The following is a 230,686-nucleotide window of genomic DNA, read 5'->3' as shown; positions in this document are numbered from 1 at the left end:
TTATTGAAAGTGCAGAGTTAGAAACAGGTGCTACGGTCGTTTTTAAAGGAAAACGCTATTTACTTATTATTGAAGAGCATCACGGTCCTGAGCAAATCAAAATAAATAATGAATTGATGTACTGCTATATCCAACCCAATAGTTCCCATGAGCAAAAGCAGAAACTTCTTGATAATTGGTATCGGTATCAAATGCAAATCCTATTGCCTGATTTAATTCGGCAGTGGGAGGATGTTGTTGGTGTAAAAGTATCTCAGTGGGGAATAAAAAAAATGAAAACACGTTGGGGCTCATGTAATACTAAAGCGGCTCGCATATGGTTAAATCTTAATCTTATAAAAAAACCTCAAATCTGTGTGGAATATGTGCTTGTACATGAATTAGTACATTTGCTTGAGCCCAGTCATAATAAACGTTTTTATCAATTAATGAGCCAATTTATGCCAGAATGGCGTCAATATGAATTTCTACTTGAAGGACGTGCACTATGAACGATTCGGAATTACTTATCCATAATCTTTGCACCCAAGGATTCCATATTATTGAAAACTTTCTTGAGCTTGGACAATGTCAATTCATTCAAGCAACAGCCCAAGAAATGTATGCGCAAGGGTTATTTCGCGGAGCAAAAATTGGTCTCGATTTAGAGTCTCATAAAAATAAGACTATCCGCGCTGATGAAATTTTTTGGCTGGATGAAAATGAAGAAAATTCAGCAATACAAAGTTATTTAAAACGTATTAAGCAATTAGCACAGCTCCTGAATCAGGAACTCTATTTAGGGTTACACGAATTCGAAACTCATTTTGCAGCGTACCAACCCGGCTCTTATTACAAAAAGCATGTTGATCAGTTTGCTACAAAGAAAAATCGAAAAATTTCTTGTGTGTATTATTTGAACAAAAACTGGTGTGCTGAATCAGGGGGTGAATTAAAGCTTTACAATCAAGAAGAACAACTAATTGAAATTATTTTACCGCAAGAAAATCGTTTTATATGCTTTAATAGTGAGTTACCCCATGAGGTAGGCCTTACGCATCAACCGCGATACAGTATTGCCGGATGGTTGAAGACTCGTTCTGAACACATGTATTAAATATTTTATTTGATTATCTAACATAAAAAATAAACCAATTTTTCAATTTAATCAGTAGGCTTAGCTGTGGAATGCTTTACCTGGAAATGAAGTGCTATATTTTATCAAGTCTGTGCTAAAATGACGCTATTCTTGAATTTAATTATCTTAGTGTACTTAGGAGAACAATTGTGAAATCTCGTCAAGAGAGACATGATTTTTTTAGCGCGGCTATTAAAACAACATCAGAGTCAGTAATTGACAAAAAAGTCCAATTAATAAGTAATGCTATCAATAGGACTCAGTATGAAATTAATACAATCCAAGAAAATATAGATAAATCAGAAATTGGAATAAAATTGTTGCAGTTATTTGATCAAATACAAGTTGATGAGCACGCTTTAAAATTAGCAATAGAAGAAAAAAAAGAAGGGTTGCAAGCCTTAGCCCAGGAATTAATTAATATGCATAAAAAAGAATACAAAATTCTAGAGGAGAAATTGACGAGGCTTGACCAACAGCTTAATGAGTCAAAACAGTTATTATCGGAATTAAATCAACAATTAAAAGAGCTATTGCAATCCTCGGTGAGTATTAAACCATTATAAGAAGCAATATAATCAGGGATTTTCTTCCGCAAATTGAAAATTTATGCAGGAGAAGCCTGGGCGTGTGATCCCATGAGTTTCATGATGAATTAAGTTTTAAAAATCGTCTTAATTTACCTGAAGGTAGGTATTCAAATTCGGATACCTCAATCAATTTAACTCGAGGTTTGATAATACCTAGGTTACTTAATTGAGTACCAATATGGTTCTGTAGTTGGATTTTATTCACATAACCTGTGGTTAAGATTTTAATGTCTACTCCATTCTTTGTTTGAATTACTTGGTATTCCCGAATATTTTTTCATGCAAAAGTGGGGTTACAAAAATTAAGTGATGTACAAAAATATTTCCTGGATAAATGAAATCAAATTCAGGACGACCTTGAGGTTCGGCAATAAGTTGATGTTGGATCCCGCAAGGGCATTTTTTATCTAGAAAAAATAATTGATCCGATACTTCATAACGAATAATTGGCAAGGTATAGTTATATAAATTAGTAAAATACAGTCTATAGGGTATAACTTCCTTGCGCACGGGCCTATTTAATTCATCAACAGGCTCAACAATGCACGCATCATCGTTTAAATGCATTACTTCACTATCGGCACAGCAATTCATTCCAAATAAACCTTCAGATGTTCCATAAGTATTAAAAACAAAGACGTTAGGCCAGACTTTTTTTATTAATTCGCGGATTGGCTTGTATAAAGGTTCTCCTCCAACACAAATAACCTTTGGCTGAATGAGTAGATGCTCTTTAAGCGCTTCGAGACATAATTTATGGATAGTGCTTGGGGTACCTTGTAAAATATCTGCCTGGGTTGTATTAAGATGGGCAATAATTTGATTAAGCGGCAAGGTAATTGGAAAATAATGGGTTTTTATATTATCAAATTTATAGGTTAATGAAAGTGAATAGATGGCATAAACTGTGTTAGTAACAATAACTTGAGCAATTGTAGTTTTTTGTGCAGGATCAATTAAAACTTGACTGCGATCATGATTATACAGAGGATGGCGTATAATATATAAATAATATTTATTCCATTCTTCCCAATCATAAATAAAGACGCCTCTTGTCCCACTAGAACCACCGCTAGCCAATACATGATAGCGATCATGGAGATACAATAGGTTATTTTGACGCCTCATTTTTGCAATATGTTTTTCAACCAGCGTTAATGAAAGTTTCCGATCCGTAACAATTGAATCCCAATTTTTCATGAAAGTCATTTTATCCATAATAGGGATTTCATTTAAACGTGCTTCTGTGAAATTCTCAACATCAATATGAGCCAAAGCTTTTTGATACCACGGAGAATTTAATTTTGCATGGATGAGTAATTTTCTAAGTTGTTCATCTCGTATTTGTTGTAGTGTTTCGGCAGAACAAAAAAGCGCATCCTGATATTCTTGATATTTTGCGAGCATATCGCTTGTTTGTTGAATTGTCATTTGCTCCGTATCTCTGAATCTATATAAAGTCGAATGTAGAGTCAGGGTTCGATTTAAGCGACGTATAAAATCAAATAAAGACACAGTGAGCTCCTGGTTCAATGTTTTCTCTTGCGTGTCAATCCTTGCTTAATTTTTTCCAAAAGATCATCCATGTTTTCAAATTTTATATCAGAATATACATAAAATAAGGGTTGCTCCTTACTAGGCTGCTCTGGAAGTCCTACCTCAGAGGATAATTGTTTTGTCGACATGGCGCTCAAAACCTCGTCTGCTGTCTGTGTATGCATCTTGGCGCCATGCTCTGTATCTTTTTGCACTTTTGTAGCGATTTGACGAAGAATTTTATTTTCCATGATAACCGGGATCGCATTACTTCCTTCCAATGCTAAGACGGGTAGGGTGTATAATTTGATTTTATTATGTTTCGTCCGCATAAACACCCCTATACCATGCCATGGTTGAACGGGATCACCAAATGCTGTAGTTGTTAATACGGCCAATTGTCCAGGCTTTGCATGAATGGTCCATCTAATATGATCAGGAAAACAGGTGCTGATTGGCTCTTGAGGTAAATCTCTGTCACTGCGAACTTCTGCTAAATAACAGATAGTAGCGTTCCATGCTTCTTGAATCATGGATTGTCGTAAATATTCGAAAACCGTTGCTTGGGGTAGTTCAAGTGCTTTAGTATTCGTAATAAATTTTTCAACTTGCTTAAAATCTGTTGTGGTTAGCCGAGTATAAGGTTCAAATAAATGTTTGGTCAGCTCAACATAAAGTGCCTCATAACTTTTTTTATGAGTATGAGCATAATTTAAAAGGGTTGCATAATTAATTGTATAGATTAATGATTTAAATAAAGGGATATACCTACCTTCTGGATTACATAATTCAGGATCAGGATCAGCCTCAATCGCTTTATAAAGTACGTGTTTCATATCATAGGGATCTAATAATGGCTGCATTAAATTAGAATAAAAGTCGTGTACATGTGTTCTAATCCGGGCTTTCTCTAATTGCATTTTAGAAGGAAGAAAATCCAAAATAACATCTTGATAATCGATAATTTCTATATAAGTTGTGATATTTAATTTTTTTAGCCACCAACTTAGCTGAGTTTGATAAAGATCAATTATATTTTCGGATTCATTTAAAAAATGATTAAAACGTCTGCCATCACAAATGACTGTAAATGAAGACAGTGTACTGTTCGCATCAAGATCTTTACGATAAATACAATCAATGGTTCTGGCAATTTCATATAAACCAAGTAAAAAATTGATTTCAGATAAATCAGGTAAAGGCCCCCTGGATTTCAGAGGAGAGGAGGATTTATAAGGCAACGCAGGAATAACCATTTTTATGGGCTGTTTCTCATTCACTAATGTTCTTATTTTTTCAGATAAAATGATGCGAGAAGAATTTTCTTTGGAGCCTTTTAAAAATTGACGATCAAACATAACTTCCGTTATTTCTTCGCTAATACTTATGTTTTTTGGGGACTGCAAGCCATAGCTTTTATAGTTCTTTTTGGCTCTTGTTTGAGCCGCAGACACCCGATCTAAAATAAATTTTTCCGATTCTTGTAAAAGCGCAGGGAGCAGATGCTCGAAAAATAGATTTTCGCTTATAGAAACAGCTTTCTGGGTAAATTCTTGGGTGCTATAAAGTTTAAAATGAGACTTATGGTTAATTTCGTGCATAAAATGTGCACTGATAACAGCCTCACGTTTTTTATTTAAACCAATCTGATAGATTGATTCAGTATCGTCTACAGTTTCATCTTTCATAAGTTTACTAATCAGTTCACATCAGTGCATACAGATATATTGATTTAAATCCCTCATTTCTTGAAGCGTACGACAACCTGTTAATTTCATAACCGCTTCAAATTCTTCGCGCAATAAATTCAGCATAGATTGAACTCCTTTTTCTCCGTCAACAGCTAATGCCCAGAGAACGGCTCTGCCGAGTAATAAAGCATCTGCACCTAAAGCAAGTGCCTTGAACATATCAGTTCCTCGTTGGATACCACCATCCATCAATACGAGTGTGCGTCCAGCAACCGCTTTTACAATATCAGGTAATACAGTAATTGTAGCCTGAGCGGTATCAAGCTGGCGGCCTCCATGATTGGATACAACAAGTCCTGACACGTTTAACTGACAGGCTCTGTCTGCATCCAGAGGATTAAGAATACCTTTTAGAATAATAGGTAGTTTGGTAAGAGATTGCACCCACTCGATATCGTTCCAGGTTACAGAGGGATCAAGTTCATGGGCAGTAAAGTTATAAAGAACTTGATGGCTTACTGTGCTTTTAAAATTACCCGTAGTCAGATGATTGGGAAGTACGAATTGGTTACGAACATCCCGGTCTCTTTTTCCTGTAATTGGAGCGCCTACCGTAATAAGTAGGGCTTTGTAATTCGCTTTTTCCGCACGTTCAATTAACTCTCGGGTTAATGATCTATTTTTAAAAATATAAATTTGTAACCAAAGACGTTCATTCTTTGAGTAAGTTGCGATGTCTTCAAGAGCGACATTTGACATGGAGCTGACAATCATGGGGATGCCACAGGACTTAGCAGCCTTGGCGGTACTTACTTCACCTTCTTGATCTACTAATTGATGAAATGCTGTTGGCGCAATGAGCAATGGATAGCTTAATTTCTCATTTAAAATTTCAGTCGATAACTCAACGGTTGAAACATCCCTTAAACATAACGGTCTCAAGCTAATATTATCAAAAGCTTTTCGATTGTTTCTTTTTGTTATTTCATCACAAGCACCTGCATCAATGAAATCAAAAATTTTTTTGGGAAGTTTTTGTTTTGCTAACAATCTGTAATCAGACAATGTTACAGGATTCATTGTGATACTCGTTATAGGTTGAGTTGACTCTAATAGGGGCATTTCATTGTTATCCAATTTGTTTCTCATTAATGGAAAATAACTCTAATTGGGAACTTAGCATGGATTATCTCCTTATCCAAAGAATAGCGTTTCTTATTATTTTTTCCACTTTAATTGCGCGGATTAAATACTAATGGATTTAGACTTGTGATGAGAATAATAATCAATTTCAGATTGAAATTATGAAATATTTTTTAAAAGTGACACTGCTTACACAATATATTTTTTGTAATTTACAGAGAAATTTGATACAAATTTATTGAATTTTAACCGCAATCAATATTAAATGGACTTGTATGCTTCCAAGGAGAGGGAGAATTAATATGGCAATTAGTAAAGAATTTTTTAGAATATTTGGTCATTTTGTTATGAATTACAAACAAAATGGCACCCCGGCATTTTACAATTGGGCTAAAGAGCATAATCACAACATAATTAGCCTTTTCTTAGAAGAAATTCTTTCTATCGTGACTTTAAATCAAGATACGCTGCATGATGCTAGTATTATTGAGAATTTGAGTATTACCATCCTTCTGTCTGCTAAAAGTAATCCCTATTTACTGAATTGCTGGGTAAATTTTCTTGATGAATATAATATTGCAGCAAAACAATATGCTCCAATAGGGACTATAGAAATGAGTATTGGTCCTTCTGGGGCCCCTTCCGAAAATTTAATCCGTAATCTCAAAGACGCTTTAATTGCTCAGCAAGCAGCTTTTGTTTCAACTCAAAAAATACATCAAGTTGAAATAGAACAACTGAAAAAACAGATTTCAGATTTACAGCAATCACATAATCAATTGATATTACAAAACGATCAATTAAAGACTCTAGTTGGGGATAGGAAGACTGTAGAAGAAATGCATGCTCAAATAATAACGGCTCAAAACCAATTATTATCTGTCTCTCAGCTACTGGGTACACTTTATGAGACCACAAAACAAAAACCAGTCATTGAAATCCTTTCTCCGTTACCAACTGCTCCAATGATGCTGCCCCTCCAAACTCCAGAATTAGGGCAATTAGCTCAAGCTTCTTCAGATAAAACTGTCGAAAAAGATAGGGTCATGGAACATGAAATATGCGTCATACCCTCCCAAATAGAGGTACCGGTTCAAAAAGAGCAACTCCAATCAAGAGTTACACCCCCCCCTCCAATTCCTCTTCCTTCAGAAAAACCATCAACACTTATAAAAGAAACTAAAACAGAGATAAAACCAATTTTGGCGAATCAATCCTTTTTTGCTCCGCTCAACAATAATGAACTTCTTAACGGAATAAATGGAGCCTTGGAAAAAATGAAAAAGAGGAAAGAAGCACAAGCGTCACAAATAAATGAAGAAGAAAAAAAAAAATTATCCACCCAATGAGAGTGGACCACCTGAATTAGTGGCCCTTTTTAAAAAATTACGAGAAATCAGAAGTGCTGTAGCAAATGAGGATTCATCACCAGAAAACTCAGTTATAGATCCAGATTGGTGATGACCCAATTTCGAATAAATACAATTATTGTGTATAATGATATTTTTATTTTCGCTCAGTCCTTATGCACGCTATAGAGATTAAAAAGCTATCCAAAACTTATACTAATGGTGTTCAAGCGTTGAAAGGCATTGATTTAGCCATTAATACAGGAGATTTTTTTGCTTTGTTGGGAGCAAATGGTGCAGGAAAGTCAACAACCATCGGGTTAATAACTACCTTACTTAAAAAAACATCTGGTAGTATCTGTATTTATGGTTATGACTTAGAAAAAGAGCCTGAAAAAGCCAAATCTTGTTTAGGGCTCGTACCCCAGGAAATCAATCTTAATATTTTTGAAACCTGTGAACAAATCTTATTGAACCAGGCGGGTTATTATGGAATTTCCCGCACAGATGCGCGCCCCCAAGTTGAATCATTATTACAACAATTAGGTCTATGGGACAAACGGTTTTCTATAGCACGCCATTTGTCTGGAGGCATGAAACGTAGACTAATGATCGCTAGGGCTTTAGTGCATCGGCCAAAGGTATTGATCCTAGATGAACCTACAGCGGGTGTAGATATAGAAATCAGGCACAGTATGTGGGAGTTTTTAACTCGCACTAATGAGGAAGGAACAACAATTATACTTACAACCCATTATCTTGAAGAGGCAGAACAATTGTGTAAGAACATTGCCATCATCGATAAAGGAGAAATCATCAAAAATACCTCAATGAAAGCTTTATTACAGACATTGCGGCATCAAACTTTTATTTTTAATACTGAAGATCGTATTACTACTTTGCCTGATTTACATCCTTTCAAACCAGCACTCATTGATAGTACTACTATAGAACTAAGAGTCGATAATCACTTAAATTTAAATGACGCATTTGCTCTTTTCTCCAAGCAAGGAATAAGGATTCATAGTATGCGCAATAAAACCAACCGCTTGGAAGAGCTTTTTTTGGATCTCATAAAAAATGGCCATTAGAAAACAACTTATTGCACTTTATACTTTGGTTAGGCGCGAACTTGTTCGTATGTTTCGTATTGCGTCACAAGTATTTTTACCTCCTGTCATCACAACTACACTTTATTTTCTTATTTTCGGCAGCTTAATTGGACCTCGGATTGGTAACATTGAAGGGGTGAGCTACCCCATGTTCATTGCTCCAGGACTAATTATGATGTCAGTGATCGTGAATTCCTATGGCAATGTCTCTTCCTCATTATATAGTGTTCGTTTTCAACGAAGCATTGATGAAATGCTTGTTAGTCCTATGCATCATGGCCTTTTACTTTTAGGATATGTTTTAGGCGGAGTATTCAGAGGATTAATTGTCGCCATTTTAGTTTTTCTGGTCGCCAGTTTTTTCTTAACCATTGAGTTAAGTCACTTACCTATGACCCTGCTAGTCGTTTTATTGGTTTCTGCAATATTTGCCTCGGCAGGTTTCACCAATGCTATGGTTGCTCGTAATTTTGATGATATTATGCTTATTCCAACGTTTGTTTTGACACCGCTTACTTATTTGGGGGGCGTATTTTATAGCATTACGATGTTACCAGAACCTTGGCAAAAAATATCCTGGTTTAATCCAATCTTATACATGGTTAATGCACTGAGAAATGCCATGATAGGCCAAAGTGAAGTAAGCATTTCTTTGGCTATAGGTATTATTTGTCTTATGTTAGTTTCGATTACGATCCTCAACATGATTTTGTTGAAAAAAGGAATCGGATTGCGCGAATAATTTCATGGTGTTACAACATGAGCAAAAGCTTATACTTTATATTCGAAATCTAATATAGGATGTTGGTAGGTATACATAAAAGAGGGGGGCGATGGTTGAAACTCTGGAAGTTTTATCATCCATCCATGAATAAAAGTAAAAAGCAGCTGCCGACTGTATTTGTAATCTGGTTCTACCCCTGGTATTTCTATTGCCAGGTATTTCTTTTTATTGTTTCTTAACGTTTTTTGACGTATCGCCAGCTCTTGCTTCACTAAATCGCCATCAAATTGCCCTATAATATCAAAAATGGGCATATTTATTTCAGGCTTTTTATGTATAGGATTTTGTACATAGTAGGCTGAAAGTAAAATTAATCCTTCAATTTTTGGGGCTTGCGGTTTGCCGAAATAATTCAAAGTTTGCTGTAATTGCTCTCCATAATGCAACACCACAATTTTCATGAACTTCTGCTGCCTTAACGTTACAATGGCCTCAGGTAGTTGTTTTATCCATGGAATGGAATTGCTTTTATCATCCTGAACTAAAGTGACCATCCATCCATTTTCTGCTAAACGATGAGCTAAATATTCTAATAATGCTGAGGATTGATTATGACTTTCTCCATTAACAAGAAGTATCGCTCCAAGCTGTTTTTTTTGAGAAAACCAACAAGGCAGATGAATATGCTTACCATCTATATCAATCTCAAGCATATTTGTAAATGCAGCTGAGGTCATACCACACCATAGCAACATTATCCTTATTAAGTAATTCATATCATCCTAACAGATTACTATTGGAATAAATGTATGAGCAGCCCAGATTAGACACGTTGTAATCTGGGCATTTTATGCATACTTCACGGATTATGGTGATTATGTCTAATCCAGTAGCTTAAATTTAATCTGAAAACACTATACCCTGTTGATCTAACATCAATCTTGCTTTTTCTGCTAGAATTTTATGCGCTAATCCTGTGGGATGTACTAAATCAAAAAATAAATAACCTGTACAAGCATCCTCCTGCATTTGTGGTTTAGCTGCAGCAGTCATTTTTAAGACCGATGTTTTACTGATACTTTCATCAAATTGAACACAAGTGTTCGTGATATTAGTAAATCCATAGTCTTGTGGGCTGTCAATGACTTCTTCAAAAGCTTGATGCAGATCATAATAGAGCCATTCTACATCTGGATATGTTTGTTTAAAACTATCAATGGATTGACTTAACATACTGTTGTGTTTTGTTGCAAAATAGGTCAGCTCATCTATAGTGCCAAACTCAATCGCAGCTGGTGTTCGGCCTAAATCTGGTAAATTCACGACCAGGATATGCTTTGCACCTTTTTTTACTAAACGATGTAAACTATTTACAATTCCGAGATTAACCTCCTGTAGTGATTTGTCCACTTCAGAAGGTAATCCAAGATAATTATTAGCGCCTATCCATATCACAAAAAGGCTGTCTTCACTGGCTTTATCATGATGCGCCAATAAATAATTATTAATTTCTCTTCTTAAAGTAAATAATACATCATCTGCCCCTTCCTCTTCAGAAACGCCAGCACCCCCGAAAGCATAATCCAATAAATGAGCGCTAGGATTTTCAGGAAAATAAGAAGCGATTACATGTTCTATCCAGACAGGACCATTGGTAAAACGACCCTCGTAATAGGGGGGGGATTGTGGAATTTGCTTTTTCATAAATTCATACAAATTACCATTATCAGATAAGCTATCTCCAAATATAACGATATTATGAAGAGGTGTTGCTGAAATAATCCCAGAAAATAAAAACGCACTAATAGTTGCTAACAGTCTCATGAATACCCTTAATCTTAATCCTAAAAAAGCAGTAGCCTTTTATAATGATGACAGACTTTCTGCACTGAATTTGAAGAGTTTATTTGATTGTTTTAAAAACAAAAACACCGGCATTATAGTATGAAAAATCATTGATAAGCAATTTTTTTACATCAACGCGTGATTTAAAAATTTTAGTTATTAATCATCAAGTTACATTTAATTGCTTATTATGCAAATCGCTAAAAAGATAAAATTATGTTTATTTGATAGACAAATTTAATAAAATAGCTTCCTAGAAAAAACGAAGCCACTTTATTGTTCGAGGTTGTATCGAGAGAAAGAATTGGCAAAATACTACCTCCTACGAGAACAGGAGGCTTATGTAACGATAGAGTTCAGGGTTGGATTTGTAGCTCTCTTAAAGCAGCATAACTTTTAGTTGAGCCTCTCCCTTCATAAAAGGTGGTGAGGCTGGATCACTAAATCACGCATTACTAATTAAAGTTAATTTTAACTGACGTCCACAAACCCAGGCTTTGGTTAAACCGCTCACGATTTCCTTAGGCATGCCTTTGGGAAGGCGTACAATAGAATGATCATCAAGAATTTTAAGACCAGTGATATGCTTGCTTTGTAGGCCTGCCTCATTAGCAATAGCACCAACAATATTTCCTGGTTTTACTCCATGAACTTTACCTACATCAAGACGGAACAAATCTTGTTCTATGTCACCAAATTTTTTACGGTTTTCCTTGGGATTTTTCTTATCCGAAGTAAAACTTTTTCTTTCGTCGAAACGAGAAAATGAACGTTCCGATTTGCCATTGCGTTCGGAACGGTTTTCTTTTATTGAACGTGATTCCTTAGGCAAAGCTTGTTCTTTTTGCCATGGCATATCTTTATGCAGTAATAATGCAAGTGCAGCAGCAACATCGACTGCGGAGGCATCATTCTCTTTGATATATTCTTCAATAATTCGTTTATAAGAAATTAAGTGTTCATGCTCTAAGCGTGCGGTAATATTCGCCATGAAACGTTGTTGACGTGCTACATGGATCATATGATCTGTGGGCACAGCTACTTTAGTAATACGCTGACGGGTATGGCGCTCGATACTGGTAATAAGTCGGCCTTCCTTAGGAGTTACAAAGAGTACCGCTACACCTGAACGACCTGCTCTTCCTGTTCTTCCAATACGATGAACATAAGTTTCATTATCATGAGGTAAGTCATAATTAATTACGTGAGTAACCCGATCAACATCTAAACCACGTGCAGCTACATCTGTAGCAACTAAGATATCAATTGCCCCTTGTCTAAACTGAGCAATAATTCGTTCACGCAGCGCTTGGGTGATGTCGCCATGTATGGCCATCGCGCGTAGCCCTTGTTGCTGTAATATCTCAGCTACTTCTTCAGTACTACTTTTAGTGCGCACAAATACAATAACACCTTGGTATTCTTCTACAGCCAATACCCGTAATAATGCGTCAGCTTTTTGATGGCCTGATGCAAATAAGAATCGTTGTTCGATACTTTTGACAGTGGCGGTATCTGCACGTATTTCAATCGATGCAGGATTATGTAAATAAGTGTTAGCAATTTGCCGTATACGATAAGGCATGGTTGCAGAAAATAAACCTATTTGCTTTTTTTCGGGTAATTTAGACATGATGGTTTCAATATCTTCAATAAACCCCATACGCAACATTTCATCGGCTTCATCAAGAATAAAAGTACGTAAATTCTCTAAATTTAAAGTCCCTTTATCGAGATGATCTAAAATTCTTCCTGGAGTTCCGACTACTATCTGGGCCCCAGCTCGTAATTGTTTTAATTGACGACCATATTCTTGGCCACCACATAAAACAGCAACGGTAATACTGCGTTGATTCGCACTTAATAATTCGAATTGTTCTGCGACTTGAATCGCTAATTCACGCGTAGGCGCTAAAATTAAAGCTTGAGTGCCGTGCACAGACGAAGATAAGTTTTGTAAAATGGGTAATGCAAATGCTGCCGTTTTACCTGTTCCTGTTTGTGCCAGAGCAATTGCATCCTGTCCTTGTAAGAGTAAAGGTATAGTTTGTGCTTGAATTGGCGAAGGAGTAGTAAACTTCATATCCTCTAATGCTTTATTTAAGGCATCAGAAAAATTAAAGGCAGCGAAGCTGGTGATTTCTTGAGACATAAAAATCCTGATTGAGTAAAACGTAGCCTAAAAAGGCAAGGTGATATAAAATTTGAACATTATAATAACAAAATAAACAGGAAAAAGCACTATCTTTTTAGCTAATGACGAAATTTGGGCAATAATGTAGTGTTGCTTGGGAAAAGATTGTTCGTGAAACGTCCCTATTTTCGTTATCTTAACCCAGAGCTAAAACTACTTACCTTAAATAAATTATCCATGATAATCGTTGTCCTCTAACTGCTAAGATTGTCCTAACGCAGCAGAAACATGGGCCATTTCATTTTTAGCGGCGGTGTTTGGTTGGCATGGATAGCTCTTGCTTGCGCCTAGCCAAGCGACCTGTGAGACCGTCATCGAATCTTTATCACTTTGTTGACTTGAAATCCCTTTATAAGTTTGCTGCAATAATTGGCATAGTGTACTTGCATTAAGCTGAACGCTTTTAGGAAGACAAAAAAGAGGATTACCTTGGTTTTTAGCAATTTCGTTTGCTTGAAGCATTGTTTCTGCAATACTTTCACAGGTTATGGTTAGAACATGTCGTGCGGAACGAGCCCAAGCTTGAGCCTGTGGATCTGCTTTTATTTCCATCTGTTGAATATTATCAGCAATATTCATGTAATTTTTTATAGTATCGGCATGGAGACAGTGACAAAGAAATATAAAACTGATGAATAATATACGCATAATAAATCCTTAAATTTAAATGCCATGGGGTTTAATTAATCCCAGTTTAAAAGCAATTAATAAAAATATAAATAAACTAACAGAAATACTTATTCTAATGGTCAATGCTCTGACTGCGCGTTTCGAGTTTCCAGAGTCACGAATGAGGAAAATAAGTCCACTTGCTAATGAACCAGCGATAATAATCATGGCCAAGATGATGATAATTTTAGTGATCATTTGTTATACTCCTGAAAATTGCCGTCAGATTATGGCCAACATTTAAACAATTGATGAACCATGCCTAGTTTAACCTGTTTTAAATTTCGTTTCACCCCAAGTTGGTTGATGTTAATTCTCACCATTTTGTTTTTTGCATTATTTATGCGTCTTGGCTTTTGGCAAATCCAACGTGCGGATGAAAAAAAGAAAATGATTGTGGCACAAAAAACACAAGAACTGCAAAAACCTCTTTTTTGGACTAAAAATCAAAAACAGCCTTTGCAATACGAGCGTATTATCCTTGAAGGGAGTTATTTGCCACAGATATTTTTATTAGATAACCAACATCATCAACATCAATTTGGTTATGATGTATTATCACCTTTTGTACTTCCTGATGGCGCGATTATTATGATTGATAGAGGCTGGGTTCCTGGAGAGTTAAGCCGTCGGATTCTTCCAAACATTATAACGCCCAATGATTTTTTAACCTTACAGGGCTCTGTATATTTTCCAAGTAAAAATCAATGGGTTTTAGGACCTTCTTTGGAAAAGAAAGGGAATAAAGTGGTTATCCTTGAACGTTTGGATACACAATTGATAAGTCAAGTTTTGCAAAAATCGGTCTCTCCGTTTATTATTCGCCTCGACAAACAAGATGCAAATGGATTTGTGCGTGAATGGGCGACTGTATCTATGCCTCCACAGCGGCATTTAGCCTATGCTTTGCAGTGGTTTGTTATGGCATTGGTTGTCCTGATTATATTTGTAGCATTAAATCTGAAGAAAAAAAATGAAAAAACAAATTTCTAAGCATTACATTTTATTACTGCTCGTTCTAATATTTGCGACTCCTGGGATCGCTGCTTTGATGTTTTATAAGCATCCTTCCTGGTTAGGTACAGCAAAAATCAATAAAGGAACCTTACTGAGTCCCCCTGTGGCATTGCATTCTTTCAAAGAATCAGCAAAGTGGCGTATTATTTTTTGGAACCCAAGCATTTGTGATAAAACATGCATGCAACAACTAGAGGTTTTAGCTAAGATTCGTTTGGCTTTGGGGCGTAAATTGTATCAAGTTGATCAGTGGTTAATTCTTGGTAATAAATCACCTGCGTTGACTCAAGAACAACAATCCTTGTTAAGAGAAATAGATTTTAAGGTGAGGGAACTCTCCTCAACTGAAATTAATGGCAATGAAGCATTGTTTTCGAAGGCAAAAATTTTTTTAGCGGATCCCAATAATTATTTGATTCTCAGTTATTCACCACAGGTTAATCCTGATGATGTATATAAGGATTTAAAGTTGTTGCTCAATACAACAGAGAATAAGGGTGATAAATCTAATGCAAAATAAACTTTTACGCTGCGTAGTAACCTGTGCCGTACTTTTATCTTTATGTGTCGTGATGTTAGGCGCTTATACGCGACTCACGGACGCAGGTTTAGGCTGTCCAGATTGGCCTGGTTGCTATGGACAGATTGTTCTTCCCAGCGCTAAGGAGAAATTGCAGGCTGCACAAACCCAATATCCTCAAATTCCTATTGAGACTAGAAAAGCATGGACTGAGATGGCTCATCGTTATGTTGCGGGCACATTAGCGTTATTGATTTTTTTTATTGGCTTTTATGTTATGCGTAAACGCTCACAAGGCAGTCATTTACCTTGGCATTTACCTATTGCTTTATTAATATTGGTTATTTTTCAAGCAGTTTTGGGTATGTGGACTGTAACTTTAAAGCTCTTACCTGTTGTAGTTATGGGGCATCTACTCGGGGGAATGTTAATTGTTGCATGTTTAAGTAGATTTCGTTTTCAAATCAGTGCATTAAGCGGCCAAGACTTACCCCAATGGCGCCCATGGTTACGTTTAGGAGTCATTATTGTTCTGATCCAAATTGCATTAGGTGGATGGGTTAGTGCTAATTATGCAGGAATCTCATGCATTGGTTTTCCAACGTGTAACGGAGCTTGGTGGCCTGATTTGCATTTTGCGCAGGGTTTTAATTTATTTTCTCCAGTAGGCGCAAATTATCAAGGTGGATTACTGGAGCATGATGTACGAGCGACTATCCAATTTATTCATCGACTGGGTGCTATGATAACCGCGGTTTATGTGATGATGCTTTCCTTTTTTATCCTATTGAAAAGCCATTTTCATTATCTTAAAACAGCGGCTGGAGTGCTGCTCTTATTGGTTTTAATTCAGTTTACTTTAGGGATTCTCAATGTGATTTATTTACTTCCAATTACGGTAGCTGTAGCTCATAATGGGATTGCAGCTTTATTGTTGGCAGCGCTATTTAGCACATTGCACTTTACGCGTAAGGGGCAAAATGATGCATGTTAATCCGATAGCGCAACCTACATCATCCGTTTGGCGTAATTATATTGAGTTATGTAAACCTCGCGTTGTGTTATTGATGCTCTTGACCGTAGTAGTTGGTATGTATCTTGCAACACCAGGATGGGTGAATTTATTTCTATTGAGTGCTTCTTTGCTCGGCATTGGACTCTGTGCAGGTAGTGCTGCGGCAATTAATCATCTCGTTGATAAACGAATTGATGCTATTATGGCCAGAACGAAAAAAAGGCCTGTAGCGAGCGGCCAAGTTTCAGTGCGCCAAGCATTATGGTTTGCTTTAATTATGGGGACAATCGGCTTAACTGTTTTAGTAGTTTTTGTGAATGAATTAACTGCATTACTCACTTTTATCACTTTGATTGGGTATGCTGGCATTTATACAGGTTATTTAAAGCGAGCAACCCCGCAGAATATAGTAATAGGTGGATTGGCAGGCGCTGCTCCTCCATTATTAGGTTGGACTTCCGTAACCAATCAATTGGATCCCGAGGCATTGTTGTTGGTGTTAATTATCTTTATTTGGACACCTCCTCATTTTTGGGCTCTAGCGATTTATCGCTATGAAGAGTATCAACATGCGCAAATTCCTATGCTGCCTGTAACTCATGGTATCCAATTTACTAAATTGAATATTTATCTGTATACCATTTTGTTAGTGGTTGTGAGCGTATTACCTTTTATTATTGGGATGAGTGGTTTATTTTATCTGATAGGCGCCTTAGTGCTGGGTGCGCGTTTCTTATACTGGGCGTATCAATTATATCATACAGATAAACCAGTTATTGCGATGCAAACATTTAGATTTTCAATAGTCTACTTAATGTTGTTGTTTGTCTTTTTATTGATTGATCATTATCTATAAGAAATATGTATGAACTAAGCTCCATTATTGGATGTTGAATTTTTGTTAGGCGACTTATTTCATTTATGTTCCTATAAAGGGGGAAAAATGAGTTTAAAAACTAAGGGTATTACTTTTACTGTAGTAATTTTGCTGGCTCTTGCAGGACTATTTTCGGGAATATTTGTAGGACAGCACATTCATTTTAAAAAGAAAATTGATATTAGCAAATTCAATGGAACCTATCTTGAGCATCCAAGACCAGTCAATAAATTTAATCTGACTGGAATTGATAACAATACTTTTGATAATAATAGTTTACAAGGTAAATGGACTTTAATCTTTTTTGGGTTCACTAATTGTGGCTATGTTTGCCCAACGACTATGGCTGAATTAGCTAAAATGTATCGTATCCTTGATGAAAAAGGAGTTAAGAATTTACCAAGGATAGTCATGATATCTATTGATCCAGAACGGGATACGCAACAAAAATTAGGCAATTATGTCACCTCTTTTCATCCTGACTTTTATGGGGCGCGAGGAGATGAGGAATCGATTAAATCGATGACGCGAGAAATGGGTATTGCTTATACAAAAGTAATTGAAGCGAATAATGACTCTAAAAATTATGATATGCAGCATAGCGGAGCATTGATGTTGTTTAATCCGCAAGGAGAGCTCAATGCATTTTTTACTACACCGCATCATGCTGATCTTTTAGCAAAAGATTATTTGTTATTGGTATCTTAATTAAGAATTTTAATGCAAATTTTTTATTAAATCTGAATGTGATTTTAGTTTTTTTAGACTAGGCTTTATTTATATGAATCGTTTATAAACAAGCTTTTTGACTCATTAAAAGCTTTTAAAAATAACAAAAATAAGAAAATAGTTAAGGAATGCATGTTTCATGAAAATTGCGATATTGGCTACGAACCCACATTTGTATTCTCATAAGCGTCTTAAAGCTGAGGGTGAAGCTGCTGGCCATGAGATAAGTTTTATAAATCCGTTATATTGTTATATGAATGTTGCTGCTTCCTGTCCAAAGGTTCATTACAGGGGGGGGCTCCTCTACCCCATTTTGATGCAGTAATTCCAAGAATTGGGGCATCAAATACGTATTATGGTACGGCGGTGTTGCGCCATATGGAAACTATGGGTATGTATACTTTAAATGAGTCAATTGCCATTTCTCGTTCTCGTGATAAACTTCGTTCACTCCAGCTATTGGCTCGTAAAGGAATTCCTATGCCACTCACTAGTTTTGCCCAGTCTCCTGATGATACCGAAGATTTGGTTCGGATGGTTGGTGGCGCACCTTTAGTGATCAAATTGTTAGAGGGTACTCAAGGAAAAGGTGTAATTTTAGCGGACAGCCATCAATCCGCAGTGAGCATTATTAATGCTTTTAAAGAAATGCGTGCCAAAATTTTAGTACAAGAATTTATTGAAGAGTCGCGCGGAGTAGATATTCGTTGTTTTGTTGTGGGCGAGAAGATTGTTGCTGCTGTAAAGCGACAGGCAAAAGAGGGTGAGTTTCGGGCAAATGTACATCAGGGCGGTACCGCGATTAAAGTGAAATTATCCCCACAAGAAAGAACTATTGCTATTAGAGCTGCAAAAACTATGGGATTAAAGGTGGCAGGTGTTGATTTAATTCGCTCTAATCATGGTCCTTTGGTTTTGGAAATTAATTCATCACCCGGTCTTGAAGGTGTAGAGAAGGCTACAGGGATTAATATTGCTGGAAAAATTATTGAGTATATCGCGAAGCATGCCAGACCAATTAGTGCCAACGATCGATTTCATGGTTAAATAAATCCTATATCTATAATTTGAACAAATCCATTTCGATAAGTTTCATTTCTTACTATTTAAGTTGAGCTGGTTTTTAGGGGCCGTTGACATTTGCTCTCTCGACGCCATCGAGGATTAAATGTCAATGGACCCTATATGTTAATTAAAATGAGATACTAAAATTAGCTGCAACTTCCCTCGCATCATTAAGATATTAAATTATTTGATATCCTATATTAATATAATCAATTTGATTTACAAGATAAGAGATGTTTAAATTTTAATCATTGATTCCTGGTATTTTACACCTGGATTCCAAAGTTAATTCTATGAAACTACTGAAACGCGCTCATGAAGGTTTCACATGTTTGCAGATTTTCTCTCAGGGGTATTCACTATGAAAGACAAAGCAGAGATAGAAGATAGAACAGACCATTATTTAGTAAAACTACGTGAAACAATTCATAACTCCCAGCAAAAAATAAAGCCGGAAAGAGATGAGCAATTGTTAGAGTCAGTCATAGCAATGATTGGCGAGGCTGAACGAACGGAAAATGCGGCAATACAAAAACAGTTGGTTGCTACCGCTCATATTCTAGCTAAAAGCGCTCAATTAGATCTAATCGATTTGATGATTAAAAATTTTAGGGAACTAACACATAGCGAAGCACAAGGAAAACTCATGGTTCAAGGATTAAATAATAAGAGGCCAGATGAAAATCCGTTATTAAGTAAATTTTGGGGTAGTATCGAGGATTCAATCAATTATTTTTCTGCGCAAGCCAATGAAGATATTTCTTTTATTAAACGTCTTGAAGAAGCTAAAAACTGGCTAGAAAAAAGCGAGCCAAATCAAGAAATCGAGTTGGATGATTTTAATGATCTTATTAATACTTATGCAATAATACGAGAAAAGAAAAACGGGGGCTTTTCAGCTGCAAAAGCGACAGATTCCTCCTCAGGCGATAATATAAATCAACCCAATCAACATAAAAAAAGCCTAACTGAACTTACCTCTGAATTAGCTCAATTCTCAGAGCAATATGTTTTACAAGTCAATGCAATTAGGGCACTTCGTCAAGAATTCGAAGAAAAGATCGCCTTAGTAAGGAATCAGCTCGATAAACAAGTATTCTTGAGCCCATATAATTCTTTATTACAACAAGTAGAAGAGGTTATTGGTGAAAGGGAGAAAGAATTTATGGTTCAAACTCCTTATTCTATTGAGCAACTACAGAAGCAAATTATCATTACAAAAAATGCACAAGTAGCATTGAAGGAAATAAATGAAAGATTAATTGAATTTTTAGTGAGTACACTTAACCCCGCTATAGACCTTGCAGAAAAAAATAGAGTTGATCACGCATCGTACTCAGTGAGTTCTATAAAAATGCAACTTAATAGGCTTAAGAATCTACTTCAGAAATGTGCTGAAGAGCCAACACTGAACTATTATTTGAAAAATGATGAAAATCGCTTCCAAGCAGTGTTGCTCAATTCTGACTCTATCATTAAGGAATTATCAAGAGAAAAATTAACAAAAGAACAGATAGAAACAAAGGCAAGCGAAGCTGTAAGTAACCTTGGTGTAATTACACGGACATTAGAGGAACAAATATACAGAGTAAAAATTTTTTTAAATAGTAAAGCTGCATTAGAAACTCAACTGAATCAATTAGAAAATGAACGAAAAGAATATCCTTTGGTCGAAATATATGATAGTGATTTTAAAGATCTTGATGAAATTTGGGCCTCCTTGAGGAAGGAAGAAGATATTTATTCTGGGATACCAAAGCACATTTCTGAACGCATTGTAACTATTAAAAATCAATATGAATATCTAAAGAAAGAATATACTGAAAGGAGTAATTCGCCTGAAGTTATTCAGCTTAACAATTTGCTCAGTGCAATCGATACCTTGAAAACGTCTAATAGCAGTCCTGATTGGGCAATACATTTAAAATCTGAATTAGAGGAAATTAAATTAAAATATTTGGCATCTAAAATTAATCGAGAACAGTTCAAAATTGACTCCGCTAAAGCAATAATCACTAATGTTACTGAAACAGAAGTGAGACAGTTGACTAACAATCATGAGAGTGCAACCCACTTCGGAAATTTCTTTCGCGCCCTAGCAGAATTTATCATTGCAATTGGTTATTCCATTAAAGGACAAGAAAAACCTCTTTATAGGCCGCAGTTTTTTGCTTCACATCAAGAGAAGGAAATTGCTCGTAAACTCAATGAGACCTGTGAGCTTTTAAATATTCAGGATGCTGGAAATCAGCTATCGAATCAACCTTAAGGAATTAGCTTTTAACCATAACACAGTTTTTGAGCCGGATCCCCGTATAAAGTGCTACGTATCTTACGGGGAATTCTTTGAGAGCTTGCTACACACACTTAGGCTAATTTCAGCACTTTCTCCCAAATTTTGGCTAGGTTAATGAGAAGACTCATCACTTTTTCCTACTAACCAATCAGCGCTTACCTCAAATTCTTGTGCCAAGGCATTAAGTAATTCTTCATCAGGATTTGTTGCTCCATTGAGTAATGCTTCTGCTTTAAATTTAGGAATTTTCACTAATTTTGACAATACCTCAATCCGCTCTGCGCTTGATTCTGGCACACCAATATTATCCAATTCTTTATTCAGTCTTTCTGAAAATCTCTTATTAAGCATCAGATTCTCCTAATAATAATTTGGGGTTAGGTAAATTCGCGTGGATCATTTTACGCCAAACTACGGGGGTAGCAGGCGGAAGTAAGTAATTACCTTAATATTTCATATAGCATAAAAATCAATTTTTGCAATAATAGTTTCGAATATTCAGGGTGTTAAACAGTTGCAATAGAGGAAGAAGCTTTTTTAGAGATAATCGGGATTTAAGTTGATCTGTCCTATCTTTCAATTTAGTATTTAACCCTCAAAATATGATTGATTGTAGGATAAAACATGATCGAAGAAGTCGCTGCAACCTATCCTTGTGATTTAATTCTGTTTGGTGCCTTGGGAGACCTTTCTTGCCGCAAGTTGATTCCTGCATTGTACCAGCTTGAGTGTTCAAACTTACTTCATGCAAATACCCGCATCATTAGCTGCGCCCGTGAACCATTAACGCTTACTGCTTATCTTGAGTTCGCAAAAACAAAGACGCAAATTTTTATGGACAAAAATCTTGATGAAAAAATTTGGTCACGTTTTGTTGAAAAAATGGTTTATTGCCAACTTGATTTAACACACCCCGAAGATTATGGGCGATTAATTGATCTTGTTGTGCCCGAAGAGCGAGTCACCATTTCTTATTTAGCGATTCCACCTTCTTTGTACGCGCAAGCATGCCAGGGGCTTTCAACTATAGGTTTAACAAAACAACCTTCCCGAATTGTTTTGGAAAAACCAATTGGTCATGATCTACCTTCATCTATCGCAATTAATAATGAAGTTGCCCGTTTCTTTACTGAAAGTCAAATCTATCGAATTGATCATTATTTGGGTAAAGAAACTGTATTAAATCTTTTGGTGCTTCGCTTTGCTAATGCTATTTTTTCTTCAAATTGGGATAATCAGTCTATTGATAAAGTAGAAATTACTGTTGCAGAAGAAGTCGGGGTAGAAGGGCGCTGGTCATATTATGACAAATCAGGCCAAGTAAGAGACATGTTGCAAAATCATTTATTACAAATACTATCTCTTTTGGCAATGGAGCCTCCCATGAGCTTGTCAGCCGAGTGTATTCGAAGCGAAAAACTTAAAGTATTAAAATCATTACGTCCGATTAGTGATCTTCAAGTGCATGAACATACAATCCGTGCCCAATATGTGGGAAATGTTATTAATGGTCAGAACGTATTGGGTTATTTGGATGAAGAAGGAGCACATCGAGGCTCTTCTACAGAGACATTTGTTGCAATTAAAGCTTATATTGATAACTGGCGCTGGTCGGGTGTTCCTTTTTATTTACTGACAGGCAAAAGATTATCAAAAAAACAAAGTGAAGTAGTTATTTACTTTAAGCCGCAACCTTATAATATTTTTAAACAATTAAAACAAAATTTATCTCCTAATCAGCTTATTATACGGTTGCAACCTGATGAAGGAGTGGAATTGCGCATGATGAATAAAATTCCAGGTTTGAGTGATTGCATGCAATTACGCGACAGCAAATTAAATTTAAATTTTAACCATTTGTCTAATTCTCAAAGAATTGCAGATGCTTATGAGCGATTATTGCTCGAAGTTATGTTGGGTAATCAATACTTATTTGTGAGCCGTGAAGAAGTAGAGCAAGCTTGGAAATGGATTGACGATATTAAACTAGCTTGGGAAAAACAAGATATGCCACTTTATACTTATCCTTCAGGAACGTGGGGCCCTTTGGAAGTAATTCGTTTGTACAATGGTAAAGCACATGTGTGGGGTGAACAAAATGCAGTTACATAGTTTCAGTGAGGCACATTTATTAACAGAAGACTTGGCTGAACGACTAAAGCATATTCTTTGTAATGCGATTGCCAAACGCGGCCATGCATATATGGTGGTTTCCGGAGGAAAAACACCCATTGATTTATTTAAAACTTTAGCAAAGATTGATCTTCCCTGGAATAAGGTTACTCTAACTTTAGCTGATGAGCGTTGTGTTCCACCGGATAACGCGGATAGAAATGAACGCCTGGTTCGACACTATTTGTTGCAACATGAAGCAGCGACAGCCCGTTTTGTAAGTTTGTATCATGAAGAAGGATATTCAATAGAAGAAACAGCAAATACGATTGCCTCTTTACCGACTTTTGATGCGGTAGTTTTAGGTATGGGAGAAGACGGACATACAGCCTCTTTGTTTCCTTGCGCACAGGAACTTGCTTTGGGATTAGATGATAATGCTGCTGCGGTATTACCAATTACCCCTAAAAATGCGTCACATCAACGAGTGAGTTTGTCGAAACGGAGATTATTAAATAGTCGCGTGATTTTTTTTCATTTAGTCGGCCATAAAAAACTGGCAGTACTTCATCAAGCAATGGCTCAGCATGATCCTAAGGTTATGCCTGTTAGTGCTTTTTTAAATAATCTTGATGCCAATGTTCAGGTGATGTATGCACCTTAAGGAAAGAGAATGCATCCTGTTGTAGCTGGAGTTACAGAGCGTATTCGCGAACGAAGTTTGCGTAGTAGAGCTTCCTATTTAAACGATATGGAGCAAGCACGAACTAAGGGACCTCAACGTAGTTCGCTTCATTGTGGAAATTTAGCACATGGTTTTGCCGCTTGTCCGAAACAGGACAAGACACACCTACGGGGTATGACTAAGGCAAATATCGCTATTGTTTCTGCATATAATGATATGCTTTCTGCTCATCAGCCTTATCTTACTTATTCCTCTCTAATTAAAGAGGCTGTTTCTGCTGCTGGGGGGGTAGCTCAATTTGCAGCAGGTGTGCCAGCAATGTGCGATGGAATTACTCAAGGCCAACCCGGAATGGAGTTGAGTTTATTGAGTCGTGACGTTATTGCCATGTCTGCATCAATTGGTTTATCCCATAATATGTTTGATGGCGGTTTAATGCTAGGAATCTGCGATAAAATTGTTCCTGGTTTATTAATGGCTGCTTTAAGTTTTGGACATTTACCTTTTATTTTTATTCCAGCTGGCCCTATGCCTTCAGGAATATCAAATCAAAAAAAAGCAAGTATTCGGCAGTTATATGCGGAAGGAAAAGTTGATAAGAGTGCTTTACTTGAAGTTGAAACAGCTTCTTATCATTCTCCAGGCACTTGTACTTTCTACGGTACTGCCAATTCTAACCAATTAATTATAGAAGTTATGGGCTTGCAACTTCCAGGCTCCTCATTTATTAATCCAGGTACATTATTGCGGGATGAATTAACTAAATTTGCCGCACAACAAGTTTTGTCTTTAACTGATTTAGGCAAACATTACATGCCTATAGGCCAGATGATGGATGCAAAAAATATAGTTAATGGCATTGTCGCTTTGTTGGCTTCCGGTGGTTCCACAAACCACACCATGCATCTTGTTGCGATTGCTTCTATGGCAGGTTATTTAGTGAATTGGGATGATTTTGCTGAGCTATCTGCTGTGACGCCTTTGATTGCTAAAATTTATCCCAATGGTTATGCTGATATCAATCATTTTCAACAGGCTGGAGGTATGGCTTATTTTATTCATACTCTTTTAGATGCTCAGTTATTACATGAAGATGTTCACACAGTTATGGGTTTTGGCCTACACCGATACACCCAGCAGCCTTTTTTGGATAATGAACAATTGGTATGGGTGGCCGGACCTTCAACCTCAATGGATGAACAAATAATCACTTCTGCAAAAACGCCCTTTAAGACCCAAGGTGGTTTACAAGTATTAAGTGGAAATATAGGACGGGCAATTATTAAAACTTCAGGTCTTGCTGTTGATAAAACTAAGATCAAAGCTCCAGCAGTTGTTTGTGCGAGCCAAGAAGAGTTTAATCAACTTTTCGAAAAAGGAGTATTAGAGCAAGATTGTATTGTTGTGGTACGGTACCAAGGGCCAAAGGCATGTGGTATGCCTGAGTTGCATCAGTTAACTCCCAAGCTTGGGGTACTTATGGATAAAGGATATCAAGTTGCATTAGTGACTGATGGACGTATGTCAGGCGCATCAGGTAAAGTTCCTGCAGCAATTCATGTCACTCCTGAGGCAATCGATAATGAAGTTCTTTCCCGGATTGAAACTGGGGATATCATTTTGATTGATGCCGAAGAAGGTGTATTGCAATTATTGATTAGTGAAGATGAACTCAAGCGCAGAAAAAAAGCCCCGCACAATCATGAGGGACTTTATAAGGGTAGTGGTCGTGAACTATTTGCTAGTTTGAGATCACAATTTTCAGGAGCTGAGCAGGGAGCTTGTAGTTTGTTTCAAGGGAAAGAGTCTTGTTATGAGTTTTAAGTCTTTACAATCATATGCCATTGTTGCGGATATAGGTGGGACTTTTGCACGTTTTGCTTGTGTCCATTTAGAAAGCTTAACTATAGAAAATGTTGAAATTTATGCATGCGCTCAGTTTAACAACCTAGAGTCCGTATTATCAACCTACCAAGAGCTATATAAGTTACAAGAGATAAAGCAGGTAGTTATTGCTATTGCTTGCCCAGTATTTGACGATATGATTTGTATGACTAATACTCCTTGGCGGTTTTCCATTAATGCATTAAAACAAAAACTGAACTTAGATGAGCTTCGGGTTTTAAATGATTTTAATGCTATAGCAATGAGTTTACCTATTTTATCGGGAAAGCAAGTTTTTCAAGTAGGTAGAGGACATGCTGCCGGAGAGGGTGTCAAAGTAGTGGTAGGAGCAGGCACTGGATTAGGGGTGGCTTATGTAATAGCTAGCGAACAAGGTTACTCTGCCCATGCTGGTGAAGGGGGGCATGTCAGTTGGGGTGCAAAAACGGATCAAGAATGGTTTATTTATCGTTATTTAAAGAAACGATATGCTCATATATCTTACGAGCGCTTATTATCTGGTCATGGCTTGGAAAATTTATATCAAGCCTTAGCTGCTTTAAATCAAAAACAGGATGATCTTATCCCCGCCGCTCAAATCATTGCTATGGCATTAGCAAATGAATGTGCAATTGCACAGGCTGCCGTAGCGCAATTTTTGGCAATTTTGGGTTCTTATGCTGGAGATTTAGCGTTAACATTTGCAGCTTTTGGCGGGGTTTATATAGCAGGTGGCATTGTTCCACGGTTTATTTCGCTGCTTCATCATAGTGACTTTAGAGTTCGATTTGAAGAAAAAGGGCGTTTTAGTGAATTTAATACACAAATTCCAACCTTTATTATTACTGCCGAACAACCAGGAATATTGGGAGCTGCGGTTTATTTAAAACAATCGTTGGCTAGAAGTAGAAAAGCAGAATACGGAATGATATAAATCTGGGTTTCGCTTCATTTTGACTACAGTGGGTTACAAGGAGAAGTTTATGACATTTCCTAATTGGATGGTGCAACCGGAAGCCGTATTTTGTGCCTCACCTGTGATTCCAGTTCTTGTTATTAAAGAACTAGACCATGCAGTACCTTTGGCTACTGCATTATTTGCAGGAGGTATTCACATACTGGAAGTAGCATTAAGGACATCAGTGGCTTTAGATGCTGTAACGTTACTTACAGAAACTTTTCCAGATGCTTTAATTGGTGTAGGTACAATCACTACGACAGAGCAATTAAATCAGGCCGCGAATATAGGTGCAAAATTTGCCTTAAGCCCGGGAAAAACTCAAGCCCTGTTAGAAGCTGGGTGTTATGCACCTATACCTTTAATTCCGGGTATATCTAGTGTTTCAGAGTTAATGGAAGGATTAACCTTGGGATATACGCATTTTAAATTTTTTCCAGCAGTTCCTGCTGGAGGAATCAATATGCTAAGGGCAATTCATGGACCTTTTCCTCAAGCAAAATTTTGTCCAACAGGAGGTATTAACGAGACAAATTTTGCTGATTATTTGATGCTCCCCAATGTTTCTTGTGTAGGAGGCTCTTGGGTTGTCCCTGAAGAGGCAATTAAAAATGAAAATTGGTCGCTCATTACGGATTTATGCTTTTCTGTACGACAGAGTATAAGAGGATGGAATTAAGGACTATTTAGGGTTCAAGGAGTTGAATATGACATGGGTTGTTGCAATTATTGGTTCAGTTGCTGGTTTTTTATTTGGCTATGATGAAGGAATTATTGCTGGTTCTTTAGAGCTAGTCAAAAATCATTTTGACCTGTCTGCAGGACATGTTGGTGTGATGGCTTCTGCATTACCTTTTGGTGCTTTATTAGGATCTATGTTGATTGGTGCAATTACGGCATCAAAAGGAGCCAAACGTTTTGGTCGTCGGACTTTATTGTCTTTTTCGGGAATTTTATTCTTTTTGGGTGCTTTAGGAGCCGGATTTGCTGATTCTATTACAGTACTTATTGTTTCTCGTTTAATGCTTGGTTTGGCAATAGGGGTCGCATCAGTAATGGCTCCGCTGTATCTTGCAGAAACAGCGACTTATGAAAAAAGAGGGGCAGTAGTTGCTATTTATCAATTAGCGATGACTGTTGGTATAGTATGCTCTTACTCGGTTAATTATTTGTTTCTTGAAAACCATGACTGGCGGGCAATGTTTGCTTCAAGTGCATTCCCAGCTTTGGTTTTGAGTCTGGGTATTTTATTGATGCCAGAATCACCTAGATGGTTATGTAGTGTAGGTCGACGTGACGCAGCGTCCAAAGCGTTAAGAAAGTTACGTAAATCGCACGCTATCGAACATGAGTTACTTGATATTGAAGCAACTTTAGCAAATGAGCCTAAAAAAGGAAGTTGGCTGTTGTTATTTAGAAATCCGTTATTGCCTGTATTATTGTTAGGAACGATGTTGTTTTGTTTACAACAGTTAAGTGGGATTAATGTAATTATTTACTTTGCTCCCGAAATTTTTAAAAATTTAGGGCTAAACAGCACTACGGGACAAATACTGGCGACTATCGGAATTGGCTTGGTCAATTTGTTGGTGACGATTATTGCGATACTTAGTGTGGATAAAATAGGTCGTCGCAAATTGTTGTTATTTGGTTTTTCCGGAATGTTTATTAGTCTGTTGGCCTTGTGTGTATTCTCCTTAAATCAAGTTGTATGGCTCCCATATTTGTCTGTTGTCTGTTTAATTATTTATATTTTTTCTTTTGCAGTAAGTGTAGGACCAATACCCCATATTGCTATGGCGGAAATTTTTCCTTTACATGTGCGTGGTGCTGGAATGGGTTTGTCTGCAATGAGTAACTGGACTTTTAACACCGTGGTTATTTTTAGTTTCCCACTTTTAGAAAAAATGATGGGCATTGAGTATACATTTGCCCTATATGCGGTAATTTGTCTTTTGGGATTAATCTATTCTTATTGGTACATGCCGGAGACAAAAAATATCAGTTTAGAACAGATTGAAAATTATATAGTATCAGGTAAACCATTACGCCTGTTGGGGCGTGAGAGAGTACATCCCATTCAGGAAATTAGCAAAACTAAATCTGCCTATATTACTTCGACCTAATTTAAGAGGATCGGGGATTGTAATTCCCCACTTTTAAAGAGGATATGGGGGAAAATTCTTTTTGCCCATATCCTCAAATTAAATGTACAGGATAAATCATTAAAATCGATTTCCACCAAAATCGCATTTACAAAATGTTATGAATTTAAAATCACAGCCCCACTTTGTAATGCTCTTATATAAAACATCTAAGTCTTAAAAAAATTTTCAGAACGTCGCTTTTACCCTTCTCAGGGTCGCTGTCTTTAATTTAAGAGAAACACTCTAAATTGGTATCCCGCGGCTTGTCCTTGGGATCTAAATAATGGTTGATGATTCGTAGATCTCGCAAACAAGTCGGGGACGAATGAGTAAGAATAGATTTCTTGATGGGTTCTAAATAACAATTGGATCTTCACTGGCTTAATTATTTGACTTCTTTAAGGACAAGCCAAAGTACATAAGTTATGAAGTCCAATTGTGAATAGGCTTTAATTGGAATTAAATTTATTTGCTAATTTTTCTCTATAATCAATCGCGTGTAAAACAGCTACATAACTCCAGGTAAGTGATGATGCTCCTTGTTGAACTCCAGTATTTAAGTTAATTTGTTCACTTAATTTCATATCTGGCGCATATTTTTTTATGAGTTTTAAGTAATTATCACCTGCTTGAATGTATTCTGCTATTTGAGATCGATTGTCCTCTATCATCGATGAGTTATTAGCCAGGGTATAGTAATACTCAGCCATTGTTGCCGTTAAAATAAACCAGGGATTCCCTATACTGTTTGTTTGATATCCGTCATAAGTATCCCCGGGATAACGGCCAAATAAAATAGCGCCAGGATGATTATGGTTAATGGGAAACATTAAATTGAATTGTTCATGCAAGGCTTGGACTGTATTTTGAACATAGAGGCTGTTAGGCGAGAAAGCCCCATTTTTTTGTGGATTCAATAGAACACCAAGAATTATCGCAGAATCAAGCTCTAATGTTTTTTGAGGGCCTGGATGAGGTAAAAGAGTTGCTTGAATGATTTGATGCTCCTTATCTAAATGTCGGCGAAGGCGGGAGTCTATTTGTTGCGCTTGCTGTTCATAATACACAGCAGCACTATTATCATTCAGACGGCGAGCAAGAGTTGCTCCTTCGAGGAGCGCTTTTTGTTGTGCCATCGCAGTAAAAAAATGATCTCCATAAACCTCTTCCCAAAGATCATAATTGGGGTCTGGCCAATGATGTGCTATGTATTCCAAATCCATTTTAATCGCACCCATGCTATGAGGATCCATGGTGTTATTATATAAACGACTTTTAACATATTCAGTTTCATGATTGTCTAGTAACTGTTGTGCAAAATGAATTAATACTGAAGCTCTCAATGCTGGGCCATCATTCTGAGGTCTTCCCCATTGTTCATTAAAAGGGTAGCCATTAATATAAAATTTGGGTTCTCCCAATATATCGTATCCGTAATTTGGATTATTTTGATGTTGAACTAGTTGTGTCCAATCCACATAGTGCAATAAACGCTCTTTATACCCATATGCATGAGTTGATTCGTACCATGTTTCAATTAAATTCATCGCAATTGCAGAATCTCTTACCCAATCATAATAATAATTAGGATTTTGCTTTGAGGGTGACGCTACTATTGCACCGTTAGACTGAATGTTAGAGAAAAAGTGTTGCTTTAGCTTTTGTACTTCTTCTAGGCTAAAGACAGAGCTCATTGCTTGAGAAACAAAAAAAAATAACATTAAAAAACAGATCCTTTTCAACATAATCTCCTATATATAAAGACAAACTTTTTCATAGTACATTAAATTAATAAAGTAGAGTAGGCAATTTTTAAATGAGATTTATATGCATTTTCAAAGGACGGGAATAGGCTTTTTTGTTTGATTAGGATACCATTTTCTTATCAATTTTATTAATTTCTGCATGTTTCGGAGCGAGCTTGGCAATGCCTTGCGAAATCATAAAATAAACGGTAGGGAGCACAAATAGAGTAAACAATGTACCAATGCATAAACCGCCTATGAGTACAATACCTATGGCATGCCTTGCCTCTGAGCCAGCGTCATGTGACAGTACCAAAGGAATGGCTCCAAATACCATAGCGCCAGTGGTCATAAGGATAGGACGCAATCTTAACGTACACGATTTTTTAATTGCATCTGCTATGGCGAAGCCTTCTTTTTGTAATTGATTGGCAAATTCAACAATCAAAATACCATGTTTACTGATTAAACCGATTAAAGTGACCAAGCCAATCTGTGTATAAATATTTAACGATTGACCCAAAAGGTATGCAAACAATAAAGCGCCAAAACAAGCTAGAGGTACAGTGAACAAGATGATGAATGGATAAATAAAATTCTCAAATTGAGCAGCTAGAATGGCATAAATAAAGAGTAATGATAAAGCGAATAATAGAATCATGGTTTGTGATGACTCATTATACGCCTTAGCGGCACCTGACCAACTCAATTTATATTGATTGGGAAGATTCTCTTTTGCTGATTTTAAAAGCTTATCCATTCCTTTTTTAAAGGACTGTTTTTCAGGTAATTGGGCATATAAAGTGGTGGAACGCATCTGATTCACATGTTCTAATGCGCTGGGTTGAGCACGTCTTTTCATTTGGGCTATGGAGCCCAAGGAAATTCGCTTTCCAGAAGGAGTAGTCATATATAGCTCATCTAAAGTCCAAGGTTTAGATGAACCTTGTAATGAGAGATTATAAGAGATGCCATCTTTCTGAAATGATAATGATTTATCACCACTGAAAAATACTTCTAGGGTTTTAGCAACTTGGATGGGGGTTAAATCTAATTGAGCCAAGGCATTTTTATCTATATTGATAGAATATCCCATAGTGTCTAACCGTAAATCATAACGAGTAGAGGCAAACTCCTTATTTTGATCCAGAACTTTTTTAAACTGTTCCGTGGCTTCAAATAATTGCCGAAAATTTTCAGTAGTAGAGATGACCAACTCGAGTTCCGAATTATTGCGGGCATCATCGATTCCCGGTAAGCCTGAATCCCAACTCCAGACGTTAGCATCTATGGAGGGTAATTTATCTACCTTAGGTTTTAATGTGTGGATAATTTGCTCCGCAGAGCGGTCTCTTTGCTGATGAGATTTTAAAGGTATCACAATACTACTGCCCCAATCCCCTAAAAAAGTTAATGTATTTTGAGCTTCGGGTATTTTACCTATGGATTGTTGGACCCGTTTGGTGTTTCGCTCCATAGCATCTAAGTTATCCCCGGATATAGGAGGAGTATAGACGCCAATTAATCCTCTATCTTCTTTGGGCGCTGTTTCACCAGGCATTATTTTATAAAATAATAAGCTGGAGCTAAGAGAAAGCAGCAGTATAAAAAGAATCGTTTTTTTACGATAAATAATTAGGTTGAGTAATGTGAAGTAATGTTGAGATAAATGGCTAAGAGCACGGTCGATTATTGGCCATAACTGTTTCGTATTTTTATGGAGAAATGTTGCACACATTAAAGGGGATAATGTCAATGCGACTACACCTGAGATAAAAACGCTCCCTGCTAAGGCGACTGCAAATTCAATAAATAATTGACCAAGCATGCCTTCTATAAAGCCTATAGGTGCATAAACACTAGTTAATGTGAGTGTCATAGCAATAATGGCAAAACCTATTTGCTTTGCCCCTTGTGTTGCAGCATGGAGTGGCGAATAACCCTCTTCAATATGGCGCCAAATATTTTCAAGAACAATAATTGCATCATCAACTACTAGTCCTACAGCTAATACCATGGCAAGAAGGGTCATTTGATTAATACTAAAACCAGCAATTTTCAAAAATAATAAAGAACCGCATAATGAAATTGGGATAGCTATCAACGGAATGATGGTAGCACGTACATTCCTTAAAAAAATGAAAATAATTGCTAAAACTAAAAAAATAGATTCCAAAATTGTGGATTGAATGTTTTTAAGGGAAGCTTGGATGAATTCGGATTGATCGATAATAATATTGATCTTTAAATCATTAGGTAAGTTTTTTTCCATGGCTCGTAATTCTTTACGTACGCTTTGTGATACCTCAATAGGATTTGCATCATTAGAGCGATTAATGGCAAGCACTAAGCCCGAATGGCCATTAACTTGAACGCGAAATTGATTATTATCCGTTGTTAATTGAACCTGAGCGAGAGATTTAAGAAAAATAGGGTGATGGTTTTGTGTTTTGATTACTAAATTTTCATAATCTTCAGGAGTTTTCAACTCAAAATCAAGCGTGGTAGGAATTTTATTTTGATAATTTCCTGCGGGTAAAGACAAACGGTTATTGGCAATTGCATGGGCCACTTCATCAACATTAATACCAAACGCATACAATTTCTTTTGATCCAACTTAATCGTATATGTAAATGGCTGTCCCCATACTTCCACCGAGGAGACGCCTTTAAGGCTGCGAAAAACATTTTTTAAATTCAGGTTTGCATAATGAGTCAGTTCGCCAAAATTTAAAGAAGAGGATTCTAAGGCTATGCCTATAAACGGTAAACCATCTGATTGCTTTTGGCGTTCAATGACGGGTGCTTTTACAGCCACAGGAAGTTGAGCTTGAGCTAGTCTTGCTGCCTCATGAGTGGCGTTAAGTGCTTTTTCCATAGGCATTCCAGGACGAAAGCGTAGCGTGATGTAAGAGTTTCCTGTATTAGAGCGAGAGATTATTGATTCTAACCCCTCAACACCAGCAAGTTGTTCCTCTAAAGGATTGGTAACTACAGACTCTACTAATTCAGGACTTGCATTAGGATAATTAGTACTTATGGTGATTACTGGAAAGCTGATATTAGGGTACTCTCTAAGAGGCAAAGAGTGAAAGCAAAGTACTCCTAAAAAGAGAATCATGCAATTAAGGATAATCGCGATAACCGGATGTTTAAGAAAATAACTTGTAAACTTCATAATAGGTGTTTAGCCTTTATAAATTAAGACATCCATTCCTGGGTATAATCGTTCTGGACTTTTACTTACAATTTGGTCACCCGATTTTAAACCTGAAATAATTTCTACTTTTTCTTTTTCTTGTAAGCCTGTTTTGACTGCAACAAGCTCTATCTTATTCTGAATCACTTTATAAACATGCGTTTTACCTTTCTTTAAAAACAAAGCCTGTGTAGGAATAACTAACACATCTATTTTTTTACTCACTACGAGCTGTCCAATAACATTAGTCCCTACCAAACAATGAGGGCATTGTATTTCTGCATCTGCGGGGCACATGTGAGTTTCATCATCTATCATTTTCTGTACATGGCTTAAATGATACAGTTGATTCAATATATAAATGGGTTGATTTTCCTCAATTGAATTATTATGAGTACAAGGGATATCTATTTCAACGATTAAAGAATTTGGATCATAAATGGTTACTACTGGCGCACCTTCGGTGACTTGCGCACCTTCTTTGATTTTAAATGCACCAATTACACCGTCAAATGGTGCATAAAAGCGCATGTTTTTTAACTCAATTTTAGTTTTAGCTTTTTCCTTTTGGGCGTCAATCCAAATCCTCTTTTTTTCCTCTACTTCGCGGGCACTGACAAAACCCGTTTTTTGTAAGCTTTTTAGGCGTTGATATTGAATGCTTTCTAATTGTTCAGTCTCTTTGGAAAGCTGATAACTTTTTTCAATATCTGGGTTAGTAATTTTTGCAATTAAGTCACCTTTTTGAACAGTTTGGCCTGAGGTCATGAGTGTATCCAGCATTCCAGAACCTTTGGCAATCAAAATGGTTGCGTGTTTGGGGCGGATAGTCCCGATAAGCTTTATTGTTTTTTCAATAGTAGCAGGAGACACAATAGTGGTTTCAACTATCTTAGGAGAAGGGGGATGAAGTTTGGGTTTAGGATAGTAGTATAGAAAGTAAACTCCTAAGAGGACAAGCACCGTACTTAGTAACCCAATAATTTTAAGTTTTGACGATAGGGTGTTAAGAATGAATCGTGGATTCACAAGATGCTCCTATGCAGGAATTAGGTTGCATGTGCGTTATTTCGACAATAGCTTTTACCCATAGGGGATCGGTATTCATAGATGGAATGGCAATGAGTTCTTCTCCTCCTAGAGCTAGCCATTGTTGTTTGGCTCTGATTCCTATTTCCTCTAAAGTTTCCAGGCAATCGACCACAAAGGAGGGACAAACGACAATAAGTTTTTTTATACCTTTAGTACTTAGTTTAGCTAGAGTTTCATCAGTATAAGGTTTAATCCAAGGGGTTTTTCCTAATCTTGATTGAAATGCTGTGCTGTAATTTTCGCTAGATAGTGTTAATTCATCGGCTAATAATCGACTGCTTTGATAACAGTGCGCTCTATAACAATCCCGAATATGTGTTTTAGAGGTAGAACATGGCCCAACACAAATCGATTTACAATTGTTTTTAGTGATTTGCCGTTCAGGAATCCCATGATAGCTAAAAAGAACATGGGTCTTATCATCAAAATGAGCTTTAATAATTTGTGCTTGGGCTTTGATGTACGCGGGGTGCTGAAAAAAATCGCGAATAATAGTAAGTGAAGGAATCAGATCCCAAGAATTGATAATCCGAAAAACTTCGGCAATTGCTGAACCGCTAGCGGCTGAGGAGTATTGTGGATACAAAGGCAAAACTGTGATGGATTCACAGTCTTTTAATTGATTTAATGCGTCCAGAATAGAGGGTTCGCCATAGCGCATTCCTAGGGCAACCTTGGTGTGTGATCCAACAGCATTTTGTACCTGTAACATTAAATTTTGACTATGAAATAATAAGGGCGAACCGTGTTCGGTCCAAATCGATTGATAGGCGTGGGCAGAACGCTTTGAACGAAGTGGTAAGATAAAAGCGTACACTAACACGTAACGAAACAAAGCGGGTATATCGATAACACGCTTATCAGTGAGAAACTCGCATAAGTAGCTCCTGACAGATGATATATCTGTATTTTTAGGGGTTCCTAAGTTGATGAGTAATAAACCACGCTTCACGATTTATCTAACTTTTAAATGAATTAAAGCGATCATACATGAAGATGATTTTTAATGCATTAATATGCAAGCTTTAAATAAATTGCAACTAATGGACGCAGCACCATAGGATACTGCGTTAACTTAATTAAGCCATTTCAACTTCGACGCTTTCATTAAGTACAATAACATTAGCCGCATGCAGACCTTTGTCACCATGTTCCACATCATAATTGACTATTTGCCCTGGTGCTAATGTTTTGTAGCCTGTACCATGAATGGATGAAAAATGAACAAAAATATCATCGCCACCATTTTCCGGGATAATAAAGCCCCAACCCTTGGCATTATTAAACCATTTCACTTCACCTCTAGCCATATTTCCTCCTTAACTAAAGCTCTATGTAAATAGAGACTCTATAGTTTCTCAATTGCTCTGGTCTTTATTTAGAGCTCTTGCATAAACCGTATTCTTTGCTGGGTTGCTGTCTAGTCGCTATTTATGCGCGTGGTCATTTTCTCGGCATAAACTCTCTTTATCCTGGCAACAGTTTCATATTTAAAGCAAATCTCTACAGGTTAGGCAAGAGCCCCATGTTAGCTGAGCAATTGCATTCGTCCATAAATGACAATTGAACCTATTTTTTATAGGTTGTTTTAACATAACGAAAATAAAGTGACTACTCAATAGTATTTTTTATAAAAATATTTAATTATCTTAATAATTTCTTAAGTTGTTTATGTTAAGTTAGAGTTATAGATGTGATAAGAGGAGTTCAGATGAGTAAAAACAGCACTTCTACAATGTTAGGAAAACTAGCTGTTGGAAAAAACGAACCTCGTTCTGAGGCGGTTTCAGAACAAAAGTCAGAAGATGTAGGAGAGGCTTTTGCTGTACCGCAATTAAAGCCATCTAAGAAACCTAAAATGGAAGAGGTTCTTACTAATATTCTAGGAGCTGCTTTTTCTAAAGGCTATTCTCCGATCGATAAAAACTAATTTTTAATTTTATTACGCAGTCATCCACAAGCAGTCATCTGTATCAATTACAAAGCCCTTTCTAAGATACTGGAAAGGGCAATAACCTTAATATTAACATACCCATCAAAAACACAAGCTATTGCAAAATTACATTTTTATCAGATTGCATGCACCCCAGTAAATTTAATATATTACTGAAATAGAGATGCGAATCCCTTTTTTTAGGTATATACTTTTTTAAAAGGATAACAATTTTTTTGAGGCATTAAGTATGGCAGGGGGCTTTGCTGAAACAGCACATTGGAGAGATTCTGCACGAAGTGCTCGTTTTTTTATAGTTGATGCGCGTGCGGCATTTCCTCTATTTTTATTTCTAATGCATATCAGGATATGGACAGGTATATTTGTTTTGGTTTCTGCGGTATTGTTCGGTATTATTGAACATTATGGCTTCACTGTACCCGTCTTTTTACGATGGATAAGAAGCTTTTTGGCAGGCTCTCTCAAATCTTCACAACCGTGGTGGCGATAGTTAGGTATGGAAAGAGATATTAGTAAATGTATGGCAATAATTGCCACAAGTTTAAATGCTAAATTTTATCTTAATGATCGATTTGTAAGTTTTGAAGAGGTTTTTGCAGATACAGGATTATTACCAGCAATCGCGAAGCGTGCCGATCAACTATGTTCTCTGTGCCTAGGCTATGGCTTGGGAGCTACATTTGATGAAGCAGAAGGAGCGTTACTGGGTTTGAGGGTGGTTTTTGATGAAGTGACACCAAATGTTTTACGTTTGTTGTGTATGACTGATGTAGTGAATGAGTTAATTCAAGGTGGGCCAAGCCGTGATTATACTCCTTTAGATGAGTTAATGTACGATTAAATATTTTTTAGTATGTATATTTTTAAAGTTTATTGTAAAGAAATCGAAAGAAATTGTAGTCTTGAATATATTGGTAATATATTTTGTTACTCTTGAGTTAAATAAGATTTATGTGTTGAGGGGGTAGTAGGATGGCATATGCGAAAGGTTTTTTTAGCGCGTCTTCAAATTCAGCGAATGCAACTAGTAATGAGAAGGCTACTACCGAAGATGCCGCATTTTTGGCGAGTACTCTTGAGGCGTTAGAAAAACGAGTCACACAAATAATGAAAGTGAAACTGCAAACTCAAAATACTGAAGAAGCAGCGGATTGTGAGAGTGCAATTCAACAATTAGAAAAATGTCGCCAAGAAGTAGTATCTAATGCTCAAATAAGCCATTCGCCACGTCCATGGTAGGCTAAAACGGGTTTCATCATTTCATTGCATTTTTCGTAGCAAAAATTAATTTCTTATGATTTTCTCTTTTTAAAACAATAAATAATAATTTGCTGTTATAATTTTACAATGGTTCATAAGTTAGAGGTTATGTTTGATGTATGAAAGATATACTCAATGATGAGCAAAATAAAGCCATTCTTGAAGCATTGGATGAGGCAATTAAAAATGGACCTTGGGATAAGTCTAATTTTCTACGGGCCATTGGTAAGAATTTAAATGAAATTCGTGATGAGTTTGCAAAGAAAGCCAATGCGCGAAGTAGAGAGCAAGTTAAAACAGATATTTATTTAGCAAGTCGACTTGCTTTAAGAAGCAATCAACAAGAGATTTTTATTTCTCTATATTCTGCAGATGGTTCGAATCTTCAATCTTGGGAGCGGATTATTGTTAATCTACCGCGCCAAATGATCTCTAGGCCAATATATGCAGAAGAAGAACAAGTGAAAGCATTGTTAAAAACCAAAGAAAATAAGCAAAATGAAGCTTATGTAGCAATCTATATTAATTCTACAGACATTATTCCCCTTCATCCCGATAAAGCAATTGTCGATAAGCTAGGTAATACTCTATTAACCCTAAAAGACAAAACATTGCATCTGGAAAATGTGAGTCGCTTTGTTCATATAAGCGGTGTTTACCAATTTTCGCGTGGTCGTTTGACTAAAGAGCAGTGATATTGCTTTAATGTTATATTTTTTTTATACATTAAGCAGATAATCCTTTGCCAATCTCTCGCAAAATTAGCCTAGAGCAGTATATACTTAAAATAAGTGAACTTTTTAAAGTAACTATTAATGGCACAACAAGGTGGTCAACAACAAGGTTCCGATAATTCGATGGCTCCCATTTGGATCATGGTGCTCGTGTTTATAACCGGGTTCATGATTTGGAAAACAGGGCATAAATATATTGTAATTTTTGTTTTCCAAGTGAATATTTGGCAAGCAAAATTGGTTAATCTGTTTGTCCATAATGAGCAGTTATCCAATCTGATTTATCTGATGCAAACAGTAGATCCTAATGCTGTGGACTGGGGACAGCTAATGGCCACTACTCAAGAAGTTGGCGATTTTATGCGTTATCCCGTGGTTGTTGTACTTCTTACTTTGGCTGTTGTTCTTTACCGATCTAACATCACTTTAAAGTTTCGAAAAGTTTATAATATGAAAAAATTATGTGAACAAGAACAGCTCAATTGGCCAGCAATTATGCCTATTGTTAAAGAGGATTTAGTAGCCCAAGATGTGAATAAAGGCCCCTGGGCTATGGCTATGACGCCAATGGAATTTGCTCGAAAATACAATTTGTTAAAAAAGGAAGATGCTTTATTAGATACTCCCGTACCTGGACAAGAAATGACAGCAGGTATTCGTAGAGGGGATGCAAAACGTGTTTTTACGTTGCAGTTAGGACCGTACTGGGATGGTTTTGAACATTGCTCGCCACAGGCGTATGCGTTAGCAGCCGTATTTATTGCCAGAATAAACCGGGATAGAGATGCTGCTAATAATATTTTAGCAACTATAGACAGAACCTATGTTGCTGGCAAGCCTGATTTTTTTGTTGCAAGACCAGTAATAGAAAAATATAAAAATACAGAATTAGTGCAGGAAGTTACTGCAAAACATGCCTATACTTTAACTGTAATAGCTTCATTACTTGAGAAAGCGCGACTTGATGGAGTCGTGCCGGCTTCAGAGTTTTTGTGGTTAAAACCTGTAGATAGACGTTTATGGTATATGCTGAATTGCGTCGGTAGACAAACTCCTTATGCAGAAGTTGCGGGGGCCTTCGCTCATTGGAAGGCTGAGAAAGAAATGGGGCGACGTTCTTTGGTGCCGATGATTGATGAAGCAATAAAAGCATTGGAAGTTGCCATAAAAGAAGTTAAGTTAACACCTCGTCAAATGGAGGAATTAGAGCCATGATGCGCGGTATTGAATCACGTCATGAATTAGACCCTACCCAGTTACTCAGAGATACACGAACTCTGACGCAACGATTGGCAGATTTTTTTGGTGATCCTACCAATATTTCGATTGTACTTTTCACTTTATCGGCGATGTCCTATTACTTTTCGGAAGCGGCAACTCTTTTGATGCTGGTTGGAGGGGCTTGTTTTCTTTTTAGTTTTACTCGCAAACAAGGTTTACCATTTCGTCTTCCTCAGGTTTCTCGTGTAAAAGATTACAATGATATGAAGCCTGGTATTAACCAACCCAATATCGCACGCGGAATAACTTTTTTTGGTAATGACCGTAAAACAGGCCATGAATTATGGTTTGCTAATGATGATATGCGTACACATGCATTAATTTTTGGTTCTACTGGTAGTGGTAAAACGGAATGTTTGGTTTCTATCGCCTTTAATGCTTTGGTACAAGCCAGTGGTTTTATTTATGTAGATGGTAAAGGTGATAACTCTCTTTACGCTAAAGTTTTTTCTATGGTCAGAAGCATGGGGCGTGAAGATGATTTACTTTTGATTAATTTCATGACGGGTGCGCGAGATATTATCGGTCCACAGGAAAAAAGACTTTCTAATACCTTTAATCCTTTCTCTCAAGGCTCTTCCAGTATGTTAACCCAACTTGTAGTAAGTTTGATGGGGGATTCTAAGGGTGGTGGAGACGGTGATATGTGGAAAGGTCGTGCGATTGCCTTCGTTGAAGCATTAATGCGTCTTCTAGTGTATATGCGTGATGAGGGAGCAATACTTCTTGATGCGGATACTATTCGTAACTATTTTGATTTAGTGCGATTAGAAACCATAGTAGTTGATAAAATTTTTCCCCGAGATAACCAGGAAAGCGTTAACATTGAATCGATACCTAAATTAGTTACAGACCCTTTACGTAACTATCTGGGTACCTTGCCAGGTTATAATAAGGAGAAAAAAGGAAAGCAAGTATCGCAAGTTTTGGAGCAACATGGTTTTATCACAATGCAGCTGGTAAGAGCGTTTTCATCTTTAGCAGATACCTATGGTCATATAGTCCGTACTAATCTAGCAGAAGTGGATTTTAAAGACGTAGTATTGAATCGAAGAATTTTGGTTGTACTATTGCCTGCATTGGAAAAGTCCCCTGATGAATTATCCAACCTAGGTAAAATTATTGTTTCCTCATTAAAGGCAATGATGGCAGCTGGCTTGGGAGAAGATGTTGAGGGGGATTATCGAGATGTGATTTTAAGAAAACCAACAAATGCCCCAACCCCTTATATGTGTATTCTAGATGAGTATGGATATTATGCGGTACAGGGGTTTGCTGTTGTGCCTGCACAAGCGCGGTCACTTGGATTTTCGGCTATTTTCGCAGGACAAGATTTACCCGCATTTCAAAAAGCATCTAAAGAAGAGGCTGCGTCAATAGGCGCAAACACAAACATTAAAATATGTATGAAGTTGGAAGACCCTACAGAAACATGGGATTTCTTTACAAAGACAGCTGGTGAAGCTTATGTAACTAAAGTAGATTCATTCCAAGCGAAAGATTCGAGTATGGCGAATACTTATATGGATAGCAAAAGCTCTTCATTTGAAAAGAGAGCTCGTGTTGACTTATTGGATCTTAAGGAGCAAACAGAAGGTGAATCACATATATTCTTCAAATCAAAAATTGTGCGGGCGCGAATGTTTTATGCGAATCCTAAGCCAGTTAAGCAATTAAAAATAAATCAATTTTTGAAAGTAGAGGCTCCTCCTGATGATTATTTAATGAAATTACAGAAACAATTGACCTCTTTTCAGGCGATTTTGGATAGCGGTGATTTGTCGATTGAGAAGTCGGTGGAAAATGAGGAAATAACACTGATTAGTAAGTTATTAAGAGAGTCAGTGGTTGAGGAGCCGATAGAGCGGGGTGTGGCTGCATTAATTGCATTCCATAGCTATAACGAGCCAGAACCCGTTGAGGACTTGGTTGAAGAGGAAATTGAGGGAGTATTAACCATCTTTAGTCCTTTGCGTTTAAATCCAAATGATCCACCAATTTTGGTAAGTGATAAGGAGGCATTTTCTGAAGCCTTATTACCTATTAATGAAACACGCAATCAGATGATGAATATTGAGCGTCTAGCTGGAGCTAAAGATAAATATGCTGGAACAGTTTCTAATGAACTGATTAAAGATTTTCAATTAGCAACCAGTTATCCACCAGAAGAAAGGGACTTTATTGCACCAGATGAATTAACGGGGATAGTGAAAGGATTAACTGAAAAACTTGTGAACGAACGTCAAAGGGCAAATCAAAATTCTGACGAATTGACCTAATGTTCTATCTTTTGTTATGAATTTTATTTTAGCCATGTTTTCCATGGCTAAATTTTTTTCTAAACATCACCGCAACATAATTCTTTGCGATATTCAAAACATAGACATCCATTGTGTCGTTAACCCAACACTCTTTTCTTTAATGCCAACAGTTCTATTTTGTTTGCATTTTTCGATCTTATGAATAGGAATAAAATAATTGTAAAATGGAGGATGTAATGGATTTTTGAAAAAAAACAAACCCAAGTGCTTTGTTTTTTTTCAAAAAATGGTAAAGCAATAAATAAATTTTTAAAAAAATAGATATTTTCTTGAATTCATTGTAACGTAATGATTTATAGACTTTTCTAAAAGATAAAAATGCAATAGAACTACAGTCAGAATCTATGGTTATTATTTTGAAATATGAGGATAACGAGTGAGAGTGGTGCGTATTAATCTAATTCGGGCTGTTGGATTGGCTGCCTTATTAATGGTAACTTCCTGTAGTCGTGATTATTGGGCCCTTGATAAAGAGGAGCCGAAATACCCTTGTAAAGTTTTAGGGGCTTGCGATGCCACTATTATGAAGCTCGCAAAGAACTTAAACAAAAAAGGGGTAAAAGTAATCACTATAGGCCAAGATTATATGATTAGTATCCCCGCGAGTTATTTATTTGAACCGGAAACCCCCCATTTAAAATGGAAATCATATGCGTTGCTAAATGAAATAGCTGTTTTCTTGAAGCAATTTCGCAAAATAGCAATTAATATAGCAAGTTACAGCAGTAAATATATATCACCACAAAGAGAGCACGCATTGACCTTAGCTCGATCCCGAGTAGTTAGCGAATATCTTTGGGCACAAGGTGTGGATAGCCGATTTATATTTACAGAAGGGTTAGGGAGTGATAAACCTATAATTGCATATACTCAAGGTGGTGATAACTCAGTAAATGCTCGAGTAGAAATTACCTTTAGACGTGCTGTAGCATAGGGGATGCGATGAGTCGTGAAACCTGGAGTTTGATAAAGAAAAGTAAAAGATTTGATGTTAATGTATATAGACGGGGTATAGTTGCATTAATTTTCTCTTTAATGTTGAGTTGCGTTTTTTGTTTATTGTTGTTTTATATATATTTAACGGAGCCCGAACGGGATTTTTATGCAACGAGTGGAGTAGCACCACCTATTAAACTAAATCCAATGCTATCTCCAAATTATTCCGCACAAGCATTACTTCCTCCCGATCCTGTATCGGATGGTGAGGATAAATTAATACCAGAATAAGCGATACATGAGGATATTATGGCCCAAGATGCCTTGACAACAGTTGCATTAAGAAACACCTTTTATAAGGATAGTCAGCGTAAGGTAGTCCTTGCGTTGTTAATTGCTCTTCTAGTAAATATAATACTGGCATTTATGCTGGTCTATATGATTACTCATCCGCCAGCTCCTAAATATTTTGCTACGAGCATTAATGGTCGAATTACACCACTTTTTCCTTTAAATGAGCCAAACCAATCAGACTCCGCAGTTTTGCAATGGGCAAATCAGGCTGCAATCGCGGCATTCACATATAATTTCGTTAATTATAGAGATGAATTGCAAGCTTCTTCCGGTTTTTTTACCCCCGAAGGTTGGGATCAATTTCTTAATGCTTTGCAACAATCAAATAACTTGGATGCAGTGAAAGCTAAAAAGCTTATTGTGTCTGCGGTAGCAACGCGAGCGCCTATTATTTTGCAAAAAGGGGTATTAAATGGAAATTATTCTTGGCGTGTACAAATGCCTATATTAGTAACCTATCAAAGTGCGAGTGAATTCACACAACAAAATAATGTGGTAACTATGTTAATTACGCGTGTTTCTCCTTTAAACTCGCCTAGAGGAATTGGTATATCGCAATTTGTAGTCGGGCCTGCCGCTGGTGGGGTATCTTAATGAACAAGTCGAATTGGTTTGTAAATTTTTGTTTTCTCTGCGGGACTTACACCATGATTGGTTCAGCTTTTGCACAGGATGATAGTGCGCAACAAGCGTTGCAGCAGTTACGTTTGTTACAACAACGCTTGTCACAAAATCAACCGGCCGGACAAAACCAGGGGGCACAAGCGGGACAGAACTCAGCAGGAGTACCAAACCCTGCACCTGCCCAAGATCAAAATAATAATATTCCTATTCCATTAGCGAATGATATTTATAAGGCACCTAAACCACAACCAAGCAAAGGACCTCAACCACCACCTCCCCCTTCTGCGAACCAACCGGTCGTGGTAAGCCAAAACGATGAAGAGGTAATCAATAATAAAGCCTTTAGAGACATGACAAAAAATTTGTATCCACTGAACACGGAACAAGTTGTGCAACTAAAGCAAATGAATGACACGATGGAATATGCTAAGGCTTCTCCTGTAGGAACACCACCAAAGCCAACAGCAACTTCTCAATTTGTTAACTTATCTCCTGGTTCAACTCCACCTGTGATTCGTTTGGCTCAAGGGTTTGTTTCATCATTAGTATTTCTTGATTCTTCAGGCGCTCCTTGGCCAATTGGAGCCTATGATTTAGGCGATCCTAACGCTTTTAATATTGTATGGGATAAAACCAGTAATACGCTCATGATTCAAGCAACGAAAGCATACAATTATGGTAACTTAGCCGTTCGGTTACGAGGTTTAAATACCCCTGTTATGCTTACTTTAATACCTGGACAAAAAGCAGTGGATTATCGGGTTGATTTACGTGTACAAGGTTATGGACCCAATGCTAAAACAATGCCTTTAGAGACAGGAATTCCTCCTTCAGCGAGTGAATTACTTCTTCATGTATTAGATGGTGTGCCACCTCCAGCAAGCAAGCGCTTGGTGATTACAGGAGGGGATGCAAGGGCTTGGTTAGCCAACGACAGAATGTATGTTAGAACCAATCTTACTATATTGTCACCGGGCTGGTTAGCAAGTATGACCAGCGCAGATGGGACGCATGCATATGAAATGCAAAAATCTCCGGTATTATTAGTTTCCTGGCATGGGAAGGTCATGCAGCTCAAGGTAGAAGGGTTATAAATGGCTGGAAAAAAAGAAAATTTAAAGTCGCTTTTTTCGAATACGCGTACTCGGGTTATTATTATTTTTACATTATCCTTATTAATATTAGCGGTAGTGATAGGGTATATAAAATTGAGAGGAGCTGGTTCTGGACCATCAGCTACAGCTACTCTTAGCCATGCTCCAGGAGCTATTCAATCAATTCCCGGTGTCCTTAATCCTACAGCACAATATGCGAGATTGCAGGAAGAGCAGAATGTCAACCAGGCAGAAAAAGCAGAAAAAACTGGTGGGAGTGCTATTCCAACAATTATCAGAACTCAAGCACTAGGCGAAGGTGTTGGTGTAATTGGTTCACAAGGCGGGCAAACTGGTGTTGGTTTTGTTACCTTAGCTAGAGAAAATGAAGAAGGGGCACAAAAAAGTCTTTGGTTGCAGGCATTACAAAACGGAGGATGCTCTAAAGCTGCTGTGTCCCAGGTGGTAAGTCAAGGAGCTCAATTAAGCGATTTAAAGGGTGCATGCAGTTGCGCACAGCTGAAAGATAATGGTTATGGTTTAAAAGACTTGGGTCAAGTGTGTCCCTGTAAAGAATTGAAAGCCGCCGGATACAATGCAAGACAACTTAAAGATGCAGGTTATAGTGCGGCGCGATTAAAGGATTGTGGTTTTAATGCTTGCGAATTGCGCAACGCAGGATTTACAGCTCAAGAACTTAAGGACGCTGGTTTTTCTGATGATGAACTAAAAGGTGCAGGATACTCTCCAGAGGAAATCGCTAAAGCCAGTGGTTTGCCTAATGGGGTGAATGCCGATGATGTTTTAAAAGCAGGATGTAGTGCTGATGCTTTAACTAAATTGCGCAAGTCAGGTGTTACTGCCTCTGCTATTCGACGTATTAGTGGCTGCAGTGCAGCACAACTCAAAGCAGCAGGTTTTACCGCTAAAGAATTACGTAATGCGGGATTTAGTGCAGCAGATTTAAAAAGAGCGGGTTATTCACCTGAAGACTTAAAGGCAGCAGGATACTCTGCTAGAGACTTATTAAATGCCGGATTTACACCAGAGGATCTTGCTAATTTAGGTTATTCTCCAGCAGATATTAAAGCAGCTGAAACTGAGTTGCCTCCTGGAATTACACCCGATGATGTTAAAAAAGCTGGATGTGATGTTGATTCATTGAAAAAGGAAAGGGCAGCAGGGGTTAGTGCTGCACTTATTAAGCAATATGCAGGATGCAGTGCTGCTGCCCTGAAGGCAGCTGGCTTTACTGCCAATGATTTAAAGAATGCCGGTTTTAGCCCTAAAAATTTAAAAGATGCCGGCTTTAGTGCCGCGGATTTGAAAGCAGCGGGATTGAGCGCAGCTGACTTGAAAGAGGCAGGCTTTAGTGCACAGGCTCTAAAAAATGCAGGATTTAGTCCCGCTGATTTAAGAGCTGCAGGATTTAGTGCAAGAGATCTAAAGAATGCAGGCTTTACTGCTGGGGCATTACAGGCAGCGGGTTTTTCTCCAGCTGATATCAATGCAGCGCCAGGTTTGTTGCCACTTGGAATTACACCTGATGACATCAAAAAAGCAGGCTGTGATGTTGAGGCTTTAAAAAAGGAAAGAGCGGCAGGAGTAAGTGCGGCGCTTATTAGACAATATGCAGGATGCAGCGCAGCACAATTAAAAGCAGCAGGATTTAGTGCAGCTGATTTAAAAGATGCAGGATTCACTGCCGCTGAATTGAAGGCAGCGGGGTTTAATGCTGCAGATCTAAAGGCAGCAGGCTTTAGTGCTGCAGATCTAAAAGCAGCAGGTTTTACTCCTGCAGAATTAAAGGCAGCAGGATATAGTGCCAGAGATCTATTAAATTCTGGTTTTACACCCCAAGACCTCGCCAGTGCAGGTTATTCTCAAGGTGATATCAATGCCGCAGAAGGACAATTACCTCCCGGAATTACACCTGATGATATAAAGAAAGCTGGTTGCGATGTAGAAGCTTTAAAAAGAGAAAAAGCAGCAGGAATTAGTGCTGAACTCATTAGACGATATGCAGGGTGTAGCGCAGCACAGTTAAAAGCAGCTGGATTTACTGCCGCAGATTTAAAAGATGCAGGTTTTAGTGTTAAGGATCTGAAAAATGCTGGCTTTACTCCCGCAGAGTTAAAGTCCGGAGGGTATACTGCTAAGGATTTATTAAATGCTGGTTTTACACCGCAAGCTCTTGCAGGCGCTGGTTACTCGCCAGCAGACATTAATGCAGCACAAGGGCCATTAGCCTCAGGGTTTAACCCAGACGCAATTAAGAAGGCAGGTTGTGATGTAGAGGCGCTAAAAAGAGAAAGAGCTGCAGGAGTGACTGCTGCACTTATTCGACAAAATGCAGGATGCAGTGCCGAACAGTTAAAAGCAGCAGGATTTAGTGCAGAAGATTTAAAAAATGCCGGCTTTAATGCTGAGGATTTAAGAGGTGCAGGATTTAGTGCTGCAGAATTAAAAAATGCTGGTTATAGTGCTGCTGATTTAAAAAATGCAGGATTTACAGCATCAGATTTAAAGAATGCAGGATTTACTGCCAAGGATTTAAAAGATGTCGGGTTTACTGCTTCCGATTTAAAAAATGCGGGTTTTGGTGCCCAATCTTTGCTTGATGCAGGATTTACACCTTCGCAGCTACTTACAGGTGGATATACTAATAAGGACCTGGCAAATGCAGGACTTACCCCAGCAGATACAATTGCAGCGGGGCGAGTTGCAGACTGCAGTGTTGAATCTTTGAAAAAAGCAAGAGCGGCTGGTGTCAGTGCATTGGCAATTAAGAAAACCCTAGGGTGTTCTGCAAAGGCATTAAAGGATGCTGGTTATACAGCTAAAGAGCTCCGAGATGCAGGTTTTACTGCAGCTGAATTAAAAAATGCAGGCTTTAGCGCGAAAGAACTAAAAGCTGCAGGTTTTAGTGCGAAAGAATTAAAAGACGCAGGCTTTAGTGCGAAAGATTTGAAAGATGCAGGCTTTAGCGCGAAAGAACTAAAAGACGCGGGTTTTAGTGCCGCAGATTTAAAAAACGCGGGCTTTAGCGCGAAAGAATTAAAAGATGCAGGTTACACCGCTAAAGAGTTGAAGGATGCAGGTTTTAGTGCTGCTCAACTCAAAGCAGCGGGTTATAGTGCTAAAGAACTAAAGGACGCGGGTTATAGTGCTAAAGAACTAAAGGATGCAGGATTTAGCGCTGCTGAATTAAAAGATGCAGGGTTTAGTGCTAAGGAGTTAAAAGATGCAGGGTTTAGTGCAACACAGCTAAGAGCTGCGGGTTTTGGAGCTAAAGATTTGGTTGATGCTGGTTATAGTGCGGACGATTTAAAAAATGCAGGATTAAGTGCTTCTCAAATACAAGGCGCTGGATATAATCCAATGTCATCAGAAGTGGCTGGTTTAGGCAATCCAAATCTCCAGCAAGGGGCATTCAATCTTAATGGTATACCAACAGTAGGGCAGGGAGCTACGGCTACTACATCGCAAGGTAATGCGAATAACAGTAGTCAGCAGTTGCAAGCAATACTAAATAAGCAGAATCAGTTAGCTGCTGAGCAAAAATACCAACAAAAAATCGCCCAAAAGAGTAGTGATATGTTAAATGCAGCAAATGCATTGTTAAACGATTGGAAAGGTGTGGCTACGCAATCTTATAGTGAAGGAAATAATTCAGAAAAAGCTATAGCTGTTGCTGCAGCGGGTACTGTTGCATCAGGAGGAACAACTACTCAGACCACAACAACAATAGTATCAAATAATGATGTTAATATGATTAAGACTGGTGATGTTCTCTTTGCAGTGATTGATACTTCAGTCAATAGTGATGAGCCAGGACCTATTCTTGCTACTATCATTTCGGGAAGACTTAAAGGTACTAAGTTAATTGGTAGCTTTAATTTGCCTTCAAACGCGAACAAAATGGTTATTACATTTAATACAATGTCAATTCCAGGTGCACCAAAAACAATTTCAATTTCTGCCTATGCAATTGATCCAAATACGGCAAGAACCGCTCTTTCAAGTAAAACCAATAATCATTATCTGATGCGTTATGGTTCTTTATTTGCGTCGTCATTCTTAGAGGGATTTGGAAATGCATTCCAGTCCGCGAATACAACGGTAACTATTGGTGGTACAGGTACCGGGAATAATGTGACCATTGCAAATGGTGTTGGTCGCTCTACCTTGGAAAATGCGGTAATTGCGCTGGCGGATGTTGGTAAGACATGGGGACAACAAGCCCAGGTATTATTTAATACACCTCCTACCGTCGAGGTTTATTCAGGAACTCCCGTAGGGGTTTTATTTACTCAGGACGTAAAAACTATTTAATGGCGGGTAAAAATGGCAGATAATGATCAAAATGATGAATATAAATTCGCTGAACTGGATTCTCTAGAAAATGATTCTATTGAGAATCCTGAATACAGTCCCAAAAGCAGCGCTTCTATGGGGCAAGGCGGAGCTGAACCAAGAAAAAACATTAAGCGTAATGCCCTAATTGCGGTAGGTGTTGTTGTATTCATTATGTTAATGTATAAATTCGTTGGAGGGATCTTCTTTGGAAAATCGTCTAAAGTCCCTACAGAGGAAAGTATAACTCCTGCTCCTGTAGCTGAAATCACACCCACTCCTCAGCAGCCCCAGCAGATTCCTGAAACGGAGATTCCGCAACAGCCAATAGAACAGCCTCAAGTGCAACCAATACCACAACCCGTTGTTCAAGAGAGCAAAGAGTTAAAACAAAAAGTAGCCTCAATTGAAGCGACACAGCAAACAGTTCAAACAGAAGTTAGTTCAGTAAATCAGCAAGTGGGCAATGTGAACAATAATGTCAATGCTCTAAGTGCACAAATCTCTAAACTTAATCAGGTAATTAGTGATTTAAGCAATCAAGTGGCAAAACAATCTGAAGAAATTAATGTGTTGATGGAACGTACGAAACCTAAATTAATCAAAAGGATAATTCATGTTCAACCAGCAGCACCACAAATTATTTACTATATTAATGCAGTAATTCCTGGTCGAGCTTGGCTAATTGGCACAAATGGTTCTACACTTACAGTAAGAGAAGGATCAAAAATCGAAGGATATGGGGTAGTTAAACTAATCGACTCTTTACAGGGTCGCGTGTTAACAAGCTCAGGTCGAGTAATTAAGTTTAGTCAAGACGATAGTTGAGGTTTAGTATGGCTGATACATGTACAGGCGGAACAGCAGCGTGTTGGTTATCAAGTGAAATAAACATTCTGGTGAATGTTGCAAATAATTTAATACCTGTAGAGCGTTTAATTACAGGAGGTGCTTATCTTATTGGTTGTGCTTTTTTATTTAAGGCGATTTATAGTTTAAAGGTATATGGTGAAGCACGAACAATGATGTCGAGTAATTCGAGTATCAAAGAGCCTATAATTTATTTGTTTGTTGGTGCGCTATTTATTTATTTTCCATCTGCATTTGAAACAATGATGCAAACCACGTTCGGTTATACAAATGTTCTTCAGTATGCACCAACAGGTGGCAGTAACCCAACGCTGGATACGCTTTTTGGTACTTCAAGTCCGGTTGGAAGATCGCTGACTATTATTATTCAAGTCATTGGCTTAGTTGCCTTTGTAAGGGGGTGGGTGTTGATTGCACGTTCTGCTTCACAGGGACAACCACCAGGAGGGACTGGAAAGGGTTTGGTCCATGTTTTTGGAGGAATATTAGCAATTAATATAGTAGGTACTATTCAAATGATTAATAATACATTGTATGGTTCTTAATTGTACAAATTGTTTTGTTTAATTTTAAAATTGGGGAGAAATATGGTGAAAAGTAAAGTCATGAGTAAATCAAGTTATAAGTATTGGTTATCCAGTATGGTTTGTTTGGGCATTTTGGCTTTAGTCAGCCAAGATGCGGCAGCAGGTGGTATGAGTGTAGGTGCTATGGCATCACAAATTACCTCATCATTTACAAACTTAACCAAATTAATCACTGCTGGTTCTTATCTAGCTGGTCTAGGGTTTTCCATTGGTGCGATTATGAAATTTAAGCAGCACAAAGATAACCCAACCCAAATTCCAATAGGAACACCGATTGCTTTAGTTTTTATCGCAGCTGCGTTATTGTTCCTGCCTTCAATACTAGGCGTTACTGGATCAACAATGTTCGGCTCAAGCGGTGGTAAAACAGCTGGTCCTACTGGTACCGTTTATACTAGTGGCTAGAAATGGCTTGCTTGTATCATAATGGGATTAGTTTCAAACATCCTCTCTCAAAATGAGAGAGGATATTTTAATAAATAGACAGCGAATAATTGCCAGTAAAAATAGAGCATTCAGGTGAGCCAAGAATATGGCGGTTAATCAAGAAAAATTTAAATTAAAATTAATGGCTACGCCAGGTTCATGGCGTTTGTATTCAGCCAGAAAGGTTGATGAACGATTTAAAGCTTTTGAGCAAAAGATATTTCAAAGAGACAGATACACCTGTAAATTCTGTGGATTTCAGGCTCGATTATTTCAAGAAATAGTAAATCTTGATAATAATTATACGAATAATAAAGTAGATAATTTAGTGACAGCATGCTGCTTTTGCGCGCAATGCTTTTTTATTGAGTCAGTAGGAGTGGGTGGTTATGGTGGAGGAACTTTAGTTTATCTTCCAGAGCTTACCCAAGCTGAATTAAACAGTTTATGCCATGTACTATTTTGTGCTATTACCAATGACACAGGCTATAAATCAAGTGCGCAAAATATTTACAGAGGATTCAAATTTAGATCGCAAATGGTTGAAGAAAAATTTGGTGAGGGAACAAGTGATCCAGCTATATTCGGTCAACTTCTAATTGATGCGGGTATACAAGATGATGAACGAAGATCTAAGTTATTTAAAAATATACTTCTATTGCCTTCCAGAGCAAAATTTCGCAAACAAATTGAAAAATGGGCTGCTAGTGCTTTAGAAGAAATTTCAAGTTAAATGTGAGGAACACAATGGCGCATTGGTCAGAATCTTTTTTCGAGGGAGTAGATACTTTCTTTGCCTGGCTAAGTACTTCGCTTAAGCAAACAACAGAATCATATATTGATTTAGAAACAGCTGATAGTCCGACTGTATTAGTAAATCATGATGGTTCTTTATTGTCTGTTTTAAAAATTGAAGGCATATCAGCACTTGCAGGAAGTGTAGAGTTTGAACATTTAATCTCAGGGTTAACAAACGCATTTCAAGCTGCTATGGGACGCCCGGGACATGCTTTACAAGTCTATTTTAGTCATGATAAGCAAAATATAAAAAAGCTAATAAATGACACTTATGAGCCAGCAGTTGCAACAGCTAAACGACTCGAATTGAATTTAACTGATTTATTTGAAGAACGAGTCAACTACATGTCATTGTATTGTGCAGAGGAACGCACTTATTTTGTGCTCATTACACGACCATTTAATTTAACTTCCGAGCAATTAAAAGCGGCGAATAAAGCCAAAACACAGATGATTAAGGAGCTCAAAGCGCCTCCTTTCAAGAATACCCAAACTCTTTATGCGGCAATACCTGAATTGCGTGATACCCACGATGCCTATGTTCGCTCTATTATGAATGATCTTGGGTCTTTGAATATTTTCGCGAAATTAATGGAAGTTCATGATGCGCTGCATGCCATCCGTATGACTGCAGATCCAGATTATACGGCTGATGATTGGCGTGCGAGTTTACCAGGTGACAAAGTTACAATTAGAGAAATCAATCAGTTTGAGGGTGATGCTTCTGACTTATTATGGCCTTCGCTAGCAAAACAAGTCTTTCCTCGTGATGCAGAAGTATTAGATCTGCGCACAATTAGGGTTGGGGATAAAATTTACTCATCAACATATATTGATTTATTTCCAAAGGATATAAGACCTTTTATTCATTTATTTGCACGTATATTACCGTCTCATGTGCCATGGAGAATTTCATTTCTCATTGAGAGTGAAGGACTTTCAACCATTAAACTAAAAGGGCTTTTATCCGCAATTTTGAGTTTTAGTTCTGCACAGAACCGCCTGATTAGTGATTCGGTCAATTTATTAAAATACATACATCTTAATACGGATGAATCAATAGTTCGCTTACGAGTTGTTGCAACAACTTGGGCACCTGAAGACAAATTAGCTTTATTGCGTCAAAGAAGTTCGGAGTTAGTGAAAGCGATTGAAGGTTGGGGTTCAACAGATGTCTCTGAAATTTGTGGAGATCCTTTTGGCGGATTTGTTTCTGGCATGCTAGGGGCTACTCTCAACAGCACCGCAGTTCCCACAGTTGCTCCTCTTAGCTCTGTCATTTCCATGTTACCAATAACACGCCCTGCTTCACCTTGGACTAAAGGAGCATTGCTTTTTAGAACACCGGATGGTAAGCCTTGGCCTTTCCAACCTGGATCAACGGAACAAACCACCTGGATTGATTTAGTTTATGCACGCCCTGGTTCTGGTAAATCTGTATTATCAAATGCGATCAATCTTGCTTTATGTTTATCCGGTGGTTTATTACGCCTACCGCGCATCGCAATCATTGATATTGGGCCATCAAGTAGTGGACTTATTTCATTATTAAAAGAAGCATTGCCAGCTTCGAAACGACATTTAGTTGCTTATCATCGTTTAAGAATGACACCAGAATATTCTATTAATCCTTTTGATACGCAATTAGGTTGTCGGTATCCTACTGCATTAGAGCGTGCATTTTTAGTTAACTTTATTACTTTGTTAACCACACCTTTAGGTGCTGAAAAACCTTACGATGGTATGCCTGATCTTGCAGGTATGGTGGTGGATGAATTATATAAAAGCTTAGCTGATGAATATAATCCTTCACCTTATTCTCCTGGGGTTGAGGAATTTATTGATAGTATTTTGGAGGAAATTGGTTTTGTTCGCGATTCAAAATCAACATGGTGGGAAGTAACAGATTCACTTTATTCAGCTGGTTTTACCCATGAAGCTCTGTTGGCACAACGATATGCGATGCCTTTATTGGCTGATGCCGCATCAATTTGTAGAACCCCATCTATTGAAGATTTATATGAAAGAATCACTGCTCCTACTGGCGAATCACTAATCAATGCATTTTCGAGAATGATCTCTGCGGCAGTTCGCGAATATCCTATATTGTCACGCGTTAGCAGTTTTGACATCGGAGATGCACGTGTTGTATCTCTAGACCTGGATGAAGTGGCTAAAAGCGGGGGGGATGCAGCGGATAGACAAACTGCGGTTATGTATATGTTGGCGCGTTATGTTTTAGCGAGACATTATTATTTAACTGAAGAAAGTTTAAATAATATTCCAGAACAATATAAGGAATATCATAAGCAAAGAGTACAGGAAATTCGCGAAGATCATAAACGGATCGTTTATGATGAGTTCCATCGTACTTCAAAGTCTTCCGCAGTTCGTGAGCAGGTAATTATTGATATGCGGGAAGGACGTAAGTGGAAAGTACAAATCGCATTACTTTCACAGTCGGTAGAGGATTTTGATCCTGTAATGATAGATTTCGCTACTTCCATTTACATTATGGATGCAGGCCCATCGCAAGCGATAGAAAAAACAACGTCAATATTTGGACTTTCTGATACGGCAAAAACAGCCTTGCGTACGAGAGTACATGGACCTAGAGAGGGGGGGGCAACCTTTTTGGCGCAATATGCCACTAAAACTGGTGTAAATGTGCAGTTACTGACTCTTACCTTAGGACCCGTAGAGTTATGGGCCTTTAGTACTACAGCTGAAGATGCTACGGTGCGTAATCACTTATATCGTCACCTTGGTCCTGGTGAGGCTAGACGTCTTTTGGCAGTATTATTTCCTAATGGCTCAGTTGCCAGAGAAGTCGAAAATCGATTAAATACGATGAAAGAAAAAATTGGTTTAATTGAAGATGAAATGAAAGAAAGCATTATTGAACAATTAATCAATGATATTCTTGATGCATATTCGAAAAATCCTGATGTTAGGAGTTTACCCGCTAAAATCATTTAAGGCTTTATAAAGGGGGTTTTATTGGTAAGGTAATAATTACCTTTAGGCCCCCTTGGATATTATTAGTGAGCGTAATATCTCCTTGATGCATTTGAATAATTTCACGAGCTATGGTTAATCCAAGACCAGTTCCACCGGTGCTGCGTGAACGAGAACTCTCACCACGATAAAACGGCAAGAAAACTTGCTCTAGATCTGATTCTGCCAATCCCGGTCCTTGGTCTGTAATTGTAATTTCTATTTTATTTTCTGAACAAGAAAGAGCAATCATGGCCTTATAGCCATAATGCACTGCGTTATTAATTAAATTATTAAAAGCTCGTTTAAGTAAATTAACAGTCCCATAATAAACTAATTTGGGCTTGTCACTAATAAAACTTACATCATAATTGAGTTCAATAGCATCTTCACTTAATGAAGAAATTAAGGCGACTAGATCAAACAGCTGGGGTTTTTCTTCGATATTTATATCTCTAAAATAATCGAGTGTTTCTCGAATCATAAGCTCCATTTCATTGATATCAGCCAGAATTTTGCTGTAATTAGGATCATTTTCTAGATATTCTGCTCGCAATTTTAAACGGGTAAGTGGTGTGCGTAAATCATGTGAGATTGCAGTCACTACGCGAGTACGATTTGCCAAAAGTTTATTCACTTTTTCTTGTAGATCATTAATTTTTTTAAAAATAGCTCTTTGATCCTGATTTCCAGTTATGGGAATAGGTAACCAATTTTCTTGATGCTCACTATAATGAAGACTTTGAATTAAGGTATGTATTGGCTGATTTAATGTTTTAACGGCCCAGTAGTTAATAAAAAATAAGACACCAATTAAGATAAGAAATAAGCTAATTACTGAGTTTGTGTCTCTGGGGAAAGGAGAAATAACGCGAACGTTAAGCCAATTATTTTCTTTTATAAATGCGGAAAATTCTAGTTTATTATTTTGTTTGATTAAATTAAAAAGTATAGAGGTCTTTAAAGTCAACAGAGCATTTTTATTGAATAAAGGTTTAGACGATAAAGTTATTTCTGCCCAGGACGTACTTCGATTGCGTAAAATTACAGGCCATAAAGATTGAGGATTTTTTTGCAAGAGCGTTACTAACTGGACTAAAGAGCGAACAGCTTTAGGAGGAAGAGGAGAGCGAATATTTTCATAATAATAATTACCCAGCTGCATAAAAGAAAAAATAATTAAAAGGTTGCCTAAAATTAATCCAATTAATGTTTTTTTTGCTGTTTTAGTAAGTTGACTCATGACAAATCAACCTTAGTTTTGAATTGATAACCTCCTCCCCGTATTGTTAATAATAATCGAGGATTACGTGGATCAATCTCTATTTTTTTACGCAAGCGTCCAATTAAGACATCAATTGTTCTATCTTGCGAGTCAAAATTCTTATCATATAATAAGTCCATTAATTGATCACGGCTTAAAATACGTCCAGGATGTTCTAAAAAAATGATTAACAGCTCATATTCGCGATGGCTTAAAGGAATTGCAACAGAATCTTTATCGATCAGGGAATGTGTGTTGCGATCAAGAATCCAATTATCGAAATGTATTTGTTGTAACGGGGTAAGTTTTTTACGATCAATCTCAAGTTCGCCTTGAGTTCGACGTAATTGTGCTTTGACTCGGGCTAATAATTCACGAGAGCTAAAGGGTTTAGATATATAGTCATCTGCTCCCAACTCTAATCCTGCAACCTTATCTGCGATGCTGTTTGCTGCACTGAGCATAATAATAGGCATACTGTGTGTTTGACGAATCATCTGACATAAATGCAACCCATCGATTCCTGGCAACATAATGTCTAAAATAATCAAATCAAAATTATGTTCTCTTAATAGCTGCTTGATGTTCAAACCATTCAACGTCCAGGTGGTTCGAAATCCATTTTTAATTAAGTAGTCATTAATCAAATGCGTAATTTCTTGATCATCATCGATAATCAATATATGACTTTTTCTTGTGCTCATGAATCACCTGATCAGAATAGATAGAACATAGGCGCTACATATAATTTTGAAGAGATTATGCATGAAATTCACGCATTATTTCTCCATCTTCATTATATACCAATAAATTCTTTTGCATTTAGTATTGTAACATTGTTGTTACAAGAAACAGTTTATTTGTCATATTCCTATTACATTGATTCATTACACTCAATATTGAAACAAATAGGAGAAAAAAATGAATATTAAGCGGTTTTTATTAATTAATAGTATGGCTTTGAGCTTATTGGGGACATCACTTGCATCAGCCCAATCAATGACAAGTAGTGCTGCTACTTCTGCGACTCAACCGTCACAATACCGCCAATCTATTAGCAAAATATTGACACCTCAACAGCGCGCAGAGCTGGTTAAAATTAAGAAGAATTTGCGCGCTCAAATGATTCCTTTAGTTAAAGAAAAACGTGCACTTAGTTTGCAAATAAAAGGTAAAATAGCTACTCCAAATGCGAAATGGAGCGATATTTCTGGCTTGCTGGAAAAAAGAAACGCTGTGGAACTGAAAATCAGCACATTATTGGCTAAGACTCAATTACAAACCTACCAGAAATTGGGTATTTTATTGCCGATTCATCATCGCCATCATTATTGTCACAACCAAAATAAAAATGTGGCAAAAAAATAATAAATTACTGTAACATGGTTTCGTATTCAAATACGAAACCAATTTATTTTTCACTGGGAACATCGCTCACTATTCGAGATAAAATAGACCCACAAAGAACTGAAGGATATAAATCAATTTCTTAAAACAGCACATTTATCAGAACTAACAATAAGTCTTTGCACAGATGAATCTTGTGTATCAAACATAATAAGCATCAACAAACTCTAAACTCCAAACCATTCGCACTAAAAATATGATCTTTTTAGGGAATTTAACTTGACAAAGCGAATTAATTTTGGCCAGATTGGAGGGTATAGGAAAAAAGGAGAATGGAATGAAATTAAAAATTGATAGAACCTCATTTTTTAGCTCCTCTAAATCTCATAAAATGACTATAGAGACGGAACAGGAACTTCATTTAACCCGAGCAGCTTGTGCTATCCAACGATGGTGGAAGCAGTTGCATCTCAAACAAACCGCTTTAGACTCAATTCACTATGTTCACGATATGATGTCACTTGAACAAGCCCATCAGAATTCTTTTCCTCAATTAGAACAATTCATTCTGACGCCTAAGGCATTAAAGACAACTCATCAGTTGTTAATTCATCTGGAACAAGCTAAAGATGTAATTTTACCCTCTCGCATGAGTTTCTCATATGTGTACCAAGCTGAGCGCCAATTCTTAGCAGCTTATATGATTGTAAGTAAATCTAAATTTCTCTTTGAAGCTCCCACAGATATTGACGAACTGTTGTTATCACGCGCCGAGGAAATGCTCCAGTCTTTTGAGGAGTTATGCGCATATATGAGTCATGTTTATGTGCACGAAGATGCGTACTCCACATCACCACTGGCAGAAAGCACTCCTTTTGCAGATCAGGTACTTTCTGGTTTAAATAGTGGAAGAATAAAAAGTGATCATCTTTTTATAACAGGGGGGAGAGATTATTTAGAGTCTTTTCATGCCAAGCAAATGGCTTATTATGAAACATTCACTGAATGGGAATCTAACAATCGTAATAAGCTTGCAAGAATTTTGGTCGCAAAATATTTAGAAATAGAATCGCATAGGTTTAGAGCACTACATAGCCTTGATCCAAGAATGCTTGAGCTATATGAAGGCTATGGTAATCAACAAGAAACACTAAGAAATAGGCTTCGATTTTTACTGGGTGAGGAAGGCATTCGCATGCTTTCAGACGAATCAAATAAACTTCAAGATTCACTTGAGGCGAACAAATGGATAACCTCTCCTAACGATGCATTGATCCACGAGCTCGCATTAAATCCAAAATTACTCCTTACTTCTGAGGCTTGCACCGTACGTCCACAAAAAGATATTAATGCGGCAATAGCAGCTTTAGCACAAGAGAGTACGAATGTAGATTTGCTCCTTGATGTATTGAGCGAAATACGCAATACATTATCGATGTTTACTCCTAATAACAGACAACAACTCATTAAATTACAGCAAACTTTTGGTCAAGAAGCGATGAAAACCCAAATCGAAACATTGGGTTTACAAGAGGGGCTACATGTAATCATTACCGCGTTGTTTGAACAAATTCAACTTTTAGAATCGCCAGCACATTTGCAAGAGACGAAGCTTTTCCTTAAAGATTTGAATCAACGAATGAATGGAACTGAAGACAGGGGCATCCTGCTAAGAGAAGCCCTCGATTATATTTATTATAAAATGTCACAAATTAATTTAGAGCTTAATAATTTTCAAATTAATCAATCACGTGAATTAATTTCGAAAAATATCGTTGCTTTTGAACAAAGAAAATTCCAGGAGCGATTATCTGGAAAGCAATTTAATCTTCAATTTGTTTTGGGATGGATTGATAAGTTTGTCAGTGCACCACAAGATTATCGACTTGACCTACCCATTCTATGTTCACGACATCTTGGTTCTTATGTATCTTCGGCATTATTAGTGGCAGTTTTGCAGCAACCCGAAAGCACGGTATTACAAACTATCCCTGAGACTTTCTATCTGGATCGCATCAAGATAGTCAATTGGAATGCGCAATATCATAATTTAATTTATACAGCCACTGCCTTAGGCTATTTGGAAGCATTCTGTCACGAATATGGTGTGATGATTTCTTCTGAGGATTTATTGCAACAAAAAAATAGATTACTTCGTGCATTAGAAGCAGGAGCACTAAATACCTCTCAGGAAAAAGCAGATGATCTTATAGCAATCATCAGTCAAGTGTTAATAAAAAATAAAAAGGAGTTAACAGTTACAGACCAAGCCACTCTCAAGGCATTAGTAGAAAAATGTTGCTTAGGTACGAATCAAGTTAGCCAAGTTATTAATAAACGTTTAGGGGAACAGTTGTCATTATGTTTATTGAAAGGCTATCTACCAGAGCAAGCTACTCCTTTAGTTAAAAGGTATCGTTTAGAATCAGAGCTTAATAAGTTAGGTAAGGAGATAGTGCCTGTACTTCGCTTGCATACCAAAGTTCATGGTACGTTTTATCAACAGCAAATGGAACAATGTTTATGGAAGCCGCTGTTTGGTGTACTGCGACAATCTGAAATTCCCACTGCACTTCCTAGCTTACTTTCACCGGAACGGGAGACTATTTGCAGTACCCATACTTTGATACATAAACTTGCTTTCGTCCTTAGTGGATTGGCATTAATTCAACAAGCGGTTGTTTATTCCGATATGTGGAATTTAAATCTAACGATAAAAAATGCCACTTTAAAAGAACTTGCTGATTCATTTGGCTTAATTGACATGATAAAAAATTCAAATGGTACTAAAGACACTATTGAAAGCAGACTGATGGAGCTGATGCAGCATGTTGCCAATGAATATGAACTTCCTTATGAGGCTGCGGATAAGCACAAAATGGCACGGATGATGCGTTTGGCAAAAGATGAAAAATCGTTGGGTTGTAAAGCATTTCTGGATGAGTTGAGCAATCAGATAAAGCAGTTTGCAATGGAAAATAAAGCTCAAAGTAATCCTGGTAATCTAGTTGGAGAGTTTAGCGAGGAGCTCAGTCAAATTGGTATAAAAACAAAGGAGTTGATTCAACAAATTAAAGACGCGCATCACCCAGATGAAACACCCCCAGAAGCAGTGAGTATTCCTATGCTTCGAGCAGGAAGAGTAATTGGAGAAATGTAATACAATTGAATAAAAAAATCGATTGTGGTGTGTTAGCGTATTTATATTACATCAGCACATTTTTCAATGACAATTTGTGCCACTAATTCTGCAAATAAGTTGTAGCTTTGTATTCTGTGGGAAGTGGCGCGCCAAGCGACACCAATTTGTCTGTAGGGATGATCATTTTTCAAGGGAACAGCAACTAAATCCGTGTTTGTCAGAATACGGCTGTTAATTGCCAAGTTAGGCAAAAAAGTAATGCCTGGTTGATGATTTACCATTTGGATTAAGGTATGCAAACTGGTGGCAAAAAACGAATTGATTTTTTCACTTTCTTTAAGTTGGCAGGCTTGTAGCGTATGTTCAGTCAGGCAATGTTCCTTTTCCAAGAGAAAGATACTGTTTTCCGGAAGCTTTGTTATTTCCGTATCAAATCCTTGATGCAACCAACTTCTAGGTAAAACAAGTTTAAAATAATCATTACATAATATTTTTGTTTGGAAGTTTGCTGTTGGATAGGGGAGAGCCAATATAACAAGATCAAGTTTTCCTTCCCCCAAGTAGTTTAAAACATTATCGGTTGTATCTTCTCTGATGAATAGAGATAAATCAGGATAGAGCTGCTGACATAACACTTGAAGGTCATTTAAAATAAATGGGGCAATGGTAGGGATAACGCCAAGATAAAATTTTCCCTGCATTGCTTTCCCCTGATTTTTAGCATAATCAACTAATTCATTGTTTTGTTGAAGTATTAGTCGCCCACGACGCACAATTTCTTCCCCTAAGGAAGTAAATAGAAATGTTTTATGATCTCTTTCCAGCAACGGAGCATCTAAAGTTTCTTCAAGATTGGTAATTGCAGCACTCAAAGTGGATTGGCTAATAAAACAAGCCGTAGCCGCACGACCAAAATGTTGATGATCATATAGAGTAATCAAGTAATGGAGTTGTTTTAAACTAATTAATTTATTCATCGCTTTTTTCGATTAATCAAATCGATTTTATTCACTTTATATAATTATACACCCTATCTATAATTTAATTAATTAATCAATGAGGAGAAATTCATGTTAACTATTGGTCAAAAAATCCCAGAGTTTTCTGTAGTTGCTGTAAAACCAGGATTTAATAATCATGAGGAAAATGGGGTAAGTGCTTTTGAAACTATTACTGAAACAAGCTTTCCAGGTAAATGGAAAATAGTATTTTTCTACCCTAAAGACTTTACTTTTGTATGCCCAACAGAAATTGTTGAGTTTGCAAAATTAAATGGTGAGTTCAATGATAGGGATGCAGTCGTATTAGGAGGAAGCACAGATAATGAATTTGTGAAATTAGCTTGGCGCAGAGAACATAAAGATTTGCATAAGCTTAATCAATATAGTTTTGCAGATGTCCAGGGAAAATTAACGGATGGTTTGGGGGTGCGTGATGAAGAAAGTGGTTGTGCGTTAAGAGCAACATTTATTATTGATCCCAACAACGTGATTCAGCATGTTAGTGTGAACTCACTCAATGTAGGACGTAATCCTCAAGAAGTTTTACGTATTTTAGATGCTTTACAAACGGATGAGTTGTGTCCTTGTAATCGCCAAATTGGTGGCGAAACATTATAAAACAAGATACTCCTGCCAATGAAGCAGGAGTGTTTTTAAAGGAGCGGATTATGTCTATTGAACAATTAAAACAGGCGATTCCTGATTTTGCTAAAGACATTCGTCTTAATTTGAGTACTCTGTTTGGTAATATTGCTCAGTCTGGTTTAACTGATGCTCAATTTTATGGTGTCGCATTAGCTGTAGCTTATACCTTAAACAATAAAAGTCTGATCAATGCGATTAAAACAGATGGAGCAATTCATCTTTCATCTGAGTTAGAACAGGCTGTAAAAACAGCAACCGCTCTAATGGCCATGAATAATGTATATTATCGTGCAATTCATTTAGCAGAAAATAAGGAACTTTCCACTTTGCCAGCTCATTTGCGTATGAATGGCATGTTAAATCCTGGTGTGTCCAAAGCTGATTTTGAGTTGTTCGCATTGGCAGTATCTGTGATTAATGGGTGTGGCATGTGCATTAGTTCACATGTAAAACAATTATTAGAGCATGGGTTGGATAAACTTGCTGTGCAATCGGTACTTCGTATTGCTGCTGTTTTAAATGCTTCATCATTTGTTCTGACACTTGATGAATGAAATTTAATTAGGTTTTTGATTACTAGAGTGTCAAAAGTCCATACGTCGCGCTTAATGCGCGACAGCCCAGACAGAAAAATCTAATATTGGTACAAATTGATTCGTATCACCGTTTGAATCTCATGCATGAAGTTGAGTCCTCTTTGAAATGGTGCCGTTTCGACTATCGTTGATTGACCTTAAAAATACAACAGATATGATGTTCACGCAGCTATATGCTGGACGTGCTATCAAGACAATAAATGTCCCAAAGTATGTAACAATGCCATATCGTCAGAATGATTAAGTTTTCGGGTAACAACTTCTCGAGCTATAGTGATTAACTAGGAATCAATTTATGCACAACAAAGAAAATTATGAACAAGAAGATCCAAAAACAAATTCAACACGCTTTGGACAAATAATTATGGGTAAAATTGAATCAAAGTGCGCTGTATTCTAATCGCATGATTTACTTGTGATCATTTCTTTCTGTATAAAAAATAGTTGTAATCGCCACGAAAGTAAAGCAATCCAGTTCTAACTGTCAATGTGAGAGCTTCTGGATTGCTTCGCCTTGATTTGCAAAAACTAAAATATGTATTAATAATGTTCTTTGTCTAAAATACCGGGAGTCATTTTTGCATTGGATTAGGCGTCTTGCCAGCCTTCCGGCTCTAAAGGAATGATTATCCATAAGATAATATAGGCAATAAATGCAGCGCCTCCAAGTAAGAAAAAGATAACAAAAATTATTCTTATCCATACTGGATCTACACCAAAATAAATACCTAATCCGCCGCATATCCCAGCAATTTTTCGATCTTTACGTGAACGCCATAGTTTTTTATAAGGTGGATGGTTACGCATAACTTACCTTGATGTTGAGTGTGTAAACCACTTTTTTCCCTCCACAAAACGGGCAATCATCATGCAGCTTACACTGTTACATGTTACATTAAGCATTGTAGCAAGTGGATCAATGATAATACTTATTGCAGCAATAATCATTAAAACTGAGGGAGGAAATCCATAAACACTTAAAATGAGTAGTTCTCCAAGCATTCCTCCACTAGGAATTGCCCCCATCACGGTGCCAACTAATAACGAAACTCCTAAGGCACTGAGTAAAACACTAGGTTCAGAAAAATTTAAATGAAAAATTCCAAACAAAAAAGCAATTTTGAAAACCCCACCTATCACTGAACCATCTTTGTGAATAATAGTGCCCAAGGGAATTACTGTTTCGTAAATTTCTGGAACAACTTTCATTTTTTTGACGGCAATTAAATTGGCAGGAATGCTTGCAGCACTACTGCATGTTGCAATTGAGGTAACTGCAGGTAGGAAGATATTACGCCAAAATAATCTTATTCCTTGAGTTTTACCTGCGAAATAGGCAAAAAAGGTATTGATAAGGATAAAATATATGAGTCCAAAAGAGTAATAAAGAATGCCAACCCGAAGATAATTTGTCATTAATTGCGGGCCTAAATCATGAACTAAAACGGCAAAATAAGCAAAGAAACCAAGCGGAGCATAATACATGATTAATGTAAAAACACGCATGAAAATCTCTTCGCCTGCTTGTAAAAAATCAGCGCATTGCTTTCTTTTTTCATTCGTATTGGATGCGGCAAGTCCAACAAAGATGGAAAAGACGATTAAAGCAAGAATATGTTTATGAGATAGTAAATGACTGAATTCCGAAACAGTAAAAATTTCTGGAATCTGATCTAAAAAACTCAGGGTGGACGTTTTTGTAAAAACAGTCAATGGTAAAACAACATTTTGAGCTGGTGGAAAGAGATTTACCACAAAAAGAGCATAAATTGCTGCGATGATACCCGTAAATAAAAAAGTAATTGTCATATAAAAAGCAATTTTGCTTAATTGTCCCATAGAACCGATACGTGCAATGGCGGAACTGACACTAAAGAAAATTAATGGAACAATTGCCGTAAAAATGAGATTAAGAAAAAGGTCACCAAAAGGTTTTAAATAATGAGTCGCTTGGCCAAAGAAACAACCGGTGAGCCCTCCCAGGAGAATTGCTGCAATTAAAATCAGCGAAAAAAGATAAGATTCAGAAACTTTTTTTGCTCCAGTCATTGGCTCAATGTCCTCAAACATGTTTTTTATTTTTGATTCAGAAATGTCTATTGTATCTCTTTGCTTATAGTGAGCGCCAGATCAGGATTTTTCTAAATTCATAGCAATATTTGATCGTAAAATGCATTCATTGAATTAATAATTTGCAACATGTATAATGCGAGGCGCTTATAATGTAACCCACTTGGAGGATCGTTATGCCCGCAGTTAGCCCTGTAGTTTACAATCAAGCTAATCTTTTCTCTTGGCAACAAGAGCTACCTCAAGTCCAGTCACAAATATTGGAAAAATCACGCATAATCGAAGAACAAAGACAGCTTCTTAGCCCACTTCAACGGCAGTTGGACACCACAAACCGGCTTATCTCAATCACGCAAAGCCAACTTACTAATGCAAATATCAGCGCTACTCAAGATATGTTGCATCATATGCATGATCATCACCATGATCGTCACCACCATCATCATAGAGATGGAGTGCTGCATTATGTAGGGGATTTCGCAAGAGAATGGAACAGAAGTCAATTACAAACGGAATTAGGGCGTTTACAGGCGGAGCGTATCTCACTCCAAAATCAAATGCGACCTTATGAGCGAGTAATCAATGAAACTAATGCTGAACTGACTCAGCTTAAATCCCGTAAATCATTTTTAGACAACCATATACTTGTTGCTGGAATATTTTTACGGACTCTGCAGGAAAATCCTTTAGAGTTAGTGCAAACATTAGCCAATAGGCTGCAAAAAGCATTTATTGATTACGAAGATACCCATCTTACAGGTCTTTCTCCGCAGGTACGAATTAGTTTGATTGCTGCACGTTATGGATTAGGTGAGTTAACTCGTTATGAAAGTGGATATAATCCTGAGGCATTGCAATTTCAGTCAACGCATAGAGCCAACTATTTGCGCCTATGTGGCTTTATCTGGGATCTGTATTCTCGAGTAAGACAAGAAAACCTAGATACTGCATTTGAAAAAACGCTAGCGGAGCTTGTGGAAAGTACTCACGTGCTTCAACATGGGGATTTGCCTGATCAGTGGCAAACAAATTACAGTGCAAATGCATGGTTTGAGGTATCTAAAAACGCAAACTTAGGAGTTTTTGCAATTCAACCTGGACAATTAGACAATATAGAAGAGCAAATTTTTAATGACAAGTTGGTTCATTTAAAACGAAACAATGTTTTATCCAATAATATACAAAAGCATATTATGAATGCGGCTGAATTAATTGAGGCCGAAGTCGCAATGAAAAAACAAAAACACGAATACATCGATTACCATTTTTATGGTCGGACAGTTTGTGTTTTAACAGATGCGCTCAATAACCCTAATGATTTGCAAGCTGTAAAACGTTTAGGTGATATTGCTGAATTTGCTTCTGGAAGTCCTTCAGTAGGGAAACAAGTGTTAGGTGGTTTACTTATTGCTCTAGGCGTATTACTGATTGGGGCAAGTATCGCTGGTTTGGTAACGACATTTGGTTCTAGCTCAGCATTAAGTGCTGTAGGAATAGCTTTGGGGCTGAGTTTATTGCAAACCCAAGTTGTTTTAGGAGTAACCTCTACCATAGCTGCTGCCACAGGAATTGGATTAACCTTTTTTACAGGTCCAAACACACTCAAATCTGGACAACGCCAAGGTTTATCTCAAGGACTTATTGATGTTAAAGAAGATGTGGAGCATTCTGTTACCTACCACTAATTCATGTCTTGCATGGGAATATTTTGCCATGCTCTATACTTTAAGTATGGCAAAAAACTTTGGGCTTGAGTAAAAGCCCAATTTCTTTTATTTCTAGGATAATCAAGATGATGCATCAATATTTCTTTAGACAACGAACTTCTTCGGAAGTGCATGAAACAAAAACTGAAGAATGCTGTATTCAAATCCCTTCTTTGAGCGATATCGAACAAATGCATGGAATGCCTGCTGGTGCTGAAGAAGATCAGTTCAATCGCTTAAAACATATGACCCAATTAATCACAGAGATTAGCGACAATGACTCTGCCTTATCCGTTATGAATACAGATCAAGTCAAGCTGCCTCGCTGTTGGAGTCAATTATTTGCAGCAATGTATAAAGGAGATGCACAAGCCGCATTAAGGTGTTTTGCCAAAATTCCTAGAGAAGACACGATACTTAACGCAGTACTAACAGTCCATTCCCCAGAATATCTGCAACACATTATTATGGATTGTATCCAAGCCCAGCCTAAGGGACAGAAGCAATTAAACTCAGATATTGTGATTACACCTAAAACTTTAGAAGTCTTAATTAAAGATATCGCGATGACCTTAGAACACTCAGGGAAAATTCATTTTTCTTTTGGGCTGCCTACGCATCATGCTTATGGTAGTGAAGGTAGTGGGTTTTGTATTTTGAATAAGACAGCGATAGTCCTTAAGCATGTTCAAAGTTCGCACATAGAACCTATGAAACACATTATTGTAGGAACAGATGTTAACCGTGATGATGGTTTGTGCCATATTTTAATGAACTCTGCGACAGATATGGATATATGCCATATCGATGTTTTTGACTCTCGTGTTTATCCTCAACAGGATAATTCTTTTATCAATAAATTATTCAAGAAAAAAGGTAAGGATGAGGGGCAAGAAATTCATTCATGGACAAAGGGAGATTTACAATATTTTGCTGTGGATTTAAGCGCAACACTTCGCAAACCAGGAACCGTTCATCCTGCATTGATTTTTGCTTTAGAGGAAATCGAGTCCCAAATAGAAACCGCAAAAGAAGAAGGCCAGAAAATAGCGCTTTTTCTACCTACAGGTTGGGATTCTCATGAGGCAGAAACAGCGTATTGCGGGAAATTTGTTGATGGCAAGTTAATGAGTAAATCAGAGGCAAAAAAAACACGCTTCAATGAAGCGGATTTAACTTATTTTTATGAGAGTCTCTTTCAAATAGTTCAAGAAAATAAGGAGCATATTGAACGAGTATATTGGGGCTTAGAAGGAGGGTATGATCGCTCTATGTATGAGCAACAAATCCATTTGTTGATGTTCCTTATTTCAAGCAAGTTGGTGCACCAGGATAATTATCAAATTGATTCTGATGACAGCTCGATGAGAATCGACTAAGGCAAATAGTAATAGGGGTTTGGTAATTTAAATACTTTTTGAGCATACCCGCCTTTTAGATCGCTGTATTGATCACCTATAGAGGCGACAATAGTATAACCTTTTTCCGTAATTTTTTGGCGTGTGTGTGATTTAAAGGGAATGATGGATTTGGATGAATAACTCATAGGACGTAAATAGAGTCCCGCCCATCGACTATAGCCTGCTTTAATTAAATTTTGCTCTGTAGCTTTGCGTTCTGATTCATTTCTTCCAGTGACGAAGAATACGCTTACATCATGAGCAAGAGCATCTTGATATAAAGCAAGCATAGGTTTAATGGCCTGGGCATTTGCTGCTATTATATCTTGATGATATTGTTGACGATTTCCACCGAAATCACGTTGAATCATTGAGTTATAATTGGATAAACTCGTCTCATCAATGTCTAAAACAATAGCGAGTTTCTTGGGCAATTTTTCTTTTTTATTGAGACTAGCTTGTTGATCGATATATTTTTGTGCTTTATGAATAACTTGTGCTAGCTCTTTTTGGTAAACCCCAGAATCATGATAATTTTTGAGCTCATTTTTTGCCAAAGCCAAATTAGGAGGTTCTGCAAAAGTTGGACTCGAAAACAGTATCACTGTACCTAATGTTATTGCGCTAAGTGAGCGAGCAACTAAATGTTTCATTATCTATCCAGTTTGCATCAAATTGGATGCGATTATATAAAAATTTCAATTCTTGTCAAATTAAGTGGCAATCGATTGGGATTTTATGGTAATCCCTTAAGGTTTGATGCTTGTGTAGATAGCCTGCTCATCCTCAGTTATAATGGTTTTTTATTTTGTTTAAATTGCTATTCCTATGCACCTGAAACAATTGAAATTAGCGGGTTTTAAATCTTTTGTGGATCCCACGGTAGTGCATTTTCCAAGCCAATTAGTAGCAGTTGTGGGGCCTAATGGTTGTGGAAAATCAAATATTATCGATGCCGTGCGTTGGGTTATGGGGGAGAGTTCTGCACGAAATTTGCGTGGTGAGTCGATGACCGATGTTATTTTTAATGGCTCTTCTCATCGTAAGTCTGTAGGCCAAGCTTCTGTGGAGTTGGTATTTGATAACAGCCTAGGACGGTTAACCGGCCCTTTTGCTAGCTATGGTGAAATCGCGGTCAAACGCATAGTTACTCGTGATGGTGATTCTTCCTATTACCTCAACGGGAGTCGCTGTCGTCGCAAAGACATTACTGATATTTTTCTTGGTACTGGAGCTGGCGCTCGTGGTTATTCAATTATTGGACAGGGTACTATTTCTCAACTTATTGAGGCCAGGCCTGAGGATCTAAGAGTATTTCTTGAAGAGGCTGCTGGTGTTTCTAAATATAAAGAGCGTCGACGTGAGACTTTGCAACGTATTGATCATACTCGTGAAAATTTGACTCGAGTAGCTGACATCCGAGAAGAATTAGACAAACAATTACAACGTTTGGAACGGCAAGCCAAAGCAGCGGAGCGTTATCTTATTCTTAAAGATGAAGAGCAATTATGCCGTGCAGAAATTTTGGCACTCAAGTGGCGAGATTTGGTAAGCCAACAAAAAGCAAAACAACATCAATTGCAGGACTTGGCTGTGCAGTATGAACAGCAACAAAGTGCACTTACCAAAGTGAATAAAGAGCGTATTATTTTAAATGAAAAAATTTATGATGTAGATGAACAAACCCAACAGATTCAAGCCAGTTTTTATCAGTTAGGGACTGACATAGCACGTTTGGAAGAAACCATCCAGCAACAAGTGCGTGAGAAGAAGCGTTTAGAACAAGACCAACAGCAAATGCAATCGGATTGGCAGGCTATTGCAGAACAATGGCAAGAAGATAAAGAAGACTTACTTTGTTGCCAACAGAATGCTCAAAATTTAGCAGAAAAACTCGAACAATTAAGCGTTCAATTTAAAGATCAAGATGCTGATTACCAGGAAAACCAAAAACAACAGACACAATTGGAGCTACATTGGCAAGAGGTTCAAACGCATGCCAACACTTTGAAAAGAGAATTTCAAGTGGCACAGGTACAAGCACAGCATTTAGAAGAAAAGTATCAGCAAACGCTTTTAAGACTAGAAAAACTTAAATTAGAGCACGAATCAATTTCTGTAACCGAATTGCAAGAGGCACAAAAAAAATTACAAGAACAACGCATCAAGCTCATTGCAGATCAAAAGTTTGATGAATGCCAATTAAGTCAAAGTCAAGAAAATGCGGAACAATTACGTACTAAATTACAAGAAATTGAGCAGCAGTTACATGAAGTGCAAGATAATTTTCATCGAACGAATACTGAGTACGCTGCATTAACGGCAGCTCAGCGTGCGGCGCGACAAGGCGTGAAAAAAAATAAAAAAGGTATTCATGAGTGGTCTGAAAAACCCAGGTTAATGGATATTTTGCAGGTTGAGAATAAATGGCAAGCTGCTTGTGAGCGCGTATTGAATGAAACATTGCATGCCTATGTTTTAGAAACTTTTGATGAACTATGGCCGCAACGATCAAATTGCGAGCATCAGGGGGAGTGCATTGTTACTTTAAGAAATAGACGCACTAAGTCCGATTCACGCCCAAGCCTTATGGATAAAATTCATGGAGCAATACCTGCAAATGTACCTCCATTAGAACATATTTATACTGCCGAACATTTTGACGAAGCATTAAGTTGGTTGCCAGAGTTAGAGGAATATCAATCGATTATTACTCCAGATGGATTTTGGTTGGGACAGGGTTGGGTAAAATTTGTGAATCCAGAGGAACAAGATGATGCAGGTTTTTTGGTGCGTCAACAAAAGATCGGAGATCTGTCACTGCTGGTTCAAAAGTTACAACAAAAAATAGATGCACTAAGAGCTGAGCGTGATCATACTCATTTACAGTTACAAAAAAGTGTAAAAGATATCGAACTGCAACAACTCAATGTTAATGCCAGTAATGAAGCATTAAGGATAAATAGTTCGGCGCTAAGTAGTAATGAACAAGCCATTTCGCATGCAGAAAAACAAGCAATTACTTTAACTATTGAATGTGAAGAATTGCAGTTTCTTCTAGAAGAAACTGTGGCTGAACGATGTAATATCAAAGAAAAACTCCATTCTTTAGAAGAGCAATGCCGTGAATATGAGCAACGACAAGAAGAGTGTTTACACGAAAAACAAGAATGCTTAAATAGCTTAACATTAAAAAAGAAACAGGTAGAAGAGTCTCGATTTCAACTTCATCACGCAGAACGAGAATATGATAGGGAAAAGAATAAAATACAACAACTTGAAGATCGTATTCAAAGAGAAAAAGAACGTTTGGATATTTTGCAAGAGCGTCTTGAACATATAGCGTTGCTTTGTTTGCAAACCGAAGAACCAGGGGTAGAACTTAAAGGCCAACTGGCACAACAGTTACAAAAGCATAGTGAGGTAGAGTCACAACTAACTTTAAGCAGAGAACAATTGTTGCAGTTGAGAATGGAGCTTGAAGATTGTGAAAAAAATATTTTAAACTGTGATCTTGAGGTCAAACGCATTCAGGAACTCATAGCGCAAGTTCGTATGGAGGAGCAAGCTTTAGCAGTGCGGGCAAGCTCGCTACAAGAATCATTAGATGAATCTGGACTACAAGCTCAAGCCGTATTAGAGAAGATGCCTGAGGGTATAACACAAAGCATCCGTGAAGATGAATTAATTGCTCTTGCAGAAAAAATTAAACGCTTAGGAGCAATTAATCTAGCGGCAATTGAAGAGTTTGCTACTGAGCAGCAGCGTAAAGTATATTTAGATGAACAATATAATGACTTAAGCCAAGCGTTGACAACGTTGGAATCTGCCATTGAAAAAATGGATAAAGAAACTCGATTGCGATTGGAAAATACGTTTGCGGAAGTAAATACTTCATTCAAAGCACTTTTTCCACGTTTGTTTGGTGGAGGAAGAGCGCAGCTTGAATTAACTTGTGATAACCTGTTGGAAGCTGGTATTGTAGTAATGGCACAACCTCCAGGCAAACGCAATAGTACGATTCATTTGTTATCTGGAGGGGAGAAAGCAATGACAGCCGTAGCATTGGTATTTGCTATTTTTCAGTTAAATCCTTCACCATTTTGTATGTTAGATGAAGTAGATGCGCCTTTAGATGATGTAAATGTAGGTCGTTTTTGCACTTTAGTGAAAGAGATGTCACAATTTGTGCAATTTCTCTTTATAACGCACAATAAAGTTACGATGGAGTTGGCAGATCATTTGATTGGGGTAACTATGCGTGAACCTGGGGTATCTCGCTTGGTTGCGGTTGATGTAACACAAGCTTTGGCGATGGAGTAGATGATGCAGGCAAATTGGAGCTTAATTCTTAATGTCCTTTTGTTGATTGGTGTCATTGTAGCAATTTGGCGCTTAATGAAAGCTCGAAAACAGAGCTTAAGTCCAGAACGTTACCAACCCAATCTGGGGGTATCAGAAAAGAGTGCAACTGGTGCGCAGAATTATCATGATGACATTATTGCTGTACGAAAAGTCAATGTAACTTCTGCTCTAGATAATGAAGTAAAAAAAAATGAGGACGTGCAATTTTTTAAAAAGTCTACGGAACATGTTTCATCCCCACGTTTGCTGCCGGATGATGACAACAATGCAGTCAAATTGAAAATTGACTCTAAACCAGAACCAAAAATAGAAATTCAAACGACATCAAAGGATGACGTTCCCTCTACGTTAATGATATTTTTGCTTGCAAAAGAAAATAGGCAATTCGCTGGATATGAGTTGTTACAGACAGTTTTAGCAGTTGGTTTACGCTTTGGTGAAGGACATTTATTCCATCGCCATCAGTTCTCAAATGGCCAGGGACCTGTTTTGTTTAGTTTAGCAGCAGCCACAGCAACAGGGGTTTTTGACTTACAGAATATAGGTGCTTTTAGTGTGCGCGGTTTATGCTTATATATGCACTCATCAAAAAATGCAGGTATTGACAGAGAACGGTTGGCAGTTATGTTAGAAACTGCGAGACAATTAAGTGAAGAGTTAGACGCGCATTTACTTGACGATCGACGTAAGCCTTTAACAGAAGAGCGAATTTCTCGTTATTATCAGGCATTACAAATAAATCCATCTTTTGAATCAGTTGCTGCATCATCTTGACTTATTAAAATACAATGTTGGGCTGCTCTATTCCACACAGCCCAACTGACAGCAATTATCTTGATGTCAATGTTGGAGCTTTTGCTCAATAATTTATACTATTATTTCCCTTGAACTCTAAGCTCAAGTGTTAGTACACTAGAGTTTTAGCCATGCCTTATTATTATGAATCTAAATACAGTTGCTGCATTACTTGCCCAATCATGCCAGATTAATACTGAACTTACTGGCATTTGTATTGATAGTCGGGAACTCAAATCAGGTAGTTTATTTATTGCTATCCGTGGAGAGCGTTTTGATGGCCATGATTTTATTAAAGAAGCTGAGGCTCGCGGTGCGGTAGCTGCGGTAGTGAGCCACAGAGTAAATGGAGTACATATCCCACAGTTTGTTGTTCCTGATCCAATTCAAGCATTGGCTAAGATTGCAGCTGCACATCGACAGAACATACATTGTCCCGTTATTGCGCTCACTGGATCTAATGGGAAAACTACCACAAAAGAAATGATTGCTGCTATTTTACCTTCTCCTTCACATTCCACCAAAGGAAATCTCAACAATCATATTGGTGCTCCCTTAAGTGTTTTTCAACTAAACAGTCAACATCGTTATGCCGTTTTTGAGTTGGGAGCAAATCATCCGGGTGAAATTGCGCATACAGTAGCAATTGTTCATCCTGATGTTACTTTAATTAATAATATTGCTCCAGCACATGTGGAGGGTTTTGGTTCTATAGATGGTGTGGCCCGCGCTAAAGGAGAAATACATCAAGGTTTGTCTTCCGCTGGGACTGCTATAGTCAATGAGGATGACGCTTATGCGCATTTCTGGGATGACTTATTGCTGGATAAAAAAGTACTTCGTTTCTCTATAGAACATCCTGCAGATATTTATGCTCAAGATGTTCAATTGGATGCCCAGGGCTGCGGCCAGTTTTCTTTAATAGTTCCTAATGGACGAGCTGATATTCATTTAAAAGTCCCTGGATTACACAATGTTCGTAATGCCTTAGCTGCTGCTGCTTGTTGTCATGCTATAGGTATCTCTGCCAAAGAGATTCAACAAGGATTAAATCTTTTTGGCGGAGTAAAAGGCCGCTTAACTGTTCTTGCTGGGAAAAATCAATCGACAGTAATTGATGATACTTATAATGCGAATTTACGTTCAGTTTTGGTTGCGTTAGAGGTACTGGCAGAGCATCCTGGGAAAAAATTTTTGTGTTTGGTGACATGGGGGAGCTAGGCGTTTGGGCGACCCAACACCATCAAGAGGTTGGTATTGCAGCCCGTCGTTTAGGGATAGATCAGCTCCTTTGCTGTGGATCTAAAAGTAAATTGGCTGCTGAGGCATTTGGAGTTGGTGGTGAGTATTTTGCTAACCAAGAACAACTTGTACAAAATTTGCTTGAAAAACTATCAGCAGACACTGTAGTTTTGGTTAAAGGTTCTCGTTCTAGTGCCATGGAAAAAATTGTACATCAGCTTGTATAAATTAAATTGTGTTTGACTTCGCTCATCAAGAGACATTCTTGTACGAACGACCTCAGTTTTTAGCGTTTAAAGGGATAAATGTTTCTAGTTGTTGTGGTTTATATTAAAAGTAAATGTGCGCAACAGAAAACTTACAACGCCATGTTGAGGAAAAGATGTAGTTCTTCAGCGGCTTATTGAATGAATTGAATTAGAGGTTCAAGAATTTTTTTACAGAATGCTGAATGGATTGTAGGTTTATGTTATGCTTGGCCACTTTTTGGTCCATTAACCTGATTGGGCAGTATTTAATAAAAGCCCATCATTGGGCGCTAACGAGAGGAACAATTTATGCTTTACTGGCTAACGCAGTTGTTTCAAGGACAATATCATGCGTTACGAGTTTTTCAATATCTAACTTTTAGATCTATTTTGGCTTCTTTAACTGCTCTTATAGTAGGACTAGTATGTGGTCCTATTATGATTCGTTGGTTACGTGGTTTGCAGATAGGTCAGATGGTACGAGATGATGGACCACAATCACATTTATCTAAAGCGGGCACTCCAACTATGGGAGGGGTGTTAATTTTATTAGCAGTTACTGTGAGTTGCTTGCTTTGGGGAGATCTGCAACAACCCAGTTTATGGCTTGTTCTTTTAGTGACTTTAGGAAATGGAGTTGTTGGCTGGGTCGATGATTATCGCAAGTTAGTATTAAAAAACAGTAAGGGTTTACCTGCTCGTTGGAAATATTTTTGGCAATCAGTAGTAGCACTAATCGCTGTAATCTATTTGTATATGCATGCAGCTTTACCTGTACATACACAATTAACTGTTCCTTTTTTTAAATCGTTAACTATAGGGTTAGGTATATTTTTTCCTGTTCTGGGATATTTTGTTATAGTGGGAAGTTCTAATGCGGTAAATTTGACCGATGGATTAGATGGATTAGCGATTATGCCCATAGTTATGGTTGCCGGGGCTTTAGGTATATTTGCGTACGCGTCAAGCAATGCGGTCTATGCACCTTATTTAGGTATACCCTATGTTCCTAATACTGGAGAACTAACTATTTTTTGTTCTTCAATTGTTGGTGCAGGCCTTGGTTTTCTTTGGTATAACAGCTATCCGGCTCAAGTATTTATGGGAGATGTAGGTTCTTTAGCCTTGGGGGCTGCGCTAGGTATAGTTGCTGTAGTGATTCGAGAAGAGTTGGTTTTATTAATGATGGGTGGTTTGTTTGTTATTGAGACAATTTCTGTCATTTTACAAGTAGCATATTTCAAGTACACTCATGGTAAACGATTATTTCGAATGGCACCATTACATCACCATTTTGAATTGAAAGGATGGTCGGAGCCAAAAATAATTGTCAGATTTTGGATTATTACTGTAGTGTTTGTTTTATGCGGATTGGCGACTTTAAAACTTCGATAAAAAGGTGCACTCATGAATCCTCCGTTGTATTTAATTGCAGGTTTGGGTAAAACTGGTTTATCAGTAGCGCGGTATTTACGTAGAAATAATAAACCATTTATTGCTTTTGATACACGTGCTCAAGCTCCGAGTATTGCTGAGTTTATTCGAGAATTTCCAAATGTCTCTCTTTATATCCAAGATATTCCTGATGAAATAATCCCTCAACTTTCAGATATTATTGCAAGTCCAGGTTTGTCTTTAGAGACGCCTTTTTTAAAGAGGGCCATGAATGCCGGTGTAAGAGTCTATGGTGATATAGAGTGTCTGGCACGCGAGATTCATGCGCCAGTCATAGCAATTACTGGGACTAATGGAAAATCAACAGTTACTACTTTAGTAGGAGAAATGGCTAAGGCAGCAGGATATAAAGTTGCTGTCGCTGGAAATATTGGAACACCAGTTCTTGATATGCTTGATGATGAGCATCAATATGATCTTTGGGTTTTGGAATTGTCAAGTTTTCAATTGGATTTAACTTATTCGTTGGAGCCGATTGCCGCTACTATTTTAAACGTGACTCCTGATCATTTGGACAGACATCATACTATGGAGGCCTATATCCAAGCGAAGCAACGAATCTACCATAAAGCACAAGTCGCATTATTTAACCGTGATGATCCCTATACTATTCCTTTGGCTTCTAGCTGTGGTGAAGCAAGCACCACCCAAAAACCCAACACCCTCTCATCCAGTTTTCAAACAGCCTCTCCCCGGAACGAAGGAGAAAATGAGAAAGGCTTTTGGGGAGATGAGGTTAAGCGGATTTCTTTTGGTAAAGATGCTCCTGAAAAAAACAATTGGGGTTTAATTCAGCAAGAGAATAAAATATACTTGGCAAAGGGTCGTACTTGTTTTTTGCCGGTGGAGTCTGTATTAATAAAGGGAGTGCATAATTGGTTTAATGCACTTGCCGCGTGTGCTTTAGCCGATACAGCTGGAATTAGACAGCAACACATTATTGAGGTATTGACTACGTTTACGGGGTTACCTCATCGTTGTCAATGGGTACGAACCCTGGATGGCGTAGATTGGATAAATGATTCAAAAGGGACGAATATTGGTGCAACAATCTCTGCAATTAATGGAATAGGAGGTTCTATGCAAGGAAAGATTGTGCTTATTGCCGGAGGGCAAGGAAAAGGGGCTGATTTTAGGGAACTGACTCAACCGATTGCTGATTTTGTAAGATCAATAATTTTAATTGGCGAAGATGCAGATAAAATAGAGGCTGCCTTGGCGAATGTAGTTCCAATATCACGTGCCTCCTCATTAGATAACGCTGTCGAAGTTGCTAAGTTACAGGCAAAACCGGGTGATGTTGTTTTATTATCTCCTGCATGTGCTAGTTTGGATATGTTTCGAGATTTTAATCATCGAGGCGAGGCTTTTGCTTCTTTAGTAAACGGGTTATAAGTCGATGCGACCAAGACATGTGAATCAGCGGGGTAAACCTGTCAGTAAACCTATTTCGCTTTATGATAAATGGCTGATTAGTGTCGTGATTTGTTTGTTGATCATTGGGCTTATGATGGTTGCCTCAAGTTCAGTCATGATTTCTACTAAATATTTTCATCAACCGTTTCATTTTTTGATCCGTCAAGTGTGTTATTTAGCTGCAGGTTTAGTTGTTGCTTTAATAATTGTTAGAACTGATAGTAGTGTTTGGGAGCGTATTAGCATGCCAATGCTAATAATCTGTTTACTCATGTTACTGATTGTATTGGTTCCCGGAATTGGTCGTTCAGTTAATGGTAGTAGACGGTGGTTGGCATTAGGACCTATAGGAGTTCAAGTTTCTGAATTGGCTAAGCTCACTATGATTTTTTATTTGGCGGGTTATTTAGTTCGTCAGCAAAAAGCGGTGAGTAGTAGTATTTTGGGCTTCATTAAACCTATGGTTATTTTAGGAGTAGTATCACTCTTGCTTCTGATGGAGCCTGATTTTGGAGCTACTGTTGTTATTTCAGGTACAGTGATGGCTATGTTGTTTTTAGCAGGAGTAAAATTACGTTACTATATAGGCTTGATGCTAGTAGTAATGGGAGCATTAGCCTTTTTGGCTGTTTCGTCACCTTATCGAGTTGCTCGTCTGACTGCATTTTTAGATCCTTGGGCAGACCAATATAATAGTGGTTATCAATTGACTCAATCTTTAATTGCATTCGGACGAGGTGGTTGGTTTGGCGCTGGTTTAGGAGAAAGTATTCAAAAATTATTATATCTGCCTGAGGCACATACTGATTTTTTGTTTGCTGTTTTGGCAGAAGAATTAGGTTTGGTAGGTATTTTAATGGTGATGGCTTTATACAGTATTTTAGTGATTAGAGGTTTGACCATTGCCTACAACTCTTATATACAGGAGCGATTATTTGCTTCTTATACAGCTTACGGATTAACCTTTTGGCTGGGTTTACAAGCAGCTATTAATATGGGGGTTAACTCAGGTTTGTTACCTACAAAAGGATTAACTTTACCACTGATGAGTTACGGTGGTGCTAGTATGGTTATCAATTGTGTTGTAATTGCGTTATTATTGCGCATAGATCATGAGAATCGTTGGCAGGCTCTTGGGTTGAGGCCGATATCAACCTAAATATCCATCAGAAAATAGCTATTTGATGGTAAGTTTAGGTCAACATAAGGGGGAATTGTGAGCAATTCGGGACAGTTTATATCTTCACGGATGGGTTGCGTAGAGCAAATACATTTTGTTGGGATTGGTGGTGTTGGTATGTGTGGAATTGCTGAGGTTTTACACAATCAAGGATATCGCATTACAGGTTCAGATTTAGGCGCAGGAAGTACGGTACAAAGATTAAAATCTTTGGGAGTTCCTGTTTATTTAGGACATAAAGCAGAACACATCAAAGGAGCCGATGTTGTTGTTCGTTCTTCAGCTGTGGAGTGGAATAATCCTGAAATAGTAGCAGCACGCGAACAAATGATACCGGTTATCCCACGAGCAGCAATGTTGGCGGAGCTGATGCGCTTTCGACATGGTATCGCTGTGGCGGGGACTCATGGCAAAACAACAACTACAAGCTTAGTAAGTAGCGTTCTTGCTGAAGGAGGATTAGATCCAAGCTTCGTCATTGGGGGAAAACTAAATAGTCTAGGGATTAATGCCCAACTTGGTCAGTCTCCTTACTTTGTTGTTGAAGCTGATGAAAGTGATGCATCCTTTTTATTCTTAAAACCTATGATGGCGATAGTGACTAATATCGACGCAGATCATATGGGAACCTATGAAAACAATTTTGAAAAATTAAGAACTACTTTTCTTGAGTTTTTACATCACTTGCCTTTCTATGGTTTGGCGGTGGTATGTGTTGATGATCCTGAAGTGCGTAAAATTTTGCCACTTATTGAGAGACCTACCTTAACTTATGGATTTGCAGAAGAAGCTCATTACCGTGCGATAGATTGGTCGCAAAACGAACTTATTAGCGAGTTTACAGTCATTCGTCCAAAATCCTATTCACCACTAAAAATTCAATTTCAATATCCAGGCCGCCATAATGTATTAAATGCTTTAGCGTCGATAGCAATTGCTACACAACTAGGTGTTGATGATAATTCTATTATTCGAGCTTTGGAAAAATTTCAGGGTGTGGGTCGCCGTTTTCAAATGCTAGGCGAGAAAAAATTCGAGAAAGGATCTGCTATTGTTGTTGATGATTACGGACATCATCCCCAAGAAATCCTATCAACCATAGATGCATTTCGTCATGTATGGCCAAATAAGCGGTTAGTGCATGTATTTCAACCGCATCGTTATACACGAACTCAAGAGTTACAGGATCAATTTGTTGATGTATTAAGCCTTGCTGACGAGTTGTTTTTGTTTGACATTTACTCTGCAGGGGAGTCTGAAATTCCTGGTGTAAGTAGTGAAGGTCTGGCACAAAAAATAAGAAACAATGACAAAAAAGTTACTTTAGTAGATGAAGAGTCGCTTAAAAAAAGTTTAGATGAGTCGGTCAAAGAGGGTGATGTGATCCTGATGCAAGGAGCAGGAAGTATCGGACAAATCGCGGTGAACTTGATGCAAGAATTATGAGAATTAAATGAGCACAATAGAGAATGATTGCAATCTTCCCGCTAAATTACAAGGCACCTTGCTTTATAATAATTTGTTAGCCCATCGAGCAAATACACAGCTTACAAACGAATATAACTGTGGGTCGGTATTTAGAAATCCTTCAGGCTATTATGCAGCTCGATTGATTGAATCTTGTGGTTTGAAAGGATGCACGATAGGTGGGGCAGCAGTTTCTCAAAAGCATGCCAATTTTATTATCAATCATCAAGGCTCGGCAATTGCGGCTGATATTGCAGGATTGATTCATTTAGTACAATCTAAAGTTCGTGACCAGACAACAATTGAGTTGGTGCGCGAAGTACATATTATTGGAGATTATTAATGTCTAAGCTTATCAACTTAGTCCTGCTTTATGGTGGTAAATCTGGAGAGCATGAAATTTCACTGATTTCAGCTGCATCTGTTTTAGCTCATTTAGATGCTAAAAAATATAATGTTATTCCTATTGCTATGGATAAAGATGGATTGTTGCATCAACATCAATACCAGGATTTATTGGCATGTAAAGAAAAGCTTCCTGTAGTGACTGAAAAATCAAAGCCTGTAGCAGGTTTAATTATCAATGGGCGCTTATCTGTTGATGCTGATATTGTATTTCCTGTAGTCCATGGACCGTTGTATGAAGATGGCTGTTTACAAGGAGTACTTGAGTTATCAGGTGTTGCTTATGTCGGTTGTGATGTGCTTTCTTCAGCCATTGGTATGGACAAAGATATGGCAAGACGTATCGCTTGTGTTAATGGAATAAAATCAGCGAATTATAAGCTTTTGTCGTGGCATACCTCTGCATCTGAAAGACAACGTTTTTGTCAAGAAGTCGCTACAGAATTTGGTTGGCCTTTATTTGTTAAACCTTGTGCCATGGGCTCTAGTGTAGGCATACATAAAGCAAAAAATATGGCTGAGCTCATCAATGCTGTAGAGGATGCCCTACGTTATGACGAAGAAATCTTAGTCGAAGCATTTGTGTCGGGAAGAGAGATTGAAATATCCGTTCTTGAGAGTATCATTCCAGCAGGGAAACCAAGAGTGAGTCTTGCGGGTGAAATTCGAGTAAATCATCCTGATGGTTTTTATTCTTACTCAGCAAAATACTTAGAGAGTGGAAAAACTGATTTAATAATACCTGCTCTTTTAAGTCACACTTTGTATGAACAATTAAAGCAAGCAGCAGCAGATATTTTTCTTCGATTAAAATGTAAGGGTATGGCGCGAGTTGATTTTTTTGTTAATGAAAAAACCGAGACAATTTATTTTAATGAAGTGAATACATTACCAGGATTTACTTCGATTAGTATGTATCCAAAATTATGGCAGGCAAGTGGTTTATCGTATCCTGATTTGCTTGATGAACTGATTCGCATTGCGATGGTGCACCAGAACTGTCGTAGACATTTAGTAACCAATTACCTATGAATGTCATGGATAAAAATAGGAGTGTCGTTTTCGGGAATTTGCGTTATATTTGTTGGTTATTAGTATTAAGTTTGAGTGCGATATTTTTGACCTATCGTTTGGGTTATTATTATATGTCGGATGCAGGGCGTTTTCCAATTACTACGGTTAAAGTCTCTGCAAATTACGAACATGTAACTCATCAGGAATTGGAAAATATATTATCAAGATATTTGATTCATAGTTTTTTTACTTTTCCAGTAAGTTCATTACAGCATGAATTAAATGCGATAGGTTGGGTGGATAGTGCCAGTGTCGAGCGTATTTGGCCTGATACTTTAAAAATAAAACTTGTTGAGAAAAAACCGGTTGCGATTTGGAATAATGCTTTGATGACAGAGGATGGCAGATTATTTAATGAAGATGCTGTCCCTGAAGATCTAAATATCCCTCGCTTAAAAGGTCCTGTATCTCAACAAGTAGACGTCTTACAAGTTTACAAAAAATTGAGTAAGATATTATCAATGTATGATGTGAAGGCTGCTGGACTAAATTTAAGCGAAAACCAATCATGGGTATTGCTTTTAGGTAATGGAATCAAGATATATTTAGGAAAGAAAGAACTTGAAGCGCGATTGCTTCGTTTTTGTAAAGCATATCCTGCGGTATTTGCTGAAAAAATAGAGCAGTTGGCAAGCGTGGACTTGCGTTATCCACGTGGTATGGCAGTGCAGTGGAAACAACAAACGGAACGATAATGGCAAAAAAAATAGAAAAAAATATTATCACTGGATTGGACATCGGAACTTCAAAAGTAATTGCATTAATTGGTGAAGTAACCTCTGATGGTGCAATAGAAATTATCGGAATAGGTCGCCATCCCTCTCGCGGTCTAAAACGCGGTGTTGTTGTGGATATAGAGGCTACTGTAAACTCCATACAACGAGCAGTTCAAGAAGCAGAGCTCATGGCTGGATGCGAAGTGCGGACAGTTTATGCAGGTATCGCAGGAAGTCACATTCGTAGTTTGAATTCACATGGGATTGTGGCTATTCGTGATAAAGAAGTATCGCAGGCTGATGTAGAACGAGTAATTGATGCTGCAAAAGCAGTGGCAATTCCTGCAGATCAAAAAATACTTCATGTTTTACCTCAAGAGTTTATTATTGATCACCAAAACAGTATTCGCGAGCCTATAGGAATGTCTGGAGTGAGGCTCGAGTCGCGGGTGCATATCGTCACTGGTCTTGTAAGTGCTGCACAAAATATAGTCAAGTGTGTGCGGCGATGCGGATTGGAAGTGAATGATATTATCCTTGAGCAATTGGCTTCGAGTCATGCAGTCCTTACTGAAGATGAGAAAGATTTAGGTGTGTGTCTCATTGATATTGGTGGCGGAACGACAGATATAGCCATATTTTCTGAAGGTGCAATTCAACATACCGCAGTAATTCCTATTGCGGGAGACCAAGTCACTAACGATATTGCTATGGCTTTACGTACACCAACTAAAGCAGCTGAAACCATTAAGTTGAATCATGCTTGCGCATTATCTGAATTAGCTAATGCAAACCAAATGTTGGAAGTCACCAGTGTAAATGATAGGCCAGGACGAAAAATTTCAGCCACGGCCCTATCTGATGTGGTTGCTGCACGTTATGAAGAGTTGTTTACTTTGGTTCGCAATGAATTACGACGCAGTGGTTTTGAGGATCGGATGGCAGCAGGTATTGTTCTTACTGGCGGTGCTGCAAATGTACGAGGAGGTATTGAACTTGCAGAACTCTGTTTTGAAATGCCTGTAAGAAAAGGTTTCGCACATTCTGTATCGGGTTTGGCTGAAGCAACCGAAAACCCTTCTTTTGCTACAGGGGTAGGATTATTGTTACATGGTTATCAACAGCAGTATGAATCAAACTACAGCGTACCTGCGATGAATGATAGTACTCGCAGTTTGTGGGCACGTATGAAGGAATGGTTCCAAGGCAATTTTTAGATAACAAAATAGGTTTTAAATTAAATCAGCAGATATTTCATTATAGTCGTTACTGCTGGATTAGATAAAGAATAAACATATGAGGGGAGCGGGGTTATGTTTGAATTAATGGAAAGCCAACATTATACCAATAATGCTGTAATTAAGGTCGTTGGTGTAGGTGGTGGCGGTGGTAATGCCGTTGAACATATGGTCGCAGAGAATATTGATGGCGTTGAATTCATTTGTGCTAATACTGATGCGCAGGCATTAAAAGGGTCTAATGCAAAAATACATATTCAACTAGGTGATGAACTTACTAAAGGTTTGGGTGCAGGCGCAAATCCACAAATCGGTCGAGAAGCGGCAGAAGAAGATAGAGACCTTATCCGTGAAATTTTAAGTGGTGCGGATATGGTGTTCATCACGGCAGGAATGGGCGGAGGCACTGGAACAGGTGCGGCACCTGTCTTTGCAGAAATTGCTAAAGAATTGGGAATATTAACTGTTGCTGTAGTGACCAAACCTTTCTCCTTTGAAGGCAAACAACGCGCATTGGCTGCTGAAGAAGGAATACGCCGTCTCGCAGAGCATGTTGATTCACTGATCACGATACCTAACAACAAATTACTGAGTGTTCTTGGCAAAAATATCAGTCTCCTTAATGCGTTTAAAGCAGCGAACAATGTTTTACTTGGTGCGGTAAAAGGGATATCTGATTTAATTACTCGCCCAGGTTTAATCAATGTGGATTTTGCAGACGTACGTACTGTAATGTCAGAAATGGGTATGGCAATGATGGGTACAGGGAGTGCTGTAGGTGAGCAACGAGCACGCCAAGCAGCCGAAGCGGCTATCGCCTCTCCATTACTGGAGGATGTGAATTTTTCTGGTGCTCGAGGCATCCTTGTCAATATCACTGCAGGCCTTGACATGTCAATTGGTGAGTTCGAGGAAGTAGGTGATGTGGTTAAAGAGTTTATTTCTGATGATGCGACCGTAGTAGTAGGAACGGTAATTGATCCTGAAATGACCGATGAAATGCGTGTTACGGTTATTGTGACAGGTTTAGGTGATACAAGACAACGTCATCAACAAGTACAACCACAACAATCGCATCGTGCTCGTTTACTTGAAACCACACGAAGTGATGGTTCATTAGATTATCAACAATTCGATAGACCCGCTGTAGTTCGCAAACAGGCTCAGGCAAATGTATCTTCCGCGGTAAAGCAAAATAGTGATAATGTTCCTGATGTAGATTATTTAGATATTCCTGCATTTTTGCGTCGCCAAGAAGAGGTATAATTTTGAATTCCTTCTCCAGTTATAGGAGAAGGAAATTTAAGTCTTTGATACAAAAATAATTAGACTAAGTTGTAAAATATTGATAGGATCGCGAAGTTTTGCGCGCAAAGTAAATAAATAAAAAATCTGATATTATGAGGAACAAGGTGAGCACTGAATGACAAAACAAAGAACTCCTAAAAAAGTGATCCAAGCAACAGGGGTAGGATTGCATTCTGGCGAAAAAGTGCTCTTAACCTTGAGACCAGCTCCAGTGAATACAGGTATCGTTTTTAGACGAGTGGATCTTGAACCTGTGGTTGAAATTCCAGCATCTTTTGAGCATGTTGGGGATACAATGTTATGTACCACTTTACATCAAGGCCCAATTAAGATTGCAACTGTTGAGCATTTGCTTTCCGCTTTAGCAGGTTTAGGCATCGATAATGCTTATATTGATGTAAATGGACCAGAACTACCTATTATGGATGGTAGTGCGGCGCCTTTTGTTTTTTTGATTCAATCAGCAGGTATTCGTGAGCAAAGTGCTCCTAAAAAATACATTCGCATCCTGAAGCCAATTCGTGTGGAAGATAATGGAAAATTCGTTCAGTTCTATCCCTACAATGGTTATAAAATTACTTTTACTATAGATTTTGATCATCCAGCTTTTAATGATAAGCCGCAAACAGTGAGTTTTGATTTCTCCGCGACTTCGTATGTTAAAGAAGTATGTCGTGCACGGACTTTTGGGTTCCTCTCTGATTATGAAAAATTAAGGGAATGTGATTTGGCTAAGGGCGGTAGTTTAGATAATGCCATAGTAGTTGATGATTATCGTGTTCTTAATGATGATGGACTTCGATTTGAATCAGAGTTTGTTTCTCATAAAGTTTTGGATGCAATTGGTGATCTGTATTTGTTAGGTTCTAGTCTAATCGGAGCTTTCGAGGGCTATAAATCAGGTCATGAACTAAATAATAGATTATTACGAGAATTGATGGTCAGAAAAGATGCTTGGGAATATACTTATTTTGATACAGAGGAGTATCTTCCTGCACTGCAAGCAGAATTTTATCCTATTGAGGCGTAATAGGGTCGGTTACAAAGGAGGTTCTGTCATGAGACTTAATATGGGTCTTATTTTTGCTTTGGTATGTAATTCATCGATTTTTGCTGCAAGTACTGAACCTCAAACAGGCGCTGCTGAAGAAGCGCTTCATATGAATTGGTCAGATACCAATATCTCACCCAGCCAAGATTTTTATTCTTATGCTAATGGCACCTGGCAAAAAAACAATCCTATCCCCCCTGATTATTCCAGTTGGGGAAGTTTTAATATTATCAGTGAGAAAGTCCAGAATATTATCCATCAAATGCTCATTAATGCAGCTAAAGATACCAAGGCTAAGCCAGGTAGCATTGAGCAAAAAGTTGGCGATTTCTATTACAGTGGTATGGATGAAAAAAGCATCAATCAACTAGGGATTAAGCCTTTACAGCCTGAATTTGATCGCATTACGAATTTGAAAAGCCTAACTGATCTACAAAATGAAATAGCTCATTTACACCAAATAGGTGTTGATGTTTTTTTTGATTTTGGAAGTATGCAAGATTTTAAAAATAGTAGTGAAATGATAGCGGCTTTAGTGCAAGGAGGTTTAGGTTTACCCGATCGTGATTATTATTTAAAAGATAACACTAAATTTAAACAAATTCGTGATGCATATGTGAATCATATGGCTAAGATGTTTGAATTATTAGGGGATGCCCCAGATAAAGCAACAGTTGAAGCTAAGACAGTAATGAGACTAGAAACGCAAATGGCCAAAGTTTCTATGTCTCAAGTGGAACAACGTGACCCTCATGCCATTTATCATATTATGGATCTGGATCAATTAGCACAATTGACCCCAAGCTTTTCTTGGCCTGCATATTTTACAGCTATGGGGCTAGATAATCTGAAGAGTGTTAATATGGCAATGCCTGTGTTCTTCAAAGATATGAATAAACAATTAACTACAATTTCTTTGGAAGACTGGAAGACGTATTTACGTTGGCACTTGATTGATTCTTTTGCTTCTTATTTATCAAAACCTTTTGTGGATCAAAACTTTAAAATGGTTTCTGTGCTTACTGGAGCAGAAAAAATATTACCGAGATGGAAGCGAGTTGTAGCTACAGAAAATGCTGCTTTAGGATTCGCTATTGGTAAGATGTACGTGGATAAATATTTTTCTCCAGAAGATAAAAAGCAAGCTTTGGACATACTTAAGAATATTCGTACCGTATTGAAAGAAGACATTAATACTTTATCATGGATGACCCCAGCCACACGCGAAGCTGCTTTGAAAAAATTGGATTTAATGGAAGAGCGAGTAGGATATCCTTCTAAATGGTGGGATTATTCTAAGCTAGAAGTGAATCGGGGACCTTATGTATTAAATGTTATTAGAGCGAATGAGTTTTTAACAAATCGTGACCTTAATAAAATAGGAAAGCCTATAGACAGAACCGAGTGGGCAATGACTCCTCAAACTATTAATGCCTATTATGATCCTTCAATGAATAATCTGAATATTCCAGCCGGAATTCTGCAACCTCCATTTTTTTCCCCTAATGCCCCAGCAGCAGTGAATTATGGAGCGATTGGTTTTGTTATGGGACATGAAATGACTCATGGATTTGATGATCAAGGGGCACAATTTGATGGTTATGGCAATTTAAAAAATTGGTGGACACCTAGTGACTTGGCAAAGTTCCAGGCTGCGACCCAATGCATTGTAAATCAATATTCGAATTATGCTGTCGATGATTTACATGTACAAGGAAAATTGGTTGTTGGAGAAGCTACTGCTGATTTAGGCGGTATCATTTTGGCTTATAGAGCATTCCAACATTCAAAGGAATATAAAAATGCCCCCACACTGGCTGGTATGACCCCTGATCAACAGTTTTTTTTAGCAACAGCGCATGTTTGGGCAATGAATATCAGACCGCAGCAATTAAGAAATCAAATTACTACCGATCCACATCCTCCTGCTCAATACAGAGTGAATGGAAGTTTAGCTAATATTCCTCAATTCCAAGAAGCGTTTCATATCTCTAATAATAGTCCTATGGCTAATAAAAACCGTTGTGTGATTTGGTAAGTAATAAAGTGAATGTTCTAATGTTTCATTTCAGTAAATGAATTACAATCTGGTTGAATATTAACTTTTTAGGAGAGAATAATGACTAAAGAAGAAATGATTTGCCGTATTGTGCGATATGTTACTCAAAAGCCAAGTTCGAAGAAAACATGTTGTGGCTAATAACATAGAATTACCGGATATATTACTTTATCAAAATAAGACGGTTGTAACGTATTTTTGTTATCACCGTCCTGAGCTTACTGTGCAAGAGGTAAATGAGTTATTTACTGATTTATTGTCTTGGATGTGGTTAAACAATCAAAGAGCAAAACTGGGTAAAAAAACCTATCTTTTTGGTCCTTTACTACTTCTTGATGAACTATGGCATGCATTTATTTTACATACTCGCGATTATGTAGCTTTTTCTATACATTATTTTGGGGCCTACTTTCATCATGATATAGAGCCCATCGGTTTTGAGCATGTCATGGAAGAAGACGAATTAGCTGATTATTTACAAGACTGTTTCACTTATCTTGGTGTCGAGTGGGTATCACGACGATTTGAAATGGCTCTCGTAGAAACAAGTTAACGCGATTACCTAACCGCTATGCAATTCTTTGCACATTGCTACATAGTCTGAGTATTCGTGAAATAAATAGGGATTTGCCTCAACCTTCATGGCGAGGAAGCTTAATGAAAAGCAAGGTATGGTTTGATGTTGTTTATTCAATAAGGCATATAATTGCTTTTCTCTGCGCCATACTTAGTTTTTTTATTATTAAGCAAGTAGCACTGCTGTTATATGTAAAAAACTATCAGCCATTAGATACATTAACCTTCTATAAAATGTTATGGCATTCAAACAGTATATTTTTACAAATGATTTTTATCTTCAATGTTTTTATTAAACCACTTTTTGTATATTTTTTAGTTATTTTTTTATTTTATTGCCTTAAAAAAACTAATGAGTACAGCTAAATAAAGCCAGCTTTGTTGAGATATAAGTATTATGGCTTCCTGCTTTTTTATCTATAACCACAAAATAAAATCAATCCATGATGCTGGTGTTTCAATCCTGTTATTATAATAGCGCTCTTTATAGTGTGAGCAAAATATTGGGCAACTGTTTTAAAGTGAGTAGTCTAGCTCGTTTGACTACTCTCATGATCTGCTAAGCGCAATAAAGCTTTTTGTAATGGCTCATAAGTACACTGCTGGCTTTCATGAACAATTGTAGCTTTAGCCTTCTCTGATAATGCATTTTTTTGATGTTGAATTGGTTTTTCATGTTGAAAAGTTGGTGTGGTGACGGTTATTTTAATTGAAGACAGTTGATATATACCCGCTTCTTTACGCAACCGATCACGTAATTCTGGTAGGATATAACGCAACTGTGTTGCCCATACAGCATTGGTAGTAGTGAGCACTAAGCAACCTTTATTAAAGCTTCCAACATAACATTCTGTAACTAAATTTTCTGGGAGTAATTGTTTTACTCTATGAGACAGTTCTTCTAGTTGAAAAGAGCGTTGGCAAATTTCGGCAAGTTGTTTGTTGAGGCAGTGACTTATAGAACGCATTTTCATTTGGAAATTTTTAATAAGATAAGTATAGAATAGCAAATTCATGTTAAATGGAATATCATAATTTTTAGCAAAACACTCAGGACCATAGGTGGAAACTAATGTTTGAAAAGCAGAATAATAACAATCCTAATGATATTATCTTTTTTACCCGTATGCATTGGATTATATTTTTTTGGCCTGTACTCAGCTTATGTGTTGCTTTAGCAATTGTTCATAATACTGATCTCGTTATGTTAGAAAAAGCAGGATATGGAGCAGCTGCTTTGGCTTTATTATGGACTGGAATGACATGGATGACTTATTATTTTTCATCTCTTACGATTAAAAAAATCATGTCATTATTCGTACAGGAGTTATAGTCAGGCAAACGATTGATATACCATTAAGCAAGATAGAAGCGATTGATATACGTCAATCAATCTTAGGGAGTCTTTTAAGTTACGGTCTGGTTTGTATTACAGGTACAGGCGGTACTCGTCGCATTATTAACTTTTTACATCACCCACTTACTTGCAGGCGTTATATTGAACAGCTTATGGGCGAGCTGCATCGAGATTAATGCAATCTAATATAAAAGCGGTTCGATATAAAATTTGATTATTTTTATAGAGCCTGTTGACGGTTGCTCCCCCCGATGACGATGAGCTGTCAACAGACCCTATAGAACTTATACTTCCTTAAATCCTTGCAAGTAACTCTGATTTTGTTTTGGAGTCAACAAAAGCAGCCTCTATCGCCATTCGTGTAATTGAATTCATTGTTTGATCATCATAATTATAAGAATTTTGTACGCGGTTATATTCGTGGCCTAGCGTTGTACTCATGAACGGGGGGTCATCTGAGCTGATGCTGATCTTAATTCCTGCCTCATAAAACTTAGGAAAAGGATGTTCGCTCATATTTTTAAAAAGACCTAGAAAGATATTGCTGCTTGGGCAGATTTCTAAAGTAATTCCTTTATCCCTGACTCTTGCCATAGTATTTGGTGAGTAGATTGAATTAACTCCATGCCCTATGCGTTGAATGGGAAGATAATCCATTGCTTCATCCATCCCAGCTGCGGAAGCAAATTCCCCAGCATGTACTGTACACTGTAATCCAGCGTCAGCTGCAATTTGATAGGCTTTAGTGAATAATTTGGGTGGAAATTTCGCTTCATCTCCTCCTAAACCAAAACCAGTTACACAGGGAAATTTATCTTTATGTGTTTGTTGCGCAACCCGCTCTACGGCTTCTACACCAAAATGACGAACCGCTGTAACGATAATACGTCCTACAATATTGAATTGTTCTTTAGCATCGTCAATTGCTTGTTGAATTGCTGTTAAGTGCTCCGCAGAAGGTATTTTACTGGAAAGTTCGGCATGGTCAGGAGAGTACATCATTTCTACATAGATAGCATCCTCTTGAGCACGAGATCTTAAGTAATCGAAAGTAATGTCATAATAATCTTGAGGATGTTTTATTACCGCAGCTAAGGTATCGTAAACTTTTAAAAAGTCGAGAAAGTCCTTGGATAAATAGCTTTTCCCATCAGGAGCGACAAGTCCTTCAGGCAAAATTAATTGATTTCGTTTCGCTAGTTTTGTCGCTAATTCAGGAGTAATAGTGCCTTCTAAATGAACATGTAACTCTGCTTTTTTTAAACTCATGTTGCTGCCTCTTATCTTTTTAAATGGAATAATCCTAAAAAAACAATTAAGTTTGGATTAAGCAAGCGGAACAAGTTGAGAGGTAATTTTTTTTGAATATTTTCGTGAACACAATAATCATCGCTGTAGTGTATAAAAAATTCAAAGCAAACATAGGGTTGATGTCTTTAGCTTGCGAACAAAACTTAAATTGCTTTTTATAGGGTAATGGTAACTTAGATAAAAAAGCTATAAAATACCTTAATAAAATTAAAGTTACTCTGGATTTGTTATGAACTCAAATGATATAGATAAAGCTTATGTTAGTCCTTATGATAAATTTTTATTTGAATTTGATGCCACGCATTCTAAATCAGCATCACAACTTAAAGAAATTAACAAACATAAGCGTATTTTTTTGATGCGTGATAATAAAGATTACAAAGATGAAAAAGGCGAAATTTGGGAAGAATTTTAATCGTCCATGATTTTCTATGCGACGATAGTAATTGAGATTAAACTCTATACTTTAGTCTGAATCTTCTACTGCATAACTTGAAAAAGCGCTCTAAATACCCACACAGCTGCCTATGCTGAGCTTTGAGAGCCTTTTTTCAACTCTAACGCAAATTTCCTGCTTTCTATCAAGATTTTTAACTGTGACTAAGTGACAGCTATTTTTCTAGGCGACAGGATCTCTATAATATGAAAACCTAATCCCTTAGGTTGCCCCTAATATTCTTCTAGCTTGGTTATTTATCCAAGGAATGCGTGTAATAACTTGTAAGATAAAATTGTTAAAATAGAGGCTGCCGGTAAGGTCAATATCCAAGACATAAAAATATTACGAATAACAATTAAATTCAAAGCACCAATACCGCGTGCTAATCCCACTCCAAGAACTGCTCCAACTAAAGTTTGTGTTGCTGAAACCGGAATGCCCGTACTTGTAGCCACTACAACTGTTGTTGCTGCAGAAAGAGTTGCAGCAAATGCTCGGCTAGGGGTGAGTGCGGTTATGCCACTTCCCACAGTTTCAATTACTTTTCTGCCATACATAAGAAGGCCCGTGACCACTCCGACACAACCTAATAATATAATCCAAGCAGGGTAATTATTAGCATTAAAAACTTCGGGTGAACTCATGACTAGGCTGTGGATAATTGAGAGCGGGCCCACGGCAAGTGCAACATCATTTGAGCCATGAGCAAAAGCCATAGCACAGGCTGTCATTGCCATAAGCACCGCAAAATATTTTTCAACTTGTATAAAGCGTTCTCGACGTCTTATTCGATGAGGCTCGGGAATTCGCTTGATAATGATTATCCCAATAGCAGTAATGATGATACTGGTTGCTAAGGTAACTGCTAAATTTTGTTTAAAATTAAGGTGAATATGAAAGTGATTCAATCCTTTAAATACAGTAATAAATGACAAAATAGAACCAATAAGAAAAAGATAAATGGGGATATATAATTTAGCTTTAGTGAGTGGGTTGCTTTTGACAAAGATGGTTTGCTGAATACTTGTAAATAACATGAAGGCAGTAACCCCTGAAATCATTGGGGAAGTAACCCAACTGATGGCTATCCTGCTGACTTGGTTCCAATGAATTGCTTGAGGCCCTAATACTACAGCTCCAAAACCTACCATTGAGCCTACTAAGGCATTAGTAATGGAAACAGGAAATCCCAGATAACTTGCCAGATTCATCCAGATGGTACAGGCTAATAAAACACCAAGCATGCCCTCGATAAGAATTAATGGTTCTCCGGATAATTGGCTGGAGTTTATAATTCCATCGCGCATTGTTTCTGTGACACCTGTCCCTCCCAAAAAAGCACCGGCAAATTCAAAAATGATGGCGATCAACATGGCTTGTCTGACCGTAACTGCTTTAGATCCCATAGTAGTACTCATGACATTCGCTAAGTCATTAGCACCAACGCCCCAAGTCATTAGAAAACATAAAATAACTGCTGCAAGAAGATATACGATTGAATAATCCATAGAGTTTGACTACCGGGCAATTAAAATCTGGAGACGACTGCCTACATGTTGGGCATCATCAGCTAAATCATCAATCCACTGGACCAATTTATATAGAAAAATTGTATCAATGGCTGATAAATCTTTTTCGATTTCAAAAATACGATGCCTTAGTTCTGCAAGTCGTGCATCGCTATCATGTTCAATTTCATAGAGTTTCAAAATCATTTCTTCGACGATTTTAACCTCAGAACCTCTGAAACCTGTTTCTAATAATTCGTCTAGCTCATTAATTGCTTTACACGCTTGTTTTGATGCATCGAGACAGCGGTTTAAAAAAGGCATGAAATCAGGGACCAAAGATTCGGGGATGGTCATTTTCCTGCTGGTGATTAAAATCGCGATGTCCTCCGTTTTATTGGCGATGAGATCTTGGGCACTGAGAAGCTCAAGCAGATCCGTTCGTGAAACGGGAAGGAAAAGCCCAGTAGGCAAATGAAGACGTAAATCACGCTTAATTAAATCAGCTTCTTTTTCGAAATCAAGAATTTTTTCTTTAATTTTATCCGCTGTTGCCCAATCTTTTTTTAAAACGGCCTCAAAAAAAGGGTAGAGTTGTTTTGCGCATTGGTGAACTTTACGCATGTGTTGTTCTATAGGCCTTATTGGTGAAGGACCAAACATATTAAATATGCTGCTCATGATATTGAGTCTCTTAAGCAAATTTTTGTGAAGTATACCCAAACTTTTACAGGAACAAAACTGTTGAACTTAAGTTCAAAGATTTTTTTGCAAAACAAGCACTATCTGACGTAAAGTTCAGTTTTTAAAAATTATGAATTAAAAGCAATCAAATCTGTTTATAGTATATACTTAAAATAAGAGACAAATAAGTAAAAATTACTTTTTCGGGAGGGTCCATGGCAATTATAAGCTCCTTGGCTAATCACTTGTTGATTGCTATGCCGTCTCTCAATGATCCGAACTTTGAAAGAACTGTGATTTATATTTGCGAGCATCATGAACAGGGTTCGGTTGGTCTCATTATTAATCGCCCCATGCAATTTCCTTTGTCTATAGTTTTTGAGCAGTTACATATTGAGCCGATACATTCAGAACAAAGTCGTTTACCGTTAATGTTTGGGGGTCCAGTTCAGCCAGAAAGAGGCTTTGTCATTCATAAACAGTTAGGTACTTGGCGATCCAGTTTGTTTTTGCAAGAAGAAGTGACGGTAACGACATCAAATGATATTATTCGTGCCATTGCTGAAGACAAGGGTCCAAAAGAAGTTTTAATCACTTTAGGTTATGCAGGATGGGTAGAACATCAATTAGAAAAAGAAATCTTAGAGAATACTTGGTTGGTTTGTCCTTATCGTTCAGAGATTCTGTATGAGATACCCTTTGAAGATCGTTGGGAATATGCAGGGTCAACTTTAGGAATCAAAATGAATCAACTTAGTTCGAATATTGGTCATGCCTAGTTCTGTTTATTTAGGTTTTGATTTTGGTTATAAACGAATTGGTGTTGCTGTAGGTCAGCAACTCACATGCAGTGCTTCACCTTTAGCAACGCTTAATGCTCGTGCAGGCGTGCCGGATTGGAATGCCGTTGCTAAAGTTATTGCGCAGTGGTCCCCTCAAGCATTAGTAGTTGGCATACCAACATGCATTGATGGCAGTGAACTATATACAACTGTTCCAGCTCGTCGATTTGCTCAAGAATTACACAGGCGTTTTGTCCTCCCTGTCCATTTGGTTGATGAACGACTTTCAACAGTTGCTGCTCGAGAGCAATTGTTCGCACAAGGTGGGTATCGTAAAATCAAGCAATCTGAGGTGGATAGTGTAGCGGCTTGTGTTATACTTGAGCAATGGTTACAACATCCAGAATAACTTTCCAGGATGTGTCTTTAATAAGATGAGACGTAGGGTAAATTAAAGTGATTTGTATTCGTTTCATCTTGTGAGATACATTCTAAAGAATAGCTTAGGGTTTTATGAATCATTTTCTAGAAATTAGTCAATTATCACGACAACAAATTGAATCCATTTTGCAACGCTCGATTTATTTTAAGCGTCATAAAAATTATCCTTTCTATGGTTCCAGCACGGTGGCCCATTTATTTTATGAAAACAGTACTCGGACTCGAGTGAGTTTTGAGTTGGCTGCTAATCGTTTATCAATACCTGTTGTTAACTTGGATCTTCAAAGTTCTTCTGAAACGAAAGGGGAAGTCATTGAGGATACCGTGCGTACACTTGCGGCAATGGGAATTCAATTTTTTGTGATTCGGCATGAGCAAGAAGGATTACAACAAAATTTAGCCGATAAAATCGGTAATTCGATTCATATCATTAATGCGGGTGATGGTACGCATGCACATCCAAGCCAAGCTTTGCTTGATATGATGACGATTATGGAACAAAAACCGCGCTTGGATCAATTAAAAATAGCGATTTTAGGAAATATTAAACATTCACGAGTAGCAAATTCATTTCAATGTATTTGTGCACAATTGGGAGTAGGTGAGCTTGTTTTCGTTGCTCCAGAGCTTTGGCAACCCAAGACATTGCATTATGGTCGAGTGACAAGTAACCTGCACGATGGTTTAACTGATGCAGATGTAGTAATTTGTTTACGTGTACAACGTGAACGTTTATTAGAATCGGATCATTTGGATTTAGATTCTTTTAGGCGTGATTTTACCTTAACAAAAGACCGATTGGATTATGCGAAACCTGATGTGATGGTAATGCACCCTGGCCCAATAAATCGTGGCATAGAAATAGAGAGTGAAGTCGCTGATGGTGCAAGCTCCTTTATTTTACAACAGGTTACTAATGGGGTGTTTGTACGTATGGCGATTTTTGATGCTTTGATTGCGTAGTTTAATCATTTGCATTTACTGGATGTGGTTTGAATCAGGAAGATAGAAATGACGAGCCATCGTTATCAACAAGGATGTTTTAGCATAGCCTTACTCAGTATTTACTGCATATTGCTTTATTTTATTTTAACCCATCATCAAAAATTAGATTTTTCTTCTTTCTATTCAACGGTTCACGCGTTATTACAAGGAGAAAATCCTTATAAAGATTTAACTGCTACTTATCTACCGACAAACAATCAATTATCTGCTAATTTAAATCCACCAATAGTTTTATGGCTTTTTAATCCGTTAGCTTACCTTAGTTATTCTACTGCTTTATTAGTTTGGTCGGCTATTTCTTTAATTTTAGGATTTCTCGGTGCAGTCATTGTTTTTCATTATGCATTTTCTACGGTGTTTTTGCGAAACAATTATTTGAATGTATCTCTACTTTATTTTGCATTTTTTGCCACGCTCATGAATGTTACTACCTTGCAATTAGGAACTTTATTATTTTTTTTCATCATGGTGGGGTATTATTTTTATTTACATCATCGTGATTGTTTAGCGGGAATTTTCTGGGGAATGATTATTGCGATGAAGCTTTTTCCTGCATTGTTATTTTTTTATGTCTTAAAACAAAAACGATTTAAGGTATTGGGTGTGATGATGATTACCTTGATTATCGCATGGCTAATTCCTTTGTTGGTGTATGGTGTAACAATTTATAAGCAATATTATTTTATGATGTCTGGGGTTTTTTGGTATGGTGATGGTTGGAATGCTTCGATTTATGGTTTTATTTGCCGGTTATTGCACTATTCTGGGAGTGAATACCATCTACTATTCATCAAGATGCTTTATGTGTTTTGTTTTTTCATTTTAATTGTTTGGTACTTAAAAGCACTAGGTGCTAACGAGTCTGATCCAGTAAATCATCAACCGTTTTGCCTTACTTTGGCAATGATGTTGTTTTTGAGTCCGTTGGGTTGGGTTTATTATTTCCCTCTACTAATTTTACCTCTCATTTTAACTTGGTTTGTTGCTTTGAATAGCAAAGATATTAAAATGATACTTTTTTGGTTCTTATGCTTTTTTCTAGTTAATTTTCCTATGGATTATGTAAAAACTCAAGATATGTCTAATCTTTGGGGGCGGATGAGTTTTTTTTCGAGCTATTTTTATGGATTATTATTTTTAATTTATTTTTTAGGAAAAAGAAAAATAATCTATGGCAATAATGAAATCCAAGAGCATGGAATGCAGAATCATTTTATGCCTGTACTTGTTATTATCTTGGCGTTTGGCTTGTTTATCCCTACGATTTGTTTTGTAATGCGTTTATTAAAGCTGGATTTATATTTAGTGACAGGATAAACGCATTACAATACCTGCTCAATAGAAAATCACGACTAGGCTGTTTGCTTATTTTGCTCATTTAACATGTAAATTATGCTTAAACGAGATGGCTTGTTGTAAATGATGGAGACATACCGAAGCGCTGTCTTCTATATCTGCAATCGTTCGAGCTACTTTAAGTAAACGATGATATCCTCTTGCAGACAGTTTAAGTCGCATCATCGCTTGACTTAAAAAATGTTGTTCCTCTGTTCCCGAACGACAGACCTCTTCACATTCTCTTGCATTTAAAAAGGCATTAAGGCAATTTTGCCGTTGCAATTGCGTTGCTCTTATTTTGATTACGTTTTCTCTAATTAAGTCACTTTGTTTATAAGAATTATTATTGGGAGCAACTAATTCTTCTCGAGATAGTGCTTGTACAGAAATATGCATGTCAATTCTATCCATCAAAGGTGCTGAGATCTTGGCATGATAGCGTTTAATACGATCCGGAGTACATAAGCAGTTTGCATGAGGATTACCCCATTGGCCACATGGACAGGGATTCATTGCTGCAATGAGCTGGAATTTAGCTGGAAACTCCATTTGGACTGCAGCCCGGGAAATACATATTGAGCCTGACTCTAGAGGTTGTCTCAATGTTTCTAAAACTTGTCGATGGAATTCAGGTAATTCATCGAGAAATAATACGCCTTGATGTGCTAAAGAAATTTCTCCTGGTTTAGGTGGATTTCCACCACCAACTAAGGAGACTGTTGATGCCGTATGATGAGGAGCCCGGAAAGGAGGAGAGCGCCATTCACGAAAATCAGGCAATTTACCACGTAGAGAATTAATCGCGACACATTCGAGTGCTTCTGTTTCAGATAATTGGGGTAATAAAGTAATAAATCGTTTTGCTAACATGCTCTTGCCACTTCCAGGAGCACCACTGAGTAAAATATTGTGTCCTCCACACGCAGCGATTTCCATCGCCTTTTTTGCATGCAACTGGCCTTTAATGTCAGACCAATCCAATCCATACTCTGTAGTGTAAGACTCTGGCTTTGGAGGGAGGGAGGACAACGGGGTTTTTTGACAAAGATAGCTGCATATTTCGCGCAAATTATTTGCGCTATAGATATTTTGATACCCAGTTAAAGAGGCCTCATGGGCATTGGCGCTGGCAATAATGAGTAAACTTTTCTCTTTATGAGCAGCAAGAATCGCAGGAATAATAGATGAAATACCTCTAAGTTCTCCATTTAAGGCGAGCTCAGCAATGAATTCATGATTAATTAATTGGTCTTGGGGAATTTGCTGGGAAGCTGCAAGAATACCAAGAGCTATCGGTAAATCGAAACCGCTTCCTGTTTTAGGTAAATCAGCAGGCCCAAGATTCACTGTAATTTTACGACAAGGGAACTCGAATTGGCTATTAACGATAGCAGAGCGTACTCTATCCTTACTTTCTTTGACAGCAGTTTCTGCGAGTCCCACTATGGTAAATCCAGGCAAACCATTTGATAAGTGGACTTCTACGGACACGGGATGCGCTAACATACCTATAGTGCTACGTGTTTTAGTAAATGCAAGATTCATCTAATTTCCTATCGATGTTGGACGAGTCAAACGACAAAACTTCCTATTGCCGTTGTAATTTAATGTCAGTTCGATATAAAAAATAAAATGATGCTTATATCGAACTCTTTTACCATATCAGTGCGGAGCATTTTATGGAATAACGTTCGAATTCCTATTAGTTTAAATGGGGGCTTATTTTTTTTCTTTATTGAGTTGGGTCATTAACACATCCACTTGTTTTTGAAGTTGATCTAGTTTATCTCGTGTTCGTGCTAAGACTTTGGTTTGTACATCAAATTCTTCGCGGGTGATAAGATCCATATGAGCAAATGCAGATTGCAAAACTTCTTTAAATTTTTGTTGAATGTCTTTTTCAATATTTTGTAGACTTGAAGGAAGTGCGGCAAAGAGTTTTTTTGCTAAGTCATCAAATTGTTTGGGGTCGAACATGATTACTCCATGGTTTTTGCAATCAGTCTAACAAAAGTATAATACCTTGTCTCTCCTAAAATAGGGTTTTTTTGATGAGACATGATATATCACGGCGGAATATATTATGAAAATGATTATGGCAATAATTAAACCTTTTAAACTCGATGATGTTCATGAAGCGCTAATGGAAATAGGGGTTCCAGGAATCACTATTTCTGAAACTCGAGGTTTTGGAAGACAAAAAGGACATACAGAATTATATCGTGGAGCAGAATATGTTGTTGATTTTTTGCCCAAAATTAAAATTGAATTAGCTTTACCTGATGATATGGTAGAAGCTGCAATTGAAGCTATTTGCAAATCGGCTTATACCGGTAAGATTGGTGATGGAAAAATTTTTGTATATGAATTGCAACAAGTGGTACGGGTACGTACTGGAGAAATAAATGCAGATGCTTTAACCTAAAAATGAGGAAAATCAAAGATTAAATTTACCCTCCATGCCAATAAATAGCACGCTGGGTAATTACTGCATTGAGTGGAATATCCCAAGGTTCAGGATCAATATGATCAACCCGTTGAAATTGGTACGCGACACCAAATAGTGGGCAATGCTCATTGTTTTTAAAAGTACGATCATAGTAACCCGCACCCATCCCGATGCGGACGCAACGTACATCAAAAGCGACTATAGGAATTAAAGCCAAATTTAATTCTTCTAAAGGGAGGGCTAAAGTGTGGCTGACATCGGGCTCATTAATTCCGTAGCGATTCTTTTTGAAAGGAGTATCGGGTGAGGCGGGTAAAAAAGAAAGAGTTAAATTATCTTCATTAATGACAGGAAAATAGCAGAGCTTACCTTGTGAACAAGCGCTTTTCCAAAGCTCATCTAAGTCAATTTCGCCGTGCGCTGCAAAATAAAATGCAACTCTTTGGGCATCTCGATACTGTTCTAACGAGCGAATTCGAGTACAGATTTGATTTGAAGCGGTTAGACGATACGATGCTGTGAGCTTAGAACGTATTTGTTTCATCGTGTCTCTTAAAGCTTTTTTGACTGAGTTTGTCATACAGGTAGCGTATTGTTCTTCTTAAGAAAAGTTAGATCATCCGATTTATTTTGAATTATCGTTTTTTTGTGGCCAAACTTCAAGGTCTTGAAATATTCTTAGAAATTTGTCACTCTCAAACATCAAATGATTGCTAAATTTTTTTAAAAAGGCTAGGCAAAAATATAAAAATAAGGTATATAGCCGTCCTAGTTTTTATAATCCAGCATTCGGATATAATGTAGCTTGCAGTTGAGTTCATTGAGAGATGGGTATGAGTGATTTGTTTGAAGAAGATGAAGATAGTGTGGTAGAGGTTGATGAGGATTTCGATTTAGATAATGATTTAGATATAGATGCAGAGGTTATTGAAACGGTTCCTCATGGTTTGGATGCACGTAGACGTTTGGAAAATATGTTAGATGAAAAACGTTTGCGTGATGAATTGGATGATTTTGGAGACTATTAATTCAATTGAAGCATAAATAGTCAATGTAACGGGTAATTTCTTTTAAGTGCGTTAATGATACGAACACGGGTACTCTCCGACGGAGGGGAAAACAACCTTGCCTTTCCAACAGATGATCGCATCTTTTTGGGAGAGGGCTTATTTGAAACTCTTAAAGTAGAGAGTGGCAAGCCGTGCTTTGCATATTTACATTGGCAACGATTAAGTGAGTCTGCTCAAAAACTGGGCATTCCGTTTGATCTCACTTTTGAACATTGGTTGGAGCATCTGCTTCATAAAATTAAAAGCGATAATTTATACCATGGGGGTATAAAAGCAATTTTAAGTGGTGGCTCCGCGCCTCGAGGGTTAGCAGTACGTGGACAGATTAGTCAATTGGTGCTGCAAACCTTTAATTATACAGTAGAAACTCATCCCCTAAAACTAGTTAGTGTTCCTTGGTTACGGGATGCTGCTAATCCTGTGTTTCAAGTGAAATCAGTCAATTATCTAGAAGCGATACTTGCTCGTCGTTATGCAATTGATTTGGGTGCCGATGATGCTTTGTTTTTTAATTTACAACACCATGTTACTGAGACTACTTGCGCTAATTTATTCATGATTCAAAAACATTGTTTACTGACGCCTCCCTTAACCGATGGAGTTCTTCCTGGTATTACTCGTGCACGAATTTTCAAATTATCCGAACAACTCAATATTAATTGTATTGAGGTCTCTTTGACAAAATCAATGTTAAAAGATGCTGATGTGGTTTTTCTGGTTAACTCTTTACAAGGGATTCGTCCAGCTTATTCTTTAGATGATATGATTTTCGCAATTGATCATCCTTTGCTTGATCAATTCACTTCTTCTTTGAGTGTTGGAAGTACAATTTAGGATTTAAAAATTTGATGACATAATCGCATCAAAAAAAGCGAAACCAGGTAATTAGAATTCTACAATTTTTATTAAATACGCCGCAATTTTGGTTGGGGATAACCAAAAGCGAATTTTACATGAGCACTAAGACATGGAATATGTTACGTGGAAGGAAAGACAAAAACAACGAATTCGTCATTGGATAAAAGCAATTTTGGCGTACTGGTTTAAAGTGGAGTTGCGAGGGAATTATCAACCTGAATCTAACTCCGTTATAATTGCCAATAGAACTTCAACAATTGACTTGCTTTTACTTGCCGCTTTTTTACCTGAACGTGTAACGGTTGCTTTATCACCACATACTTCCAGTAAGTTTTGGTGGAAAATGATGCTTCTTTTTGCAGATGTGATTGCAATTGATGCAACAAATGCTTTTGCGGCTCGAGCTTTAATAAAAGCAATACGAGAGGGGAAGCGTTGTGTGATTTTTCCACAGGGAGTTAAATCAGATGAAGAGAGTTTGAAGGTTTTTGATAGTCCAGGCCTCGTATTGCAAAAAGCAGGCGCATCCGTTATTCCGATTCGCATTGATGGCGCTCAATACAGTATTTTTTCTATAAGCAAAGACAAACATCTCATACGTTTGTGTCCTAAAATTATTTTGCATGTGTTGCCTCCTTTGTCCTATGTGGAAGAGAAACATAATTTTGTTGATAGAAATACAATAAGTCTTCGTTTATTTCATTTGATTAGTGAGCTTACATTTGCAAATAGTTTCCAACCTATGCCTTTATTCAAAGCTCTAATCCATGGAGCAGCATTAGGCACTAAGAATAGAGCAAAAATTGAGGATGCTAATCGTACACCTATAACGTTTAAGCAATTTCTTGCTCGTTGTTTTATTTTAGGCCGTCAGATTAAAAATCAAACGCAAGTAGGAGAGCATGTGGGAATAATGTTGCCTACAACAATAGCCGGCATGGTCACTTTTTTTGCATTACATGCATATCGACGTATTCCTGGCATGCTTAATTTTAGTTTAGGCTTTTATAATTTGATTTCTACGTGTAAGGCTGCGCAAATCAAAACGATTTATACAGCAAGACAATTCATTGCTACAGCAAAGTTAGAAGATTTAGTGGAAAATTTACAGAAAGAAGGGATCGTTATTTATTTTTTAGAGGATTTTAAATCTTCCATTAAATTAAGCCACAAACTTTCAGGGTTGCTTAAGGGGAAATTTCCTTCCTGGGCTTATAAATTAATTGGTGAAGTAGTTTCTCCAACAGATCCTGGCGTGATTTTATTTACCTCTGGTTCGGAGGGGGTTTCTAAGGGGTGGTTTTATCTCATGCTAGCTTATTGGCTAATTGCTGTCAGCTAACCTCAAGAGTTGATTTTTCTTATCGGGATAAATTTTTTGACGCGTTACCCATTTTTCATTGTTTTGGGCTAACTACAGGAGCTATTCTTCCATTAATACAAGGAATTAACTGTTTTTTTTATCCGTCCCCCTTACATTATAAAATAATCCCAGGATTAGTGTATCAAACTGGAGCTACTATTATGTTGAGTACGGATACTTTTTTAACAGGTTACTCTCGAGCAGCAGAAAGACATGATTTTAGTAGTGTGCGTTATATTTTTGCAGGAGCTGAGAAAGTTAAGCCAGAGACAATGCGTCATTGGATAGATACTTTTGGGGTGAAAATTTATGAAGGGTATGGTGCAACTGAGGCCGCCCCAGTGATTTCTATGAATTGTCCTTTAGCCTATAAGCCTGACAGTGTAGGGATGTTACTCCCATCCATGGAAAGTAAAATTCAGTCGGTGGATGGAATTGCTCAAGGAGGGCGACTCATTGTACGTGGCCCTAATATTATGATAGGTTACCTCTCCTCAGAGAAACCAGGCGCAATTGTTATCTCAGAAAGTGGCTGGCATGACACTGGTGATATTGTAACGATGGATGAAGAACGATTTATTACTATAGCTGGCAGAGCGAAACGTTTTGCTAAAATTGCTGGTGAAATGATTTCCCTTACTGCAGTAGAAAGTGTCGCCGCATCTATTTGGCCCGAATTGTTACATGCAGCGGTTAGTAAAAAGTGTGAAAGAAAAGGGGAGCAGATTGTATTATTTAGCGAAGCAGAGAAAGCAGATAAAACTACCTTTATCAAAAAAATTAAAGAATTAAGCTATTCTGAATTGTTAATTCCGCAACAGATTTTTCCAGGCAGCAAGATCCCTGTTTTGCCTTCAGGAAAAATAGATTACATAACAATTGAAAAAAAATTGGAAGAAGAAGTCATTTAAAAAACAATAAAGGCGCTAGAAATTTCAGCTTTCGAATCTTCAATTATCCCAAGAGAGGGGCCTCCTTGGCAATTGAAGGCCTAAAAAGCAACAAACCCTGCTGGAACAATTCCATCTTGTAACTGAACTTTAATAAGTCTCCCGTTTTATGGTGCTGTGTTTACAAGATTAATTTCTTTTTCAAACCTCATGCATTAGCAAATAATATCTACATTCTGCCAGTCAGAGCTGTACAGTTTTGAGTTTGCCCTATCTTATTTTTCCAAAACATAATTTCCTGGTGCATCCATTAATGGTGTTACTGGTAATTGTTCAAAATCAGGGGCGGCTATGAATTTTCCTGAATGTGATTTTAACCATTTTAACCATTCAGGCCACCAAGAGCCTGGGTATTCTGTTGCTTGCTGCAACCATTGATCGGCACTGGCAGGTGAATGATTATTCACCTTATAGCCGTATTTTTTTGCTTCAGGTGCATTAATAATTCCTGCTATATGTCCTGACCCTCCTAAAACAAAACGTTTAGGACCTTTCATGAGTTGAAAACCTATATAGGTCGTTTTCCATGGGGCTATATGATCTTTTTCGGTTGAGAGGAAAAAAGTGGGTATATCAATGCGAGTAACATCAATTGGTGTATGATTAAGATGAATTTTACCTGGTTTTGACAAATAATTATGCAAGTACATCCATCTCAAGTATTGTGAGTGCATCGTTGCTGGCATATTCGTAGAATCTGAATTCCAATATAATATATCGAAGGGAACTGGATTTTTGCCACGCAAATAATTCTTAATAAAAAATGACCAAATTAAATCATTGGCGCGAAGTGAATTAAAGCTCGATGCCATAAATTTTCCAGCAAGATAGCCCTTAGATTTCATTTCGTCTTCCAGTTTTATAATTTGTTGTTCATCGATAAATACTGAAATGTCACCAGGATCACTGAAATCAATCATCGACGCTAAAAAAGTTGCGCTGTGAATCGAATTATCTTGGCATGCTTTATGGTAAGCCAGAAGCATGGAAAGAAGCGTTCCCCCAATGCAAAATCCCATAGTATTGACTTGATTAACATGCAGCTGTTTTTGGATGATCTTAATTGCGGTATTTGGGCCTTCGTTTAAATAATCATATAAGCTTTTATGCGAGAAGTTTGCATCAGGATTAACCCAAGAAATCATGAATACAGTAATCCCTTGTTTTACTAACCAACGCACTAGAGAATTATGAGGGCTTAAATCCAGGATGTAATATTTGTTAATCCAAGGAGGAATGATGAGAAGAGGTATTGATTTGACTTTAGTGGATTGCGGTGTGTATTGAATCAGCTCCATCATGTTGTTGCGAAAAATAACTTTTCCTGGTGTTATCGCGAGATTTTCACCAAGTTTAAAGGCCTCCATATCAGTCATTTTAATCATTAGTCGTGAGGAACCAACCTCCAGATCTGATAGTAAGTTATGTAATCCCCGCAATAAATTTTTACCACGGCTTTTTAAGGTTTCATCCATAATTTGTGGATTGGTGTGAAGAAAATTTGCGGGAGACAACGCATCTAAATATTGCCTGGTAAAAAATTGCAGACGTTTTGCGGTATTTTTATCTGGGTACTCCACTGTTTCAAATAAATTATTCATGTGCTGACTGGCTAAAAGATAATGCTGGATCATCATGTTAAAAAAAGGATTGTTTAACCAGTCTTCTTCTCTAAAGCGAGGATCATCAATAGGCATCGGTTTTCCTTCTAACCAATGTTCTAATTGGATTTGCGCTAAATTGAACGCATCTTGCCAGTACTCAAGCTGCATTTTCCAGATTTTTTCTGGATTTTTTAAAAGAATAGTCATCACATTTTGAAAGTGTTCTGTTAATTCAATGTATTGATTGATGATAATGGAGAGCTGTAAGGGAGTTTTTTGTATGTCTGAAATGATTTGCAAACTTTTTTCAGCTATTGCTTTAAGTAATTCACTAAGTTCCGTGTCGTGGATCATCCTAACTCCTGAGGACAAATGTTTGGTGTCTATTTTGGTTTGTTTATTCTTATTGATCAAGAGTATAATATTTGAGTCTAAAAAATTTTCCCTAAAAATGGAAATAAATTTTTAATGTTGAAGCTATTGGTACTCTTTTTATGAATTATAAATTACCAATCTCTAATTGTTCCCGCATGCCAGAAATAACCGCTTTCCTTTTTCTTATGGACTAGATTATAAATTTCTTGTGCTGCTTCTGATGGGGATTTTGGTGCATTGTCTTTTCCCATATCCGTTCTGACCCATCCCGGATCAAAACTAGAGATAATGTTTTTGGGCAATCTTTTCGTCAAAAGTACCGTATACATATTTAAACATGATTTTGACATTTTGTAGTGTGGTTGATAGGCAGAATCATTTGAACTAAATGTTCCCCAACCAGAGGATATATTAATGATTTGCGCATCCGTATTTAGCTTGGGGATGCATTTTTCGGTTAATTCAATTGTTCCAAATACATTCACGGCAAAAGTTTCTTTTAATTGATCCATATTGATTTTTTCTTGGTTCCAATCGTCGAGAAGTACAGCGGCATTATTAATTAATACATCAATTTTTGGTGCTTTTTCTGCGAAATGGTTAATTTGTTGTGAGCTTTTTAAATCGAGGCTGTAACTTTTTAGGTTTTTATTTTTTAAAGGGGTTGTGCCATGAGTTGAGGTTCCAATAACATGCCAACCATGGGCTAAAAAAATTCGAGCTGTTTCTAACCCTATTCCTCGACTGATGCCGGTAATTACGAGGGTCTTATCCATTATAACTCCCTATACACGAATTTTGATTCTGCGCCTGTCCCAAGAAGCTTGTCCGTCTTTTTGAATCACAGGTAACATAGCGCGGCCCACGAAGCTCTATACCTCGTTGCAAGTTCGTTCGGCTCTGTCATGCACTTGAGCAAACTCTTGCACCTCACTAGACTTGCGCCTTATTTAAAATTTTGTGGATGACGTTAGATGTTGTAACACTCCATGGAGTTAGTTCATAGCAGTTTTGTTTGATGCATCAATGTTTAAAATGACGAACTCCAGTAAAGACCATAATGACCCCATGTTCTTCAGCACAAGCAATCACCTGAGCATCTCTGATTGAGCCGCCTGGTTGAATAATGGCAGAGATACCTGCCTTTGCAGCGATTTCAACTGTATCAGGAAAAGGTATAAATGCATCGGAGGCCATTACTGCGCCATGAGTATCAAATCCCATTTGGGTTGCTTGCCAAAGACCAATACGGGCACTCATTATTCGACTCGTTTGGCCTCCTCCTAAGCCAATAGTTGCAGTGTCTTTGGCATAAACAATCGCATTGGATTTCACATGTTTGGCAGTAAGCCATGCAAACATTAGGTCATTCATTTGTTGTTCGGAGGGCATTTTTGGCGTTACAGTTTTTAATTCATAACTTCCTAAAGCCAAAGAGTCATGTTCTTGTACCAGTAAACCACCATCTACTTTTTTCATATTTAAACTAAAAGCATTATCCGGTTGCCATCTTCCTGTTATTAAAACACGAATATTCTCTTTGTTGGCGAAAGTTTTTTTGGCTTCATCACTTATCTCTGGAGCAATAACTACCTCTACAAATTGTTTTTCAAGGATTGCTTTTGCTGTGTCACCATCTATTGTTTGATTAAACGCAATAATGCCACCATAAGCGGATGCCGGATCACATTGATACGCTTTAAGATATGCATTAATGAGCTTGTCACCTAATGCAACGCCACAAGGATTGGCATGTTTTATAATGGCACAAACTGGTTTATCGTGAGCAAATGATTTAACGCAATCCAAAGCAGCATCGGCATCCAAAATATTATTGTAGGATAGTTGCTTGCCTTGAATAAGTTGCGCGCCCCCTAGAGAACCAGATGCGGCATTTTTATCCCCATAAAAAACGGCTTGTTGATGTGGATTTTCTCCATAACGTAGATCAGTAATTTTATTGAATTGGCAGGTAAGCACTTCTGGAAACCCAGAGGGAGTATATCGTTCATCTAAAGTAGTTAGATAATTAGCGATTGCTGCATCATAAGCTGCTGTATGTGCAAAAGCTTTTTTAGCTAAGGTAAATCCCCAATCCAAAGGCACTTTCTTAGAATTTATGTAACCAATAAGTTCTGTATAGTCTTCTGGTTTTACTAAGACAAAAGTGTGTGCATGATTTTTTGCTGCAGAGCGAATCATGGCTGGGCCCCCAATATCAATATTTTCAATCGCCGCATTGAAATTACAATCAGGACGGCTAATAGTTTGTTCAAATGGATATAAATTAATTATGAGTAAATCAATAGATTTAATGGAATGTTCTTGTAATATTTTCTCATCTTTATTTTTGCGAGCAAGTAATCCTGCATGTATTGCAGGGTGTAAGGTTTTAACTCGACCGTCAAGCATTTCTGGAAAGCCTGTGCATTCACTGACATCAGTTACCGGCAATTGGTGTTCTTTAAGTAAGGCAGAAGTATTACCTGTTGCAATAAGTTCTACTCCATGTTGGTGAAGGACTTTGCCAAGTTCAACTATTCCTCTCTTATCAGAAACGCTAAGCAAAGCTCTTTTAGGTTTAAAAGTAGAAAATTTTTGTTCTGCGATCATTGGTAGTTACCTTTTTACTTGTAGGGTATGTTTCCATTTCGATTCTTCCGGATAAAATGGGATAGCAAAAGGGAAACTTATCCTAGTACTGCGTTAAAAATCATATTACTTTCGTACAAAAGCTAATAATGACCATCCATTAAGCTTTTCTTGATGTAAAAGAGTAAACATGGAATCATAGGTCTTTATGATTTCAAATACTTGTTCTTCGAGTATTCCTGATACAATAAGCATTCCTTCGTTCTTTAAAAGATGATGAAAGCGCTCTTTCAAGTTGAGAAGTGGTGCTAACAAAATATTGGCCATGATCAAATCTACTGGATGCTGTAATGCATCAGGGAAACTCACTAATAATCGGTGCTCTTCTAATTGATTCGTTAAGGCATTATTATTGGTGGCTTGCAACGCTTGTGGATCAATATCAACAGCATGTACTTCTTTTGCGCCTAATTTTAATGCAGCCAAAGAAAGAATTCCTGAGCCACAGCCATAATCAATAATCGACTTATTGCTCAAGTTTGCTTGCTCAAGCCAGGTTAAACACAAGGCCGTGGTAGGATGAGTTCCTGTACCAAAAGCTAAACCTGGATCGAGCATCAAATTAACTGCATTTGGTTCTGGCGGAGTTGACCAAGTAGGACAGATCCATAAACGTTGCCCATAACGTTGTGGTTTAAAATCATCCATCCATGCTCTTTCCCAATCTCTGTCCTCCAAAATTTCTAAGGTACATGCTAATGAAGGATAAGTTTGGGTCAACTGATCGCGAGTATATTGAGCTTGAAATGCTTCTGCGAATAGGGCATGAATAATGACCTCAGGCCATAAAGGAGTGGTTCCTGGTTCTGGCTCAAGAACAGGATTGTCATTTTTATCCGTAAGCATAATGGATAATGCGCCAAAATTTTCTAACTGATCACTCAGTTGTTCAATTTCCTGACTAGGACAATGTTCTACTTTTAATTGAAACCACATAGTAATTAGCCCTTAAGCATTTTTTCCAAATAGTGAATATTTGTGCCACCAGCAATGAAAGATTGATCATGAAAAATGCGTTGATGTAATTCGATATTTGTTTTTATACCATCGATGATAATTTCATCTAGAGCATTGCGCATTCTTGCAATTGCCTCAGCACGGGTGTTTCCATAACTAATGAGTTTACCGATCATCGAGTCATAATTTGGGGGTACTTTATAACTGCTGTAAATATGGGAATCAAAACGAATGCCTGGACCACCTGGTTGATGTAATAATTTTATTGTTCCTGGTGAAGGCATAAATGTTTTTGCATCTTCTGCATTAATTCTACATTCAATTGCATGGCCGCGTAATTGAATATCTTCTTGAGTCAGTGTAAAAGGTTGATCACTTGCAATTTTGATTTGTTCTTTAATCAAATCAATCCCTGTGATCATTTCAGTTACTGGATGCTCAACCTGGATTCGAGTATTCATTTCGATAAAGTAAAAACAGCCATCCTGATATAAGAATTCAAAGGTTCCTGCACCACGATATTTCAAATCCTGGCACGCCTTAACTACAGAAGCACCAATTTTTTCTCTAAGCTCAGGACTAATTCCTGGGGCAGGGGCTTCTTCTACTACTTTTTGATGACGTCTTTGCATCGAGCAGTCGCGCTCACCAAGATGAATTGCGTTACCCTTTCCGTCTCCTAAAACTTGAAATTCTACATGACGAGGATTTTCGAGAAATTTTTCCATATAAACGACAGGATTATTAAATGCGGCTTTAGCTTCGCTACGTGTGAGTGCGATCGCATTGAGCAGATGAGACTCACTATGTACCACACGCATACCACGTCCACCACCACCTCCTGCTGCTTTAATAATAACAGGATAGCCAACTTTTCGACCTATTTCTAAATTTTTACCATCATCATCAGTTAAAGGACCATCTGATCCAGGAACACAAGGAACTCCTGCGGCTTTCATGGCATTAATCGCAGAGACTTTATCTCCCATAAGGCGAATTGTTTCACCTCTTGGACCAATGAAACGGAACCCGCTTTTTTCTACTATGTCTGCGAAATCAGCGTTTTCTGAAAGGAAACCATATCCAGGATGAATAGCTACAGCATCGGTAATTTCAGCAGCAGAAATAATAGCTGGAATATTCAGATAGCTTTTTTGTGCTGGAGCAGGACCTATGCAAACTGTTTCATCAGCGAGACGAACATGTAATAAATCTTTATCTACGTCTGAATGTACGGCTACGGTCTGAATGCCAAGCTCTTTACATGCACGCAAGATGCGAAGAGCAATTTCACCTCTGTTGGCAATAACAATTTTACTGAGCATGGATGCATCCTCATTCTATAATAAATAGAACCTGGTCGTATTCTACAGGTTCTCCATTACCGACTAATATGTCTACGACTTTACCGGCACGATCCGCTTCAATTTCATTGAACATTTTCATTGCTTCAACGATACATAAAACATCACCAGCCTTGACTGTTTGGCCAACGGTGACAAAAGGAGGGCTTTCTGGTGAGGGTGATGTATACATAGTCCCTACCATGGGTGAATGAATTTGATGGCCAGAAGCAATGGGTGCGGCTGGCTTACTCTCTTGGGGTGTACTTCCTGCAGTAGAATTAGAAGTAGATCCTGCAGGAATTGATATTGTTTGTGGTACTGGAGGGGGGGCATAATGAATCTGGGGATGCTCTACAACAGGAATACTGCTGTGACGACTTAGTCTAAGTGATTCTTCACCTTCTTTAATTTCAATTTCTGAAATGCCGGTTTCTTCCAGCAATTCAATTAATTTTCTGATTTTACGAATGTCCATTATTTGCTTCTCTTTCAATAATTGAGGTTAATGCTAACGAATACCCTTGTACACCTAAACCACTGATAATACCCATAGCTATATCAGAAAAATAAGAGTGGTGACGAAAAGTTTCGCGGGAATAAATATTACTGATATGTACTTCAATAAACGGAATTGCAACAGCACTCAATGCATCCCTTAAGACGATACTGGTATGAGTAAATCCTGCGGGATTGAAAATTATATAATCGATTTTATTGGTACTTGCCTGATGAATTGATTGAATTAAATCTGCTTCAGAATTACTTTGATAACATTGCAGCGCAAACCCTGCTTCAGTTGATTCTTTAGTTAAACGAGTATTGATATATTCTAGTGATGTACTCCCATAAATCGAAGGCTCTCGTGATCCCAAGAGATTTAAATTTGGTCCATGTAACACCAGAATTTTTTTCATGTTTTAGTCTGTATTAATAATTTTGGCAGATTTTGCCTGATCTCTGTAATGTTGTCTATATATCTCCGAGGATATCTACATGTTCTCTGCTATTTTTATATTTCATATCATAATACCCAGAGAAAAGTTGCTTGCTTTATGGCATTAACCTAGACTTGATTGAAACAAAGCAGTGCTTTTCAAAGATTTCAAAACGGAAAAAACGCAAAGGATTTTTAATGCAGGAAATGTTCAAACAACGGTTAGACGTACCTAAAGTACAACCAGAAATTTATTTTGTCATTTTCATGATGATGATATTGGTACAAATCTCCATAGATCAATATGTTCCATCATTACCTGCAATTACAAAATATTTTCATAGCTCCGAATCATCAATTCAATACACCCTCTTTCTATTTTTGTTTGGACTAGGAAGTTCCCATCTATTTTTTGGGCCCTTATCTGATAAAATTGGTCGTAGACTTCCTCTTATTTATGGAATAGGTATAAGTATCTTAGGTAGTTTGTGTTGTTTCTTTGCACCATCGGTTACGATTTTAACTTTAGGACGTTTTTTACAAGGATTTGGTATAGGTTCTTGTAGTTCAGTAGGCCGTTCTTTAATGAGTGATCTTTTTAAAGATCGCTATTTATCAAAAATCAGTTCTTATGTTGGGGTAGTAAGTACCGTATTACTGGTTGCATCACCAATCTGGGGGGGATTTATACAGGAACATTTTGGGTGGAGAGCTAATTTTTTATTTATCTTTATCGTCGGATTGTCATTTTGGATTTTTATTTTACTGGCGTTACCAGAAACAAATAAAAACCTTAATCCCAATGCAACAAAAATAAAAGTTCTATATGAAAATTATTATAGCTTGTTAAGATCTAAAGTTTTCCTCGGATATACACTTTGTGCCTGTTTTGCTTGTTCGGGGTTAGTTGCCTATATTACTATCGCGCCGTTTTTATTCCAGAATGTATTGGGATTAACTCCCTTGGAGTATGGACAATTGTCACTCTTTATAGCTGGGGCGATTTGTCTTAGTGGTATTATTAACAGTCAGTTAATTATGACCAAGGATGTATCTTTCATGTTGTTTCTTGGTGTGTTGCTAATGATTGGTGGTGGTTTGTTCATGTTTGTCTTTGCATTATTAGGCATAATGCATGTGTTAACTATTATGATTCCGATTGCTTTATTTAGTATGGGAGCTGGTTTTACTTTCATTAACGCATTTGCAGGAGTATTCCAACCTTTCCCTCAAATTGCAGGAACAGTTGCTGCATTATACGTGAGTATGCAAGATTTTACCGCTGCATTAACGAGTGGCATGATTGCAATGACTCAGGTGCAGGGGCAACTGCCGTTATCCATTGCATTATTTGTTCTAGGCCTAAGTGCCCTAGCTGCCTGGTATTATCAACAAGCATGAAATAATAATTTCAAAAAATCTAAAATTATGCTAGTTTGGATGGGTTTTAGATTTGTCAGTTGTATTTTGTAGGTGTAACTCCCTGTTGAATTCACTCAAGCTTTATAACTTGCTTTTAAGGATATATTGAATTCAGCAGAACATGAGTTGCTTCAATATCTTCAATTAAGTTGCAAAAAGGAGTGGATTTCAATGCATCATAATTACTATTTATCTCCATTAGCTGTTGCTCTGGCCCTAGGAATGGTATCTCCTGCGAAAGCTGCAGACCCTATACTTTTACAAAACGCATCTTTTTCGGAAGTAAAGCAAAAATTTGCTTTATCAACTCAAGGCGTTGCTGTTACTAAAGATAGCTTGAGCTTCGTGAGTGAGCATACTGATCGAAATAAGGTAACTCATGTCCGTATGCAACAAAAATATGTAGGATTTCCAGTTTATGGTGGTTATGCAATCATGCATAGCATGAATACAGCAAAGTCATTAGCCGCTACTAATCAGTCCACAGTTGAGATGAATGGTGTTGTTTATCAAGGATTACAAACTGAATTAGGTCAACCAGATGCTTCTTTTGTGCAAAATGCAGATAAAGCATTACAACAATTCAAAGCCAAATATACTCATCAAAATGTAGGTGATGAAAAAGTCATTCCTATGGTATATATCGATAAAGATAATCAAGCACACTGGGCTTACAAGGTAAGTATTCGTGTTAATCATCTAGATAAAGCTCCAGAACGCCCAACAGCAATTATTGATGCTCGGACTAAGCAGCCTTTTGTACAGTGGAATGATATTAAAACAGAGAGAGTGTCTGTAAAAGGTTCTGGTTTCGGAGGAAATAAGAAAATGGGTTATTACGAGTTCGGTAAGGACTTTCCTTATTTGGATCTAACTCGTGATGCAAACAATGCTACATGCTACATGGAAAATGAATCTGTAAAAGTCATTGATATGAAACACAAATACAGCTCAGTCAAAGCCGCGATGTCGTTTGCTTGTTCAACAACTGACTCTGATATTTACCCCACCGGGTATCGTGAAGATAATGGAGCACTTTCTCCATCCAATGATGCCTTATATGCAGGTTATGTAATCAAACATATGTATACTGACTGGTATGGGGTAAATGTTCTTTCTAATTCTAATGGATCTCCAATGCAATTAGTCATGCGCGTTCACTATGGTGACGGTTATGAAAATGCTTATTGGGATGGAGAGCAAATGACTTTTGGTTGTGGTGACAGGATGATGTATCCTTTGGTTTCTCTCGGCGTTGGTGCTCATGAAATTAGCCATGGATTTACAGAGCAGCATTCAGGTCTCGAATATTACGGCCAATCTGGTGGAATGAATGAGTCTTTTTCTGATATGGCAGCCCAAGCTGCTGAACATTACTCAGTGGGTAAGAGTAGCTGGCAAATTGGCGGTGAAATAATGAAAGAAAGTAGTGGCTATGATGCTTTGCGTTATATGGATAAACCAAGTCGTGACGGTGAGTCTATTGATACCGCAGATGAATATTATAGTGGTCTAGACGTTCATTATTCGAGCGGTGTATACAACCATTTATTTTACATATTAGCAAACCAACCTAATTGGGATACCCGTAAGGCTTTTGATGTTATGGTTAAAGCGAATATGGACTATTGGACACCTTATTCAAGTTTTGATGAAGGTGGTTGTGGTGTATTAAGCGCAGCTAAAGATTTAGGCTTTTCTTTAAATGATGTGAAAAGCTCATTGCAAGCCGTTGCTATCAATTACAGCAAGTGTCATTAATTTGTATTCATAAAATCGGTCAGAAGTTGGCTTACAACTTCTGGCTGCTCCATGTGGATATGGTGCCCGCCATCTATTCTTTTAAGAGTTAAGTTTCTTACAGTCTTGATGCGATTTTGAGTAATTTCAGCGTCAAAAGAAAACCCTTGATTTGCTATAAGTAAATAAGTCTTAGCTGTAATCTCTTTTAAACAAGAAAGAATTTGCATTTCTGTCATGCGTAAAGGGGAGCGTGCCAGTAAACGCTGATCATGTCGCCAGTAAAATTTGCCTCGTTTTTCTACTAAACTTCGTTCACAAAGAGTTTTTGCGATATCTAGGGAAACATATCCCTTAAAAGCACGTGCCAGGGCAGCGTTCTCTAAGTGCTCATAACCTTTGGATTTTTTTTCATTTTTTTGTGTGAGAAAATGGGCATATTCTCTTAATTGTTGACATGCTGTTTCCCCTGGATGAGAAAATGGTCCTAAGCCTTCAATGAGTATTAGTGAAAGGAAGCGTTCGGGAATAACTCCTCCAAGCAAGCTGGCTAGGCATGCCCCCATAGAATGTCCTAATAGATGGACTCTATCGATTTTTAGGGCATTAAGAATTTCAATAATAATAAAAATTCCATCAAAAAAATGATAATGACATCCTTGAGGTAGATGTGATGAATGACCATGTCCAGGCAAATCGACTGCAATAAGATAAAAGTCATTCTCAAGATATGGGGCTATAGGAATAAAACTGTTAGCATTATCTAACCAGCCGTGTAGAGCTAAGATAGTTGGCTTTTCGGGATGCCCCCAAGTTTTGCAAGCTATCGAAAAGCCTGGAATCTTAAGATTTAGTTTGTCCATATCATTTAATATTTATATATTTTATTAAGTAGTTGTTATTATATCCCTACTGAGAGCAGTAGAGCTATAATTCATTACATGGCCTAGAGATTTGTAGCACATTGATTAGCGATTTTTTCCATATGAATTGAAGAGTTCATTTTAAAACAGTTAAGATAAGGCTGTGTGGGAATTTTATATTGATTAGTAATTATGCTAAGTAAAAAACCTGAATAGGTAGCGCATGCAACAAGATAAACGTAGTATCTCATTAATAACTTATAATATTCACAAAGGATTTGGGGTGGGTGCCATTCGTTTTTTGCTTCCTAAAATGCGTGATGCAATAACGAGTCTAAATCCTGATTTTGTTTTTTTGCAAGAAGTTCAGGGAGAGCATATAAAACGACAAAAACGGATTAATGCATGGCCTGCTTCCCCACAATCGGAGTACATAGCTGAAAACATATGGCCTCATTATGTTTATGCGAAAAATGCAGTATATCAATCCGGACATCATGGGAATGCGATTTTAAGCAAGTATGCTTTTGAACGATTTGAGAATATAAATCTTACCCATATCCGTAGAGCCTCAAGAGGTATATTACATGCGCAATTAAAGTTGGATAATGTAACGATTCATTTATTATGTGTGCACTTAGGTTTATTTAAAGCTGAGCGTACTGTGCAATGTAATACTTTAATGCAACGAATTAAGGATGTTGTTCCCCAAGATGAACCTTTATTGATGGCTGGTGATTTCAATGATTGGCGAACTATTATTTCCAAGCCTCTGGCAGAGCACTTAAATATTGAGGAGGCATTTGTTTCTATTGAAGGACAACATGCACGTTCTTTTCCTGCAATTAGGCCGGCCTTGCGCATTGATCGAGTTTATTTTAGAGGTATGAAAGTGCAAGCGGTTGCTTGTTTACAAGGTAAACCATGGCGAATGCTGTCCGATCATTTGCCACTTTATGCTCGTTTTGAATTGAAGTAGTTTAAAATCACAAGAGTTCGATATAAAAAGGAATGAAATGTTCTTTAGGGTGAGTGGTCATTAATGAACCTAATGTTAGTCGTGTTGGACGACTACTCAACTTCTTTCTGGCTCGATTAGAAGCCTTTTTAAAACAGCAGGATCGTATGCATTAAATTAACTAGTGATGCGTACTAAGTCTAGCTCAATTCAGCAATTATTGTCGTGCTTCGTCTAAACGCATAGTATTTAAAAAACGAACTATCCGCTTTCGCGAAGAGTAGCGAGTATTAGGGGGTATGAAGTCGCTATTATTTAAACGAATACCCCCAAAAAAAGAGCAGAGGTAACGAGTTATTCCATCCCGATATTATATTCACCCATACAAGCCAAACTATTCAGACGAGCGCGATTGAGTAATGCTTCTTGTGCTGTAGCAATATTGACATTTTTGCCACCCCAGGCAGATAAGCAATCCTCTTGTAACGCTCTGCCAAAGGAAAAACTAAGCAACCAAGGTTGATGATCAATGCTGTTGATTGCATTTAAATTCGCTGTAGCTTGTTGGGGTGTTTGACCACCTGATAAGAAATTAATTGTAGGTACTGCAGCGGGAACATTATTACGGAATACACCAATCGTGTAATCAGCAACTTCATCAGGTTCACTAAAGGGTTGATTTTCTTTACCGCAGGTTACCATACTTGGTTTTAAGATAATATGCTCTAGCTCAACCTGATGGATAAACAAGGCATGAAATAGTTCATGGAGCACAATTTCGCATACTTCTGCGCAGTGCTCTATACTGTGATTTCCATCCATAAGTACTTCAGGCTCAACAATGGGAACTATGCCTGCTTCTTGACACGCAGCAGCATAGCGTGCCAGATTTTCTGCGCCTGTTTTTACTGCAGTTAAACTTGGTGTATATTCAGAAATAGAATAAACATTACGCCATTTAGCAAATTTTGCCCCTAGTTTTTTAAAATGTTGTAAACGTTCTGCTAAGCCATCTAAGCCTTGGGTTACTTTTTCCTGTTCCGTATTGGCTAAGTCAACTAACCCTTTGTCTACCTTAATTCCAGGAACGATGCCTTTATCAGCAAATAATTTAACAATTGGAGTTCCATGCTCATCCGTCTGGTTAAAAGTTTCTTCAAATAGAATAACACCATTGATATAATTTTCTAACTCAGGTGTGGTGGCAAGTAATAATCTATAATCTCTGCGATTTTCTTCAGTGTTTTCAATTCCTATTGAGGAAAAACGTTTACCTATAGTTGCATTACTTTCATCGGCAGCTAAAATTCCTTTGCCTGCCTGAAGCATTTGTTCCATAGTGTTGGATAATTCTTCATAACTCATAATTTGCTCCTGATCATCATCTAGATATATATTTTTCACGAATAATTTGTTGCATGGCAAAACCTTGATCTTTTAAAGAATTAAAAGCCTCGTCAATCATACCTGGATTTCCACATAAATAAATAATATCTTTTTCGGGATTAAGATTTAGAGATGGAAAAGCATGTTGTACATAGCCACTGAATTCATTTTCAATTAATTCTTCTTTGGGTTGGCGACTTAAGTAAGGTCTGAATGTAGCTTTAGGATGTTTTTGAACGAACTCCCGAAATTCATTAGCATAGAGAATCTCTTCGCGCCGTTGTACTCCCTCAAGAATAACTACTTGTAGTTCAGGATGTTGGTTCATAAGATTTTCAAGATCTTGGAGCATTGATCGGTATGGAGTAACCCCTGTACTTGTGGCTACCAAGATGAAACGCTCAAAGTGGCCGTCTTTCAGCGTTAATCGGCCGTAAGGACCACTGACTTGTATGGTATCACCAGGTTTTAAATGATACAGCAATTGAGTACCTGGGCCATTTTCAAAATAGCCTGCAGCGAGCTCAATTTTATTATCCTGTTTAGGGATATTGGCTATACTATAACTACGCTTTAATGTTTTACCTTCATGTTCAAAATGAATGGTAATAAATTGACCAGGAGAATAGTTAAAATATGGAAAAATCTGACAACTGAAAACAAAGTGTTTTACTTTAGGTGAGATCATAAAAGATTCTACTAAAGTGATGGGAAATGTATTTATTTGCATAATGAGTATAAACTTTATTATAAAATTTGAGATTATAACCTTGAAATGAAGTTAATATAAGCAAAAATTATGCATTATAAGTTTTAACGGCATATAATTATATTATGAACACACCAGATCTTGTTACAATGATAGGCAATTTAAGCCGTTCTTTATATCCGGTACAGCATTTTATTACCGGTGGGGCTTATATTCTAGGCATTTTATTTTTTATGACTGCTATTGCCAAACTCCGAAAAATAGCTGATTACAGGGCTCAGTCTTCTTCTCAGGAAAAGATGTATGGTCCAATGATGTATCTAATATTTGGAGCACTCCTGCTTTATTTGCCGTCTGCTTTGGACGTGATGGCCAATACGGCTTTTGGAGTTGGGAATATATTAACTTATAGTTCATACAATCCGTCAAATATATTTAGTTCAATGGGATTGCTCATTCAAACTATAGGTATATTATGGTTTGTTCGCGGTTCCGTTTTAGTAGCACATTCAAGCCATCCGGGGACGGGGCATGGGCCAAAAGGTTTAGCATTTATCTGCGCGGGAATTTTAGCGATGAATTTTGATAATACGATAGCTGCTTTGAATTATGTTGTGAATAACTTCGTGACTTGGACGCTTTAAGAATAAGTGATTACGGTTACTTCATATCCTCTAGTCTTCTCCACATATTCTGAGATTATTTGCTTTAGCAAAATCTAAGATTGATTGGTATAACAATGGACTTGATTCTTTAAGTTTAGGGTCAAGCAAAACGCATTGATAGCCTTCACTGTTTACACTTGGGCGCAATAAAGGGGAATAGCGAATACGGCTATTTTTGAAGCTCGCTAATGAACCACTCATTCGTTCAGCCCAATCACTGGGTCTGAATGTTTTTCCTTGATCGGTTATTCCTTCGATGATTATTGTTTTATTTTCTGCAGCAACCATAATACTATGCAATTTAAATACAGTGTGCTAAGTATAACATCATATAATAAATGCTGTATTGAAATTTATTCATTTTGTTGAAATAAATTTGTTTTAAATATAATTTGCAAAAGTATTTTTTATCCCTATTATGTCTAGATATTTTATTTAGGGGTTTTTTAAAGGTTATTAAGAATGGAAAAAGACAGTCATTCTGGTATTTATTTGTTGCCCAATCTGTTTACAACAGCAAGTTTGTTTGCCGCATTTTATTCTCTTGTTGCATCGATGAAAGGACAATTTGAAGCATCAATCATTGCAATATTTATCGGAATGATTGCAGACGGATTAGATGGACGAATTGCTCGTTTAACGCATACGCAGACAGCCTTTGGTGCCGAATACGATAGTTTATCTGATATGGTTACATTTGGCGTTGCGCCTTCACTTTTAGTCTATAATTTAATTTTAAGCCACTTAGGCAAAGTTGGGTGGTTAGTTGCATTTGTTTATACAGCAGCGGTTGCTTTACGTTTGGCTCGTTTTAATACTCAGCTCGAAACAGCAGATAAAAAATATTTTCAAGGATTGCCTTGCCCACCTTCTGCAGCAGTAATGGCTTCTTTTGCATGGTTATGCTATCAACATGAGTGGCAAAATGTTTTCGTTGCGGTATTAACCGCAATTTTATCATTAATTGCCTCTACATTAATGGTTTCCAATATTCGTTATTATAGTTTTAAGGAAGTAGATTTTAAGGGAAAAGTTCCATTTTTGTATGTATTAGTGATGATCATTTTATTTGTAGCTATTGCGGCTGATCCCTCATTCGTCTTATTTGTTGGATTTACTATTTATGCGATTTCTGGGGTAATTATGACTTTAATTGTTTTACATAAAGTGAGAAAGCAAAGAAGAAACCTGGAGAAATAGCGTTTAACTCGAATGATTTTTCTAGTTTTTTAATAAGCTTTGCTTGTGTTGCATTTTTTCAATGGTCCATGGATGTTACTAGAAGAATCCAATAAAACCCCCAGGGAAACAATCATAGACTTTGACGGGGGCATTGTGATTGATCCACGCTTTTAATCATAAAAATTTTATGCTCTCTTTAGCAACTAATAGCTGAATTCTTACAGAAGAGTTTGAAGTCAATAATGAAAATGTGGAGATAATCCAAGGAATAATGAGTTCACTCATGGCGCTGGGGAGGGGATATCCTAAGAAGCAGATAAATGGCTTGCAAATAGTTGAGCAAGCATGAGGATGAATCAGTGTAAAAGGTTTTGCCAAAGTCTTTGAATAAATGCGGTAAGAACGAGCGATTTTGTCGATTAAATAAGGATTATTACTCGCCTTCACCAAAAAAATTATTGATTAAGTGAGTTAATGCTTCATTCATTTGAACTTCATCAGGGCCATTGATTTCCATAATGATTTCAGCCCCTTGATTTGCGGCGAGCATCATTACACCCATAATGCTTTTCCCATTAACGGTCTGCGAATTACAGGTTACATCAATTTGGCTTTGAAATCTTGCGGCCGTTGAGACAAATTTTGCCGAAGCTCTAGCATGTAAGCCCAATTTATTAATTATTTTAATCGTTGTTTTTATCATAGCGCATACAATGTATCATGAAGTCTAAAATAAGTGTAGCCTGATAGGGATGAAAACATAGTATCAATTAAGAGGTTATACGAGTCCCTGGGACGAAATTTACCCAGGGTCCTCATTATAACCTCTTACCTAAGCGTTCTTTTGCTTGAGTACTGCGTTTTGTAAGTCATACCTTAATCATGATGACTACGGTTTTTTTCTTTATGTTTGATCAGTTGCCGATCTAATTTATCAATTAAAGTATCAATTGCAGTGTATAAATCATCAGATTCTGAACTGGCGTGCAGTTCACCTTTAGCGATATAAACAGTTGCTTCAGCAATTTGTCTTAATTTTTCTACACCAAAAACCACATTAATAGAAGTGATTTGATCAAAGTGACGCTCTAGCTTATCGAATTTTTCTTCGGTAAATGCTCTGATAGCAGGAGTAACATCCATATGATGTCCAGTGATGTTAATTTGCATAAAAATCTCCTAGTTGCTTTAGAATCATGAAAGGCCATGATGCTAATAATTAATATGAGTCCGATAAAAAACAATATTATTTTTTATATCGAATGACGTTTCTTTAAAATTGGAGCCGATATAAATGCTACGTATTTTACTGTACTCTCGTTAGTTATCAATTATTTTTCTTTCATTCGATGGAGCAATTCCCATTGCTTCACGATATTTTGCTACGGTTCGTCTTGCTACTTGAATCCCTTGTTTTTCTAGTAACTGGGTAATTTTACTGTCACTTAATGGTTTTTTTCTATTTTCGGCGGCAATTAATTTTTTAATCACGGCACGTATCGCTGTAGAAGAACATTCATCGCCAACATTTGTACTAATATGGCTAGAGAAGAAATATTTAAGTTCAAATACCCCCCGTGGCGTATGAATGAATTTTTGTGTGGTAACACGAGATACAGTGGATTCATGCATTTCTAGAGTTAAAGCAATGTCATTAAGAATTAATGGCTTCATTGCTTCTTCCCCGTATTCTAGAAATCCTTGTTGATACTCCATAATGCAGGTAGCTACTTTTAGTAGCGTTTCTTGTCGGCTTTGAATGCTTTTTAAAAACCATCGTGCTTCTTGCAGGTTATTTTTTAGAAATTGATTGTCTGCACTATTGTCTGCTCGTTGAATAAGTGATGCATATTGATTGTTAATGCTTAAATGAGGAAGCACACTCTGATTTAATTGAACTTTCCATTGATTATTGATCTTTTTAACAGTTAAATCCGGAATGATATATTCAGTAATGTCTTCATGAATTAAATTCCCAGGTTTAGGATTTAATTTTTGGATAATTTTTAATACGGAATCGATTGTTTTTTCAGTAATCTGGTGATTCTTCATCAGCTGTCTGTAATTATGCTGACCAAGTAATTCAATGTCTTTAGTAATAATCTTTTTGGTCAACGCTAAATGTCCGGTATCTTTAGGCAGTTGGGCCAGCTGTATCAGCAATGTTTCAGCTAAATTGATACAAGCACATCCTACAGGATCAAATAATTGGATGCGATGACGTACGGCCTCTATTTCATCTAAATCAAGGGGGTGTTCTTCACTGGTTAAACTTGCATGTAACTCAGCAATGTCCATACTTAGGAATCCATCACTGTTAATCGCATCGATAATGGCAGTAGCTATAGCTCGATCTATATCGCTCATAGGGGAAAGGGTAAGCTGCCATTTTAAATGATCTTTTAAGTTAGTAGTTGTGTAATGCAAGTTGTCAAAATTATAATCATTTTCTTCGAATGATGTGCGCTTATCCGAGCTTTGATATAATTCAGACCATTGAAAATCACTTTGATCATTCTCTTGCTCTCTAGGTTTATCGATTTCTATTTCTTCTTTGTCTTCGTTGGGCGTTGCCTCAAGCAAGGGATTTGATTCAAGAACAAGCTGAATTTCTTGTTGTAAATCAATAGTTGATAATTGCAAAATTCTTATCGCTTGTTGTAACTGTGGAGTTAAGGTTAAATGCTGGCTAATACTCAGTTGCAATGATGGTTTCATGCAAATCCTCTTTGTTTCATTGCTATTTACTATCAGTTTAAACGATTCGTAAGGATTATCCAGTATTTCACGGGGTTATTTAGAATAAAACTTGAGTGATAAAAAAGCCCCATATTGGGGCCTTAGATATTTATTTTACTTTTTTCTCTTTGAAGAGCACATGCTTACGTACTTTTGGATCATACATCATGAGTTCCATTTTTTCAGGATGGTTTCTTGGATTCTTCGTTGTCGTTTTGTAGTATCCAGTTCCTGCTGTGGACTCCATTTTCACTTTAATAGTGACAGCTGCCATGGTTTATCCCCTTAATTATATTTTTTCGCCTTTAGCTCTGAGTTTATCCAGAACTGCTTTTATACCTAACTTGTCTATAATACGCATACCTTTGGTACTAAGTTTTAATGTGACAAATCGTTTTTCTTCTTCAACCCAAAAACTGTGATTTTGAATATTAGGCAGAAAGCGTCTTTTAGTTTTATTGTTAGCGTGCGACACTTTGTGGCCAGTCATGGGTCGCTTGCCAGTTACCTGACATACTCTAGACATTATGTTACTCCAAAATAGGTTTTAATGTGCTTGTCTTTGTAAAATTCTGGGCAAATAGCCGGATGTGAAATACAAGAGCGGTTTTATATCAAAAAAATGGATTAGTTGCAAGATTTTTGTAAGAACATATAATTCTGACTTTAGATAAATTGGGTGTAAAGATGCAACGTAAGATAAAAAGTTATGTGTTACGAGCTGGACGAGTAAGTAATCGACAATGCCAAGGCTTGGATCTTTGGTTAAAGGATTATGAGCTCACTGTAAGTGGAACTCCGTGGGATTTATATAAGGAGTTTACGCGATCAGCAGATACTATTGTTGAAATAGGATTTGGAATGGGAGCTTCGTTGTTGACTATGGCAAAGAATAATCCAGAACTTAACTATATCGGAATAGAAGTACATCGTGCCGGAGTTGGGAGTTTGGCCGCTGATCTGCATGAGCATCAATTAACAAATGTGCGCATTGTGTCTCATGATGCTGTAGAGGTATTCCATACTCAAGTACTCGATAATTCACTTGCTGGTGTGCAGATTTTTTTTCCGGACCCATGGCATAAAAAGCGTCACCATAAAAGACGATTAATTCAGCCAGCATTTATTCAATTACTTGTACAAAAAATTAGACCTGGAGGATTTATTCACTGTGCTACTGATTGGCAGGAGTATGCAGAGCATATGCTCCATGTTTTATCTATGGAGCAAGCTTTAAGAAATCTTCAGACCGACGGTGGGTATTCTCCAAGACCTATATCGCGGCCACTGACAAAGTTTGAGAATCGAGGTGAGCGTTTAGGACACGGCGTTTGGGACCTGGTTTTTACTAAAGTTAACGTAACCTCGCCATAAAAGGTGTAGAGTTTGATCTTCTATTGTTCAATGTGTAATATAAATCTGGAAGTAACTTACAGAGGATGTAATCATGGAATTTATAACGGAAATCAATGCAGCTGTAAAATCGGGATTGCAAGGATTTAAACTATTTATTGAGCGAAAGCTTAGCCTAGATGCGAATTACTTAGCGCACCCATTTTGGATTGAACATGGTGAGCAAGTGACTGTTTTGAATTATTTAATTCAGCAGCATCAAGAGAAGCATATTAATGAAAAGGCTGCTTCTGACTTAACACAGTTTATTGATTTTGTTCTAAGTAGAGTAAAGGATAAAAATATTGGTGAACCCCTTCATCAGGCGCTGGCTCTAGGAAAATTACAGCTAGCCCTTCATCTCTTTGATACAGTTGATTTTGATGTGAATCGGCGTGATCAAGAGGGACGCACTTTATTATCTTTGGCTATAGAAACAAAAAATCGACATTTATTGAGAAAACTATTACAGTGCCATCCTGATGTAAATGCAACTTCGCGAATTACAGATGCCCGTGTTTCGTTTCAGCCATTACATCAAGCTATAGCTTTGGATTTCGCTTTTGGAGTCAGAAATTTAGCAAACGCTGGGGCGGATTTGTCGAATCCTTTAGGAGCGATGAAGGATACGCCAGTATTATTAGCGGCACGACAAGGTAAAATAAAAGCACTCGAAGCTTTATTAGAGTTTCCCGTGGACAAACTCGATCTTGAAGCAGAAAATAATAGTTTGTCTGCGGATAAAATGACAGCAGATAATGCGATTGAGTCACTTTGCAAACTATTAGCAAACGATAAAAATAATAAGGACTTAATTCGAGGTGTCGCTATGTTACTTTGTCGTGGTGCTGAACCGCCACGCAAAGAGTCTATGTGTCAGTTATTAGCAGATAAACGCGCTGATTTGCTTAAAGAAATAGATCGTTATATGAATTCTCGTCCTGAGCTTGTTGATCCTTTTGTGAATCGGTGTCATTTGGCAGAAAGTGCATTACATAAAATAATTTATGTGGATCACTCCTGGGGTAGCACGTTACGCCAGTTATTTGGCAGACCTAGCGAGGCTGCTTTTGTTATTGAGCGACTGGTTACACGCAAATACAGTCGTCGTCAAGAGGGAAGCTCTGAATCACCTGCGCTATCAACTGTTGCTGCAGTACCATTAAAAGGAGATGAGCCTCCTCTTAAACTCTATGCAGAATTTGTTCGACGTTATAATGAGGCTTATCAGAACCAACGAATTACAAATCCTTGGAGTACTATGCGATGGATGATTGCTGAAGGAAAATGCAATTGGGAAATGGTGAAGCAATATGCACGTAATCATCCAGGAACTCGGACACAGATTATCTATGATGACATGTTTAAAACTTTACCTAAAATGGAGATGCATGAACAAATTGAGAATACAACCGGAACACTTCATTGTAATGTCAGGCTTTAAATGTGTGGCTGTTTAAGCAGGGAGATAACCGTACCAAGATTAAGGATTAATTAAGCTTATGATATAATAGTTGAGTTTGTTGTTTTGGGGTATACGGTATGAACGTCAGTTTATTGCTCTTAATCTTCATTTGTTTTATTGGAATGATTAGTCCAGGACCAGATTTTCTATTGGTTACAAAAAATGCGCTCTTATACCCCAAACGCCAGGCGTTGGCTACCGCTTTTGGTATTGTTTCAGGATGTCTTTTCCATGCTACATACTGCATTTTGGGTTTAGCATTAATTATTACCCAAAGCAGTGTCATTTTTACAACTGTAAAGTATGCAGGAGCCTGTTATTTAATTTATCTTGGATTTAACGGTTTAAGTTCTAAGAAAATGAAAAAAGTACATTCAGATATTTCTTCTATGAAAAATATTACTCTTTTGAGAGCTTATACAGAAGGCGTGCTATGTAACGCCCTGAATCCTAAGCTGGCTTTTTTTCTACTCAGTTTGTTTACGCAGTTTGTTTCAATTAATGCAGCATTTAGTGATAAAGCTTTAGTTGCGGGAGTCTTTTTGGTTGAATCGGCTCTTTATTGGCCTCTTTTGGTGTTATTCTTACAATCACACCATATTCGGAAGCTGTTTACTCATGTTCAAGCTTCTTTAAGTCGTGTATTTGGTGGCTTGTTGGTGTATCTAGGTTTTCGAGTGATGTTAAGTAGCAATGTTTAAATTTCATTGATGCAACGTTACTCTATTTCATGCCACTAAAACTTATCATTAAAACGATATTGCGGGGAGCAGAATGCCAGAATTAACTTTAGGAATGAAAAAAACAGAGCTGGATACACCTTGTTTAGTGATTGATAAAAATATTCTGAAGTCTAATTTAGAAGCAATGAAAAAACATGCGATTGAGAATAAAATAAATATCAGACCTCATTGTAAAACGCATAAGTGCTCAAAATTAGCTAAGTTACAGATTGAGTACGGAGCAATAGGTGTAAGTGTTGCAAAAATTTCCGAGGCTGAAGTTCTCATTAAGGAAAAAATACCTAATATACTTATCACGTCACCGATTATCACAAAAAATAAAATTTCTAGGCTGATTGCTTGTTTGGAAAATGCCCCTTCTACCATGCTTGTTGTGGATAATAAAGAAAACATTCTTGCTTTAAATGAAGCGGGGGCAAAGCACAATAAAATGATTCATGTGCTCATCGATGTTGATCCAGGCGTGGGACGCACTGGAATAAAACCAGAACATGCCTTAAGTTTTGCACGGGAAATCCAACGATTACCGTGGCTACATTTGATGGGAGTTCAATGTTATGCAGGTAATTTACAGCATATCCCTTCTTTTAATGAGCGCAGAGAACGATCCTTACATACAATGCAGATGGCAAGTGAAATTGTAAAGCATCTCAAAGAAAGTGGTTTTAATTGCCCCATATTAACTGGTACTGGAACAGGAACTTATGACATAGATATTGAGGCAACCGAGGTCACTGAAATTCAACCAGGTTCTTATACTGTAATGGATGTCCAATATACTAAGATTGGCTCCAAGCATAACGACAAACAATTTGATCTATTTAGACCAGCGATGAGTCTTCTTACTACCGTTATCAGTAATAATAGAACCGAACATGTTACGGTAGATGCAGGAACCAAATCGATTTATGTAGATCACCTGAAACCAAAGGTAATAAGTCATCAGGGATTGACTTATGATTGGGGAGGATTTGGTGACGAGCATGGCAAAATTTCAGCAATGAACACTTCAAAATTACCCTCTGTGGGAGAGGTGATTGAGCTAATAGTTCCTCATTGCGATCCAACCATTAATCTTTTTGATCAATTTTTTATTACCGAACAGGATATTGTAACCGATGTTTGGAAGATCGATCTTAGAGGAAAATCTCAGTAGGATGCTTGCTTAAACTTCATATACCCCCTAGAATTCTATTTTTCTTAAAATTGGCCAGGAGAGTAGTACATGGGGTGGAATGAGCCAGATAAGGGTAAAGAGCCTTGGAAGGGTAAAAATCAGCCTCCAGATTTGGATGAAGCGCTGAAGCGTATTCATGAGAAGCTGAAGAAGGTTCTTTTTGGCGGCACTGCAAAAACAAATAATGAGCCTTCTAAAAAATCAAATGGTGGATTAGTTGCCATGATGATTATTCTGCTTGCTTTTCTCCTTTGGGCTCTTTCTGGTATTTTCATCGTCGATCCTGCTGAACAGGCGGTTATTCTTCGTTTTGGTAAATATGTAGAAACAGTAGGATCAGGACCACATTGGATACCGCGAATTATTTCCTCCAAAATTATTATGAATGTGGATCGAGTATTGGATTATTCCTATTCTGCACAAATGCTTACCAGTGATGAAAATTTGGTTGCTGTCTCTTTAGCAGTACAATATCGTATTGGTGATTTAGAACAGTATTTATTTAACGTAGCTAATCCAGAGGAAAGTTTGCAGCAAGCAACTTCCAGTGCATTAAGACAGGTGGTTGGCGCGACTACGTTGAATCAAATGATTACTGAAGGGCGTGAAGTCTGGGGAAATCAAGTTCAAGATACCCTGGTAAAAACGCTTAATTTATATAACACAGGTATTGTCATCGTTAATGTGGCACCTCAACCCGCCCGAGCTCCTGAAAGTGTACAAGAAGCTTTTGATGATGCTATCAAAGCTCAAGAAGATGAAAAGCGGTTTAAGGCACAAGCGTATGCGTATGTAGCTAAGGTAATACCCATTGCAGAGGGTAAAGCAAGCCGTATTCAGCAAGAAGCAGAGGCTTATTCAAAACAAGTTGTTTTGAACGCCCAGGGCGAGGTTTCTGAGTTTTTGGCTTTACTTTCTCAATACAAGGTTGCACCTGAGGTTATGGCTGAACGCATGTATTTGGAAACCATGGAAAAGGTACTGAATAAAACCAGTAAGATTATTGTTGATAGCAAATCAGGCAATTTATTGTATTTACCTTTAGATCAGTTAGTTACAAAGTCGTCTGCCCTTCTGGAAACAGCAAAAAATAATAAAACAGGAACTGATGAATCTAATGAAATAGAGAGTTTAGTTGATGGACGCGAATTGACAAGACCAGTTTATCGACAAGGGAGAAATTAATAATGAAAAATACAGGCAGGGCCCTTGGCATATTGATCTTTTTAATATTTCTAGTTTTACTCACTACAGTATTTACCATAACTCAAGGACAACACGGTATTCTTTTGCGTCTAGGGCGCTTGGTTAATGATGGAGCAACTAATAAAGTTAAGGTTTTGAATCCAGGGCTGCATTTTAAAGTGCCGTTTATTGAAAATGTACGTATTTTTGATACTCGAATACAAACGAAGGATATTAAATCAACTCGTATTGTTACTCGGGAAAAGAAAGATGTAATGGTTGATTATTACGTTAAATGGCAAATTGTGGATTTAGCACAATATTTTAAATCCACTGGGGGTAGCGAATTTAAAGCTGAAACTTTGCTGGAACAACAATTAAATACTTTATTACGTGCACAATTTGGTAAACGTACTATTCCTGAGGTGGTATCAGGGGGACGTGATGATGTGATGCAGTTGCTTCGTAAAGCAGCTCAAAAGCAGGCAGGTGAATTAGGCATTAATGTTGTAGATGTACGTATTAAAGGTATCGAGTTGCCAGCAAGTACCAGCAACGAAATTTATCAGCGTATGCGTGCCGACATGCAAGAAATTGCCAACAGACACCGAGCTGATGGCCAGGCAGCTGCTGAACAGATTCAAGCCAAAGCGGATGCGGATGTTATGGTTTTATTAGCAAAAACGCGTAGTGCCGCGCAAAAAGTTAGGGCAATTGGACAGGCGAAAGCTGCATCAATTTATGCGGAAGCATATAGTCAAAATAAGGAATTTTTTGTTTTATATCGTAGCTTATTGGCTTATGAAGGTAGTTTTAAAAGTAAAAAAGATATTTTAGTTTTGGATCAAAGCAGCTCATTTTTTGATTATTTTAAGCAAGCTACTCCAAAAAATGATGGTGTACCTGTTAAAAAATAACTATAATGACCAATTTTGTTGAAATTGGGTTCAGAACTTTTTCAATTAAGAGCAATAAAGAGCATTTTGCAAATTAAGAGTGGATCATGGGTAAAAACGTTGTTGTTTTAGGAACACAGTGGGGCGATGAAGGCAAAGGTAAAATTGTCGATTTATTAACGCAAGATGCACAGGTTGTTGTTCGTTATCAAGGTGGGCATAATGCTGGTCATACTTTAAAAATTAATGGGGTTAAAACTGTTTTACGCCTCATTCCTTCAGGTATGTTAAGGCAGCATGTACTTTGTTATATTGCAAACGGGGTAGTGCTCTCACCAGATGCGTTACTGAGTGAAATAAAAGAGCTGGAAAATACGGGGATTGATGTTCGTTCTCGTTTGCGTATTAGTAAGGCTTGTCCTCTAATTCTCCCTTGCCATGTTGCGATGGATAAAGCCCGTGAAGCACATATGGGAAATTCTGCTATTGGCACCACGGGGAGAGGTATAGGCCCAGCTTATGAAGATAAAGTCGCTCGTCGTGCATTAAAGGTCAGTGATCTCTTCCATCCAGAGCGTTTTGCCACGAAATTGGAAGATCTTCTCGATTATTACAATTTTATTTTGACTCAATATTTCAAGCAACCTCCTGTAGCACTTCAACCTTTATTGGATGCTGCCTTAGAATGGGCTGAAGAATTGCGTCCCATGGTTTATGATGTTTCGACTTGCTTACATGAGCATAGAGAGCGAGGAGATAACATTCTATTTGAAGGAGCTCAAGGTGTATATCTTGATATCGATCATGGAACATATCCTTTTGTCACTTCTTCAAATACCTGCGTGGGCTCTGTGATCAATGGTGCAGGCTTTGGTCCTAAATATATTGATTATGTTTTAGGAATTACAAAGGCTTATACCACTCGAGTTGGGGGTGGCCCTTTTCCCACGGAACTTTTTAATGATGTAGGAAAGCGGATTGCTGAACGCGGACAAGAGTTTGGTGCAGTTACAGGTAGACCTCGACGATGTGGATGGTTTGATGCGGTTTTATTAAAGCGATCAATTGAATTGAATAGTATTACAGGTCTGTGTATTACTAAGTTAGATGTTTTAGATAACTTAGATGTACTACGTATCGCTGTCGCTTATAAAGACAGTAAAGGTAATTTAATTTCAAGACCGCCACAAGCTGCTGTTGATTTTGAAGATTTGGAGCCTGTTTATGAGGATATGCCAGGCTGGCAGGAATCGACTGCTGACATTAAAAATATGAAGGATTTACCCGATAACGCCATTGCTTATCTAAAACGAATTGAATCGCTGCTGAATATTCCTGTTGATATACTATCAACTGGTCCTGAGCGGGATTCGACAATTATTTTACGTGATCCTTTTAAAGTTTAAGATGTATCGATAATCTTTCCTACTCTCTCCGTGTCGGGCTTTATACCCGACACGTACCTTAGCAAGAATTTAACATTAGTTTAAAATAGATTCACAACACAGACATCTCGCTCATAAAGTTCGAACATTGGGGGGTAAATGAATTATTAACTCGTGTGAAAATGTCGAAAGATTTAATCAGAGCAAAATATTTTAATTCAACAATAAGTTAGTGCATCGTAATTTAAACCATTTCCGTGCATCCCGACTGGTTCGTAGTATCCAAAAATGGTGCTATTGGCCATTCAAACTAATGGATAATGTGAGCAAGCCTACGGTACATAAGGATCAGTGACTATAGTCTTTATTTTAAATCATTGGTTGTTTTAGAAGGCTATCAATAAACTATTATAGTAAGGTTGTTAACTACGAAAGCAGCAAGCGTATTGAGGGTATCTTGCAAGATGCAGTGTATGGTAAGGCTGGCTTCTTTTTGCGCAAATGACAAAATCACCTATAAGCCCAAGGGCGGTAGATACTCAGCTTCCGCAAAACATAGGTTAAAATGTACTCTCAAATTGATTCAGTTTTTGTTCTAAATTCCATTGTAATTGGGCTTTTTCACTTGTTTTAATAAATTGCTTGCAGTTTATACTGTTTAAATCGTGGCAATCTTGAACAAGCTGAGCTTTATTGGGATCTGTCCAGATGCTTTTTCCAGGTAAAAATGCATAAGTAATCGCATTTCTATTGATTTGCTTTATGGTTTGATAATCTAAACCATGGTGCAGTACTGCTTCTACATATTGTTGAGTTAAATTGGTCCTTAATATCCCCTCATCATCCGTAGACAAAACGACAGGAACATGGTGTTTTAGGTAATAATTAAGTGGGTGTTTGCGACCAGAAATATTTAATATTTTAAGATTGCTAATTAAATTAATTTCTACTGCTTTTTGATGATTAGCCATATAGTCCAATGTATCTTGGACATCGCTTTCATTGGCGATATCTACACCATGCCCAATTCTTTGGGCTTGTCCAGTAAACAGAGCATCATGTATGTGATAATCTAAATCTTTAGGGGTAACAATCTCTTGAGTTAATTCGCCGGCATGTAACGCAATATTTACTTGAGGGTAAATTTCATGAAGGTACTGATACATCTGCATTTGCTGATGATAATCTCGTAAGGAAATAACTCCGTCCTCAGGTTGCACTAAGTTAACCCCAACTAAGACTCCTTTGTTTTTTATGGATTGTGCTACAGCTTCAAACGCATTAAGTGTTTGTGCAAAAAGGTTATCTAAAGGTTGTTCTCTAAGTGAGTAATATAAAAACTTTATTTGTATTTGGCAGCCTTTTTTTTCTGGGTAAGCCGTACATCCCAGTTCTTGGCGTGCTTTTTGAAGGATATGTTCTGCTTCTATGGCAGTATGATTAATGTTGTCTTGATAGTCTTTATTTGCTAATAAAAGCGCTCTTTTTTCATTAAAGGTAGTTGTGTTTTTTAGTAAATCACCAAAACTCAGTGAATGAGCATTATCAGGTAAAAGCATTAATTCCATATATTGCTCATTTTGTTGTGCTGCGACTTCCAGTACAGCAGCCACTAATTCAGGCTGATAATCTTCTACTATAGCGTTAAATTTATCAAATGAATTAAAAAAATGATCATGTCCTGACTCTTTTCCAGGAACAAAGTCCTCCATAGACCAGCTTTTCACTGTATTTGCATAAATGTCCGGTTGTTTGAGTAAAATTTTAGTGTTCATTTCATTACAACCCGTGAATTTTTTACTCACTTTTGAGGTCAATGTATTCAAGCAATAATTTTTTTTAGATGCGAGATCTAACATTATTTCAGGATATGCCCCGCCAGCTAAATGATAATGGAGCTCACCGCCTTTAGGCATACTTTTAAAAAATGCATATAAAGAATTAGGATCGTCTTTTATTTGATCAAAGTGGGATTGCACACTTGCTTGAGCAATAGACAAGAAAGAGAAACTAAGAAAACATAAAGTTGACTTCAAATAATTCATGATGAGCTTCTGGTTGTCATTTTATGGGTGAATTATTGCATAATTATTATTAATTCCCAACCATTGTATTTAGCTTCTATTCATAGCAAAATAATTTTGTCATTGTTTTGTTCGTGATTTTGGAAATGCGCTGAATGAAGATGATTTCTCTAGCAACCAATTACTAAGCAGGCTAATCAATTAGGAAAATAAATATGAAATATTTTTTATCAAAATACATTGTTCTAACTACATTTTTTGTCTTATTGATGACTGGCTTCAATGTAACCGCATCTAACTCAACAGATACAGCAAAGAAAATAACGATTAATGTTGGTATTTATGCTCCCTTTACTCATAAATCTGCAGTTGTCGGTAGAAATATGCTGGGGGCAATGGAAATCGCGCGCGATCAATTAAAATCATCTGACATTACTTATGAGTTTTATACTCTGGATAAGATGCCAGATAACACCCAAGCCACGACAACATTACAGAAATTTATTGATACACATCATATTAATGTGCTATTGACCGAAGGAGCTGATAGCGGTGCTTTAGTGGCACCATTAGCAAAAAAAAATAACATCATTCATTTTTGTTTAACCAATGATTCGGTAATTACCGATGGTAAAAATAACTTTTTAGCGCAAGGTGCTCATCATCAAAATGCAGTCGCTTTAACTAAAACAACCAAGCCTGAGTTTATTGCACAGTTCAAACAAGAATACTTTAGTCATCCTATTACTCAAGCCGGTTATGCTTACGATATTTTTCATATCGTTCATAATAGCGCCGTGCTTGCAATGAAAACCAATACTGATTTCTCCAGTCAAGCAGTCGCCACACATCTTTTAGCTCTTGAACCGGGAGTTGGTGTCATGGGGACATTTAATGTGGATAAAAAAGGGGTTTTCTATAAAAAACCAATGCTGACTGCGTAAGTTTTGGGTATATGAACCAAAGCTACTAAAAGCCGTGGAAACGGCTTTTAGTTTATCAAAAAAATCTCATTCAGGCCCAGCCCAACATAAAGTGAGGAGCATATGTTATTGATATATGCTGTGATTAAGCACATACAATGTGCAAATCAAGAAAGAGCTATAATTTGAAAGTCATGGATATTGGCTATGATTCCATTTTCCCATCCACCAATAATTAAATTATCGGCATTACTTTTTAATAAGGTGGCTACTTTTCCGGAAAAATGGGTTGTTTGGCTATTTTTATCTGGAAAAGTGTCAAAGATTGCATAAGTATCTGTATCGGCTTTCAATGCGACCCACAAATAGGTTTGCGGCTCTGTGGTATCAATAACTTGTGCTGCTTCATGTAAAAAGAGTTCAATTTCTTGATTTTTTCCTGGTTTTACTTTGAAAACAATCAAATTAGCTACTTTAGAATTTAAAATCTTTCTTTTATTAAAATGATTTGTAGTGACGAGGTCAAAATTATTAATATTTTTCACCACTCCATTTTCCCAGCCATTTTGTACTAATTTAGATGCATTTTCTTTTAAAGCGTTGGCTACCTGACCAGAAAAATGCTTTTCTCTACCAGTTTCGTTATAAAAAAGATCAAAAATAGCAAAATGCTCCTTTTCTTTTAATGCAAACCAAAGTGGGGTGCCTGGTTCTGTTTTGCGTACTAAAGAACTTCCTGTATACAAAAACTCTTCCAATTGTAATGCTGTTTCCGGTTTGCTTTTTAAAGAGATATAAGTGGCTTTTTCAATGGTTAAAGTATCAGTATTCATGGTTTGTTTGCTCGCATAATTGTTGGTTGAAAGTCCCAAGGTTAAGATACATGTTGTGAAAAGCAATTTAAGTTTCATCGATACTCCTATAATAACTATCTATCAATAGATAGATTGAATGAATAAAAAATTTTACCCTATTTTTTTGATGAATTGTTTTACAATTTCAATATAAGCAAAATCATGATACAAACGTGACAAAAGTAAACCTCCTTCAATTTGAATTAATAAATATTTTGGTAGATTGTCTCTTGAATACAAAGCATCAACGGAGTCATTCTTATAATGCTCTATATCAAGCAACTCCTTCATCCATTTTTCGATCGCATCAAAAAAATGACGAACTTTCTTTTTAAGTTTTTCGGGCAAAGAAAGCACATCAGATGCTAGAATGCCACCCAGGCACATTTTCATTTCATCGTGTAATGTCAATGATAAAATCACATCAACGACATGTAACAGTTTCGCTTGTAAAGTAAGCGCTTGATTAGATTTTAGTTCATTTAATACAAGCAGCACACGCTCTAGTTGCCAATCAATCACAGCAACAGCAAGATCCTCTTTAGTAGGGTAATAATAATGAATACTCGATGTTTTAATTCCTACTATCAAGGCAATATCTTTATAGCTAAAAGCATTATAACCCATTCTCTGAATTAAGCTTTCTGCTGTATTTAGTATTTTTTCTTGCATTACTGTCAGTTTCATAATGTTTATTCTATCTATTAGTAGATAAATGTCAAGTTTTTAATTATTGAATGGATTTGCACTTGCGTGAAAATAAAAAAAATCTTGGGCCAACGGGTCGCATGGTGATGGTTTTTTAGCCCATGGCTCTTAATCTTGCTACTCGTTCTGCGGTTAAAGGATGCGTTGAAAACAAATTGGCCATTTTTTCTCCATTTAACGGATTAACGATAAACATATGTGCTGTTGATGGATGTGTTTCAGCTTCATTAAAAAATTGCTCATGGCTCGCCTTATCGAGCTTTAATAAAGCATTAGCAAGCCACCTTGGATTACCACAAATGCGTGCTCCACCTGCATCTGCTTCAAACTCACGAGAGCGTGATATAGCCATTTGAATTAATCCTGCTGCCACAGGAGCAACGACCATCATTACAATTCCTACGACAGGGTGCACGCCTTCTTCATTATTTGAATGATTGCCAAACATAGAAAGCCACATAAACATATTGGCAATCCCACTAATTGCCCCCGCTATTGTCGCACTGACCATACTGATTAACGTGTCATGGTGAATTACATGAGCTAACTCATGAGATAAGACACCTGTTATTTCTTCTTGAGTCAATCGCTCTAATAAGCCCGTGGTAACCGCAATACTTGCATTTTCAGGATTTCTACCGGTTGCAAACGCATTTGGGGTTGCATTATTAATTAAATAAACTTTGGGTACGGGCGTTCCTGCTCTATGAGCGAGTTCAGATACAATATTAGAAACAAAATGGCTGGCAGATAACGGTTCAGCGTGATACATTCGTAAGACAAGAGTATCCGAATACCAGTATGCTGAAAAATTCATAATCCCTGCAAACATTAATGCAATCAGCATTCCGGTGCTTCCACCAAGCAATCCGCCAATGATTATAAGTAATGCTGTTAGAGAAGCGAGCAAGAGAAAGGTTTTCAGATTATTTATCATTTTATAACTCATCATTAATTCGCATTATTCTAAATAATGAGGGCAAAAACTAAAATTTCAACTCGGATGACTTTATTGGGTTTTTGTTGAAAAGTCATCCCAAATCATACAACTACAATACAAAATAAAAAGCCCGGGTTATTTACTTCACCCAGGCCATAGATTAAAAATTATTGGGATACTAAAGCGATTATCTGTTGGCTAAAGACATGCCTTCTAATACAGTTAGTGCGGCATAGAGTTGGTAGTCATTGTGCATTAAGTCATCCAACACTGCTTTGGTGCTTTTTGCTTTTGTTTTTTCTACACTTTTGTTAAGTATATGTCCATTCAGATCTGCTTCACTAAATCCAGTTGCATCAGCAGTCTTAGCTGCATTTTTTGGAATTTCTACTTCGTTTACTACGATATCAGGAACAATCCCTGTTGCTTGGATGGATGTACCTGAAGGGGTGTAGTAAAGTGCTGTAGTTAACTTGATTCCAGTTTTATTATCTAAAGGCAACACAGTTTGTACAGAGCCTTTGCCAAAACTTGTTGTCCCCAAAATCACTGCCCGTTTATTATCTTTAAGTGCTCCAGCTACAATTTCAGCAGCAGAGGCGGAACCATTATTGATAAGCACAACCATTGGCGCATTATGTAAAACATCCAGGCCTTTTGATAGCGCAGTGAAATCTGAGCCGGGTAATCGTCCTTTAGTAGAAACAATGGTTTCAGGTTTTCCTGACTTATCTTTGCCTAAAAATGCATCAGAAACTTGAATGGCTGAATCAAGTAATCCTCCTGGATTGTTTCTTAAATCCAGTATAAGACCTTTTAGGTTGCCGCCAGATTTTTGTTTTAGTTGAGCAATCGCTTGTAACATATCCTTTCCAGTTAAAGCTTGGAACTGAGTTAAACGAATGTAACCGTATCCTGGAGCTAATAATTTACTTTGAACGCTTTTGATTTGAATAACTTCTCGTACCAAATCAAATGTAAGTGCTTTATTTACACCTTTACGTAGTACAGTTAATTCAATGGTGCTCCCAGCTTTACCACGCATTATGTTTACCGCGTCTTTTAAAGAGAGCCCCTGAACGGATTCTTTGCCTAATTTGATGATATAGTCCCCAGATTTGATTCCTGCTTTGAAGGCGGGAGTATCAACAAGTGGAGTGACTACTTTGACAACCCCGTCCTCCATGGTTACTTCTAAGCCTAGACCACCAAATTCACCGCTAGTAGATGTTTGTAACTCTTTAAATTCTTCTTCATCTAGATAGCTTGAGTGAGGATCAAGGCCACTGAGCATCCCACGAATGGCATTATCAAAAAGTTCTTTATCATCTATAGGCTTAACATAATATTTTTTAATTTCACCAATTGCATTAGAAAATCTTTGCACATCTTCTAAGGGTACTGCTTTGGAGTCTGAATTCGAGGCATTGCTTGATGTATCTGTATTCAATTCATCATCTGCGAATACTGGCAGAGACAACATAAGAGTCATTGCATACGCTATCGCAAGCGAGCATGGATGTAGTTTTCTTAGCAACATAACGATCTCCTCAGATACAGGCCAGAATATAAGCCATTTTCTTTTGTTATAATTATTGAAATGCAATTTAGGTGCCAGGGATCAAAAAACCTAAGACAACCAGTTTAATGGCGGAATAGCCTTTCCCTTTAATCTTATTTCAAAGTATAGACCGTTTTGTTTAATTCCGCCGCTATGGCCTACACTCGCAATTTGCTCATTTTGATTTACGTATTGCCCTTTTCTTTTAAATAACGATTGATTATGAGCGTATAAAGTCATGAAACCCTGGCCATGATCAACAATAAGAAGTAAACCATAACCCTTAAGCCAATCACTAAACACTATTTTACCTGGGTAAACGGCAGTAACTACGGCTCCTTCTTCGGCAAAAAATGTCACTCCTTGATGCATGTTGCGATATGATCGGCCTTGAGTCTGCACTGGAAGCGGCAATTTTTTGCGCATTTGACTAAAAGGCTTACTCGTTTGGGTGATGCTTTGTTGCGATAATGATTTTAATAGGCGAGCTAAATTCTCTTTATTTTTCTTAGCTTCATGTAATGTATTTTGTTTGCTTTGAATTTCATGATTAAGCGATTGAATGAGAGCGGTATGGTACCCTTTATTTTGGTTAAGCTTTTCCTGATGTTGTGTTAATTCAGTTTTAAGTTGTTTATTGGCTATGAGCTCAGTTCGGAGTTTTTCTTTACTTTCAGTAAGGTTTTTACGCGTTTTATCGATTTGGTTGATAAGTTGTTGCCGTGATTTAACGATATATTGATAATAGGTTAAAATCCGACTTACTTTATTTGGATCATCTTGATTGAGTAGTAACTTGAGCGGTTGGTATTCCCCCATGTGGTAACGTGCGCGTATGTGATTGGTCAGTAATTGTTGTTGCGTGGTAAGTTGTTTGTTTAACTGATTGACTTGATTTTGTAACCCAACAATTTTATTTTCTGTACTATTTATATCATTTTGTATCGAGCGCAATTTTTGCACACACGCACCGATTTGTTTTTCAGTTTCTGATAACTCTTTATTTAAAACGCCACGTTTATCATGCGCAGAATTTAATGTTTGTTGTAAGCTATTAATTTGGGCATCTAGCTGTTTAAGCTTATTTTGTGTTTGCAGTACGGCGGGGGATGATTCTGCATAAATATTGAAGCAAAAAAGTATCCCCAAGAGGGATCTGTTACAATAAATAGCTACTTTTTGCCAATGACTAGGTTTTCGTTTTTGATTCATTTTGACCAAAGAGAACAAACGATTTCGCTTGGTATCCGACTGATTTGAGCTACAACACATAGTACAATTACGTTTATTCATGAATATTTTTTTCTAATAATGAATGACCGGTCATTTCAGCTGGAGGAGTAATTCCGAGTAAGGTCAACATCGTTGGCGCAATATCCGTTAAACTTCCTTCGCTGTAAGTAAAATGCCAAAGCCCCCCAACGTATAACAAAGGTACAGGCTCACTTGTATGAGCAGTATGTGCTTGATGGGTATTTTCGTCAAACATTTCTTCAGCATTGCCATGATCGGATGTAATCAATAATTGGCCGCCGTGTTGCGCTAATGCATGCCATACTTGACTCATACATTGATCTAGGCATTCTATGGCAGTAACAGTTGCTGCAAAATCTCCGCTATGACCAACCATATCAGCATTAGCATAATTACAAATAATTACATCATATGCTTGGCTGTCAATCGCTGCAATTAATTGCTGTGTTAATTGAGGGGCGCTCATTTCAGGTTGTAAATTATAGGTAGCAATCTTAGGAGACGGAATTAGAACCCGTTCTTCATTGGGAAAAACATTTTCATTGCCACCATTAAAGAAAAAAGTGACATGGGCATATTTTTCGGTTTCTGCAATACGTAATTGACTTAATCCGTGGGTGGCAAGGACCTCTCCTAGAGTATTATTTAAGGGAATTGGTGGGAAAGCTGCCGTCGTTGGTAAGTTTTTATCATATTGAGTCATACTGACAAAATAAGATAATTGGGGCTTAATTGTTCGGTTAAACTTTTTAAATTCAGGATCAAGAAAAGCCGTGGAGAGTTGGCGGGCTCTATCTGCACGAAAATTAAAAAATAAAACAGCATCACCATCCTTAATTGAGTGCGGCTTAGCAATTTGAGTTGGGGGTATAAATTCGTCGGACAGATTTTCCCGATAATACGATTTTATCGCAGTTTCTGCATCTGCAAAATGATACTTGCTCTCGCTTTGGGTTAATACGGAATAAACTTGTTCTATTCTGTCCCACCGATTATCTCTATCCATCGCATAATAACGCCCACTAATCGAAGCTATAGTCGCTACTGGGTGAGTTTTAAGGTATGACTCCAGGCGTTCTAAGCTTAATAATGCGCTTTGCGGCGGAGTGTCGCGCCCATCCAGGAATAAATGCAGATAAACCGCGGTAAATTTTTGTTGAACACATAAGTCAAGTAAAGCAAATAAATGTTGCTCATGGCTATGAACCCCACCTGGGGAGAATAATCCCATGATATGCAATGCTTTTTCAGTTTTTTGTAATGTAGTAATAACGTTACAAAAAACAGGATTATTCGCGAATTGACCATTTTTTATACTTTTGTTGATTCGGGTGAAATCTTGTTCTATAACTCGGCCTGCGCCAATATGCATATGTCCTACTTCTGAATTACCCATTTGTGCATCAGGCAACCCTACAGAATCACCAGCGGCTTGCAAAAGAATATGTGGGCAGTTTTTCCACCATTCATCCCATTGAGGTGTTTTGGCTTGGGCAATAGCATTATATTGGTTATTTTCGTTATACCCCCAACCATCCAAAATCATGAGCAATAATGGCGTTTTTTTTTGCATGTAATACTCCGCAAAATAGGATCAAATTCAGAAGAAAGATTATACATGACTTAATTTGTAATGCATTCCTTAGTTTCTGAGAAATTTACATGGAATCAGAACAATTTTGTCTGTGATATCATGCTTTCAATGCATCAATCTGCGCCTGTCCAAAAAGTATTGATTCGGGTGAGTTCGATATAAAATAAAGGTCGATTCTTTATATCGCACTGATTTTATTTAGAACTAGATACCCTATGAATGCGATGCCTTTTATGGGATAGCGTTCGCTCAGTAACGTAAAGACAGCATGGAAGTGACCTTACGTCGAACACACGTCATTTAGATAGTTTTTGAGTAGTGACATTTTTATGTTAAAGCAGTTAGACTATGCACTATTTATTAGTTTGGGAAGAATGGTGTCAGAGCAAAAAATTCCTCAGCATATTGCTATTGTTATGGATGGAAATGGTCGTTGGGCTGAAAGTAAAGGATTGGCTCGCATTGAAGGTCATAAAGCAGGAGTTGAATCAGTAAAGAAAATGATTCGTTGCTGTATGGCAAAAGGAGTGCCTTATCTTAGTTTATTTGCGTTTAGCTCTGAAAACTGGTTACGTCCTGTTGAAGAGGTAAGCTTTTTGATGGAATTATTTCTAGAATCTCTGCGCAAGGAAATAGCCGAATTAAATCAGCATGGAATAAAGATGCGTTTTACTGGAAATCGGAGTTCTTTATCTCCAGTTTTACAAGAACAAATGCATGAAGCAGAAGTTTTAACAGCAAAAAATGAGCAATTCACTTTGAATGTAGTGGTTAATTATGGCGGCAAGTGGGATGTGGCAAATGCGGCAAAAAAAATGGCACAAGCAGTCCTTAGTGGTGAATTAAAAATTGATGAAATTAATGAAATCACTTTTGCTCGTTATTTAGACACCGAAGGATTACCTGATCCTGATTTATTTATTCGCACCAGTGGCGAGCTACGGATTAGCAATTTTTTCCTTTGGCAACTTGCCTATACGGAGCTTTATTTTAGCGAAGTCCATTGGCCAGACTTCGGGGAGAATGAATTGGAGTTGGCTTTAGCATCCTTTAATAAAAGAAAAAGAAGATTTGGGCAAATTTCTTAATTAACGCGAGTTCGACATAAAGCGTATTTTTATCCCTTTGTGCCGCTAAACGAATGTTATCCCGTAAAACGCATAGCGTTTGTACGAGATCCCGTTTTAAAATTGGAATAGTTTAATATAAAAAATACATTAATTTTTATATACAACTCATAAATAAATTTTTAAACCATAAGGGCAATATCATGTTCCTACAACGTCTTATAACTGCATTGATTTTAATTCCCTTGGTTTTATGGCTGATTTTTTATGGCAATCAATGGCTTTTAGCAGGAATTGTCTTAATCGTTTACATTGCTGCGGGTCGAGAATCGTTCCAATTAATTCCTATAAAAAAAATCAGTGCTCAAGTTGGATTTGTTTTGTTGCTGCTTTTGGGTTTGTGGGGTTGTGGTTATTTATTTTCTTATTGGCTAGTCCTAGGCTTGATTTTATGGGGTTTGATTATTGTTGCGATTATCACTTTTCCTGGCTCACAGAAATATTGGGGTTATCCTGTTATTGTTGCTGGGGCTTGCTTGTTACTATTGCCTTTATTTTTGCAAAGCCTGTTTCATTTATATAGTTTATCTCAAGGTAAGGAACTATTAGTTTACTTGTTGTTTTTAATTTGGGCATCAGATTCAGGCGCTTATTTCAGTGGTAAAATTATGGGAAAACATAAGCTAATTCCTCAAGTGAGCCCAGGAAAATCTTGGGAGGGAGTATTTGGCGGCGTGATTTTATCCTTGATTATTGCTTGGGGTGGTTATTATTATTTTAAACCTGTTGCTCAGGTTCATTGGTTTGTTTTAGCCTTATGTACTATAATAATTGCAATCTTCGGAGATTTATTTATCAGTATATTGAAGCGTAGGTGTCATTTAAAAGATACAGGCGCCATAATTCCTGGCCATGGGGGTATTTTAGATCGTTTGGATAGTTTGATTGCAGCTTTACCTTTATTTTATTTCGGATTAACTATGTAACCTCTTGAGTTAACCTTTAAAGCTGTTTGGACTTAATAATTAATCAATAAACAGGATGTTTTTGGTAGGTTGCACCATTGGTGAGCACCTATCTTTATATTTTTCTAAGTCTAAACAATTGGATAGCTATCAGGGGTGTTACCACTATTTTTAGGATAGCACTATGCTTTCAACTTTGCTTTATTTTTTCTTGGCTTTGATCTTATTAGTCACAATTCATGAGTACGGTCATTTTCAAGTGGCACGTTGGTGTGGTGTCAAAGTACTCCGCTTTTCTTTTGGTTTTGGACCTATTTTGGCACGATGGCAAGGTAAAAAAGGAACTGAGTATGCCTGGTCGTTAATCCCTTTGGGGGATATGTCAAAATGCTTGATGAATCTGAGGGCGAAGTAGCAGAAAATGAGCGTCATTTGGCATTTAACAACCAAACACTCTGGAAAAGAGCAGCAATTGTTTTTGCAGGTCCTTTATTTAATTTCCTTTTTGCTTTTGTTGCCTTATGGTTGGTATTGGTTATTGGGATGCCCTCTTTGGCGCCTATGATTGAATCTGTAAAACCGAACAGCATTGCTGCCCATGCAGGTTTAGAAGCGAAAGAAGAAATTATTGCCCTCAATGGCAGCAAGATAAATAGCTGGCGTGATTTTCAATATGCTATTATGCCTCTTGTTGGCTCCGGGGAAACTATAGAATTAACGGTTAAATCATTGGTTGATGGACGTCAACATCAAGTATTTTTGCCTTTAGCTAATTGGCAGTTGGATAGTAAAAGACCAGATCCACTCCAAAGCTTGGGTATAGAACCTTTTATTCCTTCAATTCCACCTGTTGTTGGTGAAGTAGTGCCTGATTCTCCAGCAGCAAAATCCGGATTACAAAATGGGGATATCATTTTAAGTGTTGATGGAAAGTCTTTCAAAGACTGGTTGTTTCTCGTGGATTTTGTGCAAAAACATCCAGATAAATCATTAATATTAACTATTAAAAGGGACAAAGCGATACAAGAAATTATGGTACACACCGGAAGCCAAGAAAATAAGGGTAAAATTGAAGGCTTTTTAGGTGTGCGATCACAAAAAGTTAAGTGGCCTGCCCATTGGTTACGCTTAGAGAGGCAAGATCCTTTTACAGCAATAGGCACGTCATTAAAACAAACAACTCAGTTAACTACGGCAACATTTACACTAATGGGCCGATTAGTAATGGGTAAGTTAGGATTAAATAGTATTAGTGGTCCAGTGGGTATCGCGCAAGGGGCAGGAGACTCTGGAAGAAATGGACTAGCTGCTTATTTGTTTTTTCTTGCACTCGTGAGTATCAGCTTAGGTGCATTAAATTTATTACCCATCCCTATGCTTGATGGTGGTCATCTATTGTTTTATTTAGTAGAAGCAATTAAACGTAAACCTTTGTCTAATGGTTTAAAATCAGCAGGAGCTTATTTTGGCTTAGTGCTGTTAGTCGTGCTTATGTTTATAGCAATAACCAATGATTTATCCAGACTTACAGGTTAATTATAATACTATTATGCTCCAAAGGATTGGAGCAAAACCTTGACAGTAGTTTCTACTTCCTATAAAAAGTGGTTCAATTTTTAGTGTACCGATTTTGGTATTAAAAGTGCACGTAGTACTGGGCGTAAAATAATAATGAAAAAAATCAGTAGTAAATTAATATTAGGCATTTGTTGTTCCTCGCTTATTGCTTGGTCTTCTCAAACAATCGCAGCAGATACTTTTGTTGTTAAAAGTATCAAAGTTACAGGATTACAACGCGTTTCCACCGGAACAGTTCTTAATTACATTCCTGTGCAAGTGGGTGAGGAAGTTGGCTCTGAATCTACTGCTGAGATTATTCGAGCTCTTTATGATACTGGTTTTTTCCAGGCGGTTTCTCTGGAGCGTCAAGGCAACACTTTAATTGTTAACGTAGTAGAAAGGGCAACAATTGGCTCAATTAGTGTCGTAGGAAATAAGGAAATTCCCAGTGACAAAATGAAAGATTTTCTCAAGGAAATGGGGCTAGTTAAAGGCCGTGTCTTCCAAACATCCACTTTAGAACGTTTAGAAAAGGAACTAAAACAAGCATATAATGCGAGAGGAAAGTATAACGCCCGTATAGAAACTCGAGTTACTCCACTAACAGATAATAGAGTGGGGATTACGGTTACTATTTCTGAAGGACGAGTATCAAGAATTAAACAGATCAAAATAATTGGTAATCATGATTTTACTACTAATGAATTGTTACCCGAATTTGCTTTATCTAAATCGGGTATTTTTACCTATTTTACTAAAAAAGATCAGTATTCAAAACAAGGTATGGATGCATCTTTAGAAGCATTACGCTCATTTTATTTGGATCGAGGGTATTTAAAATTTAAAATTGTCTCGTCACAGGTTTTACTTTCGCCGGATAGAAAGGATGTTTACATTAATGTTCACATTGAAGAAGGACCTCAATATCACTTTTCAGGCTATAAAGTAGTAGGTAAACCTATACTACCCCCGGAGAAGATTGAATCATTAGTCCAAGTTAAAAAAGGTGCTGTTTTTTCGCGTAAAAAGGTAACTGATACTATTTCTTCGTTTGGATTAGCCTTAGGGGATATAGGTTATGGATTTCCAGCAATTAATGCGGAACCTCAGTTAGATGAGAACGAGAAAACAGTATTTATCACCTTTATTGTGCAGCCTGGTCGACATGTTTATGTCCGTCGTATTAATTTTCATGGTAATACCAAAACGAGTGATTACGTATTACGTAGCGTCATTCGTCAGGATGAGGGAGGGTTACTCTCTTTACATAACATTAAAGAGTCAGAAAGACAGTTGCGATTACTGGGATATCTGAAAAATGTTGATGTAAAAACCACCCCAGTCCCTGATGCAAATAACCAGGTTGATCTAGATGTCCAAGTAGAGGAAGCTCCTTCTGCTGAAGCAAGCGCTTCTATTGGTTATGGTACCAATGGCTATCAATTGAACGCTTCGGTGAATCAACACAATTTTATGGGAACGGGACGAGCAATTGGCGCAGCATTTACAGCAAGTAAATGGGGACAAGATTATACGTTAAATTACTATAATCCTTTTTATACAGATACAGGAATAGGACGAGGAGTTAACCTGTATTTTGCTCGAGTCGATCCTAAAAATCTAAATGTAAGTACTTATAGTTCGAACCGTTTTGGTGGGGATGTGAATTATAGCCTACCATTAGGTGAGATCAGTCGATTACAGTTTGGATATGGTTATCAGGATATAGATATTAAAAGTGTAGGTTATGTTGTTCCTATTCAGAATTTTGTAAATTTATATGGAAAACATTTTCACGAAATTCGTTTATCTACTGGATGGAGTCGTAATACTTATGACCAATTTCCTTATCCCACTCGAGGTATCAACCAACAAGCTGCTGCCGTAATTGCTTTACCCGCTACTTCGGGATCTTTATCTTATTATAAAGGTTCTTATCAGGCTCGTTTGTATCAACCTATAACCCATGGGTGGATTTTTTCTCTACAAGGATTTGCAGGTTATGGAAATGCGTTTAATAATAATGGGTTACCATTTTTTGAGAATTATTATGCGGGGGGTACTGCGCAACCAGGTCAAGTACGCGGATATGACAGTTATTCTTTAGGTCCTTTAGACAACTACCGAAACTCAGTAGGGGGTAACTTATTACTCAGTGGAACTGCAGGAATTATATTGCCTTATCCTTTAAGTAGGGACAATGTACGCACAACAGCTTTTGTTGATGCAGGTAACGTATTTGCAGTAAATACGTTACCCACTTTAACTGGAAAATATGAAGGACCTTTAAGATATTCTGCTGGTGTGTCTATTGAATGGCGTTCTCCTTTTGGTCCGTTAGCATTTAGTTTGGCTAAGGCTTTGAATCCTCAGCAATTCGATCAACAGCAATTGTTCCAATTTGCCTTGTCCTCTGGATTTTAACTTTACTTCTCGCTTCCGCTGCACATCGTGGGTAACTTAGGGACTGTAATCAGTCCCTAAGACGACTTAGAGTTCGCAAAATTATTATTGAAAACTCGTATTGTACATATCGCAACCTATATCGATTTGTGCTAGCATCATGCTCTTTAATTTAGGAGATAGTTATGAAGCGGTTTGGTTTGGTTGTATTGACCTTTATTTTTAGCGTATTTGGCGCTAACGCATTTGCTGATACAGCAAAGATAGGAGTGGTTGATTTACAAAAAATCATGCAAACTTCAAGTCAAATCAAAGAAATTCAACAAAAATTAGAAAAAGAATTTAAGCCCCGTCGCGATAAGTTATTAGCTGTCGAAGCCAAGATAAAAGCTGATATGGAAAAGTTCAAGCGTGACAGCGCAGTTTTGAGTGCTTCTCAAAAGAAAGAAATGGAGCGAAAGATTGTCAGCGCACAACAACAATTTGAGCGAGATGGCCAGCAATATCAGCAAGAGTTGAGCACTGCAAACAATGAAGCTATGGAAAGTTTGTATGCGAAAGTACGTGCAGCAATTTCTAAGGTTGCTAAAGATGAGAAATATGATCTTATCGTGCAAAAAGATGCAGCTCCTTTTAGCTCAGATACTCTTGATGTAACTGACAAAGTCGCTAAAGCGATTAATTAATTTGGCGGTGTACGTTGCTAACGGTAGCACAACTTGCTGAAAAATTAGGTGGCGTGTGGCATGGTAATGGAGAGCACGCCATTTTTTCGTTTGCTTCTTTAGCTCGAGCTACACATAAAGATATAGCCTATTACGATAATTCTATATTGCAAGGCGCTTTAGAAAACACCTCTGCCGGCGTAGTATTACTTAAATCAGAACATAAATATCTTTACCAAAAAAATTGTATTATTGTTTCCAATCCTTTACAAGCAATGATGCAAGCCACGCAATTTTTATCAAAACCAATAATCCCGTATTCTGGTATCGATCCTACCGCTCAAATTCATCCTTCAGCTCAAATAGGTGAAGGAGTATCTATAGGAGCATACAGCGTCATTCATGCGGAAGCTCGATTGGGTGATCATGTTGTAGTCGGAGCGAATACTGTTATTGAATCGTCTGTTGCGATTGGAAAAAACAGCCAAATTGGCCATGATGTAGCACTACATGCGGGTTGCCAATTGGGGGCTCAGGTAGTCATTGATTCGGGTTGTGTTATTGGTGCTTTTCCGTTTAATTATTTAAAACAACAAGGTCATTGGCAGCAAGGTTTGAGTGTAGGGGCGGTTATTATAGCAGATAAGGTACGTATTGGGGCTAATACCGTAATTGATAGAGGTTCTTTAAGTGACACCTACATAGGAGAGGGGGTGTGCATCGATAATTTAGTCCAGATCGCACATGATGTCCTGATAGGGAAAAATACAATTATTTCAGGATGTGCTGCTATAGGAGCGTATGCCCAAATTGGAGCAGACTGTATTATTGGTGGAGCAAGCTCTGTTGCTGCTTATGTATGTTTAACAGAAGATGTTGTGATTACAGGTATGTCTACTGTCAGTAAATCACTACCTAAGTCCGGAATTTATTCTTCAGGAACCTTAGTCCATGAACATCAACGTTGGCGTCGAAATGCGGCACGTTTTCGACGATTAGATGACTATATAGAAAAACTTAGTGCTTTAGAGAAAAAATTAAATCGAATAAATACAGTTGAGTCTTTTTCTGAAGATTAGATGTCTAACAAATTTAACTGTATCCTGAGGTAAATAAAGTAGGATAGGACGGCCAAGTTTTTAACAATTAATAATTGATTTGCACCTATTAAAACTGGATAATGCATTTTTCATTGAGGCCAGCTAAATAGACTGATTAAGCGAGAAACTGCGTATGAGTGAACCTATAGATATAAAACAAATTTTTAGTTTGTTGCCCCATCGTTACCCAATGCTATTGGTAGATAGGGTATTAGATTTTAAAGCATATGAACATTTAACGGCTATAAAAAATGTGACGATTAATGAGAACTTTTTTGCTGGCCATTTCCCAGAAAGTCCAATTATGCCAGGAGTATTAATGCTTGAATCTTTGGCTCAGGCAGGTGGTCTTTTTGCTGGATTGTCTCAGCCACCCGAAGAAAATGAAGGGATTTTACATTTTTTTGCCGGTATTGATAATGCAAAATTTAAACATGTAGTGGTTCCTGGTGATCAATTACGTTTGGAAATAAAATTATTAACGAGAAAAGGAGTTTTTTGGCGTGTGCATGGCGAAGCTTATGTAGGCGATAAACTGGCCTGTTCTGCAGATTTATTAAGTGCAGCGAAGGAATTTAAAAAGTGATAGATGAACGAGCTATAATTCACCCCTCTGCAAAATTAGCAGATGGGGTATCAGTAGGTCCTGGCGCTATAATTGGCGCAAATGTGGAAATAGGTGAAAATACTCGGGTTGGTCCTTATGCGGTTATTGAAGGCCCAACAACTATTGGTAAGAATAATAAAATTTTTCAATTTGCCTCAGTGGGCGACGAACCTCAAGATATGACTTATAAAGGTGAACCCACTCGATTAGAAATTGGTGATGATAACATCATACGTGAATATTGTATGATTAGCCGAGGAACTGTTAAAGGTGGCGGTGTTACTCGTATAGGGAATAAAAACTTTTTCCTGGCCTATTCACATGTTGGACACGACTGCATGATTGGCAACCAAATTATTTTGGTGAGTTATGCTGCATTGTCAGGGCATGTCACCGTAGGTGATTATGCAAACATTGGAGGATATGCTGCAGTACATCAGTTTTGTCATGTAGGTGCATATGCTTTTATTTCACGAGCTTCTTATGTAAGTAAAGATGTTCTTCCTTATCTCATGATTTCGGGTGATACCACTTCAGCTTGTGGTATTAATACAGTGGGACTTCGTAGACGAGGATTTTCATCAGAAGCAATTGATAATTTGCGACGTGCTTATAAAATAATTTTTCGCAAAGGATTAACCGTACAGCAAGCTGTTGCTGAGTTAGAATTGATGCAACACGAATGCCCTGAAGTAGTTCTTATGATTGATGCATTGAACCAAGCTACACGTGGTATTGTTAGATAAATTGATGTAACTGCTCACTTCATTTTAAAGTGTGTCTGTGTTTTGTGCGTATTGGATAGGGTTTTCATATTCTGACATATGCTTTGCTGTTTAACTTCTTTATCCAACTACGCACAAGTTTGAACGCTCATCAAAATTTTCATGTTGAGAATTAGCAGTTACAATGGGACGAATAAATTAAGTTAGAGTGATATCTTTATGCTAGACATTCAATTATTACGTGATGAGCCGCAATTTGTTGCCTCGCAGTTATTAAAAAGAGGCTTTCAGTTTGATGTTTCATCTTTTACTACCTTAGAAGAAAAGCGTAAATCATTACAAGTTACAACTCAATCATTACAAAATGAACGAAACACACGTTCCAAAGCTATTGGAGAGGCAAAATCTCGGGGCGAAGATATAGAAGCAATGCGTGAAGATATGAACCGTCTTGCAAAAGAGTTGGAGCACAAAAAAGGTGAGCTAGATAATGTGTTGCAACAAATTGAAGCAATTGCTTTACGTCTACCTAATATACCTCATGAATCTGTTCCAGTTGGTGAAGATGAACATCATAATCAGGAAATTAGACGTTGGGGTACAATTCCAACTTTTGATTTTCCTGTAAAGTCACATGATGAATTGGGAGATGGTTTGGGGCAAATGGATTTTGCTTTGGCTGCTAAGCTTACAGGTAGTCGCTTTGTGGTTATGAAAAATCAGTTAGCTCGGTTACATCGTGGTTTGATCCAATTTATGTTAGATCTTCATACGCAACATCATGGATATCAAGAAATTTATGTTCCTTATATTGTTAATGCGGACAGTTTATTAGGTACCGGCCAATTACCGAAATTTGAAGAAGATCTATTTAAATTAACTGGAGATCATGGGTATTATTTGATTCCCACAGCAGAAATTCCAGTAACTAATACGGTTCGTGATACTCTTTTAGCTGAAGAAAATTTACCTATTCGTTACGCATGCCATTCGCCTTGTTTTCGCAGTGAAGCAGGTTCTTATGGTAAAGATACTAAAGGAATGATTCGACAGCATCAGTTTGAAAAAGTTGAATTAGTATGGATCACTAAACCCGAAGAGTCGTATGCTGCTTTGGAGCAATTAGTACAGCATGCCGAAATGGTACTACAACGTTTAGAATTGCCCTATCGTGTAGTTACCCTGTGTACCGGTGATATGGGACCTAGTGCCGCAAAAACTTATGATATTGAAGTTTGGTTACCCAGCCAGGATACTTATCGAGAAATTTCATCCTGCTCTAATATGGAGGCTTTTCAAGCCCGTCGCATGAAGGCACGCTATAGACATGAAAAATCACGTGAAATCAATTTAGTACATACATTGAATGGGTCGGGGCTTGCAGTAGGTAGAACGTTAGTTGCTTTAATGGAAAATTATCAAGATAAAGACGGCAATATCCACATTCCTATGGCATTAAGACCTTATTTGGGTGGTATTGAGTGTATAGAATGTGTAAGGCAATAAAAGCACTTGTTTAGCCTGTGCTTCCCGTAAGTCAGGCTAAAATAAAACATGACCATTCCGACAACTATTAACGGTTGGCCTGAATGCTATGTCTCTTTTTTTTCGATTTGTACTGTTGATGCAAAAAAAGTTGAATGCTTATTAAGCAGAAGACGTTTAAGTGTTGCGTGTGGTTTTTCTTGTGGATGCTCGCTGTCCTTGAGACTTATCATTTCATGATTAAAATCATTTCTTATATTTAAGTTTTCTACGCAAAATTTAAATGCGGTGAATGCATAGTCCATAATATCTATATCTTGCATAGGCACATTTTTTATTAAGTTCTTTTCTGCAAAATGAATGAAGTAATTCAGGCAATGGTTAAGGTTTTCAATTGGTAGATGACGTGATTTCTCCAAAAGAAATGTGAGTTTGTTATGTTGCTGATTAATTAATTGCAGTAAATGTTTCTTTCTTATTAGTTTTATTTTATTTTGTTCGTTTTTAGCACATATCATTGCGTGATTTAATCGTGTAGTAAAGGATGGCGTACTAAATAATTTTTCGATTACCTCGAATTGTCGAGTGGCAGTTAAAAAAAATAATAAGTTCCGTCTACACAAGCAATGGAATTCATTGTTTATTTGTTCATTTTGATGCTTTTCATCAGCTTTATTGAGATTGCTATTAACTCTTCTAATCCAAGTGTAGTAAGAGACAAGCAAAGGGTATGTTTCTTCTGATACATGATTATGTTTTAAAAGAGATTTTTTTAAGTATGGATTTTTCTTTGGTAAATGCACATCCAGTGCTAATTGAATGGAGTCCATCATTCAATTCCTGTTCGTCCTAGTTTTAAAATTATAGTAGTTTTTGTAAAAAGTGCACTTATTTTAGTCCAATTGATATTTTTATGTAATTTCAATGAATTAAGTATTGTTTTGACTGAATCATTTTTTGCTTTTAAGATGTGCTTGTTGTTTTATTTAAAGAAAAACCAGGTGCACCAACAGACTAAAGCGTAGTTGTGTGACTCATAAGTGTTTGTCCAGGTTTTCTTAAAAACTCATAAAAGGCAAACCATAGAATTGTTTTTGAGGAAAAATCGACTGCATCTTTTATAACGCATGATTAGTAATGGTTGAAGATAAGGAATTTATTGTGAAAAAAGGATTATATTGTTTCATCGTTTTGTTTTGCATGCTGACGACGTTTTCTGAAGATGTCTTTTCTACTTGTTCGGTCTTTCATTCTTCCGGAAAACCTGCAGAGCGAACACATGACGCTTTAGGTCTTATACTTTTTTCAGAAGTGCAGTGCCCAACAGATGTTTTTGCATTGCGACAATTTTTAAAAAACGCGGGTTTAAAAATAGAAACGACGATGGTCGCGAATCGAGGATTTCATAATCCATCTCAAGGTAGTTTTAGTTTATTTGAGATGGTATTAGGGGAATTAAAGATAATGGATCATCATTTGTCCATTCATACTGGCGATTTTTTCTTTGGCCATTTTACTACTGTCAGCCCAATTGGAGAGTTAGTTGCTGATCAGAATCCAGAGAAAAATGCATTAATGATCGAAGCATTTGCTTGGGATCCTAAAAAGAGGTATTTAATTTTTATGAATTACGCGGTGAGGGAACTCAAGGTCAATGGTTTTATCGTGGGGATTCAGTAGATATTTTTGCAGATAATGAGTTACTTCATCGCCAACCTGATCCCAAAAATCCCCAATTTGGTACTCGCTTACGTTGTTCTGGCTGTCATGGTGCTGGTGGTCCTATTATGAAGGAACTGGATCAACCTCATAATGATTGGTGGGAGCCAAAACGAAAATTAAATTTTGGTGGGCATAAGCCAGATGCGGTATTGCAGGATATTTTAGAAACATTAGTTGCGCCGGAGCAATTATCCAAAAGCGTTTTACTTGGTCTTAATAAGTTGACTTTTAATGAGAAATTTCATCAAAAAAAGGGTTCTCTTTCCTTGCAAGAGCTGCTTCGCCCCTTATTTTGTCCAGTTGAACTTAATTTAATGTCCGATATTTATCCAAATGATGAAGTTCAATCCAAAGTGAGCATTCCCATTGAGTTTTTCATTGACTCAAGGTTTGTAGCTGATCAAAAAAATCAATCGATTATTATTTCAAGGGCTTTTTATGAGGAAGCATTGAATGTTTTAGGAAGTCATTTTCCTGAAACCTATTTGCAAGATGCAGATCATGCGTGGCTTACCCCTGTGAAGGCTAAATCAGATAAATTAGCAGTGGATAAACTAATTAACAATAAAATTATTGATACTAAATTCATGTTGGATGTTTTAGACATAGATAGAGCAAATCCAGTATTTTCACCGACACGATGTAGTCTTTTACGTTTGCTTCCAGCAACCCTATCTGTGAATTGGCACGATGAATTTATTAAAAACTTGAGTGAATCAAAAGAATGGGCTGCGAAAAAGCTGTTAAAAAATCGCACCTCTCCAGAACAAAATATTGAATTTTATCAACAAAAAGCCAGAAATTTTCTAAATCATTGTCAAGAAAAACTAAAAAACAGCAAAAATGTGGCAATGATGTATCGCTTGTTAGTTCAAAGACGAATGGAGGTGAGTACATCAGAAATTTCATTAAATCCGCTTGGGCAAATTTTAGAGCCTGGGTTTCGTGTTATTTTTCCGGAGAATCAAAGGATAATTGAGTCAAGTACATTAAAGCTAACGTCAGCATGTGAGGTAATAGAACAACAAGACAAAACATCATAATCTGAAGAAGAATTACCCAAAAAAACTGGCTTATATTACTTGGGTTCACATCGTGCATCATTTTTGAGTGATACAAATTGGTGCTTTTTGCAGCCTGGGTATTATCAATAAATCTAGGTTCTTACTCGAGAAAACCCAGGCTACGAAATAGTTACCTGTGCCAAGTGCTGCTGCGTTTGACTACGCGGCAATCGCCATGGTAACACTGTTTTTTATAAGACGAATGATGGCATGTATTACCTGCACAAGTGGTACTGTGAACATCCTTTGTCCACACAGCCCAACTGTTAGAGGCGAAAAAAACACCTACACTCAAGCCTATAATTATTTTTTTAAAATGAGTTAATATCATATAAATCTCCTTCGTCATACATTGGGGGATATGACTATATTTTTTTCATCATCTTCGATGAGTATAGGTGAGAACATCAGATTTTTCTTACTTTTATTCAAAATGCTCATTATTTTTTATAGTAAAAATATTAGATTTTGAATATCGGTTCAATTTTATTTAGATAACGTTCTTTTCTTCATACTTTCTTTTAATAGGGAAATGAAATCAATTACATCACTTTTGCTCTCTGTTGCTGATATTTTTTCTTTAATTTTTGATTGTTTTGAAATTTGTTGATCCAGCCATTTTTTTAATGCCTCTCGATATTCATTTAACGATATCCTCCCAAGACACCTCGTCGCCTGTTTTTTCATTAATACGTTGATAGCGAATTCTTGATTTGGTTTTTTTATCAAGCAGATGAAAATTAAGCTCATTTTTTTCTTCAGTTGAATATAAAGAAACAGGAATGGAAACAAGACCAAAAGAAATTTCTCCTTTCCAAATTGATTTAGACATTCTATTTAATCCTTAAATAAATTCATTTCTAAAATTTAACGCTTGAGATGTATTAAAAAGATTAGACCATTTATATCTTTTTGAATTTTATTCAAAGTGGAAATTTCTATTTTTTTTAATAAAATTAAAGATGAAATAATACATCATGGAGAGAGCGATGCGATTGGAGTCTTATCGAAATAAAAGAAATTTTAATAAAACTCCCGAACCCCAAGGCAATGTTTCTCAGGAAAATGAACTTTTATTTGTTATTCAGAAACATGCAGCGAGCCATCTTCATTATGATTTTCGTTTGGAATTGAATGGAATATTATTAAGTTGGGCTATACCCAAAGGGCCTTGCTTTGATCCTTCTGTAAAACGCTTAGCACTGCATGTGGAAGACCATCCAGTCGAGTATGGTCATTTTGAAGGAATAATTCCCAAAGGCCAATATGGTGCTGGTGTAGTGATGCTCTGGGATCAAGGTACTTGGAAAACCCTGGATGAAAATCCTGAAGAGGCCTATAAAGCGGGACATTTACGATTTGAATTAAATGCCAAAAAATTAAAGGGACGTTGGGACTTGCTTCGTGTTAATAAGGCGAATCAATGGTTTTTAATCAAATATAAAGATAAATTTGCTCAAAAGCTGGAAGATTATGATATTACCCTGGAGGTGCCCAATAGTGTCTTGACACATCAATCCATTGAAGAAATAAGTAAAAGGTTTCGTTTTTCTTGGACAAAAGAGGAGTTAATAGAGAGCCCCCTCAAAAGCAAAACCTAAAAAAAACATGATAATAAGTTTAGGAAACTATTAAATGGGTTACCAATAAGTCCTTTTCCTGAATTTATAAAACCGCAATTAGCAACTCTAGTCAATAAAGCGCCAGAAGGTCCAGATTGGTTGCATGAAATAAAATTTGATGGATATCGAATTATTGCTTTTATTCATGATAAGAAAATTCATTTAAAAACACGTAACAATAATGATTGGACCAACTATTTATTATCGATAGAACAAGCAATTAAAAAACTATCATTGCAGCGAGTCATTTTGGATGGAGAGCTTGTGTTGCTGGATAAACATGGATATTCAGATTTTCAACTGTTACAAAATACGATTAAAGTGAACGCAAATGCTCCTTATGTTTATTACATTTTCGACATTCTTTATTACGATCAATTTGATTTAAGATCTTTACCCTTATTAAAACGCAAGCAGATTTTAAAAGAATTATTAGCAGGGGGAAATAAAACGCTCCGTTAAAACGATCATATTGTAGGGAATGGAGGTTTTCTTTTTCAGCAATCGTGTGATTTATCTCTTGAAGGAATAATGTCCAAACGTATAGATAGTTTCTATTTATCCAAGCGAAGTAAAGCATGGTTGAAAGTAAAATGCCAACTCAGGCAGGAATTTATTGTTACAGGATATATTCCTGCCAGGGAAAAGCGCCATTATTTTCGATCTTTACTTTTAGGAGTTTATAACGACTATGGATCCTTAGAATATGTAGGAAAATTGGGGACAGGATTTACAGAGGATTCGCTGCAAAAAATTTTTACTCTTTTGCAAAAAGAATCTCTACCTAAATGTCCTTTTAATCAAGAGATTGGTGTTTCTCATGAAGTAATTTGGGTAGCACCTAGGTTGGTGGTTGAAGTGGCGTTTACTGAATGGACGAAAGAAGGTCATTTACGTCATCCAAGTTTTAAAGGATTACGTTTGGATAAAAGGCCTGATGAAGTAGTTAAGGAAAGAAAAAATACGCTTGATAACCATAGTGGTGAAGTGATAAAAATGAAGATGGATACGAAGAACGATTCATTTAAAATAACCCATCCTGATAAAGTGCTTTATCCTGAAGAGGGGATTACAAAAAGTGATTTGCTTAATTATTACGAAATTGTAGCGGATCACATCATGCCCTTTATTAAAGATAGAGTTTTATCATTAGTACGATGCTCTGAAAATCGAAATGATTGTTTTTTCCAACGCCATTATAATGAGTCCACAGCTAAAGCTTTAAAAGCAATTACTGTAGAAGCGAAATCAGGAACGAAAGAGCAATTTATTTATTTGAATACTAAAAATGGATTATATAGTTTGATACAAATGAATGTTTTAGAAATTCATTTGTGGGGAAGCTTAATTGCGAATGTAGAAAAACCAGATATGATTGTTATTGATTTAGACCCTGATCCCTCAGTTGCATGGAAGGCGATCGTTGCATCTGCTTTGGAAGTAAAAAAATATTTGCAAGAATTTAAATTAACTTCTTTTATCAAAACAACAGGTGGTAAAGGATTACATGTGGTTGTACCTATACAACCTGAATATAAATGGGATGAAGTAAAAAATTTTGCACACGTTTTTGTAACCTTTCTCGAAACAATAAATCCTGAATGTTACGTGAGTAAAATGGCTAAAGCGAAACGCAAAGGCAAAATTTTTATTGATTATTTGCGTAATCAACGCGGCGCAACCGCTATTAGTCCTTACTCAACAAGAGCACGTATCCATGCCCCTGTTGCTGTTCCTATTTCTTGGGATGAACTTACTAATGATAAGCGTGATTCTGAATTTACTTTAAAAACCTTGCCTAATCGCCTCAAATTCCTAAGAGAAGATCCCTGGGAGGATTATTGGAAAATAAAGCAATCTTTGCGACTCGATAAATTAAAATGAGTACGACTCTGGTGTTTGCAGTTTTATGTCTGAATTAAATAGTTCTCAAGCTAGATTACCCCATATCTTGCTTCGAGCATTGCTCAAGTAACGGAGAGTTTTAAATTTAAGGTATTTAAAAATACATTAAAAGGATAGACTTATTCTGCTAAACTGTAATCTGATTTTCTCTTTTAAAGTAACAAATATGGTCATTTATGAAGTCAATTTAGCAATTGATAAAGATGTCTTTGCAAAATTTCAAGTTTGGTTAAAAGAACATGTAAAAGAAATGCTTCAATTGCCTGGATTCATACAAGCAAGAATTTTAAAACCAGAATCTGAAGAAATAGTTGGGAGAAAAGAACTAACAGTCCAGTATCAATTGGAAAATAGAGACTCCTTAACTCTATATTTTACTGAGTTTGCAGCGAAAATGCGTGAAGAGGGGATTAGATTGTTTCAAGATAAGTTCTCTGCAGAAAGACGGATTTTCGAAGTTCAAGAAAATATTGAAAGGCAATAGACTTAATGCTAAACATCCTGTATTGATAATAAACCCAATTTATTGATATTAATTGGGATGAAACCGGTTATTACAGCTTCTAAGTTAAATGTTGCTTTCGAATCATCCATAATTCACCGGTAGCTGGCTGCTGATTTACGATTTTAAACCCCGCTTTCTGATACGCTTTAATTGCTGTGCTATTCGAGTTTTCTGGATCTGCAAAGACATGGGTATATGAGCTGGCATGTTCCTTGAAAAATTGATTAATAGCTTTGCTTCCGAGCCCTTTCTTTAAAAATTGTTTTTCTCCTATAAATACATCAAAAGCAGCGAGACTTGAGGGTAATCCCGTTAAAGGGATTGAGCGCGCAAAGTCATATGCATTATAAAATTGGATGTATCCGATAGGATTTTCATCTGCAAAAATAATATAAGCACTAATAGGTTTCTTTATGCCATTTTCAAACTTATATCCTTTAATGTAACTGCCATATTTTTCTTCAATTAAGTTATATGTCCATTGTATTTCTTGATCCCACCAAGCTTTCACGTGGGGTTCTTCTAACCATTTAAGAAGGAAAATCAAATCAGTTTCAGCAAGAGGTTTAAAAGTAATTCTCATTGGTTTTCTCTAATATTCTTTGCGACTAGTATCATTTAAAAGATACACTATACTTTTATTTCACTTATTTATATAAAAGCGAGATAAGAAATCCAGATGTCATTAAAGAGGAAATAGCATTCAAAAACAAATCTGTCACCTATTTTGATCGTTCAAGATATCTTATAGTTATTTAAAATGGGTCGCTTTGAGCGGATGTTAATATAAGAATCTATAAGTAAATGATACAATTCTAAAATATTTTTGATTATTGGTTTTTTTAATGATTGGTTTTTCTTCAAAAGAATGTCGCTTTTGCTTTAAACATCTGGATAAATCGCAACATCAATTTGTTTTGAAATGGATTCATCAACCTCATATTAATGAATGGCTTCATGGTGAGGGTTTAAGCAATACTATCAAAGACATAGAACAATTCTTAAATAATGGGAAACCATGGGCTACCCATTGGATAGCTTACGATAATGAAATTCCTTTTGCCTATTTGATTACTTCTGAAATTGAAAAATCAAAAGAGCATCCAGAGGGGGCAATTACTTTAGATTTATTTATTTGCAGTTTGGATTACCTTGGTAAAGGATTGTCAGTACAGATGATTCATGAATTCATCTTAAGTCAATTTTCTGATACGAAAATCGTGCTCATTGATCCTGAAATTTCTAATCAACGTGCGGTTCACGTGTATAAAAAAGCGGGTTTTGAAATTATTGGTGAATTTATAGCCTCATGGCATCCAGTCCCACACTATAAAATGCAATTATGTATTGATAAACTAAAAATTAAAAATTTTTAGCTTAGATGAAATTTTGAATTTAAATGGTATTATTAATTGAAATCTTAGAGACGGTTGACAGACCCTAAATAAGTAGTTGCTTTAAAATATCTAAGTAAATGATACCCTTGGTGTTCTTGCAATAATAGATATAACAATTATTCATTTGCATCTCAAAACTACTGTTTAATTCTCAATTATAGTCTTCTTTGAAACAGTATAATGTACGTTTTTCCTTAATCGAGTAGAACTAAAATGGGTACAAAACTCTCTACGCTCAAATTAATTTAATTTTATGAAATCTTCTTACCGAGGGAGAAGCTTCATTCTGGGTAAAAATGAAATGAAAGATCTTGATGAAAGCCAAAAAAATTAAATGACTATTTAGCAGGTTATATTGCGGGTTATCAGTTTTCGTGCCCTCATCGGCCATTAGAGGAGCGGAATAGATACTTAAATATCCTTCCGATTTTGATCGAAAAAATGATTTTCACATCTGCCCAAAATGGGAGCAAACGGATTTAAACCTCTAGAAAAAGTATCAGACTAGTACGTTATGATACGTTAGATGTCCCACGAAATGGGTGTTGTTGCTAAAATTAGCAAAGGAAACCGAAATGTTTAAAAGAGTTTTTTATGACAAAGCAAGATAAATGGTCTCAAAATGTTGCTCAAAAGAGCCATGCCTCAGATTTAGAAAAAGGTGTGTTTGCTTGGAAAGATCCAAAAAATATTGCTGAATCTTTAATCCACTCTCCAGAAAAAAGTACTCGTAGGAAAGGTTCAATTTATCAATCTGCTATGTCTATGCTTAATTTTTACATTAATCGAGCTGGAAAAAAACTAGCTCAGGAACAAAAAGCTATTTTAAATCAGGCAAAAGATGAATTAAGAAAACTAAAAGAAACGAAAAATTTATAAGTATCTTTACTCATTCACTGGATAGTAAAAAATAGGGGTGTTCAGATTATTTGGGGACAGAATCATCACTATAACAAATTCTGGTGTCATTTAAATTGATTTAGTAATTTAATATCAAGTGCGGAAAGTTTGTTTTTATTGTTGCAAGTATATAAACATATAAAAAAAGGAGACTCTGATGCCATATAAACAAATCAATGAACTACCTAATAGCGTTAAGGATAACCTACCGAAACATGCACAAGAAATTTATAAGGAAGCATATAATAATGCTTGGGATCAGTATGATGAGCCGAAAAAAAGACAGGGAGATCGTGACAGAGAAGAGACTGCTCATGCAGTTGCCTGGAGCGCAGTAAAAAAAGAATATGAAAAAAACTTAGAAGGAGATTGGGTAAAAAATAACTGATGTAGAAGGGGGTGTAAAAATTTATAAACTGAATTTGACCTGACAGACACTTGTTGAAAAACGGGTACCTGTCAGATCGGTTTTGAACTACTAAAAAATATTATGGTGCTGTTGTTCATTTGAACTTCTTTTCAATGTGTTTTAAACGAATGCCATTATCTTCGATATTAATAAGAGCCTGTTTATAAAGTTGTCCCAAGGCACTTTTAAAATTTTTTTTGCTCTCAGCAAATATCTGCTGAATTTCTGCTGGAGGGCTTTTGTCATGTAAAGCTAAAAAACCCCCGGATTGTTCAAGCTTCAATATAATACGTTGCGCTAATTCATTAATACTATTTTGTCCTATTTGTCTTAAAGCAACATCAATTTTGCCATCTTCACGTACTTTTTTGATGTATCCTTTTATTTTTTTGCCATAGATTAGTGTTTGAAAAATATCATCCGTATGGATCAGTCCCCAGTGACTGTTGTTGATAATTACTTTTCGCCCTAACGGAGTACTATCCGCAATGAGTAGACTAACTTCCTCACCTGGCTTAAAGTGAGCGTCTGTCTTATCTAAAAAATAATCGATTTTTGAACTTGCAATAATGCGTCCTTGATTATCTTGCTTTAAATAGACAAGATAAGATTTTCCCTTTTCCATAGGGCGGTGTTGTTCTGGTTTGGGTACCAATAAATCTTTGTCTAATCCCCAATCAAGAAAAGCTCCTACAGGATTTACATCAATCACTTTTAAAAAAGCACAGCTACCTAATCTGGCATGAGGGCGCGCTGTTGTTGCTATAATTTTGTCCTCTGAATCAAAGTAAACAAATACATCCAGCACATCACCAACCAATGCGTTTTTAGGTACAGATTTATTGGGTAATAAAATTTCTCCCCACTCTCCTCCTTGAAGATACACCCCAAAAGGAACCTCACGTACCATTTTTAATTTATTAAATTGCCCAACTTTTATCATCACCCAAGCTCGCTTTGCTTCTATGAGTCAAGCTTAACACAGAAAAAAATAATGTGTTTATTATTTATTAATGTTGTCTCAAAATCACGGCATATCGAGTTAGTTATCTTCAATGCCAGAAACGATTTTCAGCCTAGCAGTTAACATTTACTATAGAACCCAATCTTGTGATGAATAAGGAAGCAAAATATAAACCAGGGAGTTATAGGTACATGTTTACTTCATTTATCTTGATTGCACATAAAATAATTAACATTTAAGTGAGGTAAAAGCTGATTCGATAAAAAAGGCTCCTCTACATTCCAAAAAAGAATTGATGTTCCTAAGTACTCTTTTGAAAAAAAATAGAAATCATAAAAATTGTAAAAATTACCTGTTTTTGGATTTTTATAAGTATAATCAGGTTCTTGGACTGCTATGGCTGTTACTATTTTACCATTATATTTATGAAAAAAAGGATAGCTATTGTTCATTTGCGACTCTTTATAGGGTACAACGTCTGGACCACCCAAGCCTATGTGGTGCTTCATGGCAAATGCAAATAACCTACTCATATAAAGATGATCATCATTCCATTCTTCTGGAAAAAAATTGACGTATTGGATAACCTTGCTTTTTTTAAAAGATTTTTTTAGGTAATGAATATTATTAATGACTGAGTAAAAATATTTATCAGATGTGAAATCCTTAGGCATATGGTTAGGGTCAAAATCAGCGGATGTTTCTGGTAAGTTGATACCGTAAACTCGCCCATCAAATTGAGACGCTAATTTTCGTATTAATAATTGAAAACGTTTTCTTACGGCAGAGTCCCATGTTCGTGCAACCCATCCTGTGGTAATAGGTTTTCCCTCTCCTGGAAAATCATACTGCATTTCCACTCCACCATGATATATACTCTCTTTGCGGATATAGTCAGGAACATTAAAGACGTCCGGAGTAAAGGAGCGATCTTGTATTTGGATAAAAAGCTTTTTATGTTCTTTATCAAGAAACTTTAAATCTTTTTCAATTTTTGAAAAATCATAAAAACCCTTTTTCGGTTCTAACTGTTTCCAAGAATAAATTATTTGTATTCCATTTATGCAATTATTTTTGAGTATATGTCTATATGAGCTTGCCTCGTTCCTTCCAACAAATAAAAATAATTGCGGCAAACTACCTTGTGCTAAAATAGTGCTGCTAGAAAATGATAAAAGCCAAACAAGTAATATCTTTTTCTTTTTCATCAAATTGAACTTTTTTAAGTCAAAGTTGCAATATTTTATCCTTCAAGGATACGATCGATCAAAGCTTTATTTTGTGCATACTCACCTGTGACAGTACTTTTTGAAAGGATAACTTATCAATTAACTAAGACTAAGAATAGAAATCCAATAAGAAAAATCATTCATATAGAACAAATCCTTAGTTTATACCCACTTGATAGCAGGACGCTCTTTGGGGTTGTTCCGCAAATCTTTGTCACTATTATATTCTTTAGGAATCGAGAAAAATGAGTGATTGTTTGTGAGTATTTTGAACATATCCTTATTTTCACTACTACAAGTGTCAGTTTCTGCAGGCAATAACTCCAGAATCGTCCTTAGGCTTTCAGGGCGATTTTTAGCAAGATGGCGTACTGTTTCACAATCCTTATTTTGAACCATCACTGCCTCTAGACGTTGATTTTCTGGCAATAACGCAAGAATGGTTTTTAAGCTTTCAGGATTCTTGGCAGCATCATGAAGTACTGTTTCACCATACTTATTTTGAACCATTACTGCCTCTAGACGTTGATTTTGTGGCAATAATTCAAGAATGGTTTTTAAGCTTTCAGCATTCGTAGCTGCAAGATGAAGTGCTGTAGCGCCATAGTTGTCTTGAATCATCACTGCCTTTAAGTGTTGGTTGTCTGGCAATAGCGCGAAAATGGTTTTTAGGCTGCCAGGCCGACTTATAGCCATATGAAGTGCTGTTTTACCCTCTTTGTCTTGAACCCTCTCAGCCTCTAAGCGTTGATTTACTGGTAATAATTCGAGAGCTGCCTTTAGACTTTCTGGATGATCAGCAGCCAGATGAAGTGCTGTACTGCCAAAGTTGGTTTGAATCATTATTGCTTCTAAACGCTTATTTTCTGGATATAATTCTAGAATGGTCTTTAGATTTTCAGGATTCTTAGCAGCCAAATGAAGTGCTGTACAGCTATAGTTGTCTTGAATCATCATCGCCTCTAAGCGCTTATTTTCTGGATATAATTCGAGAATGATCTTTAGGCTTTCAGGATTATCAGCAGCCAGATGAAGTGCTGTTTTACCGCCCTTACTTTTAACCAGAAACGCTTCTAGATAGTGATTTTCTGGCAATAATCCTAGAATGGTCTTTAGGATTTCAGGATTCTTGGCAGCTTCATGAAGTACGGTTTTACCTTCTTTATTTTGAACCAGTACCGCTTTGAGACGTTGATTTTCTGACAATAATTCGAGAATGGGTTTTAGTTTTTCAGAATGATCCACAGCCCAATGAAGTGCTGTGTCGCTATATTTGTTTTGAACCAGCATTACCTGTAGACGCTGATTTTCTGACAATAATTCGAGAATGGATTTTAGGCTTTGAGGCTTATGGGTAGCATGATGAAGTGCTGTATTGCCTTTATTATTTTGAACCATCACCGCTTCTAGACGTTGATGTTCAGGTAAGGATCCTAGAATCGTCTTTAGGCTTTCAGGATTATATTCAGCAAGATGAAGTACTGTATCGCCGTCTTTGTTTGTAACCATCACTGCCTCTAAACGATGAGTTGCTGGCAATAATCCGAGAATGGTCTTTAGGCTTTCAGGATTCTCGGCAGCCAGATGAAGTGATGTTTTATCATCCTTATTTTGAACCATCACTGCCTCTAGACGTTGATTTTCTGGCAATAACGCAAGAATGGTTTTTAAGCTTTCAGGATTCTTGGCAGCATTATGAAGTACTGTTTTACCCTCTTGATTTTTAACCAGCAATGCCCTTAGACGTTGATTTTCTGGATATAATTCGAGAATAGTTTTTAGGCTTTCAAAATTATGGTTAGCAAGATGGAGTACTGTGTCGCCGCCTTTGTTTTTAATCATCACCGCCTCTATACGTTGATGTTCAGGCAAGGATCCTAGAATGGTCTTTAGGCTTTCAGGATATTTGGTAGCCAGATGAAGTGCTGTTGTAAAGCCATTGTAATAGCTATCATTGTTTTGAATAATCAACGCGTCTAGACGTTGATTTTCAGGCAATAATCCTAGAATGGCCTTTAAGCTTTCAGGGTTCCTGTCAGCCTGATGAAGTACTGTATCGCCATTGTAATTTTTCACCATCACCGCCTCTGGGCGTTGATTTTCAGGCAATAATCCGATAATGGTCCTTAAGCTTTCGGGACTCATGGCAGCATTATGAAGTGCTGTATCGCCTTTATTATTTTTCACCATCACCGCCTCTAGACGTTGATTTTCTGGATATAATTCGAGAATAGTCTTAAGGCTTTCAGGAGTATAAGCCGCTTCATGAAACGCCGTATAGCCATAGTTGTCTTGAATCATCACTGCCTCTAAGCGTTTATTTTCCGGATATAGTGCTAGAATAGTCTTTAAGCTTTCAGAGTTATTAACTGCAAGATGAATTAGGGTTTCGCCCTTTTGGTTTTTTTGTCTTATTGTCACCCCTTTTTGTGACAAGATTTTTTGTGCGATACCCCAATGTCCGTTGATTAATGCGGCCATCAGGGGAGTATTTTCCTCGGGGTTACTGACCCCATTGACTTTAGCACCGTGTTCCAAGAGTACATCAAAAATGTCCTCATATCCTTTCTCAGCAGCCCAAAATAAAGCGGTTTTCATGTGGGCATCCAAGGTTTCAAGACAAGCACCGTGTTCCAGCAAATCGTTCACCATGGCTAAGTCTTTGTTTTTAACTACGATGATAAGCGGTGTATTTTCATCATTGTCTTTAATGTCCAGTTGCGCCTGCGCTGCAATCAATTGTTGGGCAATATCGCGTCCCACTTCGCTTTTATCTTTGTAGAGCACTTTTTCCAGGGCACGGATTAAAGCGGTATTGCCGTCTTTATCTTGGATGTTTACATTAATGCCCCGTGCCATGAGGGTGCTGATGCTCTTCTTGTCGGCGTTTAAGGTGGCAAGATGCAAGGCGCTTTGCCCCTTTTTGTTCCTCGCATGAATCGCAGCACCTTGTTCCAGAGCGTCAAAATCAATGATTCCCTGGTCTAATTGGTGCAGATAATCCCGGTTAGTCGCTAACAGCGCGTCAAAGGCTTCTTGGTGATGAGAGGCGTACTCACCTAATAACTGAAGTAACTCATCGTTTCTGGTAGAGAGGACAAAAGCAAGGACTTGTTGCAAGGCTTCGGTGTTTTGCAATGCTTCCTGGGTGCTGAATAATTCTTGGAAAAAGCGCTTCGTCTCTTCTGCAATCATGGCTTGCAATTGGGAAGAGGCTACCTTGCCATAGAAAAGGTAAGGCATGGTCGCACAGGCAAGGGGAAGCTGCGATTTAGAATCGCAGTACCCTGCATAATCCTGGAATTGTTCTTTGACAGCTGGATAATCTTTGCAGGCCACTTGGCGCGTGATGCCACTTTGTGCACCTGTATTCACCTGGGTGATGTGATGCTTCTGACACAGAGTGTGGCCCAGCAAACGAAACATATCCACCACCTGAGCTATTTTTTCTTTTTTCACTGCAGACTCAATTGAATCCAAACACAACCCACCCTGTTGCCCTTTCCATACCCAGGATTGCGCCAAAATGGCATCATCCAGCGATGGGTTTTGCGCCTCACCTTGGCATAAAACATAAAATCCACCATTAGGAGAGGCAATGCCATGAATCACACACTCACTGCCCACACCGCCAAGATACTGGCAGCACTGCGTTATTCTTCCAAGACAGGCTGCAAGTGCGGCTCCCTTATCACTGGTCGTATCGAGTTTTTTAATATAAATCCCAGGATAGCCAATCTCTTTCCCATCAATAACTAAATCAGGAATCGTCTTATCCGCATTATCGCGTGGGAGTGAATAAAAATGCTCTCTATTTTGTGGGCTGATGCCGTTTTGGATTAAAATGTTTTGAGCTGCACTGCTTTCTTGTTGGTACGTGGCATAAAAGGCTTCCAGAACAATCATGTCAACATGCGCTAAAGATAATCGTCCCTGGCAAAGGGAGACCAAGTAGTTTTGAAGGTTGAACATATACTGACTGAGTGCTTGCAGCTTTTCCTGACGTGCCATCCTTTCAGCTGGGTTGGTCAAGGGCTTTTTCTTCAGTTGCTTGTATTGTTTTGATACCGTAGAGAGTTCCTTTTTGACCTCTTGAATTTTATCCCTAACTTTTGCATCGAACTTTTGGCCTTCTTGTTTCGTTGTTTTTTTACCCATTTTCCCCATGACCTCAATAGCTTCTGCATGAGGCAAAAGAGCGCGAAAACGGGGGTTGGCAAGGTACAGATTGGCCAGTTTCAGCCATTGGGCCATCGCACAAGTATCGGCTTTGGGAAGCTCAAATAAGCAGGCATCATGAACCAGGTAGTTGTAGGAATTCTGGTCTTTAAATTGGATTAAATAATGTAATACCGCTTTTTCATCCTTAAAAATCGTAGCTAATTTCAATGCATGGTCTTCAGCCACCCCATTGCGTTCCACAATAAGGGCTAATTGACATAAAGGAAGCACTTTTTGATAACAGTCATGGTTTTGCACCTGATGCGGTGGAAGAAGAGGGGGCGGCAGGGGAGTTGCTTCTAAAAAGTCCCCTAATCCCCATTGATGTAACGTGACTTTCATTAAATAGGCGCCTTCATCACCATAATCATGGTGAATGCGCTCGATAAGCTCATTGGCTTTGTCGCTAAAAATGAGTGATTTTTGTTTTAATCCCTGGATAATTTGAAGCTCTTGTAGAATATCCAGCATGGGCAACGTTGGCATATCTTCTTTCTCTCGGGCTGGATAATGCGATGTGACTAAACCAGTCCTGTTAGTGACCGCATCAGGGTTAACAAATTGAAATCAGTATCACAAAACCAAAGAATGGTTCAGTGTATTTGAATGTGCTCTAATTTTAATCTGATTGATTATTTGATGTAACTGTTAGAAATTAACAGGTTTTATTATTTAAAAGGCATTGCCTATTATTTTTCAAACCATATTTTTGCACTCAGGTGAATCCACATTCATTTTAAACCAATGCAAAACAAGGACTTATTCGAATTTTCATCCATAGGTTTATGGCGGTATGCTGCCAAAAAGTTGGGATGGAGAATTATTCGGTTCTAACTTTTGTGAACGCGAACAAGCAAATTAAATTGAAGTCTTGGTTGTAAGCAACGAGACTACTTAATTCTTGCTGTATCTCGTTGATATCTAGAGGCCATAGCTCGATTGGAGCTATGGCTTGAATCAAGAATTATCGAGGAGTTATTCTTTTTATGAATCCATCATCGCTGGTAACATGTGGAATAGGATTAGCTGATTTTTTCTCAGCAAATAATGAAAGATCAGAGAGTGAAGCAGTTTTTTCTAATTTGGGCTTTTTGTAGGGTGCATTTTTTTCTGTTTGTATTAGCTCTCTTTTTATAGTCGCTCTATCCAATGGAGCTACGGCCGCTTCAGCCTGCTGTTGGTCTTTAAGCGCACATTCCACTTGCTGCTTTTGGGACTCAGTTAACTCGGCTCCATCAGCTATTAAACGCGCCGCTAATAAATTATGTTTACGGAGAAGAGCTATCATCAACGGTGTAGCGATCTCCCAGTAATCAAATTTTAGCACTACGGGCTCGTTAAGCAACTGTTTGATATCTTGAGCTGTAAATCCAGCGGCTCTTAAGCATTGATGTAATCTTAAGTACACTCTACAATCGCCTCTAATGACGCGAGAAAGAATCGCATTCCCATCAGCACGAACAGCATCACGAAATTGTTTTTTCGTAGCCTCATCACTAAAACAACCAGCCTCAGTTAATTTATTTAAGAGCAAAATTATCTTTTCTGGGTGATACATATCCGATAACAGATTTTGTGCATATCGTGTTTTTGCAAATACAGCTTGTATGAATTGTTTAGAGTAGGGAGATTCTGCAGAAAAACAATCGGCAGCCGCTAAATGCTCCATTACTACAGGAAATAATTGCCATCGAGAGTTCGCTGCAAAAGCGTTTCCTTGGTGATATTTTCCTATTTTTGCCTCGCTAAATAAGACCTTAGTAAGATTTTGTTTATTGAGCTCTGCAAATGGCCCTTCTAAGTACTTTATCTTCATTAATTGATGTAAGATTTGTGATTTGTTGTACAAATAAAATAACGAGGACATTTGATTTTCATTGGCTGCAAATACTGCATTTACAAATGCTTGTTGATTCTTGCTTCCTGGCAAACCTTCAAAACAACCAGCATGGGTCAACATATCTAATAGAAGAGAAATGCACTCTCCGTTATTATTATGACATGCATTAAATAATGCATTTTCACCATTAAGATTGGGTAAAAAAATAGCATCGATTAATTTTTGTTTGTTTTCAGGATGCGTATAACAATTTGTTTTTTTTAAATAATCATTAACTTGTTTGAGCGATGTATAGTCATGCGCAGCAATGTGTAAAGGGCTTTTTCCTATGAAATTGGTGCTTACTAATGCATCAATAAATGCCTGTTGGTTGTGCTCTGTATTGAAACAATCCGCCTTTTCTAAGGCAATCAAAATTTGTTGGAGTGCATCAGGGTTCCACATTGCTTCACCTAATACACTGCTACTGTATTCACCAATCTTAAATATTGCGCAAATAAGAGATTTCTTGTTAGTTGTAGCGGAAGGAGCAGTAAAGAAGCCTGCTTGTGCAAGTGCATCCAAATGAATTTTTATATTACCACTCGCAGCGCTATTTTGGGTAGTTAGCGCACGATATAATCCATTTTCACCTCGTTCATTAGAGATAAGAAGATCATTAACTAATTTTTGCTCTTGTTCCGTAGCATTAAGCTCTGAACTATTTAATTCAGTTCCACTTAATGTACTATTAACTAAATAAGCTAATATTTTCATAAATCCCATATATATTCTCCTGAAAATTAAATAACCTCATATTTCGGTTGCGCAGGATGTGAAAATTAGATCACAAATGCAAATACGTTTTTTATATAAGATATAAATTATTTTGATATGGCTGTATTTATGAACCCTAAAAGCAAGCGTAGATGTGCCTTTGTGTTTAAAGGCAGCATCTACGCTTGCTATAATTTCCTATTTATATTACTTATCAAAAAATTAGATGAGGTATTATAAATTGTGACCAACTGAAACAATTTGTGTTTTTCAATTTAATAAATGTATAAGGCGAGATAAATGTTAGAAAAAAAAGAAAGTTGGCCCATTGAATCCAGGTTAATTAATATGGTGCGAGGTAAATTCATCGATGCTTTTAAGCCGCGCGCAGTAAATCCTTCCGATTTCAATGCAAATATCGCTTGTTTAAAAAAGTTGGCTCAAGCTTACTATGCTATGTCTACAGTGATGTTACCTTATGTAGAAAAGCAACCAGATACTGAACCTGGGCTTATAAATGCATTTTTTAAGGATAGCTCTAAAGAAAAATCGTTAAAGAAGCGAAGAATTGTGGAGACTGCAAAAAGACAAATGATGGAAGAGGTAGATCCTGTAATTATGGCAGAAATGGCAAAAGAACCAAGAATCATTGGTCTCAATTACTATGAGACTGGCCAATTTTATCAAATTACTTTCTCAGATAATTATAAGCTGTGTTTGTACAATCTTGAGCCTGACACTTTAGCTCAAGCTAAAGAGATTTTCCTTGACAAAATGGAAAGGTTAACCGTTGCAAACTCCAATCCACTCCTGTTGAATTAATAAGTGATGCGCTGTTGCGATGAACTAGGTATCTTGAGAAAACCATTTGCATCTATGTGTGGAAAAACTATTTTGTATATTACTGGAAAGAAGAAAATACCATATTTCATTACCTTTGGTTATTGATGTTACAAACACATAGAATCCATTGAATTTCCTAAACACGCATAGGCGCATCCCTGAGCCTTTTGGCGAAATGTTTTTGGTGGACGCTTTTTGCATTGTTCATTTTTTCGTCGATATTTTTTAATAAATTCCAAGGAATTAATAAATCCTTAATAAATATGATCAATAATTGAATAAAATTGATTAATTATTGATACTCTATGGCTATTAGTAAACATGAAGTCGAGCAATTAGCTCACATTCTTAACGAGTCTGTTAATGAAAAAGCAAGGCACAACAATAGGATGTCTGAAGAATTAATGAGAGATCTTAGTGAAGACCCTGATTATGAAATGCCTGAAGTTGATAAGAAAAAAACGGAAGTTTACAGGCATGGATTGTGTTGCGAGGCCTGTGATGCCGTGAAAGATTCTTTAAAAAAGAATGGGGTATCAATTGAATCGTTACATAAAATACGACCAAACCCGGAGCATTTTTATTTAGCAGACGAACATTCTGATTTGATTATAGATCCAACGTATAAACAATTTTTTTATAGATTGCTGATAGATACGAATACTGGTGAACTCAAAGAAAATGTAACGCAAGATCAGGTATCGATTATTGATAAAACGTTCTCCTTATTTATCGGTTCTCTCCTAGAGTTGAAATTACAAATCTCTGAAACTCTAACCAAAATTGGAAAAGAATCAGAAGAAAATGATGTGTTAAAAATATGGAATATTCCTGTTGAAAAGAAATTAACGGTCGAAGAAAGAAAATTGCGCGATGAGCAAAATACTCAAGACATCATGGAACCTAAAGATTCAATTTTTGAAAAGGTATCCTTAGATATTTTATTGGGTGATGAGACAGAATTAGAAAACGCAGGTTATAAACCAAAATAACTATAGCGCTTATTTTTTAGTATGGATTTAAATTTTATATCTTACTCGCGTTGATGAGAGTCAATATACAAGCACGCACTTGAGTTGCCAGTGCGGCTGCTTATTTAAAAACTCATATTAATTTCTTTTATCTCACTATTATCATTACATGTGTCTGTGTTCATAGACGGACAGCCCCAAATTATAAATTATTTTCAAGCATTCAAATTTTATTGAGCTGATTAAGATTCATCCCGGGATCATGATTCCATAGGGCCATAATTGCTAAATATTTATTAGTGACACCGAGTTTTTTATTGGCGTTTTGTAAATGAAAATTCACCGTACGTTTACTGATTTTTAATAATTGGGCGATCATTTCCAAACGAAATCCCTCAGCAGTTAACCTCAAGCATTCCTGTTCTCGTTTTGTGAGAGGCACTACGCCTATATTTTTTTCATTCAACAGCAGCCTTAAAAAATGAAAATAGGCGTGTAAGATGCCAATCCACGCATCTACATGATTTTCCCAATTTGTTAAACCCTGTTCATTAATTCGCTGATGTAAAACCAAAATGACAAACTCACCTTTGGGGCCATGTAAAGGAATGCATAATCCCTTATCAAGACCAAAAAAAAGAGACTCTTCTTTAAACCGTCGCATTCTTTTATTTTTAGCCAAACGAAATTGTTCTTTCACATCCCAAAAAATAGGTAATAATGATTGCTCTGTGGACTCAAGAGTACGATCAATGTCAGCATAACCCTCTTGTAGATAGTATTTATGCCATGCATCAAGAGGGGGCGTTGCCCACTCGTACACTAATTTGCTTCCTGTTTTGGTGTGTTGGTTATAATAAGTAAAAGCAAAACTTTTGATACTGATACTCCAAAAATAATTTTTTAATAGAGTATTCAACTCATCTATTGACTTTACTTCTGCCATTCGTTTTTTTATGCTTTGCATCATTTATCCTCAATTACATCCCAACTCCTAACTTTATAAAGTCAGAGTCATTGAAAATTTTTTTTGATACATTGAAATAAATAATGATCAAATAGTTAAAAAACCTCTATTAAATTCACTTGAATTTTATATTTTTTACAGAGCCTTTTTGTGCTTGCTCATTTGAATTGATTCTCTACGTAACAACTTAAATGAGATTGGCTATTGATGACTTAAATAGCCAATCTTTAAAATAAATTATTTATACTGCATTACTGCAAATTTCCATAAAAAGCAGTTAAGTTAACTGAATTCGCAGTAACCCCTTTTATTAAAATATGATAATTTCCGGCTGCAGGTTTTTTAATATTAAAATATTCATTGCCGGCCAATAGTACTCTGCTTAAAGTCCCATCTTCATAACGAACATACAATTGAGCACTATTTTTCGCATTATTTTGATTGTCTGTTACTTGAATGGAAAGAAGGTCATAACCAAAAGGATATTTATTCAGTACGGGTACTTTAATGAGATATCGGTGTTCATCACCCGCAGCTAATTTAATGTTATTAACAATGGTCCCATTGGATATTTCAATTTCACTATCGGTTGCTGGGTCATCCACATTACAATTAGCGTCCACGCCTACTGAGCGAAAACTGGCAAGAACGTCATTCACCTCATACCCAAGATCAGCAGCTGCCTTAGCAACCCCACAGGCTGCACTGTTAAAAGTGGTTTCGGGTTGCCAATACATTTGATTCGCAAATAAGAAGCTGCCAAATGCCTTCCTTATATCCCAACTGGGCGTTGTAGACAAAGTATAAAAGGCTTTATTAAATACTCCGGATGTATGATGTACATCCATGGAGTCATTGTAATTTTTAGCATTGTCTATAGACATACCATCAAGAGTAGGATTCTTAAAATAACGCATTGCAACTTGATTCTTCATGATAGTAGCTCCTCCTAACCAATCATTTTCTTTTCCTAATTGTAAATTCAAATAATTCTCAGCTGTTTCTCCTGCCATATCCGAGAATGCCTCATTGATTCCCCCGGATTGACCTTTGTATAGAAGTCCGGAATTAAACTCAGTGACCCCGTGACTTACCTCATGAGCCATGACATCTATGGCAGTAAAAGGATATGTATTAGCCCCCCCATCTCCAAAAGTCATTTGTTGGCCATTCCAGAAAGCTCCTTCATAGTTTGTCCCAAAATGTACCCGTACCTGGAATTTGGATTTAAGTGGATTAAGGGAAAACCATTTTCGATACATATCAAGAACTATGCTCGCAAAATAATGGGCATCATTAATGGGGGAATATGCGCCATTTACCGCTTTTCCATTATTTACTGGTCGGTCAGTACTACGGAGAGGACAGGCAAATTTATAAATAGTTCCCCCTGTGATCTGATTATTCATGTCATAGGTGTCTACATCTTGATTGGTCATTTGACAGGTATCCGAGACATTCAGGAAGCCATAGTCACGCCCATAATAATAAGCTCCTGTCTTCTGGTTCCCTCCTGGTCCTTCTGCATCTCGTGTTGTAAGGCCATTCCACGAGGATATAATCTCTCCTGTCTGTGCATTAACCATATAGTAGGGCCTTTGAACGTTATAGCTTTCTACATTAAAGGAAACTAAATAAACTAATTCTGCTTTGTTGTTCTCATTAATACGTACATAAAGCTGGGCTTTCTCATTTTTAATAACGTCATTTTCTATCAGTGATGCATTTTTCTTTGCGATTTTTAAAACTTCCTTGGAGTTTAAACTGGGTATTGTATTGGTAATGTCTTTCTCAATATCGATCATCATTTGCCCATACCACGCGTTTTCCACGCCACTTAGTTCAGAACTCGTTAAAATTGCATTAAATACCGGAATTTCTTTGTAATATAAACTGTATTTTTTTTTAGTAACGCCATTGGGTAAGGTGACTTGGTTGGATAATACAAATTGATAATCACTATTTTTACCGACCAGCGCTTTATTATTTTGTGTTAAATAATGGTACATGTTGTTCCCGTCAATAAAAACTTTGGATGCAGCTTGGGCTGTTATTGAAAATATGAAAGCACTCGACAAAAAAGAATATAATTTTAATTTATTCATCACGTTCCTTATGTAATTTGGGTTTGAGGACAAAATGCCCATAAAAAATAATAATTTATTACCTAAAACGGGGAAAACCTGATATTTATTACAGGTTTTAGACTTTATAACTGAATGAAATGCATTTTTTATTAGATTGAGCATCTAGTTTGAAGAAGATGCTGACGGAATGATTATAATCCCTGATTCCGATTTATCCAGGTCTTAATGATTTATTATTGCCCTGTATGTTCAAATAATATACTATTTATGTAGGCATCCATGCAAGGGGCTTTATAATGAAATGGATTATTTTATTAGGAAATATGATTCTGATGACGGGATGTTGTTCAATTAAATACACACCACCATATACACCGGCAATTGCATACACGTCGGCAGTTACCTATAAACCAGTAGTTACCTACAAACCAGTAGTTACCTACAAACCAGTGGTTACATTCAAGGCAGTTGCTGTTACACCTGTTGTTACGACTGTGGTTACACCTGTTGTTACGCCCGTAGTAGTTTATCCTTACCCTTTGACCGCACCTACTGGAACAGCCATTAACTTTTAATGAATTAAAAATTGTAGCTGGGTGAAGGTGAAAACCGACACCCAAGCAGATCGCTTGATGAGAAGTTAATAACGTGCTAATTAATTGATAATTCATTAATTTTATATGAATTAGGGATCACGTTAAAAATGTTTATAGTGTGCAAGTTGATCCTGCTTTGTGATAACTTAGTCAATTGATCAGTTGTTATCAGGTGATAAAAAAAGACAAACTGAGACATCTCTTTTTTGCTATTGGTAAGATGTTAGTTTTGTGATCAAAATGAAATGATTATGGTTCGACACACATGTTTTGCTTGTCCGATTGGTGATTCCTTTTATCAACTCCCCAAATTCAGTGACCAAAATTACATCTTCTTTTCAAAGTTTCGCAATTACCAATCTGAGGTAAAGCGAATTAGTCAAATTGGGATAAACTTATTGACCCTATTTTGAGCCATACAATAAAGGCAATCAACTCGATACTTGAGCTAACTCTATATAATAAACACATTTTGCTGTATAATTTAAAGTCTAAATGTATTTGTTTATGCCATTTGAGTTCTAATGCCTTCTTCCAAAAAACTGCAACAATTGGCTATATTATTTGAAAAAGAAGGCGATTTACCATCCCATCATCAAGACTTATGTGAATTGATAGATATATTGAATGGAAACGATCAAAAGCAGTTAGACACGATTATAAACACTCTGCAAAAATACAAAAAAGCACATCCTCACTGTACAACCTTGCTTAGCTTTATGACGCAATATCGCAAAGTGGTCGCCGAAGCCAATATCTATAATGATACTCTGAGCAGGTAAGAGACAATCTAGCGCTACTACAGAAAAAAATTAATGCGCCTATCCAACAAGTCAGCATAAGTAGTTATTTTAAAATCCTAGAACTGGCAGGGCACCATATTTCTATGTATGAGGGTCAAGATGATCAGATTCATAAAGCTTGTCTAAAATTGCATGCATTTATGGTTCAAACTAATACACAACTTAAGCATTTTGAAACATTTTTTTCATTAGAACAGCAGTCTAAAGAAGTTCTTGATAAGCTAGATCTTGAATTCCAACACGAGATTAAGGGTACTCTTCAAAGCGGTGATATCTTACAGCCCTCGAATGAGAAAGAAGAAAAAATAATACCGGGTTTGCATGACAATGAAAGTATTGGGGACAAAATCTATTTTTGGTTTAAAAATAAACTAACTAAACATGCACAAAGCGCTCTGATGGTATTTGATAAGGATGACGATAATGCGATGCATTACTCTCATGTGGTCGACTCCTATCAACATAACAGAGTAGAGTTGCATCATTTTTTATACTCCGATGTTTATCGTGTTAAAAAAGAACTCTTTAAAGACAAACGTATCCGAAATCCTGAAAAAAACGAGGATGCATTAAACGAATATAGAAACATTCATGAAAATTTGTATGCACTTTCTAAAGAACAATATAGTGCCCAACAAGTTCGTCTTGAAAATAATACCTTGCGAAAAATACTCTCAGGTCTTGTAAATCTGCTCTATCGTGTTTTTTCTTTCATCGGAAATTGGGTAGCAAGAGACACCAGTCCAGATGACGCTATTCGCTCCGTATTAACGGCTCCTCCGCCCACACATTTTAGCAGCCAAACCCCACCTCCTAAGCCTACAAAAATGTTTTGCTCCGAATTTGTGGCTAATACCCTGAACATCGCAGCTTCACAGTCCTTTGCTCTCTTTGATGAGTGGAAGATAAAGCGCCGTGCTCATTATGTCCCTCCCGAGGCATTAGCTGAGCATTTGGAAAAAGAAGATTCAGTTGAACACGTTACACAGGAAAAGCTCAATATACCATTAACGCGTATGTTCTATTAGGCCTTACATAACGTATAACAAGATTGGCGAATGAACCCAATGCGCAAACGGCGAGTGTGGTTTTAATGTGTTCCAACCAGAGGGAATACATCATTCAGATCACAAGCCGAATATGAATAATACCGTGGTAAAAACCAGCCTAGTTTTTGGATAAGTGCTTTTATTTTGCCAGGTGCAAATTGATTCTTGTCAATCGAGAAGACTAACTCATGCTGCTCAGTTTCTGAGAGATAGGCGAGCTTGATTTTGGCCTCTTGTATACCGAAATGCAGCATGATCGCCTCAAGTAATTTTATTGAGCTGGCGGGGAGGATCTGCGCCGGAACGTCGCTGATGAGGATATCAGTGCTCTCGCGAATAATAGAGGCGTGTGGTTTATTTGTTTTGAATGGATGATCCTCGGGTTCTGCGAACGTCCGATAGAGATGAAAACCTAAAACGTCACCGTAACTGAGATCAATCGCTTGTTTTGCGTTGCGTGCCTCTATGGCTATGCCAACCCCTTCATTGATTAAAAATATATCTATGAGCTCAGGAATGGTATAGCTTGGAATGCTGTTATCCTTAGAGATGGTTTCGCGAAGCTCAAGATTATAGTAGGTGAGACCCGCGGGGTTGAAGATGATCTCAGGTTCACCACTAGTGAACACTGCGTAGGGTAGGCACGTTATGAGACGTTGATACCAAGCAGCTTGTCTGTTGGTATTAGTGATCTCAAACAGTGCTCTTAGCTCTTGAGTGGCTGAAACGGAAGTAGCTTTGTTTTTGGGTGTATCCATCGAATATATTTTCATTTAAAAAAAGTATTGTATCAAAATAACACAATTAATTACATTAACTTACCCCAAAACATATATTTTAATTTGATTGTGAAAAAAGAGTTAAAAACCTTCACTTTTATTGAATGAACTTAACATTTTCGTTCTGGCTCATAAGGAGGCCTGGTTAAAGTGGCAGGGGGCAGATTATGAATTTGGGCTGAATATTCGGGAAAACCTTGTGTCAGGCTTAAATCAAAGACCTGAAGAAATCGATTCTTGAGAACGTTTTGGTCATTGGGAAGGGGGTACTATTGAATTCAAAGGAAACAAACGCCAAGTTATAACAACACTTGCTGGACACAAATCTAGAATGGTCCTATTGCAAGCGCCTAAAGGCGTCATGGAAATGATACGTATGAAACTCTAAGGATTAAAAAAATGATTGTCGCAGCTGGAGTTAAAATTTGCTCCACAGAAAATTTCATAACATCTTGATTTTATTGGTCGGAGTGACAAGAATCGAACTTGCGACCCCTGCCTCCCGAAGGCAGTGCTCTACCAGGCTGAGCTACACTCCGTGTTGGAGAAGATGAAATTCTTCTGTCTTGATAAACCTTCTAAGTTAATGTTCGAAACTAGTAACTTCTTAGTAATGCAAATTGTGCGAGCTCGATAAGCGCATTTTTATATTTGGAGTCAGGCAGTAATGCTAAGCTGGAAATGGCGGTATTGACTTCCTTGGCTGCAATTTCTTTAGTGTATTCTATAGCCTTAGTTTCTTCCAACGCTTCAAGAATTTCGGGTAAAAAGTCGAGTGTACCGTGTTTTAGACTTTCTTCAATGTGCTGTTTTTGTATTTCTGTTCCATGTTGTAGAGCATAGATTAAAGGTAAGGTTGCTTTTCCATCCGCAAGATCATCTCCTATATTTTTACCAATCGTTTTTGCGTCAGAGCAATAATCCAGCGCATCATCTATGAGTTGGAATGCATTTCCTAGATGTAACCCATAAGCATAAAGAGCATCTTGCATTTCCTTAGAAGAGTTGCTAATTATTGGACCTATGCATGCAGCAGCTGCAAATAATAAGGCTGTTTTAGCACGAATTACATCAAAGTATTCCTCAAAAGTTAATGCAGGATTATGACGATTCGTCAATTGTTTTACTTCACCACAACTAATTTCAAGTGCTGTTCTGGAGAAAAGCTTAAGTACCTCAGCGTTATTTATATCAACCATCAATTCAATGGATTGAGTAAAAAGATAATCGCCGACTAAAATACTGGCTTTGCTTCCCCAGATATTGTTTGCCGTTTGACGTCCTCTTCTCAATGTCGATTCATCAATAACATCATCATGCAATAAAGTTGCGGTATGAAAAAACTCTACCATTGCCGCCAGGTCAATATGTTCTTGGCCTTGATAGCCGCAGGCATTGCTTGTTAAAAGAACTAACAATGGACGTAATCTTTTCCCACCACTCTCAATCATATGGTGGGACATTTTATCAATTAGGCCAATTTGTGATTCAATTTTATTAATAATTAAATTATTAACGGCATTAAAATCGTCATTAATTAGCGCGCGTATACTGTCAATCGCCATTGTTTGTCCTCTACGACTCAATCAATAAATGCTAAAGTTGAGCATAAGAATTGTCAAGTGAAACTGGGCTTGGATTCATTATACATTAAAGCGAAAATGCATGACATCACCATCGCAAACGATATATTCCTTACCTTCTAAACGTAATTTACCTGCTTCTTTAGCACCTTGCTCGCCGCCGCATTGAATAAATGCATCATACGCTATAACTTCGGCACGAATGAAGCCTTTTTCAAAGTCCGTATGGATTACTCCGGCAGCTTGGGGGGCGGTAGCTCCTTTAGAGATGGTCCATGCTCTTACTTCTTTAACTCCCGCAGTAAAATAAGTTTGTAATCCTAATAGTTCATAGCCTGCTCGAATTACCCGATGCAATCCCGGCTCACTTAATCCTAAATCTTCCATAAACTCTTGGCGATCAGCCTCATCTAACTCTACGAGTTCTGCTTCAGTTGCTGCGCATAGAGCAACAATACTTGCTTTTTCCTGTAGCGCCAATTCGCGTACCTGCTCCAGCAACGGATTATTTTCATATCCATTATCATCAACGTTTGCGATATAAAGCACGGGCTTTGCTGTGAGTAAGAAAAGTCGACGTGAAATGGGCTCTTCTTCAGCAGTGAGTTCAAGTGTACGAACTGGGTAACCTTCATCAAGATGCGCTTTAATTTTTTCTAATGTTTTCACTTCAAATAACGCTTCTTTATTTCCACTACGACTGTTTTTTCCAGCTTTTAATAAGGCTTTTTCGAGAGTTTCCATGTCTGCTAAAGCCAATTCTGTGTTAATGACTTCAATATCGCTTAATGGATGAACATGACCTTCTACATGGACTACATCAGTATTTTCAAAGCAACGTACTACATGGGCAATGGCATCGGTTTCACGAATATTTGCTAAAAATTGATTGCCTAATCCTTCTCCTTTTGAGGCTCCTTTAACAATACCTGCAATATCAACAAATTGCATGGTTGCTGGGAGTACTTGCTGAGGGTTGACTATTTTACTTAAAGCGTCAAGGCGTGGATCAGGGACAGTCACAATTCCCACATTAGGTTCAATAGTACAAAAAGGATAATTTGCTGCTTCAATGCCCGCTTTAGTCAGTGCATTAAATAAAGTTGATTTACCAACATTGGGCAAGCCCACTATTCCACATTTAAATCCCATATGTCGTACCTCTAAAAAATGTTATATTTAGGATGCGTACCAAAGTACACACATCCTTAAGCGTTTAATTGATTCATTGCTTTGGCGAAATCACCAGAAAAAATGCAGGGCATTACAGCAATACCCCTATCAATCGCATCATAAGTTAATTGTCTTTCCTGTGCTGTAGGTTTACTGAGCACAAATTGATGGACTAAGTCTTTATGTCCAGGATGGCCAATCCCAATACGCATACGGTGAAATTCTGCGCTTCCTAATTGGGCAATGATATCTCTTAAGCCATTATGACCTCCATGGCCTCCACCTGTTTTAAGTTTAATGCGCCCTGCAGGTAAGTCTAACTCATCATGAACAATTAATATCTCATTTGGTTGAATACGATAAAATTGACTTATAAGACGGGTAGGTTGGCCACTGTGATTCATAAAAGTGGCGGGTAATGCCAATTTACACAGATGTTGATTTAATTCTAAATCAACCAGCTCAGCCTGCATCTTTTTTTCGAGTCTAAAGAAGATACTATATCGTTGTGCTAATGCTGAGACTAGCCATTCTCCTGCATTATGACGGGTATGTTCATAAGCTGAGCCTGGATTACGTAAACCGATAATTAGTTTAATGGCCATGGATGATAAGCTCTTTGCTGTGGTCGTAATTTTGGACTTATGTTGCTTGGGTGAAGCAAAGTGGGCAAGGATAAAATTAAATACGTCTCCAAGCTTTTTAAGGTTCACCCAGGTTCTATTTATTGTATTACGTAACAATAAGAAGATAAATTAGTTATTCTTCGCCTTTCTCAGAGTCAATGGTAGGTACCGCTGAGGCTGGAGTCTCTTCTGTTTCTTCTTCTGATGCCGCACTTATTTTAGACATATGAATGCTTACCACAGGTGCATCATGACTTCCGTCAGTAACATCAACAGTAAGTTGTACTCCTTTAGGTAATTTTAAGTGAGATAAGTGAACTACATCATCAACTTTAACTTCAGACATATCTACATTAATAAATTCAGGTAAGTCTTTTGCTTGGCAACGGACTTCTACTTGAGTCATGGTGTGGTTGATGATACCACCTGCTTTAATACCAGGAGCTTTTTCTTCATTAATAAAATGAATAGGCACTAATTTAACAAGAACATCAGTTTTAGAAACACGTTGTAAATCCATATGCATTACAACAGGTTTATAAGGATGGCGTTGTAATGCTTTTAAAATGACATGTTCTACTTTACCATCAACGGTAATATCGAAAACACTTGAGTAAATACTTTCAGTTTCTAACGCTTTGATTACTTTGTTATGTTGAAAATGAATAGAAGTGGGTTTTTTATCGCCACCATAGATTACCGCTGGTACTTGATTTTCAAGACGACGTAGGCGGCGGCTCGCACCTTTCCCCATATCCGTTCTTGTTTGAGCTTCTAAAAGGATGTTTGACATTATATACTCCTAAAATTGATTAAGTCCTTTGAAATTTAATCCGCGACCAGACTAAATACCGGATAAAAATCCGGAAAGGGTGGCGAAGTATACAATATTTTAAAATGAACTTGAAGTCATAGTCATAATTTCATAGAATATGCGACTTTATTGAATTTTTGATAGCCAAGCAGGCGAGTTGGAGAAAAATTATGTATGCAGTAATCAAAACTGGCGGTAAGCAATACACCGTGAAGGAAGGTGATGTATTAAAAATTGAATTACTGCCTGAAGATGTTGGCAATGAAATACAATTTAAAGAAGTATTAATGCTCGCTGATGGCGATAAAATTGTTTGTGGATCTCCGCTAGTTGATAAGGCTACAGTGAAAGCTGAAGTGCTTGATCATGGTCGCCACAAAAAAGTTAAAATTATTAAGTTTCGTCGTCGCAAGCACCACAAGAAACAAATGGGGCACAGACAATATTATTCGCAAGTTAAAATTACTGCGATAAGTAAGTAAGAGAGGAATAGCAATGGCTCATAAGAAAGCAGGTGGTAGTACTCGTAACGGCCGCGATTCGAATCCCAAGTATCTTGGTGTGAAGCGTTTTGGTGGTCAATTTGTTAACGCTGGTGAAATTATCGTAAGACAACGTGGTACACGTTTTCACCCAGGCCCTGGTGTTGGTTGCGGTCGCGATCATACTTTGTTTGCTTTGGTTGAAGGTTTAGTACAATTTGTTGTTAAAGGAAGCAAAAATCGTAAGTATGTTACTATTGTTGCAGAACAAAAAGAAGAAGCTGCAAGTTAATCTGAGCTATTCGAAGTACATATGAATAGATAAATTGTAGCTTTGCTGCAATGTTCTCAGGTTTAAAAGCAAAAAATTTCCAGTTTTTGCTGTATTAGGCTTTTTTTATCCCCTAATGCAATGTCGTCTTTAGCCCCGGCAACGGGGTTTTTTATTTTTGAGGTAGGCCATGAAATTCGTTGATGAAGCAGTAATAAAAATAGAAGCAGGCCATGGAGGAAATGGTTGCTTAAGCTTCAGACGCGAAAAATTCATACCTCGTGGTGGTCCCGATGGAGGAGATGGCGGAGATGGTGGCAGTGTTTACTTTGAAGCCAGTACCGATTTAAATACCCTCATTGATTTTCGCTATATGCGTCACTATAAAGCAGGAAATGGTCAGCAAGGAATGGGAGGAAATTGCACGGGAAAAAAGGGCGATGATTTAATCATTAAAGTTCCAGTTGGAACTCTGATTTATGATATGGATACTGATGAATTGTTGGGTGATATTAAAGAGCCTAATGTTCCGGTATTAATTGCTCAAGGTGGTTTTCATGGCCTGGGAAATACGCGCTTTAAGAGTAGTGTTAATCGTTCACCACGCCAAACAACCCAAGGAAGTTTAGGGGAGTCAAGAAATTTACGGCTGGAATTGCGCGTCTTGGCGGATGTCGGATTATTAGGATTACCTAATGCAGGAAAGTCAACTTTAATTCGCGCTGTTTCAAGCTCAAAAGCTAAAGTTGCTGATTATCCTTTTACCACGTTACATCCTAGCTTAGGTGTTGTGAGTGTTTCCTCTCATAAAAGCTTCGTTATGGCTGACATACCAGGTCTAATCGAAGGTGCTTCTACCGGAGCAGGTCTTGGACATCGTTTTTTAAAACATCTTTCCCGTACTTGCGTGCTTTTACATGTGATTGATATAGCACCCATAGATGGTAGTGATCCTGTCGCTTCTGCCCAAACGATCATTAACGAGCTGGCACAATATAATCCAGAGCTACTCAAAAAAAATCGCTGGTTGGTGTTGAACAAAATGGATACCTTACCTGACACAGCAAGTCGAGAGGAAAAGATCCAGTCTATAGTGACCGGACTTAATTGGAAAGATAAAGTGTTTGCTATTTCAGCCATCAGCGGTGAGGGAACACAACAATTATGTTATTCTCTTATGCAATTGATTGATGAGATGAAAGAGTCGGAAGAATAACTGTTTTGTCGCATGTGGGGTTTAATTACAGAAACGGGGTAAATACGAACTGAGCAATGGTTCTCGTATTCTTTTTTAAATTAGCCATATAAAGAGCTTTAAGTCTTTTAAAGAAACTGCTAAATACCTCAACTAGGCATTAATTGGTCATTGGCGAAATAAAATTCGTAAAACCAGGGGGCTGAGCTATTACCTCTAAGACACATTGTAACCGTTGACTGTTGTTGTAAATAAAACCGTAAAATCCGTTCTAAATAGAACCCTGAATCATCAAAGGTTTATTAAGAACGGATTCTTTACAAAGGCTCGAACCTGTATAAGCATTCTAGGAGCTAGGAAAGGTGATTCATCCATCTTTTTTCTTGATTACTTGTCTAACAAAAATTTATTGGCCGATGTATTTTAGATTGCGAATTAATGGACTCCAGCTTCATTAGTTGTGCCCTGATGCTAAATCTAATTTTTCATATCGGAAAATTCCCAATTAGTGTTTTCATTTGTTGCCCGCACCATTTATTGGTGGGTTATTAGAGCTTTCTATACTCGTGTCACTTTCTTGCAAAGGTGATGGATTAATAAAAAATGAGTGTGGATTTTTTGACTTAAAATGTTTGAATGCTTTTCTATCTGTATCGGTGGTTGGAGATTCAACTATCTTTTCTTCAGTATCAATAAATCGATGTAAACACTGTTTAAGAATCAAATTTTCTTTTTTAGTATATTTAATTACTGCTTCTCCATCTTGAAAAGAAATTTCTGGATAATGACTGTCAGGTTTAAAACGTGTGCTTGCTAAACGTTCCCAACCTTTCATATCTTTAACCATATAACTTACAATTCTTTTCATCGCTATATACCCCCTTTAAAAAAGTCAGCCATAATATACTAATTTTATTCTTATTTCATAGAGTAGGGTTAAATTACAGGCAAATGCGAATCATAGTAAAAATACGATTTTTATTAATTATGACTAGCAGATCAATATTATGTTTTTATAATTTAATTTAAATAGTTAATTAATTATTCCTTAAGATTGTTACTGGCTCTAATGGAGATAATAAATCAGTTTTTTGCTCAAAGCATTGGATTATATTCTCTCCAAAAATATAAAAAACTCTATTTAACAGTATTTAGCAGTGCTGAGCGAGATGCAATCTATGTCATCGATAGCTTATTGCACAATGAGGCAATAACTAGCAATTTCCATTCAACTGATACACATGGGTATATAGAAATGGTTTTTGCTGTCTCTCATTTAATCAATTTTACTTTTGCTCCGCGTATTAAAAGATCTTGCTTCCACGAATTTAGTCAGTTTTGGAAGAATAAAAGCAGAATTAGAAAGTAAAAATTACGCTGTTAAGCCAACTTGCTATGTCAATGAAAGCAAGATTAGACATTATTATTAAATATTAAATGTTATCAATTTTTCTTCTAGAGGCATTTTGTTTTGTTTCTGGTCGCTAAATGGCTTAATCCCATTAGCTGGACTCTTTCCTGAGAGTACTCTAGTTCCGATCGTAACAGCCTTTCGTAATGCAACCTTGAATCCTAGTAAAAAAAATTCTTAATGTTTTCGAAGACCTAGTATTGATTTCAGTGTATATAGCTCTGGGATGGCTTTACAGTATCTTTTTCTATGTCTATGATATGTGTAACATAAATCAAAAGAGGTCATCATGTCTCCACGAGGAGGAAAAAGAGAAGGAGCTGGACGTCCCAGAGGCGAACCAACCAAAATTATTCGTATACCCGTATCTCAGCTTGAGGATTTTGCGCGATTAAAAAACCAACCTGATTGCCAATTGCCTATATTTTCCAGCAAAGTGCAAGCAGGGTTTCCTTCACCTGCTGATGATTACATCGAGGGTTATTTGGATCTAAATACGAAGTTTATCAAGCATCCTTCCGCCACATTTGTAGTACAAGCGATAGGTGAATCTATGGTAGATGCAGGTATTTTTTCAGGTGATTGGCTTTTGGTCGATAGAAGCATAGAACCATCAGACGGCCGTATTGTGATTGCGGCGATTAATGGCGAACTAACGGTAAAACGTTTGTTTAAAAAGACTGGCAAGGTACAGTTGCTTCCTGCTAATCCTCAATTTAAACCCATTGATATTACGGAGGAAAGTGACATGGTGATTTGGGGTGTGGTTACTTTAGTGCTTCATGAGCTCCCTTAACATGTTTGCCTTAGTAGACTGCAATAATTTTTATGCAAGTTGCGAACGTTTGTTTCGCCCTGATTTAAAAAACATCCCGATTATAGTGTTATCCAATAATGATGGATGTTGTATTGCGCGCTCCAGTGAGGCTAAAGCGTTAGGCATTGCGATGGGAGAGCCCTATTTTAAAATTAAAAGATTGTGTGTGCAGCATGGAGTGAAGGTTTTTTCTTCGAATTATCCCTTGTATGGCAACATCAGCCAAAGAGTGATGTGTATTATTGAGGAAACTTGGCCCCATGTAGAAATATACTCTATTGATGAAGCTTTTCTTGATTTAAGAAGTTTACCGGGTTCTCCTGATTTATTTTGTCAGGAATTGCAGAGGAAAATACTAAAGCATACAGGAATTCCAACCTCCATAGGCATTGGAGCTACTAAAACTTTAGCTAAGATAGCAAATTATTTATGCAAAAAAATTTATAACACTCCTGTGTTTAATATCACTTCTCATCGCGAGCAATTATTAAAGCAGATTTCTGTCGGTGATATATGGGGGGTAGGGCGACAATGGGAAAAAAAATTAATTTCTCGTGGAATTTATACTGCTTATGATTTAGCAACCACAAATATTCATCTTCTGAGGAATTGTTTTAATGTGGTGTTGATGCGAACTGCAATGGAGCTTCAAGAAATTGCTTGTGGAAACATCGAAGAGATAGAGTCGAAACAAAGCATTATATCCTCGAAAAGTTTTGGGCAAATGCAAACACAACTCCCTTCAATCGCAGAGTCCGTAAGTAGTCATTGTGCACGTGCGGTGGAAAAAATGCACTGCCAACAATTAGTGGCACAGCGCATAAGTGTTTTTGTTCATACAAATCGCTTTCGGAGAGATTTGGCGCAACACGTTCAATCCATAGAGTTTTGCTTCATCAATCCAACGGATGATTTGCGCATAATCACAAAGAGTGCAAAGCAATGCCTACATCGAATTTTTAAAGCAGGAAACTATTATAAAAAGGCGGGGGTGTGTCTTAGTGGTTTAGTCCCTAAAAATCAACGCCAACTGGATATGTTTCATCAACCAAATGATGAACAATTATATAATTCAGCGCGACTGATGGATGTGTTTGACCAAATTAATCAAAAATACGGAAGAAGTACGATTCGTCTTGCAGCAGAAGGCTACTCCAAACCTTGGGCAATGCGCGCAGAACTTAAATCTCCAGCTTATACAACTCAATGGAGTGATATTCCACGAGTAAGGTTGTATTAACAGTGCTCTTTTATCGATGCTATGTTTTAAGCGAATAAACAAAAGACATACTATGGAACTTATAAACCCAAACAGAAAAATAATTCATATTGATATGGATTGTTTTTATGCTGCGATTGAAATGCGAGATTTTCCTGAGTTGGCAAATAAGCCTATTGCGGTAGGAGGGGATGCTAATCGTCGCGGGGTTATTGCTACTTGTAATTATATAGCTCGCCAATTCGGAGTACGCTCCGCGATGCCAACAGCACAGGCATTTAAATTATGTCGACAGCTTATCTTGCGACCAGTACGTATGGAGGTCTATCAAAAAGAAAGCCACTACATTCGCGCTTTGTTTGCAGAATACACGGATCTTATTGAACCGTTATCTTTGGATGAGGCTTATCTTGACGTCACTCATTCTATGCAATGCAAGGGAAGCGCGACTTGGATAGCACAAGAACTGCGGGAGCGAATTTATCGAACCCGAGGACTTACGGCGAGTGCTGGTATTGCTCCAAACAAAAGTTTGGCAAAAATCGCCAGTGATTGGCATAAACCTAATGGGCAAATGGTGATTAGACCAGAAGAAATTACTGCATTTATGCATCATTTACCGGTGCGTAAATTATTTGGGGTAGGGCCTAGGATGGAGGAAAAATTAAATGCATTAAATATTAAAACATGTGGTGAACTGCAGCACTATTCAATTGACGCTTTATACAAAGAATTCGGTGTTATGGGACAAAGACTCTATGAATTAGCTCGAGGAATTGATCATCGTCTTGTCAATCCTGATCGCATTAGAAAATCCATCAGTGTAGAAGAAACCTATCTCACAGACTTGCCTGATGGAGCGGCGTGTTTGGCTGCTTTGCCCGAACTGATGGCACGTCTGGAATTACGAATACAACGGCTAGGAAAAATTTCTGGAATTCATAGTTTGTTTGTTAAACTGAAATTTAATGATTTCCAGAAAACTACGGTGGAATGTGTACACGATAAGATGGACTTTATTATTTTACAACAGCTCATTCAAGAAGGTTTTTCCAGAAAATATATGCCTGTAAGATTATTGGGTATAGGTGTTAAATTAAGGCAAGAAAAAATAAATGAGATGATTCAGCTCCCTTTGTTTGACTTATAACCCCTTGTGAATGAAAAATAATAGGTACATGAGCGCTTGTCCTGTAGATTTTTGTATTAATTTATTGAAATAATCAATAAATAACTGAAAAATTAATAGTTGATATACATATAATTGATGTGTTTCAATGCTGATGTTTTTGTATCATTGCAGAACAAAATATTCACAATGGGATGTATCATAATGTCAAGTCAAGTAGTAATACGTGGTAGTGATATACTTACGACAGTAAGTGTAGACAATCTTCGAGAAGTAACAGCGAATGAGTTGAATGCAACTGCGGCTCTAAATCCTTCAGTTCCCAAATACAAACCCGATGGATGTGGTGTAATTCTGCTGTTTCATACTCCAGACCATCAAATACATGGGCTTGCGGGCTTAAGAAATAATCCAGCCTTAAAAGACAAATTGACATCTGATGGAGCGTTATTTCCAGATCAAGTGAATACTACAATTGGCGGTAAGCTATCTGATCCAAATAAATCGCTCCATGAATCAATCATGAGTGCTATAAAATATAAAATGTTTTATGAGAATATGTTCTCTGAAACCCCACAGATATATCTAGCCCAAAAGGTTATCAAATCATTAATCGACGCGATTGAAGCTCCAGAAGGGTGGTCAAATAATTTCTGTGTTCATACTGACTCCTGGACCAATAAGGATGGTTCTACGGGAACTATGTGCTTTATCACAGCGATAAAGCATGTCAATTGTACCTATGAAGATTTAGAGAAGATAAAGATGGCTCTTGCAACTATTATGGATTATAAGAACTCTCAAGGTGAGGCTGAGCGCAATATATCAGATTTTGATTTTTATCCTTTTCTTGCAACCATGAGAAATGCGACTAACGAATATCTCATTACACGCTCCGAGGTTGAAAAAGCAGAAATTGCTTATTTACATAACGCGCGAGTGACTTTCAATGATTTATGCTTGGAGGCATTTAGAGTCAATAATAGTTATACTCAATTTAGAGGTTCTGTTGATTTAACTCTTGACATCGAAAGCCCTGCTCTTTCGCCTGCATTGTAACTTTTCTATAACTGTGAAAGTGAGCGTTATAAATTTTTAAAATAACGCCCACTTAAATCATTCATTACTAATGACTTGTATAAGTTTTTTATTGCCTAAAGGATCTTGTTTTATTATTTTAGATGAGTGCAAAAATTTCATAGAAAAATTGAAAAATCACTAATATCTATTGACATTTATCCTTATATTACCTAATAACAAGAAAAGATGATTTTTTTTATAATAAGCACTGCTCTTATTGAACAGTTTTTAAGATTTATTGCGTAAGTGAAGGAGAGATTATGGAGTTTTCAAGCCGTTATGTAGCGCATATCCCGGACGCTCAAGGGTTTGTAAATTATTCTGCAGAAGAAAGCAGGATTTGGAAAACTTTATTTGAACGGCAAGTGAAGTTATTACCTGGAAGAGCTTGTGATGAATTTATAAGCGGATTAAAAACTTTAGGTATTAACTCTGATGCCATACCACAGATTCCAGACTTAAGCCGATGTCTTAAAGCTGCGACGGGTTGGCAAGTATCTGCTGTTGCTGCCTTAATTTCTGCCCGCGAATTTTTTGAATTATTAGCCACAAAACATTTTCCAGTAGCTACTTTTATACGTAGTGAAGAAGAATTGGATTATGTAAAGGAGCCTGATATTTTTCATGAAGTTTTTGGTCATTGCCCTATGTTGACAGATAAAGTTTATGCCGAATTTGTTTATGATTATGCCCGTAAAGTTTTAACTTTTCCTGAATCTGATTGGGCCTTGTTGCAACGTATGTTTTGGTTCACTGTTGAGTTTGGTCTAATTAAAACCCAAAAAGGATTAAGAGCTTATGGAGGTGGTATACTTTCATCAATTAGTGAAATTGTTTACAGTGTAGAAAGTGATATTCCGCTTAGAGTGGTTTTTGAACCAATACCGGCATTTCGTATGCCTTACCGTATCGATATGCTACAACCGATTTATTTTGTCATTAACGATTATCAAACTTTGTACGATTTTGTTTTGTCTAACATAAAGCAACTTTTAGCACGAACTCGAGAGTTAGGTGAGTTTCCGCCTTTTTTCGCAGTGGATCCGGATAACCCTAATATTCATATTAGAGCGTGTTAATGTATCTTGGGACAATGATGAGAAGTATATATTGTAATGAACAGCCAGTCTTGTTAACATCGAGCAACCTAGTTTGTTCATTGGCTGTTTCAAGTCAAGGAGCATTATTTGATTAAAGTATTAATTGTTGATGACCATGCATTGGTTCGAATGGGTATTCGACGATTACTCGAAGATATGTCAGATGTAGAAGTTGTTGCTGATGCAGAAAGTGGTGAACAAGCTTTAGTGTTAGTAAAGCAATATTCCCCTGACGTAGTTCTTTTAGATATGAAAATGCCTGGGATTGATGGCTGGGAAGTAACGCGTCGTCTGAAAAAATCAAATCCACATGCTAAAGTTATAGCTGTAACTGCAATGTGTTCTGATGTATTGCCCACCCGTGTTTTGCAATTAGGGGCTATGGGGTATCTCACTAAAGAATCGGGTGCTGAAGAAATGGCCGCCGCGATAAGGAAGGTAGCTAAAGGGGAAAAATACCTTAGTGCTGAAATTGCTCAAAAAATGGCAATCAATAGTCTGGAAGAAGCACAAGGATCCCCTTTTAATGTATTATCGGAACGAGAAATGCAAGTCATGTTGATGATTACAAGTGGCATGAATGTACAAGAAATCAGCGATAGGCTTTTCTTGAGTACTAAAACGATCAATGGCTATCGTTATCGCACTTTTGAGAAGTTAGGTATAAAAAATGATGTTGAGCTGACCTACTTAGCTTTGAAGCATGGAATCATAGAAAATCCTACTGGTTTGACGTCAGAAGAATAGCAAGTTGCTGCGTTAAAGGTTTCCCATTATAAGCCTTTAAATTGTCATGTTAAAAACGCAGGTTTATCTTTTTTTCGTCCAAGCTATAATCTGTTGCTTCATAAAAATACTGCTATCATTATCACTATGAATATTTCTAAAGAATTGACATCCTTCCTCGCTAAACTTCCTAATGAGCCGGGTATCTATCGAATGTTGGATGAAGAGGGTACTGTGCTGTATGTGGGTAAAGCTGCCAATTTGAAAAAACGAGTTACGAGCTATTTTAATAAGCAAAACACAGGGATTAAGACACGTTCTTTAGTTACTCAAATTGCTTCTATAGAAATTTCAGTTACTCGAAGTGAGACGGAGGCATTACTTTTAGAAAGTAACCTTATTAAAACGTTAAAACCTAAATACAATGTTTTATTACGGGATGATAAATCTTATCCTTATATTCATCTTTCTAATCATCCTAAATTCCCTCGAATAGAGAGTTATCGCTCGAAAAAAAAGCCGCTTTCTGGGGATTTCTTTGGTCCTTATCCGAGTAGTGGCGCAGTAAAAGAAACAATAGTAACCATTCAAAAAGTATTCAAAATTCGTAATTGCCGTGACAGCTACTTTAATGCACGTTCACGACCTTGTTTGCAGTATCAAATTAAGCGCTGTGCCGCCCCTTGTGTTAATTACATTTCTCCAGAGGATTATAAACGTTCAGTACAAGACGCCATGCGTTTTTTGCAAGGCAAGTGCCAATTAATTCTTGATGAATTAGCAAAGCGAATGGATAAAGCGGTGAGCGAGTTGAATTTTGAAGAAGCAGCTCTTTTGCGAGATCAGATTAAAAGCTTACGATTAGTCCAGGAGCAACAAGGAATTTTACAATTACAAGGAGATGCAGACGCCATTGCTATTGAGGTAACTCCGGGGTTTGCTTGTGTGCAGTGTGTGACCATTCGTGAAGGGCAAATATTGACCAGTCGTAGTTATTTTCCCTCTTTGCCACAAAAAGGATTGGATGAGGAACTCAGTATGGAAAATCTATGGCAAGAAATTTTTAGTGCTTTTATTGGTTTTTATTACTTAGATGCGCCGGAGAAAATCCCAGCGTTAATTATTACAAATCATCCGGTTGATGATCAGCAGCCCCTTCAAGACGCTTTATCGCAGCAACGTGGTAAATTGTGTAAGCTTCAAGTCAATCCCCGTGGTGTTAAATCCCGTTGGATGGATTTTGCATTGAATAATTTGCGTGTTTCTGTTGCTGACTACATCACGAAACATTCTACAATGAGATCTCGTTTTCAAGAGTTAGAGCAGTTTTTAGGATTGAAAGAGCCAATTGAGCGAATGGAGTGTTTTGATATAAGTCATACACTTGGCGAGGAGACTGTGGCATCTTGTGTGGTATTTGAACAAGAAGGACCATGCCCTAATCAGTATAGGCGTTTTAATATTGAAGGTATTACGCCGGGTGATGATTATGCTGCTATGGAACAGGCAATTACTCGTCGTTTTAAACGTTTAGTAGAAACTCAATCTTTACCTGATGTACTCATTATTGATGGAGGTAAGGGGCAGGTTGCTGTTGCCCAAAAGGCACTTTCATCTTTAAATATATTCTCTGTAATTTTATTGGGCATCGCAAAAGGACCGTCACGAAAAGCAGGATGGGAAAAACTAATTTTAGTTCATGACGCACTGGAGTTGAGCTTGCCTGATGATTCTAAGGCATTACATTTGTTACAACATATCCGTGATGAAGCGCATCGCTTTGCGATTACTGCTCATCGTAAGAAAAGACAAAAAAAACAGATGGATTCCATTCTTGAGGATATAGAAGGGGTAGGCAGAATACGCAGACAAGCATTATTGCATCGTTTTGGAGGGCTGCGTGAACTTGCAAAAGCTCCACTAGAAGAAATTGCTAAGGTGCAGGGTATTAATGAGCATTTGGCAAGGCGCATTTTTCAATTTTTTCATGGTGAAAATATATTATTATGAAAAATGCGAGCAAATAACAAGATAAGGTGATTTTTATTTTAACATAAAGATTTTTTTGTGATTATTAATGCCAGTTTTAACGAATAGAGGATGAGAATATTATTTATAACCCTAGCAAAATTTCTAGTATTCGTACTACACTTAGGTTAGATATGCTCGAATAATAATTAGAACAAATTGTATTTAAGCACAGATCTCGCAGTTAAAAAAATAAAAAGTAAGGTGAGGGGGGCATATGTATAAAATACTTTCCATTGCATTAATGATGCTCATGGGTGCTGTAGTAAATGCCGCTAATTTTTATGGCACAGGATTATGTGGTTATCCTCAATATGACTGTATTAAAGTAGAGTCAGGGCAAAGTTGGGAAACTTTATTTCCTGATCCTACCCAACGTGATATTGTACAAAGGGTTAATCGTACTTATAACCCTCTATGGGCTGGTAAGGTTATTGCGGTACCAAAAAACTTAGCGTATCTCACTGTTTTTGATGTTTCTCCTTTCCCGCTCAAGATACCCGATGAGCATCAAAAGCTAATTATTGTAGATCAAGATAAATTAGCTTATGCCGCTTACGATGCTGAAGGTAACTTGGTAAAATGGGGGCCTATTTCATCTGGAAGAGATAGATGTCCTGACGCGAATCGTTCTTGCCGGACCTTAACAGGTATTTATCGTGTCTTTAGTAAAGAAAATGAGAAATGTACATCAGATGTGTTCCCGATCGGTAAAGGTGGAGCCAAGATGCCTTTTTGCATGTTCTTTCATAAAGGCTTCGCATTACATGGCTCTGAAGATATACCAGGAGTCAGAGCAAGCCATGGCTGTGTGAGGATGTTTACTGCTGATGCTAAATGGTTAAATCAAAATTTTGTTGAATTATCCAGTGAACGCAATAAGTTCATGGGTACAACAATAATTGTCCGTCCAATAAATGATAGTGAGTGAGAAAAATGATGAATACAATAAAAAAATTCACTTCGATTTCATTGATTATTTTCTTAGGGTTGTTATCTACTCATCTTGACGCGGCTACTAAATCCAAAAAAAATAAAGAGGGTGATGCACAAGCAAAATCCGCAAAAGAAGAAACTCGATTTCCCATAGGGTGCAGGCCAGTTGGGTATAAGGAGAGTTTAAAAATATTGAGCCTTTATCCAGGAAAAGAAGGGGCGTTGCAATCTTTATATTTCTTCTTTAACAAATTGCCACAGACTGTGAGTTTATATCAAATGCGTGATGAGGACAGTGAGTATTCAACACGCGTGAATCACTCTATTGGCGGTAACCAATGGGCAGTTTTAGCAACAGGGGAACCTTTAGTCAAATTTATTTGTACTTTAGGAGATGGTAAAACTTCCTATGGAAAAATTTTAGATTGTGCTGACACGATTAAAGTGTGTGAGTACGTTAATGTCAAATTTGGTCTAAATAATAAAGGTAATTATTGGATCGTAGATGGTGCTACCAGAAATGAGGCAGTTAATGGGGTAGTGCATTATGGCATAATACCTGGGGTATAAATCTGAATCATAAAAAAATTCAGGTTAAATTGCCGTGTTAAGAGGGAGAATTTTCATGAAATCGCTAGTACCTTGGGTATGTTTGTTTGTTGCATCAGCCGGCCAACAAGCTTTTGCTGATGATTTCAGTGCTTATCGATTAGGCAACTATAATAATGCGATTGAACCATTGATGAGTCAATCAGGAAAAAATGCTGTTGCTGATTATTATTTAGGTCGAATTTACCTGTATGGATATGGTCAACTAAAAAACAATCAGCTTGCCATACGTTACTTTACCCAATCGGCGCAAAAAGGATACTTGCCTGCTATCTTACTCATGGCCAAGTATTCTTTATTACATGATAAAAATCCAGAGCAAGCTTTAGAGTGGTTTAAAAAAGCGGCGGATGCGGGTGATGTAGATGCCCAAATGTATACTGCAGCGGCATACATGTACGGAGTTGGCGTCAAGAAAAATACTGATATAGCAACTCGTTATTATATTAATGCAGCAAAAAATGGCAATTCAATTGCACAGTTTACTTTAGCAACGAATTTTATAGACAGTCGCAATACATCAAATCGTAAATTAGGCCTTATTTGGTTGAATAAGTCAGTTGCCAATAACAATCCTCAGGCTCTTACTAAGTTAGGTACTCTTTATATTGAAGGAAAATTAGTTGATAAAGATGAAAATAAAGGGGTTGAATTATTAAATCGAGCCGTATCTCAAGGTTTTGCTCCCGCAATGGTTGCTTTGGGAGAGTTGGCTTTAGAGCATGATCAAAAGGATCAAGCCCTTGAATGGTTTAATAAAGCAAGTAAGCAGCAGAATGATCGAGCATACTTAGACTTGGCTCATATTTATTTACAACCCAAAAGTCCACTTTATGATCCTAAAACAGCGTTTATGTGGACTTTAAAAGCAGCTCAAGATGGACTGCCTCAAGGTAAACGTGAATTGGCTGAAATGTACCAAAAAGGAATCGGAGTTGAGACGGATCCCAATATAGCAAAACAATGGGTGGACCAAGCCAATCAAGATGAGAGCTCAAAAAATCAAGAAGCAGCTTTGGCACAAGCTGCACTGTGGTTGAGTAATGGCGTGACGGATAAATTGGAGCAGACTGATTTCCAGATGCAAGGAATATTGAGTGCCTGGCAAAATCCATCTGTATTAGGTGATTTTTCTTATAATCAAGCTCCTAAATTGAAGAATGTGGTACGTCAATCTGTATTTAAACCTCAATTTGAATTGATTCAGCCCAATGATGTACCTATAACCAGTTTTTATGATGTGCTACTTCGTAAAAATCCTGATTTCCAATCTAATCAATGGACTTATCCTTTTTATCCTTTAAACAAGCAGTTAGCAGCTGCATTAAGGGAACATAGCCCTGTTTTTAATCAAACGAATCTACCTGTACCCTATATTGATGCAAATTATTATGATTATGATGATAATTCACAAGCGAGTATCTTAGATTTATGGACGAATGGTTGGCAAGCACAACTGAATTATATGTCTATTTTTACTAGCTTATACTCCAGAGCAATATTAGGTGATGCTCAAGCACAGTTTGAAATAGGTCAAATGTTTCAATACGGTATTGGCGTTGCTCAAAGTGATGCTTCTGCAATTATTTTTTATCAAAATGCAGCACAACAACAACATTTAGGCGCCGAGTACAATCTAGGCATGTTATATTTGCAACATGCTAAGGATAAAAATGATTATCAGCTTGCCTTAAATGATTTAACGGATGCAGCATTTAAGGGAAATAAAAAGTCTCAATATGTGCTTGCTAGAATTCTGACTCAAGGAGTAACGGGTCAGGATGGAACAGTATATATCGACCCTAATCAAGAACAGGCAACGTCTATGTTATATCTGGCTGCCGCTAATAATTACGGTCCTGCGGAATATGAATTAGCAGATAAGTTGGCACGACAAAATGATGATGCGTTAAGTGTCAATGTTAGAAAGCATAAAATAGCAATGATACGTCAGCTTTATCAAGGAGCTGCAGATCGTGGAGTATCTCAAGCTTTATTACCACTTGCTTTTTATAATGCAATGGATGAGGACAAACAACGACAAGATCAAGCGTTCCAAATTGCTAAAGAACAAGCATTAGCAGGTAGTAATGATGCAGCACTTTTGTTAGGTTTACTTTATGATCGAGGCATTGGGGTAGCAGCTGATCCTGGACAAGCAATCACTTGGTATCAACAATCAGGAAAAAATACCGTAAGCGATTTTATTTTGGGTACCTATGTAGCCGAAGGTAAAGGCATTGCTCAAGATACAGCAAAAGGAATGGAACAGTTACAAGAATCTGTTAATGATAAATTTTCTTATGCTGATTTCAATATGGCTGTATTACAAAAACAGATGGGGGTGGAGTTTTTACCTAATTTGATCCAAGCTTATCAGTTAGGAAATAGTCATGCCGGGATTGTTTTAGCTGATTATTATTTAATAGACAACTCTGACCCTCAAAAAATGCAGGAAGCGAAGCAAATTTACGCCGGTCTTGCTGAAAAAGGAGATCAGTACGCCCAATTGAAATTAGCCTATATGTTGGAGAAGGGTTTAGGCTCCGAGCCTGATTTAACTGAAGCACAACGTTGGTATACTGCTTCAGCGGAACAAGGAAACCCACTAGCCCAATACCTATTAGGCCAATTATATCAACTCGGTATTAATGGTGAACCTGACTATAAGTTAGCACAAGAGTGGTACCAAAAAGCAGCTACGGCATTGCCCGAAGCTTTAGTTGCATTAGGTTTTCTACATGAAACTGTTGATGATAATTATCCTAAGGCATTGAAAGAATATGAAAAAGCCGCTGCAAAAGGCGATGCTTTAGGGACATATGATTTAGGTTTAATGTATCTATATGGAAAAGGCATACCAATGGATTACCAAAAGGCTAGGGACTTCTTTGCTGAAGCAGCAAGTCAAGGAGTTCATGAAGCTATGAATCAATTGGGAACCATCTATTTTTATGGCTTAGGACAGGCTCGAGATACACAGCAAGCCTTAGCATGGTATAAAAAAGCAGCAGAAGCAGGAAATGCTAATGCACTTTATCAATTGGGGCTATTGTCTGAAACAGGTGTCATTACCAAGCTTGATTTTAATGACGCACTCAAATATTACCAGCAATCAGCAGATAAAGGTAATGAAAAGGCAATGTTGGCTTTAGCAAGAATGTATCATTACGGCTTAGGGGTTGAAAAAGATCCTAAAATGGCAGCAAGTTTTTATCAAAAATTAGCTGTACGTCAAAATGCTTATGCCCAATATCAATTGGGTACTTATTATTTGGACGGTACTGCAGGCGAGCGCTCAGTCTCTAAAGGCAAAGAATTATTGCAGCAAGCAAGTGATAATGGTAATTTGCAAGCACGCCAAGTTTTACAGCGATTAGAGGCACAAACTCAAGCACGGGTTAGTTTTATTGAGCCGGTGTTAATGAATAATGCGCCTGTAGCTGAAGGACAAACAGCTGATTTAATGTATCTGGAAGCGCTTAATGAGTGGAATCAAGGTGATGAAGTTTTATCACGAATGATTTTACAACGTTTAGTAACTCAATATCCTAACTTTACACCGGCAAAACGTGCTTTTGATCAATTGAATCAGGCACGATTAGTGAGTATTTATGGTTAACCTCTTAATTTTGTAGCATCAATTAGTCTGAATAGCATAGCGGGACTCGAAGAATCGATAGAGTGAATAATTCGAGTTCCACTCGCTTCGCCAAGATTACAAATCGCAACAACAAGTTAATTTTTGCAACCACCATACCAAAGACTCAAAATATCAGTGATTAATAAAAACGTGGTTTTTAATAGTCTCTCATGAAGGAAAATGATAATGGGCAGTGATAATACTAAGGATTTAGAATATCAAATTGGTATTTTCAAGGCTATTTATACAACGATGTATCGAGCTCAAGATAATATCCCTTTTTTTAAAACAAATTTTTTAGATAAAAAAGAGAATATGTCAGCAAAAGAATGGGAAATTGAAATAAAAAATCACTGCGAAAAAAATCCAACAAGCAGGACAGCAAAAGCATGGCAGCTAGCAGAAGAACATTTCGATAATTGCAATACATCAAATATAAGACTACTTAATGAAATGTATCATTATGTTTGCAAGCATAAAACACATTTTGGTGTTACCTTTTTTTCTTCACTGATAGAACCAGGACATTTGACCAAAGAAAAAATTGATGGGGCTGATTATTATAAGGACAGCGTACTTTGGGGCATCAAGTTTTGGCTTAATGTTGAAATTCATAAAATGCGCACTATGACATCAGCCAATAGATCATTTTCTGCAATCAGTTATGAGAAATCAGAAATGACGACACACCCGCATTTTTGATTCATGAAACTTCAGGTTATCTCGTTCTTTTGATATTTGTATGCTTTCACAGGGAAGCACATTTATGAAGAATCGGAGAGTAATAATCTGAATTTAAGAAAAAAGCGCAATATCCATGTATGCCGCTAAGCTAACTTGTTGTTGATATATTATAATATCATTATAATGTAATTATCATATGTATCGGTGAGGATATAACTATGTTAGCAATTCTAGAGGCAAATAAAGCAGGCCTCCTCCAGCCGAAGCACTGGCTCAATAATATTATTGCTGGAGTTATTGTAGGCGTTGTTGCTTTACCTCTGGCTATGGCGTTCGCAATTGCATCAGGAGCTAAACCAGAACAAGGGCTTTATACCGCCATTGTGGCTGGATTGTTTGTTTCGATATTTGGAGGGAGTCGACTTCAAATTGCAGGACCAACGGGTGCATTTATCGTTATTCTATCAGGTATTACTGCAAAATACGGTATTGAAGGGCTACAAATCGCAAGTATGATGGCGGGGGGGATGTTGTTGTTACTTGGTTTTGCTAAAATGGGAGCCATTATTAAATTTATACCTGATCCCGTAATCGTCGGTTTTACTGCAGGGATTGGCATTATTATCTGGGTGGGGCAATGGGGCGACTTTTTTGGCCTACCGGCTGTCACTGGAGATCACTTTCATACTAAATTGATTCATTTAATTCAAGTGCTCCCTCAGTTCCACTTAGCAACTACTTTGCTCGCCATTTTTGCAATTATTTTAGTTATCTACGGCCCTAAAGTGCCGATACTAAAGCGTGTTCCAGGACCTTTGGTGGCACTGGTTGTGACGACTTTAATTCAAGTAATATTCCAATTCCAAGGAATCAAAACAATTGGCTCTGCCTTTGGCGGAATTCCTCAGGGGATACCCGCATTTGCGCTCCCCTCAGTTACATGGGACAAAATCATTGAGTTGATTGGTCCTGCATTTACAATCGCGATGCTGGGTGCCATCGAATCGCTTTTATCAGCTGTGGTTGCTGATGGTATGGCTGGTACTCGACATGATTCAAATCAAGAGCTAGTCGGTCAGGGTTTGGCCAACATTGTAGCGCCTTTGTTTGGAGGGTTTGCAGCAACAGGGGCAATTGCACGAACGGCAACTAATATTCGTAATGGTGGGACAGGTCCAATTGCGGGTATTGTTCATTCAATTACTTTAATTATTATTTTATTGATATTGGCTCCTTTGGCGATCAATATTCCATTGGCTACATTGGCGGCCATACTTTTTGTGGTTGCTTGGAATATGAGTGAAGCGAGGCATTTTATTAAAATGCTACAACGAGCCCCTAGGGCCGATGTTGTGATTTTGCTGATTACATTTATATTGACTGTTTTTGCCGATCTGGTAGTCGCTGTTAATATTGGTGTCATTCTAGCCACACTACAGTTTCTTCGAAGAATGGCTACTAGCGTCGAAGTTCGTCAAGCCACGGAGCAGGAATTAGTGCAGGAGTTTGCTCATAAAGGTTTTATTACATTACCGCCTGGTGTGCTCGTGTTTGCAGTGGAAGGTCCTTTCTTTTTTGGGGCTGTCGAAAACTTTGAACGTGCTTTAGCCGGAACACATACTGATCCGCAACACCTTATTATTCGACTTAAATGGGTTCCATTTATCGATATAACAGGCTTGCAAACTTTAGAAGAGGTGATTAACGATTTACAAAGGCGTGGTGTCAATGTCATGTTGTCTGGCGCTAACGATCGGGTTAGGGGCAAATTGCAAAAATCTGGAATTATCGATTTGATTGGGGAAAAAAATAATTTTGATACTTTTGATGAAGCATTAGTTTTTCTAAAAGAAAGCATGCATGAATTAAGTGACACCTCCTCTTCTCATAAAACTGTTGTAAGCGACTTTACTCAAAATGTGCGGAACATAGATTAAGAAAATGTTTGATCATTAGTAGAGAAAAACAACTAATTTTTTTCTTGCGGATGATCCGTTATGTCTTTATCTTCTCTAAGATAATGGACTTCATACTTCTCAAGGTACTCTCGAATCAATTGTCTGACAACTTGAGATGGAGTTAGATCTTGGGAAGCGCATAGCCTCTCAAACGCTCGTTTTTTTCGCGGATCCATTAGTACGGTAAAACGCGCTGTTTTACTTTCCACTGATTATTGCTCTCATGTTTGTAGGTAATATCATATTATAATCACATTCTAAGTGTTGTAGATATATCACATTTTAGTAAGAAACAGGAAACGCTCATTGAATTATTACATAATGCACCCCACCAGGTTTTATCAAGTGTTGCAAGACGTTCGAATTGGCCCTGTTCATTGGTACACTGCTGCATCTCATGAAATAAATTCTTGCATCCTTGATAATATTTACTCAAAATATCTTTTGCTATACCTTGTTTTAAAATCATGTATCTAAATTCACATAACAGGGGTGTTGAGATGAAATATACGGTAACTTTTTGCGTATTTGATCATACTGTAGAAGGTAATCCCTTTTGGCATGGTTCTTTTTTTCTATCTAAATTGAATGAAAGCAAGCAGTTGCTCGAAGTTGCGGAGACCTGGGGTTTTTATGGTGTAACAAGTACAACTGATAGAAAAAGCTGGTGGGGTAAACTAAAAACTAAATTTGCTTTGGATGTTGATTTTCAAGGTAATCATGGAATACTCACTCATGAAGAGGTTCGATTTATGGATCTTGGTCATGGGTTGCATGGGTATACTTTCGAACTCACTGAGGAACAATTTAATGAGATACAAAAAAGATGCGCTAAGGCGGTAGCTGATCAAGAGGCTGCTATTAAGGAAATTGTAGGTTCTCAAACTCCATCAGATCCAGCACGAAAAGTGAGATTTTATAAAGAAGAACCAGTATCCAAACATATTTTTGAGATAGAAAAATATAAAGCAAAAATGGAGGGGCGTCCTTCTCGCTTAAAGCCATTTGATTTGCAGGTGTCATTTGGACTTTGGGGGCCAAGTCTTGAAAAATCTCATACTTGTAAAAGTGAAGCACTTAATCTATTGGAAGGAATATTGACAGAAGAACAACTCGAGCCTTTTAAAGCTACTTCCTTGCCTCGATTTATAAGTGGTTTAGAACCTATTCTGTTACATAGCACGGGTAAGCTGCGTACCCATACTCGAAGTTCTGGCAAAGAGGTTTTCTATCGTGACAGACACGATGAAGATGTTAAATTGTATTGGAGCGTTCCTCCTCAACATGTTGAAGCCTTGTCAGAAGATACAATAGATTTATTCTCCATAGATGAAGAATATATAGGCGAAGTTAAGAGTACTGTAAGTAAGTTACAGCGTTTGGAATGGTCATTAAGAAATGCATTTTTACCTACTGAATATCAAGAATATAAAGATAATTTGATTGATAAAGTTGTTGCCTGTTATAAAGTATTTGCTCTTGTGGAGCCTAAAAAAGATACAAAAATATCAGGATGGCAAGGATTTGCTCTTTCTCTATTTTCATTACCTAGAAGCAGAGAGGAGAAAAAATTACAAGATAAAATCAACCAGGCTAAAATGCTTTTAAATTCTATTTACATGGCAATCGTTGATGATTGGGCAATTGACAATAATTATCCCTCCGAAATGTCTGCCACTGAAACTGATGAAGATTATAACCCACTTGAAGCAGTCGTTTCTTATTTATCGGTTGATGATAAGAAAAAACTTTGCCAAATATTAGGACGCAGTTATATTGAGAGTGAAGCTGATGAAGACGTGAATGAAGAATCATTTCCTGCATCACTTGCAGTTCCAGCACAAAGATAGGTTTAAAAGAGCAATTTTTGGTGAAAAATTGCTCTTTTTATTTATGCTTAACATTTATAAAAATTCTTGTTTCACAATTCATTTAGTATCATAATCAAAAGCAATAATGTGTTTTTTTAAGCCAAGTTATTCTGGAGGAGTGAAAATAAGCTTTTTTTAGCGAGTTCTTACTGTTTCTCATAATAAGTATAAAGGTACTTTTCTTCTTAAAAAAAGAAAATATTGTTCATGGACGTTTATCAACTGATTCAATTAAATAAGCGCTAATTTAGTGAGGAAATAAACATGAGTACTAAATCGTTCGAGGACAAGAAGACTATGGCTAATCGCATACAGCAAAATTTTATTACAGCCGACGAAGAAGCAAAATCTTTTTGCACTAAGCTGGATGTGTTGCAAAGAGAGCTTTGCTCGGCAAAAACAAAAAAAGAATTTGATAATGTGGCCAAAAAATTAATTAGCCAAGGAAAAGAAGCACATCAATTTTTATCTAAATTGGCAACAGGGAAAGAGCAGGAGACTAGGTTAGCTTTAATATATGGTTCTAAATATGTAAGGCAGCTCTCAAAGTATATCGATATTACCAGAAATAACACTTTAGATCAAAACGATTCAGCTGCTCTTGAAGAAGCGTTGAAAAATTTAGCTGATGCTCAAAAGAATGAAGCTCGTGGCTTTATTAGGAGTTTAAAAGAACTGGAGATACTTTCAGAAACTCTTATGAGTCAAGAAGAGAAATTTAAAGAACGTCTTAGTCAAGCGGATTCAGCAGATGTGATTGATATAATTGAGGCTGAAATTTTGAAGAAGAATAATATTATTGAAGGCTCTTTGAATCGGCTCATTTCTTACCCTCAAGATGAGGCTGTCGCTGGAGCTCTCGTCAACTTTTTGCAAAAAAACGAACGTCTTTTAAATATAATGCAATCTTTTGATATATACGCGTCCTTAGAAGATGATTTATCAAATGCAAGGACCGCGTTAACGGTGAATAATAGATCTTTAGGTGGTTAGATGAGTTGTCAATCGATTGCTTGTACACAATGTATAACCTCATAGAGCGGTTAGGATTATAGCCTTTGGGAGCAACGCTTGATTGGCTAATCGTTTGATTCAGGTGCCTAGGTAAGCAAAAGTTGTCAAAAGTGCCATCTTTTGCTTTTATATTTCGAGTACTAGCAAACATTGGCTATATTTTTCCGCTCATTTTAATTCATTGGGGTGTGTAGACAACCTACAGCCTAATTTCTAAAAAATAATTAATACAGCCTTAGCAAAACCCACTTAGTATTCCATCATGTAATGCGCCATTTATTTTATTCATTTTGATATCACTTAAAGTTAAGATTGATGTGCAAAAATAATACATAAAGGATAGATAATTATCTTTACTTAACTATTCTTGTGGCTAAAACCAACAAACTATTAAATAGTGAGGTCATTATGTTTGAGGAATTAATAAAAATTTTAGGGGATAAGGTAACAATCAACAAGAATATTAAGGACGCGATAACATTGAGCAAACATATTGCGTATCAAAAAAACATATCACCTATTTTATTTCTTTTAAAAAATGCACCAGCAAACAGTGTCGATGTAGTTGTTTGCAACCAAATAATGAATAAATTTAATAGAAATTGGGATTTTATATGTGGTGTTTATAATTTATTAATCGCTAAAGAAGTAGCAAATGAAGCAAGTATTAATAGTTTTATTACAATGGCAGGAAAAAATAGAAAGTTTGAAGCAGCAAAAAATGCTTTTGAGTTTGCTAAGACAAGGAAATTAATCAATGAGATTACATTTAATAGCTTCATTGTTGTTGCTGGGAGAAGTGGACAGTTCCATGCAGCACAAAATGCATTTGAGTTGGCCAAAAAATGGAAATTGACTAATGCAGTTACTTTCGCAACTTTTATTGCTGTGGCAGGAAAACATGGACAATTTGAAGTGGTGCAAGATACCTTTGAATTGGCAAAAAAATGTAAATTACTCAACGAAGCTGCTTTTTCTAGTTTTATTGATGCAGCAGGTAAAAACGGGCGGTTTGAATTGGCGTATAATGCTTTTGCATTAGCTAATCACTATGAATTGGCTAATGAAGTCACTTTTGCAAGTTTCATCGATGCGGCAGGTAAAAACGGACGATTTGAAATAGCGCAAAATACTTTTGAATTGGCTAAAATCAGAAACTTGGCAAATCAGGTTACTTTTAATAGTTTCATTAATGCAGCAGGAAAGAATAGGCAGTTTGCAGCAGCCCAAAGTGCATTTGCACAAGCCCAAGAAAAAAAATTGCTTGATCCAGTCACGTTCGCAAGTTTTATTGATTTAGCAGGAAAAATTGGAGAATTTGAAGCCGCTCAAAATGCATTTGAGTTAGCTAAAGAATGGAAACTAGCCAATGAGGTTACCTTTAACTGTTTCATTAACATAGCGGGAAAAAATAGACAGTTTGATGCAGCACAAAGAGCTTTTGAATTAGCCAGAGAAATGAGATTGGCTAATGCAATCACATTTACTAGTTTCATTGACATAGCTGGAAAAAATGGACAGCATAAAGCGGCGCAGAAAGCGTATAAATTAGCTAGAGAATGGAAATTAACGGAGCATTCGACAGGCGTTTAAGTAGAGTGTTGTACTAAACTTTGATGCAGCTCCAATGCATTTTCAATTTAATTTGGATGTGATAATTACTCGGTTGATTATCAGAAGACTCATTATTCCGAGCAAGAAAACTTTTGGATTAAAACGCTGAGATTGCTTAGCTAGTTTGCTATATATAATCAACGAACTGGCATGTCACCAGTTCGCGGTTTTATAAAAATGCAATATTACGCAGACATTGCTTTTACACGTGCTACTAAACGGCTTTTAATTCGTGCAGCTTTATTTTTATGAATCAAACCTTTCCCTGCAGCTTTGTCAATAACAGGCTGAGCTTTAGTATAGGCTGCATGAGCAGCTTCTTTATCACCTGATTCAACAGCTTTAAGCACATTTTTGATGTAAGTGCGGAACATAGAACGTGCACTTGCATTATGTTGACGCAGTTTAATGTTTTGGCGAGCGCGTTTGATTGCTGATTTAATATTTGCCACTTAAAAATCTCCACTCATTCAGTAGGTACAAAAGATGTTGATCATGCACAACAAGATATAAATTGTCAATATAATTTATTTGATTACTCCTGAGAAATCAAATTTTGATTCCTTTCTAACTAGATCAACTAAATGTATAAAATCCTTATTTCTTCAGGGTAGATTTTAAGGACATGTTTTTTGCCCAATGCTCTTTATTGTGTTTCGTTTTTGAGGCCTCTATAATTGCATCGCACATTCCATCCATAATTTACAGGATATCTATGAATACCAGTATTGAAGAAACTTCGATAGACAAACCTACAGTAGAAGATTACTCACGAATAATGAATTTTATAGGACAAAATTTATATTCTTCTTTAGTCGAATCTATGGAAAAACTACCTCCTCATTTCCGTAATCAAAAAATGATTTGTAATGCATTATCTGCATTTTTAGTAAATGTTATTTATCAACAGTCTTCTGGAAATAGTGAGTCATGCCAAAAAATCTTTGGGGAAATTACTGAAATTATCGAAAGCCAATTAAATAACATTGCCCTGGCTACCAAGGCACACTCATAACAGAGTCAGGTTTATTTAGGTGCAGCATAAAAGACATTTTATGCTGTTCATGTTGGTCAATAGAGCAAAGATAAAAATATCGAATTCTTTGAGTGACGTTTGATTTTACTTTATTTGTTTCTGAGTGATGAATGATTGCTTCGCATCTCATGCATTATAAGATTATGTAAGAGAATGGATTTAGGTATATCATAAGATATCTTTCGTTTTACTTTAAAAATTATGTCAGCAACAGATGCAGAAATTATGGTACCTAAACGACAAAGCTTATTGCGCTCAACCACGCTAGTATCAGTGATGACTTTTATTTCACGTGTTGTTGGTTTTGTGCGTGATATGGTGCTTGCTAATTTTTTTGGTGCTCAAGCAGGTATGGATGCTTTTTTGTTGCATTTCGCATTCCTAATTTTATGCGTCGTTTATTTGCTGAAGGGGCATTCGCCCAAGCATTTGTTCCGGTACTTGCAGAGTATCAAAAAACACGTACTCCAGAGGATGTACGTCTTTTTATTGCTCGTATTGCTGGGTATCTAGGATCTATTCTGAGTGTTGTTACTTTAATCGGTATAGTTGCTGCGCCTGTAATTATCTTTTTGTTTGCTCCTGGATTTAACCATGATAGTAGTCGCGCAGTATTGGCTACGGAAATGTTGCGAATCACTTTTCCGTTTTTAATGCTGGTTTCGTTAACGGCTATGGCTGGAGCAGTATTAAATACTTATGGATACTTTGCAATTCCTGCATTTACTCCTGTATTGCTTAATATCTGCATGATTCTTGCGGCGATTTATTTATGCCCTCATTTACCAACCCCGGTAGTAGGTTTGGCGTGGGGGGTACTTATTGCGGGGATTATACAATTAATTTTTCAAATTCCTTTTTTGCATCAACGTAGTTTACTGGTAAGACCCCGTGTAGTTAGAGATGATGCAGGAGTTAATAAAGTACTTAAATTAATGATCCCTGCTTTATTTGGTGTTTCTATAGCTCAGCTTAATTTAATGGTTGATAGTATTTTTGCATCTTTTCTAAAAGTGGGAAGTGTTTCTTGGTTATATTACACCGATCGCCTCACTGATTTTCCATTAGGCGTTTTTGGAGTGGCTGTTGCTACAGTAATTTTGCCTCACTTATCTAGACGATATTCTGAACAAAGTATAAACCAATATTCGAGTGCCTTAGATTGGGGATTACGATTAATTCTGCTGATTGGAATTCCTGCAGGCTTGGGGTTGTGCTTATTTGCAATGCCTTTAATCGCCAGTTGTTTTGCATATGGCAAATTTACAGCCTATGATGTGCTGCAAACCCAAAAGAGCTTAATTACTCTTGGAGCAGGTGTTCCTGCTTTTATGATGGTTAAAGTTTTAGCTTCAGGTTTTTATGCACAGCAAGATATCAGTACTCCAGTTAAAGTGGGTGCTGTTTGTATGATAATGAATACTTTATTATGCTTTTTGTTTATTCGACATTTTGCTCATGCTGGCCTGACTTTGGCTTCAGCATTAGCAGGTTATATAAACTGCGGCAGTCTATTGTTTTTACTGATTAAACGTGGAGTATTCAAACCTTCTCCAGGGTGGTTAAAATACAGTATTCAATTAATATGTGCTAATATTGCAATTAGTGTTTATTTAATTTTCACGACTGAAACAGTAAGCTACTGGCTTAGCTTTTCTCCAATAAAACGTTTAAGTGTGTTATCACTACATGTATTGGTGGCAGTAGTCATTTATTTGTTGGTTTTAGGGTTAACAGGGTTAAGAGCTTCTCATTTTCGTGGCCAAGTGAAGGAATAAGAAATATGCAAGCAAAATTATTTTATGAAACTCAGAGTGATAGAGCTATTCCTCTTTATTTGATTTCACAGGGGCAGTGGGAAGAACAGAGTTGCAAGCTAACGTCTGCAGAACGAAATTGTTTTGCTTTATATCAATTTAAGGGAAACATAGGCGATTCTTGTACCATGTTTAATGCAGATGGTCTCATTGAGAAAGTTTATATAGGCTGCGGGGAGGACAATCAGGCTCAAGCTATGGCAAACGCGGCGTTAGTACTTCCTCCTAATACCTATAAGGTCCAAGGTTTTTGTTCTCAGGAAGCATTAATGAATTGGGCTTTAGCACAATATTGTTTTGAAGCTTATAAAAAAAACGAAAATAAGCCACGGATTCTGGTGATCAACTCAGATGAGGTAAATGATCTTTTAAATTTAGTACAAGCCCAATTTTTAGTTCGAGATTTAATTAATAAGCCAACGAGTGATTTAGGCCCCAAAGAGATGGCTGAAGTGGTTGAGCAATTAGCTAATACACATAATGCACAATTTAAACAATGGGTAGGAGACGAATTACTCACGGATAATTTTCCAGCCATTCATGCTGTAGGGCGCGCTTCCAAGTCTGCACCACGTTTGTTGTCTTTAACTTGGGGTGATGAGAGCCATCCTCGTGTTACTCTGGTAGGAAAAGGGGTATGTTTTGATAGCGGCGGTTTGGACATTAAATCAGCCTACGGAATGCGTCTGATGAAGAAAGACATGGGGGGCGCTGCCCATGTAATTGGCCTGGCGCAGTGGGTTATGACGCGTAATTTACCTGTTCGATTACACCTGTTGATTCCTGCAGTAGAAAACTCTATAGGACCTGATGCATTTAGACCCGGGGATGTTTTAACCATGCGCAACGGTTTAACTGTAGAAATACACAATACTGATGCAGAAGGACGTTTGATTTTGGCTGATGCTCTAGTGAAAGCATGTGAAGAACAACCTGATTTATTAATCGACTTTGCTACGTTAACAGGTGCTGCCCGAGTTTCAGTGGGAAGTGAAATTGCCGCCTTTTTTACGAATAACAATAAGCTTGCTGCAGAAGTGAGTGATGTTTCTATGAAAGCACTTGATCCTGTTTGGCGTTTGCCGTTATTTGATGCCTATGAAGAGATTCTTCGTTCTAATGTTGCCAATTTAAGCAATGCAAGTGATCATCCATATGCAGGAGCAATTGTTGCAGGTTTATTTTTGCAGCGATTTGTGTCAAAGACTATCCCATGGATCCATCTTGATATTATGGCATGGAATTTAAGCAGTAAGCCTGGTAAACCAGAGGGTGGTGAGGCAATGGGTTTTCGTTCAATTGCGGCATATTTGCTACAAACTTACGGATAATTACAGGATGAGACAAATTAAAAGGAGATTTTGATGTTAGTTACGTTTCACACTGATGCTTATGAAGACATTATGTATTTTGAGGATATAGCCAAGCGTCTGCTCTTTTTAATGGGGCATAGTGGTGCAATCCCAGGCGCAATCAAATCTGAAGATCTTCCTGATGCTTTGAAAAGATTACAGTCGAGCCTAGGCAAAGAGGAAAAAGTAGTAGACGATGATGAGGAAAATGAGGCACAAATCAGTTTGAAAAAACGTGCAGTTCCTTTAATTAGTTTATTACAAGCAGCCATTAAAAAGGATAAAGACGTGCTATGGGATTAATCACTTAAGCTGAATTAGTTTAGACCTAATCTGACACAAGTACTTGAAAAAGTGAGAGTTTCCGGTTTTGATAGAAGTGCGAACTTTAAACAAAACCAAGAGGAAAACTCTCATGATAGATAATACAGTTAAAATAATTAAACATAAAGTTGGTCTTCTAAATCTTGCAGAAGAATTAGGAAATGTGTCGAAAGCATGCAAGGTAATGGGCTTATCCAGAGATACATTTTACCGTTATAAGTCAGCAGTAGAAGAAGGTGGAGTTGAAGCTTTATTTGATCAAAGCCGAAGAAAACCGAATGTTAAAAATCGAGTAGATGAATCTATTGAAGAAGCAGTAAAAGCATATGCTATTGAGTTCCCTGCGCATGGCCAGCAACGCACTAGCAATGAGCTTCGCAAACAAGGTATTTTTGTTTCTGGTAGTGGCGTACGGAGTGTTTGGCTACGACATCAGTTAGCTAATTTTAAAGACCGTTTAAAAGCTCTAGAAGACAAAGTAGCTTCTGAGGGCATCATTTTGACAGAGGCTCAAGTTATTGCTTTAGAGAAGAAGAAATTTGACGATGAGGCTTGCGGTGAAATAGACACAGCTCATCCTGGTTACTTAGGTTCCCAAGATACTTTTTATGTTGGCACATTAAAAGGCGTCGGTCGCGTCTACCAGCAAACCTTTGTAGATACCTATAGCAAAGTAGCTTTCGCTAAGCTTTATACGACTAAAACGCCAATCACCTCAGCAGATATCCTTAATGACAAGGTTTTGCCTTTCTTTGAACAGTACGCGTTACCAATGCTACGCATTTTAACCGATAGAGGAACAGAATATTGTGGCAAGGTGGAGCAACATGATTACCAGCTTTATTTAGCCATCAACAATATTGATCACACAAGAACCAAAGCAAACTCACCACAAACCAATGGAATCTGTGAACGTTTCCATAAAACGATTTTACAGGAATTTTATCAGGTTACATTTCGTAAGAAAATTTATGAAACAATGGAGGAATTACAAAAAGATCTGGACGAATGGCTACAATATTATAATAATGAGCGAACTCATCAGGGTAAAATGTGTTGTGGGCGGACACCAATGCAAACGTTGATGGATAGCAAACAAATCTGGATGGAAAAATTTATAAACTAAATTTGACCTGACAGACACTTCTTGAAAAACCGGCAACTGTCAGATCAAGTTTGAACTACTACACTTAAGCACCCAGCAGGGGCATTTGGTCTCAAAGAGCGTCTCGTAAGATAAAGTCATTCATGGATTGATTACCTTATGATTAGGAGCAATCTTTTTGTTTTGAATTGATTATAACTAAGAGTATTGAAGACCTTGATCAAGCTCTTTATTTTTATCCAAATTTTCTTCTCTTTTACTACCACTGCCATGCTCTTGAGTGCTGCCGAGATCAATTCGCTTGGAACTACTTGATGGTGCTCCTAATAAAATATCACCTTTTTCTTTTTTCGCTGATAGGTCTTTTTCAAGCGACTGGTTAAATCCACTGGCAAGACCTGAAAAACCACCAAATAATGCTCCTTTCATTGTGCTTTCTATGGTTGAAAATCCTTTTCCTTCTTTAAATCCTTCTGCCATGCCTTTGAAACAACCGAGTAATCCATTTGCCGTACTTGTAGCAAATGCTTTGGTTAGACTAAATAGTTTAGAAGGTAAAGAAGTCTGGGAATCATCTAAAATAGCATTAAAATTTTTTGTTGCACTAACCACCTCTTTTCCTAATTTCTCTAGAGCTTTGGCTCCCTCTAAACCACCAAATTTTTGAGGAGAGCTAAAATCATGGATCACTTCTAATGCTGTATGCATTAATGCTGAACCAGCGCTAGTTAGAGATAAGACCCGTAATGAGCCAACAATTTCGTCACACTTCTCTGGTTTACTATTTAATCGGGTTTCTAGTTCAGATAAATATTTCCCTTCTTCCTTTAAAATTTCAATTCGTGCTTTATTGGCTTCAAGTGCAGGGTCTGACTTGTTTTCAATTTTTTTATAAAGCGCTAGGAGCTCCTTACCATGTTCCATTCTGAGGTTGTCGATCATTTTTCTTGCTTTCTTATCCTCATTCAGAAAGGAGTCTGCAACCCCACCTGCTCCTCCTAATGCTGCACCCATAGTCGCTCCTTTGAACACACCTCCCATCGTTTTAGAAAACCCATCATTTTCAACGAAACCTTGACGCACTCCTTTACTTGCTCCAATTACTGTATCTAAACAGGTAGTTACAACTGCTTTCATGCAAGTCGATAACTTATTACCCATAGACCTGGAAGTATCGAAAGTCATATCGTCAAAAGTTTCACCAATACGTCTCGTTTCACTGGATAATTGAGTCAAAAAGGAAGGATTACTTTCTTTGGCTGTGAGTGTCAGATTAATACTATCAACAAGAAAATTCGTTTTATCTAAATTTTTTTTTATAGTTTGCAGATCTTTTAAAGCATGTTCTGGATTACTACTTAATTCCTTTAAACGAGAAGTTGTTTCTATACATAAATTTTCAATATCTGTTTTCAATTGCTTAGGTAGATTAGGACTCATTGCTTTTTGCTGCAACTCTTCTTGAGCGCTTTTTATTTGCCTTAATAATTGTTCTGTATCAGGAGGAGGCATTACTTATCTCGGAACATTAAAACATCATATGTAAATTATAGGATAAGTTCTCCTGTGTCGCGTAAATAATTGAAGGATCGCTTTTCTGTTTTGTTCGGTTGAAGAAAAGGCACTCTATGAGTAAATCTGTTGCGAATATAATAAAAATTGACGTGAGATCCTCTGCTGAATAAGAATATTGCTCTCCTTTATATCGATTTATTAACAAGTTATTGAAATAATCTATTTCATTATATGTGTATACAATGCACACCCATTCGCCTTATAGCTTCTATAATGAGCGCGACTTTGTTCTTTTTCAGTCTCACTATTAAGGACTATTTCCATGATTCGCTTAAACTTAGTGTAAAAGGGAGGAATATTATTGGAAAGGTTTAACAAAATATCATTAAATCCTCTAGGTTCCCGCTCGTATCCAATTTGAATAGGGGGAGGAGGCTCGGGTCCCTCGCCTTGCAGATGATGGGGAATAAAGCTGTCTTCTTTGAAAGTCCATAAGAGTTCATCAAGCGACTCAGCATCTTCTTTATCAGTGCACAAGACATAAACCTTATGTCCTTTAGCATAAGCTTTTTCCAAGAGGCGGCATGCGAGTAACCAACGAGCGTGATGTTGCTCATTGGCTAACAGGTAAAAATCAACGCGAATTTGCAGCATAGCGTAATATTTGAATTAATAAAGGAACAGGTCGGCCAGTGGCATTACGATTTTTACCAAAAATCCAAGCAGTGCCTGCAATATCTATATGGGCCCAACGATAGTTTTCGGTAAAACGGGATAAGAAACATGCAGCAGTAACACTACTCGCCGTTCTATCAAAACCCGCATTGATCATATCTGCTAACGGGCTTTCAAGCGCATCTTGGTAAGCGTCATCTAAGGGCATACGCCATACCCGGTCATTACTTTCTTTCGCAGCTTTTTCTATGAGTTGTGCTAGTTCTTCATCTTGAGTCATAAACCCTGATGCGACCGTACCCAGAGCGACAATAATTCCGCCTGTTAGAGTAGCAACGTCAATGACAAATTCAGGCTTATAGCGTTCAGCATAAGTGAGCGCATCTGCTAATACTAGACGGCCTTCCGCATCGGTATTGATAATTTCAACAGTTTGTCCAGACATGCTAGTAACAATGTCCCCTGATTTAACTGACGTACTGCTTACCATATTTTCAGCGCTGGCAATTAAGCCAATGACATTTATAGGAAGTTTTAGTAGAGCACAGGCTTTAATTGCTCCAAGGACACTAGCGGCTCCAGACATATCATATTTCATTTCATCCATAGCATTAGCAGGTTTGATGGATAAGCCACCTGAATCAAAGGTGATGCCTTTTCCCACGAGAATAATCGGTGGATTATTTCCTGCTCCTTGATAGTGAATGTCTATAAGTTTTGGTGGTTGAGCTGAGCCTTGAGCGACTGCTAATAACGTTTCCATCCCCATTTCACGCATCTCTTCTGGGCCCATGACTTTACAGCTTATTTCTTGAGGAAACTCTTTTGCTAACAGAAATGCTTGCTCACCAAGATAGGTAGGAGTACAAATATTAGCGGGCATATTTGCTAAATGTCGGGTTAGCTCAACCCCGCTGGCAATGGCTTTACCGAGTTTGATCCCGTGTTCACTGGCATTAGGTAAATAAAAAGTAATTGTTTCTAGTTGATGTGGTTGTACCTTTTTCTTCTTGAAATCTAATAACTGATAACGCTGATTATCTATTAGGACAATCATCTGTTCCAGTTGTTGATCTGGGGAATAACCCATAATTTGTGGTATGTATAAAGTTGCAGAGTTGATACGATGTTTGATTAGAGCACCTATTACCTCTGTTAAGCGTTTTTGTAATTGGTTTGGATTGAATTTCTCTTTTTCACCACATTGTATTATTAATACACTCCCCTCGGAATTATGATGCCAAAGTAAGTCACCTGGTTCTGTTGCTTTGCGAATCAGTTTGAGCAGCAAGCCATGATGTTCTTTATCTATATTTAGGGCAAAATCAGTAGGCTCTGTATCAGAAAATATCCCAAGTACAAGACATTCACTTGCCGATAGAGAAGGTTTAGAAGTTAATCCGTAATTCATTATTGTGATCCTAAATGTTAAACAGCTGTTTTACAGTCTGTTAATGGTTTTTGAGGTAACACCACTTGAACATTGATGCCTTTTATCGTAGGGCTATCTAGGGTTTTTTCAAGGTACTCAATCAGTGGAACATCAACTACTTTGCCATATTCTGATGAAGCTTGTCGAAAGTATAATTGTCCTTTATTACGTATCGCGAATCCTAAATGTGAAATATTTAATGAAGTACCAATTTTTTGGCTGAGATCCCAATTGGGGCGAACTATTTCAATGATTGCTCCATTCGGAATTTGTGCAAATAAATGCATATTGGGTTTATTTTTTTCAGGAAACAATGCGGTGAGGGGTAAATAAGGAACTCGTTCTGAGGTAATTTCTAATTTGGAGCCCTCACTTTTCAACTTAAGAAGGCGTTCTTCAGTCGTTTCTTTAGTTGCATTTTCTAGTCTAATTGTATCAATGGTTTTATAGGCGTACCAATTGGGTTTATTAATAACGGCCTCGGCAATTTTAGCCACTGATTGATGGTTTTGATCTTTGAAACTTAGAGTAATATCTTTGAGGAGTCCGTTTTGTTGATTGTTTTGATTCCAATCTAAGCCTGTAAAATGATTGCGTTGTATGTAAGAAACAGTCCCGTTCTTATAACGTATATCTTTTACACATTGTTGAAATGATGTAAGCGAGTTTGCTAATGCTAAAGATAAAACAGTGTTGACATAGGTATCACAATCAAAGGCGTCAACTCTATATTGAGGAAATTGATCGTACAAAGCTTTAGGGCCTTCTCCTAGCGAGCCTAGTAAATAGCGTACCCCTAAAAACTGACCACTAAGCCAATCAATTCTTGCTGGCATGGAATTATTCGGCATGCTATTTAGTCTGTGGTATAGTTCTGCTATTGAGGAGTTAGCTTGTTTTTCAGTAGCACTGGAGTCAAAAGTATAACCAGCAACTGAAGCGCTCAAGCAGGTTATAAATACCAAATGTCTTAGAGGGGTAAATGTGTACTTCATGAGTTTTTTCAATTTAAAACCAAATAAAAAGCACATATTAACCTGTCCCAGAGGAGGGAAGCAAGAATGCTGAATATAATTTGGCTCAGTATGATATTTATTTCCGTAATCGTTGGTGTAATTGAGGGACGAATCGATGAAGTAGCTCGAGCTGTTACTGATTCTGCTAAATTAGGTTTTGAAATAGCTCTTGGTTTAGCAGGTATTATGTCCTTATGGTTAGGTATTATGTCTATTGCTACCGAATCAGGTCTGGTTACTTTATTGGGAAAGTTACTTCGACCAATTTTAAAATGGCTGTTTCCTGATATCCCTCCAGAGCATCCTGCTATGGGAGCAATGACGATGAATATTGCTGCTAATATGCTAGGGTTAGCTAATGCTGCAACCCCATTCGGACTTCAGGCAATGAAGGAGCTCCAAACTCTGAATGAGCATGCAAAAATTGCGACAAATTCTATGTGTACTTTTTTGGCAATTAATACGTCAAGTGTGCAACTTATTCCAGCGACCGCTGTTGCGTATTTAGCAGCAAATGGGAGTACTAATCCTAGTGGCGTGATTGTTAGCTCTTTGATCGCAACAATAATTTCTACACTTGTGGCGATTGTTTCGGTAAAACAGTTAGCTAAATTACCCGTGTTTCGTGTTAAGAGGACAAATAGTTTATGAATGGATTTGCGAATCAATTATCTAATTGGATGCTTTTGGCATTTGTGGTGGGTATTCCTTTATATGCTGCAGCAGTTAAGAAAATTAATGTATTTGATGCGTTTATTATTGGTGCGAAACAAGGCTTTGATACGATTTTAAATATAGTCCCATATCTTATTGCAATGATAGTTGCCATTGGAATGCTGCGAGCCTCCGGTTTTTTTAGCTTAATAGCGAAGTTGCTTGCCCCGCTTCTTGAGATGATTGGCATGCCACCCGAAGTATTACCTTTAGCTTTAATCCGCCCTTTTTCAGGAAGCGCTTCGACTGGATTAATGGCGGAATTAATTCATCAATACGGTGGAGATTCGTTAATCGCCAAAATCGCCGCAACAATGATGGGAAGCACAGAGACGACTTTTTATGTCGTTGCGGTGTACTTTGGTTCTATCGGTATTCGTCGAACACGCCATGCTATTCCTGCGGGCTTACTAGCCGACTTGGCAGGCATCATAGCAGCTGTAATGATCTGTCGCTACTTATTTGGGTGAAACTTATAAATTAGTGCAGCTCATGCAGATGGTTAACCAGGAATAATTTGCTCAACTCTGATTAATAATCTTATTTCACATCAATTTTTTAGAAAATCGTGCTTTATCTCTGCGGTTTCAGGACGTTGATCTTTTAACTTGATTTTTTTATAACTCTCTTTAAAAGCAGACATTGTGGGATCATTATTCTTTTCTAGACTCGCAACGTACTCCTTTCCATTCAAAAATGCCATATGTGTTCCATCATATTCTTTCATTGCATTGTTAATTTTATCGCATAATTTGTCGATATCTAAATTAGGGTATTCACCATAATTTGGGTCAAAAAATGAATACTTTTCACCTGTTTTCTTAATCACCATCGAATGTCCTTGAAAACTGAATAAACCTTTGCTGAAAACACTAAATTTGATATTAATTCCATTCTCAAGAGACTTTAATTTATCCTCCAATACAGCTCTATTCGCCGTAGCGTCATTTTGCTGTACTTTCTCGGTGTGTGAAAAAATATCATGAGGATAGATGTTGAATAAATAAGCTTTACATTTTTCAAAAAAAGAGCTGACATACAGTATATGACTCTGCTTTACTCGCGGCGTATTTAATAACGGTAACTCGATTTGTTTTTTTAAATGATTTTCGGATGGTTTTCCCAACATAATTGCATCGCCATGTTGAAACCAATTCAAGTTGTCTTTTTGATACTGGTCATTACGACTGTTGTTAACAATTGGACGACCGAGTAGATCTTGCATAATTACATAATTGCAAATTAATTCACAGAGCCCATTAAATTTGAGTCTAAATTTGCTTAATGTTTCAAATTTGTTTGGGTTTTCAGCAACTTCATTGCAAATATTAGCCTGACAAAAAGAAATCAAATTATTTTCCCTATTTATCATGATCATTTGCTTTGGGTTAATAAGTTTATGAGGAGAAAAATTTTTATATTTTGAATAATAAGCTCATTTTTTTTAATTTCTTTGACAGGTTTGTCGTTTTTAGGTTTATTGGTGGTTTCAGGCAGGTACGACATCAAAAACGCTCACTTGGATATTTTCTATGTATTATATTTAATCAAATTTAAGGGTTAATATTCCAATAAATTATATTCATTTATGATATTAATAAATTTGATAATCTATTTATCTACGCATGCGAACTGAAACTTTTTAGGGGGCATTTCTATGGTTTATTTGATGTGCGATCTATATTTTAAGGGGTTATTAATCGGCCTTTAAATGATGTTTTTTCATAAAGCACCGATTGCGGAAATAAACTCGTCTCTATTGCAGATATTTGCTTTCATATGCAATCAGAGTATAAGTTTTTTAACGGGATGGCCGAATTAATTCATCAATATGGAGCAATTGCAACAACGATGATGGGAAATTCAGAGACGACGTTTTATGATAACGCGTTCTATTTTAGGTCCATAGGTATTCACGTACACGACATGGTATTCCTGTAGGTTTAGTGGGTATTATGCCTGTGTTTTGCGCTGTTGTTATTAGTAATAATTAAAGCATCACGTTGGACTTTTGAGCCCAACGCATATATGACTATTTTCGATTAGAGTCCGCTTTTAATTTCCCCTTATAGAGGATTGCACCTCATCAACATTATCCAACACTTGCACTGTGGGTATTTCCATATTTCTCCTGTTACTATTACTTAGTTGGCCTATAAATGAATTTCTATTTTCTGATATTCTTTGTTCAGAGACGGGTGTTACCTCTTTGACCATTTCAGTAATTTCATCTTTTGTTTTGGGAGCAAATTTATTACTTCGATTTAGAGATTGATTGCAAGAATCGAAAAATCGATTCTTTAGCTCTTCGTCTTTACAAGTAGCTATAAATTTTATTACGGAGTTATGTGCTTTTTCACTTAACACAACTACTTTCTCAGGATTTTCCTTAAGTTTCAATTCAAAATCAATAATGAGCTTCTCAGGCGATTTGTGATACTCAATGGTGATGGTATTTTCATCAATTTTGGATTTTATTTTTTTATTAAGGCGTTCGGCCAGTTTTGTATTAGAATAGTTTTCCTGATTTTCACTTGCATCACCTACGGGAACTGTAATTTCATCGGTACTGGTAAGTTTTTGTTTAAATAAATTTGCAACCAATTTAAAAGGTTTAGCGATTGCGCTTCCAATTATTTCTATTCCTTTTTGGATTGCTGCCAATGGAGCCAGGATCAACAATATCGGGGCTGCTAATAGAGTAAACCCTACTTTTAATCCTGTAGAGTTACGTTCATAAACTAAGTTAATATTATGTATTAGATCATTAAATTTGTCCTTTGGATTTACTAAAGTGCTAAGGATGATTCCAGGTAATTTAGCGATACCAACCAGCGCTGCTAGTGCTAGGCCCGCGTTTTGTTTTGTTTTTGATGCTTGGGGATCCATGTAGATTCCCATCGCATATCCCATCGCCCTATCTAATGGTTTTCCATTTATAAGGGATGTCAAGAAATTGCTGTGTTTGTTTTCACTGATGGTGGCTCTGGCTAATTGGACATTTTCCAATACTTGTTGGGGAGTTCCAAAAAAACCTAGTGCGCGCTCGTTCATTATAGAGTGAAGTAAAGGATCATGGGCTGCACCAGCTGCTAACACTTCTATAGAGGTCAGTGAGCAATTATTTGTCTGTAAATCAAATCCTTTTGCTTCTGGTGAGGCTAGTTCTCTCATTTTTTGCAGCATTGCCAAAGGATTTAATCCTCTTTTGCCATTGACAGCTAATGGCAGTTTCACATCGTGACTAGGGGGTAACCCGATAACCAAGTAAGCAGAAGCATTTTTGCTGTAGAACTCTGTAAACTCCTTAACCTTTATCATCTCCTGTTCTGCTTTGTGTCGCTCTACACTGACGTTGCTTTCCTTTTCTTTTAACAATTGGATTTCTGTTTCTATATGAATTCGTTGTTGTTCAAGTGCTTCTTTAATCTCCGCCATTGATTCTTTAGTGATGACTTGACAAGCGGTGTCAAGTTGAGATTTCCATTGTTTAACACAGGCATTAAGAGACGATTCCAGCTCGCTGGATAATAGCACACCGTTTTCCTTATGCTCGCTTAATTGTTCTTGAAGGCTGACTAATTTTGCAAGTTCAGGAGAGGTTTCTGATTGAGATATTGTTTTTCTTGCCTTTTCTACATCTTCTTTTTCAATTCCTTCTTCCCATAGAACATTCTCCAAACCTTCTTCGTCATTTTGATATTGTTCAAGAAGCTTATCATATTTGTTAATTAAATCAGTTGCTTGCTCATTTTTCTTGTTTAATTGTTTGGATAGATCGTTCTTTAATGTTTCAATATGTTCTATTAAGTTTTCAATGGATTTTGGAGATATAATGCCATTGATGAGTTGTAATTTATTTTCTAAAAAGGGCAGGTTAGATACCAGTTCACCTATTTCAGCGGAATAGGGGATTGTTTCTGCTTTATTTATTGCAAATAGCTCAAGTAATCTATCTATATTTTTTAATTGTTTTGCTCCCTTATCTTTATCAACAAGTATGTTATTGTATTGGTAGTCAAGGTCATAAAATACATCCTCAATCTTGGTTCTTATCCCGATTTCATCTATCTCATTTTGCAATTCCTGTAACTGTTGTTGGAGTTCGCTTTTTCGTTCAAATAGACGAGCTGTAAGATATTCTTTGAGTTTTTCTACGTTCTTTGTGTCTACTTCTCGATCTTTAGTTTCATTAAGAAGTTGTTCAATATTCATTCCCAAATTTTTAAACATTAGCTCCATAGAGGGAGTTACTTTCGGACCAGTCATTTCTTCAATTTTAGAGTTCAAAAGGGCAACCAATTTTATCCTTTCTTCGATTTGGTGGATTTGATGGTTTCTCGTGATCTTCTCTAATTCACTTGAGGGTATATCCCTTTGATGAATAATTGAAGAGGGGGCATAATCCATGAGCCGATGTCCAAGTTTTCCTTTATGTATTCTCTGTTCTGGTTGCAAAATGGCTTTCCATTTTTCATCATACTCGAAATGTTTGCCCTCACGCTCCCAAACATAATCCTCCTCTGTTGTTTGTATTCTTCCTGGCCACCAACTCCAATCAATATCAAAATAAGTTTGTTCATAAGCCTTATCATGGGTGGCTACCAGCTTACCAGAAGAGTCATAGCGTGCAGCTCGTGTTGTTTGAGTTTTTAAAGAAACCGGAATTACTTGTCCTCCGTCTTTAAGGTATTCTTCATAAGTACTTTCCTCTCCCTTTATCTTTTTAAATTGCTCATATGTTTGTTTATAGCAATATTTTTCAATCCATTCTTTGGTTGTTGCAGTTACAGGTAACTTCATATTAACCGAAGCATGTCCTACATCTCCTCCAAAAAGTTTTTGATCGGCAAATGTTATCATTCCATTGCTTGGTCGAGATTGAGTGCCCCATGTTTGTATCGTGATACCATACAGGGAGTCTTGAGGTAATTGGATTTCATCTTTTGAAATGGACATATTTATGCTCACAAAAACAGTTCAGTGCCTACACATTAATTATAATGAATTAATATTAAGCAACTATTAAGTAATGTTATGAACGGTTTTAAATGAACAATATGGGTTTTAATAAGAGAAAACTATGAACATGGTGATGCCAAAAAGCGAGTTTATCCGGAATTGTTTTAGACAAGTTTTAGTTTCGGAGAGTTCACTGGATTATTTTATTGCAATATTCTAAATGTTATTGGATATATGATTTTCAGGTGAACTGTCTATTAATCGACCTTTATCGCTGATATTTCTACACTGAATAACATATAGTTGTTGATCGGCAATAATCCACTCAATATCCTGCGCTTTGCCAAATAAAGTTTCCAATTGACGACCTAATTGATATAAATCTTGGTATTGTTTTTTATCTAATATGTTTTTTTCACCTTGCTCATAGAAGGTTTGACCCTGTGCATTGATATGTAAGGATGCTAGAGCTCCATTGCCTGCTGTTACTCCCTCAACGCCATTATTTGCAACTTCAATACACATTAAGTCCGGAGTTTCACTTTCAGTAAATAAGACACCACCCGCTTGTCCTTGGATGTAGGGTTGTATAATCAGATGTAAGTTTAATTCATTTTCTCCACTGTATTTCTTGATTAGCCCCCCTCTCTTTATCATGTTTTCCCATGAGGCACAGATGGCGGAAATAAAGTCGTCCATATTGCGGATATTTGCTTGTGAATAAAATATCCCTGCGTAACTGTAACAGCTTGAGTCTTCTACGTTTGTTGACGAGCGTACAATAATTGGGGTATGTGCTGCTACGAGATCATATAATTGTTTTAGTTCATCATGGCACTCTTGCCATGATGAATGTTCGCTTGCAGATGCAATCAGATCATAAATTTTTTTAATCGTATTGTGTTTTAAAATGATACTTTCGGGAATATTAAATCGATTATAACTTAGTAGCGCTAATCGTTGCGCTTTATTGCCTATGGCAGCATTATCTTTCTGTTTTTCAAGAAAGTCCCAATCAAGGACCTTATTTTTCAAAACATGTACCTGATTCCCTGAGTGAATAATTAATTTGTCTTTATCTTTAAGTGCAGATATTGGAAATTTTGCAATCATGGCTATATTTTTTTCTCGTGCGATGATCGCACTGTGGCTTAGGTAACTTCCTTTTTTTAAGATAATTCCTTTGATGTGCTGACAAGAAATTATTTGTTCTGGTAATAGGTTATCTGCAATTAAGATACTAGATGGTCCCAGTGTTTCAAGGTTGAGCCCCTCTTTAAAAACTACCGCAGTACCGGCGCAGATAGGTTGTTTTCCTGCAACTCGAATTGCCAAAGATGGAGATTCAAAATTCGATATTTGTTCGGCTGTGTTTAAAGGCAGCTGCTCAATGTCATGTAATGAAAATGCACTGGGAAATTGATACTCATTCTGCAGCTTCCATGTTGTATATCGGTCTTTCAATAATTTAATGAGCGCACTTCGGCTCTTCGGTAGTGAGCGAAGCTCATTTACTGTTAAATAGGATAGGCTTAAAGGTAACTGTAATTGTTGGGTGAGCTTCTCCAGAAGTAAGTTTATGAGTTGCCATTCTTTTAACTGAAATTGTCGCACATGAGTGCGCACGTATTCTGCGTTTAAAAATGAATCACGAAGACTTGAGTTTGATTTTTGCTTTAAACTAATTTTAAAGTTTGATTGATCAGATAGCTCGTAGAAAGAGGTGTTTGTTATTGATAGCGGTACTTCAACAGAGGAGTGAAGTAATTCGGATATATTTGAAGAGGTCTTGGTAGCTGCAATCTGCAGTTGACGAAATGCATCTTGGTGCAAAAGGCTGCTGTAGAATTGCCACATGGTACTTTGTTTGTATAAAGTTGTAAGTGCGTGTTGGAGAACTCGTTGCAATTTCCTTACTGATAAAGGTTGATGCACGAACTCAGTAAGTTTCATTATTCTGAGCTGAGTTTTAGGAGCTATCAGCATATAGTAATCTTGAAGAATGCTTTCTGTCGCCAGGCGAAATTGTAACTGCACTACTTTGTTACGCATCCACGCAAGTAATTTATTGCTGGAAAAAATCGCTTGTTCAAGTGCATCATCAATATAAATTTGATTGCAAAATACAATAAACTGCTCTTGAGTTATTTCTTTCTTTTTAATCAATAAACCAAGCTTATGTAAGGCCTTAAGACACCCGCCTTCTTCACTCCAACGTTGTTTGAGGATACTAAGCAGCAGGGGGGTCGGATTTGCAAATGTTTCTTGTAATGATAATGATGTAAACCTTTGATCTTGAATAACCCCGGGAAGCATTTGATAATGTTTTAATAAAATATGGCGATTAAAAACTCTACTGCCATGATGATTATGATGTAATTTAATCAAAGTAATGCGATGCTCCTGATTCAGGGTAAACTCTATATCTTGTTGAAATAATAGTAATAAACTTCGAGTCATACCGGATAGTTTTGCGAGCTTTTCTTTTTCTAAATCATATTTTTTTTGAAACGATGCACTGTGGTTGGACTTACTGCTGTTAATAATCAAGCCAGTGAATAAGCCTATGTCGATTGATTGATTTTCAATGGTAAGCTGAATTGTACCTAAAGAGCGTTCACTATTGGTATTTATTTGGATAAAAGAGTTTCCTCCAGGATGACAATCAAAATGACATTGTTTCAGCAAACTGAATGCCTGTGCGTCCGAATTTTTTAACTGACAAATATACGCATACAGTAATAAATCAACAATAATAGGGACCAATAGAAAAATACTAATAATGAATATGCTGGATATAGGAAGCGGAATTAAATAAAGCACGTATAGGCAGGTACAGGGAATGAGGATCACTTTCCATGACATTTGTCGTATTGTGAGTTTGCTTTGAGTAGGAGCAAAAACAGCATTTAATTGGTACCGTAAAAAATCGAGCCGGCTTTTCTTAGGATACATAAAATATATTCCCAAGACCAAGACAAAAAGTGTATAAATTGGAATAAGATAAGCTGCATTCATAGGCAAATTGGGATCGACTTTATAGAGATAGACATCAAAGGGGATAACCAGTTGCATACTGAATGCGATAGTAGGCACCGTCATAATAAGGCTTATCAGTACATTAGCCCATTGATACCATGCCGAAGTTTGAGCAAATAGGCTTCTTAGTAATTCTTTACGACGGATGAAAATCATCGTAGTAAATAAAATGCCTAATACCGTTAAAAAGCCTACGGTTGGAAATGATTGTATTTGATTATTCGAAGTAAAATAAGAAGTTACGCTCTTGAATTTGTTATTTAACTGCTTAGCAAGCTCATCGTGAGATTGTTTATAACTCATGATGGGGATTTTCTGTTGGGAAATAATTTGTTGGTATCTGAGCAGTGTTTGATTGTCCTCTTGAAATTCAAGCAACGTAAATGACGCTTTTTGTAATAAATACTGTGCATATGCCCATGGGACATTAATAACAACAGAAGCCGTACTTTGTTCTCCTAACTTCATAAACTGATATAGTCCATCAGGAAAATAAAAAAGTCTTTTTTCATTATGTGTTTGCTCTAGCAGATTTCGGTCAGCATTTAACCAACTTAAAGTTGCTGATTTGAAGCCACTATCACAATAAAGAATGATTTTTTTATCCGTATTCTTCTTTAAATAATCGTTAAGACCTGTACCTGAAGGAAAATTAAGGGAACCTGCTATATGAATTTTGTCATATTCACTACTATCACGTAAATCAATAAAGACAAATTGAGAATTTGTCTCTTTCCAATGCTTTATCATTTGGACCGTTACAGGAGTATTTTGAATTCCTATTGAGGAAAGGTGTGAAACACTCAGAGCGAATAGCGATAGTATAAGAATGAAAATAATCCAAGGCTGATAGAGACGCCACCACATATATAATTTTGTTTTTATCCAAATGTATTTAAAAAAAATACTTATAAGGCCAATGACTATTAGTCCGGAATAAACAAGACTTCCTCCAAGAAAAGCTAAAGTTTCTGGGGGAGGGATGGCATACACAGGATTTGCGTAAGTTAATAAAAGCCACAAGACAATAAAGGGCCTAAATAAGACCAATCTTAATGATAAATGCTTAGGTATCAGTTGTGTTGAAAGGGAATTAGGGAGTAGGAACTTCATTTCATTCTATATACAGATTCGTAGGCTTTAGAATTAGTATAATCCCAAAAATACAAATATGCGAAGCTCCGTTTTTTATGTGAAGTTACAAATTAACCGACTTTAGCTTTCTTTTTTTGTTGGGTATTTTTTTTCTCTTTATCTGCATAATTTGGATTTTCAAGTAATTTAAATTGGGCAAATATTTTTTGAACTTTTGCCTTAAATACAGCCATTTCTCGCACAGGAACAGGAGATGATGTTGGTAAGTAGGTTGTAGTTGGGTTTCTTGGTTGATTATGGACATGCAACTCATAATGACAATGTGGTCCTGTAGCAAGACCTGTTTGACCTACGTAGCCAATGACTTGTCCTCGTTTTATTCTACTGCCTTTGGATAGACCTTTTTCAAAGCGAAGCATGTGTCCATAAAGCGTGCTGTATGTTTTATCATGTTTAATTTCAATCATGTTACCATAGCCGTTATGTCTGCCAATGTTTGTAATGACTCCATCACCCACGGATTGAATAGGAGTGCCGATCGGGGCTGCCAAATCCACACCTTTGTGCGCTCTTCTATAGTGCAATATTGGATGTTGTCTTGAAGCAGAGAAGGTTGAACTGATATGGCTAAACTTAATGGGGTAACGTGAAAAGGCCTTTTTAAAGCTTTCTCCTTTTGGAGTATAATAATCACGGTTGCCATTTCTGCTAATATGGCGTACTGCCTGTGCGGTTTTTCCTTGATTGGTATAGCTTACGGCAACAATATCGCCAATACCTACCATTTTGTCTTCTACGTAAAAACTGTCATAAGCAATTGAAAATCGATCCCCACTACGAACCGAACGTGAGAAATCAATTTCCTTACGTAAAATGGTAGTCATTTGTTGAACCAATTTTCTTGGTATCCCTAAGTGTTGGGCTGTAGTATAGAGAGAACCTTTGACTACTCCTGTAATATATCGTTCTTTAGTAGTTACCTTTTTAGAATCAACTTTAGTTTTATAAACGCCTCCATCCCTATAAACGGTTAGTGTTTGTATGTTATTCATAGGAATGATTAACTTTTCTAATTTATGTTTATTAATTAAAAATTTTAATTCTTGTTTAGGATTTATTGCTGTGAGCGCCTTAGCATGAGGGTTCTTCTGTAGCACCAGCTGTAAATTTTGAGCAGTGAGGCCTAGGCGTTTAAATATAATAGCCATAGAATCACCTGAGCGAGGCTTAATTGTTTGCCATTCATTGTCTTTAACAATTTGTTTAGCAGGTTTTATTGCATTAACGACATTTTCAACCACTGCCTTAGCTTTATCTTCAATTATTTCCAGTTTACTTTCTTTATTGACTGGTGCTTCTTCCTCAGCAATAGGGCTTTCTTCATTCAGATCATCTTCACCTTGATCTTGATAGTCATCATATTCTTCTTGTTCTTCTTGGTTGGGTAATGAAATGGGATGAATAGTAGATTCGTTATATGAGTCATGTGAAAATTTTTTTACAAGAAAATAAGGCAGCAAAAAGGCAATAATTAAGGCAAAACCCATTAATACCTTAGACGGCTTGGATTTCTTATTTGTATTTGTTCTTCGTTTTTCGATGTATAAATAAGGTTTCTTATCCATTGTTTGCCTATACATTGTCATTCGAAAGCATGCTATTGTCTTCACAGAGACAATTTCGACTGACAAATTATCTTAAATCACCTTTTTAGGTATGGCAGGAAATTGCCAACCGGGCTAAGATACTCGGTGTGAGAAGATAGGTCAATCATTTAAAAGGTTTTGATGCGATGATAGTTGAAGATTCAGTGTGTTCTGAACTAATAAGAGGGTGTGAGGAAGTACTTCCGGAGCATGAATTAGAGAAAAAATTACAAAAAGGGACAAGCTTAAAAATTAAAGCGGGTTTTGATCCCACTGCACCTGATTTGCATTTGGGACATACTGTATTACTTAATAAGCTAAGACAATTCCAACAGTTTGGCCATGAAATCATTTTTTTAATTGGTGATTTCACTGCAATGATTGGTGATCCCACGGGAAAAAATGTAACTCGCTTACCTCTTAGTCAAGAAACAGTATTAGAAAATGCCAAAACATATCAAGAGCAAGTATTTAAAATTTTAGATCCGCTCAAAACAAGAGTGGCATTTAACTCACAATGGCTTGCCCCATTTAGTGCAGTGGATTTAATTCGTTTGGCTGCGACGCACACGGTAGCACGTATGTTGGAGCGTGATGACTTTAATAAACGTTATACTTCTGGCCAACCAATAGCAATTCATGAGTTTTTATATCCATTATTACAAGGTTATGATTCTGTAGCACTTAAAGCAGACGTAGAGCTTGGTGGTTCTGATCAGAAGTTTAACTTATTAATGGGACGAGAATTACAAAAGCATTATGGCCTTGAACCCCAGGTAGTGATGATGACTCCATTGATAGAAGGACTCGATGGGGTCAAAAAAATGTCTAAGTCGCTAGATAATTACATAGGCATTAATGAACCTGCTGCAGAAATGTTTGGTAAAATAATGTCAATCTCTGATGAATTAA

Annotated in this window: 197 protein-coding genes, 1 tRNA gene and 9 pseudogenes (2 of these 207 only partly in view); 131 read left to right on the top strand and 76 right to left on the bottom strand. The window is 37.2% G+C overall.

Going from position 1 to position 230,686, the window contains the following annotated elements; translation table 11 throughout:
- The 3 genes from EL220_RS14525 to EL220_RS19240 form a co-directional block, all read left to right on the top strand.
- On the top strand, window positions 1-491 hold the 3' portion of the coding sequence (locus EL220_RS14525; RefSeq protein ID WP_027269553.1) for a M48 family metallopeptidase. 199 nt of this gene lie to the left of the window's left edge; only the last 491 of its 690 coding nucleotides appear in the window; its start codon lies off the left edge, out of view; the stop codon is at window positions 489-491.
- On the top strand, window positions 488-1,096 hold the full coding sequence (locus tag EL220_RS14520) for a 2OG-Fe(II) oxygenase (RefSeq protein ID WP_027269554.1): 609 nt from the start codon (window positions 488-490) through the stop codon (window positions 1,094-1,096). The genes EL220_RS14525 and EL220_RS14520 overlap by 4 nt, the downstream gene beginning before the upstream one ends.
- Before the next feature lie 170 nt (window positions 1,097-1,266).
- The gene (locus tag EL220_RS19240) at window positions 1,267-1,683 is read left to right on the top strand and encodes a hypothetical protein (RefSeq protein WP_232002483.1); all 417 of its coding nucleotides are present in this window, start codon (window positions 1,267-1,269) and stop codon (window positions 1,681-1,683) included.
- A 276-nt stretch (window positions 1,684-1,959) separates the two neighbouring features.
- On the opposite strand, the gene EL220_RS14510 is transcribed toward EL220_RS19240, so the two are convergent.
- Genes EL220_RS14510 through EL220_RS14500 form a run of 3 tightly spaced genes read right to left on the bottom strand, consistent with a single transcriptional unit; the run spans window position 1,960 to window position 6,014 of the window.
- Window positions 1,960-3,222 carry a phenylacetate--CoA ligase family protein gene (locus EL220_RS14510; protein WP_232002482.1) on the bottom strand — a complete coding sequence of 421 codons (1,263 nt, stop codon included), beginning with the start codon at window positions 3,220-3,222 and terminating at the stop codon, window positions 1,960-1,962.
- Between the two features lie 14 nt (window positions 3,223-3,236).
- Entirely contained in the window at window positions 3,237-4,931 is a 1,695-nt protein-coding gene (locus EL220_RS14505) for an L-tyrosine/L-tryptophan isonitrile synthase family protein (protein WP_027269557.1), read from the bottom strand.
- Window positions 4,932-4,952: 21 nt separating this feature from the next.
- Window positions 4,953-6,014: an alpha-hydroxy acid oxidase gene (locus EL220_RS14500; RefSeq protein WP_027269558.1), complete on the bottom strand. Its 1,062-nt coding sequence runs from the start codon at window positions 6,012-6,014 to the stop codon at window positions 4,953-4,955.
- 365 nt (window positions 6,015-6,379) lie between these two features.
- Between EL220_RS14500 and EL220_RS19235 the strand changes: the two genes are divergently transcribed.
- From EL220_RS19235 to EL220_RS14480, 3 genes are all read left to right on the top strand, one after another.
- A complete protein-coding gene (locus EL220_RS19235) occupies window positions 6,380-7,426 on the top strand; it encodes an MreC domain-containing protein (protein ID WP_232002481.1) in 1,047 nt (348 codons plus the stop codon).
- Window positions 7,427-7,602: 176 nt separating this feature from the next.
- Window positions 7,603-8,517 carry an ABC transporter ATP-binding protein gene (locus EL220_RS14485; protein WP_027269559.1) on the top strand — a complete coding sequence of 305 codons (915 nt, stop codon included), beginning with the start codon at window positions 7,603-7,605 and terminating at the stop codon, window positions 8,515-8,517.
- Entirely contained in the window at window positions 8,507-9,280 is a 774-nt protein-coding gene (locus tag EL220_RS14480; protein WP_027269560.1) for an ABC transporter permease, read from the top strand. Before EL220_RS14485 ends, EL220_RS14480 begins: the two co-directional genes overlap by 11 nt.
- A 29-nt stretch (window positions 9,281-9,309) precedes the next feature.
- Here the strand turns inward: EL220_RS14480 and EL220_RS14475 are convergent, their stop codons facing one another.
- The 5 genes from EL220_RS14475 to EL220_RS14455 all read right to left on the bottom strand — a co-directional run bounded on the left by EL220_RS14475 (window position 9,310) and on the right by EL220_RS14455 (window position 14,168).
- Window positions 9,310-9,999 carry an alpha/beta hydrolase family protein gene (locus EL220_RS14475; protein ID WP_232002480.1) on the bottom strand — a complete coding sequence of 230 codons (690 nt, stop codon included), beginning with the start codon at window positions 9,997-9,999 and terminating at the stop codon, window positions 9,310-9,312.
- Between the two features lie 163 nt (window positions 10,000-10,162).
- Complete coding sequence (gene plaA / locus EL220_RS14470) at window positions 10,163-11,086, bottom strand: GDSL family lysophospholipase PlaA (RefSeq protein WP_027269562.1); 924 nt, start codon at window positions 11,084-11,086, stop codon at window positions 10,163-10,165.
- Between the two features lie 466 nt (window positions 11,087-11,552).
- Window positions 11,553-13,259, bottom strand: coding sequence for a DEAD/DEAH box helicase (locus tag EL220_RS14465; RefSeq protein ID WP_027269563.1), 1,707 nt, complete (start codon window positions 13,257-13,259; stop codon window positions 11,553-11,555).
- 243 nt (window positions 13,260-13,502) lie between these two features.
- Window positions 13,503-13,949: a hypothetical protein gene (locus EL220_RS14460; protein WP_027269564.1), complete on the bottom strand. Its 447-nt coding sequence runs from the start codon at window positions 13,947-13,949 to the stop codon at window positions 13,503-13,505.
- A 15-nt stretch (window positions 13,950-13,964) separates the two neighbouring features.
- A complete protein-coding gene (locus EL220_RS14455) occupies window positions 13,965-14,168 on the bottom strand; it encodes a twin transmembrane helix small protein (RefSeq protein WP_027269565.1) in 204 nt (67 codons plus the stop codon).
- A gap of 60 nt (window positions 14,169-14,228) precedes the next feature.
- Between EL220_RS14455 and EL220_RS14450 the strand changes: the two genes are divergently transcribed.
- The 7 genes and pseudogenes from EL220_RS14450 (at window position 14,229) to EL220_RS14420 (ending at window position 21,462) form a co-directional block, all read left to right on the top strand.
- Complete coding sequence (locus EL220_RS14450; protein ID WP_027269566.1) at window positions 14,229-14,963, top strand: SURF1 family protein; 735 nt, start codon at window positions 14,229-14,231, stop codon at window positions 14,961-14,963.
- Window positions 14,944-15,507, top strand: a complete 564-nt coding sequence (locus EL220_RS14445) for a hypothetical protein (RefSeq protein WP_027269567.1) — start codon at window positions 14,944-14,946, stop codon at window positions 15,505-15,507. Before EL220_RS14450 ends, EL220_RS14445 begins: the two co-directional genes overlap by 20 nt.
- Complete coding sequence (locus EL220_RS14440) at window positions 15,497-16,501, top strand: COX15/CtaA family protein (RefSeq protein ID WP_027269568.1); 1,005 nt, start codon at window positions 15,497-15,499, stop codon at window positions 16,499-16,501. The genes EL220_RS14445 and EL220_RS14440 overlap by 11 nt, the downstream gene beginning before the upstream one ends.
- Window positions 16,491-17,378: a heme o synthase gene (gene cyoE / locus EL220_RS14435; RefSeq protein WP_035905544.1), complete on the top strand. Its 888-nt coding sequence runs from the start codon at window positions 16,491-16,493 to the stop codon at window positions 17,376-17,378. The genes EL220_RS14440 and cyoE overlap by 11 nt, the downstream gene beginning before the upstream one ends.
- Window positions 17,379-17,465: 87 nt before the next feature.
- Complete coding sequence (locus tag EL220_RS14430) at window positions 17,466-18,107, top strand: SCO family protein (protein WP_027269570.1); 642 nt, start codon at window positions 17,466-17,468, stop codon at window positions 18,105-18,107.
- Window positions 18,108-18,267: 160 nt separating this feature from the next.
- A pseudogene (gene rimK / locus EL220_RS14425) lies at window positions 18,268-19,175 on the top strand (30S ribosomal protein S6--L-glutamate ligase).
- 379 nt (window positions 19,176-19,554) lie between these two features.
- Window positions 19,555-21,462, top strand: coding sequence for a hypothetical protein (locus EL220_RS14420; protein ID WP_027269572.1), 1,908 nt, complete (start codon window positions 19,555-19,557; stop codon window positions 21,460-21,462).
- Between the two features lie 138 nt (window positions 21,463-21,600).
- Here EL220_RS14420 and EL220_RS14415 read toward each other — a convergent pair whose 3' ends face one another.
- Window positions 21,601-21,840 (bottom strand): hypothetical protein, encoded by a 240-nt coding sequence (locus tag EL220_RS14415; protein WP_027269573.1) that lies wholly within the window; start codon window positions 21,838-21,840, stop codon window positions 21,601-21,603.
- A 273-nt stretch (window positions 21,841-22,113) separates the two neighbouring features.
- On the opposite strand from EL220_RS14415, the gene zwf reads away from it, so the two are divergent.
- From zwf to EL220_RS14385, 6 genes are read left to right on the top strand one after another with little or no spacing between them, the layout of a single operon-like run.
- The gene (gene zwf / locus EL220_RS14410) at window positions 22,114-23,601 is read left to right on the top strand and encodes a glucose-6-phosphate dehydrogenase (RefSeq protein WP_027269574.1); all 1,488 of its coding nucleotides are present in this window, start codon (window positions 22,114-22,116) and stop codon (window positions 23,599-23,601) included.
- On the top strand, window positions 23,588-24,265 hold the full coding sequence (pgl, locus tag EL220_RS14405; RefSeq protein ID WP_027269575.1) for a 6-phosphogluconolactonase: 678 nt from the start codon (window positions 23,588-23,590) through the stop codon (window positions 24,263-24,265). Before zwf ends, pgl begins: the two co-directional genes overlap by 14 nt.
- A 9-nt stretch (window positions 24,266-24,274) precedes the next feature.
- Window positions 24,275-26,110 (top strand): phosphogluconate dehydratase, encoded by a 1,836-nt coding sequence (gene edd, locus EL220_RS14400; protein WP_027269576.1) that lies wholly within the window; start codon window positions 24,275-24,277, stop codon window positions 26,108-26,110.
- Window positions 26,100-27,104, top strand: coding sequence for a glucokinase (gene glk, locus EL220_RS14395; protein ID WP_027269577.1), 1,005 nt, complete (start codon window positions 26,100-26,102; stop codon window positions 27,102-27,104). Before edd ends, glk begins: the two co-directional genes overlap by 11 nt.
- Window positions 27,105-27,153: 49 nt before the next feature.
- Window positions 27,154-27,807: a bifunctional 4-hydroxy-2-oxoglutarate aldolase/2-dehydro-3-deoxy-phosphogluconate aldolase gene (locus tag EL220_RS14390; protein WP_027269578.1), complete on the top strand. Its 654-nt coding sequence runs from the start codon at window positions 27,154-27,156 to the stop codon at window positions 27,805-27,807.
- Window positions 27,808-27,835: 28 nt separating this feature from the next.
- Window positions 27,836-29,254: a sugar porter family MFS transporter gene (locus EL220_RS14385; RefSeq protein ID WP_027269579.1), complete on the top strand. Its 1,419-nt coding sequence runs from the start codon at window positions 27,836-27,838 to the stop codon at window positions 29,252-29,254.
- A gap of 470 nt (window positions 29,255-29,724) precedes the next feature.
- On the opposite strand, the gene EL220_RS14380 is transcribed toward EL220_RS14385, so the two are convergent.
- From EL220_RS14380 to EL220_RS14360, 5 genes are all read right to left on the bottom strand, one after another.
- Window positions 29,725-31,020: a glycoside hydrolase family 15 protein gene (locus tag EL220_RS14380; RefSeq protein ID WP_027269580.1), complete on the bottom strand. Its 1,296-nt coding sequence runs from the start codon at window positions 31,018-31,020 to the stop codon at window positions 29,725-29,727.
- A gap of 121 nt (window positions 31,021-31,141) precedes the next feature.
- Complete coding sequence (locus EL220_RS14375) at window positions 31,142-34,198, bottom strand: efflux RND transporter permease subunit (RefSeq protein ID WP_027269581.1); 3,057 nt, start codon at window positions 34,196-34,198, stop codon at window positions 31,142-31,144.
- Between the two features lie 9 nt (window positions 34,199-34,207).
- Window positions 34,208-35,248 carry an efflux RND transporter periplasmic adaptor subunit gene (locus tag EL220_RS14370; protein ID WP_027269582.1) on the bottom strand — a complete coding sequence of 347 codons (1,041 nt, stop codon included), beginning with the start codon at window positions 35,246-35,248 and terminating at the stop codon, window positions 34,208-34,210.
- Window positions 35,226-36,263, bottom strand: coding sequence for a ferrochelatase (gene hemH / locus EL220_RS14365; RefSeq protein ID WP_027269583.1), 1,038 nt, complete (start codon window positions 36,261-36,263; stop codon window positions 35,226-35,228). Before hemH ends, EL220_RS14370 begins: the two co-directional genes overlap by 23 nt.
- A 127-nt stretch (window positions 36,264-36,390) precedes the next feature.
- Window positions 36,391-36,621, bottom strand: a complete 231-nt coding sequence (locus EL220_RS14360) for a cold-shock protein (RefSeq protein ID WP_027269584.1) — start codon at window positions 36,619-36,621, stop codon at window positions 36,391-36,393.
- A 401-nt stretch (window positions 36,622-37,022) separates the two neighbouring features.
- Here EL220_RS14360 and EL220_RS14355 point away from each other — a divergent pair, with 401 nt between their 5' ends.
- The 17 genes from EL220_RS14355 to EL220_RS14275 all read left to right on the top strand — a co-directional run bounded on the left by EL220_RS14355 (window position 37,023) and on the right by EL220_RS14275 (window position 55,885).
- On the top strand, window positions 37,023-37,241 hold the full coding sequence (locus EL220_RS14355) for a hypothetical protein (protein ID WP_027269585.1): 219 nt from the start codon (window positions 37,023-37,025) through the stop codon (window positions 37,239-37,241).
- A gap of 253 nt (window positions 37,242-37,494) precedes the next feature.
- Window positions 37,495-37,755, top strand: a complete 261-nt coding sequence (icmT, locus tag EL220_RS14350) for an IcmT/TraK family protein (protein WP_003635115.1) — start codon at window positions 37,495-37,497, stop codon at window positions 37,753-37,755.
- A 6-nt stretch (window positions 37,756-37,761) separates the two neighbouring features.
- Window positions 37,762-38,106, top strand: a complete 345-nt coding sequence (locus EL220_RS14345) for a type IV secretion IcmS family protein (protein ID WP_027269586.1) — start codon at window positions 37,762-37,764, stop codon at window positions 38,104-38,106.
- A gap of 131 nt (window positions 38,107-38,237) precedes the next feature.
- Window positions 38,238-38,504 carry a hypothetical protein gene (locus EL220_RS14340; RefSeq protein WP_027269587.1) on the top strand — a complete coding sequence of 89 codons (267 nt, stop codon included), beginning with the start codon at window positions 38,238-38,240 and terminating at the stop codon, window positions 38,502-38,504.
- Between the two features lie 140 nt (window positions 38,505-38,644).
- Window positions 38,645-39,220, top strand: coding sequence for a Dot/Icm secretion system protein IcmQ (gene icmQ, locus EL220_RS14335; RefSeq protein WP_027269588.1), 576 nt, complete (start codon window positions 38,645-38,647; stop codon window positions 39,218-39,220).
- A gap of 120 nt (window positions 39,221-39,340) precedes the next feature.
- Window positions 39,341-40,474, top strand: a complete 1,134-nt coding sequence (gene icmP / locus EL220_RS14330) for a type IVB secretion system coupling complex protein DotM/IcmP (RefSeq protein WP_027269589.1) — start codon at window positions 39,341-39,343, stop codon at window positions 40,472-40,474.
- The gene (locus tag EL220_RS14325) at window positions 40,471-42,819 is read left to right on the top strand and encodes a TraM recognition domain-containing protein (protein ID WP_027269590.1); all 2,349 of its coding nucleotides are present in this window, start codon (window positions 40,471-40,473) and stop codon (window positions 42,817-42,819) included. The genes icmP and EL220_RS14325 overlap by 4 nt, the downstream gene beginning before the upstream one ends.
- A gap of 418 nt (window positions 42,820-43,237) precedes the next feature.
- Window positions 43,238-43,795, top strand: coding sequence for a type IVB secretion system protein IcmN/DotK (gene icmN / locus EL220_RS14320; protein ID WP_027269591.1), 558 nt, complete (start codon window positions 43,238-43,240; stop codon window positions 43,793-43,795).
- An 8-nt stretch (window positions 43,796-43,803) separates the two neighbouring features.
- Complete coding sequence (gene icmM / locus EL220_RS14315; protein WP_027269592.1) at window positions 43,804-44,088, top strand: type IVB secretion system protein IcmM/DotJ; 285 nt, start codon at window positions 43,804-43,806, stop codon at window positions 44,086-44,088.
- An 18-nt stretch (window positions 44,089-44,106) separates the two neighbouring features.
- The gene (locus EL220_RS14310; protein ID WP_027269593.1) at window positions 44,107-44,745 is read left to right on the top strand and encodes a type IVB secretion system apparatus protein IcmL/DotI; all 639 of its coding nucleotides are present in this window, start codon (window positions 44,107-44,109) and stop codon (window positions 44,743-44,745) included.
- Complete coding sequence (locus EL220_RS14305) at window positions 44,745-45,869, top strand: DotH/IcmK family type IV secretion protein (protein ID WP_027269594.1); 1,125 nt, start codon at window positions 44,745-44,747, stop codon at window positions 45,867-45,869. The genes EL220_RS14310 and EL220_RS14305 overlap by 1 nt, the downstream gene beginning before the upstream one ends.
- Window positions 45,870-50,204, top strand: coding sequence for a type IVB secretion system protein DotG/IcmE (gene dotG / locus EL220_RS14300; RefSeq protein ID WP_027269595.1), 4,335 nt, complete (start codon window positions 45,870-45,872; stop codon window positions 50,202-50,204).
- Between the two features lie 12 nt (window positions 50,205-50,216).
- Window positions 50,217-51,053 (top strand): type IVB secretion system protein IcmG/DotF, encoded by an 837-nt coding sequence (gene icmG / locus EL220_RS14295; RefSeq protein WP_027269596.1) that lies wholly within the window; start codon window positions 50,217-50,219, stop codon window positions 51,051-51,053.
- Window positions 51,054-51,061: 8 nt separating this feature from the next.
- Window positions 51,062-51,640: a hypothetical protein gene (locus EL220_RS14290; RefSeq protein ID WP_003635139.1), complete on the top strand. Its 579-nt coding sequence runs from the start codon at window positions 51,062-51,064 to the stop codon at window positions 51,638-51,640.
- A gap of 42 nt (window positions 51,641-51,682) precedes the next feature.
- Complete coding sequence (locus EL220_RS14285) at window positions 51,683-52,087, top strand: hypothetical protein (RefSeq protein WP_035905548.1); 405 nt, start codon at window positions 51,683-51,685, stop codon at window positions 52,085-52,087.
- 127 nt (window positions 52,088-52,214) lie between these two features.
- Window positions 52,215-52,841 carry a type IVB secretion system protein IcmJDotN gene (gene icmJ, locus EL220_RS14280; RefSeq protein ID WP_027269598.1) on the top strand — a complete coding sequence of 209 codons (627 nt, stop codon included), beginning with the start codon at window positions 52,215-52,217 and terminating at the stop codon, window positions 52,839-52,841.
- A gap of 14 nt (window positions 52,842-52,855) precedes the next feature.
- Window positions 52,856-55,885, top strand: coding sequence for a type IV secretion protein IcmB (locus EL220_RS14275; RefSeq protein WP_027269599.1), 3,030 nt, complete (start codon window positions 52,856-52,858; stop codon window positions 55,883-55,885).
- A 4-nt stretch (window positions 55,886-55,889) separates the two neighbouring features.
- Here EL220_RS14275 and EL220_RS14270 read toward each other — a convergent pair whose 3' ends face one another.
- Both EL220_RS14270 and EL220_RS14265 read right to left on the bottom strand, forming a co-directional pair.
- Window positions 55,890-57,146 (bottom strand): sensor histidine kinase, encoded by a 1,257-nt coding sequence (locus tag EL220_RS14270; RefSeq protein ID WP_027269600.1) that lies wholly within the window; start codon window positions 57,144-57,146, stop codon window positions 55,890-55,892.
- Window positions 57,143-57,871, bottom strand: coding sequence for a response regulator transcription factor (locus tag EL220_RS14265; RefSeq protein WP_027269601.1), 729 nt, complete (start codon window positions 57,869-57,871; stop codon window positions 57,143-57,145). The genes EL220_RS14270 and EL220_RS14265 overlap by 4 nt, the downstream gene beginning before the upstream one ends.
- 217 nt (window positions 57,872-58,088) lie before the next feature.
- Between EL220_RS14265 and EL220_RS14260 the strand changes: the two genes are divergently transcribed.
- Entirely contained in the window at window positions 58,089-58,535 is a 447-nt protein-coding gene (locus EL220_RS14260) for a hypothetical protein (protein ID WP_027269602.1), read from the top strand.
- A gap of 316 nt (window positions 58,536-58,851) precedes the next feature.
- Window positions 58,852-61,674: a TCP11-related protein gene (locus EL220_RS18245; protein WP_162162557.1), complete on the top strand. Its 2,823-nt coding sequence runs from the start codon at window positions 58,852-58,854 to the stop codon at window positions 61,672-61,674.
- A 41-nt stretch (window positions 61,675-61,715) separates the two neighbouring features.
- On the opposite strand, the gene EL220_RS14245 is transcribed toward EL220_RS18245, so the two are convergent.
- Window positions 61,716-62,633: a hydrogen peroxide-inducible genes activator gene (locus EL220_RS14245; protein ID WP_027269604.1), complete on the bottom strand. Its 918-nt coding sequence runs from the start codon at window positions 62,631-62,633 to the stop codon at window positions 61,716-61,718.
- Window positions 62,634-62,726: 93 nt separating this feature from the next.
- Between EL220_RS14245 and EL220_RS14240 the strand changes: the two genes are divergently transcribed.
- Together EL220_RS14240 and EL220_RS14235 are read left to right on the top strand one after the other, a co-directional pair.
- Window positions 62,727-63,275, top strand: coding sequence for a peroxiredoxin (locus tag EL220_RS14240; RefSeq protein WP_027269605.1), 549 nt, complete (start codon window positions 62,727-62,729; stop codon window positions 63,273-63,275).
- A 50-nt stretch (window positions 63,276-63,325) separates the two neighbouring features.
- Window positions 63,326-63,856, top strand: a complete 531-nt coding sequence (locus EL220_RS14235; protein ID WP_027269606.1) for a carboxymuconolactone decarboxylase family protein — start codon at window positions 63,326-63,328, stop codon at window positions 63,854-63,856.
- A 630-nt stretch (window positions 63,857-64,486) separates the two neighbouring features.
- On the opposite strand, the gene EL220_RS14230 is transcribed toward EL220_RS14235, so the two are convergent.
- Together EL220_RS14230 and EL220_RS14225 are read right to left on the bottom strand one after the other, a co-directional pair.
- A complete protein-coding gene (locus EL220_RS14230; RefSeq protein ID WP_027269607.1) occupies window positions 64,487-64,705 on the bottom strand; it encodes a PspC domain-containing protein in 219 nt (72 codons plus the stop codon).
- Between the two features lie 3 nt (window positions 64,706-64,708).
- Complete coding sequence (locus tag EL220_RS14225; RefSeq protein ID WP_027269608.1) at window positions 64,709-65,947, bottom strand: dicarboxylate/amino acid:cation symporter; 1,239 nt, start codon at window positions 65,945-65,947, stop codon at window positions 64,709-64,711.
- 197 nt (window positions 65,948-66,144) lie between these two features.
- Here EL220_RS14225 and EL220_RS14220 point away from each other — a divergent pair, with 197 nt between their 5' ends.
- Together EL220_RS14220 and EL220_RS14215 are read left to right on the top strand one after the other, a co-directional pair.
- Window positions 66,145-67,653 carry a hypothetical protein gene (locus tag EL220_RS14220; protein WP_027269609.1) on the top strand — a complete coding sequence of 503 codons (1,509 nt, stop codon included), beginning with the start codon at window positions 66,145-66,147 and terminating at the stop codon, window positions 67,651-67,653.
- A gap of 107 nt (window positions 67,654-67,760) precedes the next feature.
- Window positions 67,761-69,053 carry an arginase family protein gene (locus tag EL220_RS14215; protein ID WP_027269610.1) on the top strand — a complete coding sequence of 431 codons (1,293 nt, stop codon included), beginning with the start codon at window positions 67,761-67,763 and terminating at the stop codon, window positions 69,051-69,053.
- On the opposite strand, the gene EL220_RS14210 is transcribed toward EL220_RS14215, so the two are convergent.
- Complete coding sequence (locus tag EL220_RS14210) at window positions 69,050-69,727, bottom strand: HAD family acid phosphatase (protein WP_027269611.1); 678 nt, start codon at window positions 69,725-69,727, stop codon at window positions 69,050-69,052. The two genes, EL220_RS14215 and EL220_RS14210, sit on opposite strands and share 4 nt — an antisense overlap.
- Before the next feature lie 175 nt (window positions 69,728-69,902).
- Here EL220_RS14210 and smc point away from each other — a divergent pair, with 175 nt between their 5' ends.
- From smc to EL220_RS14135, 15 genes and pseudogenes are all read left to right on the top strand, one after another.
- Entirely contained in the window at window positions 69,903-73,397 is a 3,495-nt protein-coding gene (gene smc / locus EL220_RS14205) for a chromosome segregation protein SMC (RefSeq protein WP_027269612.1), read from the top strand.
- A gap of 3 nt (window positions 73,398-73,400) precedes the next feature.
- Window positions 73,401-74,213, top strand: coding sequence for a cell division protein ZipA C-terminal FtsZ-binding domain-containing protein (locus EL220_RS14200; protein WP_027269613.1), 813 nt, complete (start codon window positions 73,401-73,403; stop codon window positions 74,211-74,213).
- Window positions 74,214-74,378: 165 nt separating this feature from the next.
- A pseudogene (locus EL220_RS14195) lies at window positions 74,379-75,703 on the top strand (UDP-N-acetylmuramoyl-tripeptide--D-alanyl-D-alanine ligase).
- A 330-nt stretch (window positions 75,704-76,033) separates the two neighbouring features.
- Window positions 76,034-77,119 (top strand): phospho-N-acetylmuramoyl-pentapeptide-transferase, encoded by a 1,086-nt coding sequence (gene mraY, locus EL220_RS14190; protein ID WP_027269615.1) that lies wholly within the window; start codon window positions 76,034-76,036, stop codon window positions 77,117-77,119.
- Window positions 77,120-77,131: 12 nt separating this feature from the next.
- Window positions 77,132-78,574 carry a UDP-N-acetylmuramoyl-L-alanine--D-glutamate ligase gene (gene murD / locus EL220_RS14185; RefSeq protein ID WP_027269616.1) on the top strand — a complete coding sequence of 481 codons (1,443 nt, stop codon included), beginning with the start codon at window positions 77,132-77,134 and terminating at the stop codon, window positions 78,572-78,574.
- Between the two features lie 4 nt (window positions 78,575-78,578).
- Complete coding sequence (ftsW, locus tag EL220_RS14180; protein WP_027269617.1) at window positions 78,579-79,754, top strand: putative lipid II flippase FtsW; 1,176 nt, start codon at window positions 78,579-78,581, stop codon at window positions 79,752-79,754.
- A gap of 57 nt (window positions 79,755-79,811) precedes the next feature.
- Window positions 79,812-81,221 (top strand): UDP-N-acetylmuramate--L-alanine ligase, encoded by a 1,410-nt coding sequence (gene murC / locus EL220_RS14175; protein WP_027269618.1) that lies wholly within the window; start codon window positions 79,812-79,814, stop codon window positions 81,219-81,221.
- A gap of 61 nt (window positions 81,222-81,282) precedes the next feature.
- Window positions 81,283-81,585 (top strand): annotated as a pseudogene (locus EL220_RS14170) (UDP-N-acetylmuramate dehydrogenase); the annotation flags it as partial.
- Complete coding sequence (locus tag EL220_RS14165; RefSeq protein ID WP_027269620.1) at window positions 81,585-82,679, top strand: D-alanine--D-alanine ligase family protein; 1,095 nt, start codon at window positions 81,585-81,587, stop codon at window positions 82,677-82,679. The pseudogene EL220_RS14170 and the gene EL220_RS14165, both read left to right, overlap by 1 nt.
- A gap of 5 nt (window positions 82,680-82,684) precedes the next feature.
- A complete protein-coding gene (locus tag EL220_RS14160) occupies window positions 82,685-83,416 on the top strand; it encodes a cell division protein FtsQ/DivIB (protein ID WP_027269621.1) in 732 nt (243 codons plus the stop codon).
- Entirely contained in the window at window positions 83,416-84,654 is a 1,239-nt protein-coding gene (gene ftsA, locus EL220_RS14155) for a cell division protein FtsA (RefSeq protein ID WP_027269622.1), read from the top strand. Before EL220_RS14160 ends, ftsA begins: the two co-directional genes overlap by 1 nt.
- 96 nt (window positions 84,655-84,750) lie before the next feature.
- Window positions 84,751-85,941 carry a cell division protein FtsZ gene (gene ftsZ / locus EL220_RS14150; RefSeq protein ID WP_027269623.1) on the top strand — a complete coding sequence of 397 codons (1,191 nt, stop codon included), beginning with the start codon at window positions 84,751-84,753 and terminating at the stop codon, window positions 85,939-85,941.
- A 157-nt stretch (window positions 85,942-86,098) separates the two neighbouring features.
- A complete protein-coding gene (lpxC, locus tag EL220_RS14145) occupies window positions 86,099-87,013 on the top strand; it encodes a UDP-3-O-acyl-N-acetylglucosamine deacetylase (RefSeq protein ID WP_027269624.1) in 915 nt (304 codons plus the stop codon).
- Window positions 87,014-87,041: 28 nt separating this feature from the next.
- A complete protein-coding gene (locus EL220_RS14140) occupies window positions 87,042-89,072 on the top strand; it encodes a M13 family metallopeptidase (RefSeq protein WP_027269625.1) in 2,031 nt (676 codons plus the stop codon).
- Between the two features lie 118 nt (window positions 89,073-89,190).
- A complete protein-coding gene (locus EL220_RS14135; protein ID WP_051544685.1) occupies window positions 89,191-89,646 on the top strand; it encodes a glycine-rich domain-containing protein in 456 nt (151 codons plus the stop codon).
- 553 nt (window positions 89,647-90,199) lie between these two features.
- Here EL220_RS14135 and EL220_RS14125 read toward each other — a convergent pair.
- Window positions 90,200-90,637, bottom strand: a complete 438-nt coding sequence (locus tag EL220_RS14125; RefSeq protein ID WP_027269628.1) for a DciA family protein — start codon at window positions 90,635-90,637, stop codon at window positions 90,200-90,202.
- Window positions 90,638-90,741: 104 nt separating this feature from the next.
- Between EL220_RS14125 and EL220_RS14120 the strand changes: the two are divergent.
- Window positions 90,742-91,202: pseudogene (locus EL220_RS14120) on the top strand (PH domain-containing protein).
- Window positions 91,203-91,320: 118 nt separating this feature from the next.
- On the opposite strand, the gene EL220_RS14115 reads toward EL220_RS14120, so the two are convergent.
- Window positions 91,321-92,295: an adenosine deaminase gene (locus EL220_RS14115; RefSeq protein ID WP_027269630.1), complete on the bottom strand. Its 975-nt coding sequence runs from the start codon at window positions 92,293-92,295 to the stop codon at window positions 91,321-91,323.
- Window positions 92,296-92,566: 271 nt separating this feature from the next.
- On the opposite strand from EL220_RS14115, the gene EL220_RS14110 reads away from it, so the two are divergent.
- Window positions 92,567-92,752 (top strand): CBU_0585 family protein, encoded by a 186-nt coding sequence (locus tag EL220_RS14110; protein WP_027269631.1) that lies wholly within the window; start codon window positions 92,567-92,569, stop codon window positions 92,750-92,752.
- A gap of 278 nt (window positions 92,753-93,030) precedes the next feature.
- Here the strand turns inward: EL220_RS14110 and EL220_RS14105 are convergent, their stop codons facing one another.
- Complete coding sequence (locus EL220_RS14105) at window positions 93,031-94,284, bottom strand: inorganic phosphate transporter (RefSeq protein ID WP_027269632.1); 1,254 nt, start codon at window positions 94,282-94,284, stop codon at window positions 93,031-93,033.
- A 9-nt stretch (window positions 94,285-94,293) separates the two neighbouring features.
- The gene (locus EL220_RS14100; protein WP_035905553.1) at window positions 94,294-94,965 is read right to left on the bottom strand and encodes a TIGR00153 family protein; all 672 of its coding nucleotides are present in this window, start codon (window positions 94,963-94,965) and stop codon (window positions 94,294-94,296) included.
- A gap of 218 nt (window positions 94,966-95,183) precedes the next feature.
- Between EL220_RS14100 and EL220_RS14095 the strand changes: the two genes are divergently transcribed.
- The 4 genes from EL220_RS14095 to EL220_RS14080 all read left to right on the top strand — a co-directional run bounded on the left by EL220_RS14095 (window position 95,184) and on the right by EL220_RS14080 (window position 98,513).
- The gene (locus EL220_RS14095) at window positions 95,184-95,747 is read left to right on the top strand and encodes a YqgE/AlgH family protein (RefSeq protein WP_027269634.1); all 564 of its coding nucleotides are present in this window, start codon (window positions 95,184-95,186) and stop codon (window positions 95,745-95,747) included.
- Window positions 95,740-96,159: a Holliday junction resolvase RuvX gene (gene ruvX / locus EL220_RS14090; protein ID WP_027269635.1), complete on the top strand. Its 420-nt coding sequence runs from the start codon at window positions 95,740-95,742 to the stop codon at window positions 96,157-96,159. The genes EL220_RS14095 and ruvX overlap by 8 nt, the downstream gene beginning before the upstream one ends.
- A 104-nt stretch (window positions 96,160-96,263) precedes the next feature.
- Entirely contained in the window at window positions 96,264-97,154 is an 891-nt protein-coding gene (locus EL220_RS14085) for an aspartate carbamoyltransferase catalytic subunit (RefSeq protein WP_027269636.1), read from the top strand.
- A gap of 48 nt (window positions 97,155-97,202) precedes the next feature.
- Window positions 97,203-98,513, top strand: coding sequence for a glycosyltransferase family 87 protein (locus EL220_RS14080; RefSeq protein WP_027269637.1), 1,311 nt, complete (start codon window positions 97,203-97,205; stop codon window positions 98,511-98,513).
- Window positions 98,514-98,570: 57 nt separating this feature from the next.
- On the opposite strand, the gene EL220_RS14075 is transcribed toward EL220_RS14080, so the two are convergent.
- Both EL220_RS14075 and ubiK read right to left on the bottom strand, forming a co-directional pair.
- Window positions 98,571-100,079 carry a YifB family Mg chelatase-like AAA ATPase gene (locus tag EL220_RS14075; RefSeq protein WP_027269638.1) on the bottom strand — a complete coding sequence of 503 codons (1,509 nt, stop codon included), beginning with the start codon at window positions 100,077-100,079 and terminating at the stop codon, window positions 98,571-98,573.
- Window positions 100,080-100,253: 174 nt separating this feature from the next.
- Complete coding sequence (gene ubiK, locus EL220_RS14070) at window positions 100,254-100,511, bottom strand: ubiquinone biosynthesis accessory factor UbiK (protein WP_027269639.1); 258 nt, start codon at window positions 100,509-100,511, stop codon at window positions 100,254-100,256.
- A gap of 106 nt (window positions 100,512-100,617) precedes the next feature.
- Between ubiK and EL220_RS14065 the strand changes: the two genes are divergently transcribed.
- Window positions 100,618-100,959 (top strand): P-II family nitrogen regulator, encoded by a 342-nt coding sequence (locus EL220_RS14065; protein WP_003635241.1) that lies wholly within the window; start codon window positions 100,618-100,620, stop codon window positions 100,957-100,959.
- Window positions 100,960-100,984: 25 nt separating this feature from the next.
- Here the strand turns inward: EL220_RS14065 and EL220_RS14060 are convergent, their stop codons facing one another.
- On the bottom strand, window positions 100,985-101,563 hold the full coding sequence (locus tag EL220_RS14060) for a 5-formyltetrahydrofolate cyclo-ligase (RefSeq protein WP_027269640.1): 579 nt from the start codon (window positions 101,561-101,563) through the stop codon (window positions 100,985-100,987).
- 253 nt (window positions 101,564-101,816) lie between these two features.
- Between EL220_RS14060 and EL220_RS14055 the strand changes: the two genes are divergently transcribed.
- The 3 genes and pseudogenes from EL220_RS14055 (at window position 101,817) to EL220_RS14045 (ending at window position 105,185) form a co-directional block, all read left to right on the top strand.
- Window positions 101,817-102,011, top strand: coding sequence for a PA3496 family putative envelope integrity protein (locus tag EL220_RS14055; RefSeq protein WP_027269641.1), 195 nt, complete (start codon window positions 101,817-101,819; stop codon window positions 102,009-102,011).
- Between the two features lie 54 nt (window positions 102,012-102,065).
- Window positions 102,066-102,887, top strand: a complete 822-nt coding sequence (locus EL220_RS14050) for an aminotransferase class IV (RefSeq protein WP_027269642.1) — start codon at window positions 102,066-102,068, stop codon at window positions 102,885-102,887.
- Between the two features lie 133 nt (window positions 102,888-103,020).
- Window positions 103,021-105,185: pseudogene (locus tag EL220_RS14045) on the top strand (AMP-binding protein).
- A gap of 254 nt (window positions 105,186-105,439) precedes the next feature.
- Here EL220_RS14045 and EL220_RS14040 read toward each other — a convergent pair.
- The 7 genes from EL220_RS14040 to aroQ form a co-directional block, all read right to left on the bottom strand.
- Entirely contained in the window at window positions 105,440-107,182 is a 1,743-nt protein-coding gene (locus tag EL220_RS14040) for a PHA/PHB synthase family protein (protein ID WP_027269644.1), read from the bottom strand.
- Window positions 107,183-107,334: 152 nt separating this feature from the next.
- Window positions 107,335-107,979, bottom strand: coding sequence for an SDR family NAD(P)-dependent oxidoreductase (locus tag EL220_RS14035; RefSeq protein ID WP_027269645.1), 645 nt, complete (start codon window positions 107,977-107,979; stop codon window positions 107,335-107,337).
- A gap of 247 nt (window positions 107,980-108,226) precedes the next feature.
- A complete protein-coding gene (gene purH / locus EL220_RS14030; RefSeq protein ID WP_027269646.1) occupies window positions 108,227-109,816 on the bottom strand; it encodes a bifunctional phosphoribosylaminoimidazolecarboxamide formyltransferase/IMP cyclohydrolase in 1,590 nt (529 codons plus the stop codon).
- A 105-nt stretch (window positions 109,817-109,921) separates the two neighbouring features.
- A complete protein-coding gene (gene prmA / locus EL220_RS14025) occupies window positions 109,922-110,791 on the bottom strand; it encodes a 50S ribosomal protein L11 methyltransferase (protein WP_027269647.1) in 870 nt (289 codons plus the stop codon).
- Window positions 110,792-110,796: 5 nt separating this feature from the next.
- Window positions 110,797-112,137, bottom strand: coding sequence for an acetyl-CoA carboxylase biotin carboxylase subunit (accC, locus tag EL220_RS14020; protein WP_027269648.1), 1,341 nt, complete (start codon window positions 112,135-112,137; stop codon window positions 110,797-110,799).
- 10 nt (window positions 112,138-112,147) lie between these two features.
- Complete coding sequence (gene accB, locus EL220_RS14015) at window positions 112,148-112,633, bottom strand: acetyl-CoA carboxylase biotin carboxyl carrier protein (protein WP_027269649.1); 486 nt, start codon at window positions 112,631-112,633, stop codon at window positions 112,148-112,150.
- Window positions 112,620-113,072 carry a type II 3-dehydroquinate dehydratase gene (gene aroQ, locus EL220_RS14010; RefSeq protein ID WP_027269650.1) on the bottom strand — a complete coding sequence of 151 codons (453 nt, stop codon included), beginning with the start codon at window positions 113,070-113,072 and terminating at the stop codon, window positions 112,620-112,622. Before aroQ ends, accB begins: the two co-directional genes overlap by 14 nt.
- A gap of 218 nt (window positions 113,073-113,290) precedes the next feature.
- On the opposite strand from aroQ, the gene EL220_RS14005 reads away from it, so the two are divergent.
- Window positions 113,291-114,493 carry a multidrug effflux MFS transporter gene (locus EL220_RS14005; RefSeq protein ID WP_027269651.1) on the top strand — a complete coding sequence of 401 codons (1,203 nt, stop codon included), beginning with the start codon at window positions 113,291-113,293 and terminating at the stop codon, window positions 114,491-114,493.
- A gap of 192 nt (window positions 114,494-114,685) precedes the next feature.
- Window positions 114,686-116,275 carry a zinc metalloprotease ProA gene (proA, locus tag EL220_RS14000; protein WP_027269652.1) on the top strand — a complete coding sequence of 530 codons (1,590 nt, stop codon included), beginning with the start codon at window positions 114,686-114,688 and terminating at the stop codon, window positions 116,273-116,275.
- On the opposite strand, the gene EL220_RS13995 is transcribed toward proA, so the two are convergent.
- The gene (locus tag EL220_RS13995; protein ID WP_027269653.1) at window positions 116,272-117,117 is read right to left on the bottom strand and encodes an alpha/beta fold hydrolase; all 846 of its coding nucleotides are present in this window, start codon (window positions 117,115-117,117) and stop codon (window positions 116,272-116,274) included. The two genes, proA and EL220_RS13995, sit on opposite strands and share 4 nt — an antisense overlap.
- A 223-nt stretch (window positions 117,118-117,340) precedes the next feature.
- Between EL220_RS13995 and EL220_RS13990 the strand changes: the two genes are divergently transcribed.
- Window positions 117,341-118,096, top strand: coding sequence for an endonuclease/exonuclease/phosphatase family protein (locus EL220_RS13990; RefSeq protein ID WP_027269654.1), 756 nt, complete (start codon window positions 117,341-117,343; stop codon window positions 118,094-118,096).
- A gap of 333 nt (window positions 118,097-118,429) precedes the next feature.
- On the opposite strand, the gene EL220_RS13985 is transcribed toward EL220_RS13990, so the two are convergent.
- Both EL220_RS13985 and EL220_RS13980 read right to left on the bottom strand, forming a co-directional pair.
- Window positions 118,430-119,440 (bottom strand): class I fructose-bisphosphate aldolase, encoded by a 1,011-nt coding sequence (locus EL220_RS13985; protein WP_027269655.1) that lies wholly within the window; start codon window positions 119,438-119,440, stop codon window positions 118,430-118,432.
- Window positions 119,441-119,456: 16 nt separating this feature from the next.
- The gene (locus tag EL220_RS13980; protein WP_027269656.1) at window positions 119,457-120,191 is read right to left on the bottom strand and encodes a ferredoxin--NADP reductase; all 735 of its coding nucleotides are present in this window, start codon (window positions 120,189-120,191) and stop codon (window positions 119,457-119,459) included.
- Between the two features lie 104 nt (window positions 120,192-120,295).
- On the opposite strand from EL220_RS13980, the gene EL220_RS13975 reads away from it, so the two are divergent.
- Entirely contained in the window at window positions 120,296-120,814 is a 519-nt protein-coding gene (locus EL220_RS13975; protein ID WP_027269657.1) for a hypothetical protein, read from the top strand.
- Window positions 120,815-120,844: 30 nt separating this feature from the next.
- Here EL220_RS13975 and EL220_RS13970 read toward each other — a convergent pair whose 3' ends face one another.
- On the bottom strand, window positions 120,845-121,123 hold the full coding sequence (locus EL220_RS13970; protein ID WP_003635287.1) for a DUF3579 domain-containing protein: 279 nt from the start codon (window positions 121,121-121,123) through the stop codon (window positions 120,845-120,847).
- A gap of 174 nt (window positions 121,124-121,297) precedes the next feature.
- Here EL220_RS13970 and pssA point away from each other — a divergent pair, with 174 nt between their 5' ends.
- A complete protein-coding gene (pssA, locus tag EL220_RS13965; protein WP_027269658.1) occupies window positions 121,298-122,035 on the top strand; it encodes a CDP-diacylglycerol--serine O-phosphatidyltransferase in 738 nt (245 codons plus the stop codon).
- A 415-nt stretch (window positions 122,036-122,450) separates the two neighbouring features.
- Here the strand turns inward: pssA and EL220_RS13960 are convergent, their stop codons facing one another.
- The 5 genes from EL220_RS13960 to rpmB form a co-directional block, all read right to left on the bottom strand.
- Complete coding sequence (locus tag EL220_RS13960) at window positions 122,451-122,720, bottom strand: HPr family phosphocarrier protein (RefSeq protein ID WP_027269659.1); 270 nt, start codon at window positions 122,718-122,720, stop codon at window positions 122,451-122,453.
- Window positions 122,721-122,893: 173 nt separating this feature from the next.
- The gene (hpf, locus tag EL220_RS13955) at window positions 122,894-123,187 is read right to left on the bottom strand and encodes a ribosome hibernation-promoting factor, HPF/YfiA family (protein ID WP_027269660.1); all 294 of its coding nucleotides are present in this window, start codon (window positions 123,185-123,187) and stop codon (window positions 122,894-122,896) included.
- A gap of 150 nt (window positions 123,188-123,337) precedes the next feature.
- Complete coding sequence (locus tag EL220_RS13950) at window positions 123,338-124,735, bottom strand: RNA polymerase factor sigma-54 (protein WP_027269661.1); 1,398 nt, start codon at window positions 124,733-124,735, stop codon at window positions 123,338-123,340.
- A 130-nt stretch (window positions 124,736-124,865) separates the two neighbouring features.
- Window positions 124,866-125,030: a 50S ribosomal protein L33 gene (gene rpmG, locus EL220_RS13945; protein WP_003635328.1), complete on the bottom strand. Its 165-nt coding sequence runs from the start codon at window positions 125,028-125,030 to the stop codon at window positions 124,866-124,868.
- A gap of 15 nt (window positions 125,031-125,045) precedes the next feature.
- Window positions 125,046-125,282 (bottom strand): 50S ribosomal protein L28, encoded by a 237-nt coding sequence (gene rpmB, locus EL220_RS13940; protein WP_003635329.1) that lies wholly within the window; start codon window positions 125,280-125,282, stop codon window positions 125,046-125,048.
- A gap of 161 nt (window positions 125,283-125,443) precedes the next feature.
- Between rpmB and trmB the strand changes: the two genes are divergently transcribed.
- From trmB to EL220_RS13905, 7 genes are all read left to right on the top strand, one after another.
- Complete coding sequence (gene trmB, locus EL220_RS13935) at window positions 125,444-126,130, top strand: tRNA (guanosine(46)-N7)-methyltransferase TrmB (protein ID WP_027269662.1); 687 nt, start codon at window positions 125,444-125,446, stop codon at window positions 126,128-126,130.
- 73 nt (window positions 126,131-126,203) lie between these two features.
- Window positions 126,204-127,592, top strand: coding sequence for a Dot/Icm T4SS effector AnkC/LegA12 (gene ankC / locus EL220_RS13930; RefSeq protein WP_027269663.1), 1,389 nt, complete (start codon window positions 126,204-126,206; stop codon window positions 127,590-127,592).
- A 98-nt stretch (window positions 127,593-127,690) separates the two neighbouring features.
- A complete protein-coding gene (locus EL220_RS13925) occupies window positions 127,691-128,314 on the top strand; it encodes a LysE family translocator (protein ID WP_027269664.1) in 624 nt (207 codons plus the stop codon).
- Window positions 128,315-128,387: 73 nt separating this feature from the next.
- A complete protein-coding gene (locus tag EL220_RS13920) occupies window positions 128,388-129,512 on the top strand; it encodes a DSD1 family PLP-dependent enzyme (RefSeq protein WP_027269665.1) in 1,125 nt (374 codons plus the stop codon).
- Window positions 129,513-129,581: 69 nt separating this feature from the next.
- A complete protein-coding gene (hflK, locus tag EL220_RS13915) occupies window positions 129,582-130,718 on the top strand; it encodes an FtsH protease activity modulator HflK (protein WP_027269666.1) in 1,137 nt (378 codons plus the stop codon).
- 2 nt (window positions 130,719-130,720) lie between these two features.
- Complete coding sequence (hflC, locus tag EL220_RS13910) at window positions 130,721-131,635, top strand: protease modulator HflC (RefSeq protein WP_027269667.1); 915 nt, start codon at window positions 130,721-130,723, stop codon at window positions 131,633-131,635.
- An 86-nt stretch (window positions 131,636-131,721) separates the two neighbouring features.
- Window positions 131,722-133,020: an adenylosuccinate synthase gene (locus EL220_RS13905; protein WP_027269668.1), complete on the top strand. Its 1,299-nt coding sequence runs from the start codon at window positions 131,722-131,724 to the stop codon at window positions 133,018-133,020.
- Between the two features lie 539 nt (window positions 133,021-133,559).
- Here the strand turns inward: EL220_RS13905 and EL220_RS13900 are convergent.
- Window positions 133,560-135,044, bottom strand: a complete 1,485-nt coding sequence (locus tag EL220_RS13900; protein ID WP_027269669.1) for an adenosine deaminase family protein — start codon at window positions 135,042-135,044, stop codon at window positions 133,560-133,562.
- A gap of 194 nt (window positions 135,045-135,238) precedes the next feature.
- Here EL220_RS13900 and EL220_RS13895 point away from each other — a divergent pair, with 194 nt between their 5' ends.
- Window positions 135,239-135,967 carry a type 1 periplasmic-binding domain-containing protein gene (locus tag EL220_RS13895; RefSeq protein WP_027269670.1) on the top strand — a complete coding sequence of 243 codons (729 nt, stop codon included), beginning with the start codon at window positions 135,239-135,241 and terminating at the stop codon, window positions 135,965-135,967.
- A 146-nt stretch (window positions 135,968-136,113) separates the two neighbouring features.
- On the opposite strand, the gene EL220_RS13890 is transcribed toward EL220_RS13895, so the two are convergent.
- The 6 genes from EL220_RS13890 to gpmI all read right to left on the bottom strand — a co-directional run bounded on the left by EL220_RS13890 (window position 136,114) and on the right by gpmI (window position 142,836).
- Window positions 136,114-136,857, bottom strand: coding sequence for a hypothetical protein (locus EL220_RS13890; protein ID WP_232002476.1), 744 nt, complete (start codon window positions 136,855-136,857; stop codon window positions 136,114-136,116).
- A gap of 54 nt (window positions 136,858-136,911) precedes the next feature.
- Entirely contained in the window at window positions 136,912-137,487 is a 576-nt protein-coding gene (locus tag EL220_RS13885) for a TetR/AcrR family transcriptional regulator (protein ID WP_027269672.1), read from the bottom strand.
- Window positions 137,488-137,602: 115 nt separating this feature from the next.
- Entirely contained in the window at window positions 137,603-138,445 is an 843-nt protein-coding gene (htpX, locus tag EL220_RS13880; RefSeq protein WP_027269673.1) for a zinc metalloprotease HtpX, read from the bottom strand.
- 190 nt (window positions 138,446-138,635) lie between these two features.
- Window positions 138,636-139,988, bottom strand: a complete 1,353-nt coding sequence (locus tag EL220_RS13875; protein ID WP_027269674.1) for a S41 family peptidase — start codon at window positions 139,986-139,988, stop codon at window positions 138,636-138,638.
- Window positions 139,989-140,078: 90 nt separating this feature from the next.
- Complete coding sequence (locus EL220_RS13870; protein ID WP_162162558.1) at window positions 140,079-141,221, bottom strand: murein hydrolase activator EnvC family protein; 1,143 nt, start codon at window positions 141,219-141,221, stop codon at window positions 140,079-140,081.
- Window positions 141,222-141,294: 73 nt separating this feature from the next.
- The gene (gene gpmI, locus EL220_RS13865) at window positions 141,295-142,836 is read right to left on the bottom strand and encodes a 2,3-bisphosphoglycerate-independent phosphoglycerate mutase (protein ID WP_027269676.1); all 1,542 of its coding nucleotides are present in this window, start codon (window positions 142,834-142,836) and stop codon (window positions 141,295-141,297) included.
- Between the two features lie 350 nt (window positions 142,837-143,186).
- Here gpmI and uppS point away from each other — a divergent pair, with 350 nt between their 5' ends.
- The 9 genes and pseudogenes from uppS to serS all read left to right on the top strand — a co-directional run bounded on the left by uppS (window position 143,187) and on the right by serS (window position 153,455).
- The gene (gene uppS / locus EL220_RS13860; protein WP_035905559.1) at window positions 143,187-143,945 is read left to right on the top strand and encodes a polyprenyl diphosphate synthase; all 759 of its coding nucleotides are present in this window, start codon (window positions 143,187-143,189) and stop codon (window positions 143,943-143,945) included.
- A gap of 182 nt (window positions 143,946-144,127) precedes the next feature.
- On the top strand, window positions 144,128-144,910 hold the full coding sequence (locus EL220_RS13855) for a phosphatidate cytidylyltransferase (RefSeq protein ID WP_027269678.1): 783 nt from the start codon (window positions 144,128-144,130) through the stop codon (window positions 144,908-144,910).
- A gap of 163 nt (window positions 144,911-145,073) precedes the next feature.
- Window positions 145,074-146,425: pseudogene (gene rseP, locus EL220_RS13850) on the top strand (RIP metalloprotease RseP).
- Between the two features lie 135 nt (window positions 146,426-146,560).
- On the top strand, window positions 146,561-148,873 hold the full coding sequence (gene bamA / locus EL220_RS13845; RefSeq protein ID WP_027269680.1) for an outer membrane protein assembly factor BamA: 2,313 nt from the start codon (window positions 146,561-146,563) through the stop codon (window positions 148,871-148,873).
- A gap of 164 nt (window positions 148,874-149,037) precedes the next feature.
- The gene (locus EL220_RS13840; RefSeq protein ID WP_027269681.1) at window positions 149,038-149,538 is read left to right on the top strand and encodes an OmpH/Skp family outer membrane protein; all 501 of its coding nucleotides are present in this window, start codon (window positions 149,038-149,040) and stop codon (window positions 149,536-149,538) included.
- 14 nt (window positions 149,539-149,552) lie between these two features.
- The gene (lpxD, locus tag EL220_RS13835) at window positions 149,553-150,596 is read left to right on the top strand and encodes a UDP-3-O-(3-hydroxymyristoyl)glucosamine N-acyltransferase (RefSeq protein WP_027269682.1); all 1,044 of its coding nucleotides are present in this window, start codon (window positions 149,553-149,555) and stop codon (window positions 150,594-150,596) included.
- A gap of 154 nt (window positions 150,597-150,750) precedes the next feature.
- Window positions 150,751-151,203: a 3-hydroxyacyl-ACP dehydratase FabZ gene (gene fabZ, locus EL220_RS13830; protein ID WP_003635379.1), complete on the top strand. Its 453-nt coding sequence runs from the start codon at window positions 150,751-150,753 to the stop codon at window positions 151,201-151,203.
- A complete protein-coding gene (lpxA, locus tag EL220_RS13825) occupies window positions 151,200-151,970 on the top strand; it encodes an acyl-ACP--UDP-N-acetylglucosamine O-acyltransferase (protein ID WP_027269683.1) in 771 nt (256 codons plus the stop codon). Before fabZ ends, lpxA begins: the two co-directional genes overlap by 4 nt.
- Window positions 151,971-152,168: 198 nt before the next feature.
- The gene (gene serS / locus EL220_RS13820) at window positions 152,169-153,455 is read left to right on the top strand and encodes a serine--tRNA ligase (protein WP_027269684.1); all 1,287 of its coding nucleotides are present in this window, start codon (window positions 152,169-152,171) and stop codon (window positions 153,453-153,455) included.
- A gap of 86 nt (window positions 153,456-153,541) precedes the next feature.
- On the opposite strand, the gene EL220_RS13815 is transcribed toward serS, so the two are convergent.
- The gene (locus tag EL220_RS13815; protein WP_128130921.1) at window positions 153,542-154,267 is read right to left on the bottom strand and encodes a hypothetical protein; all 726 of its coding nucleotides are present in this window, start codon (window positions 154,265-154,267) and stop codon (window positions 153,542-153,544) included.
- 328 nt (window positions 154,268-154,595) lie between these two features.
- On the opposite strand from EL220_RS13815, the gene EL220_RS19220 reads away from it, so the two are divergent.
- The gene (locus EL220_RS19220; RefSeq protein ID WP_232002473.1) at window positions 154,596-155,114 is read left to right on the top strand and encodes a hypothetical protein; all 519 of its coding nucleotides are present in this window, start codon (window positions 154,596-154,598) and stop codon (window positions 155,112-155,114) included.
- Window positions 155,115-155,221: 107 nt separating this feature from the next.
- Entirely contained in the window at window positions 155,222-156,199 is a 978-nt protein-coding gene (locus EL220_RS19215; RefSeq protein WP_232002472.1) for a hypothetical protein, read from the top strand.
- Between the two features lie 661 nt (window positions 156,200-156,860).
- Here EL220_RS19215 and EL220_RS19210 read toward each other — a convergent pair.
- Entirely contained in the window at window positions 156,861-157,052 is a 192-nt protein-coding gene (locus EL220_RS19210) for a Ku protein (RefSeq protein ID WP_027269687.1), read from the bottom strand.
- 157 nt (window positions 157,053-157,209) lie between these two features.
- Here EL220_RS19210 and EL220_RS18340 point away from each other — a divergent pair, with 157 nt between their 5' ends.
- The 4 genes from EL220_RS18340 to EL220_RS13795 all read left to right on the top strand — a co-directional run bounded on the left by EL220_RS18340 (window position 157,210) and on the right by EL220_RS13795 (window position 160,231).
- Window positions 157,210-157,821, top strand: coding sequence for a DNA polymerase ligase N-terminal domain-containing protein (locus EL220_RS18340; RefSeq protein ID WP_169735553.1), 612 nt, complete (start codon window positions 157,210-157,212; stop codon window positions 157,819-157,821).
- Between the two features lie 120 nt (window positions 157,822-157,941).
- Entirely contained in the window at window positions 157,942-158,304 is a 363-nt protein-coding gene (locus tag EL220_RS19205) for an ATP-dependent DNA ligase (RefSeq protein WP_232002471.1), read from the top strand.
- Window positions 158,305-158,313: 9 nt separating this feature from the next.
- The gene (gene ligD / locus EL220_RS13800) at window positions 158,314-159,726 is read left to right on the top strand and encodes a DNA ligase D (protein WP_261975394.1); all 1,413 of its coding nucleotides are present in this window, start codon (window positions 158,314-158,316) and stop codon (window positions 159,724-159,726) included.
- Window positions 159,727-159,913: 187 nt separating this feature from the next.
- Window positions 159,914-160,231 carry a DUF4286 family protein gene (locus EL220_RS13795; protein ID WP_027269688.1) on the top strand — a complete coding sequence of 106 codons (318 nt, stop codon included), beginning with the start codon at window positions 159,914-159,916 and terminating at the stop codon, window positions 160,229-160,231.
- Between the two features lie 79 nt (window positions 160,232-160,310).
- Here the strand turns inward: EL220_RS13795 and EL220_RS13790 are convergent, their stop codons facing one another.
- Window positions 160,311-160,835 carry a GNAT family N-acetyltransferase gene (locus tag EL220_RS13790; RefSeq protein ID WP_027269689.1) on the bottom strand — a complete coding sequence of 175 codons (525 nt, stop codon included), beginning with the start codon at window positions 160,833-160,835 and terminating at the stop codon, window positions 160,311-160,313.
- Between the two features lie 262 nt (window positions 160,836-161,097).
- Between EL220_RS13790 and EL220_RS13785 the strand changes: the two genes are divergently transcribed.
- The 3 genes from EL220_RS13785 to EL220_RS13775 all read left to right on the top strand — a co-directional run bounded on the left by EL220_RS13785 (window position 161,098) and on the right by EL220_RS13775 (window position 162,937).
- On the top strand, window positions 161,098-161,628 hold the full coding sequence (locus tag EL220_RS13785) for a GNAT family N-acetyltransferase (RefSeq protein ID WP_027269690.1): 531 nt from the start codon (window positions 161,098-161,100) through the stop codon (window positions 161,626-161,628).
- Window positions 161,629-162,243: 615 nt separating this feature from the next.
- Entirely contained in the window at window positions 162,244-162,528 is a 285-nt protein-coding gene (locus tag EL220_RS13780; protein WP_027269691.1) for a DUF3175 domain-containing protein, read from the top strand.
- Between the two features lie 178 nt (window positions 162,529-162,706).
- On the top strand, window positions 162,707-162,937 hold the full coding sequence (locus tag EL220_RS13775; protein WP_128130920.1) for a ChaB family protein: 231 nt from the start codon (window positions 162,707-162,709) through the stop codon (window positions 162,935-162,937).
- Between the two features lie 115 nt (window positions 162,938-163,052).
- On the opposite strand, the gene EL220_RS13770 is transcribed toward EL220_RS13775, so the two are convergent.
- The 4 genes from EL220_RS13770 to EL220_RS13755 all read right to left on the bottom strand — a co-directional run bounded on the left by EL220_RS13770 (window position 163,053) and on the right by EL220_RS13755 (window position 171,977).
- The gene (locus EL220_RS13770; RefSeq protein ID WP_027269693.1) at window positions 163,053-163,901 is read right to left on the bottom strand and encodes a CvfB family protein; all 849 of its coding nucleotides are present in this window, start codon (window positions 163,899-163,901) and stop codon (window positions 163,053-163,055) included.
- A gap of 221 nt (window positions 163,902-164,122) precedes the next feature.
- Complete coding sequence (locus tag EL220_RS13765; protein WP_027269694.1) at window positions 164,123-165,130, bottom strand: hypothetical protein; 1,008 nt, start codon at window positions 165,128-165,130, stop codon at window positions 164,123-164,125.
- 183 nt (window positions 165,131-165,313) lie between these two features.
- Entirely contained in the window at window positions 165,314-169,858 is a 4,545-nt protein-coding gene (locus EL220_RS13760) for an ankyrin repeat domain-containing protein (protein ID WP_128130919.1), read from the bottom strand.
- A 478-nt stretch (window positions 169,859-170,336) separates the two neighbouring features.
- Entirely contained in the window at window positions 170,337-171,977 is a 1,641-nt protein-coding gene (locus tag EL220_RS13755) for a hypothetical protein (RefSeq protein WP_027272065.1), read from the bottom strand.
- Window positions 171,978-172,268: 291 nt separating this feature from the next.
- On the opposite strand from EL220_RS13755, the gene EL220_RS13750 reads away from it, so the two are divergent.
- Window positions 172,269-172,790, top strand: coding sequence for a hypothetical protein (locus EL220_RS13750; protein ID WP_027272064.1), 522 nt, complete (start codon window positions 172,269-172,271; stop codon window positions 172,788-172,790).
- 326 nt (window positions 172,791-173,116) lie between these two features.
- Window positions 173,117-173,803: a hypothetical protein gene (locus EL220_RS13745; RefSeq protein ID WP_027272063.1), complete on the top strand. Its 687-nt coding sequence runs from the start codon at window positions 173,117-173,119 to the stop codon at window positions 173,801-173,803.
- Between the two features lie 202 nt (window positions 173,804-174,005).
- On the opposite strand, the gene EL220_RS13740 is transcribed toward EL220_RS13745, so the two are convergent.
- Both EL220_RS13740 and EL220_RS13735 read right to left on the bottom strand, forming a co-directional pair.
- Window positions 174,006-174,752, bottom strand: coding sequence for a helix-turn-helix transcriptional regulator (locus EL220_RS13740; RefSeq protein WP_027272062.1), 747 nt, complete (start codon window positions 174,750-174,752; stop codon window positions 174,006-174,008).
- 248 nt (window positions 174,753-175,000) lie between these two features.
- Complete coding sequence (locus tag EL220_RS13735; RefSeq protein WP_027272061.1) at window positions 175,001-176,854, bottom strand: M4 family metallopeptidase; 1,854 nt, start codon at window positions 176,852-176,854, stop codon at window positions 175,001-175,003.
- Between the two features lie 314 nt (window positions 176,855-177,168).
- Between EL220_RS13735 and EL220_RS13730 the strand changes: the two genes are divergently transcribed.
- From EL220_RS13730 to EL220_RS13720, 3 genes are all read left to right on the top strand, one after another.
- Complete coding sequence (locus EL220_RS13730) at window positions 177,169-177,411, top strand: hypothetical protein (protein ID WP_232002469.1); 243 nt, start codon at window positions 177,169-177,171, stop codon at window positions 177,409-177,411.
- A 545-nt stretch (window positions 177,412-177,956) separates the two neighbouring features.
- Entirely contained in the window at window positions 177,957-178,214 is a 258-nt protein-coding gene (locus EL220_RS13725) for a hypothetical protein (protein WP_027272059.1), read from the top strand.
- A 104-nt stretch (window positions 178,215-178,318) separates the two neighbouring features.
- Window positions 178,319-179,263, top strand: a complete 945-nt coding sequence (locus EL220_RS13720; protein WP_027272058.1) for an SWI/SNF complex subunit SWI3 — start codon at window positions 178,319-178,321, stop codon at window positions 179,261-179,263.
- Between the two features lie 62 nt (window positions 179,264-179,325).
- On the opposite strand, the gene EL220_RS13715 is transcribed toward EL220_RS13720, so the two are convergent.
- Entirely contained in the window at window positions 179,326-180,042 is a 717-nt protein-coding gene (locus EL220_RS13715) for a hypothetical protein (protein WP_027272057.1), read from the bottom strand.
- A 229-nt stretch (window positions 180,043-180,271) separates the two neighbouring features.
- Here EL220_RS13715 and EL220_RS19895 point away from each other — a divergent pair.
- Window positions 180,272-180,445 (top strand): annotated as a pseudogene (locus EL220_RS19895) (IS30 family transposase); the annotation flags it as partial.
- Between the two features lie 80 nt (window positions 180,446-180,525).
- Here EL220_RS19895 and EL220_RS13705 read toward each other — a convergent pair.
- The 5 genes from EL220_RS13705 to EL220_RS13685 all read right to left on the bottom strand — a co-directional run bounded on the left by EL220_RS13705 (window position 180,526) and on the right by EL220_RS13685 (window position 184,238).
- Window positions 180,526-180,602, bottom strand: a tRNA-Pro gene (locus tag EL220_RS13705).
- A 57-nt stretch (window positions 180,603-180,659) separates the two neighbouring features.
- Complete coding sequence (locus EL220_RS13700; protein WP_027272056.1) at window positions 180,660-181,628, bottom strand: polyprenyl synthetase family protein; 969 nt, start codon at window positions 181,626-181,628, stop codon at window positions 180,660-180,662.
- A 78-nt stretch (window positions 181,629-181,706) separates the two neighbouring features.
- A complete protein-coding gene (gene ychF / locus EL220_RS13695; RefSeq protein WP_027272055.1) occupies window positions 181,707-182,798 on the bottom strand; it encodes a redox-regulated ATPase YchF in 1,092 nt (363 codons plus the stop codon).
- A 56-nt stretch (window positions 182,799-182,854) separates the two neighbouring features.
- Window positions 182,855-183,424 carry an aminoacyl-tRNA hydrolase gene (gene pth / locus EL220_RS13690; RefSeq protein ID WP_027272054.1) on the bottom strand — a complete coding sequence of 190 codons (570 nt, stop codon included), beginning with the start codon at window positions 183,422-183,424 and terminating at the stop codon, window positions 182,855-182,857.
- A 154-nt stretch (window positions 183,425-183,578) separates the two neighbouring features.
- A complete protein-coding gene (locus tag EL220_RS13685; RefSeq protein ID WP_027272053.1) occupies window positions 183,579-184,238 on the bottom strand; it encodes a 50S ribosomal protein L25/general stress protein Ctc in 660 nt (219 codons plus the stop codon).
- 191 nt (window positions 184,239-184,429) lie between these two features.
- Between EL220_RS13685 and rplU the strand changes: the two genes are divergently transcribed.
- The 3 genes from rplU to cgtA all read left to right on the top strand — a co-directional run bounded on the left by rplU (window position 184,430) and on the right by cgtA (window position 186,228).
- The gene (gene rplU / locus EL220_RS13680; RefSeq protein ID WP_003635427.1) at window positions 184,430-184,741 is read left to right on the top strand and encodes a 50S ribosomal protein L21; all 312 of its coding nucleotides are present in this window, start codon (window positions 184,430-184,432) and stop codon (window positions 184,739-184,741) included.
- 13 nt (window positions 184,742-184,754) lie between these two features.
- On the top strand, window positions 184,755-185,033 hold the full coding sequence (rpmA, locus tag EL220_RS13675; RefSeq protein ID WP_027272052.1) for a 50S ribosomal protein L27: 279 nt from the start codon (window positions 184,755-184,757) through the stop codon (window positions 185,031-185,033).
- A 169-nt stretch (window positions 185,034-185,202) separates the two neighbouring features.
- Window positions 185,203-186,228: an Obg family GTPase CgtA gene (gene cgtA, locus EL220_RS13670; protein ID WP_027272051.1), complete on the top strand. Its 1,026-nt coding sequence runs from the start codon at window positions 185,203-185,205 to the stop codon at window positions 186,226-186,228.
- A 493-nt stretch (window positions 186,229-186,721) separates the two neighbouring features.
- Here the strand turns inward: cgtA and EL220_RS13665 are convergent, their stop codons facing one another.
- Entirely contained in the window at window positions 186,722-187,075 is a 354-nt protein-coding gene (locus tag EL220_RS13665; RefSeq protein WP_027272050.1) for a hypothetical protein, read from the bottom strand.
- Window positions 187,076-187,276: 201 nt separating this feature from the next.
- Between EL220_RS13665 and EL220_RS13660 the strand changes: the two genes are divergently transcribed.
- From EL220_RS13660 to EL220_RS13600, 13 genes are all read left to right on the top strand, one after another.
- Window positions 187,277-187,576 (top strand): Tn3 family transposase, encoded by a 300-nt coding sequence (locus EL220_RS13660; protein ID WP_027272049.1) that lies wholly within the window; start codon window positions 187,277-187,279, stop codon window positions 187,574-187,576.
- A gap of 331 nt (window positions 187,577-187,907) precedes the next feature.
- The gene (locus tag EL220_RS13655) at window positions 187,908-188,414 is read left to right on the top strand and encodes a LexA family protein (protein WP_027272048.1); all 507 of its coding nucleotides are present in this window, start codon (window positions 187,908-187,910) and stop codon (window positions 188,412-188,414) included.
- On the top strand, window positions 188,401-189,675 hold the full coding sequence (locus EL220_RS13650) for a Y-family DNA polymerase (RefSeq protein ID WP_027272047.1): 1,275 nt from the start codon (window positions 188,401-188,403) through the stop codon (window positions 189,673-189,675). Before EL220_RS13655 ends, EL220_RS13650 begins: the two co-directional genes overlap by 14 nt.
- A gap of 61 nt (window positions 189,676-189,736) precedes the next feature.
- Window positions 189,737-190,804 (top strand): DNA polymerase IV, encoded by a 1,068-nt coding sequence (gene dinB, locus EL220_RS13645; RefSeq protein WP_027272046.1) that lies wholly within the window; start codon window positions 189,737-189,739, stop codon window positions 190,802-190,804.
- 183 nt (window positions 190,805-190,987) lie between these two features.
- Window positions 190,988-191,842, top strand: coding sequence for a hypothetical protein (locus EL220_RS13640; RefSeq protein ID WP_027272045.1), 855 nt, complete (start codon window positions 190,988-190,990; stop codon window positions 191,840-191,842).
- Window positions 191,843-192,123: 281 nt separating this feature from the next.
- Window positions 192,124-192,942 carry a phenylalanine 4-monooxygenase gene (phhA, locus tag EL220_RS13635; RefSeq protein WP_027272044.1) on the top strand — a complete coding sequence of 273 codons (819 nt, stop codon included), beginning with the start codon at window positions 192,124-192,126 and terminating at the stop codon, window positions 192,940-192,942.
- A gap of 108 nt (window positions 192,943-193,050) precedes the next feature.
- Entirely contained in the window at window positions 193,051-193,710 is a 660-nt protein-coding gene (gene letA / locus EL220_RS13630) for a two-component system response regulator LetA (RefSeq protein WP_058390698.1), read from the top strand.
- Between the two features lie 126 nt (window positions 193,711-193,836).
- The gene (gene uvrC / locus EL220_RS13625; protein ID WP_027272043.1) at window positions 193,837-195,699 is read left to right on the top strand and encodes an excinuclease ABC subunit UvrC; all 1,863 of its coding nucleotides are present in this window, start codon (window positions 193,837-193,839) and stop codon (window positions 195,697-195,699) included.
- 235 nt (window positions 195,700-195,934) lie between these two features.
- Window positions 195,935-196,648 (top strand): L,D-transpeptidase, encoded by a 714-nt coding sequence (locus EL220_RS13620; RefSeq protein WP_027272042.1) that lies wholly within the window; start codon window positions 195,935-195,937, stop codon window positions 196,646-196,648.
- A gap of 8 nt (window positions 196,649-196,656) precedes the next feature.
- Complete coding sequence (locus EL220_RS13615) at window positions 196,657-197,223, top strand: hypothetical protein (RefSeq protein ID WP_027272041.1); 567 nt, start codon at window positions 196,657-196,659, stop codon at window positions 197,221-197,223.
- A gap of 55 nt (window positions 197,224-197,278) precedes the next feature.
- The gene (locus EL220_RS13610; RefSeq protein WP_027272040.1) at window positions 197,279-200,884 is read left to right on the top strand and encodes an SEL1-like repeat protein; all 3,606 of its coding nucleotides are present in this window, start codon (window positions 197,279-197,281) and stop codon (window positions 200,882-200,884) included.
- A 207-nt stretch (window positions 200,885-201,091) separates the two neighbouring features.
- A complete protein-coding gene (locus EL220_RS13605) occupies window positions 201,092-201,607 on the top strand; it encodes a hypothetical protein (protein WP_027272039.1) in 516 nt (171 codons plus the stop codon).
- Window positions 201,608-201,807: 200 nt separating this feature from the next.
- Window positions 201,808-203,526: a SulP family inorganic anion transporter gene (locus tag EL220_RS13600; protein ID WP_027272038.1), complete on the top strand. Its 1,719-nt coding sequence runs from the start codon at window positions 201,808-201,810 to the stop codon at window positions 203,524-203,526.
- A gap of 32 nt (window positions 203,527-203,558) precedes the next feature.
- Here EL220_RS13600 and EL220_RS13595 read toward each other — a convergent pair whose 3' ends face one another.
- Window positions 203,559-203,756: a CopG family transcriptional regulator gene (locus EL220_RS13595; protein WP_027272037.1), complete on the bottom strand. Its 198-nt coding sequence runs from the start codon at window positions 203,754-203,756 to the stop codon at window positions 203,559-203,561.
- Window positions 203,757-204,047: 291 nt separating this feature from the next.
- Between EL220_RS13595 and EL220_RS13590 the strand changes: the two genes are divergently transcribed.
- The 3 genes from EL220_RS13590 to EL220_RS13580 all read left to right on the top strand — a co-directional run bounded on the left by EL220_RS13590 (window position 204,048) and on the right by EL220_RS13580 (window position 208,025).
- On the top strand, window positions 204,048-205,397 hold the full coding sequence (locus EL220_RS13590) for a hypothetical protein (RefSeq protein WP_027272035.1): 1,350 nt from the start codon (window positions 204,048-204,050) through the stop codon (window positions 205,395-205,397).
- A gap of 318 nt (window positions 205,398-205,715) precedes the next feature.
- Window positions 205,716-206,411, top strand: a complete 696-nt coding sequence (locus tag EL220_RS13585; RefSeq protein ID WP_027272034.1) for a hypothetical protein — start codon at window positions 205,716-205,718, stop codon at window positions 206,409-206,411.
- Window positions 206,412-206,840: 429 nt separating this feature from the next.
- On the top strand, window positions 206,841-208,025 hold the full coding sequence (locus EL220_RS13580; RefSeq protein ID WP_027272033.1) for a hypothetical protein: 1,185 nt from the start codon (window positions 206,841-206,843) through the stop codon (window positions 208,023-208,025).
- A 206-nt stretch (window positions 208,026-208,231) separates the two neighbouring features.
- Here EL220_RS13580 and rpsT read toward each other — a convergent pair whose 3' ends face one another.
- On the bottom strand, window positions 208,232-208,498 hold the full coding sequence (rpsT, locus tag EL220_RS13575) for a 30S ribosomal protein S20 (RefSeq protein ID WP_027272032.1): 267 nt from the start codon (window positions 208,496-208,498) through the stop codon (window positions 208,232-208,234).
- A 263-nt stretch (window positions 208,499-208,761) separates the two neighbouring features.
- Between rpsT and EL220_RS13570 the strand changes: the two genes are divergently transcribed.
- From EL220_RS13570 to EL220_RS13550, 5 genes and pseudogenes are all read left to right on the top strand, one after another.
- Window positions 208,762-209,061 carry a hypothetical protein gene (locus EL220_RS13570; RefSeq protein WP_027272031.1) on the top strand — a complete coding sequence of 100 codons (300 nt, stop codon included), beginning with the start codon at window positions 208,762-208,764 and terminating at the stop codon, window positions 209,059-209,061.
- Between the two features lie 222 nt (window positions 209,062-209,283).
- Window positions 209,284-210,860 (top strand): annotated as a pseudogene (murJ, locus tag EL220_RS13565) (murein biosynthesis integral membrane protein MurJ).
- A gap of 5 nt (window positions 210,861-210,865) precedes the next feature.
- Window positions 210,866-212,230: a leucyl aminopeptidase family protein gene (locus EL220_RS13560; protein ID WP_027272029.1), complete on the top strand. Its 1,365-nt coding sequence runs from the start codon at window positions 210,866-210,868 to the stop codon at window positions 212,228-212,230.
- Window positions 212,231-212,263: 33 nt separating this feature from the next.
- Window positions 212,264-212,554 carry a DUF1840 domain-containing protein gene (locus EL220_RS13555; RefSeq protein ID WP_027272028.1) on the top strand — a complete coding sequence of 97 codons (291 nt, stop codon included), beginning with the start codon at window positions 212,264-212,266 and terminating at the stop codon, window positions 212,552-212,554.
- A gap of 112 nt (window positions 212,555-212,666) precedes the next feature.
- A pseudogene (locus EL220_RS13550) lies at window positions 212,667-213,726 on the top strand (IS481 family transposase).
- Between the two features lie 152 nt (window positions 213,727-213,878).
- On the opposite strand, the gene EL220_RS13545 reads toward EL220_RS13550, so the two are convergent.
- The 4 genes from EL220_RS13545 to EL220_RS13530 all read right to left on the bottom strand — a co-directional run bounded on the left by EL220_RS13545 (window position 213,879) and on the right by EL220_RS13530 (window position 218,297).
- Entirely contained in the window at window positions 213,879-215,192 is a 1,314-nt protein-coding gene (locus EL220_RS13545; RefSeq protein WP_027272344.1) for a hypothetical protein, read from the bottom strand.
- A gap of 222 nt (window positions 215,193-215,414) precedes the next feature.
- Window positions 215,415-215,849: a DNA polymerase III subunit chi gene (locus EL220_RS13540; RefSeq protein WP_027272345.1), complete on the bottom strand. Its 435-nt coding sequence runs from the start codon at window positions 215,847-215,849 to the stop codon at window positions 215,415-215,417.
- On the bottom strand, window positions 215,830-217,281 hold the full coding sequence (locus tag EL220_RS13535) for a leucyl aminopeptidase (RefSeq protein WP_027272346.1): 1,452 nt from the start codon (window positions 217,279-217,281) through the stop codon (window positions 215,830-215,832). Before EL220_RS13535 ends, EL220_RS13540 begins: the two co-directional genes overlap by 20 nt.
- Before the next feature lie 17 nt (window positions 217,282-217,298).
- The gene (locus EL220_RS13530; protein WP_027272347.1) at window positions 217,299-218,297 is read right to left on the bottom strand and encodes an N-acetylmuramoyl-L-alanine amidase-like domain-containing protein; all 999 of its coding nucleotides are present in this window, start codon (window positions 218,295-218,297) and stop codon (window positions 217,299-217,301) included.
- A 66-nt stretch (window positions 218,298-218,363) separates the two neighbouring features.
- Between EL220_RS13530 and EL220_RS13525 the strand changes: the two genes are divergently transcribed.
- Complete coding sequence (locus tag EL220_RS13525; protein ID WP_027272348.1) at window positions 218,364-218,969, top strand: nucleoside recognition domain-containing protein; 606 nt, start codon at window positions 218,364-218,366, stop codon at window positions 218,967-218,969.
- Window positions 218,966-219,502 carry a spore maturation protein gene (locus EL220_RS13520; protein ID WP_027272349.1) on the top strand — a complete coding sequence of 179 codons (537 nt, stop codon included), beginning with the start codon at window positions 218,966-218,968 and terminating at the stop codon, window positions 219,500-219,502. Before EL220_RS13525 ends, EL220_RS13520 begins: the two co-directional genes overlap by 4 nt.
- 80 nt (window positions 219,503-219,582) lie before the next feature.
- Here the strand turns inward: EL220_RS13520 and EL220_RS13515 are convergent, their stop codons facing one another.
- From EL220_RS13515 to EL220_RS13495, 4 genes are all read right to left on the bottom strand, one after another.
- Window positions 219,583-220,404: a hypothetical protein gene (locus tag EL220_RS13515; protein WP_128130918.1), complete on the bottom strand. Its 822-nt coding sequence runs from the start codon at window positions 220,402-220,404 to the stop codon at window positions 219,583-219,585.
- 683 nt (window positions 220,405-221,087) lie between these two features.
- Complete coding sequence (locus EL220_RS13505) at window positions 221,088-223,991, bottom strand: hypothetical protein (protein ID WP_051544794.1); 2,904 nt, start codon at window positions 223,989-223,991, stop codon at window positions 221,088-221,090.
- A gap of 219 nt (window positions 223,992-224,210) precedes the next feature.
- On the bottom strand, window positions 224,211-227,783 hold the full coding sequence (locus EL220_RS13500; protein ID WP_232002468.1) for a rhodanese-like domain-containing protein: 3,573 nt from the start codon (window positions 227,781-227,783) through the stop codon (window positions 224,211-224,213).
- Window positions 227,784-228,238: 455 nt separating this feature from the next.
- A complete protein-coding gene (locus EL220_RS13495) occupies window positions 228,239-229,753 on the bottom strand; it encodes a M23 family metallopeptidase (protein WP_027272352.1) in 1,515 nt (504 codons plus the stop codon).
- Between the two features lie 167 nt (window positions 229,754-229,920).
- Between EL220_RS13495 and tyrS the strand changes: the two genes are divergently transcribed.
- Window positions 229,921-230,686, top strand: the 5' portion of a protein-coding gene (gene tyrS, locus EL220_RS13490) for a tyrosine--tRNA ligase (RefSeq protein ID WP_027272353.1). Its footprint extends 431 nt past the window's final position; the window shows 766 of its 1,197 coding nt (coding positions 1-766); it begins with the start codon at window positions 229,921-229,923; its stop codon lies beyond the right edge, outside the window.

It is taken from the genome of Legionella sainthelensi (genome assembly GCF_900637685.1).
Lineage (GTDB): Bacteria > Pseudomonadota > Gammaproteobacteria > Legionellales > Legionellaceae > Legionella > Legionella sainthelensi.
Note: the sequence above shows the minus strand (reverse complement) of the source record. Positions and strands in the feature narration are given on the sequence as shown.

Bases quoted from the DNA above. Each gene is read 5' to 3' on its own strand.
- EL220_RS13950 (WP_027269661.1), bottom strand. From the start codon at position 124,735: ATGAAACCATCATTGCAACTGAGTATTAGCCAGCATTTAACCTTAACT.
- rplU (WP_003635427.1), top strand. From the start codon at position 184,430: ATGTATGCAGTAATCAAAACTGGCGGTAAGCAATACACCGTGAAGGAA.
- EL220_RS13875 (WP_027269674.1), bottom strand. From the start codon at position 139,988: ATGTTGCTAAGAAAACTACATCCATGCTCGCTTGCGATAGCGTATGCA.
- EL220_RS14165 (WP_027269620.1), top strand. From the start codon at position 81,585: ATGTCTAAGCTTATCAACTTAGTCCTGCTTTATGGTGGTAAATCTGGA.
- EL220_RS13615 (WP_027272041.1), top strand. From the start codon at position 196,657: ATGAATACAATAAAAAAATTCACTTCGATTTCATTGATTATTTTCTTA.
- EL220_RS14275 (WP_027269599.1), top strand. From the start codon at position 52,856: ATGGCGCATTGGTCAGAATCTTTTTTCGAGGGAGTAGATACTTTCTTT.
- EL220_RS14485 (WP_027269559.1), top strand. From the start codon at position 7,603: ATGCACGCTATAGAGATTAAAAAGCTATCCAAAACTTATACTAATGGT.
- EL220_RS13585 (WP_027272034.1), top strand. From the start codon at position 205,716: ATGGCTAATCGCATACAGCAAAATTTTATTACAGCCGACGAAGAAGCA.
- hflC (WP_027269667.1), top strand. From the start codon at position 130,721: ATGAAAAATACAGGCAGGGCCCTTGGCATATTGATCTTTTTAATATTT.
- icmM (WP_027269592.1), top strand. From the start codon at position 43,804: ATGAGTCGTGAAACCTGGAGTTTGATAAAGAAAAGTAAAAGATTTGAT.
- serS (WP_027269684.1), top strand. From the start codon at position 152,169: ATGCTAGACATTCAATTATTACGTGATGAGCCGCAATTTGTTGCCTCG.
- EL220_RS13610 (WP_027272040.1), top strand. From the start codon at position 197,279: ATGAAATCGCTAGTACCTTGGGTATGTTTGTTTGTTGCATCAGCCGGC.
- EL220_RS13580 (WP_027272033.1), top strand. From the start codon at position 206,841: ATGTTTGAGGAATTAATAAAAATTTTAGGGGATAAGGTAACAATCAAC.
- EL220_RS14140 (WP_027269625.1), top strand. From the start codon at position 87,042: ATGAGACTTAATATGGGTCTTATTTTTGCTTTGGTATGTAATTCATCG.
- EL220_RS13970 (WP_003635287.1), bottom strand. From the start codon at position 121,123: ATGGTTGCTGCAGAAAATAAAACAATAATCATCGAAGGAATAACCGAT.
- EL220_RS13855 (WP_027269678.1), top strand. From the start codon at position 144,128: ATGTTCCTACAACGTCTTATAACTGCATTGATTTTAATTCCCTTGGTT.
- EL220_RS14475 (WP_232002480.1), bottom strand. From the start codon at position 9,999: ATGACCTCAGCTGCATTTACAAATATGCTTGAGATTGATATAGATGGT.
- EL220_RS13720 (WP_027272058.1), top strand. From the start codon at position 178,319: ATGTATGAGGGTCAAGATGATCAGATTCATAAAGCTTGTCTAAAATTG.
- uvrC (WP_027272043.1), top strand. From the start codon at position 193,837: ATGAATATTTCTAAAGAATTGACATCCTTCCTCGCTAAACTTCCTAAT.
- hpf (WP_027269660.1), bottom strand. From the start codon at position 123,187: ATGCAAATTAACATCACTGGACATCATATGGATGTTACTCCTGCTATC.
- EL220_RS13995 (WP_027269653.1), bottom strand. From the start codon at position 117,117: ATGGACAAACTAAATCTTAAGATTCCAGGCTTTTCGATAGCTTGCAAA.
- EL220_RS13990 (WP_027269654.1), top strand. From the start codon at position 117,341: ATGCAACAAGATAAACGTAGTATCTCATTAATAACTTATAATATTCAC.
- plaA (WP_027269562.1), bottom strand. From the start codon at position 11,086: ATGAGACTGTTAGCAACTATTAGTGCGTTTTTATTTTCTGGGATTATT.
- rpmA (WP_027272052.1), top strand. From the start codon at position 184,755: ATGGCTCATAAGAAAGCAGGTGGTAGTACTCGTAACGGCCGCGATTCG.
- hflK (WP_027269666.1), top strand. From the start codon at position 129,582: ATGGGGTGGAATGAGCCAGATAAGGGTAAAGAGCCTTGGAAGGGTAAA.
- EL220_RS13660 (WP_027272049.1), top strand. From the start codon at position 187,277: ATGGAGATAATAAATCAGTTTTTTGCTCAAAGCATTGGATTATATTCT.
- icmP (WP_027269589.1), top strand. From the start codon at position 39,341: ATGGCACAACAAGGTGGTCAACAACAAGGTTCCGATAATTCGATGGCT.
- icmJ (WP_027269598.1), top strand. From the start codon at position 52,215: ATGGCGGTTAATCAAGAAAAATTTAAATTAAAATTAATGGCTACGCCA.
- pgl (WP_027269575.1), top strand. From the start codon at position 23,588: ATGCAGTTACATAGTTTCAGTGAGGCACATTTATTAACAGAAGACTTG.
- EL220_RS13560 (WP_027272029.1), top strand. From the start codon at position 210,866: ATGCAAGCAAAATTATTTTATGAAACTCAGAGTGATAGAGCTATTCCT.
- EL220_RS13685 (WP_027272053.1), bottom strand. From the start codon at position 184,238: ATGTCAAACATCCTTTTAGAAGCTCAAACAAGAACGGATATGGGGAAA.
- EL220_RS14220 (WP_027269609.1), top strand. From the start codon at position 66,145: ATGCCCGCAGTTAGCCCTGTAGTTTACAATCAAGCTAATCTTTTCTCT.
- EL220_RS13735 (WP_027272061.1), bottom strand. From the start codon at position 176,854: ATGAATAAATTAAAATTATATTCTTTTTTGTCGAGTGCTTTCATATTT.
- accB (WP_027269649.1), bottom strand. From the start codon at position 112,633: ATGGACATTCGTAAAATCAGAAAATTAATTGAATTGCTGGAAGAAACC.
- EL220_RS14240 (WP_027269605.1), top strand. From the start codon at position 62,727: ATGTTAACTATTGGTCAAAAAATCCCAGAGTTTTCTGTAGTTGCTGTA.
- EL220_RS13530 (WP_027272347.1), bottom strand. From the start codon at position 218,297: ATGAAGTACACATTTACCCCTCTAAGACATTTGGTATTTATAACCTGC.
- EL220_RS13900 (WP_027269669.1), bottom strand. From the start codon at position 135,044: ATGAATTATTTGAAGTCAACTTTATGTTTTCTTAGTTTCTCTTTCTTG.
- EL220_RS13795 (WP_027269688.1), top strand. From the start codon at position 159,914: ATGGTCATTTATGAAGTCAATTTAGCAATTGATAAAGATGTCTTTGCA.
- EL220_RS13520 (WP_027272349.1), top strand. From the start codon at position 218,966: ATGAATGGATTTGCGAATCAATTATCTAATTGGATGCTTTTGGCATTT.
- EL220_RS14040 (WP_027269644.1), bottom strand. From the start codon at position 107,182: ATGATCCACGACACGGAACTTAGTGAATTACTTAAAGCAATAGCTGAA.
- htpX (WP_027269673.1), bottom strand. From the start codon at position 138,445: ATGATAAATAATCTGAAAACCTTTCTCTTGCTCGCTTCTCTAACAGCA.
- ruvX (WP_027269635.1), top strand. From the start codon at position 95,740: ATGCCTAGTTCTGTTTATTTAGGTTTTGATTTTGGTTATAAACGAATT.
- ftsZ (WP_027269623.1), top strand. From the start codon at position 84,751: ATGTTTGAATTAATGGAAAGCCAACATTATACCAATAATGCTGTAATT.
- EL220_RS13505 (WP_051544794.1), bottom strand. From the start codon at position 223,991: ATGTCCATTTCAAAAGATGAAATCCAATTACCTCAAGACTCCCTGTAT.
- EL220_RS14505 (WP_027269557.1), bottom strand. From the start codon at position 4,931: ATGAAAGATGAAACTGTAGACGATACTGAATCAATCTATCAGATTGGT.
- EL220_RS14440 (WP_027269568.1), top strand. From the start codon at position 15,497: ATGCAAAATAAACTTTTACGCTGCGTAGTAACCTGTGCCGTACTTTTA.
- EL220_RS14060 (WP_027269640.1), bottom strand. From the start codon at position 101,563: ATGACAAACTCAGTCAAAAAAGCTTTAAGAGACACGATGAAACAAATA.
- EL220_RS14245 (WP_027269604.1), bottom strand. From the start codon at position 62,633: ATGAATAAATTAATTAGTTTAAAACAACTCCATTACTTGATTACTCTA.
- EL220_RS13500 (WP_232002468.1), bottom strand. From the start codon at position 227,783: ATGATAAAGCATTGGAAAGAGACAAATTCTCAATTTGTCTTTATTGAT.
- EL220_RS13590 (WP_027272035.1), top strand. From the start codon at position 204,048: ATGAAATATACGGTAACTTTTTGCGTATTTGATCATACTGTAGAAGGT.
- EL220_RS13725 (WP_027272059.1), top strand. From the start codon at position 177,957: ATGCCTTCTTCCAAAAAACTGCAACAATTGGCTATATTATTTGAAAAA.
- proA (WP_027269652.1), top strand. From the start codon at position 114,686: ATGCATCATAATTACTATTTATCTCCATTAGCTGTTGCTCTGGCCCTA.
- EL220_RS18245 (WP_162162557.1), top strand. From the start codon at position 58,852: ATGAAATTAAAAATTGATAGAACCTCATTTTTTAGCTCCTCTAAATCT.
- EL220_RS14305 (WP_027269594.1), top strand. From the start codon at position 44,745: ATGAACAAGTCGAATTGGTTTGTAAATTTTTGTTTTCTCTGCGGGACT.
- accC (WP_027269648.1), bottom strand. From the start codon at position 112,137: ATGCTCAGTAAAATTGTTATTGCCAACAGAGGTGAAATTGCTCTTCGC.
- EL220_RS14390 (WP_027269578.1), top strand. From the start codon at position 27,154: ATGACATTTCCTAATTGGATGGTGCAACCGGAAGCCGTATTTTGTGCC.
- ychF (WP_027272055.1), bottom strand. From the start codon at position 182,798: ATGGGATTTAAATGTGGAATAGTGGGCTTGCCCAATGTTGGTAAATCA.
- EL220_RS14285 (WP_035905548.1), top strand. From the start codon at position 51,683: ATGGTGAAAAGTAAAGTCATGAGTAAATCAAGTTATAAGTATTGGTTA.
- EL220_RS13730 (WP_232002469.1), top strand. From the start codon at position 177,169: ATGACGGGATGTTGTTCAATTAAATACACACCACCATATACACCGGCA.
- EL220_RS14310 (WP_027269593.1), top strand. From the start codon at position 44,107: ATGGCCCAAGATGCCTTGACAACAGTTGCATTAAGAAACACCTTTTAT.
- EL220_RS13600 (WP_027272038.1), top strand. From the start codon at position 201,808: ATGTTAGCAATTCTAGAGGCAAATAAAGCAGGCCTCCTCCAGCCGAAG.
- EL220_RS14360 (WP_027269584.1), bottom strand. From the start codon at position 36,621: ATGGCTAGAGGTGAAGTGAAATGGTTTAATAATGCCAAGGGTTGGGGC.
- EL220_RS13905 (WP_027269668.1), top strand. From the start codon at position 131,722: ATGGGTAAAAACGTTGTTGTTTTAGGAACACAGTGGGGCGATGAAGGC.
- EL220_RS13655 (WP_027272048.1), top strand. From the start codon at position 187,908: ATGTCTCCACGAGGAGGAAAAAGAGAAGGAGCTGGACGTCCCAGAGGC.
- purH (WP_027269646.1), bottom strand. From the start codon at position 109,816: ATGATCGCAGAACAAAAATTTTCTACTTTTAAACCTAAAAGAGCTTTG.
- EL220_RS13890 (WP_232002476.1), bottom strand. From the start codon at position 136,857: ATGAAACTTAAATTGCTTTTCACAACATGTATCTTAACCTTGGGACTT.
- cyoE (WP_035905544.1), top strand. From the start codon at position 16,491: ATGCATGTTAATCCGATAGCGCAACCTACATCATCCGTTTGGCGTAAT.
- icmT (WP_003635115.1), top strand. From the start codon at position 37,495: ATGGCAGGGGGCTTTGCTGAAACAGCACATTGGAGAGATTCTGCACGA.
- EL220_RS13780 (WP_027269691.1), top strand. From the start codon at position 162,244: ATGACAAAGCAAGATAAATGGTCTCAAAATGTTGCTCAAAAGAGCCAT.
- fabZ (WP_003635379.1), top strand. From the start codon at position 150,751: ATGAGTGAACCTATAGATATAAAACAAATTTTTAGTTTGTTGCCCCAT.
- EL220_RS14160 (WP_027269621.1), top strand. From the start codon at position 82,685: ATGGATAAAAATAGGAGTGTCGTTTTCGGGAATTTGCGTTATATTTGT.
- gpmI (WP_027269676.1), bottom strand. From the start codon at position 142,836: ATGCAAAAAAAAACGCCATTATTGCTCATGATTTTGGATGGTTGGGGG.
- ftsW (WP_027269617.1), top strand. From the start codon at position 78,579: ATGCGACCAAGACATGTGAATCAGCGGGGTAAACCTGTCAGTAAACCT.
- EL220_RS14415 (WP_027269573.1), bottom strand. From the start codon at position 21,840: ATGCTTAATAAGAGATTTTCAGAAAGACTGAATAAAGAATTGGATAAT.
- EL220_RS13535 (WP_027272346.1), bottom strand. From the start codon at position 217,281: ATGAATTACGGATTAACTTCTAAACCTTCTCTATCGGCAAGTGAATGT.
- EL220_RS14115 (WP_027269630.1), bottom strand. From the start codon at position 92,295: ATGAGTTTAAAAAAAGCAGAGTTACATGTTCATTTAGAAGGCACTATT.
- EL220_RS14110 (WP_027269631.1), top strand. From the start codon at position 92,567: ATGAACTCAAATGATATAGATAAAGCTTATGTTAGTCCTTATGATAAA.
- EL220_RS13640 (WP_027272045.1), top strand. From the start codon at position 190,988: ATGTCAAGTCAAGTAGTAATACGTGGTAGTGATATACTTACGACAGTA.
- EL220_RS14050 (WP_027269642.1), top strand. From the start codon at position 102,066: ATGATACGAACACGGGTACTCTCCGACGGAGGGGAAAACAACCTTGCC.
- EL220_RS13785 (WP_027269690.1), top strand. From the start codon at position 161,098: ATGATTGGTTTTTCTTCAAAAGAATGTCGCTTTTGCTTTAAACATCTG.
- EL220_RS14325 (WP_027269590.1), top strand. From the start codon at position 40,471: ATGATGCGCGGTATTGAATCACGTCATGAATTAGACCCTACCCAGTTA.
- lpxC (WP_027269624.1), top strand. From the start codon at position 86,099: ATGACAAAACAAAGAACTCCTAAAAAAGTGATCCAAGCAACAGGGGTA.
- icmG (WP_027269596.1), top strand. From the start codon at position 50,217: ATGGCAGATAATGATCAAAATGATGAATATAAATTCGCTGAACTGGAT.
- EL220_RS14430 (WP_027269570.1), top strand. From the start codon at position 17,466: ATGAGTTTAAAAACTAAGGGTATTACTTTTACTGTAGTAATTTTGCTG.
- EL220_RS14225 (WP_027269608.1), bottom strand. From the start codon at position 65,947: ATGACTGGAGCAAAAAAAGTTTCTGAATCTTATCTTTTTTCGCTGATT.
- EL220_RS13715 (WP_027272057.1), bottom strand. From the start codon at position 180,042: ATGGATACACCCAAAAACAAAGCTACTTCCGTTTCAGCCACTCAAGAG.
- EL220_RS14445 (WP_027269567.1), top strand. From the start codon at position 14,944: ATGAAAAAACAAATTTCTAAGCATTACATTTTATTACTGCTCGTTCTA.
- dotG (WP_027269595.1), top strand. From the start codon at position 45,870: ATGGCTGGAAAAAAAGAAAATTTAAAGTCGCTTTTTTCGAATACGCGT.
- EL220_RS14005 (WP_027269651.1), top strand. From the start codon at position 113,291: ATGCAGGAAATGTTCAAACAACGGTTAGACGTACCTAAAGTACAACCA.
- EL220_RS13775 (WP_128130920.1), top strand. From the start codon at position 162,707: ATGCCATATAAACAAATCAATGAACTACCTAATAGCGTTAAGGATAAC.
- EL220_RS14380 (WP_027269580.1), bottom strand. From the start codon at position 31,020: ATGTTGAAAAGGATCTGTTTTTTAATGTTATTTTTTTTTGTTTCTCAA.
- EL220_RS13540 (WP_027272345.1), bottom strand. From the start codon at position 215,849: ATGCTGCAAATTCGCGTTGATTTTTACCTGTTAGCCAATGAGCAACAT.
- EL220_RS13665 (WP_027272050.1), bottom strand. From the start codon at position 187,075: ATGAAAAGAATTGTAAGTTATATGGTTAAAGATATGAAAGGTTGGGAA.
- EL220_RS14095 (WP_027269634.1), top strand. From the start codon at position 95,184: ATGGCAATTATAAGCTCCTTGGCTAATCACTTGTTGATTGCTATGCCG.
- rpmB (WP_003635329.1), bottom strand. From the start codon at position 125,282: ATGTCTAGAGTATGTCAGGTAACTGGCAAGCGACCCATGACTGGCCAC.
- EL220_RS13545 (WP_027272344.1), bottom strand. From the start codon at position 215,192: ATGCCTCCTCCTGATACAGAACAATTATTAAGGCAAATAAAAAGCGCT.
- smc (WP_027269612.1), top strand. From the start codon at position 69,903: ATGCACCTGAAACAATTGAAATTAGCGGGTTTTAAATCTTTTGTGGAT.
- EL220_RS13790 (WP_027269689.1), bottom strand. From the start codon at position 160,835: ATGAGAATTACTTTTAAACCTCTTGCTGAAACTGATTTGATTTTCCTT.
- EL220_RS13770 (WP_027269693.1), bottom strand. From the start codon at position 163,901: ATGATAAAAGTTGGGCAATTTAATAAATTAAAAATGGTACGTGAGGTT.
- EL220_RS13925 (WP_027269664.1), top strand. From the start codon at position 127,691: ATGAACGTCAGTTTATTGCTCTTAATCTTCATTTGTTTTATTGGAATG.
- EL220_RS19235 (WP_232002481.1), top strand. From the start codon at position 6,380: ATGGCAATTAGTAAAGAATTTTTTAGAATATTTGGTCATTTTGTTATG.
- EL220_RS13555 (WP_027272028.1), top strand. From the start codon at position 212,264: ATGTTAGTTACGTTTCACACTGATGCTTATGAAGACATTATGTATTTT.
- rpmG (WP_003635328.1), bottom strand. From the start codon at position 125,030: ATGGCAGCTGTCACTATTAAAGTGAAAATGGAGTCCACAGCAGGAACT.
- EL220_RS13975 (WP_027269657.1), top strand. From the start codon at position 120,296: ATGAACACACCAGATCTTGTTACAATGATAGGCAATTTAAGCCGTTCT.
- EL220_RS14210 (WP_027269611.1), bottom strand. From the start codon at position 69,727: ATGAAACATTTAGTTGCTCGCTCACTTAGCGCAATAACATTAGGTACA.
- EL220_RS13840 (WP_027269681.1), top strand. From the start codon at position 149,038: ATGAAGCGGTTTGGTTTGGTTGTATTGACCTTTATTTTTAGCGTATTT.
- pth (WP_027272054.1), bottom strand. From the start codon at position 183,424: ATGGCCATTAAACTAATTATCGGTTTACGTAATCCAGGCTCAGCTTAT.
- EL220_RS14465 (WP_027269563.1), bottom strand. From the start codon at position 13,259: ATGTCTCAAGAAATCACCAGCTTCGCTGCCTTTAATTTTTCTGATGCC.
- EL220_RS14270 (WP_027269600.1), bottom strand. From the start codon at position 57,146: ATGAGTCAACTTACTAAAACAGCAAAAAAAACATTAATTGGATTAATT.
- EL220_RS14035 (WP_027269645.1), bottom strand. From the start codon at position 107,979: ATGGATAAGACCCTCGTAATTACCGGCATCAGTCGAGGAATAGGGTTA.
- EL220_RS13570 (WP_027272031.1), top strand. From the start codon at position 208,762: ATGAATACCAGTATTGAAGAAACTTCGATAGACAAACCTACAGTAGAA.
- EL220_RS14235 (WP_027269606.1), top strand. From the start codon at position 63,326: ATGTCTATTGAACAATTAAAACAGGCGATTCCTGATTTTGCTAAAGAC.
- EL220_RS13740 (WP_027272062.1), bottom strand. From the start codon at position 174,752: ATGATGCAAAGCATAAAAAAACGAATGGCAGAAGTAAAGTCAATAGAT.
- cgtA (WP_027272051.1), top strand. From the start codon at position 185,203: ATGAAATTCGTTGATGAAGCAGTAATAAAAATAGAAGCAGGCCATGGA.
- bamA (WP_027269680.1), top strand. From the start codon at position 146,561: ATGAAAAAAATCAGTAGTAAATTAATATTAGGCATTTGTTGTTCCTCG.
- prmA (WP_027269647.1), bottom strand. From the start codon at position 110,791: ATGTGGTTTCAATTAAAAGTAGAACATTGTCCTAGTCAGGAAATTGAA.
- EL220_RS14375 (WP_027269581.1), bottom strand. From the start codon at position 34,198: ATGAAGTTTACAAGTTATTTTCTTAAACATCCGGTTATCGCGATTATC.
- phhA (WP_027272044.1), top strand. From the start codon at position 192,124: ATGGAGTTTTCAAGCCGTTATGTAGCGCATATCCCGGACGCTCAAGGG.
- EL220_RS14265 (WP_027269601.1), bottom strand. From the start codon at position 57,871: ATGAGCACAAGAAAAAGTCATATATTGATTATCGATGATGATCAAGAA.
- EL220_RS14200 (WP_027269613.1), top strand. From the start codon at position 73,401: ATGCAGGCAAATTGGAGCTTAATTCTTAATGTCCTTTTGTTGATTGGT.
- EL220_RS14215 (WP_027269610.1), top strand. From the start codon at position 67,761: ATGATGCATCAATATTTCTTTAGACAACGAACTTCTTCGGAAGTGCAT.
- murD (WP_027269616.1), top strand. From the start codon at position 77,132: ATGAATCCTCCGTTGTATTTAATTGCAGGTTTGGGTAAAACTGGTTTA.
- EL220_RS13870 (WP_162162558.1), bottom strand. From the start codon at position 141,221: ATGAATCAAAAACGAAAACCTAGTCATTGGCAAAAAGTAGCTATTTAT.
- EL220_RS13650 (WP_027272047.1), top strand. From the start codon at position 188,401: ATGAGCTCCCTTAACATGTTTGCCTTAGTAGACTGCAATAATTTTTAT.
- EL220_RS14085 (WP_027269636.1), top strand. From the start codon at position 96,264: ATGAATCATTTTCTAGAAATTAGTCAATTATCACGACAACAAATTGAA.
- EL220_RS13620 (WP_027272042.1), top strand. From the start codon at position 195,935: ATGTATAAAATACTTTCCATTGCATTAATGATGCTCATGGGTGCTGTA.
- glk (WP_027269577.1), top strand. From the start codon at position 26,100: ATGAGTTTTAAGTCTTTACAATCATATGCCATTGTTGCGGATATAGGT.
- EL220_RS13920 (WP_027269665.1), top strand. From the start codon at position 128,388: ATGCCAGAATTAACTTTAGGAATGAAAAAAACAGAGCTGGATACACCT.
- EL220_RS14080 (WP_027269637.1), top strand. From the start codon at position 97,203: ATGACGAGCCATCGTTATCAACAAGGATGTTTTAGCATAGCCTTACTC.
- aroQ (WP_027269650.1), bottom strand. From the start codon at position 113,072: ATGAAAAAAATTCTGGTGTTACATGGACCAAATTTAAATCTCTTGGGA.
- EL220_RS14260 (WP_027269602.1), top strand. From the start codon at position 58,089: ATGAATATTAAGCGGTTTTTATTAATTAATAGTATGGCTTTGAGCTTA.
- ankC (WP_027269663.1), top strand. From the start codon at position 126,204: ATGGAATTTATAACGGAAATCAATGCAGCTGTAAAATCGGGATTGCAA.
- pssA (WP_027269658.1), top strand. From the start codon at position 121,298: ATGGAAAAAGACAGTCATTCTGGTATTTATTTGTTGCCCAATCTGTTT.
- EL220_RS19215 (WP_232002472.1), top strand. From the start codon at position 155,222: ATGAAGGAACTGGATCAACCTCATAATGATTGGTGGGAGCCAAAACGA.
- EL220_RS13605 (WP_027272039.1), top strand. From the start codon at position 201,092: ATGGGCAGTGATAATACTAAGGATTTAGAATATCAAATTGGTATTTTC.
- zwf (WP_027269574.1), top strand. From the start codon at position 22,114: ATGATCGAAGAAGTCGCTGCAACCTATCCTTGTGATTTAATTCTGTTT.
- EL220_RS14520 (WP_027269554.1), top strand. From the start codon at position 488: ATGAACGATTCGGAATTACTTATCCATAATCTTTGCACCCAAGGATTC.
- ubiK (WP_027269639.1), bottom strand. From the start codon at position 100,511: ATGTTCGACCCCAAACAATTTGATGACTTAGCAAAAAAACTCTTTGCC.
- ftsA (WP_027269622.1), top strand. From the start codon at position 83,416: ATGGCAAAAAAAATAGAAAAAAATATTATCACTGGATTGGACATCGGA.
- EL220_RS18340 (WP_169735553.1), top strand. From the start codon at position 157,210: ATGCGATTGGAGTCTTATCGAAATAAAAGAAATTTTAATAAAACTCCC.
- EL220_RS13985 (WP_027269655.1), bottom strand. From the start codon at position 119,440: ATGAGTTATGAAGAATTATCCAACACTATGGAACAAATGCTTCAGGCA.
- uppS (WP_035905559.1), top strand. From the start codon at position 143,187: ATGTTAAAGCAGTTAGACTATGCACTATTTATTAGTTTGGGAAGAATG.
- EL220_RS13495 (WP_027272352.1), bottom strand. From the start codon at position 229,753: ATGGATAAGAAACCTTATTTATACATCGAAAAACGAAGAACAAATACA.
- EL220_RS14460 (WP_027269564.1), bottom strand. From the start codon at position 13,949: ATGCGTATATTATTCATCAGTTTTATATTTCTTTGTCACTGTCTCCAT.
- EL220_RS14230 (WP_027269607.1), bottom strand. From the start codon at position 64,705: ATGCGTAACCATCCACCTTATAAAAAACTATGGCGTTCACGTAAAGAT.
- EL220_RS14355 (WP_027269585.1), top strand. From the start codon at position 37,023: ATGAGTAAAAACAGCACTTCTACAATGTTAGGAAAACTAGCTGTTGGA.
- EL220_RS13755 (WP_027272065.1), bottom strand. From the start codon at position 171,977: ATGGGATTTATGAAAATATTAGCTTATTTAGTTAATAGTACATTAAGT.
- EL220_RS13765 (WP_027269694.1), bottom strand. From the start codon at position 165,130: ATGAAAAAGAAAAAGATATTACTTGTTTGGCTTTTATCATTTTCTAGC.
- EL220_RS14450 (WP_027269566.1), top strand. From the start codon at position 14,229: ATGCCTAGTTTAACCTGTTTTAAATTTCGTTTCACCCCAAGTTGGTTG.
- EL220_RS14455 (WP_027269565.1), bottom strand. From the start codon at position 14,168: ATGATCACTAAAATTATCATCATCTTGGCCATGATTATTATCGCTGGT.
- EL220_RS14105 (WP_027269632.1), bottom strand. From the start codon at position 94,284: ATGGATTATTCAATCGTATATCTTCTTGCAGCAGTTATTTTATGTTTT.
- EL220_RS14125 (WP_027269628.1), bottom strand. From the start codon at position 90,637: ATGCGTTCTATAAGTCACTGCCTCAACAAACAACTTGCCGAAATTTGC.
- EL220_RS14065 (WP_003635241.1), top strand. From the start codon at position 100,618: ATGAAAATGATTATGGCAATAATTAAACCTTTTAAACTCGATGATGTT.
- EL220_RS13760 (WP_128130919.1), bottom strand. From the start codon at position 169,858: ATGCCAACGTTGCCCATGCTGGATATTCTACAAGAGCTTCAAATTATC.
- mraY (WP_027269615.1), top strand. From the start codon at position 76,034: ATGCTTTACTGGCTAACGCAGTTGTTTCAAGGACAATATCATGCGTTA.
- EL220_RS14100 (WP_035905553.1), bottom strand. From the start codon at position 94,965: ATGAGCAGCATATTTAATATGTTTGGTCCTTCACCAATAAGGCCTATA.
- EL220_RS13885 (WP_027269672.1), bottom strand. From the start codon at position 137,487: ATGAAACTGACAGTAATGCAAGAAAAAATACTAAATACAGCAGAAAGC.
- EL220_RS14345 (WP_027269586.1), top strand. From the start codon at position 37,762: ATGGAAAGAGATATTAGTAAATGTATGGCAATAATTGCCACAAGTTTA.
- EL220_RS14340 (WP_027269587.1), top strand. From the start codon at position 38,238: ATGGCATATGCGAAAGGTTTTTTTAGCGCGTCTTCAAATTCAGCGAAT.
- EL220_RS14055 (WP_027269641.1), top strand. From the start codon at position 101,817: ATGAGTGATTTGTTTGAAGAAGATGAAGATAGTGTGGTAGAGGTTGAT.
- EL220_RS13750 (WP_027272064.1), top strand. From the start codon at position 172,269: ATGTTAGAAAAAAAAGAAAGTTGGCCCATTGAATCCAGGTTAATTAAT.
- EL220_RS13515 (WP_128130918.1), bottom strand. From the start codon at position 220,404: ATGATAAATAGGGAAAATAATTTGATTTCTTTTTGTCAGGCTAATATT.
- trmB (WP_027269662.1), top strand. From the start codon at position 125,444: ATGCAACGTAAGATAAAAAGTTATGTGTTACGAGCTGGACGAGTAAGT.
- EL220_RS14385 (WP_027269579.1), top strand. From the start codon at position 27,836: ATGACATGGGTTGTTGCAATTATTGGTTCAGTTGCTGGTTTTTTATTT.
- EL220_RS13895 (WP_027269670.1), top strand. From the start codon at position 135,239: ATGAAATATTTTTTATCAAAATACATTGTTCTAACTACATTTTTTGTC.
- EL220_RS14075 (WP_027269638.1), bottom strand. From the start codon at position 100,079: ATGAATCTTGCATTTACTAAAACACGTAGCACTATAGGTATGTTAGCG.
- EL220_RS14500 (WP_027269558.1), bottom strand. From the start codon at position 6,014: ATGAATCCTGTAACATTGTCTGATTACAGATTGTTAGCAAAACAAAAA.
- EL220_RS13980 (WP_027269656.1), bottom strand. From the start codon at position 120,191: ATGCAAATAAATACATTTCCCATCACTTTAGTAGAATCTTTTATGATC.
- EL220_RS14420 (WP_027269572.1), top strand. From the start codon at position 19,555: ATGAAAGACAAAGCAGAGATAGAAGATAGAACAGACCATTATTTAGTA.
- icmQ (WP_027269588.1), top strand. From the start codon at position 38,645: ATGAAAGATATACTCAATGATGAGCAAAATAAAGCCATTCTTGAAGCA.
- EL220_RS14480 (WP_027269560.1), top strand. From the start codon at position 8,507: ATGGCCATTAGAAAACAACTTATTGCACTTTATACTTTGGTTAGGCGC.
- EL220_RS13745 (WP_027272063.1), top strand. From the start codon at position 173,117: ATGGCTATTAGTAAACATGAAGTCGAGCAATTAGCTCACATTCTTAAC.
- EL220_RS13525 (WP_027272348.1), top strand. From the start codon at position 218,364: ATGCTGAATATAATTTGGCTCAGTATGATATTTATTTCCGTAATCGTT.
- EL220_RS14290 (WP_003635139.1), top strand. From the start codon at position 51,062: ATGGCTGATACATGTACAGGCGGAACAGCAGCGTGTTGGTTATCAAGT.
- EL220_RS13960 (WP_027269659.1), bottom strand. From the start codon at position 122,720: ATGATAAAAACAACGATTAAAATAATTAATAAATTGGGCTTACATGCT.
- edd (WP_027269576.1), top strand. From the start codon at position 24,275: ATGCATCCTGTTGTAGCTGGAGTTACAGAGCGTATTCGCGAACGAAGT.
- EL220_RS13700 (WP_027272056.1), bottom strand. From the start codon at position 181,628: ATGGCGATTGACAGTATACGCGCGCTAATTAATGACGATTTTAATGCC.
- EL220_RS14135 (WP_051544685.1), top strand. From the start codon at position 89,191: ATGTTACTCAAAAGCCAAGTTCGAAGAAAACATGTTGTGGCTAATAAC.
- EL220_RS13815 (WP_128130921.1), bottom strand. From the start codon at position 154,267: ATGATGGACTCCATTCAATTAGCACTGGATGTGCATTTACCAAAGAAA.
- EL220_RS19210 (WP_027269687.1), bottom strand. From the start codon at position 157,052: ATGTCTAAATCAATTTGGAAAGGAGAAATTTCTTTTGGTCTTGTTTCC.